The 230,686-nt window shown below is 71.6% G+C and carries 199 protein-coding genes, 2 tRNA genes and 2 pseudogenes (1 of these 203 cut by a window edge); 81 read left to right on the forward strand and 122 right to left on the reverse strand.

Annotation, left to right across the window (positions count from 1 at the left end; translation table 11 throughout):
• Positions 1-529 precede the first annotated feature (529 nt).
• Positions 530-1,528: a tryptophan--tRNA ligase gene (gene trpS, locus M5362_RS15210; protein ID WP_260228068.1), complete on the forward strand. Its 999-nt coding sequence runs from the start codon at positions 530-532 to the stop codon at positions 1,526-1,528.
• Here trpS and M5362_RS15215 read toward each other — a convergent pair.
• Positions 1,495-2,496, reverse strand: coding sequence for a GlxA family transcriptional regulator (locus tag M5362_RS15215; protein WP_260228069.1), 1,002 nt, complete (start codon positions 2,494-2,496; stop codon positions 1,495-1,497). The two genes, trpS and M5362_RS15215, sit on opposite strands and share 34 nt — an antisense overlap.
• Before the next feature lie 75 nt (positions 2,497-2,571).
• Here M5362_RS15215 and M5362_RS15220 point away from each other — a divergent pair, with 75 nt between their 5' ends.
• Positions 2,572-3,186, forward strand: coding sequence for a cysteine hydrolase family protein (locus M5362_RS15220; RefSeq protein ID WP_260228070.1), 615 nt, complete (start codon positions 2,572-2,574; stop codon positions 3,184-3,186).
• 12 nt (positions 3,187-3,198) lie between these two features.
• Here M5362_RS15220 and proC read toward each other — a convergent pair whose 3' ends face one another.
• From proC to M5362_RS15245, 5 genes are all read right to left on the reverse strand, one after another.
• Positions 3,199-4,008 carry a pyrroline-5-carboxylate reductase gene (proC, locus tag M5362_RS15225; protein WP_260228071.1) on the reverse strand — a complete coding sequence of 270 codons (810 nt, stop codon included), beginning with the start codon at positions 4,006-4,008 and terminating at the stop codon, positions 3,199-3,201.
• A gap of 137 nt (positions 4,009-4,145) precedes the next feature.
• Entirely contained in the window at positions 4,146-4,883 is a 738-nt protein-coding gene (locus M5362_RS15230) for an ABC transporter permease (RefSeq protein WP_260228072.1), read from the reverse strand.
• A complete protein-coding gene (locus tag M5362_RS15235) occupies positions 4,880-5,674 on the reverse strand; it encodes an ABC transporter ATP-binding protein (protein WP_260228073.1) in 795 nt (264 codons plus the stop codon). Before M5362_RS15235 ends, M5362_RS15230 begins: the two co-directional genes overlap by 4 nt.
• A 307-nt stretch (positions 5,675-5,981) precedes the next feature.
• Entirely contained in the window at positions 5,982-6,509 is a 528-nt protein-coding gene (locus tag M5362_RS15240; RefSeq protein ID WP_260228074.1) for a hypothetical protein, read from the reverse strand.
• A gap of 34 nt (positions 6,510-6,543) precedes the next feature.
• Positions 6,544-6,858, reverse strand: a complete 315-nt coding sequence (locus tag M5362_RS15245; RefSeq protein WP_260228075.1) for an SH3 domain-containing protein — start codon at positions 6,856-6,858, stop codon at positions 6,544-6,546.
• 155 nt (positions 6,859-7,013) lie between these two features.
• Here M5362_RS15245 and M5362_RS15250 point away from each other — a divergent pair, with 155 nt between their 5' ends.
• Positions 7,014-9,173: a PQQ-binding-like beta-propeller repeat protein gene (locus M5362_RS15250; protein WP_260228076.1), complete on the forward strand. Its 2,160-nt coding sequence runs from the start codon at positions 7,014-7,016 to the stop codon at positions 9,171-9,173.
• 7 nt (positions 9,174-9,180) lie between these two features.
• On the opposite strand, the gene M5362_RS15255 is transcribed toward M5362_RS15250, so the two are convergent.
• The 5 genes from M5362_RS15255 to M5362_RS15275 form a co-directional block, all read right to left on the reverse strand.
• Positions 9,181-9,609: an acetyltransferase gene (locus tag M5362_RS15255; protein WP_260228077.1), complete on the reverse strand. Its 429-nt coding sequence runs from the start codon at positions 9,607-9,609 to the stop codon at positions 9,181-9,183.
• Between the two features lie 191 nt (positions 9,610-9,800).
• Complete coding sequence (gene ilvD, locus M5362_RS15260) at positions 9,801-11,654, reverse strand: dihydroxy-acid dehydratase (RefSeq protein WP_260228078.1); 1,854 nt, start codon at positions 11,652-11,654, stop codon at positions 9,801-9,803.
• A 204-nt stretch (positions 11,655-11,858) separates the two neighbouring features.
• Positions 11,859-12,473 carry a TetR family transcriptional regulator gene (locus M5362_RS15265; protein ID WP_260228079.1) on the reverse strand — a complete coding sequence of 205 codons (615 nt, stop codon included), beginning with the start codon at positions 12,471-12,473 and terminating at the stop codon, positions 11,859-11,861.
• Complete coding sequence (locus M5362_RS15270) at positions 12,470-13,300, reverse strand: sugar phosphate isomerase/epimerase (RefSeq protein ID WP_260228080.1); 831 nt, start codon at positions 13,298-13,300, stop codon at positions 12,470-12,472. Before M5362_RS15270 ends, M5362_RS15265 begins: the two co-directional genes overlap by 4 nt.
• A 196-nt stretch (positions 13,301-13,496) precedes the next feature.
• Positions 13,497-14,429 (reverse strand): Ppx/GppA phosphatase family protein, encoded by a 933-nt coding sequence (locus M5362_RS15275; protein ID WP_260228081.1) that lies wholly within the window; start codon positions 14,427-14,429, stop codon positions 13,497-13,499.
• Positions 14,430-14,469: 40 nt separating this feature from the next.
• Here M5362_RS15275 and M5362_RS15280 point away from each other — a divergent pair, with 40 nt between their 5' ends.
• On the forward strand, positions 14,470-15,318 hold the full coding sequence (locus M5362_RS15280) for a hypothetical protein (RefSeq protein ID WP_260228082.1): 849 nt from the start codon (positions 14,470-14,472) through the stop codon (positions 15,316-15,318).
• A gap of 124 nt (positions 15,319-15,442) precedes the next feature.
• On the opposite strand, the gene M5362_RS15285 is transcribed toward M5362_RS15280, so the two are convergent.
• The gene (locus M5362_RS15285) at positions 15,443-17,158 is read right to left on the reverse strand and encodes a hypothetical protein (RefSeq protein ID WP_260228083.1); all 1,716 of its coding nucleotides are present in this window, start codon (positions 17,156-17,158) and stop codon (positions 15,443-15,445) included.
• A 173-nt stretch (positions 17,159-17,331) separates the two neighbouring features.
• Between M5362_RS15285 and radA the strand changes: the two genes are divergently transcribed.
• Complete coding sequence (radA, locus tag M5362_RS15290; RefSeq protein ID WP_260228084.1) at positions 17,332-18,735, forward strand: DNA repair protein RadA; 1,404 nt, start codon at positions 17,332-17,334, stop codon at positions 18,733-18,735.
• Positions 18,736-19,041: 306 nt separating this feature from the next.
• On the forward strand, positions 19,042-20,100 hold the full coding sequence (gene disA / locus M5362_RS15295) for a DNA integrity scanning diadenylate cyclase DisA (protein ID WP_260228475.1): 1,059 nt from the start codon (positions 19,042-19,044) through the stop codon (positions 20,098-20,100).
• A gap of 142 nt (positions 20,101-20,242) precedes the next feature.
• On the opposite strand, the gene M5362_RS15300 is transcribed toward disA, so the two are convergent.
• Complete coding sequence (locus tag M5362_RS15300; protein ID WP_260228085.1) at positions 20,243-21,064, reverse strand: hypothetical protein; 822 nt, start codon at positions 21,062-21,064, stop codon at positions 20,243-20,245.
• 182 nt (positions 21,065-21,246) lie between these two features.
• Here M5362_RS15300 and M5362_RS15305 point away from each other — a divergent pair, with 182 nt between their 5' ends.
• The 6 genes from M5362_RS15305 (at position 21,247) to cseC (ending at position 26,467) form a co-directional block, all read left to right on the forward strand.
• Positions 21,247-21,900 (forward strand): phosphatase PAP2 family protein, encoded by a 654-nt coding sequence (locus tag M5362_RS15305; protein WP_260228086.1) that lies wholly within the window; start codon positions 21,247-21,249, stop codon positions 21,898-21,900.
• A gap of 33 nt (positions 21,901-21,933) precedes the next feature.
• Complete coding sequence (locus tag M5362_RS15310; protein WP_260228087.1) at positions 21,934-22,860, forward strand: A/G-specific adenine glycosylase; 927 nt, start codon at positions 21,934-21,936, stop codon at positions 22,858-22,860.
• A gap of 275 nt (positions 22,861-23,135) precedes the next feature.
• Positions 23,136-23,699: a SigE family RNA polymerase sigma factor gene (locus tag M5362_RS15315; protein ID WP_260228476.1), complete on the forward strand. Its 564-nt coding sequence runs from the start codon at positions 23,136-23,138 to the stop codon at positions 23,697-23,699.
• Positions 23,687-24,391 carry a hypothetical protein gene (locus M5362_RS15320; RefSeq protein ID WP_260228088.1) on the forward strand — a complete coding sequence of 235 codons (705 nt, stop codon included), beginning with the start codon at positions 23,687-23,689 and terminating at the stop codon, positions 24,389-24,391. Before M5362_RS15315 ends, M5362_RS15320 begins: the two co-directional genes overlap by 13 nt.
• A gap of 22 nt (positions 24,392-24,413) precedes the next feature.
• Complete coding sequence (gene cseB / locus M5362_RS15325; RefSeq protein WP_260228089.1) at positions 24,414-25,118, forward strand: two-component system response regulator CseB; 705 nt, start codon at positions 24,414-24,416, stop codon at positions 25,116-25,118.
• 32 nt (positions 25,119-25,150) lie between these two features.
• The gene (gene cseC, locus M5362_RS15330) at positions 25,151-26,467 is read left to right on the forward strand and encodes a two-component system sensor histidine kinase CseC (protein WP_260228090.1); all 1,317 of its coding nucleotides are present in this window, start codon (positions 25,151-25,153) and stop codon (positions 26,465-26,467) included.
• Between the two features lie 115 nt (positions 26,468-26,582).
• Here cseC and M5362_RS15335 read toward each other — a convergent pair whose 3' ends face one another.
• Positions 26,583-28,157: an MDR family MFS transporter gene (locus M5362_RS15335; protein WP_260228091.1), complete on the reverse strand. Its 1,575-nt coding sequence runs from the start codon at positions 28,155-28,157 to the stop codon at positions 26,583-26,585.
• Between the two features lie 137 nt (positions 28,158-28,294).
• Between M5362_RS15335 and M5362_RS15340 the strand changes: the two genes are divergently transcribed.
• Positions 28,295-28,852: a TetR/AcrR family transcriptional regulator gene (locus M5362_RS15340; protein WP_260228092.1), complete on the forward strand. Its 558-nt coding sequence runs from the start codon at positions 28,295-28,297 to the stop codon at positions 28,850-28,852.
• Positions 28,853-28,865: 13 nt separating this feature from the next.
• Here M5362_RS15340 and M5362_RS15345 read toward each other — a convergent pair whose 3' ends face one another.
• On the reverse strand, positions 28,866-29,582 hold the full coding sequence (locus tag M5362_RS15345; RefSeq protein ID WP_260228093.1) for a M23 family metallopeptidase: 717 nt from the start codon (positions 29,580-29,582) through the stop codon (positions 28,866-28,868).
• A gap of 491 nt (positions 29,583-30,073) precedes the next feature.
• On the opposite strand from M5362_RS15345, the gene M5362_RS15350 reads away from it, so the two are divergent.
• From M5362_RS15350 to M5362_RS15360, 3 genes are read left to right on the forward strand one after another with little or no spacing between them, the layout of a single operon-like run.
• A complete protein-coding gene (locus M5362_RS15350; protein ID WP_260228094.1) occupies positions 30,074-33,208 on the forward strand; it encodes an NACHT domain-containing NTPase in 3,135 nt (1,044 codons plus the stop codon).
• A gap of 38 nt (positions 33,209-33,246) precedes the next feature.
• On the forward strand, positions 33,247-33,576 hold the full coding sequence (locus M5362_RS15355) for a trypco2 family protein (RefSeq protein ID WP_260228095.1): 330 nt from the start codon (positions 33,247-33,249) through the stop codon (positions 33,574-33,576).
• Positions 33,573-36,509, forward strand: a complete 2,937-nt coding sequence (locus tag M5362_RS15360; protein ID WP_260228096.1) for an NACHT domain-containing protein — start codon at positions 33,573-33,575, stop codon at positions 36,507-36,509. Before M5362_RS15355 ends, M5362_RS15360 begins: the two co-directional genes overlap by 4 nt.
• 60 nt (positions 36,510-36,569) lie before the next feature.
• Here M5362_RS15360 and M5362_RS15365 read toward each other — a convergent pair whose 3' ends face one another.
• Complete coding sequence (locus M5362_RS15365) at positions 36,570-39,095, reverse strand: ATP-dependent Clp protease ATP-binding subunit (RefSeq protein WP_260228097.1); 2,526 nt, start codon at positions 39,093-39,095, stop codon at positions 36,570-36,572.
• Between the two features lie 462 nt (positions 39,096-39,557).
• Here M5362_RS15365 and M5362_RS15370 point away from each other — a divergent pair, with 462 nt between their 5' ends.
• Entirely contained in the window at positions 39,558-40,208 is a 651-nt protein-coding gene (locus M5362_RS15370; RefSeq protein WP_260228098.1) for an SCO3374 family protein, read from the forward strand.
• Here the strand turns inward: M5362_RS15370 and M5362_RS15375 are convergent.
• The 10 genes from M5362_RS15375 to M5362_RS15420 all read right to left on the reverse strand — a co-directional run bounded on the left by M5362_RS15375 (position 40,187) and on the right by M5362_RS15420 (position 48,236).
• The gene (locus tag M5362_RS15375) at positions 40,187-40,522 is read right to left on the reverse strand and encodes an Lsr2 family protein (RefSeq protein WP_215072751.1); all 336 of its coding nucleotides are present in this window, start codon (positions 40,520-40,522) and stop codon (positions 40,187-40,189) included. The genes M5362_RS15370 and M5362_RS15375 overlap by 22 nt on opposite strands.
• Before the next feature lie 144 nt (positions 40,523-40,666).
• Complete coding sequence (locus tag M5362_RS15380; RefSeq protein ID WP_260228099.1) at positions 40,667-41,194, reverse strand: amino-acid N-acetyltransferase; 528 nt, start codon at positions 41,192-41,194, stop codon at positions 40,667-40,669.
• Between the two features lie 9 nt (positions 41,195-41,203).
• A complete protein-coding gene (locus tag M5362_RS15385) occupies positions 41,204-41,734 on the reverse strand; it encodes a BlaI/MecI/CopY family transcriptional regulator (protein ID WP_260228477.1) in 531 nt (176 codons plus the stop codon).
• Positions 41,735-41,843: 109 nt separating this feature from the next.
• Complete coding sequence (locus M5362_RS15390; protein WP_260228100.1) at positions 41,844-42,020, reverse strand: hypothetical protein; 177 nt, start codon at positions 42,018-42,020, stop codon at positions 41,844-41,846.
• Positions 42,021-42,034: 14 nt separating this feature from the next.
• On the reverse strand, positions 42,035-42,604 hold the full coding sequence (locus tag M5362_RS15395; RefSeq protein ID WP_260228478.1) for a hypothetical protein: 570 nt from the start codon (positions 42,602-42,604) through the stop codon (positions 42,035-42,037).
• Positions 42,605-42,735: 131 nt separating this feature from the next.
• Entirely contained in the window at positions 42,736-43,542 is an 807-nt protein-coding gene (locus tag M5362_RS15400) for a type III pantothenate kinase (protein WP_260228101.1), read from the reverse strand.
• The gene (gene nadC, locus M5362_RS15405) at positions 43,542-44,570 is read right to left on the reverse strand and encodes a carboxylating nicotinate-nucleotide diphosphorylase (RefSeq protein ID WP_260228102.1); all 1,029 of its coding nucleotides are present in this window, start codon (positions 44,568-44,570) and stop codon (positions 43,542-43,544) included. Before nadC ends, M5362_RS15400 begins: the two co-directional genes overlap by 1 nt.
• Entirely contained in the window at positions 44,567-46,261 is a 1,695-nt protein-coding gene (locus M5362_RS15410) for an L-aspartate oxidase (RefSeq protein WP_260228103.1), read from the reverse strand. Before M5362_RS15410 ends, nadC begins: the two co-directional genes overlap by 4 nt.
• Positions 46,258-47,325 (reverse strand): pantoate--beta-alanine ligase, encoded by a 1,068-nt coding sequence (panC, locus tag M5362_RS15415; RefSeq protein WP_260228104.1) that lies wholly within the window; start codon positions 47,323-47,325, stop codon positions 46,258-46,260. Before panC ends, M5362_RS15410 begins: the two co-directional genes overlap by 4 nt.
• Positions 47,322-48,236 (reverse strand): Rossmann-like and DUF2520 domain-containing protein, encoded by a 915-nt coding sequence (locus tag M5362_RS15420; RefSeq protein ID WP_260228105.1) that lies wholly within the window; start codon positions 48,234-48,236, stop codon positions 47,322-47,324. Before M5362_RS15420 ends, panC begins: the two co-directional genes overlap by 4 nt.
• Positions 48,237-48,360: 124 nt before the next feature.
• Here M5362_RS15420 and M5362_RS15425 point away from each other — a divergent pair, with 124 nt between their 5' ends.
• Both M5362_RS15425 and M5362_RS15430 read left to right on the forward strand, forming a co-directional pair.
• Positions 48,361-49,596, forward strand: a complete 1,236-nt coding sequence (locus M5362_RS15425; protein ID WP_260228106.1) for a low specificity L-threonine aldolase — start codon at positions 48,361-48,363, stop codon at positions 49,594-49,596.
• A 90-nt stretch (positions 49,597-49,686) separates the two neighbouring features.
• A complete protein-coding gene (locus M5362_RS15430) occupies positions 49,687-50,769 on the forward strand; it encodes a DUF5937 family protein (RefSeq protein WP_374214481.1) in 1,083 nt (360 codons plus the stop codon).
• A 22-nt stretch (positions 50,770-50,791) separates the two neighbouring features.
• Here the strand turns inward: M5362_RS15430 and M5362_RS15435 are convergent, their stop codons facing one another.
• Both M5362_RS15435 and M5362_RS15440 read right to left on the reverse strand, forming a co-directional pair.
• Complete coding sequence (locus tag M5362_RS15435) at positions 50,792-51,466, reverse strand: response regulator transcription factor (protein ID WP_260228108.1); 675 nt, start codon at positions 51,464-51,466, stop codon at positions 50,792-50,794.
• 18 nt (positions 51,467-51,484) lie between these two features.
• Positions 51,485-52,690 (reverse strand): sensor histidine kinase, encoded by a 1,206-nt coding sequence (locus M5362_RS15440; protein ID WP_260228109.1) that lies wholly within the window; start codon positions 52,688-52,690, stop codon positions 51,485-51,487.
• Between the two features lie 97 nt (positions 52,691-52,787).
• On the opposite strand from M5362_RS15440, the gene M5362_RS15445 reads away from it, so the two are divergent.
• Both M5362_RS15445 and M5362_RS15450 read left to right on the forward strand, forming a co-directional pair.
• Entirely contained in the window at positions 52,788-53,753 is a 966-nt protein-coding gene (locus M5362_RS15445; protein WP_260228110.1) for an SAM-dependent methyltransferase, read from the forward strand.
• A gap of 72 nt (positions 53,754-53,825) precedes the next feature.
• Positions 53,826-54,968 (forward strand): NADH-quinone oxidoreductase subunit D, encoded by a 1,143-nt coding sequence (locus M5362_RS15450; protein WP_260228111.1) that lies wholly within the window; start codon positions 53,826-53,828, stop codon positions 54,966-54,968.
• 162 nt (positions 54,969-55,130) lie between these two features.
• Here M5362_RS15450 and M5362_RS15455 read toward each other — a convergent pair whose 3' ends face one another.
• From M5362_RS15455 to M5362_RS15470, 4 genes are all read right to left on the reverse strand, one after another.
• Positions 55,131-56,132: a hypothetical protein gene (locus M5362_RS15455; RefSeq protein WP_260228112.1), complete on the reverse strand. Its 1,002-nt coding sequence runs from the start codon at positions 56,130-56,132 to the stop codon at positions 55,131-55,133.
• Between the two features lie 120 nt (positions 56,133-56,252).
• On the reverse strand, positions 56,253-57,230 hold the full coding sequence (locus tag M5362_RS15460; protein ID WP_260228113.1) for an ABC transporter substrate-binding protein: 978 nt from the start codon (positions 57,228-57,230) through the stop codon (positions 56,253-56,255).
• A 49-nt stretch (positions 57,231-57,279) separates the two neighbouring features.
• Positions 57,280-57,939 (reverse strand): ABC transporter permease, encoded by a 660-nt coding sequence (locus tag M5362_RS15465; RefSeq protein WP_260228114.1) that lies wholly within the window; start codon positions 57,937-57,939, stop codon positions 57,280-57,282.
• Between the two features lie 4 nt (positions 57,940-57,943).
• Positions 57,944-58,630 (reverse strand): ABC transporter permease, encoded by a 687-nt coding sequence (locus tag M5362_RS15470; RefSeq protein ID WP_260228115.1) that lies wholly within the window; start codon positions 58,628-58,630, stop codon positions 57,944-57,946.
• A 142-nt stretch (positions 58,631-58,772) separates the two neighbouring features.
• Here M5362_RS15470 and M5362_RS15475 point away from each other — a divergent pair, with 142 nt between their 5' ends.
• Entirely contained in the window at positions 58,773-59,960 is a 1,188-nt protein-coding gene (locus M5362_RS15475; RefSeq protein ID WP_260228116.1) for an ABC transporter ATP-binding protein, read from the forward strand.
• Here the strand turns inward: M5362_RS15475 and M5362_RS15480 are convergent.
• Positions 59,947-61,062 carry an esterase family protein gene (locus M5362_RS15480; RefSeq protein WP_260228117.1) on the reverse strand — a complete coding sequence of 372 codons (1,116 nt, stop codon included), beginning with the start codon at positions 61,060-61,062 and terminating at the stop codon, positions 59,947-59,949. The two genes, M5362_RS15475 and M5362_RS15480, sit on opposite strands and share 14 nt — an antisense overlap.
• 165 nt (positions 61,063-61,227) lie before the next feature.
• On the opposite strand from M5362_RS15480, the gene M5362_RS15485 reads away from it, so the two are divergent.
• The 6 genes from M5362_RS15485 (at position 61,228) to M5362_RS15510 (ending at position 66,126) form a co-directional block, all read left to right on the forward strand.
• Entirely contained in the window at positions 61,228-63,090 is a 1,863-nt protein-coding gene (locus tag M5362_RS15485; RefSeq protein ID WP_260228118.1) for a phosphatidylglycerol lysyltransferase domain-containing protein, read from the forward strand.
• Between the two features lie 28 nt (positions 63,091-63,118).
• Positions 63,119-63,979, forward strand: coding sequence for a dihydropteroate synthase (folP, locus tag M5362_RS15490; protein ID WP_260228119.1), 861 nt, complete (start codon positions 63,119-63,121; stop codon positions 63,977-63,979).
• On the forward strand, positions 63,976-64,434 hold the full coding sequence (locus tag M5362_RS15495; RefSeq protein WP_260228120.1) for a nuclear transport factor 2 family protein: 459 nt from the start codon (positions 63,976-63,978) through the stop codon (positions 64,432-64,434). Before folP ends, M5362_RS15495 begins: the two co-directional genes overlap by 4 nt.
• Before the next feature lie 201 nt (positions 64,435-64,635).
• The gene (gene folB / locus M5362_RS15500; protein WP_137988623.1) at positions 64,636-64,995 is read left to right on the forward strand and encodes a dihydroneopterin aldolase; all 360 of its coding nucleotides are present in this window, start codon (positions 64,636-64,638) and stop codon (positions 64,993-64,995) included.
• Positions 64,992-65,591 (forward strand): 2-amino-4-hydroxy-6-hydroxymethyldihydropteridine diphosphokinase, encoded by a 600-nt coding sequence (gene folK / locus M5362_RS15505; RefSeq protein WP_260228121.1) that lies wholly within the window; start codon positions 64,992-64,994, stop codon positions 65,589-65,591. The genes folB and folK overlap by 4 nt, the downstream gene beginning before the upstream one ends.
• 49 nt (positions 65,592-65,640) lie before the next feature.
• Positions 65,641-66,126, forward strand: a complete 486-nt coding sequence (locus tag M5362_RS15510; protein WP_260228122.1) for a DUF3180 domain-containing protein — start codon at positions 65,641-65,643, stop codon at positions 66,124-66,126.
• Positions 66,127-66,222: 96 nt separating this feature from the next.
• Here M5362_RS15510 and M5362_RS15515 read toward each other — a convergent pair whose 3' ends face one another.
• The 7 genes from M5362_RS15515 to dacB form a co-directional block, all read right to left on the reverse strand.
• Positions 66,223-67,212 (reverse strand): hypothetical protein, encoded by a 990-nt coding sequence (locus tag M5362_RS15515; RefSeq protein ID WP_260228123.1) that lies wholly within the window; start codon positions 67,210-67,212, stop codon positions 66,223-66,225.
• A gap of 67 nt (positions 67,213-67,279) precedes the next feature.
• Positions 67,280-67,888 (reverse strand): GTP cyclohydrolase I FolE, encoded by a 609-nt coding sequence (gene folE / locus M5362_RS15520; protein ID WP_260228124.1) that lies wholly within the window; start codon positions 67,886-67,888, stop codon positions 67,280-67,282.
• A 98-nt stretch (positions 67,889-67,986) separates the two neighbouring features.
• Positions 67,987-70,020, reverse strand: coding sequence for an ATP-dependent zinc metalloprotease FtsH (ftsH, locus tag M5362_RS15525; protein WP_260228125.1), 2,034 nt, complete (start codon positions 70,018-70,020; stop codon positions 67,987-67,989).
• Between the two features lie 161 nt (positions 70,021-70,181).
• Positions 70,182-70,721 (reverse strand): hypoxanthine phosphoribosyltransferase, encoded by a 540-nt coding sequence (hpt, locus tag M5362_RS15530; RefSeq protein ID WP_260228479.1) that lies wholly within the window; start codon positions 70,719-70,721, stop codon positions 70,182-70,184.
• Positions 70,722-70,762: 41 nt separating this feature from the next.
• A complete protein-coding gene (tilS, locus tag M5362_RS15535; protein ID WP_260228126.1) occupies positions 70,763-71,785 on the reverse strand; it encodes a tRNA lysidine(34) synthetase TilS in 1,023 nt (340 codons plus the stop codon).
• 197 nt (positions 71,786-71,982) lie between these two features.
• Positions 71,983-73,113: a zinc-dependent metalloprotease gene (locus tag M5362_RS15540; RefSeq protein WP_260228127.1), complete on the reverse strand. Its 1,131-nt coding sequence runs from the start codon at positions 73,111-73,113 to the stop codon at positions 71,983-71,985.
• Positions 73,114-73,162: 49 nt separating this feature from the next.
• A complete protein-coding gene (gene dacB, locus M5362_RS15545; protein WP_260228129.1) occupies positions 73,163-74,677 on the reverse strand; it encodes a D-alanyl-D-alanine carboxypeptidase/D-alanyl-D-alanine-endopeptidase in 1,515 nt (504 codons plus the stop codon).
• A 102-nt stretch (positions 74,678-74,779) separates the two neighbouring features.
• Here dacB and M5362_RS15550 point away from each other — a divergent pair, with 102 nt between their 5' ends.
• Positions 74,780-75,274 carry an inorganic diphosphatase gene (locus M5362_RS15550; RefSeq protein ID WP_003968257.1) on the forward strand — a complete coding sequence of 165 codons (495 nt, stop codon included), beginning with the start codon at positions 74,780-74,782 and terminating at the stop codon, positions 75,272-75,274.
• A 127-nt stretch (positions 75,275-75,401) separates the two neighbouring features.
• Complete coding sequence (locus M5362_RS15555) at positions 75,402-77,042, forward strand: threonine/serine exporter family protein (protein WP_260228480.1); 1,641 nt, start codon at positions 75,402-75,404, stop codon at positions 77,040-77,042.
• Between the two features lie 173 nt (positions 77,043-77,215).
• On the opposite strand, the gene M5362_RS15560 is transcribed toward M5362_RS15555, so the two are convergent.
• Positions 77,216-77,923: a DedA family protein gene (locus tag M5362_RS15560; RefSeq protein ID WP_260228130.1), complete on the reverse strand. Its 708-nt coding sequence runs from the start codon at positions 77,921-77,923 to the stop codon at positions 77,216-77,218.
• Positions 77,924-78,082: 159 nt separating this feature from the next.
• Here M5362_RS15560 and M5362_RS15565 point away from each other — a divergent pair, with 159 nt between their 5' ends.
• From M5362_RS15565 to M5362_RS15575, 3 genes are all read left to right on the forward strand, one after another.
• On the forward strand, positions 78,083-78,451 hold the full coding sequence (locus M5362_RS15565; RefSeq protein WP_260228131.1) for a YbjQ family protein: 369 nt from the start codon (positions 78,083-78,085) through the stop codon (positions 78,449-78,451).
• A gap of 69 nt (positions 78,452-78,520) precedes the next feature.
• On the forward strand, positions 78,521-79,807 hold the full coding sequence (locus tag M5362_RS15570) for an ion channel protein (RefSeq protein ID WP_374214482.1): 1,287 nt from the start codon (positions 78,521-78,523) through the stop codon (positions 79,805-79,807).
• A 42-nt stretch (positions 79,808-79,849) separates the two neighbouring features.
• On the forward strand, positions 79,850-81,262 hold the full coding sequence (locus M5362_RS15575) for a glutamate decarboxylase (RefSeq protein ID WP_260228133.1): 1,413 nt from the start codon (positions 79,850-79,852) through the stop codon (positions 81,260-81,262).
• A gap of 16 nt (positions 81,263-81,278) precedes the next feature.
• On the opposite strand, the gene M5362_RS15580 is transcribed toward M5362_RS15575, so the two are convergent.
• The 7 genes from M5362_RS15580 to M5362_RS15610 form a co-directional block, all read right to left on the reverse strand.
• Positions 81,279-82,133 (reverse strand): sialidase family protein, encoded by an 855-nt coding sequence (locus tag M5362_RS15580; protein ID WP_260228134.1) that lies wholly within the window; start codon positions 82,131-82,133, stop codon positions 81,279-81,281.
• 351 nt (positions 82,134-82,484) lie between these two features.
• Positions 82,485-83,231, reverse strand: a complete 747-nt coding sequence (locus M5362_RS15585; RefSeq protein ID WP_260228481.1) for an ABC transporter permease — start codon at positions 83,229-83,231, stop codon at positions 82,485-82,487.
• A 14-nt stretch (positions 83,232-83,245) separates the two neighbouring features.
• Positions 83,246-84,205 (reverse strand): ATP-binding cassette domain-containing protein, encoded by a 960-nt coding sequence (locus tag M5362_RS15590; protein ID WP_260228135.1) that lies wholly within the window; start codon positions 84,203-84,205, stop codon positions 83,246-83,248.
• Between the two features lie 76 nt (positions 84,206-84,281).
• Entirely contained in the window at positions 84,282-84,923 is a 642-nt protein-coding gene (locus M5362_RS15595; protein WP_260228136.1) for a PadR family transcriptional regulator, read from the reverse strand.
• Between the two features lie 40 nt (positions 84,924-84,963).
• A complete protein-coding gene (locus M5362_RS15600; RefSeq protein ID WP_260228137.1) occupies positions 84,964-85,518 on the reverse strand; it encodes a DinB family protein in 555 nt (184 codons plus the stop codon).
• 98 nt (positions 85,519-85,616) lie between these two features.
• Positions 85,617-87,074: an aldehyde dehydrogenase family protein gene (locus tag M5362_RS15605; RefSeq protein WP_260228138.1), complete on the reverse strand. Its 1,458-nt coding sequence runs from the start codon at positions 87,072-87,074 to the stop codon at positions 85,617-85,619.
• 82 nt (positions 87,075-87,156) lie between these two features.
• Positions 87,157-88,029 carry a helix-turn-helix transcriptional regulator gene (locus M5362_RS15610; RefSeq protein ID WP_260228139.1) on the reverse strand — a complete coding sequence of 291 codons (873 nt, stop codon included), beginning with the start codon at positions 88,027-88,029 and terminating at the stop codon, positions 87,157-87,159.
• A gap of 279 nt (positions 88,030-88,308) precedes the next feature.
• On the opposite strand from M5362_RS15610, the gene M5362_RS15615 reads away from it, so the two are divergent.
• Positions 88,309-88,836 (forward strand): ATP-binding protein, encoded by a 528-nt coding sequence (locus tag M5362_RS15615; RefSeq protein WP_260228140.1) that lies wholly within the window; start codon positions 88,309-88,311, stop codon positions 88,834-88,836.
• A 65-nt stretch (positions 88,837-88,901) separates the two neighbouring features.
• Here M5362_RS15615 and M5362_RS15620 read toward each other — a convergent pair whose 3' ends face one another.
• Entirely contained in the window at positions 88,902-89,144 is a 243-nt protein-coding gene (locus M5362_RS15620) for a DUF397 domain-containing protein (protein WP_260228141.1), read from the reverse strand.
• Positions 89,145-89,362: 218 nt separating this feature from the next.
• Positions 89,363-91,423 (reverse strand): FUSC family protein, encoded by a 2,061-nt coding sequence (locus M5362_RS15625; RefSeq protein ID WP_260228142.1) that lies wholly within the window; start codon positions 91,421-91,423, stop codon positions 89,363-89,365.
• A 108-nt stretch (positions 91,424-91,531) separates the two neighbouring features.
• Here M5362_RS15625 and M5362_RS15630 point away from each other — a divergent pair, with 108 nt between their 5' ends.
• On the forward strand, positions 91,532-92,446 hold the full coding sequence (locus M5362_RS15630; protein ID WP_260228143.1) for an NAD(P)-dependent oxidoreductase: 915 nt from the start codon (positions 91,532-91,534) through the stop codon (positions 92,444-92,446).
• A gap of 309 nt (positions 92,447-92,755) precedes the next feature.
• Here the strand turns inward: M5362_RS15630 and M5362_RS15635 are convergent, their stop codons facing one another.
• Positions 92,756-93,886, reverse strand: a complete 1,131-nt coding sequence (locus tag M5362_RS15635; RefSeq protein ID WP_260228144.1) for a DUF2786 domain-containing protein — start codon at positions 93,884-93,886, stop codon at positions 92,756-92,758.
• A 206-nt stretch (positions 93,887-94,092) separates the two neighbouring features.
• Here M5362_RS15635 and M5362_RS15640 point away from each other — a divergent pair, with 206 nt between their 5' ends.
• Both M5362_RS15640 and M5362_RS15645 read left to right on the forward strand, forming a co-directional pair.
• Positions 94,093-94,878, forward strand: coding sequence for an ABC transporter ATP-binding protein (locus M5362_RS15640; protein ID WP_260228145.1), 786 nt, complete (start codon positions 94,093-94,095; stop codon positions 94,876-94,878).
• Positions 94,872-96,959 (forward strand): FtsX-like permease family protein, encoded by a 2,088-nt coding sequence (locus M5362_RS15645; RefSeq protein WP_260228146.1) that lies wholly within the window; start codon positions 94,872-94,874, stop codon positions 96,957-96,959. Before M5362_RS15640 ends, M5362_RS15645 begins: the two co-directional genes overlap by 7 nt.
• Before the next feature lie 238 nt (positions 96,960-97,197).
• On the opposite strand, the gene M5362_RS15650 is transcribed toward M5362_RS15645, so the two are convergent.
• A complete protein-coding gene (locus tag M5362_RS15650; protein WP_260228147.1) occupies positions 97,198-97,806 on the reverse strand; it encodes a hypothetical protein in 609 nt (202 codons plus the stop codon).
• Positions 97,807-97,905: 99 nt separating this feature from the next.
• Positions 97,906-98,823: an NADP-dependent oxidoreductase gene (locus M5362_RS15655; protein ID WP_260228148.1), complete on the reverse strand. Its 918-nt coding sequence runs from the start codon at positions 98,821-98,823 to the stop codon at positions 97,906-97,908.
• A 126-nt stretch (positions 98,824-98,949) separates the two neighbouring features.
• On the opposite strand from M5362_RS15655, the gene M5362_RS33150 reads away from it, so the two are divergent.
• Positions 98,950-100,194, forward strand: coding sequence for a LuxR C-terminal-related transcriptional regulator (locus M5362_RS33150; protein WP_308354876.1), 1,245 nt, complete (start codon positions 98,950-98,952; stop codon positions 100,192-100,194).
• 126 nt (positions 100,195-100,320) lie between these two features.
• Positions 100,321-102,018, forward strand: coding sequence for a bifunctional 3'-5' exonuclease/DNA polymerase (locus M5362_RS15665; RefSeq protein WP_260228149.1), 1,698 nt, complete (start codon positions 100,321-100,323; stop codon positions 102,016-102,018).
• Between the two features lie 140 nt (positions 102,019-102,158).
• Here M5362_RS15665 and M5362_RS15670 read toward each other — a convergent pair whose 3' ends face one another.
• Positions 102,159-103,436, reverse strand: coding sequence for a hypothetical protein (locus M5362_RS15670; RefSeq protein WP_260228150.1), 1,278 nt, complete (start codon positions 103,434-103,436; stop codon positions 102,159-102,161).
• Between the two features lie 61 nt (positions 103,437-103,497).
• Entirely contained in the window at positions 103,498-104,007 is a 510-nt protein-coding gene (locus tag M5362_RS15675; RefSeq protein WP_260228151.1) for a SigE family RNA polymerase sigma factor, read from the reverse strand.
• A 135-nt stretch (positions 104,008-104,142) separates the two neighbouring features.
• Between M5362_RS15675 and M5362_RS15680 the strand changes: the two genes are divergently transcribed.
• Positions 104,143-104,529, forward strand: a complete 387-nt coding sequence (locus tag M5362_RS15680; RefSeq protein WP_260228152.1) for a DUF6479 family protein — start codon at positions 104,143-104,145, stop codon at positions 104,527-104,529.
• 66 nt (positions 104,530-104,595) lie between these two features.
• Positions 104,596-105,468 (forward strand): sigma factor-like helix-turn-helix DNA-binding protein, encoded by an 873-nt coding sequence (locus tag M5362_RS15685; protein WP_260228153.1) that lies wholly within the window; start codon positions 104,596-104,598, stop codon positions 105,466-105,468.
• Between the two features lie 126 nt (positions 105,469-105,594).
• Here M5362_RS15685 and M5362_RS15690 read toward each other — a convergent pair whose 3' ends face one another.
• The 8 genes from M5362_RS15690 to M5362_RS15725 all read right to left on the reverse strand — a co-directional run bounded on the left by M5362_RS15690 (position 105,595) and on the right by M5362_RS15725 (position 114,929).
• Positions 105,595-106,305 (reverse strand): pyridoxamine 5'-phosphate oxidase family protein, encoded by a 711-nt coding sequence (locus M5362_RS15690; protein ID WP_260228154.1) that lies wholly within the window; start codon positions 106,303-106,305, stop codon positions 105,595-105,597.
• A gap of 53 nt (positions 106,306-106,358) precedes the next feature.
• A complete protein-coding gene (locus tag M5362_RS15695) occupies positions 106,359-107,675 on the reverse strand; it encodes a lysine N(6)-hydroxylase/L-ornithine N(5)-oxygenase family protein (protein ID WP_260228155.1) in 1,317 nt (438 codons plus the stop codon).
• 17 nt (positions 107,676-107,692) lie between these two features.
• Positions 107,693-108,943, reverse strand: a complete 1,251-nt coding sequence (locus M5362_RS15700; protein WP_260228156.1) for an APC family permease — start codon at positions 108,941-108,943, stop codon at positions 107,693-107,695.
• A gap of 118 nt (positions 108,944-109,061) precedes the next feature.
• Positions 109,062-111,482, reverse strand: coding sequence for an FAD-dependent oxidoreductase (locus M5362_RS15705; protein ID WP_260228157.1), 2,421 nt, complete (start codon positions 111,480-111,482; stop codon positions 109,062-109,064).
• Positions 111,475-113,064, reverse strand: coding sequence for a class I tRNA ligase family protein (locus M5362_RS15710; RefSeq protein WP_260228158.1), 1,590 nt, complete (start codon positions 113,062-113,064; stop codon positions 111,475-111,477). The genes M5362_RS15705 and M5362_RS15710 overlap by 8 nt, the downstream gene beginning before the upstream one ends.
• Complete coding sequence (locus tag M5362_RS15715) at positions 113,061-113,564, reverse strand: cupin domain-containing protein (protein WP_260228159.1); 504 nt, start codon at positions 113,562-113,564, stop codon at positions 113,061-113,063. Before M5362_RS15715 ends, M5362_RS15710 begins: the two co-directional genes overlap by 4 nt.
• A gap of 257 nt (positions 113,565-113,821) precedes the next feature.
• Complete coding sequence (locus tag M5362_RS15720; protein WP_260228160.1) at positions 113,822-114,718, reverse strand: hypothetical protein; 897 nt, start codon at positions 114,716-114,718, stop codon at positions 113,822-113,824.
• A 4-nt stretch (positions 114,719-114,722) separates the two neighbouring features.
• Positions 114,723-114,929, reverse strand: coding sequence for a hypothetical protein (locus tag M5362_RS15725; protein WP_260228161.1), 207 nt, complete (start codon positions 114,927-114,929; stop codon positions 114,723-114,725).
• Positions 114,930-115,171: 242 nt separating this feature from the next.
• On the opposite strand from M5362_RS15725, the gene M5362_RS15730 reads away from it, so the two are divergent.
• Complete coding sequence (locus M5362_RS15730) at positions 115,172-116,194, forward strand: LuxR family transcriptional regulator (RefSeq protein WP_260228162.1); 1,023 nt, start codon at positions 115,172-115,174, stop codon at positions 116,192-116,194.
• 105 nt (positions 116,195-116,299) lie between these two features.
• On the opposite strand, the gene M5362_RS15735 is transcribed toward M5362_RS15730, so the two are convergent.
• Positions 116,300-116,785 (reverse strand): hypothetical protein, encoded by a 486-nt coding sequence (locus M5362_RS15735; protein WP_260228163.1) that lies wholly within the window; start codon positions 116,783-116,785, stop codon positions 116,300-116,302.
• A gap of 18 nt (positions 116,786-116,803) precedes the next feature.
• Positions 116,804-121,495, reverse strand: coding sequence for an RHS repeat-associated core domain-containing protein (locus tag M5362_RS15740; protein ID WP_260228164.1), 4,692 nt, complete (start codon positions 121,493-121,495; stop codon positions 116,804-116,806).
• 931 nt (positions 121,496-122,426) lie between these two features.
• On the opposite strand from M5362_RS15740, the gene M5362_RS15745 reads away from it, so the two are divergent.
• From M5362_RS15745 to M5362_RS15755, 3 genes are read left to right on the forward strand one after another with little or no spacing between them, the layout of a single operon-like run.
• Positions 122,427-124,424 (forward strand): ATP-binding protein, encoded by a 1,998-nt coding sequence (locus M5362_RS15745; protein ID WP_260228165.1) that lies wholly within the window; start codon positions 122,427-122,429, stop codon positions 124,422-124,424.
• Positions 124,425-124,466: 42 nt separating this feature from the next.
• Positions 124,467-125,840, forward strand: coding sequence for a hypothetical protein (locus M5362_RS15750; RefSeq protein WP_260228166.1), 1,374 nt, complete (start codon positions 124,467-124,469; stop codon positions 125,838-125,840).
• Positions 125,841-125,885: 45 nt separating this feature from the next.
• On the forward strand, positions 125,886-127,088 hold the full coding sequence (locus tag M5362_RS15755) for a DNA adenine methylase (RefSeq protein ID WP_260228167.1): 1,203 nt from the start codon (positions 125,886-125,888) through the stop codon (positions 127,086-127,088).
• Between the two features lie 4 nt (positions 127,089-127,092).
• Here the strand turns inward: M5362_RS15755 and M5362_RS15760 are convergent, their stop codons facing one another.
• Positions 127,093-127,575 (reverse strand): NUDIX hydrolase, encoded by a 483-nt coding sequence (locus tag M5362_RS15760; RefSeq protein WP_260228168.1) that lies wholly within the window; start codon positions 127,573-127,575, stop codon positions 127,093-127,095.
• Positions 127,576-127,585: 10 nt separating this feature from the next.
• Entirely contained in the window at positions 127,586-128,809 is a 1,224-nt protein-coding gene (locus tag M5362_RS15765; RefSeq protein WP_260228169.1) for a helix-turn-helix domain-containing protein, read from the reverse strand.
• A 206-nt stretch (positions 128,810-129,015) separates the two neighbouring features.
• Between M5362_RS15765 and M5362_RS15770 the strand changes: the two genes are divergently transcribed.
• The 8 genes from M5362_RS15770 to M5362_RS15805 all read left to right on the forward strand — a co-directional run bounded on the left by M5362_RS15770 (position 129,016) and on the right by M5362_RS15805 (position 136,573).
• A complete protein-coding gene (locus M5362_RS15770; protein ID WP_260228170.1) occupies positions 129,016-130,263 on the forward strand; it encodes a methionine adenosyltransferase in 1,248 nt (415 codons plus the stop codon).
• Entirely contained in the window at positions 130,263-131,189 is a 927-nt protein-coding gene (locus tag M5362_RS15775; protein WP_260228171.1) for an aminoglycoside phosphotransferase family protein, read from the forward strand. Before M5362_RS15770 ends, M5362_RS15775 begins: the two co-directional genes overlap by 1 nt.
• Positions 131,186-131,899, forward strand: a complete 714-nt coding sequence (locus tag M5362_RS15780; protein WP_260228172.1) for a histidine phosphatase family protein — start codon at positions 131,186-131,188, stop codon at positions 131,897-131,899. The genes M5362_RS15775 and M5362_RS15780 overlap by 4 nt, the downstream gene beginning before the upstream one ends.
• Positions 131,892-133,184 (forward strand): serine--tRNA ligase, encoded by a 1,293-nt coding sequence (gene serS / locus M5362_RS15785; protein ID WP_260228173.1) that lies wholly within the window; start codon positions 131,892-131,894, stop codon positions 133,182-133,184. The genes M5362_RS15780 and serS overlap by 8 nt, the downstream gene beginning before the upstream one ends.
• A 1-nt stretch (position 133,185) precedes the next feature.
• Positions 133,186-134,208 carry a glycosyltransferase gene (locus M5362_RS15790; RefSeq protein ID WP_260228174.1) on the forward strand — a complete coding sequence of 341 codons (1,023 nt, stop codon included), beginning with the start codon at positions 133,186-133,188 and terminating at the stop codon, positions 134,206-134,208.
• Positions 134,209-134,393: 185 nt separating this feature from the next.
• Entirely contained in the window at positions 134,394-135,218 is an 825-nt protein-coding gene (locus M5362_RS15795; protein WP_260228175.1) for a hypothetical protein, read from the forward strand.
• 380 nt (positions 135,219-135,598) lie between these two features.
• The gene (locus tag M5362_RS15800; protein ID WP_260228176.1) at positions 135,599-136,291 is read left to right on the forward strand and encodes a restriction endonuclease; all 693 of its coding nucleotides are present in this window, start codon (positions 135,599-135,601) and stop codon (positions 136,289-136,291) included.
• A gap of 30 nt (positions 136,292-136,321) precedes the next feature.
• Complete coding sequence (locus tag M5362_RS15805; protein WP_261366017.1) at positions 136,322-136,573, forward strand: hypothetical protein; 252 nt, start codon at positions 136,322-136,324, stop codon at positions 136,571-136,573.
• 235 nt (positions 136,574-136,808) lie between these two features.
• Here M5362_RS15805 and M5362_RS15810 read toward each other — a convergent pair whose 3' ends face one another.
• The 6 genes from M5362_RS15810 to M5362_RS15835 all read right to left on the reverse strand — a co-directional run bounded on the left by M5362_RS15810 (position 136,809) and on the right by M5362_RS15835 (position 143,156).
• Entirely contained in the window at positions 136,809-137,771 is a 963-nt protein-coding gene (locus M5362_RS15810) for a ParB N-terminal domain-containing protein (protein ID WP_260228177.1), read from the reverse strand.
• Between the two features lie 17 nt (positions 137,772-137,788).
• On the reverse strand, positions 137,789-139,501 hold the full coding sequence (locus tag M5362_RS15815; RefSeq protein ID WP_260228178.1) for a relaxase/mobilization nuclease domain-containing protein: 1,713 nt from the start codon (positions 139,499-139,501) through the stop codon (positions 137,789-137,791).
• Positions 139,498-140,058: a MobC family plasmid mobilization relaxosome protein gene (locus M5362_RS33155; protein ID WP_260228179.1), complete on the reverse strand. Its 561-nt coding sequence runs from the start codon at positions 140,056-140,058 to the stop codon at positions 139,498-139,500. The genes M5362_RS15815 and M5362_RS33155 overlap by 4 nt, the downstream gene beginning before the upstream one ends.
• A gap of 332 nt (positions 140,059-140,390) precedes the next feature.
• Entirely contained in the window at positions 140,391-141,083 is a 693-nt protein-coding gene (locus tag M5362_RS15825) for a DUF2637 domain-containing protein (protein WP_260228180.1), read from the reverse strand.
• A 349-nt stretch (positions 141,084-141,432) separates the two neighbouring features.
• A complete protein-coding gene (locus M5362_RS15830; protein ID WP_374214483.1) occupies positions 141,433-142,602 on the reverse strand; it encodes a DUF3631 domain-containing protein in 1,170 nt (389 codons plus the stop codon).
• A gap of 359 nt (positions 142,603-142,961) precedes the next feature.
• Positions 142,962-143,156: a hypothetical protein gene (locus tag M5362_RS15835; protein ID WP_107484910.1), complete on the reverse strand. Its 195-nt coding sequence runs from the start codon at positions 143,154-143,156 to the stop codon at positions 142,962-142,964.
• 129 nt (positions 143,157-143,285) lie between these two features.
• On the opposite strand from M5362_RS15835, the gene M5362_RS15840 reads away from it, so the two are divergent.
• Both M5362_RS15840 and M5362_RS15845 read left to right on the forward strand, forming a co-directional pair.
• Positions 143,286-143,963, forward strand: coding sequence for a helix-turn-helix domain-containing protein (locus tag M5362_RS15840; RefSeq protein ID WP_260228182.1), 678 nt, complete (start codon positions 143,286-143,288; stop codon positions 143,961-143,963).
• Positions 143,960-145,571: pseudogene (locus M5362_RS15845) on the forward strand (tyrosine-type recombinase/integrase). The gene M5362_RS15840 and the pseudogene M5362_RS15845 overlap by 4 nt, the downstream one beginning before the upstream one ends.
• A gap of 122 nt (positions 145,572-145,693) precedes the next feature.
• Here the strand turns inward: M5362_RS15845 and M5362_RS15850 are convergent.
• The 11 genes from M5362_RS15850 to M5362_RS15900 all read right to left on the reverse strand — a co-directional run bounded on the left by M5362_RS15850 (position 145,694) and on the right by M5362_RS15900 (position 162,432).
• A tRNA-Thr gene (locus tag M5362_RS15850) sits at positions 145,694-145,767 on the reverse strand.
• Between the two features lie 97 nt (positions 145,768-145,864).
• Positions 145,865-147,418 (reverse strand): alpha/beta hydrolase, encoded by a 1,554-nt coding sequence (locus M5362_RS15855; protein WP_260228183.1) that lies wholly within the window; start codon positions 147,416-147,418, stop codon positions 145,865-145,867.
• A gap of 283 nt (positions 147,419-147,701) precedes the next feature.
• A complete protein-coding gene (locus tag M5362_RS15860; protein WP_260228184.1) occupies positions 147,702-148,904 on the reverse strand; it encodes a DNA polymerase III subunit delta' in 1,203 nt (400 codons plus the stop codon).
• Positions 148,905-149,134: 230 nt separating this feature from the next.
• Entirely contained in the window at positions 149,135-152,479 is a 3,345-nt protein-coding gene (gene tmk / locus M5362_RS15865) for a dTMP kinase (protein ID WP_260228185.1), read from the reverse strand.
• A gap of 120 nt (positions 152,480-152,599) precedes the next feature.
• The gene (gene topA, locus M5362_RS15870) at positions 152,600-155,446 is read right to left on the reverse strand and encodes a type I DNA topoisomerase (protein WP_260228186.1); all 2,847 of its coding nucleotides are present in this window, start codon (positions 155,444-155,446) and stop codon (positions 152,600-152,602) included.
• A 226-nt stretch (positions 155,447-155,672) separates the two neighbouring features.
• Positions 155,673-155,870: a hypothetical protein gene (locus tag M5362_RS15875; RefSeq protein ID WP_260228187.1), complete on the reverse strand. Its 198-nt coding sequence runs from the start codon at positions 155,868-155,870 to the stop codon at positions 155,673-155,675.
• A 272-nt stretch (positions 155,871-156,142) separates the two neighbouring features.
• Positions 156,143-157,723 (reverse strand): methyltransferase, encoded by a 1,581-nt coding sequence (locus tag M5362_RS15880; RefSeq protein ID WP_260228188.1) that lies wholly within the window; start codon positions 157,721-157,723, stop codon positions 156,143-156,145.
• 232 nt (positions 157,724-157,955) lie between these two features.
• Positions 157,956-158,603 (reverse strand): small secreted protein, encoded by a 648-nt coding sequence (locus M5362_RS15885; RefSeq protein ID WP_260228189.1) that lies wholly within the window; start codon positions 158,601-158,603, stop codon positions 157,956-157,958.
• A 187-nt stretch (positions 158,604-158,790) separates the two neighbouring features.
• Positions 158,791-161,211, reverse strand: coding sequence for a sodium-translocating pyrophosphatase (locus tag M5362_RS15890; RefSeq protein ID WP_260228190.1), 2,421 nt, complete (start codon positions 161,209-161,211; stop codon positions 158,791-158,793).
• Between the two features lie 318 nt (positions 161,212-161,529).
• On the reverse strand, positions 161,530-161,988 hold the full coding sequence (locus M5362_RS15895; RefSeq protein WP_260228191.1) for an ATP-binding protein: 459 nt from the start codon (positions 161,986-161,988) through the stop codon (positions 161,530-161,532).
• A gap of 90 nt (positions 161,989-162,078) precedes the next feature.
• Positions 162,079-162,432: an STAS domain-containing protein gene (locus M5362_RS15900; protein ID WP_147979000.1), complete on the reverse strand. Its 354-nt coding sequence runs from the start codon at positions 162,430-162,432 to the stop codon at positions 162,079-162,081.
• A gap of 79 nt (positions 162,433-162,511) precedes the next feature.
• Here M5362_RS15900 and M5362_RS15905 point away from each other — a divergent pair, with 79 nt between their 5' ends.
• Entirely contained in the window at positions 162,512-165,001 is a 2,490-nt protein-coding gene (locus M5362_RS15905; protein ID WP_260228192.1) for a DEAD/DEAH box helicase, read from the forward strand.
• Here M5362_RS15905 and M5362_RS15910 read toward each other — a convergent pair.
• The 7 genes from M5362_RS15910 to ssd form a co-directional block, all read right to left on the reverse strand.
• The gene (locus M5362_RS15910) at positions 164,931-165,476 is read right to left on the reverse strand and encodes an Rv3654c family TadE-like protein (protein ID WP_374214473.1); all 546 of its coding nucleotides are present in this window, start codon (positions 165,474-165,476) and stop codon (positions 164,931-164,933) included. The genes M5362_RS15905 and M5362_RS15910 overlap by 71 nt on opposite strands.
• Entirely contained in the window at positions 165,473-165,832 is a 360-nt protein-coding gene (locus tag M5362_RS15915) for a TadE family type IV pilus minor pilin (RefSeq protein WP_260228194.1), read from the reverse strand. The genes M5362_RS15910 and M5362_RS15915 overlap by 4 nt, the downstream gene beginning before the upstream one ends.
• A complete protein-coding gene (locus tag M5362_RS15920; RefSeq protein WP_260228195.1) occupies positions 165,819-166,025 on the reverse strand; it encodes a DUF4244 domain-containing protein in 207 nt (68 codons plus the stop codon). Before M5362_RS15920 ends, M5362_RS15915 begins: the two co-directional genes overlap by 14 nt.
• A 91-nt stretch (positions 166,026-166,116) precedes the next feature.
• Positions 166,117-166,902 (reverse strand): type II secretion system F family protein, encoded by a 786-nt coding sequence (locus M5362_RS15925; protein ID WP_260228196.1) that lies wholly within the window; start codon positions 166,900-166,902, stop codon positions 166,117-166,119.
• Complete coding sequence (locus M5362_RS15930; RefSeq protein WP_260228197.1) at positions 166,899-167,789, reverse strand: type II secretion system F family protein; 891 nt, start codon at positions 167,787-167,789, stop codon at positions 166,899-166,901. Before M5362_RS15930 ends, M5362_RS15925 begins: the two co-directional genes overlap by 4 nt.
• Positions 167,786-168,955 (reverse strand): TadA family conjugal transfer-associated ATPase, encoded by a 1,170-nt coding sequence (locus M5362_RS15935; protein WP_260228198.1) that lies wholly within the window; start codon positions 168,953-168,955, stop codon positions 167,786-167,788. Before M5362_RS15935 ends, M5362_RS15930 begins: the two co-directional genes overlap by 4 nt.
• On the reverse strand, positions 168,952-170,145 hold the full coding sequence (gene ssd / locus M5362_RS15940) for a septum site-determining protein Ssd (RefSeq protein WP_260228199.1): 1,194 nt from the start codon (positions 170,143-170,145) through the stop codon (positions 168,952-168,954). Before ssd ends, M5362_RS15935 begins: the two co-directional genes overlap by 4 nt.
• 479 nt (positions 170,146-170,624) lie before the next feature.
• Between ssd and M5362_RS15945 the strand changes: the two genes are divergently transcribed.
• The gene (locus M5362_RS15945) at positions 170,625-171,491 is read left to right on the forward strand and encodes an HAD family phosphatase (RefSeq protein WP_260228200.1); all 867 of its coding nucleotides are present in this window, start codon (positions 170,625-170,627) and stop codon (positions 171,489-171,491) included.
• A gap of 404 nt (positions 171,492-171,895) precedes the next feature.
• Here the strand turns inward: M5362_RS15945 and M5362_RS15950 are convergent, their stop codons facing one another.
• On the reverse strand, positions 171,896-172,741 hold the full coding sequence (locus tag M5362_RS15950; protein ID WP_260228201.1) for an oxidoreductase: 846 nt from the start codon (positions 172,739-172,741) through the stop codon (positions 171,896-171,898).
• 102 nt (positions 172,742-172,843) lie between these two features.
• Here M5362_RS15950 and M5362_RS15955 point away from each other — a divergent pair, with 102 nt between their 5' ends.
• Positions 172,844-173,830: an ATP-binding protein gene (locus tag M5362_RS15955; RefSeq protein WP_260228202.1), complete on the forward strand. Its 987-nt coding sequence runs from the start codon at positions 172,844-172,846 to the stop codon at positions 173,828-173,830.
• A 132-nt stretch (positions 173,831-173,962) separates the two neighbouring features.
• On the opposite strand, the gene M5362_RS15960 is transcribed toward M5362_RS15955, so the two are convergent.
• The gene (locus tag M5362_RS15960) at positions 173,963-175,285 is read right to left on the reverse strand and encodes a hypothetical protein (protein ID WP_260228203.1); all 1,323 of its coding nucleotides are present in this window, start codon (positions 175,283-175,285) and stop codon (positions 173,963-173,965) included.
• Between the two features lie 265 nt (positions 175,286-175,550).
• Here M5362_RS15960 and M5362_RS15965 point away from each other — a divergent pair, with 265 nt between their 5' ends.
• The 6 genes from M5362_RS15965 (at position 175,551) to M5362_RS15990 (ending at position 183,668) form a co-directional block, all read left to right on the forward strand.
• Positions 175,551-178,073 carry a bifunctional SulP family inorganic anion transporter/carbonic anhydrase gene (locus M5362_RS15965; RefSeq protein WP_260228204.1) on the forward strand — a complete coding sequence of 841 codons (2,523 nt, stop codon included), beginning with the start codon at positions 175,551-175,553 and terminating at the stop codon, positions 178,071-178,073.
• A 194-nt stretch (positions 178,074-178,267) separates the two neighbouring features.
• Positions 178,268-180,223, forward strand: a complete 1,956-nt coding sequence (gene acs, locus M5362_RS15970) for an acetate--CoA ligase (RefSeq protein ID WP_260228205.1) — start codon at positions 178,268-178,270, stop codon at positions 180,221-180,223.
• A 325-nt stretch (positions 180,224-180,548) separates the two neighbouring features.
• A complete protein-coding gene (nhaA, locus tag M5362_RS15975) occupies positions 180,549-181,904 on the forward strand; it encodes a Na+/H+ antiporter NhaA (RefSeq protein ID WP_260228482.1) in 1,356 nt (451 codons plus the stop codon).
• A gap of 37 nt (positions 181,905-181,941) precedes the next feature.
• Positions 181,942-182,439: a phage holin family protein gene (locus tag M5362_RS15980; protein ID WP_260228206.1), complete on the forward strand. Its 498-nt coding sequence runs from the start codon at positions 181,942-181,944 to the stop codon at positions 182,437-182,439.
• Positions 182,436-183,380: an alpha/beta fold hydrolase gene (locus tag M5362_RS15985; protein WP_260228207.1), complete on the forward strand. Its 945-nt coding sequence runs from the start codon at positions 182,436-182,438 to the stop codon at positions 183,378-183,380. Before M5362_RS15980 ends, M5362_RS15985 begins: the two co-directional genes overlap by 4 nt.
• A gap of 99 nt (positions 183,381-183,479) precedes the next feature.
• Positions 183,480-183,668 carry a hypothetical protein gene (locus tag M5362_RS15990; RefSeq protein ID WP_260228208.1) on the forward strand — a complete coding sequence of 63 codons (189 nt, stop codon included), beginning with the start codon at positions 183,480-183,482 and terminating at the stop codon, positions 183,666-183,668.
• 95 nt (positions 183,669-183,763) lie between these two features.
• Here M5362_RS15990 and M5362_RS15995 read toward each other — a convergent pair whose 3' ends face one another.
• From M5362_RS15995 to nth, 3 genes are read right to left on the reverse strand one after another with little or no spacing between them, the layout of a single operon-like run.
• Entirely contained in the window at positions 183,764-184,963 is a 1,200-nt protein-coding gene (locus M5362_RS15995) for a MarP family serine protease (protein WP_260228209.1), read from the reverse strand.
• Positions 184,964-185,018: 55 nt separating this feature from the next.
• Positions 185,019-185,840, reverse strand: a complete 822-nt coding sequence (locus M5362_RS16000) for a CoA pyrophosphatase (RefSeq protein WP_260228210.1) — start codon at positions 185,838-185,840, stop codon at positions 185,019-185,021.
• Between the two features lie 59 nt (positions 185,841-185,899).
• Positions 185,900-187,000, reverse strand: coding sequence for an endonuclease III (nth, locus tag M5362_RS16005; RefSeq protein WP_374214474.1), 1,101 nt, complete (start codon positions 186,998-187,000; stop codon positions 185,900-185,902).
• 364 nt (positions 187,001-187,364) lie between these two features.
• Here nth and M5362_RS16010 point away from each other — a divergent pair, with 364 nt between their 5' ends.
• Positions 187,365-188,039, forward strand: coding sequence for a Crp/Fnr family transcriptional regulator (locus M5362_RS16010; protein WP_015034542.1), 675 nt, complete (start codon positions 187,365-187,367; stop codon positions 188,037-188,039).
• Positions 188,040-188,129: 90 nt separating this feature from the next.
• On the opposite strand, the gene M5362_RS16015 is transcribed toward M5362_RS16010, so the two are convergent.
• The 5 genes from M5362_RS16015 to M5362_RS16035 form a co-directional block, all read right to left on the reverse strand.
• On the reverse strand, positions 188,130-189,014 hold the full coding sequence (locus tag M5362_RS16015; RefSeq protein WP_260228212.1) for a prohibitin family protein: 885 nt from the start codon (positions 189,012-189,014) through the stop codon (positions 188,130-188,132).
• Positions 189,015-189,099: 85 nt separating this feature from the next.
• Entirely contained in the window at positions 189,100-189,930 is an 831-nt protein-coding gene (locus M5362_RS16020; protein WP_260228213.1) for an MBL fold metallo-hydrolase, read from the reverse strand.
• A complete protein-coding gene (locus tag M5362_RS16025; protein WP_260228214.1) occupies positions 189,927-190,796 on the reverse strand; it encodes an NUDIX hydrolase in 870 nt (289 codons plus the stop codon). The genes M5362_RS16020 and M5362_RS16025 overlap by 4 nt, the downstream gene beginning before the upstream one ends.
• A gap of 85 nt (positions 190,797-190,881) precedes the next feature.
• Positions 190,882-191,364, reverse strand: coding sequence for a RidA family protein (locus tag M5362_RS16030; protein WP_260228215.1), 483 nt, complete (start codon positions 191,362-191,364; stop codon positions 190,882-190,884).
• Positions 191,364-191,522: a DUF4177 domain-containing protein gene (locus tag M5362_RS16035; RefSeq protein ID WP_017947820.1), complete on the reverse strand. Its 159-nt coding sequence runs from the start codon at positions 191,520-191,522 to the stop codon at positions 191,364-191,366. The genes M5362_RS16030 and M5362_RS16035 overlap by 1 nt, the downstream gene beginning before the upstream one ends.
• 72 nt (positions 191,523-191,594) lie before the next feature.
• Here M5362_RS16035 and M5362_RS16040 point away from each other — a divergent pair, with 72 nt between their 5' ends.
• Positions 191,595-192,557 (forward strand): ArsA-related P-loop ATPase, encoded by a 963-nt coding sequence (locus tag M5362_RS16040; RefSeq protein WP_260228216.1) that lies wholly within the window; start codon positions 191,595-191,597, stop codon positions 192,555-192,557.
• Positions 192,554-193,924 (forward strand): ArsA family ATPase, encoded by a 1,371-nt coding sequence (locus M5362_RS16045; protein WP_260228217.1) that lies wholly within the window; start codon positions 192,554-192,556, stop codon positions 193,922-193,924. Before M5362_RS16040 ends, M5362_RS16045 begins: the two co-directional genes overlap by 4 nt.
• Before the next feature lie 164 nt (positions 193,925-194,088).
• Here M5362_RS16045 and M5362_RS16050 read toward each other — a convergent pair whose 3' ends face one another.
• A complete protein-coding gene (locus tag M5362_RS16050) occupies positions 194,089-194,433 on the reverse strand; it encodes a WhiB family transcriptional regulator (protein WP_026058363.1) in 345 nt (114 codons plus the stop codon).
• Positions 194,434-194,971: 538 nt separating this feature from the next.
• On the opposite strand from M5362_RS16050, the gene M5362_RS16055 reads away from it, so the two are divergent.
• Entirely contained in the window at positions 194,972-197,191 is a 2,220-nt protein-coding gene (locus tag M5362_RS16055) for a transglycosylase domain-containing protein (protein WP_260228218.1), read from the forward strand.
• A gap of 140 nt (positions 197,192-197,331) precedes the next feature.
• Here M5362_RS16055 and M5362_RS16060 read toward each other — a convergent pair whose 3' ends face one another.
• Positions 197,332-197,796, reverse strand: a complete 465-nt coding sequence (locus M5362_RS16060; protein WP_260228219.1) for a GatB/YqeY domain-containing protein — start codon at positions 197,794-197,796, stop codon at positions 197,332-197,334.
• A 74-nt stretch (positions 197,797-197,870) separates the two neighbouring features.
• Here M5362_RS16060 and M5362_RS16065 point away from each other — a divergent pair, with 74 nt between their 5' ends.
• From M5362_RS16065 to M5362_RS16075, 3 genes are all read left to right on the forward strand, one after another.
• Positions 197,871-198,812, forward strand: a complete 942-nt coding sequence (locus M5362_RS16065; protein WP_260228220.1) for a metallophosphoesterase — start codon at positions 197,871-197,873, stop codon at positions 198,810-198,812.
• A gap of 186 nt (positions 198,813-198,998) precedes the next feature.
• Positions 198,999-199,072 (forward strand) — tRNA-Pro (locus tag M5362_RS16070).
• 414 nt (positions 199,073-199,486) lie between these two features.
• A complete protein-coding gene (locus tag M5362_RS16075; protein ID WP_260228221.1) occupies positions 199,487-200,299 on the forward strand; it encodes a hypothetical protein in 813 nt (270 codons plus the stop codon).
• 350 nt (positions 200,300-200,649) lie between these two features.
• Here the strand turns inward: M5362_RS16075 and nhaA (M5362_RS16080) are convergent, their stop codons facing one another.
• The 4 genes from nhaA (M5362_RS16080) to M5362_RS16095 form a co-directional block, all read right to left on the reverse strand.
• On the reverse strand, positions 200,650-201,954 hold the full coding sequence (gene nhaA, locus M5362_RS16080) for a Na+/H+ antiporter NhaA (RefSeq protein ID WP_260228222.1): 1,305 nt from the start codon (positions 201,952-201,954) through the stop codon (positions 200,650-200,652).
• A gap of 472 nt (positions 201,955-202,426) precedes the next feature.
• Complete coding sequence (locus tag M5362_RS16085) at positions 202,427-203,536, reverse strand: SPFH domain-containing protein (protein WP_260228223.1); 1,110 nt, start codon at positions 203,534-203,536, stop codon at positions 202,427-202,429.
• A 29-nt stretch (positions 203,537-203,565) separates the two neighbouring features.
• Positions 203,566-204,003 carry an NfeD family protein gene (locus M5362_RS16090; protein WP_260228224.1) on the reverse strand — a complete coding sequence of 146 codons (438 nt, stop codon included), beginning with the start codon at positions 204,001-204,003 and terminating at the stop codon, positions 203,566-203,568.
• 247 nt (positions 204,004-204,250) lie between these two features.
• Positions 204,251-204,961, reverse strand: coding sequence for a TipAS antibiotic-recognition domain-containing protein (locus M5362_RS16095; RefSeq protein ID WP_374214475.1), 711 nt, complete (start codon positions 204,959-204,961; stop codon positions 204,251-204,253).
• Between the two features lie 313 nt (positions 204,962-205,274).
• Between M5362_RS16095 and M5362_RS16100 the strand changes: the two genes are divergently transcribed.
• The 4 genes from M5362_RS16100 to M5362_RS16115 all read left to right on the forward strand — a co-directional run bounded on the left by M5362_RS16100 (position 205,275) and on the right by M5362_RS16115 (position 209,848).
• Complete coding sequence (locus M5362_RS16100; RefSeq protein WP_374214484.1) at positions 205,275-206,375, forward strand: protein kinase; 1,101 nt, start codon at positions 205,275-205,277, stop codon at positions 206,373-206,375.
• A 92-nt stretch (positions 206,376-206,467) separates the two neighbouring features.
• Positions 206,468-207,199, forward strand: coding sequence for a TetR/AcrR family transcriptional regulator (locus tag M5362_RS16105; RefSeq protein ID WP_260228228.1), 732 nt, complete (start codon positions 206,468-206,470; stop codon positions 207,197-207,199).
• 409 nt (positions 207,200-207,608) lie between these two features.
• Complete coding sequence (locus M5362_RS33160; RefSeq protein WP_308354877.1) at positions 207,609-208,232, forward strand: DUF485 domain-containing protein; 624 nt, start codon at positions 207,609-207,611, stop codon at positions 208,230-208,232.
• Complete coding sequence (locus M5362_RS16115) at positions 208,229-209,848, forward strand: cation acetate symporter (RefSeq protein ID WP_260228229.1); 1,620 nt, start codon at positions 208,229-208,231, stop codon at positions 209,846-209,848. The genes M5362_RS33160 and M5362_RS16115 overlap by 4 nt, the downstream gene beginning before the upstream one ends.
• A 387-nt stretch (positions 209,849-210,235) precedes the next feature.
• Here the strand turns inward: M5362_RS16115 and M5362_RS16120 are convergent, their stop codons facing one another.
• Positions 210,236-211,240 (reverse strand): YdcF family protein, encoded by a 1,005-nt coding sequence (locus M5362_RS16120; protein WP_260228230.1) that lies wholly within the window; start codon positions 211,238-211,240, stop codon positions 210,236-210,238.
• 300 nt (positions 211,241-211,540) lie between these two features.
• Here M5362_RS16120 and M5362_RS16125 point away from each other — a divergent pair, with 300 nt between their 5' ends.
• Both M5362_RS16125 and M5362_RS16130 read left to right on the forward strand, forming a co-directional pair.
• A complete protein-coding gene (locus M5362_RS16125; protein ID WP_260228231.1) occupies positions 211,541-213,373 on the forward strand; it encodes a prolyl oligopeptidase family serine peptidase in 1,833 nt (610 codons plus the stop codon).
• 22 nt (positions 213,374-213,395) lie between these two features.
• On the forward strand, positions 213,396-214,136 hold the full coding sequence (locus M5362_RS16130) for an SURF1 family protein (protein ID WP_260228232.1): 741 nt from the start codon (positions 213,396-213,398) through the stop codon (positions 214,134-214,136).
• A gap of 13 nt (positions 214,137-214,149) precedes the next feature.
• Here M5362_RS16130 and M5362_RS16135 read toward each other — a convergent pair whose 3' ends face one another.
• The 7 genes from M5362_RS16135 to M5362_RS16165 all read right to left on the reverse strand — a co-directional run bounded on the left by M5362_RS16135 (position 214,150) and on the right by M5362_RS16165 (position 220,811).
• The gene (locus tag M5362_RS16135) at positions 214,150-215,349 is read right to left on the reverse strand and encodes a hypothetical protein (RefSeq protein ID WP_260228233.1); all 1,200 of its coding nucleotides are present in this window, start codon (positions 215,347-215,349) and stop codon (positions 214,150-214,152) included.
• Positions 215,346-215,933, reverse strand: a complete 588-nt coding sequence (locus M5362_RS16140) for a SigE family RNA polymerase sigma factor (protein ID WP_261366065.1) — start codon at positions 215,931-215,933, stop codon at positions 215,346-215,348. Before M5362_RS16140 ends, M5362_RS16135 begins: the two co-directional genes overlap by 4 nt.
• Positions 215,934-216,348: 415 nt before the next feature.
• Positions 216,349-217,419: an aspartate-semialdehyde dehydrogenase gene (locus tag M5362_RS16145; RefSeq protein WP_260228235.1), complete on the reverse strand. Its 1,071-nt coding sequence runs from the start codon at positions 217,417-217,419 to the stop codon at positions 216,349-216,351.
• Complete coding sequence (locus M5362_RS16150) at positions 217,416-218,687, reverse strand: aspartate kinase (protein ID WP_260228236.1); 1,272 nt, start codon at positions 218,685-218,687, stop codon at positions 217,416-217,418. The genes M5362_RS16145 and M5362_RS16150 overlap by 4 nt, the downstream gene beginning before the upstream one ends.
• Before the next feature lie 382 nt (positions 218,688-219,069).
• On the reverse strand, positions 219,070-219,732 hold the full coding sequence (locus tag M5362_RS16155; protein WP_260228237.1) for a DUF5063 domain-containing protein: 663 nt from the start codon (positions 219,730-219,732) through the stop codon (positions 219,070-219,072).
• Positions 219,733-219,779: 47 nt separating this feature from the next.
• Positions 219,780-220,379, reverse strand: coding sequence for a recombination mediator RecR (gene recR / locus M5362_RS16160; RefSeq protein WP_260228238.1), 600 nt, complete (start codon positions 220,377-220,379; stop codon positions 219,780-219,782).
• A gap of 96 nt (positions 220,380-220,475) precedes the next feature.
• Entirely contained in the window at positions 220,476-220,811 is a 336-nt protein-coding gene (locus M5362_RS16165; protein ID WP_260228483.1) for a YbaB/EbfC family nucleoid-associated protein, read from the reverse strand.
• A gap of 302 nt (positions 220,812-221,113) precedes the next feature.
• Between M5362_RS16165 and M5362_RS16170 the strand changes: the two genes are divergently transcribed.
• On the forward strand, positions 221,114-221,851 hold the full coding sequence (locus M5362_RS16170; RefSeq protein ID WP_261366066.1) for an SLATT domain-containing protein: 738 nt from the start codon (positions 221,114-221,116) through the stop codon (positions 221,849-221,851).
• Positions 221,852-222,020: 169 nt separating this feature from the next.
• Here M5362_RS16170 and M5362_RS16175 read toward each other — a convergent pair whose 3' ends face one another.
• From M5362_RS16175 to M5362_RS16185, 3 genes are all read right to left on the reverse strand, one after another.
• The gene (locus tag M5362_RS16175; protein ID WP_260228240.1) at positions 222,021-222,671 is read right to left on the reverse strand and encodes a hypothetical protein; all 651 of its coding nucleotides are present in this window, start codon (positions 222,669-222,671) and stop codon (positions 222,021-222,023) included.
• 176 nt (positions 222,672-222,847) lie between these two features.
• Complete coding sequence (locus M5362_RS16180) at positions 222,848-223,543, reverse strand: GntR family transcriptional regulator (RefSeq protein ID WP_260228241.1); 696 nt, start codon at positions 223,541-223,543, stop codon at positions 222,848-222,850.
• A gap of 115 nt (positions 223,544-223,658) precedes the next feature.
• Positions 223,659-225,014 carry an aspartate aminotransferase family protein gene (locus M5362_RS16185; protein WP_260228242.1) on the reverse strand — a complete coding sequence of 452 codons (1,356 nt, stop codon included), beginning with the start codon at positions 225,012-225,014 and terminating at the stop codon, positions 223,659-223,661.
• Between the two features lie 241 nt (positions 225,015-225,255).
• Between M5362_RS16185 and M5362_RS16190 the strand changes: the two are divergent.
• Positions 225,256-225,864, forward strand: a pseudogene (locus M5362_RS16190) (DJ-1/PfpI family protein); the annotation flags it as partial.
• Positions 225,865-226,061: 197 nt separating this feature from the next.
• The gene (locus M5362_RS16195; protein WP_260228243.1) at positions 226,062-226,565 is read left to right on the forward strand and encodes a MarR family winged helix-turn-helix transcriptional regulator; all 504 of its coding nucleotides are present in this window, start codon (positions 226,062-226,064) and stop codon (positions 226,563-226,565) included.
• Here M5362_RS16195 and M5362_RS16200 read toward each other — a convergent pair.
• The 3 genes from M5362_RS16200 to M5362_RS16210 all read right to left on the reverse strand — a co-directional run bounded on the left by M5362_RS16200 (position 226,498) and on the right by M5362_RS16210 (position 228,736).
• A complete protein-coding gene (locus M5362_RS16200) occupies positions 226,498-226,992 on the reverse strand; it encodes a VOC family protein (RefSeq protein WP_260228244.1) in 495 nt (164 codons plus the stop codon). The two genes, M5362_RS16195 and M5362_RS16200, sit on opposite strands and share 68 nt — an antisense overlap.
• Before the next feature lie 194 nt (positions 226,993-227,186).
• A complete protein-coding gene (locus tag M5362_RS16205; RefSeq protein WP_260228245.1) occupies positions 227,187-228,071 on the reverse strand; it encodes a glycoside hydrolase family 19 protein in 885 nt (294 codons plus the stop codon).
• Positions 228,072-228,223: 152 nt separating this feature from the next.
• Positions 228,224-228,736 (reverse strand): MarR family winged helix-turn-helix transcriptional regulator, encoded by a 513-nt coding sequence (locus M5362_RS16210; protein ID WP_374214476.1) that lies wholly within the window; start codon positions 228,734-228,736, stop codon positions 228,224-228,226.
• Between the two features lie 96 nt (positions 228,737-228,832).
• Here M5362_RS16210 and M5362_RS16215 point away from each other — a divergent pair, with 96 nt between their 5' ends.
• The gene (locus M5362_RS16215; RefSeq protein ID WP_260228246.1) at positions 228,833-229,840 is read left to right on the forward strand and encodes a haloalkane dehalogenase; all 1,008 of its coding nucleotides are present in this window, start codon (positions 228,833-228,835) and stop codon (positions 229,838-229,840) included.
• A gap of 33 nt (positions 229,841-229,873) precedes the next feature.
• Here the strand turns inward: M5362_RS16215 and M5362_RS16220 are convergent, their stop codons facing one another.
• Positions 229,874-230,686 carry the 3' portion of an NADP-dependent oxidoreductase gene (locus M5362_RS16220; protein WP_260228247.1) on the reverse strand. It continues 129 nt past the right edge of the window, so only the last 813 of its 942 coding nucleotides appear in the window; its start codon lies off the right edge, out of view; it ends in the stop codon at positions 229,874-229,876.

Genomic DNA, 230,686 nt, shown 5'->3' on the forward strand with positions numbered 1-230,686 from the left:
CCGTTCTTCGCTTTCGCGTTTCCCTTTCCGGCGTTTCCGACTCTATCAGATCCTTTCGGGCCTGATTCCCAGTCAGAGGGGGTTGTCTTCGCGGCTGTTGGGCCGTTCCGACGAGTGAGACTTTAGCGGATTCCTTGCCTCCGACGCTAATCGGGGGTTCGCGCTCAAACCTTCGAACGCGGATTCCTCATTTCGCAAAAACGCACGGAAAGCGTGACGGCACGACGAACGCACCATCAGCTGGTAGTGGGTCTTGCGGAATGGTTGTCCGGGGCCGACCGGAGTCGGTGCTCACGTCGGACAACTCGGAGAACACTACGTATCGGGGAATCCCGTGTCAACCCCCGTCCTCGGGCGTACTCTCTCCGTATGACCACGCATGCGCACACAACCCAGTGGTGGGCCGCCTGACCGGCGGCCCTCACTGACGCATGCACTCAGCGGCCGCCGTCTCGGCGGCCGTTCGCGTATCCCCCTCCGGGAGTGCGGCCGACGGGCCGGCGCACAGGAGAGAGGGAGAACGAACGCGATGAAGCGGATCTTCAGCGGGATCAAGCCGACCGGGCACCTGACCCTGGGCAACTATCTCGGGGCCGTACGGCGGTGGGTCGAGGTGGACCAGCACCGGTCGGACTCGCTGTTCAGCATCGTGGACCTGCACGCCCTGACCGTCGAGCACGACCCGGCGCGGGTGCTGCGGCTCAGCAGGCAGGCGGCCACGCTGCTCCTGGCGGCCGGCCTCGACCCCAAGCTCTGCACCGTCTTCGTACAGAGTCATGTGGACGAGCACGCCCGGCTCTCGTACCTACTGGAGTGCACGGCCACGGACGGCGAGCTGCGGCGGATGATCCAGTACAAGGAGAAGGGCGCGCGGGCGCTGGCGGCCGGGCAGGGGGTCAGGCTGTCGCTGCTGACCTATCCGGTGCTGATGGCGGCGGACATCCTGGCCTATGGGACCGACGAGGTGCCGGTGGGCGCGGACCAGACGCAGCACGTGGAGCTGACCCGGGATCTGGCGGTGCGGTTCAACCAGCGGTACGGACATGTGTTCACGGTGCCGCGGGCGACGCATCCGGTGGTGGGGGCTCGGGTCATGGATCTGCAGGACCCGGGTTCGAAGATGGGGAAGTCGCACGAGAACGCTGCGGGGATCGTCTATCTGCTGGACGACGAGGTCACCGTCCGGCGGAAGATCATGCGCGCGGTGACCGACAGCGGGCGGGATGTCGCGTACGACCGGGAGGGCCGGCCAGGGGTCGCGAATCTGCTCGATCTGCTGGCTGCCGCGACGAGTGGGAACCCGGAAGCCTTGGCCGGTGTATATGAGTCGTACGGATCGTTGAAGCGGGACACGGCGGACGCGGTGATCGAGATGCTGCGGCCGGTGCGGGAGCGGCACGCGGAGCTGGCGGCCGATCCCGTCCATGTGGATCAGGTGCTACGGGACGGGGCCGAGCGGGCCCGGGGGATGGCGCGGCCGTTGGTGGACCGTGCCTATCGGGCGATCGGGTTGATGCCCGCCGTGTGACGGAAGGCGCTGCGGTAGTCGCGCGGGCTGGTGGCGAGGTGCGAGGCGAAGTGCTGGCGCATCGTGACCTCGCTGCCGAAGCCCGCGCGGCGGGCGACTTCGGGGAGGGGATGGTCGGTGAGTTCGAGGAGTTTCTGGGCGGCGGCGACACGCTGGGCGATGAGCCAGTGGAGGGGGGTGGTTCCAGTGGTGGCCTGGAAGTGGCGGGCGAAGGTGCGGGGTGACATACCGGCGCGGGCGGCCAGGCTTGCGACGGTGTGCTGTTCGTCGAGGTGGGCGAGGGCGTGGGAGCGGACGTCGGCCAGGGCGTCGGCGTCGCGGTCGGCGCGGGGTGTGGGGTGCTCGATGAACTGGGCCTGGGTGCCGGTGCGGAAGGGGGCGGTGACCATCGAGCGGGCGATCGAGGCGGCGGCCTCGGCGCCGTGGGCCGTGCGGACGAGATGGAGGCAGAGATCGATGCCGGCGGCGGTGCCGGCCGAGGTCCAGATGCCGGTGTCCTCGACGAAGAGGGCGTCGGGTTCGACGGTGACCTGGGGGTGGCGGGCGGCGAGGGTCGGTGCGAGTTGCCAGTGGGTGACGGCGCGGCGGCCGTCGAGGAGTCCGGCCTGGGCGAGGACGAAGGCGCCCGCGCAGAGAGAGGCGACGGGGGTTCCGGCGGCGTGGGCCCGGCGGAGGGCTTCGAGCACGGGAGCGGGGGTCTCGGCGTCGGGGTCCTCGATACCGGGGACGAGGACGAGGTCGGCCTGGGCGAGCCAGTCGAGGGGGCGGTCGGGGGTGAGGGTGAGACCGCCACGGAGGGGGATGGGGGTGGCCGGGTCGGCGGCGACGCGGCCGAGTTCGAAGGGAGGGAGACCACGGAGGCGGCGGTCGCTGCCGTAGACCTCGGTGATGACCGAGATGTCGAAGGCGCGGATGCCGGGGAACGCCATCAGGGCGATGCGACGGGGTTCGGCGGGTGCTGTCGGCATGGGTGGCAGTAAACCATCGATCGCTGACTTTCTTCCCGCTGGATGGGGCGGCCCCGGGGCGGCAGCATCGTGGGTATGGAGATCGCGGAGAACGCAGCACTGGTTGTCGTCGACGTACAGAAGGGCTTCGAGGAGGAGTTCTGGGGGAAGCGGAACAACCCTGCCGCCGAGGAGAACATCGCGGCGCTGATCGACCTGTGGCAGGGGACGGGGCGGCCGGTCGTGTTCGTACGGCACGATTCGCCGGCCGGGTCGCGGTCGCCGCTGCGGGTCGGGCACGAGGGGAACGACTTCAAGGACTTCGTCGAGGAGCGGAGAGGGAAGGGGGACGGGCCGGAGCTGCTGGTGACGAAGAGCGTGAACTCGGCGTTCTACGGGGAGCCGTCGTTGGACGCGTGGCTGACCGGGGAGGCCGGTGGCGGGGCCGTCGAGGGCCGGCGTGGGCAGATCGTGATCGTCGGGATCCAGACGAACATGTGCAACGAGACGACGGCGCGGATGGGCGGCAACCTCGGGTACGACGTGGTGTTTCCGCTGGACGCGATGCACACGTTCGACCTGGAGGGGCCGTTCGGGTGGGCGGCGACGGCGGAGGAGCTGACCCGGGCGACGGCGGTGTCGCTGCACGGCGGGCGGTTCGCCCGGGTCGTGTCGACGGAGGACGTGCTGAAGGGCGCGGCGGCCGCGTAGGCCGGGGGCCGGTCAGCCGTTGCCGGAGGCGAGCTCGCGGCTGCGGTCGCGGGCTGCTTCCAGGGCGGCGATGAGGGCGGCCCGTACGCCGTGGTTCTCCAGCTCGCGGATGGCGCTGATGGTGGTGCCGGCCGGGGAGGTGACGGCCTCGCGGAGCTTGACGGGGTGCTCGCCGCTGTCGCGGAGCATCACGGCGGCGCCGATGGCGGCCTGGACGATCAGGTCGTGGGCCTGGGCGCGGGGGAGGCCGAGGAGGATGCCGGCGTCGGTCATGGCCTCGACGAGGAAGTAGAAGTAGGCCGGGCCGGAGCCGGAGAGGGCGGTGGCGGCGTCCTGCTGGGACTCGGGGACGCGCAGGGTCTTGCCGACGCCCCCGAAGATCTCCTCGGCGTGGACGAGGTGCGCGGGAGTGGCGTGGCTGCCGCCGGAGATGACGGACATGCCTTCGTCGACGAGGACGGGGGTGTTGGGCATGACGCGGACGACGGGGGTGCCGGTGGTGAGCCGTTCCTCGATGAAGGAGGTGGGGATACCGGCGGCGGCGCTGATGACGAGGCGGTCGGCGGTGACGTGGGGGGCCAGCTCGTCGAGGAGGCGGCCCATGTCCTGGGGCTTCACGGCGAGGATGAGGGTGTCGGCGCGCTTGGCGGCCTCGGCGTTGGTGACGGTCTCGACGCCGTAGCGGGCGTGCAGTTCTTCGGCGCGCTCGGTGCGGCGGGCGGTCACCAGGAGGTTGGCGGGGCGCCAGCCGGCCCGGATCATGCCGCTGAGGAGCGCTTCACCGATCTTGCCGGTGCCGAGGACTGCGACGGTCTGGGTCATGGCTCTGTTCACCTCGCCGGAAGGGGCATGTGCCGGTCCATCTGCGCGCGGACGGTTCGTCCGGGCGCACAGACATCCTCGCACCGTGGGGGTGGGTGCGGTGGGGGCGTCCGAGGGGCGGTACGCCCCGTGGCGCGTCAGGCGGTGCGGCGGCGGAGGGTGGCCGCGCCGAGGGCGAGGACGAGCAGGGCGCAGCCGGCGACGACGAGGGCGTCGCGGAGGAAGTCGCCGGTGATGTCGGGCTGGCGGAGGACTTCGTTCATGCCGTCGACGGCGTAGGACATGGGCAGCGCGTCGGAGATGCCTTCGAGGACGGGCTGCATCTGGTCGCGCGCGATGAAGAGGCCGCAGAGGAGCAGCTGGGGGAAGATCACGGCCGGCATGAACTGGACGGCCTGGAACTCGGAGGCGGCGAAGGCCGAGACGAAGAGGCCGAGGGCGGTGCCGAGGAGGGCGTCGAGGAGCGCGACGAGGAGGAGGAGCCAGGGGGAGCCGACGACGTCGAGTCCGAGGACGCCGAGGGCGAGGCCGGTGGCGAGGGCGGACTGGACGATGGCGAGGAGTCCGAAGGCGAGGGCGTAGCCGGCGATGAGGTCGCCCTTGCCCAGCGGCATGGCGAGCAGGCGTTCCAGGGTGCCGGAGGTGCGTTCGCGCAGGGTGGCGATCGAGGTCACGAGGAACATCGTGATCAGCGGGAAGATGCCGAGCAGCGAGGCTCCGATGTTGTCGAAGGTCCGGGGGCTGCCGTCGAAGACGTACCGGAGCAGGAAGAGCATCAGGCACGGGACGAGGAGCATCAGGGCGATCGAGCGCGGGTCGTGGCGCAGTTGGCGCAGGACGCGGGCGGCGGTGGCGAGGGTGCGGGCGCTGCTCATCGCTGGGGCTCCTGGAGGGGTACGGCCGCGCGGGCGTCGGCGGCGTCGACGAGGTGGAGGAAGGCCTCTTCGACGGTGGCGGTGTCGTTGCGGCGTCGCAGGGCTTCGGGGGTGTCCTCGGCGAGGATCTCGCCCTCGCGCATGAGGAGCAGCCGGTGGCAGCGTTCGGCCTCGTCCATGACGTGGGAGGAGACGAGGAGGGCGGCGCCGCGCTCGGCGGCGATGCGGTGGAAGAGGTTCCAGAGGTCGCGGCGGAGGACGGGGTCGAGCCCGACGGTGGGTTCGTCGAGGACGAGGAGTTCGGGGGTGCCGAGGAGGGCGACGGCGAGGGAGACGCGGCTGCGCTGGCCGCCGGAGAGACGGCCGGCCAGGGAGTCGGCGTGCGAGGCGAGGTCGACGTCGTCGATGGCGCGGGCGACGGCGGTGCGGCGGTTCTCGCGGTGGGCGCGACCGGGGAGGAGGACGGCGGCGAAGTAGTCGAGGTTCTGGCGGACGGTGAGGTCGTCGTAGACGGACGGTGCCTGGGTGACGTAGCCGATGCGGGAGCGCAGGGAGGCGTCGCCCGCCGGGCGGCCGAGGACGTCGAGGGTGCCGGTGACGTTGGCCTGGGTGCCGACGATCGCCCGGAGCAGGGTGGATTTGCCGCAGCCGGAGGGGCCGAGGAGGCCGGTGATCCGGCCGTGGGGTACGACGAAGTCGAGGCCGCGCAGGACGGTGCGGTCGCCTCGTACGACGGTGAGCCCGTGCGCCGCGATCGCCGGGGCGGGGCCCCCTTCCGAGTAATTCATCATGCGATGAATAATGCGCGCGAGGGGTCGGGGCGTCAAGGAGCGCGCCCTGACCTGATGGGCGTTGCGGGATCGCGGGGGGGGGCTCGGCGGCGGTGCGGCCGACGGGGAGCCGGAGGCCGGCGGCGGGTGCGCCGGAAGGTACGGGGGCTGCCTCCGCACCGGGGTGCGGAGAAGTGCGGCAGCGGTCGGTCGTGGCCGAGCCGGGGGGCGGGGCGAGAGCGGCGACATGGGCCGCGACGTGCTCGATCGCCGTGCGGCGCGGGCGGCGGCCGCGCCGGGTGTGCGAGGGGGCTTCCTGCCCCGTGGGTTACTTGCGCTTGGGCTTCTTGCGGGCCGCCGGGTTGCCCGTGCGGGCGCCGCGGCGCTTCTCGAACCGGCTGCGGGCCGTCTCGTACTCGGCGCGGCGCAGCTTCTCGCCCGGCGCCTCGACGAAGCAGCGGAAGAAGTAGGCGAGGAGGGAGCCGATGAAGCCGATCATCTTGAGGCTGCGCAGTGAGTCCTCGCGGGCCGGGTCGGCCGGGCGGCGGACGAAGCCTTCCCAGGTCTTACGGAAGGCGATGGCGCTGCAGACCGCGAACATGAGCACCACGAGCATGTTCACGAGACCGCCGACCTCGGCGATCTCGAGCCCCTGGTAGGCGAACCGCAGCACGAAGCAGCCCACCGCCGCGGCGGCGAGCGCCCCGACGGCGACGCCGGCACGGCGCAGCCCGTACTGCCCGTCGTGCTCCACCCAGGTCGTCCCGAAGAAGCGGATCTCCTCGGGCTGCGGCCCGGCGGGGGTGCCGCCGGGCTCGGCGCTGCGGTCCTTGGCGGTCTGCTCTTCGTCGCTCACGAGGTCGATTATCCCCGGGCGGGGAAGGAACCGGTCAGCCGCAGCGCGGTGCGACGTACCCGTCACTGCCCGTCTTCACGTACGCGTCGGAGATGAACTCCCCGCTCGCGATGTTGTCCCAGATGTTCGTCGTGCCGTACGGGCCGGTGACCCGCTGGCCGGGCGTCTGGCAGCGGATCGCCACCCAGGTGCCCGCGGGCAGGATCCGTACGACCGAGAACTGCGTGCCCGGCCCCGAGCGGACATTGACCCGCACCCCCGGCGCGACCGGATACCGGGTGACGCTCATCGCGGCCACCCCGTCCAGCTCCGCGGCGGCCGCGGCTTCCTTCGTCTCCTCCACGCCCATGGCGTCCTCCCCCGTCGGCGCAAAAGCGCTCCGCTTCGATTCACTCTCTGCGACGCGCAGGCTAGCAAGCCCCTCCGACATCCCAGGTGCCATCGACTAGGCTCCGTGCGTCGCGCACGCGCGCGAACTCGACGGGGACCACACGGGGGTGGGCGATGCCGCCGATGCGCAGGACCGGCGCGGACCGGGAGGCGGAAGAGCCCGAGTATGCGGGCGAGTACCGTCTCCAGGCCTGCCTCGGCTCGGGCGGGATGGGCGTGGTCCATCTGGCCACCTCCGCCTCCGGGCTGCGGCTCGCGGTCAAGGTGGTGCACGGACAGTACGCGGAGGACCCGGAGTTCAGGGCCCGTTTCCGCCAGGAGGTGGCCGCCGCGCGCCGGGTGAGCGGAGCCTTCACCGCGCCCGTCGTGGACGCGGACCCCGACGCCGTACGGCCCTGGATGGCCACGCTGTACGTCCCCGGCCCCACCCTCGCCGACCAGGTGAAGCGGAACGGCCCCCTCTCCCCCGCCGAACTGCGCCGGCTCACCGCCGGGCTCGCCGAGGCCCTGCGCGACATCCACCGGGCCGGCGTCGTCCACCGCGACCTCAAGCCGAGCAACGTCCTGCTCACCGACACCGGACCGAAGGTCATCGACTTCGGCATCTCCCGGCCGGTCGACAGCGATCTGCACACGGAGACCGGGAAGCTGATCGGGTCGCCGCCGTTCATGGCGCCGGAGCAGTTCCAGCGGCCCCGCGAGGTCGGACCGGCGGCGGACGTCTTCGCGCTCGGTTCCGTACTCGTGCACGCGGCCACGGGACACGGGCCGTTCGACTCCGACAGTCCGTACATCGTCGCCTACCAGGTCGTCCACGACGAGCCGGACCTGACCGGGATCCCGGAGGCGCTGGCTCCGCTCGTCGCGCGCTGCCTGGCCAAGGAGCCGGCGGAGCGCCCGACTCCGGCCGAGATCATGTCGGCGCTGCTGCCGCCCTCCTACGAGGCGGCGGCGTTCATACCGGCGCAGCGCAGGCCTCCCACGCTGCCCGACCCGCTCCCGGACCCGCCCAGGTCGTCCGGGGTGTCGGGGGCGTGGGACGCGGACACTCCCGTACGGGTCCAGGCGCCGCGCACCCGCCGTCGGCGCCGGCCGCCGGTCGTGGCCGCCGCCGCGCTCGCCGTCCTCGCGGCCGGCGGGGCGTTCGTGGCGCTGCGCGGCGGTGGCGGCGACGAACCCGCGCCCCGGCCGAACCCGGTCGAGGCGGCCGCCGCCTTCGACGGCTGGCAGACCGTCCTGCGGAAGGACGGCGAGCCCTCCGCGCCCAGCTGCGCCCTTGGCGCGGGCGCCCTCTACTGCGCGGGCGGCGGCACCGCGGCGGCCCGGCTCGACCCCGAGACGGGGCGGGTGCTCTGGTCGCTGCCGGCGGCCGCCGGTCAGGCTCCGTCCACGCCGTCCGTACTGCGGGGCGGGCTCGTTGCCTTCCCCTCACGGAACGGTCCCCTGCGCACGTACGCGGCCTCCGGCGGCGCGCCCGGCTGGCACACCACCCCCGCCCCCGCCGCCGAACAGGCCGTCCCCGCGGGCACGGCCGTCGCCCTGTCCACCGGGACGGGCGGCCTCCGGGCCGTGGACGGCTCGACCGGGAAGCAGCTCTGGCGCCACGGCCTGCCCGGGTTCACGGCGCCCCATCTGGGCTCTTACGACGACCGCACCGGACTCGTGACCGTCCACGAGGCCTCGGGCGACGGGTCCCGCACCCGCGTGGCCGTCGTGCGCCCCACGAGCGGCGAGGTGGTGTGGCAGCGACTCCTGGAGGGCGACCTCTCCCCGGTCGCCCACGCCGAGGACGGCGCGCTGTTCCTGGCTTCGCACCACCGCGGCATGGAGGTCGACGGCCTGGTCCGCTACGACCCCGCCGACCACTCGGTCCGCCGGTCCGCCCTGCCGCACCGGCTCTACGACCCGATGATCGCCGTACGCGGCGACACCGCTTATCTCCTCGACTTCAGCGGCCACCTCGCCGCCCTCGACACGGCGGCCGGCCCGTCCGGTCGCGTTCTGTGGGAGCTGGAGACCGCCGCGGGGAGCGTCTCCCCGCCGGTCCTAGGGCCGGGCGAGCGGCTGTATCTCTCCGTGGCCGACGGGCGGTTGATCGCCGTCGACACCGGGCGCGGGGCGATGCTCGGGCAGACCGGACCGCGGCTGCGGGACGGGCGGCTCGGGTACGCGACGAGCGTGCCCGCGCCCGTCGTCGCCGGGGACAGGGTGTTCGCGACCGCGCCGGACGGATCGGTCTTCGCCGTGGACGGGCGGGACCCGGCCGCCTGGTGACGACGGGTCAGCCGCAGTGCTCCCACGGGCTGGTGTACGTGTAGGTCCCCACGCCCGCCTCGATCATCCCGCCCCAGGTGACGCACTTCCCCGCCGCGTGGGCCCGCACCGGGCCGGCGTACGAGCTGTACGTGCGCTGGTCCTTCTTCGTCGCCGAGCCCTTCACGGTGAGCCAGGCGCCGGTCGGGAGGGCGAAGCCCTCGGTGGCGGGGGCGTGCACGGTGACGACGCAGTTGGTGCCGTTGGACGCGTTGTAGAGCAGATGGACGCGGGCGAGAACGGCCGAGGCGCTCCGCAGGGTGTGCGAGTCGATCTGGACGTAGCCCGAGCCGCAGATATCGCCCGGCGTCGCCGCGACGGCCGGGGTGGTGTTCAGGGCCGCGAGGGCGGCGACCGCTGTGGCGACGACGGTGGTGCGGCGTACGGAGGCACGCATACGACTCCCCAATCGTGAGCATGACAAGCATCGGCACGAAGCGAGCCGTGATCGTAGCGCACACGCGCGAACGCGGGGAGTGAGCGTCTCCGCCCACTCCCCGCGTCCTCGGTCCTCGCGTCTCCGCGCGCCGGGGCCGGCCGGCTCGGCTACGAGACCGGGGCCGGTCCGGCTCCGCGCCGGTCGTCGCCTCAGGCCAGCTTCGAGACGTCCCGCACCGCGCCCTTGTCCGCGCTCGTCGCCATCGCCGCGTACGCCCGCAGCGCCGCCGAGACCTTCCGCTGCCGGTTCTTCGGGGCGTAGACCCCGCCCAGCGCCTCGCGGCGGGCCGCCAGCGTGGCGTCGTCGACCAGCAGCTCGATCGAGCGGGTGGGGATGTCGATACGGATCCGGTCGCCGTCCTCGACCAGGGCGATCGTGCCGCCCGACGCCGCCTCCGGCGACGCGTGACCGATCGACAGACCCGACGTACCGCCGGAGAAGCGGCCGTCCGTCACCAGCGCGCAGGTCTTGCCCAGCCCCCGGCCCTTGAGGAAGGAGGTCGGGTAGAGCATCTCCTGCATGCCCGGGCCGCCGCGCGGGCCCTCGTAACGGATGACGACCACGTCGCCGTCCTTGACCTGCTTGTTGAGGATCTTCTCGACGGCCTCGTCCTGCGACTCGCAGACGACGGCCGGGCCCTCGAAGGTCCAGATCGACTCGTCCACGCCCGCCGTCTTCACGACACAGCCGTCGACGGCCAGGTTGCCGCGCAGGACCGCGAGGCCGCCGTCCTTGGAGTACGCGTGGGCCGCGTCGCGGATGCAGCCGCCGGCCGCGTCCGTGTCCAGGGTCTCCCAGCGCTCGGACTGCGAGAAGGCGGTCGCCGAGCGGACGCAGCCGGGGGCCGCGTGCCACAGCTCGACGGCCTCGTCGGACGGGGAGCCGCCGCGCACGTCCCAGGTCTCCAGCCAGTCCTTGATGGAGCGGGAGTGGACGGTGTGCACGTCCTCGTTGAGGAGACCGGCGCGGTACAGCTCGCCCAGGATGGCCGGGATGCCGCCGGCCCGGTGCACGTCCTCCATGTAGTACGTGCCGCCGGGCGCCACGTTCGGCGCGACCTTGGCCAGGCACGGCACACGGCGCGAGACCTCGTCCATGTCGGACAGGCCGTAGTCCAGCTCGGCCTCCTGGGCGGCGGCGAGCAGGTGCAGGATCGTGTTGGTCGAGCCGCCCATGGCGATGTCCAGGGCCATGGCGTTCTCGAAGGCCGCGCGGGTGGCGACGGAGCGCGGCAGGACCGAGTCGTCGTCCTCGTCGTAGTAACGACGGGTGATGTCGACGACCGTGCGCGCCGCGTTCTCGTACAGCGCCTTGCGGGCCGTGTGCGTGGCGAGGGCCGAACCGTTGCCGGGGAGGGAGAGGCCGATGGCCTCGGTCAGGCAGTTCATCGAGTTGGCGGTGAACATGCCGGAACAGGATCCGCAGGTCGGGCAGGCGTTCTCCTCGATACGGAGGATGTCCTCGTCCGAGATCTTGTCGTTGACCGCGTCGGAGATCGCGTCGACCAGGTCGAGCGTACGGACCGTGCCGTCGACCAGCGTGGCCTTTCCGGACTCCATCGGGCCGCCGGAGACGAAGACCGTCGGGATGTTGAGGCGCAGGGCCGCGTTCAGCATGCCGGGGGTGATCTTGTCGCAGTTGGAGATGCAGATCAGGGCGTCGGCGCAGTGCGCCTCGACCATGTACTCCACGCTGTCCGCGATCAGGTCGCGGGAGGGCAGGGAGTACAGCATGCCGCCGTGGCCCATCGCGATGCCGTCGTCGACGGCGATCGTGTTGAACTCGCGGGGGATGGCACCGGCGGCCGTGATGGCCTCGGAGACGATCCGGCCGACCGGCTGGAGGTGGGTGTGGCCCGGGACGAACTCCGTGAAGGAGTTGGCGACCGCGATGATCGGCTTCCGGCCGATGTCCGCGCCGGGTACACCGGAGGCGCGCATAAGGGCGCGTGCGCCCGCCATGTTGCGGCCGTGGGTGACAGTGCGGGACCTCAGCTCGGGCATCGTCGCTCGCTCCTCAGTGATGGGTGTGCTTGCTGTCGAGCGTACGCCGGACGACCAAGATCTGGACGTCGTGTCCGCATGGCGGACGCGCTGTTCAGCCTTCGGTCAGGACCGGGCGGGGTTCGGCCGGGTGGCGGTCGGGTCCGGTCAGGGCTCGGTCGGGCGGGCGGGGCGGGGCGGGGCCGTCAGGCTTCGGTGGGGCCGTCAGGCTTCGGTGAGATAGCGCTGGAGCGTGGGGGCGACGTGGGCCACGATCTCCTCCGGGTCGGCGGAGGCCATCGGCTCGACCTTGATGACGTACCGCAGGATCGCGATCCCGATCATGTGGGAGGCGGCGAGCTCCGCGCGGAACTTGGGGTCCGGTACGTCGAGGTCCCCGGCGATCCGCTCCAGGAGCCGGCGCAGGACGAAGCCGCGCAGCACCTTGGCCGCCGCCTCGTGGGTCAGCGCGGAGCGGATGATCGCGAGGAGGGGGGCGCGGCTGACCGGGTTCTCCCAGACGCCGATGAAATAGCGGGCGAGCCGTTCGCCGATCCCGTCGAGGGGACCGCCGAGGATCGCCGGGAGGACGAGGGCGGGCTCGAAGGAGACCTCGATCGCGGCGGCGAAGACCTCGTCCTTCGTACCGAAGTAGTGGTGGACGAGCGCCGGGTCCACCCCCGCCGCCTTGGCGATGCCGCGCACGGAGGTCTTGTCGTAGCCCCGCTCGGCGAACTGCGCGCGGGCGGCTTCCAGGATGCGTTCGCGGGCGCCCGGTCCGCTCTCCTCCTCGGTACGGGAGGGGCGGCCGCGGCGGCGCGGGGCGGCCGGGTCGGTCATGAGCGGGGCACGCGGGAGCGGCCGGCGGAGGCCAGGTGGAGCCGGGTGAAGGCGAGGGCCTCGGCGAGGTCGGCCTCGCGTTCGGCCGCCGACATGGCCCGCCGGGTGTTGACCTCGATGACCACATGGCCGTCGAAGCCGGTGAGCGCCAGCCGCTCCAGCACCTCCGCGCAGGGCTGGTTGCCGCGGCCGGGGACCAGGTGCTCGTCCTTGGCCGAACCCTTGCCGTCGGCGAGGTGGACGTGGCCGAGGCGGTCGCCCATGCGGTCGATCATGGCGAGGGCGTCCGTGCGGGCGGTGGCGGTGTGCGAGAGGTCGACCGTGAAATGGCGGTAGTCGTCCTTGGTGACGTCCCACTCGGGGGCGTACGCGAGCATCTCGCGGTCCTTGTACCGCCACGGGTACATGTTCTCGACGGCGAACCGGACGTCCGTCTCGTCGGCCATCCGCCAGATGCCGGTGACGAAGTCGCGGGCGTACTGGCGCTGCCAGCGGAACGGCGGGTGGACGACGACCGTGGAGGCGCCGAGCTTCTCCGCGGCCGCCTGGGCGCGCCGGAGCTTGGTCCAGGGGTCCGTGGACCAGACGCGCTGGGTGATGAGCAGACAGGGCGCGTGGACGGCGAGGATCGGGACCTGGTGGTAGTCCGAGAGGCGGCGCAGGGCCTCGATGTCCTGGCTGACCGGATCGGTCCACACCATGATCTCGACGCCGTCGTAGCCGAGGCGCGCGGCGATCTCGAAGGCCGTCGCCGTCGACTCCGGATAGACCGAGGCCGTCGACAGGGCGACCTTCGCATCCGGGATGCGCACCACTGGTTCTGCCACGAAGGACAGGGTACGGGGCGGGGCGGGGCGCGGGGAGGTGGTTCCTGTCACGCTCGGTCGCGGCGCGTCGCGTCGCGGCACGCTCGGTACGCGGCGCGCGCGGTGCACGCCGGCGCGGTGAGGCGCGTCGCGTCGCGGCACGCTCGGTACGCAATGCGGCGGTGCGTGGGTGGCCCGCCACGCGCGCGTGGAGCGGCTACTCCTCCGGCAGGTGGTCCAGGCGGCGCAGGATCACACCCTCGCGCAGCGCCCAGGGGCAGATCTCCAGCTCGTCCACGCCGAAGAGGTCCATCGCGCCTTCGGCCACCAGGGCGCCCGCGAGCAGCTGGGGTGCACGGCCCTCGGAGACGCCGGGCAGGTCCGCGCGCTGTCCGGCGGTCATGAGGGCGAGCTTGGGGACCCACTCCTCCAGGGACGAGCGGGTCAGGACGCGCCGCAGGTAGAGCCCCTTCTCCGAGCCGGGCGAGCCGGCGATCCGGGCGAGCTGCTTGAAGGTCTTGGACGTGGCCACGACGTGGTCGGGCTTGCCGAAGCGGCTGAACTCCCCCACCGTACGGGCGATCTGGGCGCGTACATGGCGACGCAGAGCCCGGACGTCCTCCGTGTCGGGCGGGTCGCCCGGCAGCCAGCCCGACGTCAGCCGGCCCGCTCCCAGCGGCAGCGAGACCGCCGTGTCCGGCTCCTCGTCGATGCCGTACGCGATCTCCAGCGAGCCGCCGCCGATGTCGAGGAGGAACAGCTTGCCGGCGGACCATCCGTACCAGCGGCGGGCGGCCAGGAAGGTGAGCCGGGCCTCCTCCTCGCCGGTGAGGACCTGGAGGTCGATACCGGTCTTCTGCTTCACGCGATCCAGGACGGCGTCGGCGTTCGTCGCCTCGCGCACCGCGGAGGTCGCGAACGGCAGAACCTCCTCGCAGCCCTTGTCCTCGGCGGCCTGCAGTGCGCCCTGGACGGTCGCGATGAGCCGCTCGACGCCGTCCGGGGCGATGGCCCCGTGCTCGTCGAGGAGCTCCGCCAGCCGCAGCTCCGCCTTGTGGGAGTGCGCGGGCAGCGGGCGGGCGCCGGGGTGGGCGTCCACCACGAGCAGGTGCACTGTGTTCGAACCGACGTCGAGGACTCCGAGTCTCATGGACGGAACGCTACTGCTCCCGCCCGCATACGCTGGTGGTGTGCCAAAGACGAAAAAGGCGAAGCCGGGCAAAGACAGCGCTGCCAAGGCTCAGAAGACCTCCAAGAAGCAGGGCGGGGCCTCCGGCCCGGGCGAACCGGACGAGAAGGGCCTCGACTTTCCGCGCGCCTGGGTCGAGTTCCCCGACCCCGCCGACGACGAGCAGGTCTTCCGCTGCGACCTGACCTGGCTCACCTCGCGCTGGACGTGCATCTTCGGCAGCGGCTGCCAGGGCATCCAGGCGGGCCGCGCCGACGACGGCTGCTGCACGCTCGGCGCGCACTTCTCCGACGAGGACGACGAGAAGCGGGTCGCCTCGCACGTGGAGCGGCTCACTCCGGAGCTGTGGCAGTTCCACGACGTGGGCACGGAGACGGGCTGGACGCAGCTCGACGAGGACGGCGAGCGGCAGACCCGCCGCTGGGAAGGCTCCTGCATCTTCCAGAACCGCCCCGGATTCGCGGGCGGCGCCGGCTGCTCCCTGCACATCCTGGCCCTCAAGGAGGGCAAGGAGCCGCTGGAGACCAAGCCGGACGTCTGCTGGCAGCTGCCGGTGCGCCGGACGTACGACTGGATCGACCGCCCCGACGACAGCCGGATCCTTCAGGTGTCGATCGGCGAGTACGACCGACGGGGCTGGGGCCCGGGCGGGCACGACCTGCACTGGTGGTGCACGTCGGCGACCTCGGCGCACGGGGCCGGTGAGCCGGTGTACGTGACGTACCGGCCGGAGCTGACCGAGCTGATGGGCAAGGCGGCGTACGACGTGCTGGTGGAGCTGTGCGAGGCGCGGCTCGCCGCCCAGCTGCCGCTCGTGGCCCCGCACCCGGCGGACCCCGCCCGGCCGTAACGGGGCACCCGCTCGTAGCGGGGCACACGCTCGTAACGGGGCACTCGCTCGTAGCGGGGCACCCGGCCACCGCTGCGTGCGGCGCTTGCCGGGTTCCCTGATCCGGGCCGGGTGGCCCGCCCGGCTATGGCGTCGGCGTCGACGGGGAGTCCGAACCGCCCGGGGTGCCGGGGTCCGTGGACGCGGGGGGTTCGGTCGTCGGGGTCGGCTCCGTCGTGGGCGGAGGGGTCGTCGGCTCCTCCGTCGTCGGAGGCGGTTCCTCGGTGGTCGGCGGCGTCGTCGGCTCCTCGGTGGCCGGAGGCGGCTCCTCGGTCGTCGGCGGGGGCGTCGTCGGAGGTGCGGGCGTGGTCGCCCCGCGGCCGTCGATCCGTACGACGGCACCCGAGGGGTTCACCCCGACCCTGGCCGACCAGGAGCCCGCGGGCTCGCGCGCCTGGTCCACGGAGATCCGCACCGTCACCGACTCGCCCGGCCGCAGCGTGCCCGAGGCCTGGCTCACGTACAGCCAGGGCGCGTCCGTCCACAGCGACCATTCGACGGGCGAGCCGCCGGAGGCGGTGAGGGTGAGCAGTGTCGTGTCGCCGTCCCCGTGGGCCGCGACCGTGATCCGGCCGGGGCCCGCCTGGCCCGGCAGCGACGGTCCGACCGGCCCGCCGGGGCTGATCACCTCGACCGAGACGTCCGGGGACCGGCTGCCCTGGGTGAAGCGCGGATCGGGGGTGGTGCGGGCGTTGCCCGCGTTCTCGTAGTGGTCGTACGGGGCGCCGTCGAGGCTCGTCGGGTCGTCCGCCTCGCGTGCGCTGACCGGGGCTCCCGCGCCGCCCTCGCCGACGGGCCCACCGCGGTACGAGGCCCACAGGGCGAGCACCGGGGCCGCGACCACGGCCGCCACGACGGTGGTCGTCACCGCCCGGGCCCGCATCCGGTCGCGGCGGGCCGCGTGGTCCTTGGGATCCAGGGGGAACCCTGCCGACCCGAAGCGCGGGGCGCCGGCACGCGCGCGTGGGACGTGCAGCATCGCCACGTACGCGGCGGCCCTGGGAGCCTCGACCAGCGGGAGCCGGGCGGGCGTGAGCGTCGTCGCGCCGGGCCACGGGCCGCCCGCGCCCGCCCGCTCGGCGGCCCTGCGACAGCGCGGGCAGTCGTCGACGTGGCGGACCAGCTCGGCGCGCAGGGCCGCGGAGAGCAGCACCTGGTGGTCGCCGGTCAGCCGGGCGACGGTGGGGCAGTTCCCCGTCTCCACGACCGCGAGCGCGGCCCGGGTGCGCTCGACCTCGCAGGCGGCCGAGGAGAGCAGTTCGCGGGCGGCGAGCGGGTCGAGGGAGAGCACGGCGGCGACCTCGCGGTGGCCGAGGCCGTGCCGGACGGCGAGCTCCAGCGCCTCGCGCTGCTCGGGGGTGGTGCCCGCGGCCTCGGGCCAGGCCAGGAGTGCCAGTTCGGCGCGGCGGCGCTCGGCGACCTCCTCGGAGACGCGGGGCGGCTCCGGGGCCGCGGCGACCGGACGGCCGGTGTGCGCGCCCTGCCGCTTGCGGCGCTGCTCGCCGAGGCTGCGCAGACAGGCCCAGCGCGCGAGCGCGTAGAGCCAGGCCTTGCGCCCGTCCTCGTCGGAGGGGCAACGGCCGCGGTGCCGCTCGGCGACGGCGAGGACGTCGCCGAGGACGGCGGTCGCGACGTCGTGGTCGCAGAGCACCGAGAGGCAGTAGGTGAACAGACCGTTCAGATACGCCTCGTAGCGGGCGGGCGGGTGCTGACCGAGTGTGCGGGGACCTTCGGCCGCCCGCCGGTGCGCCCGGTGTGCGCCGGTGGTGTGGGTGGGGGGTTCCAGCCTGCTGCTCGTCACTGGGTGACCGTAGGCAGGGCGGGGCGGACTCTTCGTACCGGTTGAACACTTTTAATCCTTACGGGTGAAGGTATCCCTCGAAAGGGGACAGGAAGGCTGCATTCCGATGCCGTGCGCCCGGCGGCCTCCCGGCTCGGCGTCCGGTGTCAGTGGCGGCCGCTACGGTGTGGCGCATGGCTGCCCGTACGAAATCCGCCAAGGACCGGCCGTCCTACCGCTGCACCGAATGCGGCTGGACGACCGCCAAATGGCTCGGCCGTTGCCCCGAGTGCCAGGCCTGGGGGACGGTCGAGGAGTACGGCGCGCCCGCCGTCCGCACCACCGCCGCCGGCCGCGTCTCCACCGCGGCGCTCCCCATCGGCCAGGTCGACGGCCGGCAGGCCACCGCCCGCTCCACCGGCGTGGACGAGCTGGACCGGGTCCTCGGCGGGGGGCTGGTGCCCGGCGCGGTCGTGCTGCTCGCCGGCGAGCCCGGCGTCGGAAAGTCCACGCTGCTGCTCGATGTCGCCTCGAAGGCCGCGAGCGACGAGCACCGCACCCTGTACGTCACGGGCGAGGAGTCCGCGAGCCAGGTCCGGCTGCGCGCCGACCGGATCAAGGCGCTCAACGACCATCTGTACCTGGCGGCCGAGACCGATCTGTCCGCCGTCCTCGGACACCTCGACGCCGTGAAGCCCTCGCTGCTGATCATGGACTCGGTCCAGACCGTCGCCTCCCCCGAGATCGACGGGGCACCGGGCGGCATGGCCCAGGTGCGCGAGGTCGCCGGAGCGCTGATCCGGGCGTCCAAGGAGCGCGGCATGTCCACGCTGCTGGTCGGCCACGTCACCAAGGACGGCGCCATCGCCGGCCCCCGGCTCCTGGAGCACCTGGTGGACGTCGTCCTGAGCTTCGAGGGCGACCGGCACGCGCGCCTGCGGCTGGTCCGGGGCGTGAAGAACCGGTACGGGGCGACGGACGAGGTCGGCTGCTTCGAGCTGCACGACGAGGGGATCACGGGGCTGGCCGACCCCTCCGGGCTCTTCCTGACCCGGCGCGACGTGGCCGTGCCCGGCACCTGTCTGACGGTCACGCTGGAGGGACGCCGGCCGCTGGTCGCCGAGGTGCAGGCGCTGACGGTCGACTCCCAGATCCCCTCGCCCCGGCGCACCACCTCGGGCCTGGAGACCTCCCGGGTCTCGATGATGCTGGCCGTCCTGGAGCAGCGCGGGCGGATCAGCGCGCTCGGCAAGCGGGACATCTACTCGGCGACGGTGGGCGGCGTGAAGCTCTCCGAGCCCGCCGCCGACCTGGCGATCGCCCTGGCCCTGGCCTCCGCCGCCAGCGACACGCCGCTCCCGAAGAACCTCGTCGCGATCGGCGAGGTGGGGCTCGCGGGCGAGGTCCGCCGGGTCACGGGCGTGCAGCGACGCCTGGCCGAGGCGCACCGGCTGGGCTTCACGCACGCGCTGGTCCCGGGGGATCCGGGGAAGGTGCCGGCGGGCATGAAGGTGACCGAGGTGGCGGACATCGGGGACGCGCTGAGGGTGCTCCCCCGGAGCCGCAGGGCCGCCGCCCCGCGCGACGAGCAGGGGTAGCGGGGCCACGAGGACGTGGGGCGACGGTCGTCGCGGGCCACGAGCGGGGTCCCCGGACGAAGCCCGTCCCGGGCCGCGAGCCGGGCCCCGGACGAGGGTCGTCCCGGCCGCGAGCCGGGCGCCGGGCGAGGGTCGTCGCGGGCCGGGAGCGGGGGGCTCACGGGAGGGGCGCGACGGGTGGCGGGGGGTGTGCTCCGGCGTGCGGCAGAGGGGCGCGGGGCGGTGTCGCTAGACTTTGCCCTGGTCTCGCCCATCCGTACGAGCCGGAGGAGTGCAGTGGCAGCCAAGGACGGGAACGAAGCGCTGATGCGCGCGGCCCTCAGCGCGGTCGCTCCCGGCACCGCACTGCGCGACGGCCTCGAGCGCGTTCTGCGGGGCAACACCGGCGGTCTGATCGTGCTCGGCATGGACAAGACGGTGGACTCGATGTGCACCGGCGGCTTCGTGCTGGACGTGGAGTTCACGGCGACCCGGCTGCGTGAGCTGTGCAAGCTCGACGGCGGACTCGTCCTCGACAAGGACATCTCCAAGATCCACCGGGCCGGTGTCCAGCTCGTGCCGGACGCCTCCATCCACACCGAGGAGACCGGCACCCGTCACCGCACCGCGGACCGGGTCTCCAAGCAGTGCAACTTCCCGGTCGTCTCCGTCTCCCAGTCGATGCGGCTCATCGCCATCTACGTGAACGGCGAGCGCCGCGTGCTGGAGGAGTCGGCCGCGATCCTCTCCCGCGCCAACCAGGCGCTCGCGACCCTGGAGCGGTACAAGCTCCGCCTCGACGAGGTCGCCGGCACGCTCTCCGCGCTGGAGATCGAGGACCTGGTGACCGTGCGGGACGTCACCGCCGTCGCCCAGCGCCTGGAGATGGTCCGCCGGATCGCCACCGAGATCGCCGAGTACGTCGTCGAGCTCGGCACGGACGGCCGGCTGCTCTCGCTCCAGCTCGACGAGCTGATCGCGGGCGTGGAGCCCGAGCGCGAGCTCGTCGTCCGCGACTACGTGCCCGAGCCCACGGCCAAGCGTTCGCGCACGGTCGCCGAGGCGCTCACCGAGCTCAACGCGCTCACCCACGCCGAGCTCCTCGAACTGCCCATCGTGGCGCGGGCCCTGGGCTACAGCGGCTCCCCCGAGACCCTCGACTCCGCGGTCTCCCCGCGCGGCTACCGGCTCCTCGCCAAGGTCCCGCGGCTGCCCGGCGCGATCATCGAGCGGCTCGTGGAGCACTTCGGCGGCCTGCAGAAGCTCCTCGCGGCCAGCGTCGACGACCTCCAGACCGTCGACGGTGTCGGCGAGGCCCGGGCGCGCAGCGTCCGCGAGGGCCTGTCCCGGCTGGCGGAGTCCTCGATCCTGGAGCGGTACGTCTAGCCGGTACGTCTGGCCGGTCGCGTACCGACGCGTCCACGGACACGGAGAAGGGGCCCTACGGAGACTCCCAAACGGCCCCTTCCGCGTACCGCCGGTCAGTCCGGCGTGAACCCGTCAGTCCTCTTGCCCGGCGCGTACCCGGTCAGTCCTTGGCCAGCGTGAAGGAGGCCGGAAGGACCTTCACGCCCGGCATCGCGGCCTCCACCAGGTACGTGCCCGGTCCCACCGGGCCCGCCGGGGCGGTGGCGCACTGCGGGGCGCTCTGCGCGCGGTCCCACTCCACGGTGTGGGTGATCGACGAACGTGCCGGGACCCGGAACAGGACGGCGCCGGCCGGGCGCGGGCAGTCCTTGGAGGACCAGACCTCGTCGTCCTGGTCGTCACTGATCGTCAGAACCGCGTTCCGGGGGCCGAGATCGGCCTTGCAGTCGTTCGCCGAGGTGTTCCTGGCGACGAGCTGGAAGCGCGGCTTCTCGCCCGGCGCGTACGAGACCTGGGCGCTGCGGAGCGTCAACTGCACCGCTCCGGGAGCACAGTTCGGAAGCGGGGAATCGGCCGGAACCTGCTGGCCCGCGCTCGCTCCCGCGCCGCCGTCGCCGCCGTCCGTGCCGCCGTTCTCTCCGCCGTCGCCGGAGCCGGCGTCCCCGCCCGCGTCCGTACCGCTGCCGCCGTCACCGCCGTCACCACCGTCGCCACCGGAGTTCTCGCCGGAGTCGCCCGACTCGTCACGCCCGCCCGGCTGTTCGCTGATCGCGGGACCCGAACCGGAGGGGCCGGGGGTGATCGAGGGCGCGGGAGAAGCGCCGTTGGAGGAGTCGTCGGCCTTCTTCCCGCCGCCTCCGCCGGAGGTGACGACCCAGACGGCGATCAGCGCCGTCAGGGCGATCAGGCACAGCGCGATCGCCCTCCGTCGCCAGTAGATGGAGGAGGGAAGCGGCCCGACCGGATTGCGCAGTGATCCCACGCCACGAACCTTACGAGAGATCGGCCCCAACTCCCGCCCCACCCGCCGCCCCAGGCATCAAGTTTTGCCGATGATCACATCCTGGGCTCTCGTTCTCCCTGCAATCCCCCACTTTCGTCAGGGGTGGCCGTGGTCCTTCGCCCGGGGCGCGGGGCCCGTTCCGCCGGTTAGCGTCATCGATCATGAACACGCTTTCGGACGACCTCTATCGCGATGTCACGGACTTCGCCCACGCCACCCCGCACTGGTTCCAGCAGCTCGCCGAGGTCTGGACGGAGGCCGGACTCCTGCTCTTCGGCGTACTGTTCCTCGCCGGCTGGTGGCGCGCCCGGTACGCGCCGAACGGTGCGATGGCCCTGGCGCTGCTCGCCCCGCTCGCGACCGCGTTCGGTTACGTGGTGAGCGAGTCGCTCAAGTCACTGGTGGACGAGGAGCGTCCGTGCCGGGCGGTCGCCGGGGCACCGGCCTCGCTCGTGCCGTGCCCGCCGATCGGCGACTGGTCCTTCCCCAGCAACCACGCCGCGATCGCGGGCGCCGCCGCGATCGCGCTCGCCCTCTCCTGGCGCGGGATCGTCTGGCTGACCCTCCCGATGGCACTGCTCATGGCCGCCTCCCGGGTCTTCGTCGGCGTCCACTACCCGCACGACGTGACCGTCGGTCTGGTGCTCGGCGGAGCGGTCGCCTTCCTGGTCGTCAAGGCGGCGAACCGGCCCGTGGCGGCGCTGGTGGGCACGGCGCGATCGAGCCGGAACGGCGTCGTGGTGTGGTGCGCGGGGCGCGGACCGCGCCCGCGCGCCTCCACGCGCCCCGAGGGCGTGCGCCACGGCGCGTACTGAACGCGCGCCGGACGTGCCAGGATCGGGGGTGCGATGACTTCCACCGATGCCTCCACCCCCGTGTTCGAAGCCCCGGCCGTCCCGGCACCCGCCGCACTGCACGGGCCCGTCCTCGCCTGGTTCGACCGGCACGCCCGCGACCTGCCCTGGCGCCGCCCCGAGGCGGGGGCGTGGGGCGTGATGGTCAGCGAGTTCATGCTCCAGCAGACCCCGGTCGTCCGGGTCCTGCCGGTGTACGAGCAGTGGCTCGCGCGCTGGCCGCGCCCCGCCGACCTGGCCGCCGACGCCCCCGGCGACGCCGTCCGCGCCTGGGGCCGGCTCGGCTATCCCCGGCGTGCGCTGCGGCTGCACGCCGCGGCCGTGGCCATAACGGAGCGGCACGGCGGCGACGTGCCGAGCGAGCACACGGCGCTGCTGGCGCTGCCCGGGATCGGGGAGTACACGGCGGCGGCGGTGGCCTCGTTCGCGTACGGGCAGCGGTATCCGGTCCTCGACACCAACGTCCGCCGGGTGTTCGCCCGGGCGGCGACGGGTGTGCAGTACCCGCCGAACGCCACGACCGCCGCCGAGCGCAGGCTCGCGCGGGAGCTGCTCCCGCAGGACGAGGGGACGGCGGCGCGCTGGGCGGCGGCCTCGATGGAGCTGGGCGCGCTGGTGTGCACGGCGAAGAACGAGGACTGCGGGCGGTGCCCGATCGCCGACCGGTGCGCGTGGCGCCTGGCGGGGAAGCCGGCCCACGACGGACCGCCGCGGCGCGGTCAGACGTACGCGGGCACGGACCGCCAGGTGCGAGGCCGGCTGCTCGCCGTCCTGCGGGACGCGCCGGGCCCGGTGGCGCAGTCCGCACTGGACGCGGTCTGGGACGAGCCGGTCCAACGCGCCCGCGCCCTGGACGGCCTGGTCGCGGACGGCCTGGTGGAGCCCCTGGAGAACGGCGAGTACCGCCTCCCGCAGTCCTGAAGACCCTCGGCGCACGGGCGGGGCGGCACGGCTGCCCCGTCCTGAGGGCGACGCGACGTGCGGGCGGGGCGCGGCTCCCCCGGCCCCGACGGCGCCCGCCCGTATCCGCACCGCACGCGCGGGCACCGCCCTATACCCATCCCAGGCCCCTGTTACACAACCGATGGACAGCCGTGCGGACTCCGACGGCTGGCTCGCACAGCCTCGTGACAAGCGCTCCGTAGCGTCATCGACGTCAGGCAAACAGGCAGGTCACGGGGATGGAGGCGGTCGCGATGCCGCACGGCGAGGTGCTCGACTTCGAGGAGTACGTACGGACTCGGCAGGACGCGCTGTTGCGCAGCGCCCGCCGGCTCGTGCCCGACCCCGTCGACGCCCAGGACCTGCTCCAGACCGCGCTCGTCCGCACCTACGGCCGCTGGGACGGCATCGCCGACAAGTCGCTCGCCGACGCCTACCTCCGCCGCGTGATGATCAACACCCGTACCGAGTGGTGGCGCGCCCGCAAGCTCGACGAGGTCCCCACCGAGCAGCTGCCCGACGCGTCCGTCGACGACGCCACCGAGCAGCACGCCGACCGGGCGCTCCTCATGGACATCCTCAAGGTCCTCGCCCCGAAGCAGCGCAGCGTCGTCGTCCTGCGGCACTGGGAGCAGATGAGCACCGAGGAGACCGCGGCCGCGCTCGGCATGTCGACCGGTACGGTGAAGTCCACGCTCCACCGCGCACTGGCCCGACTGCGGCAGGAACTGGAGAGCCGCGGCGTCGAGGACGCCCGCGCTCTGGAGCGGTCGACCGTACGACGTGACGAACGGGGGCAGGACCGGTGCGCGGCCTAGGCGCCAGATACGACGGCGACGACGGGCCCGGCGGCCCGAACCGCCGGATCCTCAAGGCGGCGAGCATCACGGCGGTGGCCGTGCTCGCCGCCGTCGGCCTGTTCCTGAGCGCCTGCTCGACCGGCGGTACGGGCTCCCGGGACGAGGGCGCGGCCCGCGCCGAGGTGGGTTCGGCCGCCCCCGCGCCGTCCCCCTCCGGCTCCGCCTCCGCCGGGCAGATGCCCGCCGAGCGGGTCGACCCGATCGCGCTGATCAAGGGCGACCCGAAGATCGGGGAACGACTGAAGGCGGATCTCAAGCCCTGCGTCGCGGACGCGTACCCCGTGGACACGTCCTACGGGAACCTGACCGGCGGCACCTCGCCCGACGTCGTCGTCAACGTGATGACCTGTGGTGACGCCGTCGGCATCGGCACGTACGTGTACCGCGAGGTGGGCGACGGTTACAGGAACGTCTTCATGGCCGAGGACGCGGCCGTGTACGCGACCATCGACCGGGGCGACCTGGTCGTGACCAAGCAGGTGTACGCCAAGGGCGACCCGGTGGCGTACCCGTCGGGCGAGGACGTGATCACGTACCGCTGGGCGGGAAACAGGTTCTCCCAGCACGACTGGGTGCACAACGACTACAGCCGCGCGGTCGGCGACGGTGGCATCGACGGCCCCCCGACGGCCGAGCCGAGCGGCAGCTGAACGGAAGGTGGAAGGGCGCCCGATGGCCGAGACCCATGTGCTGTTCGTCGAGGACGACGACGTCATCCGCGAGGCCACCCAGCTCGCACTGGAGCGGGACGGCTTCGCGGTGACGGCCATGCCCGACGGACTGTCGGGCCTTGAGGCGTTCCGGGCGGACCGGCCCGACATCGCGCTGCTCGACGTGATGCTGCCGGGCATGGACGGGGTGAGCCTGTGCAGGCGCATCCGTGACGAGTCGACCGTGCCCGTGATCATGCTGTCCGCGCGCGCCGACTCCATCGACGTCGTCCTCGGCCTGGAGGCCGGGGCCGACGACTACGTGACCAAGCCCTTCGACGGCTCCGTGCTGGTGGCCCGGATCCGGGCCGTGCTGCGCCGCTTCGGCCACGCCGGCGGCCCGGCGCCCGGTGGCCCGGGGCGGGACGAGGCGGCGACCGGCGCCGTGCTGGTCTTCGGCGACCTGGAGGTCGACACCGAGGGCATGGAGGTCCGCAAGGGCGGTGCGCCGGTGGGCCTGACCCCGACGGAGATGCGGCTGCTGCTGGAGTTCTCGTCCGCGCCGGGCACCGTCCTGTCGCGGGACAAGCTCCTGGAGCGGGTGTGGGACTACGGCTGGGGTGGCGACACCCGGGTCGTGGACGTCCATGTCCAGCGGCTCCGCACCAAGATCGGCCAGGACCGGATCGAGACGGTCCGCGGCTTCGGCTACAAGCTCAAGGGATGAGCGCGCCCGATGCCTGAGAAGCAGGTGCGCAGGTGAAGCCGCCCGCCCTCCGTACCGGCGTCCGCTGGAAGATCGCCGTGGCCATCGCCGCCGTCGGCGCCCTCATCGCGGTCACGCTCAGCCTGGTCGTGCACAACTCGGCGCGCGTCTCGATGCTCGACAACGCGCGCGAGGTGCAGATGGAGCGGCTCCTCTTCGCCCAGCGGATGTACGAGAGCTCCAAGCCGAAGGAGCCCCGGTTCGGCACCAAGCTCAACGACCCGATGCTGCCGCCCCAGCTCGACCAGCTGATGCGCGACAAGCGGCGCGGTACGTACGTGCAGGAGCACCGTCACGGCGGTCCGCCGGACGTCTGGGCGGCCGTGCCGCTGGCCAACGGAGACGTGCTGTCGCTGCACATCCCGTTCGCCGACAACAGCGCGACGATCATGGAGGATCTCGACCGGGCGCTGATCATCGGCTCGGTCTCGGTGGTCTTCGGCGGCTGCGCGCTCGGTGTGCTCATCGGCGGCCAGCTCTCCCGCCGGCTGCGGAAGGCCGCCGCGGCGGCGGGCCGGGTCGCGCAGGGCAACACGGACGTACGGGTACGGGACGCGATCGGTGGAGTCGTACGCGACGAGACCGACGAGCTGGCCCGTGCGGTGGACGCCCTCACCGACGCCCTTCAGGAGCGGATCGAGGCCGAGCGCCGGGTCACCGCCGACATCGCCCACGAGCTGCGCACCCCGGTGACCGGCCTGCTCACGGCGGCGGAACTGCTGCCGCCCGGGCGCCCGACGGAGCTCGTACGGGACCGGGCGCAGGCGATGCGGACGCTGGTCGAGGACGTTCTCGAGGTCGCCCGGCTCGACAGCGCCTCGGAGCGTGCCGAGCTCCAGGAGATCGCGCTCGGGGAGTTCGTGGAGCGGCGGGTCCGGGCGCTGGACCCGGAGGCGGTCGTGCACGTGGTCCACGAGTCCTGGGTGAGCACCGACCCGCGGCGTCTTGAGCGGATCCTCATCAACCTGCTGGCGAACGCGGCCAAGCACGGCAAGCCGCCGTTCGAGGTCACGGTCGAGGGCCGGGTGGTGCGGGTCAGGGACCACGGCCCCGGCTTCCCCGAGGCGCTGCTCCGCGAGGGCCCGAGCCGCTTCCGTACCGGCGCGAGCGACCGGGCGGGGCAGGGGCACGGGCTCGGGCTGACGATCGCGGCCGGGCAGGCCCGCGTCCTCGGTGCCCGGCTGACCTTCCGCAACGCGGCGCCCGAGGGCACACCGCAGGGGGCGGGCGGCGCGATCGCGGTGCTCTGGCTGCCGGACCACGCGCCGACGAACACGGGCAGCTTCCCGATCATGAAGTTCGCGGACTAGACAGCGGCCCGGGAGCGGGCGGAAACGGGAGAGGGCCCCGGCACACCTGGTGTGCCGGGGCCCTCCTGCGTACGGGCTTCCGTACGAGCCCCGTCCGAGCCCGTACGAGCGTGGGTCAGACGGTCTCGGCGACCTTCGGGCCCTTGTCGGAGCCCTCCGGCTTCGGCTCCGGTCCGGCGCCGCGCAGTGCGACCTCCTTGACCAGGAAGGCGAGGACGACGCCGACGACCGCGACCGCCGCGCCCACCAGGAAGGCGGAGTGCGTACCGGCGGCCACCGCGTGCTGGTACGCCTCGCGCAGAGCTTCCGGCAGCTTCGCGAGCGAGGCCGCGTCGAGCTGGGCGGACTGCTGGGTCAGCTCCGAGCCGCCGCGCGCCGCCATCTCGTCCTGGACGCGGCTCGTGAAGAGCGCGCCCATGATCGCGACGCCGAAGGAGGAACCGAGGGTGCGGAAGAGGGTGGTCGCGGAGGAGGCGACGCCCATGTCCTTCATCTCGACGCTGTTCTGCGCGACGAGCATCGTGATCTGCATCAGGAAGCCCATGCCGGCGCCGAGCAGCGCCATGTAGACCCCCGAGGTGAGCCGGGAGGTGCCGGTGTCCATCTGCGCGAGCAGGAACAGGCCGATCACCATCAGTGCCGTACCGATGATCGGGAAGATCTTGTACCTGCCGCTGTTGGTGGTGATCCGGCCGGAGACCAGCGAGACGACCATCATCGAGAGCAGCATCGGCAGGAGCAGCAGACCGGAGTTGGTGGCCGAGGCGCCCTGCACGGACTGCTGGAAGAGCGGCAGGAAGAGGACGGCGCCGAACATCACGAAGCCGGTGAGGAAGCCGATCACCGACATGAGGGTGAAGTTACGGCTCCGGAAGATGTGCAGCGGCACGACCGGGTCGCTCGCGCGGGTCTCGGCCCAGAGGAACGCGGCGAGCGCGGCGACACCGGCGACCGAGAGGCCGACGATGGTCGCGGAGCCCCAGGCGTACTCCGTACCGCCCCAAGTGGTGACCAGCACGATCGCGGTGATGCCGACGGTCAGCAGCGCGGCGCCGAGGAAGTCGATCCGGGTGGAGCGGTCGCGCTCCTTCCTGGGCAGGTGGAGCACGGCGGTCACCATCGCGAGGGCGACCGCGCCCAGCGGCAGGTTGATGTAGAACGACCAGCGCCAGCCCCAGTGGTCGGTGATGGTGCCGCCGACCAGCGGTCCGCCGATCATGGCGAGGGCCATCACGCCGGCCATCATGCCCTGGTACTTCCCGCGCTCACGGGGCGGGATCAGGTCGCCGATGATCGCCATGACGCCGACCATCAGACCGCCGGCGCCCAGGCCCTGGACGGCGCGGAAGCCGATGAGCTGGCCCATGTCCTGGGCCATGCCGCTGAGCGCCGAACCGATCAGGAAGATCACGATCGAGGCGAGGAAGACGCCCTTGCGGCCGAACATGTCGCCGAGCTTGCCCCAGATCGGGGTGGAGGCGGCCGTGGCCAGGGTGTAGGCGGTGACGACCCAGGAGAGGTGCGCCAGGCCGCCGAGCTCGCCGACGATGGTGGGCATGGCGGTGCCGATGATCATGTTGTCGAGCATCGCGAGCAGCATCGCGATCATCAGGGCGAGGAGGACGACGCGGACACTGCGCGGCTGCTCCGCCTCCCCGGCCTGCTGCGGTGGTGGTGTCGTGGTGGTCATGTCCTGCCCGTCCCCTGGTCGCCCGTTACTCGACCGGGCTACTTACTTGCCGCCCGGCTAGTTACTACACTGGGGGACGGTAGACGCGTAACTAGCCGGGCGTCAAGTAAGTAAGAGTGTGTGGGAGCGAGCAGACCATGGCCAGAGGCAACACCCGCCAGCGCATCCAGGACGTTGCTCTCGAACTCTTCGCCGAGCAGGGGTACGAGAAGACCTCGCTGCGCGAGATCGCGGAACGGCTCGACGTCACGAAGGCGGCGCTGTACTACCACTTCAAGACCAAGGAAGACATCCTGATCGGGCTCTTCCAGGACCTCACCCGCCCCATGGACGAGCTGATCGCCTGGGCGCAGACGCAGCCCCGCACCCTTGAGACCCGCCAGGAGGCCCTGCGCCGCTACCAGCGGGCGCTGCTCGACGCGGCCCCGCTGTACCGGTTCATGCAGGAGAACCAGGCCACCGTGCGTGAGCTCAGCATCGGCCTGACCTTCAAGGAGCGCATGCTCGAACTGACGGAGCTGGTGCAGGAGCCGGACTTCGCGATGGCCGACCGGGTCCGCTGCGTCAGCGCCATCTTCACGCTGCACGCCGGCACGTTCTTCATGCAGAACGTCGAGGGCGACCTCCAGGACAAGCACGAAGCTGTCCTGGAGGTCGCCCTCGATCTGCTCACTCAGGCGCATCACGCGCCGTAGGGAGTGGTACGGGTCAGAGGGTGACGCCCACCGAGCGCAGGAACGCGGCCGGGTTGAGGGCGGAGCCGTAGTTCGGGGTCGTACGGATCTCGAAGTGCAGGTGCGGGCCGGACGAGTTGCCGGTGTTGCCGGACAGCGCGATCTTCTGACCGGCGCCGACCTTCTGGCCGATGTGCACGTTGATCTTCGACAGGTGCGCGTACTGCGAGTACTTGCCGTTGGCGTGCTTGACGACGATGGCGTTGCCGTACGCGGGGCCGTCGCCGCCGCCGTTCGGGCCGGCCTTCACGACGGTGCCGGCGCCGGCGGCCTTGACCGGGGTGCCGACCGGGACGGCGAAGTCCTGGCCCGAGTGCTTGTGGGCCCACATGGCGCCGCCCTGGTTGAAGCTGGCGGACAGCGTGTAGCCACCGACCGGCTTGACCCACGAGGGAGCCTTCTTGGCGGCGGCCGGGGCGGCCTTGACGGCCTTGGCCACGGCGGCCTTGGCGGCGGCCTGCTTGGCGGCGACCTGCTTGGCGACGGCGGCCTTGGTGGCGGCCTGGGCCTGGGCATCGGCCTGCGCGGCGACGGCAGCGGACGCACCGGTCGCGGCAGTCGCGATGGTGGCGGCCTTGCCCTCGGCGGCGAAGGCGGACCCTGCTCCGGCCACCAGCGACGCTCCGAGACCCGCGGTAACGAGAGCGACGGCGGTGATACGGGCGGCGGGGTTCATGACGCGCTTCGACATACGGGGGAAAACCTCCGGAAAGAGCGGGACCCGACGCGAGCGGTGCGCCGGGCGGGCTGTTGCTCATCCTTGGTAACCCAGCCCCCCATCCGGGGTAAAACCCCCCATCTACGACATTGCGTCGTAGCGATCCCCCGTGAAGTTCAGGTCTTGACGACCCGGGACACCCCCCACTGAAATCGGACAAAGCGGCACAAGGGATTCGGTTTATCCGCACGTCGGACCAGTCCGGAAGGGGCCGATAGGCCGTCTCCCCCATGGTTCGGCACCGTTCGGGACCAAAGTCCCGACGACTGCGCCCTGAACGTCCCGAATCGACACCAAACGACATCACTATTCCGGTTAGTACCCCTCGAAACGCCTGTGCGCCTTGTCACGGCGCACCCGCCCCCAATGCGACCTGGGTCACGCAACCGGCCCCCTCGACAGGCCGTCCCCCACTACGGTTTGGCAGGACACGATCTTGTTCGGGGAACGTTCGGGGGACGTACGTGGAACCAGCGCTCATCGCCACCCGCCTCGCCTCGGCGGTGATCGGCCCTCTGCTACGAAAACTCCTGGTCAAAGACGCTCCCGGGGCCGGTCTCACCGGCGCCCGCAAGCCGATCCGGCTCTCCGGGCTGGTCTCCTTCCGGGGTGAACGGCGCACGCTGACCGACCGGGACGTCCGGAAACTGGCCGCCACCCTCGTCGAGCGCGCCGTGAGCGGTCCCGGAGAGCCACCGTTCCCCGCCGACGAGACCGAGGCGCTGACCGACACCCTGGCCGCGACGCTCCTCGCCCTCGGCGACCTCGACATGGACGACGTCCAGGCGGTCCACCTCGGCCACACCGCCCTCGCCGAGCGGCTGCGCGCGGCGGCCCCGGCCCCGGACGGCCTCTCGACGGACTCCGTCCTCTTCCTCGGCTCGCTCACCGAGTGGGCCTGCCTGCACATCCTGGAGTTCTTCACCAAGCGGTCCACGTTCGTGGCCAGGAGCCTCGTGGAGCAGACCCGGGGCCAGGCGGAGCTGACCGCCAAGGTCGACGAGGTGATCCGCCGTACGCCCCGGGTGGACGCGCGGGACGCCGAGTTCGAGCGCCGCTACCGGGCGTACGCGGCGAAGAAGCACGGCAGCCTCACCATCTACGGGGTCGACCTGCGGGACGCGCCGGAACGATGGCCGCTGGACGTGGCGTACCTGTCGCTGGAGGCGACGAGAACGGCGACGGGGCCGCGCGCCACGGGGCAGCCCCCGGCCGGGTCCCGCTCCGGGGACGGGCGAGGCTCAGGGGACGGGTTCCACCCCGAGGGCCGGCGAGGCTCCGGGGACGGGCGAGGCTCCGGGGACGGCCGGGGCGGCCGGGGCGGTCTGGAGGGCGCCCACCTCCGCCCCTTCTCCGAGGGCGCCGACCCCGAGAGGGACCTCCTCCTGCTGACCCCCGAGCAGCACCGCGCCTTCGACGTCCAGGGCGGCCCGGCGGACCAGGTGGTCGCCCACCACGGCAGGGTCCTCCTGCGCGGCCTCGCCGGCTCCGGCAAGACGACGCTCGTCCAGTGGCTGGCCGTCTCCGCCGCACGCGAGGACCTCGCGGACGGCATGGCGTACCTCCGCGACCGGATCCCCTTCGTCCTGCCGCTGCGCACCCTCACCCGTCACGGTGAGCGGCTCCCCGCCCCCGACCGCTTCCTCTCCGCCATCGGCTGCCCGCTCTCCCCGCCCGAGGGCTGGGCCGACCGGGTCCTCGCCGCCGGGCGCGGCATGATCCTCGTCGACGGGATCGACGAGATCCCCGAGGCCGAGCGCGACCGCGCCCGCGGCTGGCTCCGCGACCTCGTCGGCACCTACGACGGCAACCGCTGGCTGGTGACCTCCCGCCCCACCGCCGTACGGGACGACTGGCTGGCCGGCGAGGGCTTCACCGAACTCACCCTCGCCCCCATGTCCGCCGCCGAGGTCGCCACGTTCGTCCGCCGCTGGCACCGGGCCGCCGGGCCGGAGGCCACACCGTACGTACAGCCCCTCCTGGCCGCGCTGCGGACCACCTCCGACGTCGCACAGCTCGCGACCAACCCTCTGATGTGCGGCCTGATCTGCGCCCTGCACCTCGGCCGCCGCGGCTTCCTCCCGCGCGGCCGGAAAGCGCTGTACGAGGCGGCCCTCTCGATGCTCCTCACCCGCCGCGACCGCGAACGGGACATGACCACGCCGTACGGGATCGAGCTGGGCGAGGCCCCGCAGATCCAGCTGATCCAGCGGATCGCGTACTGGCTGACGCTCAACGGCCGTACCACGATGGACCGTTCGCACGCGGAGTCGGTCGTACGGGAGGCGGTGCCCGCGATCACGGAGGCGGCCGGGTACGACCCCGGAGCGGTCTTCACCCACCTGCTCCACCGCAGCGGACTCCTGCGCGAACCGACCGAGGAGACCGTCGACTTCGTCCACCGCACCTTCCAGGACTACCTCGCGGCGAAGGCCCTGGTGGACCGCTGGGACATCGGCGTCCTCATCCGGCACGCGGCGGACGACCAGTGGGAGGACGTCGTCCGCATGGCGGTCGGCCACGCCCGCCCGCGCGAATGCGCGGAGATCTTCGACGAGCTGCTGCGCGCGGGCGACGCGACGGCGGACCGCCGTACCCGGCTGCGGATCCTCGTGGTCGCCGCGACGGCCCTGGAGCACGCGACGGAGGTGGCACCGGAGATCCGGGACCGGGTCCTCGCGCGGACGGCGGCGGTGATCCCGCCGTCCGGGTTCGCCGAGGCGCGGGAGCTGGCGTCGGTGGGCCGGGCGGTCCTCGACCTGCTGCCGGGGCCGGAGTCCCTGGACGACACCGACGCCCTGAACGTGGTGATCACGGCGACCCACATCGCGGACGACGCCGCCGTGCCGTTCCTCGCCAGGTTCGTCGGCAACGGCAGTCTCAACGTCCACTCCCAGCTGATGTGGGGGTGGTCCCGGTTCGCGACGGCTCCCTACGCGGAGGAGATCATCGCCCGGCTGGACCCGGAACTCGTCGACTTCACGCTCGTCTCCGACGAGCAGGCCGCCGAAGTCGTACGTCTCGGGCTGCGTCCCGCCTCTCTCGACCTGCGCCCGAGTCTCACCACCGAGGGACTGGCCCTGCTGGGCGACAGGCTCGCCGGGGCACGCACCCTGCGGATGCCGGCGTCCTTCACCCGGGCCCTGGAGTCCTTCCCCGCCGAGAACGGGCTGGAGACCCTGGCCCTGATCGACCACACCGACGAAAGGCTCACGTTCCTCCCCCGCCTGACCGCCCTCGCCGGACTGGCGATCTACGGCGAGCCGACGATCGCCGAGGAGGACTGGCTCGCGATGACCCGCCTCGACCGGCTCTCGTTCCTCTCGCTGCCCGCGGAGGTCGTCACGGAAGCCCCGGAGGCGCTGCGGCTGCCGCGGGTCGAGATCCTGTACGTGCAGTGCGCCCGGACCACGGCGCGTCTGGACGTCGTCGCCCGGACCTTTCCGGCCCTGCGCCGACTGAACCTCGTACACGGCGACGAAGGACAGGTGTACGACCTGACACCCTTGGCGTCCCTGTCCGGACTCGCCCATGTCGTGGGCTACGGCCGCTTCACCGGCACCGAGAACCTCGCGCCCACCGTCGACATCCAGCCATGAGCTGACCGCCCCTGCCCTCCCCCGGTACGTTCGCGCCCATGACCGACATAGAGCTCGCCGACGCCATCGAATCCGTACGCGACCAACTCGTCGAGGCCGCCGGCCGCGCCACCGGGAAGGCCGTCGCCTTCGAAGTGGGCGACATCGAGATGGAGTTCACGATCGAGCTCCGCAAGGAGGTGAAGGGCGGGGGCAAGGTCAAGGCGTGGGTCGTCGAGGCCGGGGCCGACGCCTCCCGCGCCCGGGGCGACATCCACCGCGTCTCGTTCACCCTCAGGCCCCGCGACGCCCGGACGAACGGGCCCTGGCTGGTCGGCAGCGAGGACGCCGGCGACACCTCCGACTTCGGTGGCGGGCCGGCGCGTTGACGGCCCCCGTACCGCGGCCCTCCGTCCGGCTCCCCGTCGTCGTCCACTCCGAGCAGCACGGACGGCAGGGCAGCGGCGTCCTGCTCACCGCGGACACCGTCCTCACCTGCGCCCATGTGCTGCGGACCGCGTACACGGCCTGGGTGTCCGTGCCCGGCCGGGCCGAGCGGGTCCTCTGCCAGGTGATCTGGTCGGACCCGCGGCTCGACGCCGCACTGCTCCAGGCCCCGGAGAGCCTGGTCCTCCTCCCTCCCGGCGCCCCGTACCGGGCGACGGTCGGCATGCTCGCGGGCGACCGGCCGCTGCCCGACTGCGAGATCCTCGGCTACCCCCGCGTACAGCGGTACGCGGAAGGCCGGAAGCTGGAGAGCGACCAGTACCGCGGCACGCTCCTCCCCCTCGCCGGCCTCGTCCGCCGCACCATGGTCCTCGAACTCGACGCGCCTGCGGCCGCCGAGCCCGCCGACGGGAGCTCGCCGCTCGCCGGGCTCTCCGGCGGACCCGTCGTCGCGGGCGACGGTCTGCTCGGCATCGTCAGGGAGATCCCGCGGGGCCGCGGCCACCGGCGGGTCGAGTGCGTGCCCCTGAGCGCCATCGCCGCCGACCCCGACTTCCTCGTCGCCTTCACCCAGGCCACCGGCCGTGGCTTTCCCGCGCTCACCGCCCTCACCCGGCACAGCTCCGCCGACTCCCCCTACGAGCAGGAGTACGGGGAGGCCATCGGCGCCGCCTACCGCCGGACCAAGGTCTTCGGGCTCGACGAACTCGACCGCCGGTCCTCCACCTGGGACCTCGACACCGCCTACCTCACGCTGGAGGCGACCGCGAAGAAGGACGGCCCCACGCCCGTACCGCGGCGAGTCGACGACCTGCTCGCCGTCCGCCCCCGTGTCCTGCTCCGCGGGGACGCGGGAGCGGGCAAGACCACGCTCGTGTGGTGGCTGGCCGCCCACGCGGCGGCCGGCACGCTCGGCCCCGGCCTGGCCAGGCTGAACGGCCGCGTGCCGTTCGTCGTCCCGCTGCGGACCGTCCGGGCCCACGGGTCGGCGTTCCCCTCCCCCGGCGAACTCCCGGGCGTCGCCGGGCTGATGGTCGACCCCGCGCCCGACGGCTGGGCCGGCCGCGTCCTCGCCGGGGGCCGGGCTCTCCTGCTCGTGGACGGTCTCGACGAGGTGTCCCGGGAGGACCGCGAAGCCGCACACGCCTGGCTGTCCGGACTCCTGGCCCGCTATCCCCGCACCCGCTGCGTGGCGACCGTCCGGCCGCTCGCCGTGGGGCCGGGCTGGCTGGACGCCGAAGGCTTCGAGGAACTGACCCTGCTGCCCATGCGGGACCAGGACATCCAGGACTTCGTCGCCGCGTGGCACGACGCGGCGCGGCTCGACGGCGACGCCGCGTACCTGACGGCGCTCGAACGGGACCTCGTCGAGCAGTTCCGCCACAACCCCACGCTGGCCGACCTGGCCCGCACACCGCTGCTGTGCGCCGTCGTCTGCGCCCTCCACCGGTTACGGGAGGGGTTCCTGCCCGAGACGCGCTGGGCCCTCTACGACTCGGCCCTGCGGATGCTCCTCGGCGCCCGGGACGCCCGGCGCCGGGTCGACGCCCCCGACGGCGTGCGGATGTCGGTCGAGGAGCACCAGGAACTCCTCCAGCGGCTCGCGGCCTGGCTGGTCCGGGCCGGGCAGACGGAGTTCACGCGGGAGCAGGCGCTGCACCAGCTGGACCGTGCCCTGCCGGGAATGCCGCGGGTCAAGGAGCAGGGGAGCTCCGAGGAGGTCCTCACCCACCTGCTCAACCGCAGCGGCCTGCTCCAGGAGCGGACGGACGACGTCTTCCAGTTCGCCCACCGCACCTTCCAGGACTTCCTGGCGGCGAAGGAGTTCGTCGAGGACGACCTGGTCGCCGAGCTGCTGCGGCACGCCCATGACCAGCAGTGGCACGACGTGCTGCTCCTCGCGGCCGGGCACTGCACCCGCCGTGACCTGCCCGTCCTCATCGAGGGCCTGCTGGCGGCGGGCTCCGCCACCCGCAAGCGCGACCTCAAGACGAGTCTCTACATCCTTGCGGCCCTGTGCGCCCAGCACGCGACGTGGCTGGACGGACACCTGCACGGCCGGGTCCAGTCGGCGGTCGCCTCGGTCACCCCGCCGCTGAGCCCCCTCCAGGCGGCCCACTTCAAGCGGCTGGGCCGTTTCCTGCTGCCGCTCCTGCCTGCACCGCAGGGGCTCCCCGCGACGAGCGTGGACCGGGTCGTCGACCTGATCGCCGCGGTCGGCGGCCCGGAGGCCCTCCCCTACGCCGAGGCCTTCGCCCGCGCGGGACAGGCCGTGACCGTGGCCCAGCACTGGCGGCGCTTTCCCACGGAGGCGTTCGCGCGCGGCGTCCTCCCGCTGCTGCCGTCCTCCGCGCCCCTCACCGTGCACGACAGGGAGCAGCTGCGTCACGTACGGCACCTTCCGCAGACCCGGCTGCTCGTCGTCGGCGACCTCACCCCCACCGACCTGGGCGAGGATCTCGCGGGGCGCCCGCTCACGGAGCTGTGGTTCGCCGCGAACTCCCTGCTGACACGCCTGGACGTGCTGCGCGCGCTGGACACCGACCGGCTCCGCCGCCTGAGTCTGGCGTCGTGCGCCAACCTGAGTGATCTGAGCGCCCTCGCCGACCTGCGCGCGCTGGAGTACCTGACGCTGTCGTCCATGCGGGTCGACAGCGCGGCCCTGGACGTGGTGAGCCGGATCCGGGGGCTGCGCCGGCTGGAGGTGAACCACCCGCTGCGCGACCCGGACGGGCACCTGGACCTCTCCCCGCTCCGGGAGGCGCGCGACCTGGAGGTGGCCGTGCACGACGTCCCCCCGAGAAGACTGCGCGGTGCCGCCGCGATGGGTCTCCGCGTCTCCCTGACGAACCCGGGCGACCTGGACCTGGCATGACGAAGGGGCTGCCCCCGGGCCCTTGCGGATCCGGGGGCAGCCCCTTCGGTGGCTTTCGCCTTACGCGTCCTTCGAGAGGTTCGGGCCGGCTCCGCCCGTCGCCTGCTCGATCGGCGGGACGTCCGGCAGCGCCGACTTCTCCTCGCCGCGGAAGGTGAACTTCTTCTCCTCACCCTCGCCCTCGGTGTCCACGACCACGATGTGACCGGGGCGCAGCTCACCGAAGAGGATCTTCTCGGAGAGCGAGTCCTCGACCTCGCGCTGGATCGTCCGGCGCAGCGGCCGGGCGCCCATCACCGGGTCGTAACCCTTCTTGGCGAGCAGCTCCTTCGCGGACTGGGAGAGCTCGATGCCCATGTCCCGGTCCTTCAGGCGCTCGTCCACCCGGCTGATCATCAGGTCGACGATCTTCAGGATGTCGGCCTCGGTGAGCTGCGGGAAGACGATGATGTCGTCCACACGGTTCAGGAACTCCGGGCGGAAGTGCTGCTTCAGCTCGTCGCTGACCTTGGCCTTCATCCGCTCGTAGTTGGACTTCGTGTCGCCCTGGGCCGCGAAGCCCAGGTTGAAGCCCTTCGAGATGTCCCGGGTCCCGAGGTTGGTCGTCATGATGATGACCGTGTTCTTGAAGTCCACGACCCGGCCCTGGGAGTCGGTCAGACGACCGTCCTCCAGGATCTGGAGAAGGGAATTGAAGATATCGGGGTGGGCCTTCTCGACCTCGTCGAAGAGGACGACGGAGAACGGCTTGCGGCGCACCTTCTCGGTGAGCTGGCCGCCCTCTTCGTAGCCCACGTATCCGGGGGGAGAACCGAAGAGGCGGGAAACCGTGTGCTTCTCGCTGAACTCCGACATGTCGAGGGAGATCATCGCGTCCTCGTCGCCGAAGAGGAATTCGGCGAGCGCCTTGGACAGCTCGGTCTTACCGACACCGGACGGGCCGGCGAAGATGAACGAGCCACCGGGACGCTTCGGGTCCTTCAGACCGGCTCGCGTACGACGGATCGCCCGCGAGAGGCCGATGACGGCGTCCTTCTGGCCGATGACGCGCTTGTGGAGCTCGTCCTCCATGCGGAGCAGTCGGCTCGACTCCTCCTCGGTCAGCTTGAAGACCGGGATGCCGGTGGCGGTCGCGAGGACCTCGGCGATCAGCTCGCCGTCGACCTCGGCGACGACGTCCATGTCGCCGGCCTTCCACTCCTTCTCCCGCTTGGCCTTCGCCGCCAGCAGCTGCTTCTCCTTGTCGCGGAGAGACGCCGCCTTCTCGAAGTCCTGGGAGTCGATCGCGGACTCCTTGTCCCGGCGGACGCCGGCGATCTTCTCGTCGAACTCGCGGAGGTCCGGCGGCGCGGTCATCCGGCGGATGCGCATCCGGGATCCGGCCTCGTCGATCAGGTCGATCGCCTTGTCCGGCAGGAAGCGGTCCGAGATGTACCGGTCGGCCAGGGTCGCGGCCTGGACGAGGGCCTCGTCCGTGATGGAGACCCGGTGGTGGGCCTCGTACCGGTCGCGCAGACCCTTGAGGATCTCGATCGTGTGCGGCAGCGACGGCTCCGCGACCTGGATGGGCTGGAAGCGGCGCTCGAGGGCCGCGTCCTTCTCCAGGTACTTGCGGTACTCGTCCAGCGTGGTCGCACCGATGGTCTGGAGCTCGCCGCGGGCCAGCATCGGCTTGAGGATGCTCGCGGCGTCGATCGCGCCCTCGGCGGCGCCCGCACCCACCAGGGTGTGGAGCTCGTCGATGAACAGGATGATGTCGCCGCGGGTGCGGATCTCCTTGAGGACCTTCTTCAGGCGCTCCTCGAAGTCACCGCGGTACCGGGAGCCGGCCACCAGCGCGCCGAGGTCCAGGGTGTAGAGGTGCTTGTCCTTGAGGGTCTCGGGCACCTCGCCCTTGACGATGGCCTGCGCCAGGCCCTCGACGACGGCGGTCTTGCCGACGCCGGGCTCGCCGATGAGGACCGGGTTGTTCTTCGTACGGCGGGACAGCACCTGCATGACCCGCTCGATCTCCTTCTCGCGCCCGATGACCGGGTCGAGCTTGGATTCGCGGGCCGCCTGGGTGAGGTTGCGGCCGAACTGGTCGAGGACCAGGGACGTCGAGGGGGTTCCCTCGGCAGGACCGCCGGCCGTGGCGGCTTCCTTGCCCTGGTAGCCGGAGAGCAGCTGGATGACCTGCTGCCGCACCCGGTTGAGATCGGCACCCAGCTTCACGAGGACCTGGGCGGCGACGCCCTCGCCCTCGCGGATCAGGCCGAGCAGGATGTGCTCCGTGCCGATGTAGTTGTGGCCGAGCTGGAGGGCCTCGCGGAGCGACAGCTCCAGGACCTTCTTGGCACGCGGGGTGAAGGGGATGTGGCCGGACGGGGCCTGCTGCCCCTGCCCGATGATCTCCTCAACCTGCTGGCGGACCGCCTCGAGCGAAATCCCGAGGCTCTCCAGGGCCTTAGCGGCGACACCCTCACCCTCGTGGATAAGGCCCAGGAGGATGTGCTCGGTGCCGATGTAGTTGTGGTTGAGCATCCGGGCTTCTTCCTGAGCCAGGACGACAACCCGCCGCGCGCGGTCGGTGAACCTCTCGAACATCGTTAATCGCTCCTCAGAGCGGTCAGTCAGTTAGGGGTCGATCCCCTCCCTGTCCTTCCGCAGCTTAGTCCCGCAAGCGGGGACCGCTCATTCCAACTGCCGACATCCGTCCGGATCACCCCCTTGTCCGTGGGGAGACCTGCTGCCGAACAGCCGACAAATGCTCCAACTCGATGGTGCGAGACGATGTTCCCGCAGGCCAAGCAGTTACCCGCGCCTTCAGTACGCCGATGGCGAACGTGAGACGCCAAAACCCGCGGTTCGCCCCTCCTCACTAGGAATGTCTTACCCGTCCGCACTGACACTCCATGCGGCACACCCCGGTTCCCTCCGCTACGGGCGAACATCCTTACGCTGCCGAATGCACCCGTACGCCCCCATCGCGGACACGGTGCGCAGTGGATCGAGGACGCAGGGTCGCCGACGCCGTAACCAAGGGACCCCCGAGGACGTTCCCCGGACATGTCCTTCTCCGCGCGGTGCGTGCCGCGGCCCCGCCCGCCCGGCGACGGTGGTCCGGCGCGGTGGTACGAGGAGAGGCTCGGCTGGGCGACCGTGGCCGGCCCTCCGGTGGGCCTGCTGACGGGCCTGCGCTTCGACGTCCTGGAGCTGCCCGCGGCGGCCGGCCGCGCGGTGCTGCGCAGGGCGGGTGCGGGCGGCACCGGGCCGGTGGCCCTCGTGGGCCGGAGGATGCGGCTACTGGTGGCCGCGGGAAGCGCGGAGGAGCTGCCGGGGCTGCTCGACTGGCTGGAGTGGGGCGGGATCTCGCTGGACCTCTCCGCCCTGGGCGCCGGCAGCCGGATGGCCGCCCCTGTTCCCCCAGGATGGAGCGGTTCCGGCGCACCGGGCGCCGCGGTGTGGCTGCGCGCCCCGGAGCCGGGCCGCGCGGTGGAGCCCTCGCTGCCGGCCCTGTGGACCGCCGCGCGGGGTGGTGCGGCCGCCCCCTGTCTCGTGCGGCTCGTGGCCGCGGCGGCTGCGGAGTGCCATCGGGTGCGGCTGCTGAGTGCGTGCCCCCTGGACGGTCTCCCCGGGCGCCCCGTGGGACGGCCGGTGGAGCGTTCCGTGAGGCCGGTTCCTCAGCAGCTGACTCCTCAGCGGTTCGCGTCCTCGTAGGCCGCCTTGATCTCCGCCGGGACGCGGCCGCGGTCGTTCACGTTGTAGCCGTTCTCCTTGGCCCACGCGCGGATCTTCGCGGTGTCCGGGCTGCCACCGGTGGCGACGCGGCCCTTGCCGCGCGTACCGGCGCTGCGGCCGCCCGTGCGCCGACCGCTCTTGGTGTACGGCTCGAGCAGGCCACGGAGCTTGTCCGCGTTGGCGGTGGTGAGGTCGATCTCGTAGGTCTTGCCGTCCAGCGCGAACGTCACGGTCTCGTCCGCCTCGACGCCGTCGAGGTCATCGACAAGAAGGACCTGAACCTTCTGTGCCACCGGATTTCCTTTCATCGAAAATGCAGTACGCGGAAAGGAAACCGCTTTTCCCGGAAAAACACAAACCCCTGGGAGAGGTTCAGAAGCCCGGCAACGCGGGAAACGTGCGCGATTCGGACATAGGGTTCCGGACGCTCGTTACGCTCACAGGTGCAGAAGCATCCGGCTGTTGCCCAAGGTGTTCGGCTTCACTCGTTCGAGACCGAGGAACTCGGCGACACCCTCGTCATAGGAACGCAGGAGCTCGCTGTACACATCTCCGTCGACCGGAGTCTCGCCGATCTCGACGAAGCCGTGCTTCGCGAAGAAGTCGACTTCGAAGGTCAGGCAGAATACCCGGCGCACACCGAGCCAACGGGCGGTGTGCAGCAACTTGTCGAGCACGTGATGTCCGACGCCCGCGCCCTTGAACTCGGGATCGACGGCGAGAGTGCGTACTTCGGCGAGGTCTTCCCACATCACATGGAGTGCGCCGCAGCCGACGACGACGGCGTCCTCGTCGCGTTCGGCGACCCAGAACTCCTGGATGTCCTCGTAAAGCGTCACGGTGGCTTTGTCGAGCAGGATGCCCCGGCCGACGTACGGGTCGACAAGGCGGCGTACCGCGGCGACATCACCGGTGCGGGCGCGACGAACGGTGACGGCTTTCGGGGCGGCGGAGGACGACGGCATGGGGGGACGTTATCGCCCGTCGCCCTCGTTCTCGTCGCCACCCTCTCCGGCGTCTTCTGCGGCACCCTCTCCGGCGTCTTCCGCGGCGCCCGGGGCCGCGGCCCCGCCGGCGCCCCCGCCCGCCCCCTGACCGGCCGCTTCACGGGCCGCCTCGGCCTGCGGGGCGGGGGGTTCGGGCACGTTGTGCCCGACGATACGGATCGCGTCGTTGAGGGCCTCTCGCTGCTCGCTCGACATCATGCCGAAGAACGCGACAAGGGCGGAGGCCGGGTTGTCGCTCTGGGCCCACGCTTCGTTCATCAGTGCGGCGGAGTAGGCGGCGCGGGTGGAGACCGCGGTATATCGATAGGCGCGGCCGTCGACTTCCCTGCGTACCCAGCCCTTCTGATGGAGATTGTCCATTACCGTCATGACGGTGGTGTAGGCGATGGACCGTTCCTGCTGGAGATCCTCCAGGACTTCCCGGACGGTCACCGGGCGGTTCCATTGCCAGACGCGTGTCATGACGGCGTCTTCCAGCTCTCCCAATTGGCGGGGCACACCGCCACCATAGTCGGCGAAGCGGGAATGGCCGCCTATTGACGGAGGAAACGCAACAAAAAGGACGTACGACATGAAATCTGTCGTACGTCCTTCGGAGCGGGCGGGGCTACGAGGTGGCGCCGTCCGCCTGGCGGGCGGCCTCGGCGCGGGCGAGGGCGGCGTCCACGGCCGCGTCCTCCTTGGCCTTGTTGGGGCCGCCCTGGCTCTTCACGATCGTGACGACGAGAGCGGTGAAGAACACGGCCATCACGATGGGGGGCAGGAGCGCGGATACGTAGTCCATGCCGTCCAGAGTAGCTATCCGGCCGCGCGTTCCTCCGGCGGGGGCGGGGGTACGGGGCGTCGGCGCGGCGGGAACACCTCGGAGGGCTTGGGGGCCGGGCGCTTCTTCGGGACCGGCTGCTTCGGGGTGGCCGGCTTGGGCTCGTCGGCCGCTCCACGGCCGCCGGGGAGGGCGAGCAGCCGGGCGCGGGGCGCGGTGGCCACGGCCTGGGAGACGCGGGCGAGGCGGGCGCGCACGGAGCGTTCGGCCAGGACCTGGCAGCGCTCCAGGAGGCCGGCGGCCCGGGGGTGGGACCGCAGGGCGCGCAGGGCGGCGAGGTCGTCGGCCCCGGGGTCGTACCCGGCGCCGAGGGCGTCCCGGAGGAGCTCCAGGTAGCCGGAGAGCGAGCCGGGCAGGGCCTCGCGGTAGCGGGCCAGGTCGGCGAGGAGGAATGCGCGCAGCCGACCGGCCTCGCGGACGGCGTCGTCCACGGATTCGGCGAGGCGCAGACAGTCCTGGACGTCCTCGTCCTGAAGGGGGGCGGGGTTGAGGGCGGTGGCAAGGGCGCGTCGGAGCACACGCAGCTCGTCCGCGCTGAACGCCATGCCGCCGCGGGATCCGTATGGCGTGGGCATGGGGTGACAATACGCGCTAATCGGACAAATTTCGTTTACCGATCAGCTCGGTGTGGCGGCGCCCGGCCCGCGCCGGCGCCGCCCACGCGGGACCCGTCGCGCTACATGCGCGAGACGTTGCGTTCGTACACCAGGCGCAGGCCGATCAGCGTCAGCCAGGGCTCGTGCTCGTCGATCTCCTTGGAGTCGGCGAGGACCATCGGGGCGAGGCCACCCGTCGCGATGACCGTGACGTCGGACGGGTCGCCGTCCGCGCCGACGAGCTCGCGCTTCATCCGGGACACCACACCGTCGACCTGGCCCGCGTACCCGTAGACGATGCCCGACTGCATCGCCTCGACGGTGTTCTTCCCGATCACGCTGCGCGGGCGGGCCAGCTCGATCTTGCGGAGCATCGCGCCCTTGACGCCCAGCGCGTCCACCGAGATCTCGATGCCCGGCGCGATCGCCCCGCCCGCGTACTCGCCGCGCGCCGTGACCGCGTCGTAGGTCGTCGCCGTGCCGAAGTCGACCACGATCGCCGGGCCCCCGTAGAGCTCGACCGCCGCCGCCGAGTTGACGATGCGGTCCGCGCCGACCTCCTTGGGGTTGTCCGTCAGGACCGGGACACCCGTCTTGATGCCGGGCTCCACCAGGACCGCCGGGACGTCGCCGTAGTACCGCCGCGTCACCTCGCGCAGCTCGTGCAGCACCGACGGGACGGTCGAGCAGATCGCGATGCCGCCGATGCCGTCACCGAGCTCCACCCCCAGCAGCGGGTGCATGCCCATCAGGCCCTGGAGCAGGACCGCCAGCTCGTCGGCGGTGCGCCGCGGGTCCGTGGAGATACGCCAGTGCTCGACGATCTCCTCGCCGTCGAAGAGGCCGAGGACGGTCTGCGTGTTGCCGACGTCGATGGTGAGGAGCATCAGACGGCCGCCTCGGAGGCGTCCCGCAGGTCGAGGCCGATGTCGAGGATCGGGGAGGAGTGGGTGAGCCCGCCCACCGCGAGGTAGTCCACGCCCGTAGCCGCGTACGCCGCCGCGTTCTCCAGCGTCAGCCGGCCGGAGGACTCCAGGACCGCGCGGCCGGCGACCAGCGCGACGGCCTCCTCGGTCTCCATGGGGGTGAAGTTGTCGAGCAGGATCAGGTCGGCGCCCGCGTCCAGGACCTCGCGGACCTGGTGCAGCGTGTCGACCTCGACCTCGATCGGCACCTCCGGGAACAGCTCCCGTACGGCCTTGAAGGCCTGCGCCACACCACCGGCGGCCACCACGTGGTTGTCCTTCACCAGCGCCGCGTCCGACAGCGACATGCGGTGGTTGACGCCGCCGCCGCAGCGCACCGCGTACTTCTCCAGGGCGCGCAGGCCGGGCGTCGTCTTACGGGTGTCCCGGACGCGGGCCCTGGTGCCCTCCAGGGCGTCCGCCCACGCGCGCGTGGCGGTGGCGATGCCGGAGAGGCGGCAGAGGATGTTCAGCGCGCTGCGCTCGCCGGTGAGCAGGTCGCGGGTGCGGGTGGTGACGCTCAGGAGCTTCTGGCCGGCCTCGACCCGCTCGCCGTCCTCGACGTGCCGCTCGACCTCGAAGGTCTCCGTACAGACGATGGAGAGCACCGCCTCGGCGACCCGCAGGCCGGCCACCACGCCCGCCTCGCGGGCGGTGAAGTCGGCGGTGGCGACCGCGTCCTCGGGGACGGTCGCGACGGTCGTCACGTCCACGCCGCCGTCGAGGTCCTCCTCGATGGCCAGGTGGGCGATGTCCTCGACCTGGACGGGGTCGAGGCCCGCGTCGGCGAGCAGCTGCGCGAGCGCGGGGTCGAGCCCGCACTCGTAGACCTCGTCGCCGTCGGCGCAGCCGCAGCCGTCACCGCAGCCGCCCGCCTCCTCGGCGGGGGCGCTGATCTGGATCAGGGGTACGTCCACGGGCTGCGGACGTGCTTCTTCGGGCGTGCTCACGGCTGCGGCTCCCTGGTTGCGTCGGGGGTTACGGAGGGAAAGTCTGCGGTGGCGGTGCGGCGGACCACGAGCCGGCGGTCCGAGGTGAGGCGCACGATCAGATGACGCTGCCAGTCCTCGTCGCGCTCGGGACGGTCCTCGCGCCAGTGACAGCCGCGGGTCTCCCGGCGCTCCAGGGCGGCGGCGACCAGCACCCGGGCGACGCACAGGAGGTTCGTCGTCTCCCAGGAGTCGACGCCCGGCTCGGCCGTCTTGCCGGAGTGGTCCTCCGCCGCGGAGAGGCTCAGCGCCTCCAGGGCGTCGGCGGCGTCCTGAAGGCTCCCGGCGGACCGCAGCACTCCGGCGTCCGCGCTCATGATCCGCTGGATGCGGACCCGGGTCTCGGGCGCGAGCAGCGGCAGCACGGACGAGGTGGCGGACACGACCGGCAGGCCCTCGCGGTGCGGGCCGCGCGTGGCGATGTCCTCGGCGATCCGCTCGGCGAAGACCAGGCCCTCCAGGAGCGAGTTCGACGCGAGCCGGTTGGCTCCGTGCACGCCCGTGCAGGCCACCTCACCGCACGCGTAGAGGCCCGGGACGGTGGTCCGGCCCGTCAGGTCGGTGCGGACGCCGCCGGAGGCGTAGTGGGCCGCGGGGGCGACCGGGATCGGCTCGGTGACCGGGTCGATGCCGTGGGCCCGGCAGGCCGCGAGGATGGTGGGGAACCGCTTCTCCCACATCTCGGCGCCGAAGTGCCGGGCGTCCAGGTACATGTGCTCCGCGCCCAGCTCGTGCATCCGGCGCGTGATCGCCTTGGCGACGATGTCACGGGGGGCGAGCTCGGCCAGCTCGTGCTGCCCGACCATGAACCGGACCCCGTCGGCGTCGACGAGATGGGCGCCCTCGCCCCGTACCGCCTCGGAGACCAGCGGCTGCTGGCCCTCGGAGCCGGCGCCGAGGAAGAGCACCGTCGGGTGGAACTGGACGAACTCCAGGTCGGAGACCTCGGCCCCGGCCCGCAGGGCGAGCGCCACGCCGTCGCCGGTGGAGACGGCCGGGTTGGTGGTGGCCGAGAAGACCTGGCCCATGCCGCCGGTCGCGAGGACCACGGCGGGGGCGTGGACGGCGCCGACGCCGTCGTGCTGGCCCTCGCCCATCACGTGCAGGGTGACACCCGCCGTACGGCCGTCCTCGTCCTTGAGGAGGTCCAGGACCAGGGCGTGCTCGATGGTGCGCAGCCCCCCGTCCCGTATCGCCTCGACGAGGGCGCGGGAGATCTCCGCGCCGGTCGCGTCGCCTCCGGCGTGGGCGATCCGGCGGCGGTGGTGGCCGCCCTCGCGGGTCAGGGCGATCTCGCCGTCGTCGGTCTTGTCGAAGTCGGCGCCCGTGGCGATCAGCCTGCGGACGGCGTCGGGGCCCTCGGTGACCAGCAGCCGTACGGCCTCGGTGTCGCAGAGCCCGGCACCGGCGACGAGGGTGTCGTCGAGGTGCTGCTCGGGGGTGTCGCCCTCGCCGAGCGCGGCGGCGATGCCGCCCTGCGCCCAGCGCGTGGAGCCGTCGTCCAGGCGGGCCTTGGTGACGACGACCGTGCGCAGTCCGGCGGCGGTGCAGCGCAGGGCCGCGGTCAGCCCCGCGACACCGGAGCCGACCACGACGACGTCGGCGTCGATGGACCAGCCGGGCGCGGGCGCGTGCAGCCGTATTCCGGTCACTTGGTGGCTCCGAGGGTCAGCGGAATGTTGTCGATCAGGCGCGTGCCGCCCACGCGCGCGGCGACGGCGAGGATCGCCTCGCCGTCGTGGTCGTCGCCGACCTCGGTGAAATCGGCCGGGTCGACCAGGGCCAGGTAGTCGAGCCTGAGCGGCGGCTCGCCCTTCGCCGCGTCGTCGAGGACGGCACGGGCCGCGGCCCGGACGGCTCCGGCGCCGCCGCCCTCGGACGCCTGGGCGACGGCGTGGGCATCGGCGGCGGCTCGGGCCTCGCCGAGCCGGGAGAGCGCCTCCGCGCGGGTCTCGGCACGGTCCTGCGAGCCGGGCAGGGAGGCGGCCCGCGCGCACAGCGCGTGCTGGGCCGACAGCCGGTCGCTCGCGGCGAACAGGGCACGGGAGAGGGCGAGGGCCGTGCGGCGCTCGCCGGCGGAGAGGTAGCGGTTCCGGCTGGACAGGGCGAGGCCGTCGGTCTCGCGGACGGTCGGCACGCCGACGATCTCCGCGGGGAAGTTCAGGTCGCGGGCCATCCGGCGGATCAGGGCCAGCTGCTGGGCGTCCTTCTGGCCGAAGAAGGCCAGGTCGGGGCTGGTGAGGTGGAGCAGCTTGGCGACGACGGTGAGCATGCCGTCGAAGTGGCCGGGGCGCGAGGCGCCTTCGAGACGCTCCCCCATGGGGCCCGCGCTGATCCGGACCTGGGGCCCCCCGCCGGGGTAGACCTCGTCGACGGAGGGGGCGAAGACCGTGTCGGCGCCGGCCGCCTCGGCGGTCCGGAGGTCGGCCTCCAGCGTCCTGGGGTAGCGGTCGAGGTCCTCGCCGGCGCCGAACTGCAGCGGGTTGACGAAGACCGTGACGACGACGAACCCGTCGGGTCCGACGTACTCGCGGGCGGTACGGACGAGGGTGGCGTGACCGTCGTGGAGCGCGCCCATGGTCATGACGACCGCGGTACGGCGGTTTCCGGCCAGTTCGGGCGGGGTGGAGGAGGCGGACGCGACGGCGGGCGAGCGGCGGGCGAGCGCGTGGAGCTCGGCCGCCGTACGGACCAGTGCGAAGGTGGTCGATGTCATCGGTCGGTCTCCCCGTCGGCGAGCACACCCAGCAGATCCTCGGCCAGCTCGGGCTTGAGCAGGCCGTGCGCGAGCGCCCGGTCGGCGGTCGTGCGGGCCATCGCCAGGTAGCCGGCGACGGTGCCGGGCGCGTGCTTGCGCAGCTCGGCGACGTGCGCGGCGACCGTGCCCGCGTCACCGCGCGCCACGGGTCCGGTGAGGGCCCCGTCGCCGGAACGCAGGGCGTTGTCCAGGGCGGCGCCGAGGAGCGGGCCGAGCATCCGGTCGGGGGCGGCGACGCCGGCCGAACGGAGCAGGTCCATGGACTGGGCGACCAGGGTGACCAGGTGGTTCGCGCCCAGCGCGAGGGCCGCGTGGTAGAGCGGGCGGGCCTCCTCCTCGATCCACTCGGGCTCGCCGCCCATCTCGATGACCAGGGCCTCGGCTGCCAGCCGCAGCTCCACGGGCGCGGTCACCCCGAAGGAGCAGCCGGCCAGTCGCTGGACGTCGACGGAGGTGCCCGTGAACGTCATGGCGGGGTGCAGGGCCAGCGGCAGCGCGCCGGCCCGGCGGGCGGGGTCGAGGACCTTCACGCCGTACCGCCCGGAGGTGTGCACGAGCAGCTGCCCGGGCCGTACGGACCCGGTCTCGGCGAGGCCCTCGACCAGGCCTGGCAGGGCGTCGTCGGGAACGGTCAGCAGCACCAGCTCGGCGCGGGCGAGCACCTCGCCCGGCGGCACGATCGGCACGTCCGGGAGGAGGGTCCCGGCGCGCCGCACGGAGGCGTCGGAGACCGCGGATACGGCGACGGGGCGGTGTCCCGCGAGCTGGAGGGCGGCCGCGAGGGCGGGCCCCACCCGGCCGGCTCCGACGACTCCGACGGTGAGTCGCGCGGGACGGTCTTCCGCTCGGGGTTCTGCTGGTTGGTTCACGCGGCAACGGCCTTCCGTTCCAGTCCGCGGGGGGTACCGGACGATTTCTGGTCATGCTACGCCAGCGTTTCGCGCTCCTCCGTGACTGTCCACAGGGTGTGGGTGGTGGTGTGATGATCGGCCCATGGACGAAACGGAAGCGCGACTGCACCGGGCGAAGGTGTGGGGCGGTGCGCGGCGGTCGCTGTGGCACTCGCCGGTGGAGGGCACGGTCGGGGAGCGCCTGCGGGAGCTGGCCGACTGGGCGGGGGCGGCGGACGGCGACGGCGGCCCCCTCGACACGTACGGCGACGGGCTCGTCGAGCAGGTCGAGGAGCGGGTGGCCGATGAGCTCGGGTTCCCCGCCGCGGTGTTCTTCCCGACCGGGACGATGGCCCAGCAGGTGGCGCTGCGCTGCTGGGCGGGGCGGACCGGAAGCCAGGTCGTCGCCCTCCATCCGCTGGCGCACCCGGAGGTCCACGAGGGCGGTGCGCTGACGGCGGTGAGCGGGCTGCGGACCGTCCGTCCCACGGACGGTCCGAGGCTGCCGACGGCCGAGGAGGTACGGGAGCACCCGGAGCCGTTCGGAACGCTGATGCTGGAGCTGCCGCTGCGGGACGCCGGGTTCGTGCTGCCGACCTGGGACGAGCTGGTCGAGGTCGTGGAGGCGGCCCGGGAGCGGGACGCAGTGGTGCACGTCGACGGCGCGCGGCTCTGGGAGTGCGCCCCGCACTTCGGCCGCGATCTGCGGGAGATCGCGGGGCTCGCGGACAGCGTGTACGTCTCCTTCTACAAGTCCCTGGGCGGTCTTTCCGGGGCGGCACTGGCCGGCCCCGAGGACGTCATGGAGGAGGCCCGGGTGTGGCGGCACCGGTACGGGGGACTGCTCTTCCAGCAGTACCCGGCGGCGGTGTCGGCGCTGCGGGGCCTGGAACGCGAGCTGCCGCGCCTTCCGTCGTACGTCGCCCACGCGCGCGTGGTGGCGGCCGCGCTGCAGGCGGGGTTCGAGGAGGCCGGCGTGGGGTGGTTCCGGGTGCATCCCGAGCCGCCCCACACCCACCAGTTCCAGGTCTGGCTGCCGTACGCCCCGGACGTCCTCACCGCCGCCTCCCTGGCGCTCACGGAGGCGACCGGCACGGTCCTCTTCCGCCGCTGGAGCGGCCCGGGAGCGGCGGGCCCGCCGGGGGTCGCCGTGACGGAGGTGACGGTGGGCGCGCCCGGCCTCGAGTGGACGGAAGCCGAGGTACGGGAGGCGGTCCGCGCCTTCCTGTCCCACGTGCGGCCCACCGGCCCGGGAACCGGCGGCCCGGGAACCGGCGGCTCCGGGACCACCGGCGCGGGGCCCGGCACGCCCTCGCCGCCGGACGGAGCCACCGGCTGAGGGCCGGTCGGTCGGCGCGCGCCGATTGACCGGCGGCGTCAATCGGTTCGACACCACCCCCGGGCCGCCCCGCACCATGGGCGCGTGAGCGTGACCATCGACATCACCGGGCTGCCGCACGAGCGGATCGTCTTCTGCCCCTCCCCGCTGGCCGAGCTGGGCGCCGCGCTGCACGCGCTGTCCGAGCCCGGGCACCACGCCGGGCTGCACGGCTGGGCCACCACCACGGCCGCCGGGCTGAGGCCCGAGCTCGCCGACCGGATGCACGAGGCCGACTTCATGTGGCGGTCCACGCGCTCCGACTTCCTGCTGCCCGCCCAGCCGCGCGAGACGCTCGCCGAGGAGCTCGACGACCTCGACCGCATGGAGGACGAGACGTACGTCGGGGCTGCGCTGGAGATCTCGTGCAGCAGCCAGTACGCGGACGGCATGCCCTCCCCGCTCGTCGACGCCCCGGCCCGCCGCCGCGCCCTCGACCTGGCCGCCGCGCGTGGTCCGCGCCAGGCCGCGTTCGTCGAGCGGATGCTCGCCGACCCGCCCGGCACACGCGCGTGGGTCCGCCGGCTCCTGGAGGACTGCGACGACGCGTTCTTCGCCGGCACCTGGCGCCGGGTCCGGGTCCAGCTCGCCGCCGACGCCCGGCACAAGACCGAGCTGCTGCGCCGCAAGGGCCTCACCGAGGCCGTCACGGGCACCTCCCCCGCGATGAGCGTGGAGGAGGACGCCCAGGGCACCCGGATCGTCATCGACAAGCTGGTCCACGCCCGGACGACCGCCCACGGCTCGGCGCTCACCTTCCTGCCGACCGCCTTCGGCTGGCCGCACCTCACCGCCCTGCACGCACGCGGCTGGCAGCCGGTGATCCAGTACCCCGTCTCCACCCGCGAGCTCGCCGGCACCGCCTCCGTGGACACCGTCCGGCTCCGCCTGGAGGCCGTCGCCCACCCCATGCGCATGCGGATGTGCAGGAACCTCGCCCGCGCCTCGTACACGACGAGCGAGCTGGCCGACGCGTACGGCATCACCGCGCCGGAGGTCTCACGGCACCTCGCCGTCCTGAAGAAGGCCGGGCTGCTCACCACCCAGCGCCGCGGCCGCTACGTCATGCACCAACTGGACGTGACCGTCGTCGCCCGCCTGGGCAGCGACTTCCTCGAAGCCCTCCTGCGCTAGGAGCGAACCCCGGCGTCACGGCTCAGATCGCCCCGCCGCCCGCCCGGACCAGGCCCGTCTCGTACGCGAGGACCACCACCTGCACGCGGTCGCGCAGACCGAGCTTGGTCAGGATCCGGCCCACGTGCGTCTTCACCGTCGCCTCCGAGAGCACCAGCCGGGCGGCGATCTCGCCGTTCGACAGGCCCTGGGCGACCAGGAGCATCACCTCACGCTCCCGGTCGGTGAGCCGCTCCAGCTCCTTGTGCTGCGGCTCGCGGCCCGACGACGGCAGCATCGGCGAGAAGCGGTCGAGGAGACGGCGGGTGGTGGACGGGGCCACCACCGCGTCGCCGCTGTGCACGGAGCGGATCGCTCCGAGCAGCTCGCTCGGCGGCACGTCCTTCAGCATGAAGCCGCTCGCACCCGCCTTCAGCCCGGAGAACGCGTACTCGTCCAGGTCGAAGGTGGTCAGGATCAGCACCTTGGGAGCCTCCGGCTCCGCGCAGATCCGCCGGGTCGCCTCCACCCCGTCCAGCTTGGGCATCCGTACGTCCATCAGCACCACGTCCACCGCCGTGGAGCGCAGCACCTCCAGCGCCTCCACGCCGTCGCCCGCCTCGGCCACGACCTCCATGTCCGGCTGGGCGGCGAGCACCATGCGGAAGCCGGTGCGCAGCAGCACCTGGTCGTCGACGAGCATCACGCGGATGGACATGTGGTTCCTTCGGGATCGTCAGTGGGCGGGCTTCAGGGGGAGCAGGGCGCTGATGCGGAAGCCGCCCCCGGGGCGCGGCCCCGCGTCCAGGGTGCCGCCGACCATGCCGACCCGCTCGCGCATGCCGATCAGGCCGTGACCGCGGCCGTCCGCGCCCCCGTCCTCGTACATCTCGTGGGTCGCGCCGCGCCCGTCGTCCTCGACGAGCAGGCCGAGACCGTCGTCGAAGTACACCAGGCGGACGCTGGCTCCGGCATCCGGTCCGCCGTGCTTGCGCGTGTTGGTGAGGGCTTCCTGCACGATCCGGTACGCGGTGAGCTCGACACCGCTCGGCAGCGGACGCGGCGTGCCCTCGATCCGGAAGTCCACCGTCAGACCGGCCGTACGGACCTGCTCGACCAGATCCTCGATCTGCTCGACATCGGGCTGGGGCACGTACTCCCCGGCCTCCTGGTGCTCGCCGGTGCGCAGGATGCCGAGCAGCCGGCGCATCTCGGCCAGGGCCTGCCGGCCGGTCGAGGAGATCGTCTCCAGGGCCTGCTTGGCCTGCGCGGGCGAGGCGTCCAGGACATAGGCGGCGCCGTCGGCCTGGACCACCATCACCGACACGTTGTGCGCGACGACGTCGTGGAGCTCGCGGGCGATCCGGGCCCGCTCGGCGGCGACGGCGACCTTGGCCTGCGCCTCGCGCTCCTTCTCCAGGCGGGAGGCGCGCTCCTCCAGCTGCGCGAAGTAGGCACGGCGGGTGCGCAGGGAGTCGCCGAGCACCCAGGCGAGCACGAACGGGACGGTCATGATCACGGTGAAGAAGACGTGCGCGAGGGCGGAGCCCGGGCTGGTCTCGGAGGGCCATCTCAGCATGGAGAGCGTCGCGGCGCTGAGACCGCCGGCGAGCGCGAGGCGGGACGCCCAGCGCGGCCCGTCGTGCGCGGCCACGGTGTAGATGATCACCAGCATGGCGAAGTCCGCGAAGAAGGGCTCCAGCCCGAGGCCGAGCTGGGCGACGCCCAGCGCGACGGTGAGCAGCAGCATCTTCTCGGGCGCGCGGCGGCGCAACGCGACGACCAGGGAGAAGAGCACGGCGACCACGCCGTACGCGACGGGTTTGTCGACCGCCGGGTAGGTCCCGCCCACCCACAGCATGGAGAACCCGAGGAGGACGACGGCCCAGAAGGTGTCGACGCCCGTCGGGTGTCTGCGGATGAAGTCGTAGAGGCGCTGCACGTAACCCAGCGTAGGGAAGGCAGATAGGTGCAGGGGTCAACCGTGGGGTCGATCCTTGGCGTGAAGGCCGTACTCCGCAAGGTGGAGACTGGGGCCTGTGACGGATGAGACGTGTCAGTGGCAGGGGTGGCGCGAAGCCACGGAACAGGCTCTGTACGGCCCCGGGGGCTTCTTTCTGGGCCCCGAGGGCCCGGCCGGTCACTTCCGCACCTCGGTGCACGCCTCCCCGCTCTTCACCGCGGCCGTCGCGCGGCTGCTGACCGCGGTGGCGGAGGAGCTGGGCACGGACGAGGTCGCGTTCGTGGACATGGGCGCGGGGCGCGGGGAGCTGGTGACGGGCGTCCTGGCCGCCGTGCCCGAGGGGCTCTCGGTACGGGCGTACGGCGTCGAGCGCGCGGGCCGGCCCGTGGGGATCGACCCCCGGGTGGAGTGGACGGACCGGCTCCCGGAGGGGGTCCGCGGGCTGCTCTTCGCGAACGAGTGGCTCGACAACGTGCCGGTCGACGTCGCGAGCGTCGACGAGTCGGGGGTCGTGCGGTACGTCGAGGTACGGGCGGCGGACGGCGCGGAGCGGCTGGGGCGGCCCGTCGAGGGCCCGGACGCGGAGTGGCTGGAGCGGTGGTGGCCGATCAAGGAGCCCGGGGAGCGGGCCGAGATCGGGCGGCCGCGCGACGAGGCGTGGGCGGCGGCGGTGGGCTCGCTGGCGGCGGGGAAGGCGGTGGCGGTGGACTACGGGCATGTACGGGGGTCCAGGCCGCCGTTCGGGACGCTGACAGGGTTCCGGGCGGGGCGGGAGGTGGAGCCGGTGCCGGACGGGTCGTGCGATGTGACGGCGCATGTGGCGATGGACGCCTGCGGCGCGGGCGGCGGGGAGCTGACGACGCAGCGGGACGCGTTGCGCCGCCTCGGCGTCCGCGGCGAACGGCCGCCTCTTTCGCTCGCGTCGTCGGACCCGGCCGCCTACGTGCGGGCGCTCGGCGCGGCGGGCGAGGCGGCCGAGCTGACCGCGCGCGGCGGGCTCGGCGACTTCCTGTGGCTCACCCGGAGGGTGCCGGCGGCGTAGCTCACAGGAGGGACGGGACCGTCCTGCGGGACGGGTTCCCCCGGGGAGCGGGCCGGCAGGGATACTGGCCCCATGACGGAGACGACGGTCGGAATCGGCGGGGCGGCGGAGAGCACCGACATGGTGCTGAACATCGGGCCGCAGCATCCCTCGACCCATGGCGTGCTCCGCCTGCGGCTCGTTCTGGACGGTGAGGTGATCCAGCGCGCCGAGCCGGTCATCGGGTACATGCACCGCGGCGCCGAGAAGCTCTTCGAGGCGCGCGACTACCGGCAGATCGTCATGCTCGCCAACCGCCACGACTGGCTCTCGGCCTTCTCCAACGAGCTCGGTGTCGTCATGGCAGTCGAGCGGATGCTCGGCATGGAGGTCCCCGAACGCGCCGTCTGGACCCGCACGCTGCTCGCCGAACTGAACCGGGTCCTCAACCACCTCATGTTCCTCGGGTCGTACCCCCTCGAACTGGGCGGTATCACCCCGGTCTTCCACGCGTTCCGGGAACGTGAGGAGCTCCAGGCCGTGATGGAGGAGGTCTCCGGCGGCCGGATGCACTACATGTTCAACCGGGTCGGCGGGCTCAAGGAGGACCTTCCCGCCGGGTGGCTCGACCGGGCCCGGGCGGCCGTCGCCGACGTGCGCTCGCGGATGGACGTGTACGACAAGCTGGTCCTCGGCAACGAGATCTTCCGCGGCCGTACGCGGGGCGTCGGCGTCCTGACGCCGGAGACCGCGCACGCGTACGGCGTCTCCGGGCCCATCGCCCGCGCCTCGGGCGTCGACTTCGACCTGCGCCGCGACGAGCCGTACCTGGCCTACGGGGAGCTCCAGGACACGCTCAGGGTCGTCACCCGCGAGGAGGGCGACTGCCTCGCCCGCTTCGAGTGCCTCCTCGACCAGACCCACAACTCCCTGGACCTCGCCGACGCCTGTCTCGACCGGATCGCCGAGCTGCCGCAGGGGCCGATCAACCAGCGGCTGCCCAAGGTGCTCAAGGCGCCCGAGGGCCACACGTACGCCTGGACCGAGAACCCGCTCGGCATCAACGGCTACTACCTGGTCTCCAAGGGCGAGAAGACGCCGTACCGGCTCAAGCTGCGCTCGGCGTCGTTCAACAACATCCAGGCGCTGACGGAGCTGCTGCCGGGCACGCTCGTCGCCGACATGGTGGCGATCCTGGGCTCGCTCTTCTTCGTCGTCGGCGACATCGACAAGTAGCCGCCCGGCGGCCCGGCGGCCGGGGTCGGCCGCCCGCGCGCATGACCACGAACTCCGCCGCGCGGTGCCTCGTGCCAGGGCGGGCCGCGGAACGCCTGGGCGCACACGGCGATCAACTCGTCCCGCAGCGCCGTCACTTCCCCGGCCGCGAGGCGCCGATCGTCACGAGCCGACGGCCCCGCGCAGCTCCGCGACGTCGATCTGCTCGGTCTCGTCGTGCGCGGTCAGGTCGATGACCTTGCCGATCGCCCGCTGCTCGGGAGAGCGGCGCGCCACGGTCGCGAGGACCTCCTCGCCCACCACGTCCGCGAGATCGGCGTCCTGTACGGCCTCGATGGCGGCCGCCGCCTTCTGCATGCCGAAGAAGTCGAACCCTCCCTCGGGGCGCGGGTTGCGCCGGCTCGCGTAGGGGACGATCGCGGACGCGGCCGGGACGGCGCGGACCGCGGGCAGGGCCGAGGGCGCGGGGACGACGGCGGTCGACGGTCGAGCGTGCTGCTCGCTCCCGGCGGCCGCCGCGTGCTTCCCCTGCGGCTCCTCCGTCTCCCGGGCACGCTCCGCGAGATCGCGGCTGCGGGCGGCCTCGGTGGTGCGACGGGCCTCCTGGGCGGCGGCGTTGCGCGCCAGGTTGCGCAGCGCGTCGGCGGCCTGGCGGTACAGGTCCGGGGTCGGCGTGGATCCGGCGGCCGGCAGCTCCTTCGCCGGGGAGGTCGCCTCCAGGGCGAGCTGCCTGCGGCCTTCGAGGGCGCTGGCGCGCTCGGTCTCGGCGTTGGCGTACCGGCGCAGCAGCGCCGCGTGCTCGCCGCGCAGACCGGCCAGTTCGACCCGCTTGGCGCGCAGCTTGGCGTCGAGCTTGGCCCGCAGCTCGCGGGACTCGTCCAGGTCGGCCTCGAGCTCGGCTATCCGCTCCTCGGTCTTCCACTGGTCCGCGGCGCGGGCCCGGGTCAGCTCGGCGACCTGGCGCCCGGCGCTCCGGTCCCAACTTCGCATGATGACGCCACCGGTGACGGCGGCCGCCGCCGCCGCGGCCACGAGCAGCCGCAGCGCCACCGGATCGGCGAGCAGCCAGGCGCCCGCGGCACAGACGACCGACGCTCCGGCGACCGCGGAAGGCGGCAGAAGCTTGTGGAGGGGAGGTGAATGGCGGTGGCGTCCACGTGGCATGGCCTGAAATTTACCGTGCGTAGGCGCCGTATGGGGTGTCGGCCCGGCAATCTCTTGGCCACTTCTCGTCGTCCGTGACCGAGTCCCGGTCAGGACCGGGCCGACCCCCCTTACCGGTCCTTACTTGCTGACCAGGCCCTTCGACTGCAGATAGGCCTTCGCCACGTCCTCCGGCTTCGCCCTCTCGGCATCCACCTTGCGGTTCAGTTCGGCGAGATCGGCCGTGGTGAGGACCTTTGTGATCTTGTCGAGGGCGGCGGCGATCTCGGGCGATCCCGCGTCCTTCGCATTGACCACCGGCAGCACATTGTCGGCGTTCTGCAGCTTCTTGTCGTCGTCGAGGAAGACCAGCCCGAAGCTCTCGATCGTGGCGTCCGTCGTGGTGGTCAGCACCAGCTGGTCCACGCCGTCCTTGACCGCCTGCTTGGACTGCGGGGTGCCGACGCCCTTGGGGTCGATCCCGGTCACGTCGATCCCGTAGGTCTTCTTCAGACCCGGCGCGCAGAACGGCCGTATCTCGCATTCGTCGCCGGCCGCGATCTTCACCTTCAGCTTCGCGGCACCGAGATCGGAAAGCGTCTTCAGCTTGTTCTTCTCGGCGAATTCCTTCGACACCGCGAAGGCGTTCTGGTCAACCGCCCCACCGACCGCGAGGACCTTCAGTCCACGGGGCTCCGCGAGCTTCTTCAGCGCCTCCACCGTGGCAGCCGCGTCCCCGGACGCGACCGGCTTCTCCTCGGGCGCCTTCGGGCCGTTCACCTTCGCATTGAGGAATTCCGCGATCGTCGCCGCGTATTCCGGTACGACGTCGATCTCGCCCTTCTCCAGGGACGGTTCGTACAGCTCGCGGTTCTTCACCGTGGTGACGGTCGCGGAGTATCCGGCGTCGTTCAGCACCTGCGCGTAGAGCTCCGCGAGCACCTTGGACTCGGTGAACGCCGCGGCGCCCACGACGAGCGAGCCCTTCGCCGAACCGGACGCGCCGCCGCTGCCGCCCTTCTTCCCCTCTTCCAGGCTGTCGCCGCCACAGGCGACGAGCGAGACGGTCAGCGCCGCCGTACCCAGTACCGCACCCGCGATACGCGAGGTCCTGCTCACGATGTCACTCCTAGGTCGTCGTTCCGTCGTCACAAGCGGTTCCGTCGGTTCAGGCACGCCGTCCGAGCAGCCGGTCCGCCCCCACCAGCACGAGCTCCACGACGAGGGCGAGCAGGGCCACGAGCAGGGCGCCCGCGACCACCTGGGGGGTGTCGTACGTGTTGAAGCCGGCGGTGATGATCCGGCCCAGGCCCCCCTGGCCGACCATCGCCGCGATGGTCGCCGTGGCGACCACCTGCACGGCGGCCGACCGCAACCCTGTCATGACCAGCGGCCGGGCGAGGGGCAGTTCGACCTTCCGGAAGACCTGCCCGCCCGACATCCCCATGCCCCGCGCGGCCTCGACCACCGCCCGGTCGACCTCGCGCATCCCCACGTACGCGTTGGTGAGCAGCGGCGGCACCGCGAAGAGCACCAGCGCGATCACCGTGGGGACGTAGCCGGCGTTGCGCAGCGGCGACACCATGAAGAGCGCCAGGACCGCGAAGACGGGGATCGCCCGCCCCACGTTGGAGACGTTCACGGCGAGCGCGCCGCCCCGGCCGAGATGTCCGAGCCCCAGCCCCAGCGGCAGCGCGACGGCGCAGGCGAGGAGGAGCGCGACCCCGCTGACGTACACATGCTCACCGAGGCGGTGCCACACCCCGCCCTCGCCCGCCCAGTTGGCGCCCGTGCCCAGCCAGCTCCAGGCGTCCGCCACGATCCCCATGCCTCTACTCGCCCCCCGGGGCCGTGCGTATGCGGGTCCACGGCGTGAGCAGCCGCTGCACTCCGAGGAGCAGCAGATCCGCGACCACCGCGAGCAGGACGCACAGCACGGAGGCGGCGAGCACCTGCGCCTTGAAGAACGTCGGCAGCGCGTCCTCGATGAGATTGCCCAGACCGCCCCGGCCGACGATCGAACCGACCGTCGTGAGCGCGATCGTCGAGACCGTCGCCATCCGTATGCCCGCCATCAACGCCGGAAGCGCGAGCGGGAGTTCGACCTCCCACAGCAGCCTCGCCGAGCCGTACCCCATACCGCGCGCGGCCTCCCGCGCCTCGGCGGGGACCGCGTCCAGGCCCGCCACCATGTTCCGTACGAGAATCGTCAGCGAGTACAGCACGAGGCCCGTCACCACCAGCGCGGCGGAGAGCCCGAAGAACGGCAGCAGCAGCGAGAACATCGCCAGCGACGGAACCGTGTAGAGCAGCGTCGTCAGGCCGAGCACGGGGCCGGCGAACCGGGGCCGCGACCGCACGAGGAGCGCCAGCGGAAAGGCGACCGCGACGCCGACGACCACGGACACGACCGTGATCCCCACGTGCTGGAGCAGCGCGTCGCCCAACTCCTGGCTTCGGGTGCGCAGATACTCCCCGCAGATCCAGTCGTTCGTCACCAGACAGTTTGCCGCGCTCATGTACCCTCCCCCCGGTCACCCACCGTGCCGAACACCTGTCTGGTCGACCCTAACCCCCGGCACCGACAATCGCCGAGGACCGCCACATCGCGGCAACACGCCCTTCACACGCACCCGTCCCGCACGCGTCAGAATGGGGAACATGATCCGGTTCGAGCATGTGACCAAGCGGTACGCGGACGGCACCACCGCCGTCGACGATCTCTCCTTCGAGGTCGCCGAGGGTGAACTGGTCACGCTCGTCGGCCCGTCCGGCTGCGGCAAGACCACCACCATGAAGATGGTGAACAGGCTCATCGAGCCGACCGGGGGCCGCATACTCCTCGACGGCCAGGACATATCCGCGGTCGACCCGGTCCAACTGCGCCGCCGGATCGGATACGTGATCCAGCAGGTCGGCCTCTTCCCGCACCGCACGGTCCTCGACAACACCGCGACCGTCCCGCACCTCCTCGGCGCCCCGCGCGCCCGCGCCCGCGCCCGCGCCGCCGAACTCCTCGACCTGGTCGGGCTCGACCCGAAGAAGTACGGCGACCGCTACCCCGAGCAGCTCTCCGGCGGCCAGCGCCAGCGCGTCGGCGTGGCCCGCGCGCTCGCCGCCGACCCGCCCGTGCTGCTGATGGACGAGCCGTTCGGCGCCGTGGACCCGGTGGTCCGCGAGCACCTCCAGAACGAGTTCCTCCGTCTCCAGTCGCAGGTCCGTAAGACCGTCCTACTGGTCACCCACGACCTGGAGGAAGCCGTCCGCCTCGGCGACCGCATCGCCGTCTACGGACAGGGCACGATCGAGCAGTTCGACACCCCGGCCAGGGTCCTCGGCGCCCCCGCCACCCCGTACGTCGCCGACTTCGTCGGCGCGGACCGCGGCCTGAAGCGGCTCTCGGTCACGGCGGTGGACTCCGCCGCCCTGGAGGACGTCCCGGTCCTGCGCGCGGACGACACCGCCCCCGACGCCACCCGGTCCGACACCGCCCCCGCCTCCACCCGGTCCGGCGCCCCCTGGTCCGTCGTCCTCGACGCCGAAGGCCGCGTCACCGGCTGGGTGTCCGCGGACGAGCCCGGCCGCACCCGCCCGGCCCCGGACCCGGTCCCGCTCGGCGCCACCCTCCGCGAGGCACTGGCCGCGCTGCTGCAGAACGACACCGGCTGGCTGCCCGTCACCGACCCCGCCGAGGGCGGCCGGTACGCCGGCGTCCTCACCCCGGCCGCCGTCCACCGGGCCCTGCGCGCGGCGTCCCCGGAACCGCGGCCGGAAACGGAGGCGGAACCGCGGCCGGAACCCGCGTCGGAGACGGACCCCGAGCCGGGCAGGAAGATCAGTTCGCGCTGAGCCGCCCGCTCATCCACACCAGGCCCGGCGGGATCTCCCGGTTCCAGGTGTTGAAGTTGTGCCCGCCGCTGTCGAGCGTGATCGAGGAGACCCGCGCCGGGGCCTTCACCTTCTTGATGAAGTCGAGCGTCCCGCGCAGGTTCCCCTCGCCCTGCTTCGACGTCGTCACCAGGAACGACGTCGACGCGCCCCGCGGCCGACGGTCCAGGCTCCACAGCAGGTCCGCCCGCTTGCGCGCCCGGTCGTCGCCCTTGAAGAGATCGCCCGTCGTCACGTCCTCGGCCGCCTTGTAGTACGCCGAGAAGCCGGCCCCCGCCGCGAACCGGTCCGGGTGGTGCATCGCTATCTTCAACGCGCAGTAGCCGCCCGTCGAGTTCCCCATGAACCCCCAGTTCCGGGCCTTCGTCCCCACCCGGTACGTCTCCGAGACCGCCTTCGGCAGGTCCTCGGCGAAGAAGGTCTCGGTCTGCGGCCCGCCCGGCACGTCCACGCACTCGGTGTCCCGCGGCGGCGCGACGGTCGGCCGCAGCATCACCAGGATCATCGGCCGCATCCTCTTCTCCTTGACCTGCGTGAAGGCGGTCTTCGGGTACTTCAGCCCCTTCAGGAGGTTCTCGGCCGTGCCCGGGTAGCCGGTCAGCACCACCGCGGCCGGGAACGTGCTCGACGCGTACGCCTTCTGGAAGTACTCCGGCGGCAGGTACACGTACGCCGGCGACTCGATGCCCGACTTCCGGCCGGCGACGACGACCTTCTGGATCTCGCCGCCGACCGACGGCCGGGAGGCCCCGGGCACGTCCAGCGTCTGCCTGCCGACGACCTTGACGTCCTTCGAACCGGCCGAGTGGTCGACGACCACCCCCATGTCCTGCTCCTGCCCGAAGAGGTCGGCCCAGGAGCCGTAGAAGAGGAAGGAGTTGTTCGCCGCGAGACCGACCGAGGCGAAGAGCGCCAGCTGGGTCGCGAGCAGCAGTCCGACCCTGCCGAGAACGGCCCGCACACCGCCACGGGCCAGCCGGGGCCACAGCCAGACCGTGGCCACGAACAGCACCACCGCCAGCGCGACGGCCAGCGCCAGAACCTTGTTGCTGGTGAGACCCATGAGTCGCCCGAGCCCTCTTCCTGAGAATTTCCTGTGGGTGAATGAACCCGCTCCCCCGCGAGGCCGTCCTAGAAAGCGCAAAACCTCCGGACCGGCCCGCCCCTGACCACCGCGCGGCCACCGGAGATCGAATCTTTCGCGGAGCCACGGGAAGCACGGGAAGCGATGTCTGTCACGGTAGATGGGGACAAATCAGGATTGGTTCCGGTTCGGGTACGCCGGATTCTGCACGGACCTCGGCCCGAGAAGGTGCCCTCGCTCGTCGGTACGGCCTGCACCCTCATCGGCCTGATCGACATCGCCGCGGGCGTCTTCCCGCGCTTCCGGGCCAGCCGGATGCACGCCGTCGCCGAGGTCCTGCCCGGCACGCTCGGACCGCTCTCCGCGGCCCTCTCCCTCAGCGCAGGCGTCCTCCTCCTGCTGCTCGCCCACGGCCTCAAGCGCCACAAGCGGCGCGCCTGGCGAGCCGCCGTCGTCCTGCTGCCGCTCGGCGCCGCCGCCCAGTTCGTCTGGCGCCACTCCGTCCTCGGCGCCCTGCTCTCCCTCGTCCTGCTCGCCCTGCTGCTGCGCCACCGCAGCCAGTTCGCCGCCCTGCCCGACCCCCGCAGCCGCTGGAAGGCGCTCGCCAACTTCGTCCTCATGGGCGCCGGATCGATCCTCCTCGGCCTGGTCATCGTCAGCGCCCACCCCCGCCGCGTCATCGGCAGCCCCAGCCTCACCGACCGCCTCGAACACGTCCTGTACGGACTCTTCGGCTTCGAAGGCCCCGTCGGCTACACCGGCAACGTCGACTGGACCGTCGGCTACTCCCTCGGCGCGCTCGGCATGCTGACCGCCCTCACCACCATCTACCTGGCCTTCCGCCCCGAACACCCCGCCGCCCGGCTCACCGAGGACGACGAGACGCGCCTGCGCGCGCTGCTCGACAAGCACGGAGCCCGCGACTCCCTCGGCCACTTCGCGCTCCGCCGCGACAAGGGCGTCGTCTTCTCCCCCAGCGGCAAGGCCGCCGTCTGCTACCGCGTCGTCTCCGGCGTCATGCTCGCCAGCGGCGACCCCATCGGCGACGTCGAGGCCTGGCCCGGCGCCATCGACCGCTTCATGGACGAGGCCAAGGCCCACTCCTGGACCCCCGCCGTCATGGGCTGCTCCGAGACCGGCGGGGAGGTCTGGACCCGCGAGACCGGCCTCGACGCCCTCGAACTCGGCGACGAGGCGGTGGTGGACGTCGCGGATTTCTCCCTCTCCGGGCGCGCCATGCGCAATGTGCGCCAGATGGTGAAGCGGATCGAGCGCAACGGCTACACCACCAAGGTCCGCCGCGTCCGTGACCTGTCCGACGGCGAACTCGCCCGCGTCCGTCGCGCCGCCGCCGACTGGCGCGGCACCGACACCGAGCGCGGCTTCTCCATGGCACTCGGCCGCATCGGCGACCCTGGCGACGGAGACGCCGTCATAGCGACCGCCCACAAGACGGACGAGGCGGCGGGAGACGGGCGGGCGGACGACGCCGACTCCCCCTACGGAGACCTCAAGGCGATCATCCACTTCGTGCCCTGGGGCACCGACGGCATGTCCCTCGAACTCATGCGCCGCGACCGCTCCGCCGACCCCGGCATGAACGAGCTGCTCATCGTCGCCGCCCTCCAGGAATCCCCCCGCCTGGGCATCGAACGCGTCTCCCTCAACTTCGCCATGTTCCGCGCGGCCCTCGCCCGCGGCGAGAAGATCGGCGCGGGCCCCGTCCTGAGACTCTGGCGCGGACTGCTCGTCTTCCTCTCCCGCTGGTTCCAGATCGAGTCCCTGTACAAGTTCAACGCCAAGTTCCGGCCCCGCTGGGAACCCCGCTTCGTCGTCTACCGCAAGAGCCGCGACCTGCCCCGCATCGGCTTCGCCGCCATGCAGGCCGAGGGTTTCGTCAACCTCGCGCTGCCCCGCCCCTTCACCCGACGCCGGTCCACCGCCGGCCCCCGCCCCTGCGCCCACGTCGTCACCCCACAGGCCGACCAGGAGGTCCGCGCGGCGTGACCGAGGCCCCGGGCCCTACGCTGGGCGTATGAGTACGTCGATCGGTCGGGGCACGGCCTTGGGCCTGCCGGAGTGGGACCGCTGCGCGGTCATGGGCGTCGTCAACGTGACGCCGGACTCCTTCTCCGACGGCGGCCGCTGGTTCGACACCACGGCCGCCGTCAAGCACGGACTCCACCTGGCCGCCGAAGGAGCCGACCTCGTCGACGTCGGCGGCGAGTCCACCCGCCCCGGCGCCAGCCGGGTCGACGAGGAAGAGGAGCTGCGCCGGGTCGTCCCCGTCGTCCGCGGCCTCGCCTCCGAAGGCGTCACCGTCTCCGTCGACACCATGCGCGCCTCCGTCGCCCACGCAGCCGTCGCGGCGGGCGCCACACTCGTGAACGACGTCAGCGGCGGCCTCGCCGACCCCCGGATGGTCCCCGCCGTCGCCGCCGCCGAGGTCCCCTTCGTGGTCATGCACTGGCGCGGCTTCAGCCAAGACATGAACAGCCTCGCCGTCTACGACGACGTCGTCGTAGAGGTCGTCACCGAACTGCGCCACCGCATGGAGGCCGTCGTCGAGGGCGGCATCGCACCCGAGCGGATCGTCATCGACCCCGGCCTCGGCTTCGCCAAGCACGCCCCCCACGACCTCGCCCTCGTCGCCCACCTCCCCGAACTGCGCGCCCTGGGCCGCCCGCTGCTCGTCGCGGCCTCCCGGAAGCGCTTCCTCGGCCACGTCCTCACCCGCGAGGGCGCCACCCCGCCCCCGGCCCGCGAACGCGACGCCGCCACCGCCGCCGTCTCCGCCATCGCCGCCCACGAAGGGGCCTGGGCCGTCCGCGTCCACGAGGTCGGAGCCACCGCCGACGCCGTCCGAGTCGCCAGAGCCGTCGAAGGAGCCCGGTGACCCACCAGACCGACACCGAAGCGGTCGAGGCCGCGAACACCGCCTTCTACGAGGCGATGGAGCGCGGCGACTTCGAGGAGATCTCCGAGCTCTGGCTCGACGACGGCGCCACCCCCATCAGCTGCGTCCACCCCGGCTGGCCGGTGCTCTCCGGACGCGGCGAGGTCCTGCGCTCGTACGCCCTGATCATGGCGAACACCGAGTACATCCAGTTCTTCCTCACCGACGTCAAGGTCTCCCTCGCCGGCGACGTGGCCGTCGTCACCTGCACCGAGAACATCCTCAGCGGCGGGCCGGCCGAGGACGGCGCCGAGCTCGGCCCGCTCGTCGGCCAGCTCGTGGTCGCCACCAATGTGTTCCGCCGCACATTCGAGGGCTGGAAGATCTGGTCCCACCACGGCTCCCCCGTACTCACCGAATCGGACGACGAGGAGGACGAGGAACCGGGCGCCTGACGGGTTCCGGGGGCCGATCGGGTGATCCGTCGGATTGGAATCCGGACCTCTGGGTAGGGGCCGCACTCAGCCCCTGTGGCCGCCGCCCGAACCCCCGTGGGCAAGCGCTGTCGGTGCCCGCAGGTAGATTCGATGCTGGACACCCGGCCGTCCGCACCCGGCTGCGTGGCCACAAGAACTACGACAGCAGGAGTGATTCGCGTGGATCGTGTCGCGCTGCGCGGCCTCAAGGCCCGAGGACACCACGGCGTCTTCCCCAAGGAACGCGAAGAAGGCCAGACCTTCATCGTGGACCTCGTCCTCGGCCTGGACACCCGCCCCGCGGCCGCCGACGACGACCTGACGAAGACCGTCCACTACGGCGTCGTGGCGGAAGAAGTCGTGGACGTGGTCCAGGGCGAGCCCGTCGACCTGATCGAGACGCTCGCCGAGCGGATCGCCGAGCAGTGCCTCAAGCACGCCGGAGTCCAGGAGGTCGAGGTCGTCGTCCACAAGCCGGACGCGCCGATCACGGTCCCCTTCGACGACGTGACCATCACCATCACCCGGAGCCGAGTATGAAAGCCACGCACAGCGACCCCACCGTGCAGCCCGTACCGGCCTCCGTCGTGGAGGCGGTCGACGCCGCCGACGTGACCCTGTCGAACCCGAAGTGGGCCGTCATCGCGCTCGGCGCGAACCTCGGCAACCGTCTGGAGACGCTCCAGGGCGCCGTCGACGCCCTGGAGGACACCCCGGGCCTCCGGGTCAAGGCCGTCTCCTCCGTGTACGAGACGGAGCCCTGGGGCGTCGAGCCCGGCAGCCAGCCCTCGTACCTCAACGCCGTCGCGCTCGTGAAGACGACCCTGCCGCCCAGCTCCCTCCTGGAGCGGGCACACGCCGTCGAAGAGGCCTTCCACCGGGTCCGCGAGGAGCGCTGGGGCGCGCGCACCATCGACGTCGACATCGTGGCGTACGCCGACGTGGTCTCCGACGACCCCGTCCTCACCCTTCCCCACCCCCGCGCCCACCAGCGCGCCTTCGTGCTCGCCCCCTGGCACGACGTGGACCCCGACGCCCAGCTGCCCGGACACGGCGCGGTCGCCGAGCTGCTCACGGCGGTCGGCCACACCGGCGTCGTGCCGCGCGCCGACCTGGAACTCCGTCTGCCCGAGTAGTCGTTAGGCTCGTGGAAGACCGCCCGCGAGACGACACGAAGGACACCCGGTGAAACAACTGCGGCTCAAGGTTCTCGCCGGACTGTTCATCGTGGCCGGAATCCTGTCCTGGGGCGCGGCACGCCTCTGGGACGCGGTCGGCACCCTGCCGAGCGTGCCGCTCGCGGCGCCGATCGTCCTCGCGTCGATCGCGGTCGTCCTGACCGCGACGGCCCTCTCCCTCCGCTCCCGCCTGAAGGCCCAGCGCGAGCGCCGCCCCGGCGCGAAGGGCGTCGAGCCGCTGATGGCGGCCCGCGCGGTGGTCTTCGGCCAGGCGAGCGCCCTGGTCGCCGCCCTGGTCGCCGGCATGTACGGCGGTGTGGGCGTCTTCCTCCTGGGCTCCCTGGACATCCCGGCCCGCCGCGACCAGGCGATCTACGCCGGCTTCTCGGTCCTGGCGGGCTTCGGCGTGATCGCGGCGGCCCTCTTCCTGGAACGCGTCTGCAAGCTCCCCGAGGACGACGAGAACGGCAAGGGCACGGCCCCGGTGGCCTGAGGCTCGGCGACAGACCCCGTCGATGCCGTCGGAGAAGCCCGGGAACGCCGACTGGGCCATGCGCGCAGGCTCACGGCCCCCTCTGACACCCCGGCCCTACCTGGGCGCGCGCACGAGATGCCCGTTGACCAGGAAGCTGGGGTGCGGTTCGAGCCGGTAGCTGTAGAACGTGAAGGGCTTGGCACCGAGGGCGGGGCGGGGGCGGACTTCGCGGACCTGGATCCAGGAGGACTCGGGAGGGTCGATGCGGTGGCGCTCGGGGACGAAGGTGCCCCTGCTCTCCCAGCGATCCGACACGCAGAGCTGGGAGCCCCTCGTCCGTGAGGGGGTGAACCGCGCTCCGATGATCTGAGCCAACTCGGCCAGGAACGGCGCATTGGCGCTCACGATCATGCGCCCCGGCCAGCTCTTGATGCGGCAACCGTCACCGTCGACGTATCCGTCGAGGAAGCCGTCGAAGGTGTCGATGTCCCGGAGTACCACCCGCGGAAAGCGCTGCCGCATGTGATGCGCGTCCCCGCCCACGTAGTGGCGCAGCGCGTCGGACAGGTACGACGACACCACCCGTACCCGGAAGCCCGCGAGATCCCGCTTGAGGTAGCCCGACGGCCGGCTCACCGACTCCACCCGGGCCGGTAGCCCCGTGCATGCCGTCAGGGCAGCTGCGTACCGGGACGCGAAGTCCTCCTCGTTCACGACGAGCGATACATAGTTCTTGCCGACCGTCCCGTCGGCGCACGTGGCCCCGACGAAATAGCCGAACTCGTATCCCGGCTCAATCGTCGGCCGCTCCCTGCACAGCTTCCGTGCGAGCGTCCAGGCGACCGTCGTCCCCACCGCGTCCCTAGCGGGTGTCCACCCGTTCTGCGTGGCGAGCAGCAAGTCCGGGCTGGCGATGAACGCCATGTGGTCCGTGACCACTTCGACGGCACACCGGGTCTTGGCCGCCGTCACTCCCACCACCGTGGTCTGCGCCGTCCGATCACCGTCCAGCGTCCACAGCAAACTGCCGAGAGCCACGTTCCTCGCTTGGGTGCGGCCCTCGACCAGGTTCACCAGCATCTTGCTGGAAAGCCCGTACCCCATACCGATCCCCCTTGATCAGCGATCCCTCCACTGATCAAGGACGGTATGGAGCAAGGCGGACAGCATGCTACGAACGTGCCAATATCAGAGACATGGCCTCGGAACGTGTAGTAGCGTCACGCAGTTGACCACGTACCGCCGAGGTCGTCGTCTTCGCGCCCGGCTTGCGGATGCCGCGAAGCGACATGCACATGTGCTCGGCCTCGATGACGACGATCGCGCCACGCGCCTCAAGGATGTCCATCAGCGAATCGGCGATCTGCGTCGTCAGCCGCTCCTGCACCTGCGGACGGCGAGCGAAGACATCGACGAGGCGCGCCAGCTTTGACAGGCCCGTAATTTTGCCCGTTTCCGCCGGAATGTAGCCAATGTGAGCTACGCCATGGAATGGCAGCAAATGATGTTCGCATTGCGACGTCAGTTCGATATCTTTCACGAGCACCAGCTCGTCGTGCCCCAGGTCGAACGTCGTCGTCAGGACGTCCTCCGGCTTCATCCAAAGCCCCGCGAAAAGCTCCCTGTACGCCCGCGCCACCCGCGCCGGCGTCTCCCTGAGGCCCTCGCGGTCCGGGTCCTCGCCGACCGCGATGAGGAGCTCTCGTACGGCGTTCTCGGCGCGCTTCTCGTCGAACTCGCCGATCGTGCCCTCGCCGTCCAACGTCACCGGGTCGGTCATCTGTGCCTCGTTCCTCTGAACTGATGTGCGCGAAAATGAGCCGCGCCCCCACAGGCTAAAACCTGTGGGGGCGCGGCTTCCATTCCGGGTGGCCGGGGTCAGGACTCCGGAGTCTCCTCCGGGGCGACCTCGATGGCCTTGGTGGTGTCCACCGTCGCCGTCGCCGCCGACGAGCCGTTCGCTCCGTTCGTCAGTGCCAGCTCCTTGGGGGAGAGCACCGGCGGGCGGGTCGAGGGCGTACGGCGGGACGAGCCCGTCCAGGCCGGTCGGGCCGGGCGCTTGACGATCGGCGCGAAGATCTCGGCGATCTCCTCCTTGCCCAGCGTCTCCCTCTCCAGGAGCTGCAGGACCAGGTTGTCGAGGACGTCACGGTTCTCGACGAGGATCTCCCACGCCTCGTTGTGCGCGGTCTCGATGAGCTTCTTGACCTCTTCGTCGACCAGCGCGGCGACCTCTTCCGAGTAGTCGCGCTGGTGCGCCATCTCACGGCCCAGGAACGGTTCGGTGTTGTCGCCGCCGAACTTGATCGCGCCGAGCCGCTCGGTCATGCCGTACTGCGTGACCATCGCGCGAGCGGTGGCCGTGGCCTTCTCGATGTCGTTCGCCGCGCCCGTGGTCGGGTCGTGGAAGACGAGCTCCTCCGCCGCGCGCCCGCCCAGCATGTACGCCAGCTGGTCGAGCATCTCGTTGCGGGTGGTCGAGTACTTGTCCTCGTCCGGGAGCACCATCGTGTAGCCGAGGGCCCGGCCGCGGGACAGGATCGTGATCTTGTGGACCGGGTCGGAGTTCGGCGAGGCCGCCGCGACCAGGGCGTGACCGCCCTCGTGGTACGCGGTGATCTTCTTCTCCTTGTCCGACATGATCCGGGTCCGCTTCTGCGGGCCCGCGACCACACGGTCGATCGCCTCGTCCAGCGAGTGGTTGTCGATCAGCTTCTTGTCCGAGCGGGCGGTGAGCAGCGCCGCCTCGTTCAGGACGTTGGAGAGATCGGCACCGGTGAAGCCGGGCGTGCGACGGGCGACGGCGCCGAGGTCGACGTCCGGCGCGACCGGCTTGCCCTTCTGGTGGACCTTGAGGATCTCCAGACGGCCCTGCATGTCCGGACGGTCGACGGCGATCTGCCGGTCGAAACGGCCGGGACGCAGCAGCGCCGGGTCGAGGATGTCGGGCCGGTTCGTGGCGGCGATCAGGATGACGCCGCCCTTCACGTCGAAGCCGTCCATCTCGACGAGGAGCTGGTTGAGGGTCTGCTCGCGCTCGTCGTGGCCACCGCCGAGTCCGGCACCGCGGTGACGGCCGACGGCGTCGATCTCGTCGACGAAGACGATCGCCGGGGCGTTCGCCTTGGCCTGCTCGAAGAGGTCGCGGACCCGGGAGGCACCGACACCGACGAACATCTCGACGAAGTCGGAACCGGAGATCGAGTAGAACGGCACGCCGGCCTCGCCCGCGACGGCGCGCGCGAGGAGGGTCTTGCCGGTTCCGGGCGGGCCGTAGAGCAGCACACCCTTGGGGATCTTGGCGCCGACGGCCTGGAACTTCGCCGGCTCCTGGAGGAACTCCTTGATCTCGTGGAGTTCCTCGACGGCCTCGTCGGAGCCCGCCACGTCGGCGAAGGTGGTCTTCGGCGTGTCCTTGGTGATCAGCTTGGCCTTGGACTTCCCGAAGTTCATGACTCGGGAGCCGCCGCCCTGCATCTGGTTCATCAGGAACAGGAAGACGACCACGATGAGGACGAAGGGAAGCAGCGAGAGCAGCACCGACAGGAACGGGCTCTGCCGCTCAGGGGAGACGGTGTAGCCCTTGTCGAGGTCGCCGGAGGCGGACTGCTCCTGGAGCGTGGTGGTCAGGTTGGCGCCCTGGTCACCGATGTAGCTGGCCTGGATCTTGGTGCTGCCGCCGTACTTGTCCTTGTCGGCGCCCTTCTTGAGCTCGACCTTGATGACCTGCTCGTCGCCGGTCGTCAGCTTGACCTGGTCGGCCTGCTTGTCATTGATCGCCTGGACGACCCTGCTGGTGTCCACCGTCTTGTAGCCCTCGGACGAGCCGACGACCTGCATCAGCACGACCACGGCGAGGACGGCCAGCACGATCCACATGACCGGCCCACGGAAGTATCGCTTCACGTCCATCCATACGGAGCGAGAACGCTCCGTCCCTCCTGCCCGTAGGTAAATGCTGCTGTGAGAGCTGCTATGAGAAAAAGCTGTTCTTCGGACGGTACCTCAGCCTGGTGACCCGTGACCGCCTTCCTCTGCTCCAACGGCGGGAGGGCGGTCCGGGTTCCCGTGCGTCAGCCTCCGTAGACGTGCGGCGCGAGCGTGCCGACGAAGGGGAGGTTGCGGTACTTCTCGGCGTAGTCGAGTCCGTATCCGACGACGAACTCGTTGGGGATGTCGAAGCCGATCCACTTCACGTCGATCGCGACCTTGGCGGCGTCCGGCTTACGGAGCAGGGTGCAGACCTCCAGGGAGGCCGGCTCGCGCGATCCGAGGTTGGACAGCAGCCAGGACAGCGTCAGACCGGAGTCGATGATGTCCTCGACGATCAGGACGTGCCTGCCCTTGATGTCGGTGTCGAGGTCCTTGAGGATGCGGACGACGCCCGAGGACTGGGTGCCGGCGCCGTAGGAGGAGACGGCCATCCAGTCCATGGTGACGGGGGTGGACAGCGCGCGCGCCAGGTCCGCCATCACCATCACGGCGCCCTTGAGGACACCGACGATGAGCAGGTCCTTGCCCGCGTACTCCGCGTCGATCTTCGCGGCCAGCTCGGCCAGCTTCGCGTCGATCTCTTCCTTGGTGATGAGCACCGACTTGAGGTCGGTGCCCATGTCCTTCTCGTTCACCCGGGTCACTTTCGTTGCAGCTTGCGTCAGCCTTGCCGAATGACCAGTCTGCCACCCTGCCGTCGTGCCTCGACGCGGCCGGGCAGATTGATGGCGCCCTGGCCGCGCCAGCCGGTGATCAGCCGGTCGACCTCCTCGATGTGGCGGGCGAAGAGGGAGCCGGCGGGTGCGCCCTCGGCGATCATGGCGCGGCGCAGGATGCGGCGGCGGACGGCGGGCGGGAGTCCGAAGAGTTTGGCGCATTCGAGCCGGCCGGCCTCGTCTCGTACGGCGGATTCGGCGTCGGCGGCCCAGGAGTCGAGAGCGTCGGCGTCGTCGCGGGAGAGCTGGGCCGTACGGGCGAGGGCTTCGACGACACCCTTGCCGAGGGCCTTCTCGAGGGCGGGGAGGCCTTCGTGGCGGAGCCGGGAGCGGGTGTAGGCGGGGTCCGCGTTGTGGGGGTCGTCCCAGACGGCGAGTTCCTGGGCGACGCAGGCCTTGCGGACGGTCTGCCGGTCGAGCTCCAGGAAGGGGCGGCGGTAGCGGCCGGCGGCACCGGAGACGGCGGCCATGCCGGACAGGGAGCGGATGCCGGAGCCGCGGGCGAGGCCGAGGAGGACGGTCTCGGCCTGGTCGTCGCGGGTGTGGCCGAGGAGGACTGCGGTGGCGCCCCGGCGCTCGGCGGCCTCGTCGAGGGCGGCGTAGCGGGCGTCGCGGGCGGCGGCCTCGGGCCCGCCTTCGCGGCCGACGGTGACGGCGACGGCTTCGACGGGGTCGAGGCCGAGTGCGGACATGCGTCCGGCGACCTCGGCGGCCCGTTGTGCGGAGCCGTCCTGGAGGCCGTGGTCGACGGTGATGCCGCCGGCGCGGACGGCGAGTTTGCGGGACTCGAAGGCGAGCGCGGAGGCGAGCGCCATGGAGTCGGCGCCTCCGGAGCAGGCCACGAGCACCAGGGGCGCGGGGGCCGGGGGGCTGGTCGTCTCGGTGTCGGTCTGGTGCTCGGTGAGGACGTCGTGGAGTACGCGGCGGACCGCCAGGCGTATCGCCGCGACCGCAGGATGGGGACCCATGTCCGGTGCCCTTCGTGAAGGAGTGGGGTGCCTCGGTCGGAGTCTTAACGGTCGGAAGAGGGGGTTCGGTCACTCAGAGTGCGTCGATGGTGACAGAAACCTGGCCGTTACCCGAGCATTGCACGCCCCACCCCTGCTCTACGGTCCCTCGGATGGGTGATTGGCGGTGTGTTCTTCCGTCGTACGTCGCACCCGTCTCACGAGTCTGCCTTACGGTGCACCCTCGCCACCCAGTCGGCCGGTGCGGCGATCTCCGACTTGGTGGGGAGCGTGTTGGGCGAGGTCCACACGCGGTTGAAGCCGTCCATGCCGACCTCGTCGACGACGGCCCGGACGAAGCGTTCTCCGTCGCGGTACTGGCGCAGTTTGGCGTCGAGGCCGAGGAGCTTGCGCAGGGCGAGGTCGAGGCGGGAGGCGCCGCGGGCGCGGCGCTGCTGGAACTTCTCCCGGATCTCGGCGACGGACGGGACGACCTGGGGGCCGACGCCGTCCATGACGTAGTCGGCGTGTCCTTCGAGGAGGGACATGACGGCGGTGAGGCGGCCGAGGATCTCGCGCTGCTCGGGGGTCTGGACGATCTCGACGAGGGAGGGGCTCGGTTCGCCCTCCTCGCCCTCGGGGCGGCTGCCCGTGAGGGCCTGGACGGCTTCGCGCAGCCGCTCGACGACGGTGGAGGGGTCGACCTCGGTGGCGCCGAGGAATGACTGGATCTCGCCCTGGAGGTGGTCGCGCAGCCAGGGGACGGCGGTGAACTGGGTGCGGTGGGTCTCCTCGTGGAGGCAGACCCAGAGCCGGAAGTCGTGCGGGTCGACGCCGAGTTCGCGTTCGACGTGGACGATGTTGGGGGCGACGAGCAGGAGGCGGCCGCCGCCGTTGTCACCGGCGGGCAGGTCGCGGCCGGCGGGGGCGAAGGTCTCGTACTGGCCGAGGATCCGGGAGGCGAGGAACGACAGCAGCATGCCGAGTTCGACGCCGGTGACCTTGCCGCCGACGGCGCCGAGCACGGTGCCGCCGGCCGTGTTGGAGCGCCGTTCCTGCATCTTGTCGAGGAGCGGGGAGAGCAGTTCGCGGAAGCCGGCGACGTTGGCCTTGACCCAGCCGGCCCGGTCCACGACGAGGACGGGGGTGTCGCGTGGTTCGTGGCCCTCGGGGATCATCCGCGTGAAGGCCCTGACGTGTTCCTCGGACGCCTTGGCGTGCCTGCGGAGCTCCGCGACGACGTCGCGGGCCTCTTCGCGGCTCACCTCGGGGCCCGGCCTCACCAGTCGGGTCGCGGTCGCGACCGCGAGATTCCAGTCGACCATCTCGGCACCACCGATGCTCGTCATGCGTCAACCGTACGTTCTCGTCGGCCGTTCGGTGAGGCTTCGTACGCCATCAGCCCTGGGGGGCGAGTGCGGCGGAGAGCCGGTCGAGCGCGGGCTGGGCCGTGTACGGGGAGGGGGTGCGGCCGGCGAGGAAGGCGAAGGCGAGGAGCCGGCCGTCGGCGGTGACGACGGTTCCGGCGAGCGTGTTGACGCCCGTCAGGGTGCCGGTCTTGGCGCGGACGAGGCCGGCGCCGGTGGTGGCGGTTCCGGTGTCGAAGCGGCCTTCGAGGGTGCCGCTGAAGCCGCCGACGGGCAGTCCGGTGAGGACGGGGCGCAGGGCGGGCCGGGTCGGGTCGGCCGCTCGGGTGAGGAGTCCGGTGAGCAGGGCGGCGGAGAGCCGGTTGTCGCGGGAGAGGCCGCTGCCGTCGGCGAAGCGTGTCCCGGCGGTGGGCAGGCCGAGGGAGGCCAGTTCGGCGCGGACGGCCTTGCCGGCGCCGGTGAAGCTCGCGGGCTGCTTGCGGGCGAGGGCGGTCTGGCGGGCGAGGGCTTCGGCGAGGTCGTTGTCGCTGTGGGTGAGGGTCCGCTCGACGAGGTCGGAGAGCGGGGCGGACTCGGTACGGGCCAGCTGGACGGCCTTGGAGCCGTCCGCGGCCTTGCGGTCGTCCGCGGCCTTGGGGTCATTCCCCGCCTCGGAGCCGTTCCCTGCCTTGGAGCCGTTCCCTGCCTCGGGGGCGTTCGCGGCCTTGGGGGCGCGGCCGGGGGTGGGGGTGCCCTGGACCTTCGTACCGGCCTTGGCGAGGAGTTCGGCGAAGGCCTCGGCGGTGTCCCGGGCCGGGTCGGCGGAGCGCGGGGCGGGGCCGCTGTCGGAGGTGTCGAGCCGTCCCGCGTGCAGCATCAGGGCGCTGACCGGGGCGATGTTGTCGTTGGGGCCGATGGGGTGGCGGGCCGGGCCCTGGTAGAGGCGCGTGTCGTAGGCGATCCGTACGCCGCCGGTGACGCCCCGGGCCTTCAGGGCGCGGGCGGTCGAGCCGGCCAGGCTCTTCAGCCGGGCGCGGTCGAGGGTGGGGTCGCCGCCGCCGACGAGGGTGACGGTGCGCGCGTCCGGGGAGGCGACGACGGTGGTCGGGATGCGGTGGTCGGCCCCCAGGGCGGAGAGCGCGGCGACCGAGGTGGCGATCTTGATGGTGGAGGCCGGGGTCATGGGGGTCGTGGCGCCCTCGCCGTAGAGCTGCTTCCCGGTGGTGGCGTCGACGACCGAGGCGGTGCGCAGGGGGCCGAGGCCGGGGTCGGCGAGGAGCGGTACGAGGACGGCGGCGAGGTCGCTCCCGAGGGCGGTCCGCGGGGTGTCGAGCGCGCGGAGCACTCCGGCGGCGCTGGGGGCCGGGGCGGGGCGCTGGGGGCCCGCGGGGGGCCTCGGCGCCGCGTGATGTGCGCCACCTGTCGGGGTCGCGGCGGCCGCCCGGGCGCGCTCGGCCTTACGCTGACCGTTGTCCCACGGTCCGGCGGCGGTCACGGCTCCGGCGGAGAGGGCCAGACCCAGTACGGCGGAGCACGCCGTGAGCTGCCAGGTCCTCGGCTCCGGCATTGCTGACCAGCCCCTTTCGCGATCACACACAGGCGTGAGGGACACTTAATCACTGCGCGTTGCCGCAGGCATTCACATGTGTTGATTCAGGAGGAGCCACCCGTGGAGTTCGACGTCACCATCGAGATCCCGAAGGGGTCGCGGAACAAGTACGAGGTCGACCACGAGACGGGTCGCATCCGCCTGGACCGCCGCCTCTTCACCTCGACCAGCTACCCGGCCGACTACGGCTTCGTCGAGAACACCCTCGGCGAGGACGGCGACCCGCTGGACGCGCTCGTCATCCTGGACGAGCCGACGTTCCCCGGCTGCCTGATCAAGTGCCGCGCCATCGGCATGTTCCGCATGACGGACGAGGCCGGCGGCGACGACAAGCTGCTGTGCGTCCCCGCCTCGGACCCGCGTGTCGAGCACCTGCGCGACATCCACCACGTGTCGGAGTTCGACCGCCTGGAGATCCAGCACTTCTTCGAGGTCTACAAGGACCTGGAGCCGGGCAAGTCGGTCGAGGGCGCCGACTGGGTCGGCCGCGCCGAGGCCGAGGCCGAGATCGAGGCCTCGTACAAGCGCCTGGAGGCGCAGGGCGGCGCCCACTGAGTGGGTCCGCCTTCGACGTCGTGACGGGCGGCGCACCTCTGCGGAGGTGCGCCGCCCGTCTCGCGTGAGGTCGTATGCCCGTGGTCATACTGGGCAGAAGGCGCGAATGGGAGTGAGGGCGAACAGAGTGGTCGTGGAGGCGGACGGCCCGGAGGACCGGAAGCCGCAGTCGGACGAGGCGCGCAGCGCCTTCACCCCGCCGTCGGGTGTCGAGCAGCCGGTGTTGCCGGAGGAGGAGCACCCGACCTCCGAGTTCGCCGTTCCCGAGGGGCTGGCGCCGGAGCCGCCGGCCGAGCCCGAGGGTTCGGCGTTCGCGCCGCCGTCGACCTACTCCGCGAAGCACGCGCCGCCGGCCTTCACGCCGGCCCACGGCCTGCCGATGGTGCGGCTGCCGGCGGACGCGCCCTGGCAGGACCGGATGCGGACGATGCTGCGGCTGCCGGTCGGCGACCGGCCGGTGCCGGAGACGGCGCGCAAGGAGGACGAGGCGGGGCCCGCGGTGGGCCGTGTGCTCGACCTGACCCTGCGTATCGGCGAGCTGCTGCTCGCGGGCGGGGAGGGCGCGGAGGACGTCGAGGCGGCGATGTTCGCGATCTGCCGTTCGTACGGTCTGGACCGCTGCGAGCCGACGGTCACCTTCACGCTGCTGTCGATCACGCACCAGCCGTCGCTGGTGGACGACCCGGTCACGGCCAACCGGACCGTACGGCGCCGGGGCACGGACTACACCCGGCTGGAGGCGGTCTACCAGCTGCTCGCCGACATCAACGCGGACGAGGTCTCCCCTGAGGAGGCGTACCGGCGGCTGGCGGAGATGAGGCGCAACCGGCACCCGTACCCCGGATGGGTGCTGTCGTCGGCGGCGGGTGTGCTGGCGGGCGCGGCCTCGGTGCTGCTCGGCGGCGGGTTCACGGTCTTCATGGTGGCGGCGCTGGGCGCGGTGCTCGGCGACCGGCTGGCGTGGCTCTGCGCGGGCCGCGGGCTGCCGGAGTTCTACCAGTTCCTGGTGGCGGCGATGCCGCCGGCCGCGATGGGGGTGCTGCTGACGCTGCTCCACGCGGATCTGCGGCCCTCCGCGGTCATCACGGGTGGCCTGTTCGCGCTGATCCCGGGGCGGGCGCTGGTGGCGGCCGTCCAGGACGGTCTGACGGGCTTCTACATCACGGCCTCGGCCCGGCTCCTGGAGGTCGGGTACTTCTTCGTGGCGATCGTGGTGGGTGTGCTGTCGGTGCTGTACCTGGCCGTGCAGTTCGACGCGCAGCTGAACCCGGACGGGGTGCTGAACCCGGTCGAGCGGCCGGTGGTGCAGATCCTGGCGTCGATGGTGCTGTGCGCGACCTTCGCGATCCTGCTGCAGCAGTCGCGGCAGACGGTGCTCTTCGCGACGCTGAACGGCGGGGTGGCGTGGGTGATCTACGCGGCGATCGCCGTGACGGCCGGCGGGTCGGCGGTGATGGCGACGGCGGTGGCGGCGGGTCTCGTGGGTCTGTTCGGGCAGCTGGCCGCCCGCTACAACCACACGTCGTCCCTGCCGTACGTGACGGCGGCGATCGGGCCGCTGCTCCCGGGTTCGGCGACGTACTTCGGGGTGCTGGGCATCGCCCAGAACAACCTGGACCAGGGCTTCGCCTCCCTGGCGAAGGCGGCGGCCCTGGCCCTGGCGATCGCGATCGGCGTCAACCTGGGTGGCGAGCTGGCCCGGCTCTTCATGCAGGCTCCGCGCGCGGCGGCGGGCCGCCGCGCGGCGAAGCGGACGAGGGGCTTCTGACCCGGCCCTGCCACGCGAAGCGGGCCGGACGCGAGCCGGACGCGCCGGGCCCGACCTGCGGGGCCGATGTGCCGGGGCCCGACCTCCGGGGCCCACGGGTCGGAGCCCGACGTGCCGGAGCCCCGAGGAACCGGGTTCCGGTTCTTCGGGGCTCCAGGGTCGGGCTCTCTGCGTCAGCGCTTGGCGTGGCGGCCGCGGCCGCCCGGGTTCTGCGTCCCGGGGCCGTCGTCGCCGGTCTCGGCCTCCTGGGCCTTGGCCTTCTTGGACTGGGAGCGGGCCCGGAGGTACTCGATCACGATCGGGACCACGGAGATCGCGACGATCAGGATGAGGATCGCCTCGATGTGCTGGTGCACGAAGTCGATCTTGCCGAGGGAGGCGCCGAGCACGGTCACGCCCGCGCCCCACAGCACACCGCCGATGATGTTGAAGGTGATGAACGAGCGGTAGTTCATCCGGCTCACACCGGCGATGATCGGCGTGAACGTGCGCACGATCGGCACGAAGCGGGCCAGGATCAGCGACTTGGGGCCGTGCTTCTCGAAGAACTCGTGCGCCTTCTCCACGTTCTCCTGCTTGAAGAGCTTGGAGTCGGGGCGCTTGAAGAGGGCCGGGCCGACCTTGCGGCCGAAGAGATAGCCGACCTGGTCGCCGATGATGGCGGCGGCCACGACGAGCGTGCAGACGAGCCACAGCGGCGTGTCGAGCTTGCCGGTGGTGACCAGCAGTCCGGTGGTGAAGAGCAGCGAGTCGCCGGGCAGGAAGAACCCGATGAGCAGGCCGGACTCGGCGAAGACGATGACGAGGACACCGATCAGACCGAAGGTCTGAATCAGATAGTCCGGGTCCAGCCAGCTCGGTCCGAGGGCAAGCGTATTCACGGGGTTCCGGGCTCCTGCGGTCGGTGGGGGCGGGGGACGGCTGCCCCAAAGTATCAACGCATTCTTACGGCTCCGGGTTCCAAGGGCATCCCACCGGTCCTCTCCAGGATGCGGCGGTGGGCGGCCGGGCCGACGCTGGTGGCCAGGAGGTGGATGCGTATGGGCATCGAGGATTACGGCGGCGGTCAGGGACCGCAGACGGATGTGCTGGTCGTCACCACGAACGACGTTCCCGGCTACGAGATCCGGCAGGTCATCGGCGAGGTCTTCGGGCTGACGGTGCGCTCCCGGCATCTGGGCAGCCAGATCGGCGCCGGTCTGAAGTCGATGATCGGCGGGGAGCTGAAGGGTCTGACGAAGACTCTGGTGGAGACCCGCAACCAGGCGATGGAGCGGCTGGTGGAGCAGGCGAAGGCGCGCGGCGCCAACGCCGTGCTGATGTTCCGCTTCGACGTGTCGGAGGCCGCGGACGTGGGGACCGAGGTCTGTGCGTACGGCACGGCGGCGGTGATCGCGCCTCGGGCCTGAACGGAGGGCGACACCCCCAACTCTCGGGGTGTTGTGCGGCTTTTGTGCCCCTATGGTGGGGCGGTGGCCATCGATAACCCGTCGTCCGGGCCCCCGCCCCCCACCCCCCGGTCGCCCGCCCGCACCCTGTTGCCGCAGGTCCTGCCCGCCCTCGTGGTCGGCGTGGTGGCGAGTCTGCTCTTCCTCGGGATCGAGTGGCTCTCCGAGGAGTTCGAGCACGTCCTGTGGCACACCCTTCCCGGTGCCCTGGGCATCGGCGGCTTCTCCGTCTTCTGGACGATCCTCATGCTCACCGCGACGGGGTTCGCGGTGGGTCTCGTCGTCTGGAAGGTGCCGGGGCACGCGGGTCCCGATCCGTCGGAGACGGGCCTCGGCGGCAAGCCCCTCGCGCCCGCGGTCGTCCCCGGGCTGCTTCTCGCGGGCACGCTCACGCTGGCCGGCGGGGTCAGCCTCGGACCGGAGAACCCGATCATCGCGGCCAATGTCGCGCTGGCCTACTGGATCGGCAGAAAGGCGGCGCCCGCCGCGCCCGGTGCGGTGTGGGTCGTACTCGCCTCCTCCGCCACCATCGGCGCCCTCTTCGGCACCCCGGTGGCCGCCGCCCTGGTCATCTCCGAGGCCCTCACCCGCCAGCCGGACGCCAAGTCCTCGCTGTGGGACCGGCTCTTCGCCCCGCTGATCGCCGCCGGAGCCGGGTCGATGACCACCTCGCTCCTGGCGCACCCGACCTTCGACATGTCGCTGCCCGAGCTGACCGACCCGGGCTGGGACGATCTGCTCGCCTCGATGGTCGTCGCCACCGCCGCGGCCCTCTTCGGCCTCCTCTGCTGCTACGGCCTCCCCCATGTCCACCGCGTCTTCCAGCGGCTGCGGCACCCGATGCTGATGATCCCGGCCGGCGGTCTTGTCCTCGGCCTGCTGGGCGCGTTCGGCGGGTCGCTGACGCTTTTCAAGGGCCTGGAGCAGGTCAAGGAGCTGACCGAGAACATCGGCAGCTACTCCTCGGGCGAACTGGCCAAGATGGCCGTGGTCAAGCTCGCCGCCCTGCTGGTCGCCGCCTCGTGCGGATTCGTGGGCGGCCGGATCTTCCCCGCGGTCTTCATCGGCGTCGCCTTCGGCATGTTCACCCAGGCGCTGGTCCCCGAGATCCACCCCGCCGTCGCCGTCTCCTCCGGCGTGCTCGGCGTGCTGCTCGCGACGACCCGGCAGGGCTGGGTGAGTCTCTTCGTCGCCGCCGTCCTCTCCTCCTCGCCCTCGATGCTCTCGCTGCTCTGCCTGGCCTCCCTGCCCGCCTGGCTGGTCGTCACGGGACGCCCTCAGCTCGAACTGGACGAGCAGGGCGCCGCCCTGCACTGACACACCCCCGGACCGCACCGCACACCCCCCGAAGGAGCCCCCATGGCACTGCACAAGGGCCACGCCGAGCCCGAGCCGGACCGGCACCTCGCCCTCAACCCGTTCTACGGCCTGGCCAACCCGGTCGGCGGCATGACCGAGGCGCCGCCGCTCCACCGGCTCCCCGACGGCCCGCTGCCGCCCATGAGCGCCTATCAGGTGGTCCACGACGAGCTCATGCTCGACGGGAACTCCCGGCTCAACCTCGCCACCTTCGTCACCACCTGGATGGAGCCCCAGGCCGGTGTCCTGATGGCCGAGTGCCGCGACAAGAACATGATCGACAAAGATGAGTACCCACGGACGGCCGAACTGGAGCGGCGCTGCGTGGCCATGCTCGCCGACCTCTGGAACGCCCCGGACCCCTCGGCCGCCGTCGGCTGCTCCACCACCGGCTCCAGCGAGGCATGCATGCTCGCCGGTATGGCCCTCAAGCGCCGCTGGGCCAAGAAGAACGCCGACCGCTATCCCGGCAGCGCCCGGCCCAATCTCGTGATGGGCATCAACGTGCAGGTCTGCTGGGAGAAGTTCTGCAACTTCTGGGAGGTCGAGGCCCGGCTCGTGCCCATGGAGGGAGACCGCTTCCACATGGACGCGGAGTCGGCCGCCGCGCTCTGCGACGAGAACACCATCGGTGTGGTCGCCGTGCTCGGCTCGACCTTCGACGGCTCCTACGAACCGGTCGCGGAGATCTGCTCCGCGCTCGACGCCCTCCAGGAACGCACCGGCCTCGACATCCCCGTCCACGTCGACGGCGCGTCCGGCGCGATGGTCGCCCCCTTCGTGGACGAGGACCTGGTCTGGGACTTCCGGCTGCCCCGGGTCTCCTCGATCAACACCTCCGGTCACAAGTACGGCCTGGTCTACCCGGGCGTCGGCTGGGCCCTGTGGCGCTCGCCGGACGAGCTCCCCGAGGAACTCGTCTTCCGGGTCAACTACCTCGGCGGCGACATGCCCACCTTCGCCCTCAACTTCTCCCGGCCGGGCGCCCAGGTCGTCGCGCAGTACTACACGTTCCTGAGGCTCGGCCGGGAGGGTTACCGGGCGGTCCAGCAGACCACCCGGGACATCGCCCGCACGGTCTCCGAACGGATCGAGGCGATCGGCGAATTCCGCCTCCTCACCCGCGGCGACCAGCTGCCGGTCTTCGCGTTCACCACCGCCCCCGACGTGAGCCGCTTCGACGTCTTCGACGTCTCGCGCCGGCTGCGGGAGCGCGGCTGGCTCGTCCCGGCGTACACCTTCCCCGCCAACCGGGAGGACCTGTCGGTGCTGCGCGTGGTCTGCCGCAACGGCTTCTCGGCCGACCTCGCGGGGCTGTTCATCGACGACCTGAACCGGGTCCTGCCCGACCTGCGCCGCCAGTCCGGTCCGTCGGCCGACGACAAGGCGGCCGCCACCTCCTTCCACCACTGAGCGCGCCGGCCGGCCGTCATGGGTTCGCGCCCTCGCACGCCAGGCCGAACTCCGCCCAGCTCTCGCCGTCGACGGATATCGCGTAGCGGCAGTCGGTGGCCGTGCGAAGCAGCCCGATCGGCGTACGGCGGACAAAGCCCGGCCCCTCGCCCGAGGGGCGGAAGCCGCGGCCGCCGTCGACGCTGACGTACTCCCGGTCCTCGGCGGCGATCAGCAGCCGGCCGTCCCGGCCGGGCACGGGCAGCCCCAGGAGCGAGCGCGGCTCCACCACCGGGCCCGTCGTCCACATCCGCTCCCAGGTGCGGCCGCCGTCCACGGAGCGGTGCAGGGCGCGCAGGGGGTTCTTGACCGGCTTCCCGCCCTTCAGCTCGCCCATCTCCGCCGCGTAGACCGCCTCCTGACCGACCGCCACCGAGGTGTACCAGCCGGGGCCGGCGGCCGGGCTCGGCAGCCGGGCCACCGACCAGGAGCGGCCGTCGTCACGGGAGACGGCGACCGCGGCCCGGCCCGAGAGGGGGTCGGTGCCGGAGACCCACCAGGAGCCGTCGGGCTCCGCCACCGCGGCCGGCCTCGGCCGCGCCCCGAGCGACGGCGCCTCGGCGAGCGCACGCCTCCGGCCGTCCTGCGGGGAGACCACGACCAGCCGCTCGCGGACGCAGTCGTCCCCGCGCGGACCGGCGGGCCGCGCGCAGTCGGTGACGAGGACCGATCCGGGCGGTATCGCCGGGGCCGTCCCGGTCGTGCGCAGGTCGCCCTCGCGCCAGGTCCGCCCGCCGTCCCGGGTGAACCAGGTCCGCCGCGCCTCCGGCTCCGCGCCGCCCTCCCGCTGCCGCGGATTCCGTCCGGCGAGGAGCTGCCCGGGTGGTCGCACAGCCCGGGATTCGCGGCGGACGGGAGCGGGTTCGCGCTCCTCGCCGACTGCGTGGAGGACGCGAGGACGCCGGACCCGCCCGGACCGCCCGGACCCCCCGGCGAACCCGAACCGACCGACCCGCCCGGCACACTCGGACTCGAAGCCCCCGCAGCCGAGGGCCCCGCCCCGGAAGGCCCCGACCCCGAAGCCCCCGCACCCGTACCCGCACCCGTACAAGCCGTCAACACCAGCGCCACGACGGCGCCGGCCGCTCCACAGAGCCTGCGCATCGCCCGTCCCCCTGCCCCTCGCCCGGTCCGCGGTGAACCGTCTGCCTTAGGTACACCGCTCGACCGGTTCGGGTTCCCGCTACGCGCTCAGCCGCCTGAACCTCCGTACCGCCAGCGGGAAGAAGACCGCGAGCAGCACCAGCGGCCACACCACCGCCGCCATCACGTGCCCCGGCTCACCACCCGGGTTGCCGAACAGATCCCGTACCGCCGTCGCCGTCGCCGACATCGGGTTCCACTCCACGACGGTCCCCAGCCACCCCGGCATGGAGCCGGGCGAGGCGAAGGCGTTGGAGAGGAAGCCGACCGGCCAGACCAGGATCTGCACGGCCATCACCAGCTCGGCCCGTCCCGCGACCATCGCCAGGTAGATCCCGATCCACAGCATCGCGAACCGGAGCAGGAGCAGCAGCCCCACCGCTCCGAGGAAGGCCCACCCACCGCCGTGCGCCCGCCAGCCGATCGCGTACCCGACGCCGATCATCAGCAGCAGTCCGGCCGCGGACTGGAGCATGTCGGCGACCGAACGGCCCACCAGGACCGCCCCGTCGGCCATCGGCATCGAGCGGAAGCGGTCGATCACACCCTTGTTGAGGTCCTGCGTGACGGCCGTCATCGTGCCTTCGAGGCCGAAGACCATCGTCAGGGTGAGCATGCCGGGCACGAGGAAGTCGACGTACTCGCCCTCGATCCCCCGTCCGCCGCCGACGAGATAGCCGAACATCAGCAGCATCATGATCGGGAAGACAAGGCCGACGACCATCTGCACCGGCTGCCGCGCCCAGTGGGCCAGTTCCCTCCTGGTCATGGTCCAGCAGTCGCTCATCACATACGTCGCGCTCACGCCGCCGCCTCCGCCTTCTCGTCCTGTGCGTCTCCGGTCAGATGGAGGAAGACCTCGTCGAGGGTCGGCCGCCGCAGGGCGATGTCCTCCGCCTCGATACCGGCCGCCTCCAGGGCGCGTACGGTCTCGGCGAGCGCCGCCATCCGGTCCGTGACGGGCGCGCTGATCCGCCGCCGGTCCGTGTCGACCCTCACCTCGGATCCGGCGGCCGGCAGCAGCCGGGCCGCCTCGCCGAGCCGCCGGGCGTCGCGCAGGACGACGTCGATGCGGTCGCCGCCCACCTTCGCCTTCAGCTCGTCGGCCGTCCCGTCGGCGACGACCCGGCCGTGGTCGACGACCGAGATCCGGTCGGCGAGCTGGTCGGCCTCCTCCAGGTACTGGGTGGTGAGCAGGACGGTCGTCCCTCCGCCCACCAGCGAGCGCACCGACTCCCACACCTCGCCGCGGCCCCGCGGGTCGAGTCCGGTCGTGGGCTCGTCCAGGAAGAGCACCTCCGGATCGGTGATCAGCGAGGCGGCGAGGTCGAGGCGCCGCCGCATACCGCCGCTGTACTGCTTGACGGGCTTGCGTCCGGTGTCCGCGAGCCCGAACCGCTCCAGGAGCTCGTCGGCCCGCGCGCCGGCCCGTCGGGCGCCCAGGTGGTACAGCCGCCCGAACATCTCCAGGTTCTGCCGGCCGCCCAGCTCCTCGTCGACGGCCGCGTGCTGTCCGAGAAGGCCGATCCGGCGCCGCACCTCGGACGCCCGGGTCCGGACGTCGAAGCCGGCCACCCGCACCAGGCCCTCGTCGTGCCGCAGCAGCGTCGCCAGGATCCGTACCGCCGTGGTCTTCCCCGCGCCGTTGGGGCCGAGCACCCCGTGCACCGTGCCGCGCCCCACGGCCAGGTCGAGGCCGTCGAGCGCCTGCTTGTCCCCGTACCGCTTCCGCGCGCCTTCGACGACGATCGCGTCAGTCATTCCAGCCCTCCAAGCCAGTAGTCAAACTTGACCACTCGGCCGAAGGTACGCCACCCGCTCGATTGGTCAAACTTGATTAGTCAGTTTCCGGGTCGGGCTCGCCCGTCGCGAACGGGTTCTCCTGACCCTCGGCGAGCACCCCCACGAAGGGCTCACCGCCCTCGCCCGCGAACGAGTACGCGCCCGCCTCGATCCGCTCGATCAGACCGAGCGTCCACTCCTTGCCGGCGTCGGCGGAGTGGACCCAGAGGTGCATGATCTCGCCGATGTGCCCGAGCTGCTGCGGGCCGCCCTCCGGCGTGTAGTACTCGGTGACGGACGTACGCCACTCGTCGAGCGCCCGCACCCGCTGCCGCAGCAGCTCCACGACCTCCCCCCGGGGGAGGTCCACGATGAACCCGATCCCCGCCGAGAGGACGTCCATCTTCTGGTCGTACGTGGTCAGCGCCTCGCGCAGCAGCGCGAAGTACTCCTCGGTGCCCTTCTCCGTCACCTCGTACTCGGTGCGCGGCGGGCCGCCCGCCGTGCTCGGCGCGATCTCGTACGCGCGCAGCAGGCCTTGCTTCGCCATCTGCTTGAGCGCGTGGTAGATCGAGCCGGGCTTGGCGTTGGACCACTCGTGCGCGCCCCAGAACTCCAGGTCGTTGCGGATCTGGTAGCCGTGGGCCCGCCCGTGCTGGCGGACCGCGCCGAGGACAAGAAGCCGGATCGCTGACACCCTCGTACCTCCTAGTCAATTTTGACTAGGGTACGCGTGATCACCCCGCGACCGGGGCCGTGGCCTGCTCCTCCGCGATCAGGGTGAAGGAGTCCTTGCCGTCCAGGGACTCGCGGATGATGTCCGCGTGGCCGGCGTGCCGCCCCATCTCCTGGACCAGGTGGAGCAGCATCCAGCGGATCGAGACGCGGCCGTCCTCGGGGAACCACGGCGCGGGCGGCAGCGGGAAGGTCTCGTCCAGGCTCGGCACGGACCGGACGAAGTCCTCGGTCTCCTTGGCCACACCCTCCCAGAAGGCCAGCGTGCCGGGGATGCTCTCGTCCTCCACGAGCCTGAAGCCGTCGCCCCACGTCTCCTGGGTGCGGTGCTTCTCGTTCGGACGCTGCTGGGCCAGCCGGAGCCAGGCCAGCTCCACCTCGGCGACGTGCTTGATCAGGCCGGAGAGGCTGAGCGTGCTGGCGCTGGGGCGGCTCGCCGCCTGCTCCTCGGTGAGACCGAGGGCGGCGCGGCGGATCGCGGCCCGCTGGACCTCGACGAAGTTGAGGAACGCTCCGCGCTCGTCGCCCCGGGCCTCCGCGGGAACAAGAGCAACCATGATGTCCGCCTTCCTGACACGAAAGAGATGGTGGGTGCCGGGGAGTTCTCCTCTCCCGACACCCACCACGCTACGAACCCTTGAGGACAGCTGCTGTCCTAGAAGGGGAACCGGCTTCGGCCGTGCTGGATCGAGATCCACTTCTGGGTCGTGAAGGCGTCGATCATCGCGTCGCCGTTGAGCCGGCCGATGCCCGAGTGCTTCTCGCCGCCGAAGGGCACGATCGGCTCGTCGGCCACGGTGCCGTCGTTGATGTGGATCATGCCGGTGTGGATGCGCTTGGCGACCCGTACGCCCCGCTCGATGTCACCCGTGTGGACGGCGCCGCTCAGGCCGTACGGCGTGTCGTTGGCGATCCGTACCGCCTCCTCCTCGCCGTCGAAGGGGATGAGGAGGGCGACCGGGCCGAAGATCTCCTGGCTCAGCACGGGCGCGTCGGCCGGAAGGCCGCTCAGGACCGACGGAGAGACGACGTTGCCGTCCGCCGAGCCGTGCAGCAGGGCTGTGGCGCCGGCCTCCACGGCCTGCTCGACGACGGCCGAGACCGACTCCGCCTGCTGGGAGTTGATGAGCGGACCGATGTGGGTGGCGGGGTCGGCCGGGTCGCCGACGCGCAGGGTCTTCACCTTCGCGACGAACTTCTCGGTGAACTCCTCCTCCAGCGTGCGGTCCACCAGGATCCGGTTGGCGGCCATGCAGACCTGGCCCTGGTGCACGAAGCGGCTGAAGACGGCCGCGTCCACGGCGTAGTCGACGTCGGCGTCGTCGAGGACGATCAGGGCGCTGTTGCCGCCGAGTTCGAGGACGGCGTGCTTGAAGTTCTGCGCGCAGACGGTCGCGACGTGGCGGCCGACCTTGTCGGAGCCGGTGAAGGAGATCACCTTGGGCACCGGGTGGGTGAGCAGCGCGTCGCCGATCTCGGCTATGTCGGTGACGACGACGTTCAGCAGACCGGCCGGCAGACCGGCGTCCTCCAGGACCTTCGCGACGAGGGTGCCGCCGCAGATCGGGGTGTTCTGGTGCGGCTTGAGGACGACCGCGTTGCCGAGCGCGAGCGCGGGCGCGACCGACTTGAGGGAGAGGAGGAAGGGGAAGTTGAAGGGGGAGATGACACCGACGACACCGACCGGGAGACGGTAGACGCGGTTCTCCTTGCCGTCGACCGGCGAGGGCAGGATCCTGCCCTCGGGCCGCAGCGCCAGCTGGATCGCCTCGCGCAGGAACTCCTTGGCGAGGTGCAGTTCGAAGGCCGCCTTCAGGCGCGTGCCACCGAGTTCGGCGACGATCGCGTCGCCGATCTCCTGCTCGCGGTCCTCGATGATCCGCAGGGCGCGCTCGAAGACGAGCCGGCGGGTGTACGGGTTGGTCTCGGCCCACTCGCGCTGGGCGCGCTCGGCGGCGCGGTAGGCGCGGTCGACCTCGTCGGCGGTGGCCACGGTGATCGAGGCGAGCTTCTCCCCGGTGTACGGGTTGAAGTCGATGATGTCCCACGAGCCGCTGCCGGGCTTCCACTCGCCGTCTATGTACTGGTGGGCCAGGTCGGTGAAGTAGGACATGTGGCGAGACCCCTTAACCCGCGGTGGCGGACGTGGCGACTGTGACGACTGGACTCTGATGTCACGTCATCGTACTTACGTCCTACGTGAGTTGAAGGAGACCTCGGAGAAGATCCCGGCTTTCGGCCGGATCGGGACTGTCCTCGGCCAGCCGCTCCATCACGCGCGCGTACTGGGCGACCTCCTCGCGCTTGTCGAGGTACAGCGCGCTGGTCAGCTGCTCCAGATAGACGACGTCGGAGAGGTCGGACTCGGGGAAGCTCAGCATCGTGAACGCGCCGCTCTCGCCGGCGTGGCCGCCGTAGCTGAAGGGCATGACCTGGAGCGTGACGTTCGGGTGCTCGGAGATCTCGATGAGGTGCCTCAACTGCCCCTGCATCACGGCCCGGTCGCCGTACGGGCGGCGCAGCGACGCCTCGTCGAGGACGGCGTGGAAGCGCGGAGCGCGCTCGGAGACGAGGACCTTCTGGCGCTCCAGGCGCAGCGCGACACGGCGCTCGACATCGGCGCGGGGGGCATCGGGCATGCCCCGGGTGACGACGGCGTGCGCGTACGCCTCGGTCTGCAACAGCCCGTGCACGAACTGGACTTCGTAGACGCGAATGAGGGAGGCGGCGCCCTCCAGGCCGATGTACGTCTGGAACCAGCCGGGCAGGACGTCGCCGAAGCTGTGCCACCAGCCGGCCACGTTCGCCTCGCGGGCGAGCCCGAGGAGCGAGCCGCGCTCGCTCTCGTCGCTGACGCCGTAGAGCGTGAGCAGGTCCTCGACGTCTCTGGCCTTGAAGCTCACCCTGCCCAACTCCATACGGCTGATCTTGGATTCGGACGCGCGGATCGAGTAGCCGGCTGCCTCGCGGGTGATGCCGCGCGACTCGCGCAACCGCCTCAGCTGCGAACCCAGCAGGATGCGCCGCACGACGCTCCCGCTCGCTCCGCTCGATTCGACTGCGGTCACGGCTCCAGCCTCTCCTTCGCGGTCTCGGGCCCCCGGATTCTGCCACTAAACGCTTCAGCCCGTACACATTCGATTACGGAAAGACGGCAACTTCAGGGCGACTTCCTGATCAAGGCGAAAGTAGTCGGCAGAAGATATGCACAGAATCGGCACGGTCATGGACAGGTCCGGCGCGTGCACGTGCATCTGCCCTTGCATCCAGTGGTCGCATTCGGAACGATGGACCCCGCGCAACCGCACCACATCCGCGATTCGCCGCGATTCCCGGGAGTGCCTCGCATGGGGACGAATGGATCGACCATGCTCGAGCCGTTACGGCAGGGGCTTCCGCCGATCGATCCCGCCGCCGTCTCCAGCTCGGCCTCCTGCGCCCTGCCGCCCGCGTACGAAGCGGTGCGCGGCGCACGGAAGTTCACCCGGGCGACGCTCGCGCAGTGGGACCTCACCGAGCGCTTCGACGACGTCGCCCTGGTCGTCTCCGAACTCGTCACCAACGCCCTGCGGCACGCGCTGCCGTCGGAGGCGGCACACGGCGCACGGGAGGTCCGGGGCCATCACGAGGACGGCCGGAACGGACCCCCCGTCCGCCTGCATCTGATGCGCTGGACCAGCCGGCTGGTGTGCGCGGTGCGCGACCCGAGCCACAAGAGCCCGGAGACGCGCGCGGGCGACGAGGACTTCGCGGCCGAGTCGGGACGCGGGCTGTTCCTCGTCGACTCCTTCAGCGACGGCTGGGGATGGCACCCGCTGGCCGGGACGCTGCACGGCAAGGTGGTGTGGGCGCTGTTCCGCGTCGGACCGGAGTGACGCGCGTAGTACGTGAAAAGGGCCCCGGCGGGATGCCGGGGCCCTTTCCCGTGCGCGCGGTGGACTCACACCAGGTGGTCGAACTCCCCGTCCTTGACCCCCAGCAGCAGCGCCTCGATCTCGGCGGGCGTGTAGACCAGCGCGGGCCCGTCCGGGTGACGCGAGTTGCGCACGGCGACGTTCCCGCCCGGCAGCTTGGCGAACTCCACGCAGGACCCCTGGGAGTTGCTGTGCCGGCTCTTCTGCCACACGACACCCCGGAGCTCCGTGGCCGCCATGCCGTTGTACGCGTGGTGCGCGTGCTGCATTGGTAGCTCCCCGAGATGTTTGATGCAGGTGTCAACTTCCTCGGATCATAGCTGTGTTCATATGCCGATGCATGAGCAGATGCACGTGCACGCGGGGTGGCGTAGCGACTACGCGACTCAGCGTGCTACCTGCGAGTAGGGCAAGAACACCCGCCGGTAGAGGGGACGCCGTCACGGGCCAGAAGGTTCCGGCGCGTCAGGCGCGCGTCAGGCGTGCATCAGGCGCGCTTCGGGGCGGCTTCCTCGGCGAGGGCATGCGAAAGGTCGTCGAGTGCGTCGACGAGGAGGGCCGCGCTCCTGGTCAGCAGCGGGTCGTCGGCCGGTCCCCAGGCCGCGGCCGCCTCCCTGACCTCGTCCCAGTCCGGCGCCCTGCGCTCCCGTACCGCCTTCGCGCCCCGTTCGGTCGCCCGGCGCAGCGCCTCGGCGAGCGTCGCGGCGGCCGGGACGGGCGGGGTGCCGCGCTCCGGGAGATGCGCCTCCATCAGCATCGCGACCCTGCCGAACTGGGCGAGCGCGTGCCCCGCGTCGTCCGCCGCCGCCCGTGACAGACCGCGGTGGCGCACCGGTTCGTGGGTCGCCCGGTCCACCGCCTCCTGCCAGGCGATCCTGGCGGCGCGGGTGTCGAGCAGCGCCTCACGCACGTCGGGACAGGCCGTACCGGCCGGGTTGGCGTAGTGGGCGACGACGGAGGCGGCGTAACGGCCGTCGGACACCAGCCAGTCGGCGAGCCGGCCGCGCAGCCGGGGCGTCTCCCAGGCCGGGTACACGGCGTACGCGAGCATCGCGAGGATCCCGCCGAGGAGGGTGAGGACCACGCGCTCGAAGACGGTCTGCGTCCAGGCCGAACCGCCCACGCCGAGCAGGAAGACGACGTACGCGGCGACGCACACCTGGGTGACGGCGTACCCGGTGCGCAGCAGCAGGTACATCCCGAAGGCGCAGATCACGGCGAGCGCGGCGGAGAGGTACATGCCCGGGTCGGCGGCCTGCACGATCCCGGTGGCGAGGGCGACGCCGACGAGGGTGCCTCCGAAGCGGGCGACGGAACGGGAGTACGTCTGCGAGAAGTCCGGGCGCATGACCATGACGGAGGCCATCGGCGCCCAGTAGCCGTGCCCCAGGGGGAGCGCGGAACCGAGGACGTAACCGGCGGTGGTGACCGCGGTGACGCGGACGGCGTGGCGCAGGACCGGCGAGTCGGGGCGCACCTCGGCCCGCATCCTGGCCGCGACGACGGGGACGAGGCGCACGAGCGTGGGGCGGGAGCGGGCGTCGGAGGCGGTCTCGGTCCGGGGCTCGGCGGTCTCCACGACGTCGTCGAGGAGGGCGGCGAGACGGACGGCGGCGCGGCGCGGGGGTCCGTCGAGGATCGCGCCGGTGTCGGGGGTACGGAGCGCGGCGACGGCGGCGGGCGGGAGGTCGACGGGCTCGCCGTGCCGGATCGCGTGGGCGGCGGCGTCCAGCACCTCTCCGGCGGCCGCGAGGAGCTCACGGACCCTGTCCCGTTCCGGGCCCTCGGCCGAGGCGCCGACGGCCGGGTCGGCGAGGGAGGCGAGCACCGGGCGGATGCGCTCGGCGAGACCGCGGGCGCCGTGCAGTTCGGCGGGGCGGCGGCGGGCCTGGCGCGGGGTGACGGCGGCGGCGCTGCGGGCGGTCATGAGCGGGACGGGGTCGAAGGAGGCGACGGGGTCGTCACGGAGGCGACGGGCGTAGTCCGCCTCGGCGGCGAGCGCGTCGGCGAGGGCGTCGCGCTGGGGTCCCCAGCGGCGGACCGGCAGGACGACGAGGAGCGCGGCCTGCACGAGCCCGCCGACGGCGATCATCGCCGCGTGGCCGGCGGCTTCGGCGACGGAGGTGGGGAGGGTGACCGTCACCAGCATCATCGCGACGTTGGAGGAGGCGATGATGCCGACGGTGGGGCCCGCGGCCCAGGCGAGACCGGAGAGGAAGGTCCACACGGCGAGCAGGGCCAGGAAGAGGGCCAGGTGGTCGCCGGCGTTCGTGAGGTAGCCCAGGAAGGTGGAGACGGCGAGGCTGGCACCGGAGGCGAGGGCGAGGGTCGGGCGGGGGCGCCAGGAGCGCTGGAAGGTGGCGATGGCGGCCTGGAACGCGCCGAACGCGGAGGAGACGGCGGCGCCGGGCCCGAAGAGCGCGAGGGTGACACCGACGACGAGGGCGAGGCCGAGGGCGGCGCGGGCGGCCACGAGCGGTTCCAGCCGCCGCCGCTCGACGGTGAGCCCGGAACGGGCGGTCTCCTTCAGGGCCCGGAGCCAGCTCATGGCGCCGAGCCTAACGGCGCACCGGGATGAACGGGGCATTTCCCCCCGCCCGCCCTGGGGCCCGGGTCGCTTCCGGCGATGTCACGTTCGGCGGCCCATGCTCGTCCCATGAGCATGACCGACACCAAGAACGTGCTGCTGGCAGGGGCGAGCGGGGTCTTCGGACGCCACGTCGCCGAGGAGCTCACCGAGGCCGGGCACACCGTGCTGGGGCTGGGGCGCGGGGCGGAGAACGAGGTCGTCGCCGACCTCATGGACCGGGACGGGCTGCTCCGTGCGGTGGAGGGGCTGGAGATCGACACCGTCGTCCACGCGGCGACCGCCCTGCGGGAGCCTCCGATGAGACACCGGGACATGGACGCGACCGACGCGCTGCGGGTCACGGGGACCGCCCATCTCGTCGAGGCGGCCCGGGCGGTGGGTGCACGGCGGATGATCGCCGAGTCGATGGTCTTCGGGTACGGCTACGGGGACTTCGGGAACCGGGTGATCACGGAGGACGACGTCTTCGGCCCGGTCGGCCTCGACGCGCCGTCCCAGCGGCACGTGGACGCCATGCGGACCAAGGAGCGGCTGATGCTCGGGGCCGGGGGGATCGAGGGCGTCGCGCTGCGGTTCGGCCTCTTCTACGGGCCCGGCGGCACCGAGACCGTGGTGGACCTGCTGCGGAGGCGGAAGCTGCCGGCGGTCGCCGACCGGGGCCGGGTGCTGCCGTGGGTCCACCTCCAGGACGCGGCGCGCGCGGTGGCGCTGGCGGTCGAGCGCGGGCGGCCGGGACAGGCGTACAACATCGTGGACGACGGCCCGATGGGCTTCGGCGCGCATGTGCGGGCGGTCGCCGCGGTGTTCGGCACGCCGAGGCCGCTGACCGTCCCGGCCTGGCTGACCCGGCCGATGCCGTACGCCCACCGGGTCTGCACCAGCAGCCTGCTCGTCTCCCCCGCCAAGGCCGAGGCCGAACTCGGCTGGACCCCGCGCTACCCCGACTGCGCGTCGGGCCTCGCCGCGCTGACCGAGTGGTGACCGGGGGTGGGCCGGGGGCGGGGCGGGGGGCCACGCCGGACGGGCCCCGGTGCCGGCCCGGCCACGTGCGACGGGGCCACCTGCGACGGGGCCGATGCCGGGGCAGGGCCGCGCGCGGCGGGCCCGACGCCGGCCGAGCCGCGTCGGGCGGGCCCGATGCCGGCCGAGCCGCGTCCGGCGGGCCCGATGCCGGCCGAGCCGCGTCCGGCGGGCCCGACGCCGGAGCAGGGCCGCGCCCCGCCGGGGTCGATGCCCGGCGCAAGACCGCGCCCGGCCGCCCTGCTCCTCCCCCCGCGCGGGCGGGACGCCTCAGTGCCTGTCGCGGATCTCGCGGTGGCCGCGGCCCAGGCCCGCCGCGTTCGCGGCCGTCGTGCCGTGGGTCCAGCCCGCCTCGTCCCACATCGCGCGGACGCGGGTCGTGCGGGTCTCGGGGAACATCTCGTCCGCCCGGGACGTGACCGCGACCTCCCGCGAGGCGAGCGCCGGAAGGAGGCTGGGGGCCTCGGCGGCGACGCGTCGCGTCGTGGTCGCGAGGCGGTCGCCCAGCCGGTTCGCGTACGCGAGCAGGAACGACTGGCGGAAGGACTTCGTGCGCTTGCGGCCGCCCGCCCGCTGCTCCGCCTCCGCCCGTGTCATCGCCGCCGTGCCCTGGACCAGGAGCGAGGTGTAGAGCAGCTCCACCGGTTCCAGGTCCGCCTCGAAGCCGACCACGGTCGAGAAGCCGTACGGCTCGTTCCACACCGCACGGCAGTGGTTCGCCGTCGCCACCGCGTCCAGCAGGATCGCCTTGGCCTGCTCGTAGGGCGGCTCGACCCCGATCCGGATCGCCCCCGGCACGTCCCCGGAGGGCGTACGGGACTCCAGCGCCGCCTCGTCCAGGCTGTGGCGGGCCATCAGCTCCTGGGCCTTGGCGGTCAGCGCCTCCGCCTCCTCCGGGTAGCCCGTCGCCTCCGCCTTCGCGAGCAGGGCCCGTACGCGCGTCAGCATCCGCGGCTCCCCCGCGACGGCTGCCGGGAGGGCGTCCCCGGGCACCGGGCCCACCGGCTCCAGGGACGGCAGCCTGACGAGCAGGCGGTACAGCTCCAGGGTCGTCGTCGCCGAGGAGAAGCGGTCCGCGCGGGCGGGCGCGGTGTCCAGGTCGGACAGTTGCGCGGCCCACCGGTGCGGCAGGCGTTCGTAGCGCCCCGTCTCCGAGGCGATCAGGGCGCCGGCGAGCCGCACGTGCTCCTCCGCCAACTCCCGCCGCACCAGCCGTACGAGATCCGCCGGCTGCCAGCCCCGCTCCCACGCCCGCCGCACGAACTCCTCGCCCCGGAGGGTCAGTTCCGCGTCCGCCGACCGGTCGGCGGCGAGCAGCGACGCCGCCGTGTCCAGGGCCGTGTCGTCGTTCGTGTACAGGGCCTCGAATGCCTTCTCGACCGTACTCCTCGTCGTACTCACGACGGCTTCGCGTCCCCTTCCTCGCGCGCCCGCCTCCCTACGAGACGCGCGCGCTCCTTCCAGAATGATCCTCACCGAACAGGATCACGAAATCGGGGGGAGCACGCTGACCGGGTGGGCCGTACGCGGGAGGTAGGGCCAGGCATACCCCGCGGACGCCCTCCAGTGGTCGTGATCGGCGGACGCGGAAACGGTTCGCTTGAGCCATGACAACGACGCGCTCCGACACCGCTGTTCGGCTCACCGGCCTCCGCCGCCACCACCGCGACGTCCGCGCCCTCGACGGCGTCGACCTGGACTTCCGTACCGGGACCTTCACCGCCGTCATGGGCCCCTCCGGCTCCGGCAAGTCCACGCTGCTCCAGTGCGCCGCCGGACTCGACCGGCCGACCGGCGGGACGGTCGAGGTGGGCGGGGTCGCTCTGGAGGGGCTGAGCGAGCGCCGGCTGACGCTGCTGCGGCGGGACCGGATCGGGTTCGTCTTCCAGTCGTTCAACCTGCTGCCCTCGCTGACCGCCGCGCAGAACGTGGCGCTGCCGCTGCGGCTGGCCGGGCGGCGGGTGCCCCGCGGCGAGGTGCGGGCGGCGCTGGAGCGCGTCGGACTCGGCGGACGGGAGAGACACCGTCCCGGGGAGCTGTCCGGCGGTCAGCAGCAACGGGTCGCGATCGCCCGGGCCTTGATCACCCGGCCCGCGGTGCTCTTCGGGGACGAGCCGACCGGGGCGCTGGACTCCGCCACCAGCCGTGAGGTGCTGACGATGCTGCGGGAGCTGGTCGACCGGGACGGCCAGACGATCGTCATGGTGACGCACGACCCGGTGGCGGCGGCGCGGGCGGACCGGGTGGTCTTCCTCGTCGACGGTCGGGTGGAGGGTGAGCTGTCCGCGCCGACGGTCGAGCGCGTCGCGGCCCGTATGGCGGGCCTGGAGACGGCGGCGGGGACGGCCGCGGACGCGACGAGCGCGTACGGGACGGGGGCCCTCGCATGCTGACCGTCGTCCTCTCCGGCCTGCGGGCCCGCTGGGCCGCCTTCCTCGGCAGCTTCGTCGCCCTCGCCCTCGGTGTCGGGCTGCTCGCCGTCATGGGCCTCGGCCTCGCCTCGACCGTCGACGCGCCGGAGCGCGCGCCGCAGCGGTTCGCCTCGGCGCCGGTGGTCGTGAAGGGGCGCGACGCGGTCACCGTCGACGTACGGCGGGGTCCCGACAAGGCCACGGTCTCGCAGCGGCTCGACCGTCCACAGCCTGTGGATATCGAACTGCTTGCCGAGCTGAAGGCCCGCTGGACCGTCACCACCGCCGGCGGCCCCGACGCCGTCGGCGTCCACGGCCCGGCCGCCGAGGTCCGTGCGCTGGTCGACGGGCGCGGGCAGGTGCTCACCGGGGACGACCGGCGGCTCGCCGACCCCGGGCCCGAGCGGGACGCCCAGGCGCTCGTCGCCCTCAACTCCCTGCTCGGCACCGCCGGTGGTGTCACCACCTTCGTCTCCGTCTTCGTCGTCGCCTCCACGTTCGCGTTCGCGGTCGCCCTGCGGCGACGCGAGTTCGGGCTGCTGCGGACGGCGGGCGCGACGCCCGGCCAGGTGCGGCGGATGCTGCTCGCGGAGGCCGCGGGCGTCGGGATCCTCGCCTCGGCCGCCGGGTGCGCGCTTGGCGCGTGGGGTGCGCCGTGGCTGGCGCGAGTGCTCGTGGACGGCGGGCTCGCCCCCGACTGGTTCACGATCGGCGACGCCGCCTGGCCCTTCCACACGGCCTTCTGGACCGGGGTGACCGTCGCCCTCACGGGCGCCTTCGCCGCCTCCCGCCGGGCCGGGAGGGTCGGCCCTGCGGCCGCGCTGCGCGAGGCGGACGTCGACACGGACGTCCTGCCGCTCGGCCGGGCGCTGCTCGGCACGGGGCTGCTGGTCACCGGCGCGGCGCTGCTCCTCTGGACCTGCGCCACCGAGCCTTCGGAGCTGCTCAAGCGCAAGACGTACACGACCCTGCCGATGCTTCTGATCACCGGCGCGGCGCTGCTCGCCCCGGTGCTCGTCCGGCCGGTGGCGCGGGCGCTGCGGCTGCCGGGGGCGACGGGGATGCTCGTACGGGAGAACAGCGCGGCGGCCGTCCGCCGTACCTCCGCCGTCGCCGCACCGGTCCTGGTCACGGTCGCGCTGGCCGGCTCGCTCCTGGGCGCGGCGACGACGGTGACGAGCACGAAGGCGGCGGAGGCGCGGGAGCAGACCCGCGCGGAGTGGGTGGTGGCCGGGGCGGACCTGCGGCCGGTGCCCGGTGCCTCGGCGACCGCGACGACGTCCGTCTTCGTACGGGACGGGGACGCGGCGCTCGTGAAGTACGGGGCCCGGGCGGTCTCCGACCCGGCGGCCTTCGCGGAGCTCGCCCGGCTGCCCGTGGTGGCGGGGGACCTGGCCGATCTCGACGACCGGTCGATCGTCGTCAACGAGGAGTGGGAGCGGCGGACGGTCGGCGAGCAGGTCGACGTCTGGCTCGCGGACGGCAGCGGGCCGGTACGGCTGCGGGTGGTGGCGGTCCTGGCGCTCGGGACGGGCGACAACGGCCCGTACGTGACACGGGCCAACGCTCCGGGCGCGACGGTGGACCGGGTCGAGGCGGCCGGCACGGGCCCGGAGGCCCTCGCGGCGTCCGGCGGACCCGTGCGCACCGTGGAGGAGTGGGCCGCCGCCACGCACCCCACGGCCGGCCCGGAGACCCGACTCGGGCTGCTCCTGGTCCTCGGCATCGCCCTCGTCTACACCGTGATCGCGCTCGCCAACACGCTGCTGATGGCGACCTCGGCACGGGGCGCGGAGCTGGCCTCGCTCCGGCTGGCCGGCGCGACGCGTACCCAGATCCTGCGGGTGGTGACGGGCGAGGCGGCCCTGGCCGTGGCGATCGGGGCGGTCCTCGGCCTGGCGGTGACGGCGGCCTGTCTGGGGGTCCTGGGGGCGGGGCTCGCGGCCCTGTCCGCGCCGGTCTCCCTCGCGGTGCCGTGGACGGCGGTCGGCGCGGCGGCGGGGGTGTGCGGCCTGGTCGCGACGGTGTCCGCGGCGCTCCCCGCGTGGCGCCTGACGCGCTGAGCGGGGAAGGTGGGTGGACGGGGCGGTGACCGGGGTCGGAGCCGGGTCACCGCCCCACCCTGTCAGTGACCGCGGCCGGACCACGCCCCCGCCATGACGGTGACGTGGGCCGGACCACGCCCCCGCCCTGTCAGTGACCGGGTCCGGGGCCGGTCCACACCCCCGCCGTGTCAGTGGCCGCGGCCGGGCCACGCCCCCGCCGTGACGGTGACGTGGGCCGGACCACGCCCCCGCTCTGTCACGCGCCGTTCTTGATCCGCTCGACCTGGTGGACCGCCGCCCGGTTCACGTTGCCGAGCTCGGTCTCGATCGCCCGGACGTACGCGACGACGCCGCCGACGCGCAGGTACACATGGGTCACCCGGCTGCTGGACGCGAACGCGTCGGTCTCGTCCGCGCCGGCCTCGACCCGCACCGGCTCGGGCGCGTCGCCGTCGCTCCGCTCCTCGTCCGCCAGCCCCTTCATCACCACGGCCGCGGCCGCCGGCGAATCGAACGAGACAAGGGTGAACTCGAGCTTGCCGTCGTCCGAGGACCCCCTGACCGCAAGCTCCTGGTGACCCGCCGCCACCAGCCCCTCGCACGCGGTCCCGCTCTCCTCGGCGCAGAACTCACGCGCCTCCTGCCCCTGGGCCACCACCGCCTCGTCGCCCGAGAAGATGTCACCCAGGCTGGTCTCGGTCGGAAGAGCCGCCCGTATCTGCTCCGCGGTCAGCGCGACGGGAGCCACCTTCCCGTCCGCACCGAGCGCCGAGGTGCCGCCGTCGCCCCCGCACCCGGTCAGCGCCGCCACCAGCGCCGCCACGCACACTGTCCCCCGAACCACGGCCTTCACCCTGAACTCCATTCATCTCTCCGTCGCTTGATCACCTCACTTAAACATCAGCCGGTCCGTGTCCCGCACGCCGGTGCCGGTCATCACGAAAGCCTCACTCGGCGCGGACTGCTACGGCAGCAGGATCAACTTGCCGCGCGCGTGGCCCGATTCGCTGAGTTCCTGGGCCCTGGCCCCCTCCTTCAGGGGCAGGATCTCCGCGACACGGACGGTGAGTTCGCCCGCGACCGCCAGGCGGGCGTGGGCGGTCAGCCAGGCGCGGGCGGTCTCCGGAGCGACCGTGACGCCGCTGAAGACGATGCCGTGCTCCTCCGCGTCCACGGCCGCGATCGTCACGATGCGGTCCTTCGCGCCGCCCGTCAGCTCGATCGAGACCGGCAGCGTGTCGTGGCCGGCCGCGTCGAAGACCGCGTCGACGCCCTGGGGCGCGGCCGCCCGGACCCGGTCGGCCAGACCGTCGCCGTACGTCACCGGGACCGCGCCGAGCGAGCGCAGGTACGCGTGGTTGGACTCCGAGGCGGTACCGATCACGGTCACACCCGCGGCCACGGCGAGCTGGACGGCCACCGAGCCGACCACGCCCGCGGCGCCGTGCAGCAGGAGGGTCTCGCCCTGCACCACCCCGAGCAGGTCCAGGACCCGCTGGGCGGTCTCCCCGGCCACCGGGAGGCTCGCGGCCTGCTCCCAGGTCAGTCCGGCCGGCTTGGGGGCGAAGACCTCGGCCAGGGCGTACTCGGCGTAGGCGCCGGTCGTGGTCCAGCCGAACACCTCGTCACCGACCTCGACGCCCGTCACGCCCGGCCCCAGCGCGTCCACCGTTCCCGCGAACTCCAGGCCGGGCACGGCGGGGAACGTCGTCGGGTAGAACCGCTCCACCCAGCCGTAACGGCGCTTGTGGTCGACGGGGTTGACGCCCACGGCGGCCACCTTGACGCGGACCGCTCCACGGTTCGGCTCGGGAACCGCGGCCCCGGTCTCGTGGCGCAGCACTTCCGGGCCGCCGAACTCCTCGTACGTGATCGCTTCCATCGCATCCTCCTCGGTTCGGCCTCCAGCTTCGATCACCTGCCCCCTCCCACCGGCCCGCCCAACGGCCAGTCCCACCTGGCCGAAAGGCCGGGCGGTCCGCTCGGACGCGTGACTACGCTGCCTCGCATGGACGCGCACACACTGAACTCCGCGTACGAGATCGTCCGGCAGCCGCTCGGCCAGATCCTGCCCCGGCTGTCGGCCGTCCTCGACCCGCTGATCCCGCACCGGGCCGCCGCCGAACTCGCCACGCACTGCGCCCACTCCCCGTACAAGACCGTCGGCGACTCGGCCCTCCCGACCGCCGCCGAACTCACCCCGCTGCTGACCTCCGGCACACCCGGCAGCCCGTGGCAGGGCAGGGCGGCGGTCGGCGGCACGGAACGCGAGGTCGTCGCCGTCACCAGCGACGCGACCGCCCGCCGTTCCGTCCTCGTGCTCGTACGGGAGGACGGCGCCGAGCCGGTGCCCGGCGGGACCCTGGCCGTCGCGCAGGCCCTCTGGGACCTGGTGACCAGTCACTTCGACCGGTTCGCGACGGAGGCGATGCCCGGCGCCCTGGCCCGTTCGCGGGCCGCGGCCGACACCCGGGCGCGGGTGATCGCCGAGCTGACGACGGCGCACTCGGCGGCGCTCTCCGGGATCCTCGGGGTGCTCCGCAGCCGGGCCCTGGACGACACGTCGGCCCGGGTCACCGCCACCGACCTGGCCGTCAACGCGCTGATCGAGATGCGGGCCGAGTCGAAGCGGGACCGCTCGGTCGCCGAGGAGCCCGCCCGCGAGGCGTTCGAACGGCTGGCGGACGGGCTGCGGACGATGCTGCGGCACAGTGCCGTCCGGCTCGAACTCGGCCCGCCGGACTCCGCCCGCTCGCTGGCGGCGGACGTGGCGCACGGCGCCCGGGCGATCGTCCGGGCGCTGCTGATCGTCGTCCTGGAGCAGGAATCGGTGGGCCGGGTCCACGTCGGCTGGCAGATCACGGAGCACGAACTGCGGGCGACGCTGCGGGACGACGGCGCCGGCGCGCTGGACGACTGCGACATGGGGGCGGGCAGCATCACCGACCGGCTGGAGGTGCTCGGGGGCCGGCTGGAGATCGACGCGGTCCCGGGCTGGGGTACGACGATCACGGCGACCGTCCCCCTGGCCACCGCCGACGCGCCGCTCGCGGCGGTGGACCCGCTCACCGGCCTCGGCGGGCGGGAGCTGGAGGTCCTGACCCACCTCGCGCTCGGGCACCGCAACCGGCAGATCGCGCAGGAGCTGCACATCAGCGAGTCGACGGTGAAGTTCCACGTCGCCAACATCCTGACGAAGCTCGGCGTCGCCTCACGGGGCGAGGCGGCCGCGCTCTTCCACAGGGCGGCGTGACGGGGGGCGCCGGCGGCGAGGTGGCCCGGGGTCGGCCTGGGCATGACCGGGGTCGGCGGGGCGGCCGAGGGTCCGCCCGGCGGTGCGGGAGCGGTGTTGTCAGTGGCGGGTGCCAGACTCGCACCCATGAGCGAGAGGTGGGCGCTGGCCGCCGAGGCGGAGGGGGACGGGGCGCGGCTCGTCCCCCTCGGCCCCGACGGGCTGCCCGCCGGTCCCGTCCTGCGCGAGCCGGACCTCGTCGAGGCCGTCCGTTCCCGGCCCGGCGTCGCCCGCTGGGTGTGGCGGTCCACCGCCGAGGTCCATCCGCGGCTCCTCGCCGCCGGGGTGCGCGTCGAGCGGTGTTACGACATCGAGGTCGCCGAGGGGCTCCTCCTCGGCCACGAGGGGCGGCTCGGGGAGCCCCGGTCCGCGGCCGCCGCCCTCGCGCGCCTGCGGAACGCTCCCGTACCGCCGGATCCACCCCAGAGGGCGGCCGAGCCCGGCTCGCAGGACTCGCTCTTCGAGGCGAGACCCAGCGCCACGGCCGTCCCCTTCGAGGACCTCCTCGCCGTCTACGCGGAGCAGCAGCGCCGCCACGACCGGGCCGAGCACCCGGGGCGGATGCGGCTGCTCACGGCCGCCGAGTCCGCGGGCATGCTCGTGGCGATCGAGATGAACCGGGCCGGGCTCCCCTGGCGCGCCGACGTGCACCGGGAGCTGCTGCACGAGCTGCTGGGCGAGCGGTACGCGGGTGGCGGTGAGCCCCGGCGCCTCGCCGAGCTCGCCGACGAGGTCTCGGCCGCCTTCGGCCGCCGCGTCCGCCCCGATCTGCCCGCCGACGTCGTCAAGGCCTTCGCCCAGGCCGGGATCCGGCTGCGGTCCACCCGCCGCTGGGAGCTGGAGGAGATCGACCACCCGGCGGTGGCACCGCTCGTCGCGTACAAGAAGCTGTACCGGATCTGGACCGCCCACGGCTGGTCCTGGCTCCAGGACTGGGTGCGCGACGGGCGCTTCCGGCCCGAGTACCTGCCCGGGGGCACCGTCAGCGGCCGCTGGACGACCAACGGCGGCGGCGCCCTGCAGATCCCCAAGGTCATCCGGCGGGCCGTGGTGGCCGACGAGGGCTGGCGGCTCGTGGTCGCCGACGCCGACCAGATGGAGCCCCGGGTGCTGGCCGCGATCTCCCGCGACGCCGGTCTGATGGAGGTCGCCGGACACCCCGACGACCTGTACCGCCGGCTGTCGGACCGGGCGTTCTCCGGCGACCGCGACCACGCCAAGATCGCCCTGCTGGGGGCGATCTACGGCCAGACCAGCGGCGACGGCCTGAAGAACCTGGCCGCGCTGCGCCGCCGTTACCCCCGGGCCGTCGCCTACGTCGACGACGCGGCGAAGGCCGGTGAGGAGGGCCGGCTCGTACGGACCTGGCTCGGCCGGACCAGCCCGCGGGCCGTCGGCGCCGGCGCGGACGAGGAGGCGGGCATTCCGCAGGAGGGCGGCGACGAACCGGTCGCCGGGGAGGGCGAGTTCACGCCCGGGTACGCCTCCGGCAACGCACGGGCGCGCGGCCGGTTCACCCGTAACTTCGTCGTCCAGGGCAGCGCGGCGGACTGGGCGCTGCTGATGCTCGCCGCGTTGCGCCGCGCCCTCGGGGGGATGCGGGCGGAGCTGGTCTTCTTCCAGCACGACGAGGTGATCGTGCACTGCCCGGCGGAGGAGGCGGAGGCCGTGACGGAGGCGATCCGCGCTGCCGGGGACGAGGCCGGGCGAATCGCCTTCGGCCCGACGCCGGTACGTTTTCCGTTCACGACGGCGACGGTCGAGCGCTACGCGGACGCCAAATAGCCGACGCCGGACGGGCCGACGCCCTACGGGCCGACGCCGGACGGGCGGCCGACGGAACGGACCGACGCCGTACGGACCGGCAGCGGACGGGCCGGGCCCCCGCCGGGGCCCGTCCCAACCCACCCACCTTCCCGGCGCCGTTACTTCGCCTCGAACCTCGCCCACTTGCCGCTGAGGGCGATCGACGTGAGCTGCTCCGTCGTCAGTGCCGGCTCGGCGCGCGTCGCGGCCTCGTTCTGTGCTCCGGTGTTGAAGGCGGAGACCACCACGCGGAAGCCGGACGGGGTGATCGTGTCGGCCGTCCACCAGACCACACCCGCACCGCCCTTCTCACCGGGCTGCCGCACCACCTTCACCAGCCGCCCGTCGGGCAGCTCGGTGGCCCCGGCGAAGAGCTCGCCGGCGACGTCGCCCATCCGGTTCTGCACGTTGACCTGCACGAGGCTCTTGCCCTTGCCGTCGTTCACGACCACGTACGCGAAGTCGCCGTCGCCGCCCTTGGAGACCACCTTCAGGCCCTTGGGGAGCAACGACCGCAGGGTCGCCCGCACGGCCGCGCCGTCCACCTGCGGCGGTGCGGTGTCCCCGCCCGGCACGGACTTCGTCTTCTCGGGCACGGTCAGCTGCTTGAGCAGCGGCCGCCACCCCTGGGCCGTGACCAGCGTCCTCAGCTGGGCCGGGCTGAAGGGCGGGTCCGTGCGGGTGACGGCGGAGCCCTTCTCGCCGGGGGCGTTGTACTCGCTCGCGTCGATCAGGAAGCCGTCCTCGGTGAGCAGAACCGCCCGCCAGTTCTTCGTCTCCACCCGCTTGTCCGGGTACTCGTACCCCTGGAAGACCATCAGCCGGTCGCCGTTCGGAAGCACCTCGCTGGTGCAGGCGTCGTGCGGCACATAGGTCTTGTCCGGGCACTCCACCTGGCCCGCACCGGCCTCCTGGCTCTCCCCGGCGCGGAAGAGGCCGACGGAGACGGCCGAGGCGCCCTTGCCGTCCTCGTAGACGCCCGTGACGTGCTCGCCGGTGCCGTTCTCGTTCTCGATGGTCCACGTTCCGGCGGGGGTGTTCGCCTTGAGGACGGCGGCCAGGTCCTCGACCGCGAGCGGGGACCGAGGCCCCCGCTTGTCGGCCGGCTTCGACGTGGACCTCGGCGCGGCGACCGAGGAGCCCCCCTGGTCCCCGCCCGGACGCAGCAGCTCACCGCCGTACACCCCGCCGACGCCCACCACCGCGAACGCCAGCACACCGCCGGTCACCGCGAACGCGCGGCGGCGCATCAGCCGGCGCCGACCGCGGGTCAGGCCGCCCGCCACCAGCCCGCGGCCGTCGTCCGTGGCGAATCCGTCGCCGGTGCGGCGCAGCGCCTCACCGAGCTCCTCCGCGAAACCGTCGTGTCCCTCGTCGTGTCCCTCGTTCTGAGGCATGCCGAATCACCGTCTCCGGTCCATGAGTGAAAGAAGAAAGAAGCCTGCGAACGTACGTAGGTCAGCGCGAGGCGAACTCGACGATGCTGCCGCCGAGCCGCTCCCGGAGCTTGCCGAGGGCCCGCACCGAGCGGGTGCGGACCGCCGCGGAGCTCACCTGGAGCGCCTGCGCCGTCTCCTCGACGCTGCGGTCCTCCCAGTACCGCAGCACCACCACCGCCCGGTCCTTGGGCGCGAGCGCCGCCAGCGCGTCGAGCAGGGCGATCCGCAGCGCCGGATCGTCGCCGTTCTCGGGCGGCCTGTCGGGCAGCTCACCGAGTGGACGTTCGGTCGCGGAGCGTCGCCGCCGGTGGCTGAGGAACGTACGCACCAGGACGGTCTGCGCGTAACCGGCCGGGTTGCCGATCCGCTGGACGCGGCCCCACAGGCTGTACATCCGGCCCAGCGTCTCCTGGACCAGATCCTCGGCGAGATGGGTGTCCCCGCTGGTCAGCAGGCATGCCGACCGGAAGAGATGGCCCGTCCTCGCCGTGGCGAACTCCAGGAACCCGTCCGCGCGGGACTGTCTCATGTCCCTCCCCTCCGCCGCCGTGGTCGCCGTACACCTTGATGACGCGATGGACCCGGGGAAATGTTTCACCTGAGGTTCTACGAGTTCGGACCCCGCCGAATGTCCTGAATGCTCAGGATTGGGTATCTCTGGTACATGAACGGATTTCTCGTGGATTCCGCAGGGGTCACGACGGCGGCCGGTGTGTGGCAGTCCGGGATGGCCCAGGTTCTCGGCGGCCTGGTCGTGGTCGCCGTACTCATCGGCGCCTTTTGGTTCGGGATGAGGGTCCGGGACAAGGAGTCCCCGACGCCCAAGCCGGAGGACCAGCCGCACCGGCCGGAGGGCGGGCTTCCCGGAGAGACGTCCGAGTACCGCAAGTCGACGGAGATGCCCCAGACCGACGGCGAGCACCGGCTCATGCCGTACGAGCTGAAGAGGGGCTCGGAGGATTCACCCGAACCGCCGAGCGAGGAGAAGCGCAAGTGGGGCGGCATCTCCAGCGGCGGCTTCGGCAGCGGGGGTACGGGGCACGGCGACTGAGCCGTGGTCGACCACGCCGTACGTCACGACGATCACGACCGGGGCGCGGAGGAGCCCGGGGCCCGGTTGCGCGCTGTCGCGTACGGGATGCTGGGCTCGTCCGCCGAGGCGGAGGAAGCGGTGCGGGAGGCGTTGGCGGCGCGGGAGGCGCGGCGGCTGAGCGGCGCCGAGGGCACCGGCACCGGCACCGGCTCCGATACCGACTCCGTCGCCGACTCCGACGCCGGGGAGATGACCGCCGCGGTGGCCCGGGCGTGCCTGGCCAGGCTGCGGTCGCGCGAGTCGCGGCGCGAGGACCCGTGGGATCCGTGGGACCCGCGGACGGCCGGTGAGCCGGGCAGCCCGCGCCGGTCCGAGGAGGCGGCCCTGGAGACGCTGCCTCCCAGCGAGCGGGTGGCGTTCGTGCTGCACGAGATGTTCGCGGCGCCCGTCGAGGGGATCGCCCCGATCGTGGACCGTACGCCCGCGGCCACCCGGCAGCTCGTGAGCCGGGCGCGGACGCGGGTGCGGGGCACGGAGGAGATGCCGGAGCCCGACCTTCCGCGCCAGCGCGAGGTCGTGGCCGCGCTGCTCGCCGCCGCACGCGGCGGGGACCCGGACACGCTGCGCGCGCTGCTCGACCCGGACGTACTACTGCGGGCGGACGCCGAGGCGGCACGGTCGGGCGCGACGACCGCCCACGGCGCCCGGGCGGTCGCGGAGAGTCTCGCCGAGCGGGCCCGGACGGCCCGGATGGCGCTGATGGACGGCGCGGCCTGCCTCGTGGACGCCCCGGACGGCCCGGAAGGCGGCCCGGAAGGCGGCCCGGGAGGCGGCCCGGGAGGCGGTCCGAGGGCCGTGATCGCCTTCACTGTGATCGAAGGCCGTGTCACAGCCGCGGACATCCTGATGGACCCCAGCCACCTCGGCCGCCTGGGCCTGCGGGCCCCGGCGCAGTGATCCGCCGGGCGCGGAGCCGCCGAGCGGCCTGTCCTGTGGATCAGGCCGGATCTGGGAGCAGGCGTGCCAGGGCGTGCCAGGCGCCGCGAACCCGGCACGATCCGAAAGGCAGGCCCAAGGCAGGCCCTACTCCGAAGGCCCGGACGGAGCCGCCGAGCGGCCCGCGCGGTCCGCGATGTGGGCCGGCGGTGCGATGCCCGCCGGGAGCACCGGGTCGGCGATCGGGGTGCCGAAGGCGGTGACGACCGGAAGGACACCGGCCCACAGCCCCAGTTCGGCGTCCGGACTGTCGCCGTCGTCCGGCGGGCCGGAGGCGATCTTCACCGACGCCTCGGTGAGGTCGAGGGCGAGCAGCGAGGTCGCCGCCAGCTCCTTACGGCTCGGCCGGCGGGCGTACTCCCACTGACCCGGCGCGCACTGCTCGGTCAGCGCCCGCAGCCCGCGCAGCTTCTCCTCGGGGTCGGTCACCTCCTGGGGGACGCCGTAGACCATCGCGCACCGGTAGTTGACGCCGTGCTCGAAGACGGAACGGGCGAGCACCAGTCCGTCGACGTGCGTCACGGTGACGCAGACGGTGGCGTCGGGCGCCTGGACCAGGCTGCGGCTGGCGACCGAGCCGTGGAGGTAGAGACGGTCGCCCTCGGTGCCGTACGCGGTGGGCACCACCATCGGCGTGCCGTCGACGGTGACACCGAGGTGGCAGAGGAACCCGGCGGCGAGCACCGCGTCCAGATCGGCACGCCGGTGGCTCCCCTTGTGCCGCATCCGGCGCAGCCTGGTGCGCTCGGTGGGGGCGGGTTCGTCCGGCGCGGGTAGCTGTTCGACGGCGGTGCTCATCGTGTCCTCTTCGTAGGGGTCGTGCGGGTGTGCTTCCGGGTGTTCTACGGGCTTCAGCCGCGGGCCGCCACCGGTGCCCGCCTGTCGGAACGGCGTCCGGCGGCCAGCGAGTCGCAGATCTCGCCCGCCCGCACGGCGGCCATCGACAGCAGGTTCGCGGTGATGCCGTGGCTGTGCTCGGTGCCGCCCATCAGATAGACACCGGCCTCCAGCTCCGGCCCGGTCTCCACCCGGTAGTCGCGGCGCACCCGCAGCCGGCCGTCCTCGTCCCGGGCGCAGGCCGCGTCCAGGCCGCCGAGCAGCCTGGCCGGGTCGGGCTCGGTGTAACCGGTGGCATAGACGACGGCGTCGGCGGTGAGTGCCTCGCTCTCGCCGGTCGCGAGGTTCCGCACCGTCACACGCACCTCGTCGGCCCCCTCCTCGACCGAGGTGAGCCGTGAGGCGCCCATGATGCGCAGCCGCCGCTCGCCGCGGACCTTCTCCTGGTAGGAGCGGCGGTACAGCTCCTCGATGAGGTCCATGTCCACCACGCCGTAGTTGGTGTTGCGGTGGTAGTCCATCAACTGTCGGCGCACCTCGGGGTCGGCGCCGTGGTAGAGGCCGACGGCCTCCGGATCGAAGATGCGGTTGGCGTACGGGCTGTCGTCGGCGGGGCTGTAGCCGTAGCGCGTGTGGACGGCGACGACCTCGGCGTTCTCGTACGTACGGTGGAGGTGGTCGGCGATCTCGGCGGCGCTCTGTCCGGCGCCGGCCACCACGAAACGGCGCGGGTCCGCGGACGGCAGCGTGGCGAGGCGGTGCAGGAACTCGCTGCTGTGCCAGAGACGTTCGGAGGAGGACACGCCCTCGGGCAGGCGCGGCACGAGCCCGGTGCCCAGGACGAGGTTGCGCGCCCGGTAGGTCACCGCCCCGGCCTCCCCGATCGCGGCGACGTCGACCTCGACGACCGGGCCGACCTGGGTGGAGGAGCGGATCGCGGTGACTTCGAGGCCGTAGTTGACCATGTGGTCGACACCGTCGGCGGCCCACTGGAGATAGTCGTGGAACTCCTCGCGGGTGGGGAACAGCACCTTGTGGTTGATGAAGTCGACGAGCCGGCCGCGGTCGTGGAGGTACGGCACGAAGCCGAAGCGGCTGACCGGATTGCGCATCGTGGCCAGGTCCTTGAGGAACGAGACCTGCATCGTGGCGTCCGGGATCAGCATGCCGCGGTGCCAGCCGAAGGCGGGCTGCTTCTCCAGGAAGACGGCCGTGAGCTTCTCGTCGGGCGCGGCCCGCTCGTTGTACTCCTCGATGGCGATGGCCAGGGCGAGGTTGGCGGGGCCGAAGCCGACGCCGACGACGTCGTAGACGGGCGTGGTCTCGTTCATGGCGGGGCCTTTCGGTGTCAGGAGGTCGTGCGGGCGGTGACGGCGGCGCAGCCGGCGGCGAGGAGCAGCGCAAGGAGCAGCCCCGTACCGGCGAAGGAGAGGAAGACGGCGGCGATCACGAGGGTCACGACGGCGGTGGTGCGCAGGGCGCGGCCGGTGCCGCGGGCCCGGAGGGCGGCGACGGCGGCGGCCACGTAGAGCAGCAGGAATCCGCTGCTGGTGACGATGAGGACGATCTCCTCGCCGGTGCCGGTGAAGAGGAGGGCGGTGAGGACGGCGGTGTACGCGAGGGTCAGCACGACCGTCGCGGGCACCGGCCGGTCGGCGAGGACGCGGGGCAGGATGCGGTCGCGGGCGGCGGCCCGTACGACACGGGTGGCGCCGAGGACCCAGGCGTTGGTGGCGACGACGGCGAGACCGAGGGCGAGCAGGTCGCCGACGACGGCGCCGGTCTCACCGAGGGAGGCGCCCAACAGGGCGGTGATGACGACCGGTTCGTCGCCGGGTACGGCCAGGTAGGCGGCGGTCACGGCGGCGTACAGCAGCCCGACGATGGGCACGGCCCAGCGGATCGCACGGCGGTAGCTGCGTGCGGGGTCGTCGACCTGCTCGGCGAGGGTGGAGACGTTCTCCCAGCCGAGGAAGGAGAAGAAGGCGGTGACGACGGCGATGCCGACGCCGCCCCAGCCCTGCGTCAGGAACGGCGTGTACTCCCCCGCGTCGAACCGCGGCGCGGCGATCACCACGGCCCCGCCGAGCCCGAGGAGCAGCACGACGAGCGAGGCGGCCTGGACGCGGGCCCCTGCGGCGAGGCCGAGCAGGGTGAACGCGGCGGAGAGGGCCATGAAGCCCATGGCGAGGGGGTAGACGGGCCCGTCGGGCTGCCCGAGCAGGCCGAGGAGGCAGCGGGCGGAGACGATGCCCATGACGGGGTTGCCGATGACGTACGTCGCGACGAGCAGCAGCGCGGCGGCCCGCCCGGGCCTCGCGCCGAGTCCCGCGCCGACCATGGCGGCGAGCCCGGAGGCGTCGGGGCGCCAGGCGGACATCTCGGCGAAGAACCGCGCGAACGGATAGGAGCAGACGGCGAGCGCCAGCCAGGCCAGCACGGAGGCCGGCCCGGCCTGCCGCTCGGTCAGCCCGGGCACGAGCAGGATCCCGGTGCCGACGAGGCTGCTGACATAGAACACGACGAGCGCCCGAACCCCGAGCCGCCCCGACGGGGCGACCTTGCCGGGCGGGGCGGGACGGTCCATGAGGTCGGTCATGGGGTCACCTCCGGTGGTGGATGGACGGGTCGGGTGGGGGTGAGGGCGCGGGGCCTGTGGTGACAGTGCGGGGAGGAGCCGCGGCGGCCAGGGCGGGGGAGAGCGGTGGCGGACGGGTTCAGGTGTTCCTCACGGCGTCCAGCGCCTCCGCCGCCGCGAGTTCGGCCGCCGCCGGGGCCGTCTTGAAGCCCGCGCCGGACCAGCCCGTGGCGAGGACGATGCGACTGCCCGGCCGTTCGCGGCCGAGGTGGGGCAGGGAGTGCGGGGTGTACAGGTCGACCCCCTGGCGGCCGCCGAGGAAGCGGGCCGACGGGTCCGCCAGCCAGGGCCAGCGGACCGCCGCGCCCTGGCGGATGTACGCCACGTGCTCGTCGGTGAGCGTGTCCTCGCCGCCGGCGGGTACGTCCCACTCGTCGACGGGCCGCCCCGCCATGTACCCGCCGGCCGCCTCCCCGGTGACCTGTGGCCTCCCCCAGACCCCGGTCACCATGTCGACGACGGTCGGCAGCCCGGCCGTGTCCGGGTGGTGGAAGAAGCCGTAGCGGATGCTCTTCGTCCGCCCCGCGTCCGAGCCGCTCAGCCGGTGCCCGGCGATCGCCCCGGTGCCGCTGCCCGCCGCCAGGACGACGGCCGACGCCTCGACGGGCCCGCCCGGTTCCAGCAGGACCCGCACCCGGTCGGCGCCGGGCGGCGCGACCAGCTCCCGCACCCGCGCGGGCAGCAGGATCGCCCCGCGGGCCAGGGCCCGGTCCCGGTACACGCGCGCGGTGCGCGGCGGATCCGCGTACCCGCCCTGCGGCTCCCACACGGCCGCGGTCACCCCGCCGACCGCGAGCCCGGGGAAGCGTTCCCTCAGCGCCCCCGGTTCCAGCAACGCGGCGGGCACTCCCGCCCCGTTGAGCTCGGCGACCCCCTTCTCGGCCTGCTCCAGGTCGGTGTCGCCGCACAGCACCAGCGACCCCGTCGGCACGAAGCCGTACGGTCCCGGCACCAGAGCCGCGGGCCCCCAGGCCAGCTGGTGGCTGCGCAGCGCGAGCCCCCGCAGGTACGGATCGGCCTCGAAGGCCCGTACGAGCCCCCCGGACCACGCCGTGGCGTGGTCCCGGCGCCCGTCCATCGGCGCGACGAGCGCCACCCGCGCACCCTGCCGGGCGAGCACGGCGGCGGTCGCCGAGCCGACGACGCCGGCTCCGACGACGATCACGTCGTAGGCCCGTCCGCGATGCCCGCCGCCCGAGGCCCGCCCACGCGGCGGCGCCGGCACGCGGGCCAGGTCCCATCCGACGCTCCCCTCCACCGGCTCACCGAGCGCGGTGAAGGCCCGGTCGGCATGGGTGCGTACGGCGGCCAGCAGGGTGCGGCCGGTCCGCTCCGGGTCCTCGGTGAGCGCGCGGGTGGCCGCCGCGAAGGCGGCCATGACGTGCGCCTCGGGCCCGCCACGCATCCGGGCCACCCGGGCGTCCCGGCCCGCGTCCCCGAGGAGCTCGGCGAACTCCTCGACCGCGCAGTCGTCGGTGAAGTACAGCGCCCCGCCGAACCCGGCCTCCCGCCACTCCCGCCCGACACGCGCCGCCCCGCCGTGCGTCCCGCAGACGACGAGCGCGGTGAGCTCCGCGGCTTCGGACCCGGGTGCGGGGACGAGGGCGGGTGCGGGCACGACCGCCGGTTCGGCGTCCGGTCCTCCGGCCGGCGCGGCCGCCGTGACGCCGGTCGCGAGCGGCCCGAGACCCGGCACGGCACCGGTCGCGGGGCCGCTGCCGTCCGAGACCACCGGCCCCGCCGGGACCGGTACCCGCCCGTCGTGCCCCTTCCTCCGCTCGTCCCGCCACTCGTCCCGTACGAGCCGCGCCAGGCCCTCCCCATACGCCGTCCCGTCGTGCGTGACGGCGATCCGGGTGTGGCCGGCGGACCGGACGGCTGTGCGCAGGTCCCGTGCCTGGGCCCGGTCGTCCGGGCACCAGCGAAGAACGGTGCCCGCGCTGTCGGTCAGCAGACCGGGCGTGGTGGCGAGGGGCAGCAGGACCGGGAGCCCGCCCGCCCGGTAGACGGGCAGGGCGGCGCGCGCACCGGCGCTGTTGAAGTGGCCGATCACCAGCGTGTGCCGGCCCTCGGCGACGACGGCCTCGGCGATCTGCCGGGCGGTCTCCGCCTCCCCCCGGTCGTCGTACAGCTCCCAGTCGACGGCCCCGTGCAGGCCCGCGGCCCGCTCCAGATGCTCACCCCAGGCGGCCCGGCCGCCGGAGAAGGGCCCGACGACGGCCCCCCGCGGCAGCCCGCCCTCGGCGCCCGCCCCGCCCGACCCCGGGACACCCGGGACGCCCAGGACACCCGGGACACCCGGGACACCCGGGACACCCGGGACACCCGGGACGCCCAGGACGCCCAGGACGCCCGGGGCACCCGGGGCACCCGGGGCACCCGGGGCACCCGACGATGGGACAGCACCGGTGAGACCCGACGGATCGTCCGCACCCCGGGAGCCCGACGGATCGCCCGCGTCCGCCCGACCGGCCGGGCCGTCCCCCATGGCCTCAGCCACCGAAGACCGTCCCCGGCCAGGCCGCCAGCGGCGCCCCCGGGACCAGTGGCGTCAGGGCCACCGCGTCCACGGGCCGTACCGCCGGGAGCCCGAGGAGTTCCGCGAGCCGCGCCGAGCCGTAGGGCAGTGCCGGGGCCGCCCACGCCGACAGCGCGGCGGCCACGGCGAGCTGGGCGGCCAGCGCCGCCCGGTACGCCGAGGCGCCGTCCGGCCGCTCCGCCTCGAAGCCGTTGACGTACCCGAAGTCCTCGGCCAGCGCCACGACCTCGTCGAGCAGCGCGACCGCCCGCCGGGCGTCGTACCCCTCGACCCCGTACGCCTCCCGCAGCTGACCGACGGTCTCCGTCAGCCGGGCGCGCAGCCGCTCCCACGCCGCCCCGCGCGGGGCCTCCGCCGGGACCAGGCCCCCGCCCTCGGCGACGGCGGCGAACAGCCGGCCGAGCCAGCCGTCCCACCGCTCCGCGAGCCGGGTGCGGCTGATCTCCAGGGCGGATGAACTGAAACTGGTCTGGCGCCCGTTGGGCCGGTCCGCCAGCACGTGGTACCGCAGGACGTCCGCGCTCGTACGGGCCAGCTCCTCGTGCGCCCAGATCGCGTGCCGCCGGCTGGTGGAGAACTTCAGCCCTTCGAGCCGGTAGAACTCGTTGACGACGAAGGCCCGCGGGAGCGCGATCTCCGCGTCGTACGCCCGGAACGCCGCCGGGAAGAGCACGGCGTGGAAGTAGCCGTTGTCGAAGCCGAAGAACTGCACGGGCGCGGGCGCCGGGCCGGTCTCCCCGGTGCCGGTCCACTCCAGCAGATAGCCGGGGGCCATCTCGAACCAGACGTAGATCCGCTGCTCGGTGAAGCCGGGGACGGGTACCGGAACGCCCCATTCGGAGGGGTGGCTGACCGCGATCTCGGGCAGTCCCTCGTCCCGCATCCACTCGCACAGCGACCGCAGGTGCGGAGGCATGTCGACCTCGGCCCAGTAGTCGGTGAGCTGCTCCTCGAAGGGGGCGAGGGGGAAGTAGAGCCGTTCGCAGTCGCGGAGTTCGGGGGTGTCGCCGCAGACGGTGCAGACCGGGTCGATCAGGTCTGCGCAGTCGTTGGGGCGGCCGCAGGGCTCGCAGGCGTTGCCGTTGGAGGCGGAGCCGCAGTGCGGGCAGCCGCCCTTGAGGTACGCCTCGTAGAGCCAGCGCTCGCAGCCGGTGCAGTACGGCAGCGGTCGCGTACGGGCGACGATGTGCCCGGCGTCGTACAGCTCGTGGAAGAACTCCTGGACGGCCATCTGGTAGCCGACGTCGCGGCGCGGGCGGACGATCGCGTCGAAGTCGGCGCCCGCCCGCTCCCACACGGACTCGATGGAGGCGCCGTAGCCGTCGGCGACCTCCTCGCCCTTGCGGCCCCCGTCGTTGAGACCGCGGACGGGGACGTAGCTCTGGTTGTCGTCGAGACCGGTGGTGTACCGGACGCGGCCGCCCTCGGCCACGAGGAAGCGGCGCAGGACGTCGCCGGCGAGATAGGGCCCCGCGAGATGACCGATGTGCAGGTCGCCGTTGGGGGTGGGCGGGGTGGCGGTGATCCAGTGCGTCGCGCTCACGCCGCGACCTCCTCGTTCTCGGTACGGACGGCGGTCTCGCGCAGCGGCCAGTAGAGGGAGACCCAGCTCAGCTCCACGGCACCGGTGTTGTGGACGACGTGCTCCTGGTTGCGGGGCAGGACGACGAGGTCGCCGGCGTGGAACGGCGGTTCGAGGACGCCGTCGAGGGTCACGCTGCCGGTGCCGGAGAGGATGAGCATGACCTCGTCCTGGTTGTGGCAGTCGGGGTCGGAGTCACCGCCGGGCGCGAGGAAGCAGGCCATGGCGCCGACCGGCGGATCCTCGTCGGCGCCGGCCCACGGGATGAGCCGCTGGCAGGCGAGGCCGAACTCCTCCTTGGCGGAACTGCGGTCGATACGGAAGCGGTTCGGGGTGCGGTCGGCCATGGCGCCTCCTGTGCGATGAGCGGTCGTGGTGGTGTCGGTGGTGGTGTCGCCCCCGTACGGGGTGGCGGCGACGGCCGGCTCCCCCGGGGGCGGGATGGGCGCGGTGAAGGGCATACGGGTCTCCTGGAACGGGCGGCGAGTGGCGGTCACGGGCGGCGGGCACGGGCGGCGAGTGGCGGCCACGGGCGGGCGACGCCGGGTGGGCGCGCGGCGGGCGCAGACGGGCGACGCCGGGTGCGGGCGAGCGCCGGGCACGGGCGCGCGGTGAGCGGCGCGCGGCGCGGATGCGGGAGAGGGCGACGTAAGGCGCCGGACGGTGTGCGTGCCCCGGGGCGCTCACTCCACCTCCGGGTGCGCGCCACCGGCGCGTCTCACTCCGCCCCGTACCCCCGCACCGCCGCGACGGGGATCCGGGCGAGGCCGGCCATGACCTGGCGCGGCCCGGCGCCCCACGCGTACCGCCGCTTCATCGGGGCGAAGTGCGTGGCGACCAGTTCGAGGAGCGGACCGAGGTCGTCGGGCGTGGCGCCGAGCAGTGCGAGCAGCTGTTCGGTGCGGGTCATCCCCGCCCCGGGCCCGATCCCGTGGACCGCGGCGTCCTGCCAGGTGGCGCCGGCGCTGCGGGCCACCACGGTGTTGTGCAGGGCGAAGCCCTGGTTGTCGAGGGCGTGGATGCCGACCGGCGCGGCGACGGCGGCGCGCGTGGACTGGACGAGTTCGATCACCCGCTCGGGGCGGAGCGAGCCGAGCGAGTCGACGAGGAAGACGGCGTCGAGCGGGCCGAGGGCCGCCGTGTCGTCGAGACAGCGGTCGAGTTCGGGGTACGAGGCGAGGTCGATCTCGGTGAGGAGGAGACAGACGCCGAACCCGGCCTCGCGCAGCCGGCCGAGCGGGGCGGCGGCGCGCGCCACCTGGTCGTAGCGGACGGCCAGGCGCACCAGGCCGACGGGGAGAGGGAGACCCGCGATCCGGTCGGCGATGCGGTCGGCCGCCGTGGTCGAATCGGCCTCCACCGAAGGGAGTTCGGCGGCGTCGAGGAGGACGGCGAACCGCGGCCCGTGCCATGCGGCGCGGGCGGCGACCGCGATGCCGTCCGGCAGGATGTCACCCGGCCGCCCACCGGCCGCCGGGTCCTGGACGCGCCCCAGCTCGATGACGTCGATGCCGAGCCGCGCGCAGACCGCGAGGTAGTCGGCGACCAGTTGGGGTGACGGCGTGGCGCCGGTGAGCTGCCCGGTGGTGCGCAGGGTGCAGTCGAGCAGCGTCATGCGGTCATCCCCAGCCGGTGTCGTTCGTGCCGGGACCGGGGACGGGAGCGCCCCAGCCGGTGTCGTAGGTGCCGCTCACGACCGCCGCTCCCCATCCCGTGTCGTCGGTGCGGGCGCCGTTTCCGGCGATCTGCGTTCCGGTGACGGTGCCGAGGCCCGCGAGGGCGAGGGTCAGGGTGGCGAGCACGGTGGTGCGGATCCGCCGCTTCATGTCGTCTGCTCTCTCTTCCGTTACGTAAGTCCGGTTGATTTCAAGGGATGTGCACGGCTCGCGTGCTTCACGAGCTCTGTGAGCTTTGACCTTGTGGGCGGTGAGATGAACGTATCCGGGATTGCATGACTATCGGGCGGACCGCATGGCTCATTAGGCTGCATGGCAGCAAGAGGACGGTGTTACAAACGGGGGTAAGGGTGGCGATACCAGACAGAAGCGAGCGGCCCGAAGGGCTCGCGGTGGGCTTAGGGGGGACGGCTCCGGGGGCGCCGGACGATCCGACGACCCGCGTCTACACAGCGGTGCTCGGCCGCGATCCGACCCGCCCGGCCCACCCGGGCGACCTGGCCGAGGAGCTCGAACTCCCGCTGTCACGCGTGGAGTCGGCGGTGTCCGCGCTCCTGGACATGGGCCTGTTGCGCCGCACACCGGAGCGGGGCGTCCTGCCCGTACCACCGGACGAGGCGGTCCAGCGCACCCTGGGTCCGCTGGAGCGCGAGATGCGGGCCCGACGGCTGCACCTGGAGCGCACCCGGGAACAGCTGATGGCGTTCATGCCGCTCTACGAGACCCGTCTGGCACAGCTGACCCACCTCCGGCAGGCGGAGTACGTGGAGGTCCTCACCGACCTCCGGGCGGTCCGCGAGGCCATCACCGAGCTGGGCCGGACGTGCGAGCGCGAGGTCATGACGGCACAGCCGGGCGGCGGCCGGCGCGCGGAGGTCCTGGAGGAGGCGGTCGCCCGCGACGAGGAGCTCCTGCGCCGCGGCGTCCGGATGCGCATCCTCTACCAGCACACGGCCCGCTTCTCCTCGGGCACGTGCGCCTATGTCGAGCGGGTCGGCAAACTGGGCGCCCAGGTGCGCACGCTGGACGACGAGTTCATGCGGATGCTGGTCTTCGACCGCGCGACGGCGGTCATCCCGGTCCCGGACGACCCGCACGCGGCGGTCCTGATCCGCGAACCGCACGTGGTCTCGTTCATGGTCGGGGCGTACGAACGGCTCTGGCTGGAGGCGCTCCCGTTCGAGACCGAATGGGACCGCCAGACCATCATGGACATCTCCGACGAGCTGAAGCAGACGATCGTCCGCCTCCTCACGGAGGGCCTGACGGACGCGGCGATCGCCCGCCGCCTGGGCCTCTCGGTCCGCAGCTGCCGCCGCCACGTCGCGGACGTGATGGCGGCCCTGGGCGCCGAGAGCCGCTTCCAGGCCGGCTATCTCCTGGCCCAGCAGGACCGCGACCAGCCCCTGGGCTGACCCGGAGGGGGAGCCGGAGGGGGAGCCGGAGGGGGAGCCGGAGGGGGAGCCGGAGGGGGAGCCGGAGGGGGAGCCGGGGCGCTCCCGGCTCCCCCTCCGTTCGGCTCAGCCCGACACGCGGAAGTCGTAGTAGCGCTCACCCGCGACGAGGACCGAGGTGACGTGGACCGGAAGCCCTTGTGCGGTGCGGGGCACGTCCTGGGAGGTCTGCCGGGTGAAGCCGAGGGAGACACCGGGAACGAAGGGGTACTCGGCCTCGGACGTGTCGACGGTCCAACCGCGTTCCGCCGCCCGCCGGAACAACTCCTCGGCGGGCGTGGCGAAGACGTCGTCGCCGTCGAGCATGACGCGCACGTCCGCCTCCCGGCCCTCGCCGGGCCACCACAGTTCGACGGCGGTGACGGCCTCGCCCGACTCCTCCAGCAGGATGTTGACGCGCACGTTCCCGCACGAGGTGTAGATCGTCTTCTCCTCGTCGTCCTGCTCGACCTCGTGCGGCCCCCACGGGGACACCGCCGCGACCGCTTCGTCGAGGGACATTCCCAGCCGTACGGGGCCGGCGCCGCGGGGCGGGTCCAGAACAACGTCCACAGGTGCTCCTTCCGCGCTCTACTTGAGAACGTCGTAGTCGATCGTCCAGCCGCGCTTCGTGAGCATCTTCTGGAACTTCCGGTTCTTTTCCAGGCTGGCGATCATGTCGGCGATGTGAGTGTCGTACTTCGTGCCGAACTTCTTCCGGCATTCGTCGATGTCCATCTTCATCGCCAGATCCCATCGACCCGCGTCGATCAACGCTCTCTGATCGGCGCGCCATTTGATGGACTTGTGGCTCGATCCGGTGCTGGTCATCTTACGGTGATCGTCGTACTCCATCCTGATGGCCGGGCCCATTCCCGCGCCGCCACCGTCCGCGTTCGTCCGGAAGCCCGCCTCGTCCAGGTGCGCGTAGGCGTTCTTCGCCGGGATGTGGTTGATCTCCATGTCGACGTCCGTGCGCCGGTTGCCGTCGTCGTCCTTGAGGTTGGCGGGTGTCATCCCGCTGTACCAGCCGCCCGACTCGGTGCAGCCCTTGGCGATCTTCAGACCCTCGGGGTCCATCCAGGCCTGCGGGTTGGTGACGTAGGCGAACGGGTTCGGCGCGGCCGCGAGCCCGAGCGGGTCGGGACTGACGAAACGCGCGGTGGTGGGGTCGTAGTGGCGGAAGCAGTTGTAGTAGAGCCCGGTCTCCGGGTCGTCGTACTGGCCCGGGAACCGCAAGGGTGTGTACGCCACGGCGTCCCTGTTCCACCGCGTGCTGCCCCACACGGTGGTGCGGGCCTGCCATCCGACCCGGCCCTGCTCGTCGACGAGTTCGCTCGGGGCGCCGATCAGGTCGGTGACGATCGCGAAGAACCGGGAGTCCGTCTCCGCGCCCGCCCCTGGCACGTCGTCCGGACGGATGCGGCGCTCCCGCTGCGTCAGCGGCACGCGTCCGTCGTGGTCCCAGGTGAGCGTGGTGTGGTTCGCCGTGTCGGTCTGCTCGACGAGCCGGGTTCCGTCCCAGGTGAAGAACACGGAGTGGAGCACGGTGCCGCCGTCCTCGGACATGCGGTGTTTGGCGGTGCGCCGGCCGAGCGGATCGTAGGTGTACCGCCACAGCGCCCCGTCCGGGGTGCGGCATGCGACGAGGCGGCTCTCCGCGTCCCAGGTGTAGTGCCAGGTGTCGGGCTTGCGTGACAGTCGGGTCCGTTGGCGCCGCACGGTACGGCCCGCGGCGTCGTACTCGCAGCGCACCTTGCCCGCGGCGAGCAGCCGCGTGCCCTCGAAGGCACGCGCGCCGCGGGCGTCGGTCCGGCGGGCGGCGTCGGGCCACATGCCCTCGGTCTGGTTGCCCGCCGCGTCGTAGGCATAGGTCTCGGTCCAGTCGTCCCCCGTCACCCGGACCGGGCGTCCCACCGTGTCGAGTGCGAAGTGCGTGCTCGTCCGCCTGACCTCGTCGGTGATCCGCTCCAGGAAACCGTCCGCGCGATAGGCGAAGGAACGCGCGCGTACGGTCTCCCCGGCCGTGGACAGCTCGTGTGACGCCAGCCGCCCGGCCGAGTCCCACTCCTGGGTGAGAGTCAGCGCGGGGGCGTCGCGGCCGACGGTGCGGGTCAGTTCCCGGCCGCGGGGATCATGGGTGAACGTCAGCGTGTGGCTGCCGCCGCGCAGCGCGGTGCGATTGCCGACGGCGTCGTAGACGGAGTCCGACACCGCTCCCGTGGGAGTCGTCCGCCGCACGGTCCGGCCTGCGGCGTCGTACTGGAACCGGATGGTCCGGCCGTCGACGGTCTCCGCCACGACGCGGCCCAGCGCGTCCCGTTCCCACACCACCGTCGAGGTGGGCGAGGCCACGCTCAGGGCCTCTCCGTCGGCGTCATAGGTGTAGCGCGTGACCACGCCGGCCACGTCCTTGGACACGACCCGGCCGCACACGTCGTACGCGGTGCGGATCTCGTCGCCCTGCGGCGTCGTGTGCAGCACCAGACGGCCGGCGGCGTCGTACGCGTAGGTGCTGGTCCGGCCGTCGAAGTCGGTCTCGGACACGGTGTTGCCCGCCGCGTCGTAGACGTACGTCCAGGTGAGGCCCTGCGGGTTGCGCACCTCGGTGAGGCGCAACTCGGTGTCGTACGCGAACTCGTAGCGTGCTCCGTCCGCTCCGGTACGGGCGGAGAGACGGTCGAAGTGGGTGTACTCGAACCGCGTCGTGTCGCCCCGGGGGTCGGTGTGCGAGAGGCAGTTGCCCTCGGCGTCCCAGGTCCAGGACTCCTCCCTGCCGTCGGGGTGGACGCGGCGGGAGAGCCAGCCCTCGGCCCGCCAGTCCATGACGGTGACGGCCCCGGTCGGGTCGGTCGTGCGCACGGGGTGGCCGAAGGCGTCCCGTACGACCGACGAGCGCTGTCCGAGCGGGTCGGTGACCGTGAGCGGAACGCCGACGGCGTCGTGCTCGATCCGCCGGACCGCGCCGGTGGGGTCCGTCTCCTCGACGACGGCGCCCCGGACGTCGAGGCGGTAGGAGGAGGTGGTGCCGTCGGGAGCCGTGAGGGAGACGCGGTTTCCACGGTCGTCGAACCGCTGACGCCATACCGCACCGTTGGGACGGGTGATCTCCTCGGGCAGGTCGAAGTCGTTGTACACGGTGGACACGACGGTGCCGTCGGGGCGTCGGATCGACGTCAGGTTCCCGCGCTCGTCCCAGGTGAACTCGGCCGTGTTGCCCAGCTCGTCGGTCCGGGAGAGCAGGTTGTCGTACTGGTCCCACGCGCGCAGGACCGTGTTCCCCAGGGGATCGGTCTCCGCGACCACCTGACCGGCCGCGTTGAGCCGGGAGACGGTGACCGCGCCGGTGGAGTCGGTGAAGCGGGTGGTGCGCTCGATGTCGTCGTAGGAGAAGAAGGAGGACAGCGCGCCGTCGGGACCGATGGTCTGCACGACCCGCCCGGCCACGTCGTAGACGTACCGGTAGCAGTGGCCGTTGCGGTCGGTCCACGATGTCACGCGCTGCTCGTCGTCATAGGTGAACAGCAGCGGATCCCCGGAGAAGTTCCGTACGGTTTCCAGCCGTCCCTGGTCGTCGTATCCGAACGCGGCGACCTCGACCGGACCGTCCGGCGTGTGCAGGGCCAGAGCGGTGATCCGTCCCCGTGAGGGATCCGACGACACGGCGAGCCGGTACCCGCCCTCGTGCACCACCATCGAGGGCAGCCCGTCCTCGCCGCGCCCTATTCGGAAGGCGTTGCCGTTGCGGTCCTCCACCTCGGACAGCCAGTACAGGCCACCCCCCTTGTACGAGTTGCCGGTGAACCGCCGCGAGAGACCCGAGTGCCGGTCCAGGACCTCGTAGGTGACATCGCCCAGCGCCGTACGCTGGACGAAGGCGAGCGGTACCCGGTCCCCCTCCAGCGGAAGGACCTCCTCGCCCTCCTCCGTCGGCAGGTGGGGGTAGAAGAGGACCGAGCCGTCCTCGCGCGCCCAGGCCGCGCCCGCGCCGGTCGGCTCCAGCCGTTCGTCCAGGGTGGAGGTCCAACTGGCGCCGAAGCAGTGCCCGAAGCGGTAGCTGGAGATGTGCGTGCGCTGCAGCACCAGCGGCAGCACCCCCGGAAGTGAGACGTCGGTCTGGGTGAGCACCATCTCGCCGGACGCGACGTCCACAGGGTCGGTCTTGCACCGCCGCTTGAAGAGCGAAGCCGCGAGCTCCCGGGTCCGTTCCCCCACCTCCCGCAGCGACTTCGGGCGGCGGCGGCCCTCCTCGGACCTCCCCTTGAGGCCGTCGAGACCGCCTCCGTCCTTGCCGTCCTTCGTGGCGACGGACCTGACGCGGTCCCGGACGTCGCCGTCGGTGTCCTTGTGCGTCTTGGAACTGTTCCTGATCGCGTCCGGGACCTTCTTGCCGACGTGGTCGCCCAGGTCCTTGAGCGCCTTGGTGAGCTTCTCGGTGATGCCTTCGATGGTGGTGTCGAGGACGGCGGTCAGGGAGTCCTTGCCCTTGGCGCGGCCGTGGTGGCTCCTGGCCTTGCCGAGCTTGCTGCCCGCCCGGGTGTTCATGGAGATCTGTACGTTGGCCAGGTGCGTCCCGGTCCTGCCGTGCGCGTCGTGGTCGATCTCCGGGCCGCCGCCGGGGCTGGGGCCGGCCGGCCCGCCGGCGGAGTTGATCTGCAGCCCGTCCTTGCCGGCCTGCACCGTCTGGTCGGTGTTGTAGCCGTTCTGCACTCCCGCGACGTTCATCGCGGTCTGGATGGCGAGGTCGGCGACGATGTTCTCGATCGCGGCGACCGCGGGCTCGGTGAGCGTCGCGACGATCTCCGCGACGGCCATCTCCGCCATCTCCTTGAGGATCTTCTTGAACGCGATCCGGGTGGCGACGATCTTCGCGCCGGCGAGGAGGGTCGACAGACCGGCCGTCACGGGTGCGAAGGCGAGCGTGATGCCCACCGTGGCGCACAGATCGGCCAGTTCACCGACCGCGGCGATCTTCCGGGCGACGATGATGTCCGCCACGCGGTCGAGAGCGCCGGCGACGATCCGGGCGGCCTTGGCCAGGTCCTTGTGCTTGCCCTGCACCTTGGACCAGTGGCTGTCCAGCGCGGTCAGAGATTCGCTCTGCCCGCTGGAGAGCAGCTTCTGAATGTGTCCGTAGGCGGTCCCGGCGTCGTCGTCCGCGTCGTCCGCGAACTCGCGCAACGAGTCGGCCATGTCGCGGTAGGCGTCCTCGTCCACGTTCGGCCAGCCCACACCGACGACATCGAGCATCGTGTCGACGCCCTCGGGAATCGTGTACCCCACGACGCAACAGCCCCCGTTCTCAACTGCAAGCAGAAAAACCTATGATCCCACCCCGATGTGACGCCCCGTCGAGAAGGCCTGGTTCCCGAGCCACCCTCAGATACCTCGCGGCCAAGCCGGAGGGCGCGGCTGCGCGACCTGTCGCCGTTCTCGGTGGCACGGTCGACTTCAGCGAGGCAGTGGGTCCGGCTCGAGGCAAAGGACCGCGGCCTCCACGACGGGAGCGAGCCGCCACACCACCGGCACGATCTTCAACGAGCTGGGGGCCCGGCCCCAGGTGACCGTCTCCCCCAGCTCCGGCCGCCGGTCCAGCGGGTCCCGCAGGGCCCTCCTGAGACCAGAGCTGAGACCAGAACCGAGACCACCGGCAGACGGGCGGCCCGGGCTCGGCTCCGGATCCGCTCATGAAAAAGCCCCAGGTCACGGCGAGTGAGTCCTGGGGCTGATCCGAGCCGCCTTCGGGATTCGAACCCGAGACCTACGCATTACGAGGGCCCGCAAGATCATCCCGGGTGGTGCCGGAAGATGCCGCCGAATCCCGTTTTCGCTGAACAGAGGCTTGCGACCTTGATCAGCGTGACGGCTCGTCCGCCCTGGTGCCACCCAGTCCGCTCACGCAGCGCTCACGCAAGAAGAGCGTCCGGCGACCGCAAAGCCGCAGGTTCCCGGTCGTGCCGCAGACGACCCGGACCGCGGCATCCAGATGCCGCCGCACCGGGCAGCACCCCATCGGATCTGATCGAGTACCTCCAGTCGACGGCGCGACGCGGCACAGCCAAGCACTCGCGGCCGGCCATGCTGACCTGCCGTCAACATCCGCCGTATGGGCTACTTTTGTCAGTGGTCGCGTGTACCGTCCAGAACGACTCTGGACCACATCCACACCGCAGCCGCGCCTCCACCGGCATGGCTGGTAGAGGGGCGAGACGCGTTGAGCATCACTCAGGGGCTGTCCCAGTCGGTCGAACTCAAGAAGCCACTGACTGCGCTAATCAACAGGGGCTGCGTACCGGTCGGCGGTATCTACCGTCTGGACTACGACTCAGCTGTGGTGCTGACCGATGACTTCAAGAAGGAGAAGGCCGGGGGAGTTCCGAGGGGCGGCTTCCTTCTTGCCGTCGCGGGAGACAACACAGAATCCGGTTTCATACTCGAAGATCAAGAGATCATCCTGCTTCGAGTCCGCGGCACTGCGCCACTGCCCAACGAGTCGGAACTCATTCAAACTCGGCTGGCAGTCGTTCGCGACGCAGGCGCATCGGGGGTCGGATTCGACGATGTCACCGATGTGCTGACACGAAACGAACTCCAGCAGTCAGCCTTCGACTGCGAAGTTTTGGGCACCTTCTACACCGAGACTGAGGGACGCGAAGCCGCGATCGAGTTCGGGGCCGACATCGACAACGTAGTCGTCTCTGCGCGCTACCAAGTCTTCCTTCCATCGATTCAAGTCTTGTCATGGCTTGCGTCCTACCCTGAGCCCACCGACAAAAAGGATGCCCTGGCAATCGGAAAGGTTCGATTCGCCGCTACGCGACGCAAGGCTCTGATCGCCGGCACCGACAAGGCGGAGGCTCACATCAATGTCTCCGACTTCGTCGGGCGAAAGACTGCTGTGTTCGGTATGACCAGGACCGGAAAATCCAACACGATCAAGACACTAGTAACAGCGGTCCACCGGTACGGTTCGGAGCACAAGCGCTCGATCGGTCAATTGATTTTCGACCCTCAGGGTGAGTACGCGAACGTCAATAAGCAAGACCGTACGGGCCTTCGCCTTCTCGGAGACAATGAGAGCACGGTGCGGATCTACAAGGTAGATCCCAACGCCTCAGACAACCGGGAGAAGCCACTGCGCATCAACTTCTATGACCGCGAGGTCCTGGAAGCCGCCTGGAGCCTGGTCAGTGAAGCAACCGTTCCCGTCAATACCAATTATGGCAAGAGCTTCCGGTCAGCGGTCCTCTCCGAACCCGACCAAAACGATCGCAGCAAGCATGCCCGCTGGGGGTGGGCAATGGTCGCCTTCTTCGGGCTCCTGTCCAAGTGCGGTTTCGAGGCAGCAAGGTTGCCGCAGGATCTCGTAATCGTCGCCCCAGCCCCTATTCAGGACTTCATTACCGCACACCCTGCGGCTGTGTCGCAGGTTCGACCGGGCTCCTATCGCGTCAACAGCCCTTCGGGAGCGCTCCAACTCGCCGAATGGGTGGGCGAAAGGGAAAGCGAATTTCCCAAATGGCATGACACTCAGGATTGCCACTTCAGCGCCATTTGGGGCGTCTATAAGTACACTGGCGTAACGTCCGCCATTCGCACCATTCGCCCATTCCACGCCCCTCAATCGGCAGGCGATGTTGCAGAGCATTTGTGGCACGACATGCAGGAAGGTCGACTTGCGATTGTTGACCTCTCCAGTGGAAACGACCAAGTCGCCAAGGTCATGTCCGAGCGTATCGTCAGCCACTTGCTGAACCGGGCGGGAGAGCGATTCCGCGACGACCGCGATCCAGTGGATATGCAGATCATCGTCGAAGAGGCGCACAACCTATTTGAGCGCAGCGGGCGAGAGGTGGCCGATGACCCATGGGTGCGCCTGTCAAAGGAAGCCGCGAAGTATCGGATGGGGCTCATTTATGCTACACAGGAAGTCACATCCGTTGACAAGCGAATGCTTTCGAACACGTCAAACTGGCTGATCGCCCATCTCAACTCTGACCACGAAACGCGAGAGCTGTCTCACTACTACGACTTCAAGGTATGGGCTCCGAGCATTATTCGAGCAGAAGACGTCGGATTCGTTCGTATGAAGACCTACTCGGGAAAGTACATCGTTCCGGTGCAGATCTCTAAGTTCGACCACGCCATGGTGAACGCTGCCCGCAATGCAGCTGGCTTGGCAGACGTCGACGTCACGATCGAAAGCGAGTAACTCGTGCCCTACGATGGTGAGAAGGCTTCCAGGCTTGGCCACGTGGAGACGGCGAGGAACGAAGCCGTCAAGGCTGCCCTCCAGCGCTGGACCATCACCAGCGCTCGCCCCAATGGCAAGGATGGCATTGCTGAACTGTGCTCACCCCTCGAAGACTTGCCCCTCATCGGTAAGCTTGATGAAGTTGATTTCTCCATCACCGTCGACGGCTCGGACACCGAAGTAGACACCACCCGTGACCATCCAACCGTAAAGGTCGGTTATCTCCGGGTTGCGGGTTCCGTGGTTCGACTGGATGTCTTTCGCAGCCTTTCACGAGTGAAGCACATCGACCCACGCGAGGTTCGCAAATCTCATTCTGAATATGCCTTCGACGTCGCTCTACCTGGATCTCAATTGACTCGCCCAGGTATGAGCGGCGTGGACACCTGGCGCGTGGAACTCAACGACTTTCTTCACAGTTCCCGTTTCGACTCCAACACTGAGATGACCCTCGCAGATGGACTTCTCGCACTGCACGGCACGCGCGGCAAGCCGGCGTCCGGGATCGGCCTGCGCGTCTGCCCTGGATGTGGACAAAAGGCGGGTAGCAGCCTCGCGCTTTCAGCCGGAAAACAAGGCGGCTCATGCCCCGCCTGCAACGCACACCTTTACCTCTCGGATGTGCTACGAACCCACGAAGAATACAACGTAGAGGGTTCAAACTTCACTCCGCTCGGGCGCGTCATGAACGTGGCCGAGCGACTGATGTCGGTGTGCTACTTGAATTTCTTCGCCGATACCGCTCCAGAGGTTCTCCGGCACACCCTCTTCATCACTGATGGGCCGCTGGCTTTGTTCGGCCCGCTTGCTCCGCTCAAGCGAAGGTTCGAGGAACACCTCGGCAACTTGAGCGACTGGTGCACAGATCAGGGACTCATCCCTCCTCTTATCGTCGGAATCGAGAAGTCGGGCGCCTTTGTTGAACATGCGGAATTGATCAAGGATCTAATTCCGCCGGGTCACGTCATGCGGCTTACCAACGCCTACATCAATAGAATCTCCGGACGCCCCGAAGGTAACGAGTACGGCGTAGACGAATTCTATGGACGCCGCTTCATCTACCGCACTCGAACCGGCGACCCTCTAGTCATCACGGTTCTCCCTAGATCGGGGCTATCGCCGTACGACGGCAACCGCCCCGAAGTGGAAGGGTGGGAGGCATATCCGACGCTCCGCCTGATATGTGAGGTTCTCGACTCCCTGAGGACTCGCATGTATCGGCATGCCGTCGTGCCCATCGCTCTGGCACACTCGGCCGCGGCACTGCCTCTCGGTGTGGGACGCTCAGTCTTGACGATGATGGCCCAGCAGAACATCCCTGGCCTGAAGCCCCACCTCCAGGCGGTCCAACCACCCACGTACTTCAAGCGGTAGGTCGATCATGTTCCGGATCACTCACGCGTCCGGCAAGATAGGCAGGTGACCTCTGTGACCTCGTCGGCGACTACTACCGCCGCAAGCGGCCCTGCCCGGATTGCCACCTTCTTCGGCGCCGACGAGGCGATCCATACCCAGACGCGCCCGCTGCCCCAGCAGTTGGAGCCCATCTCCCACGCGCTCTCCCAGGGGCGTTATCAGTCCCCCTTGCGCTATCCAGGCGCCAAGTCCTCACTAGCTCCCGTGATTTCGCGAGTGATTACATCAGCGAAACAGTCTCGGGAGGTTCCCGAGGTAAACCTTCTAGTCGAGCCCTTCGCCGGCGGTGCGTCAGCCTCATTGCGATCCATCGGCGAGGGAATCGTAGACCGCATCCTACTCGCAGACGCCGACCCTCTTGTTACGGCATTTTGGCAAGCGGCGGCCGCCGACACCGAACAGCTCATCGACCGAATGCACGAGGAATGGAAGAGGTATGTTCGCGATGGTGGCGCCTCGGCCGTAAGCCGATGGGATTACTGGCGCGCATGGTCTCCGCGTCCGGCGATGACATCGCAGGATCGCCGCCTCAGCATGGCCACGCAATGCCTGTTCCTCAATCGGACCACTTTTTCCGGGATCTTGCATGGCAAGGCTGGACCTATTGGGGGTCGCGCTCAGACCAGCAACTACCCCATTGGATGTCGCTGGAATCCCGATGCACTCGCCGAGCGACTTAGGTATGTTGGCCATCTCTACGATATCGGGCGTCTAGTAGACGTATGGTGCAAGGACTGGCGGCAGACCCTGGATGATGTTCCCGAGCATTATCCGCAACTCCTACCGTCTCGCGTGGTTGCCTATCTAGATCCCCCGTATATCGAGAAATCTTCCCTTTTGTACCGAACCTCGTTCGACCCCCGTGGCGGCTACGGCGGTGGTTCGAGCGTCGGAACGTCCGCTGATCCACTTCACCTCAGTCTTGCAAGCTACCTGCGAACGAGGGCACAGTTCCGCTGGCTGCTAAGCTACGATAATCACCCCATGCTTATGCAGAGTAAGTGGCTTTACGCGCAATCCAGAATGACTCCGTCAGAAGTCGATCGCGAGACTCTCGGCGTGCGGCAGTGGCGGATTACCAAGAGATTGGTCGCCACGCGCTACTCGGCAGCTGGACGTTCCGGAAAGAGATCAGCCGAGGAATTGCTGATCACCACGCTTCCTCCAGCGACCGTGCCACTGGACGAACAGCTTCGCTTGCCGTAGCGGGTCAGCTCTCCCTTGTCGGCGACTCCCCGTGTTCGAGATAGAGGGTGAGACCGTTCGTCCGGGCCTTGATTCCCGCGGAAATTCGGCGAGCCAGGCGGGGGATGGTGAGGTCCGACACCTGGACTGCGTCGTGAAAGTCGTAGCCGCGGAGCTCCTCTGCTTGCAGGGCGATCTGGCGGCGGTCTTCTGCGCTCAGGCGACCGCCGTCGAAGAGGTAGAGGACCTTGTCTCCCTCTCCGGGGTTCGGTGCCCAGTCGACGGCGAGGAGGCGACCGATGTGTGGTGCGATGCCGAGTTCCTCCTGGACCTCGCGTACACACGCTTGTCGAGGTGACTCCCCTTCTTCGACGTAGCCCCCTGGGATGTCGCGGTAGTCCTTGTAGGACGGCTCGACGAGGAGGACTCGATCGGATTCGTCGAAGAAGAGAGCGCCGGCAGCCATGCGGGGGCGGGCCATCTTCGCTTCGTGCTCGTTCTCGCTCACCTTTCGGACTCTAGCTGCCAGCGACGACGCCCAGCCTGCGGGCCAGGTCTGCCACGGGATGGGAAGGCCGGCCCCTGGGGCCACGTATCCAGCCGATGACCAGTTCCCGGCTCAGGTAGTGGTGGCGCACCTGCTCGGGGGCGGCCTGTTCGGCTTCCAGCAGGACGGCCAGGGCTTCGTCGGTGCGGTTCCAGGAGCTCAGCGCCCTGGCGACTTCGAGGCTGTGTCGTACGCGCCGCTCCACCGGCAGGGCGGTCGTGTCGATTCGTGAGCCCAGATCTGCGGCGATCTGGATGTCGCCGAGTTCGCCGGCGGTGGCCACGCAGTGGATAGCCACGTTGGTCGGGCCGAAGGCCGTCCACATGTGATTGGCGTCGCCGCCGAGTCGTTGCGCGGCCTCGTCGGCTTCGCGGAGGAAGGTCTGCGTGGTCGCCCGGTCATCTGCCCGCGCCGCGGCCATCGCGCCGGCGAGGAACAGCGTGCCGTACACCGAGAGGTACTCGTGATTGGCGTCGCCCAACTCCGGCTGCATGACGGCTGCCGCGTCGTTGACCAGCTGGACCGCGGCTGTGAAGCGCCCGGTGGCCAGGAGGCAGTGCGTGACTGCTCGGAAGAGCGATCCCGTAACCTCGCTGCGGCCGCTGGACTGCGCTGCTGCCAGGCCACGGTCAGCGGCGATCCATGCCAGCTCGGGCTCTCCTAGTTTGCCCAGCACCATGGCCGCCCCGTGGTAGGCGAGAGCGAGCAGCGCGTGGGCTTCCTCCGCCTCGTGCCCCGAGTAGGCGCGGGATGCGGCGAGGGCATCGGCCAGGACAAGGGGGAGACGTCGGGTGGCAAAGCCGTACCGGGACGCCTGGTAGGCATCGAGCACATCGCGCACGTTGCCTCGAAGGTCCTGCAGGGCGGGGGGCTCATCGTCGGCTGCGAGGCTCAGTAACGGGGTGAGCTGCTTGTAGTCCATGAGTGTTTCGCGCAGCGCAGGGACGGTCCGACGCCCGCTGTCGGCCGACCACTCCATGAGGGTCGGCTCGGCAAGCAGGTCTCCGAGGGAGATGTCGAGCGCGTCGGCAAGTGAGGTGATCACCGAAAGGCGATCAAGCTCGATCCTGTTGTTCTCCGCCTTGCTCAGCCAGTCCGTCGTCCGGCCGACAAGGCCGGCCAGGACCTCTTGGGAGAGGCCGCGCCGACGCCGGTACCAGGCGACGCGCTCCCCGATGGTCAGGTTCTGTGTCATCCCGCGCATGTCCTGATCATCACCTCGTGGCCGAAGTGGACCCCGGAAGGATTTTCCGGGGTGCCCTGGGGTGCCCTGGCTACTGTCGCAGCAGACCGAGAACGCCGCAGGGCGATGCGAGCAACTCAGCCCGTGGCAAACGGCTTTGACCAAGGACGTTCATCTGTCCCACCCGTCTTCCTCAGGCCGAGAGATCGGAGTTTGTCATGCGCGAAACCATCACGACCGAGGGTGGCTACCTGTCCATTGAGACGGGCACCGCCACGCCCGGTGCGACCACGATCGTCGAGCGGAAGGGGCTCGGTCACCCGGACACCCTGGCCGACCACCTCGCCGAGCGGCTGTCCCGCGCTTACAGCCGCTACACCGTCGAGCGCTTCGGCGCGGTGCTGCACCACAACTTCGACAAGCTCGCCCTCCTCGGCGGTGCCAGCGAGGTCCGCTACGGCGCCGGCCGCATGACAGCCCCTGTGCGCGTCCTGATCAACGGGCGGGCCGCGCCCATGTGCGGGGGCGAGAAGATCCCCGTCGAGGAGATCGTCGAGGCCGAGGTCAGGGCATTCTTCGCCGAGCGGCTCCCGGAGGTGTCGGAGCACCTCAACATCACCTTCAACATCACCAGCAACTCCAGCCCCGGAGCAGTCCTCACCAGTGACGCGGTGCCGGACCGCACCCGCTGGTTCAACCCCCGTTCCATCGACGACCTGCGTGAGCGCCGGGTCCGGCTGTCGAACGACACCTCCCTCGGAACCGGCTGGGCGCCGGAGAACCTCTTCGAGTCGTTCGTCCGCGAGCTGGTGGACTACTTCTCCGGGGAGAGCGACTTCACTATCTCGCACGCGTGGTGCGGATCGGACGTGAAGCTCATGGGCTACTGGGACGGCGAGCAGGCGGACGTCGTCCTCTGCGTCCCGCAGAAGTCGCGGCTCGTCGCCAGCCGCGCGGAGTACGTGCGGAACACCGAGAGCGTCCTCGCCGAGTGCTACCGGCTGGCCGGCCTCCGGCTGCCCGGAGCCGTTACGCGCTTCCGGCTCAACGCGCGCGATGTGCCGGAGAAGGACGAGCTGTACCTCACCTACACCGGCAGCTCGATCGAGTCCGGCGACGAGGGCGTCGTCGGCCGCGGCAACCGGGTCAACGGACTGATCACGCCACTGCGGCCGATGAACTTGGAGGGTGCCAACGGCAAGAACCCCGTCTACCACGTCGGCAAGCTCTACAACATCGCCGCCCAGCGCCTGGCCCAGCGGCTGCACGAGGCCACCGACGGGCACGCGGAGGTGCATCTCGTCAGCACCACCGGCCAGCGCCTCGACCAGCCGTGGCGGATCCTGGTTCGGCTGTCCTCCCCGGAGGTCGAGACTGACAAGGTCCAGGCACTCGTCGCCGAATCCTTGGAGGGCTTCCCCGCCCTCACGGACGAGCTGGTCTCCGACGGGATCGTGCTGAGCTGATGGAGAAGCGGACGCTCGGCGAGGTCTCCGAGGAATGCCGACGGCGGCTGGTCACGCACTACGGCCCGGGAGTTTCCGGCTGGCTCGACGCCGTGCCGACGCTGATGGAGCGCGCGGCGGAGCGCTGGAAGCTGACGCTAGGGGCCTACCACGACGCCGGACACGCCTCGGTGGTCGTCACGGCCGGAACCTTCGACGGACGTCCGCTGCTTCTCAAGGCGTGGGCCGATCCCACCCGGTTCCGCAACGAGGTCAGTGCCTTACGCCTGTGGGCGGGCGGGCCGACGGCGGGCGTCGTCGAGGCGGCGGACGACCTGGCCGTGGCGGCCCTGGAAATGATCGGAGGGAGCCCCGGAGGCGGTGAGCGACCGCCCCGCGAGCTTCCGACCGTGGCCGCCGCCCTCCAGGGCCTCCACACCTTCGGCCGCCGTCGGCGCCGGCCGCGTGACCTTCCGCTCCTGACCACGTACCTCCACCAGGAGGTACGCCCCAGGGTGCGGCGCCGACTGGAATCGGTCGACGCCAGCCCGTGGCAGGAGCACGTCGACGCGGCCGTCCCGGCCCTCGTGGCCCTGGAGGAGGACTCCGCTCGATCCACCGTCCTGCACGCGGATCTCTACCGAGAGAACGTCCTCTTCGACTGGCTGGGCCACCCCCGCCTGATCGATCCCCTGCCGATGGTGGGCGACGCGGCCTTCGACTGGGCCTTCTGGACCGTGTACTACGACCTCGGGCACGGCACGGACGCTCGCTTGGCCACAGCCGCCCGGATCTCCCGCATCCCCGTGCCCGTCCTGGCGCCATGGTGCAGGGCCCTGGCCCTGGACGGCCTGCTCTTCTACCTCGACACCGATGATCCGCGCGCGCCGAGGATGGCCGACGTCCTCGCATGGCTGTCGGCGCCGACCCCAAGGAACCGATCATGACGACCTACGTCCTCCGCCACGGACAGACGAACTACAGCCGGCGCTACCTCGTCAACGGCGATCCGACCAAGCCCATCCGCCTGAGCGAGGAGGGCCGCCGGTCGCTGAACAGGGGATGGAGCAGCGTGCCCCTCCACAGCGTGAAAACGTGGCTGGCCAGCGAATTCCCCCGCGCCCAGCAGACCGCCAACCTGCTGATGGGAGTCCCTGGGCCGGAACTGATCACCGATCCTCGGTTGAACGAACTCGACTACGGGGAATTCGAGGGAAACCCGTTCCTGGAGTACGCCGTCTGGCTCGACGGCCACGGCGCCCACGAGCGCCCGCCGGGCGGGAGCGAGTCGCAGCGCGCGGGTATCCGCAGGATGCTCACCGGGGTGCTCGCGGCCCTGGAGCATCCCGGCCCCCGCGTCATAGTGGCCCACGGCCTGCTGGTCTCCGTTCTTCTGTGGCGCCGCGAACGGACTCCTGGCGGGGTCATGCCCCTCTTCTTCCCGGAGGCCCCGTACATCGAGCCGGTCGCCATCCCCGATGACGAGTTGCCGGTATTCGTCGGGGCCCTGATGAACGATCTTGAAACTGGCATTCTCGATCACGCGGTCGGCTCTGGTGACAGGGAGGTAATGCGGATCGGCGAAGTGGCCCCGGTTGCTACCGTCGATCCCGTATCCCACCACTCGCCGGATCAGAAGGATCTTCCTCATGCATGATGCCCGCGCCCTGATTGAAATGGGTGCCGAAGCGGTTCGTCGGCTCGCTCGTCGCGGTTACTCCCTGGACCTGTCCGAGCTGGAGTCCCTCCAGTCTCGTCGCAACCAGAACATCCGCTCGGCCGATGAGCTGCGGGCCGAGTCCAAGCGGGTTGCGAGTGAGGTTCAGCAGACGGCCAAGCAAGGCGGCGACATCAGCAAGCTGAAGGAGCGAGCCCGCGAGATCAAGGAGCAGGTCCGCGACATCGAAGCGGGGCAGGAAGAGATCGAGGCCCAGCTCCGTGGTCTGCTCCTGAGCATCCCGAACCTGCCGGACGACTCCGCGCCTGATGGCGACTCCGAGGAGTTCGCCATCGAGATCCGGCGCGTCGGCACGCCTCCCGCGTTTCCGTTCGAGCCGAAGGACCACGTCGATCTCGGAGAGGCCACCGGCATCCTCGACTTCGGCCGCGCGACCAAGCTGTCCGGCCCGCGCTTCGCGGTCTCCCGCGGCGCCGGCGCCGCTCTGGAGCGGGCCCTGGCCACGCTCTTCCTCGACATCCACACCCGCCGACACGGGTACACCGAGTACGCGGTCCCCTACCTGGTCACCCGCAAGACCATGACCGGCACCGGCCAGCTCCCGAAGTTCGAGGAGGACCTGTTCAAGACCGGCGTCGCCGACCGTGAGCTCTTCCTCATCCCGACGGCCGAGGTTCCGCTGACCAACCTCTACGCGGACGAGATCATCCCGCCCGCCGAGCTGCCGCTCGCGTTCACGGCGCACACTCCGTGCTTCCGGTCCGAGGCCGGCTCGTACGGCCGCGACACCCGCGGTCTCATCCGCCAGCACCAGTTCGCCAAGGTCGAGATGGTCAAGATCGTCGACCCGGAGACGGCGGACGCCGAGCTGGAGGAGATGGTCGGCCACGCCGAGGCGTGTCTCAAGGAGCTTGGCCTCGCCTACCGGGTCATCAAGCTGCCCGCCGGCGACACCGGCTTCTCCGCCCAGCTCACGTACGACCTCGAGGTCTGGATCCCGAGCCAGAACACGTACCGCGAGATCTCCTCGGTCTCCAACTTCGGAACCTTCCAGGCCCGCCGGGCGAACATCCGGACCCGCGGCGAGGACGGCAAGCCCAAGCTCGTCGCCACCCTCAACGGCTCCGGTCTGCCCGTCGGCCGCACCCTGGCCGCGCTCCTTGAGCAGTGCCAGCAGCAGGACGGCTCGATCGTCCTGCCCGAATCACTCTTCCCGTATCTCGGCTTCCGCCGTATCTCGGCGGACGGAACACCGGAGGCATAACGTGCTCGTCGGCGTCTGCGACTTCCCTGGTAGCTACGCCTTTCCACCCGCCGGATACGGCGGGATCGAACGATGGCTGTGGGCGGTCGCCGTAGGCGCCCGTGCCGCAGGCGCCGACGTACACCTCCTCGGGCCGGGCTGGCTCACGGACCTGGAGCACGACTGGGTCCGCAAGCCGGTCCGCCTGGAGGACATCTCCACCGGATCGCTCGCCGAGCGCGAGCTGCGCGACACGGGTTACGACCTCCTGGTCGTCGGCCACGAGTACCCGTCGCTTCCCGCGTGGACGCGCACCTGGAACGAGCTGGACTGCGACGTCGCCACCTTCCAGCACTCGCCCGTCTTCCAGCACACCGCCACCGCCTTCGACGGCCAGCGTTCGCGGCTCTACTGCTACTCGCCCGAGATGATCGAACGGTACGCGGACCACCGGCCGATCCCTGAGCTCGCCGTCCATCTCGGCCTCGACGAGGAGGAGCCGCCGGCCACCGCGGGCACCGATCTCGTCTGGCTCGGCCGGATCGACGAGGAGAAGGCACCGCACATCGCCGTGCGGGCGGCCCAGATCCTTGGGCGCCGCATTCGGATCGTCGGCCCCGTCTTCGACGAGGCGTACGTGCGACGCCACGAACGGCTCTTCAGCGCCGACCACGTGAAGTGGATCGGCGAACTCGGCGGTCCCGCCAAGACCGCAGCCATCGCCGACGCCTCGGTCTTCGTCTACACGTACGCCCGGCCGTACGTGGAAGCCGGTGCCGCGGTCTTCGGAGAATCCCTCCGCGCCGGCACCCCCATGGCCGCCCTGACCTGGCGCGAAGGAACCTGCGCCCACGCCGCCCTGTGCGACGAGACGGGCGCGGTCGCGGTCGTCGACCCCAGGGAGGAGGACGAGACCGCGGCACGAAGGCTCGCCGACGCGATCGAACAGGCGGAAAGCCTTGACCACCAGAACGTCCAGGCGATCGGCATGCAGCGCTTCGACCCGGCGCGCCACTTCCAGGCGATGTCGGCCCGATCGTGCTGACCCGCGCCGCCGGCACCGTCGGAGACGACCTTGCCCAGCGGATACCCGGCGTATTGAACGCCGCGTTAGGCCCCCACTGGGAGTTCACCGCCGACGGCCCCCACATCGAGATTCTTCACCCGCACCGGGGCAGCCCCTACCAGCCGCCACGCAGATCACCCACATGGAGGGAGATCCTCGACTCCTTGGAAGCCGGCTTCGCGCGGGACGGCGCCCCACGTGACGCCTGCCTCCCACTCCGGTGGGGCAGGGAGACCGAACTGACGATCTCCGCTATCCAGGCCCTGGACCCGGTCCTCAAGGACGGCCAACCCCGCACATATAGAAGCGGATTCATCCCGCAGCCGGTCGTCCGCTTCACCGGTCAACGGGACGCGGAAGGCCAGTTGATGGACGGCTTCCTGACCTCCTTCGTCAACGTCTCCCGAGTCCAACCCATAGGCAGCCTGGACGAGTACGGCGCCATCCTCGACGGCTGGCTGACCGTTCTCTCCCAACTCGGCTTCCACGCACGGCACCTGAGCATCTACGGAACGCTCACCCCGTGGCGCCGACGGCAGGTCGAAGGCATCACACTGCGCTTCCGTCACCTGGACCTCACCCTCGGCGACATCGTCCTCCTGTGGAATACGGATCACCCGGACCGGATGGCCGTTGACCTCGGCACTGGACTGGAACGCCTGGCCTGGGCGCGTACCAGGGCGAGCTGGCACCCCCTGATCTTTGGGCGCTTCGCACAGATGGCGACACCACCGACGCTGGATGCCCTCCGTACCGCCACACTCCTGCTCGGCCACGGGATCGCCCCAGCAGCTCGGGGTGCAGGCGGAATCACACGGCGCGTCATAGGCGCCATCGACCCCGAAGCCACCCGCCTCGGCGTCAGCGCCATGGTTCGAGCTGCCTACGACTACTGGTCGCTCTTCGACGCCTTGCGTGCTCCATGGCCGGAGATCGCTCGCGTCATCGAGGGAGAGGGAGAGGCGGGGCGCTCGGCCCTGGCGGCCTAGAAGTTGCGTGCAGCGCTCGTTCTCGCCCCAAGCCTCGAAACGGCTGAAGCTGGTAGGTCGAGCCGTAAACGCGCAGGTCGAGCGATGAGCGACTGATGGGGTGCGGGGTTCTTCTGACCGAAAACCCATCACTCCCGGTGATCGACTTCTTACATGCTGTCGGTGGTGCGTGCTGTCATACGACCGGCGCGGGGATGCACCAACGGTCTTGGATAGAGGGGGAATTCCTTCATGACGGTTCAGCTTGCGGACCACGTTCGGGATGACGTCCCGGTATGGGCGCAGACACGGTGGCATGTGGGATCAACCGCGGCAGGCGGTGCCACATGCAAGGCGCACCTGTCTGCTTCCTCCACCTCGGCGCAGCTGGGCGATACTCGATGAGCCGCCGCCCGGCGCGGCGAACTGCACGGCGTCGACGGGTCAGCCGTTCCAAGAGACAGGACGAACAGATCGTTCTGGCATTCGGTGCCGTGGCGGTGATTGGCTTGATTGCCGCCGTCGTGCAGTGGCTGCTCACGCACTGGTGGGTTCTCGTCCTCGCGGCCGTCGTCGCCGTGGTCATCGGTGGCTTCTGGTACCAGAGGGCCAAGCAGAGGGCGGAATGGGCACGCGTCCGTGCGGCAGCCCTGCGGCTGAGGATCGCTGAGCTGGACGCGCTGGATCACCGCGCGTTCGAGTTTGCCGTACGGGACCTGATGCGCCGCGACGGGTGCGACGCCGAGCAGCTGGGTGGCGCCGGGGACAACGCGTGCGACGTGCGCGCAGTCGACCCCGCTGGCCGAGTCTGGGCGATCCAGTGCAAGCACCGCCGCGACGGGGCTCGCGGCTCTGCTGTGGGCGTCGGGGTACTGCAGCAGGTCAACGGCACTGCACGCCAGATCCACGGAGCGGACGTCGCGGTCGTCCTCACCAACGGCCGCTTCTCCTCAAAGGCGATCCCCTGGGGCAAGCAGCACCGAATCCACCTCGTCGACCGCCGTGTGCTCAGTGAGTGGGCTGCGGGATCCCGGCCCTTGTGGGACCTGCTTGACCGCATCCCACCACCGCGCCGCCCTTCGGCGCTGTCCTGATGCTTCGGAACGTGATGCAGGAAAGCGGAGATGTCTGATGAATTGCCTGCCAGGAGGGCGTGCAGCGTGATCTTGACCATCAACATGGCGGTCCTACTGGCCGTCATCATCGTCCTGCGCCTCCGTCGACGTACCCAGGCCCGAAGCCGATTAGATGAGAAGGCGACCGTGATCATTGTGCTCGTTTTCGGAGTGCTGGTTGCTCCGACAGCCTTCGGTCAGGGCGTCTTAGACATAGTGACCCAACTTGCGCGCGGCATCTCGCAGTCCGGCAGCCCCTGACGCTTCCCGGGCATGCCGTTGCCGCAGTCGGCATACGCGCCGGTTGCGTCGAGTTCGAACCTCCGCCTCGCCCATGCCACGTCCTGGACGTGTGGGAATGGGGCCGGCCGCCCGCGCCAGAGGTTTACGGAGAGGGAGCGGTTGCTGCGCTAACGGAGGCGGTGGGGAAGTCGGTGGCATAAGCGATCGCTCTCGGGGCTGGCGGCGGGGTCCAGCCCCGAGAGCATGCAATGGCTCAGTCCAGGGTGATCAGGCGCTGGGCCAGGAATCGGACTTCGGGTGCAAGACCCCCGAGGATGTCGCGGGTGAGCTGAGTGCCGGGCCGGGCAGCGAGGTCCTGGACGGCGGTCCAGTTCTCGGCGATCAGTTGGAGAGCGTGCTGGGCCCGGTCGATGGTGTCCTGCCGGTGGGCGAGGAACTCTTCGGCGCGCTGCTGTGCCTGGCCCCATGTGATGTCGCCGCGTTCGACGAGCTCGGCCAGGGGCGGGGTGGTGTCGCCGTCCGCGTGGCACAGGGTGTCGGCATCGATCACGTACTGCCGGAGCCGTTCCGTCTCCAGCCGCTCGTCCAGTTCCGCCGTGGCGTCTTCGAAGGTGAGGAGGCCCTCGGTGACCTGTGCGGCAAGGTCGGGGGCGTGCTCGCGAAGGCGGTCGTACTGGGCCTTGAGGGCGGCAGTCCGGTCTCTCTGCTCGCGGGCGGCGTTGTAGGCGGCGTCGAGACCGAGTGTGCCGACGCGGACTTGTTCGGCCAGGTGAGGGGCGTGCTTGAGGACGGTGGCCGCGTTCGACAGGCGGGTGAGGCTGAGGCCATGGTGCTTGGCCTGGTCCCGCAGGGAGTGTTCCGAAACGGAACAGGCCATGGCGGTGATCATTGCCTGCTGACCCTTGCTGATGTGCCGGCGGAACAGATTGCCGGACATGATCAGTCTCACGTGATCGGTGCCGGTGTAGGTGGTAAAGCGGGGCTCGACGCCGGCGACCTCGCAGGCGGCGAGACGGTTGCGGCCGTCGAGGAGGACGCCGTCGGAGTCGAGGACGATCGGCTCGTGCTGGCCCTCGGTCCTGATCGAATCGGCGAGGTCGAGCAGTTCGTCCCGGTCGAGCATCGGGAACAGGTCGGCGGCGGGATGGATCTTCAGGACGGGGTCCTTGTTGTCGGCTGCGGTGGTGGAGGTGGGTGGCTGTTGCGTGGCTGTCACAGGGGTCCTTGTGGCTGTCAGCGCTGTCGGTGGCGCTGGGCAGTGGGGGGCGTGGGTGTGGTGGTGGGCTGGGGGTTTCGGGTCTGCTGTCCGCTGGGTGCGGGCGCCATGGTGGTGCGGCGGCGGGCGGCTTCGGCGCGGGGGTTGGGGGCGGGGTTGCGGCTGGTGTGCTGGATGCGGGTGATCAGGACGCGGGCGGGTTGGCGGGCGGTGGTGAGTTCGCGCTTGGCGGCGGCTTCCTTGAGGAGTTGGTGGGGTTTGTGGCCGCCGGCTTCGGCGTCGGCGAGGACGGTGGCGAGGGCCGGCCAGGCGGGGTCGGTGAGGATGCGTTCGGCGTGGTCGGGGACGGCCGTCCGTACGTCGTGGGCGAGGGTTCGGCGGGCCTGGTCGCTCGGCTGACGGGTGGCGAGGCTGTCGACGACGGGCGTGAAGGCTCGGTCGGCGGCAGTCTTCAGGTGGTGGAGGGTCTGGCGGGCGGCTTCAGTCTGGTGGGCGTGGTTCTTTGCCTCGTGCCAGCGGGCGGCGACGATCGTGGCCCAGACGAGGGTGGCCAGCAGGGTCGCCAGGGCGCTGCCGTCGGGGCCGGTGGCGGTGTGGGCGAGGTCTCGGGCTGCTCGGCGCAGGGTGGTGGCCGCCTGGTTCTTGGCGCGGATCTGGGAGCGCTGGGCGCGGGCGAATGCCCGTGAGGCGGCTCGTAGTTCGGCGTGGAGGTAGGTGGGGACTTTCTGGGCGGTGGCTTCGATGAGGTCGCCGAGCGCGGTGATGTGGGCCTGAGCGTGGGTGTCGTCGGCCATCTGCTGGTGGAGGGTGTCGAGGGCGTCGGTGGCCTGGTGCCAGGGGGTCGCGGGCTGGTCGCGGCGGGCGGTGGGGTGTTCCTCCGGCTCGGTGGTTTCGAGGCGGGCCTTGAGCTTGGGGAGGGTGAGGTCGGGGGCGATCTTGCCGCCGGGGTGGAAGATCTGTTCGCCGTCCTTGTTGAGGTCTCCGGGGCGGCCGACGGCGTAGCCGAGGAGGTCTCCGGAAGGTCCGCGGCGGGGTTTGACCGCGATGCCCATGGCTTCGAGGTAGGCGAGGAGTTCCTCGGCGTTGCTGGCGTGGGGGATGGCGGCGCGGATGCGGTCCTGGAGCCAGTCGCGGCTGGTCTGCTCCCAGCCGAGGCGTTGTGCTTTGTGCATCTCGGCCTGGGTGGGTCGGCGTCCGGCGGTGCGGTCGCCCTTCTTCAATCGGCGCAGGCCGTAGTCGGTCTCGATCTGGCGGCAGGCGTCGCCGACGCGGATGCCGCTGTCGTGGAGCTTGGGCCGGCGGCCGTCTTCGCGGACCGTGGTGGCGAGGATGTGGATGTGATCGTCCGCGTGGCGTACGGCGATCCACCGGCAGCCGAGGTCGTCGCCGGGCGGTGCGATGCCGGCGGCCTCGACAATGCGCTGGGCGATCTCGCCCCACTCCGCGTCGGAAAGGTGCCGGTCCTCGGGGGCGGTACGGACGGGGCAGTGCCAGACGTGGTCGGCGACCTTCTTGCCGAACTCGCTGTTCCGAAGATGGACGGGCTCGTCGAGGTGGCGGGCGAGCTGGGTGAGGGTGGCGTCCGCGTCGCGGCCGGGGTCGGGCATGCCGAGCATGGCGAAGCCGGCGACGATGTGCGGGTCGGTGTGCTCGTCGTGGCGGCCCGGGCCGTAGAGGTAGGCGAGCAGGCCGCGGGTGTTGGACCCGGCCGGTTTGATGGCGGCGATCACGCGGCCTGGTCCTTCCTGGAGTCGGCGGGTTCGCGCAGGGCCTCGGCGATCAGCTCCAGCAGGCGGTGGAGCTCGTCGAGTCGGTGGCGGATGTCGGGCGGGGTGAGGTCGCTGTTGAGGGCGCGGGCGATCTGGTTGACGTTGACGCCGATCCGGTTGAGCTCGCGCAGCACCTGGGCGCGGAACATGTGGGTGCGGCGCCGGTCCTCGGACAGCGGCAGGTTCGCGGTGAACCGACCGGCGATGAAGGCGAGGACGATGTCGGCGGCGAAGCCGGATTCCCCCTTGTAGCCGTGCTCGGCGGCAGCCTCCTGGAGGTTGGCGTGCTCGGCGCCGGTGAACCGCAGCGGGCCGACGCGGACGGTCCGCTTGGTGCCGGTGAAACGGCGCATCGCCGGCTGGACGCTCTGCACCGCTCGCTCGCCGGCCGTCGGCTCGGTGGCGGATGCGGGGCGGAGGATCTGCTGCTGGATGGCGTGGAGCTCGTCCTGGTCGGGGCCGCCCTCGGTCCCGACCTCCCGGTCCGGCGCCCCCTGGCGCTGGGCCTTCTCCGCCACCCCCGGGGCGGAGACCCTCGAAGACCGGCCTTGAGTCGGACTCGGGGTACTACTGGCTCCGCCAGGGGCCGTCCGTCCGAACGCCTGCCGCAAACGGTCCATGAACGTAGGCGGCTTCGGCTGGAGGGACGCCATGTCGGTGCCGGTAGTGGCGTCGTCGTGAGGGTCACGGGGCACGGGCGTTCTCCGATGAGCGGGACGGGGCGGGTGCAGGGGGCACAGGGAGGGCATGTGTGCGTATCCACAGGAGCGGCCCTCAGGGTGTGGACAAGGCCGCAGTCGGGGTGGTCTGAATGGTTCCGACCACCCCGACCGGGCTCAGGGTTGGAAGGTCAGGAGGTTTCGGAGGCGACCTTCGCCTCGGCCCGGAGGATCTTCATGACCTCGGTCAGTCGCTCGCCGGCCATGCCAAGCCCCTGCGCCCGAGCAGCCTTCTTCACGATGGCTCGCGACAGCTCCCCCTGCTCAGCGGCAGCGGCACGGCCGATCTCGACCAGGTCCTCCAGCGAGGCGTCCGGTGGACGTCCGCCTCGCCGCTTGGCCTCCGTATCCCCGGCAGGCTGTTCCGGAGCCTCGGTGGTGGTCTCGCGGGTGATCAGGATGTGGAGGTGGACCGCGCCGGCCAGAGCGAGCGGCGCGATGGTGGAGAGGACGCCCACGGTGGTGTCGCCCAGGTACAGGCCGTCGGATGTGCGCTGTTGGTTGAGGCGCAGGGCGTGCAGGGCGTTCGCCCAGATGCTCGCCGTGGTCGCTGTTCCGAACAGCGTCCATATGTAGAGGCGAGCTCGGAACGGGGCGGTGCGCAGGACGAGGAGGGCTCGTACCCCGTACGCGATGAACCCGTCGATCACGAGCGGGAAGAGGTAGGTGAGGAACCCGCGGATGTGGATGGCAACGGCCATCTGCTGGAGTGCGTCGTACGAGAGGGCACACGCGGCGGCGCCGAGGGTGAGGATCGCGGCGCGGTCCCAGACCGTCGCCTGGTGGGCTGTCCGGTAGTGGGCGGGTATGGCAGGGGTGCTCAAGCGGGAAGCTCCTGTGGTGGTGGCGTGATGTGTCTTGGGCGTCTTGGCCGTTGCAAGCGCAGGTCAGGGCCGGTACGGCAGGCCCGGTCGGTCTCCGTCTTGGCCGCACTCTGGCGGGGACGGCACGGGTCGGCATTCCGTCTTGGCCTCATGGACGGTGACCTGCGGCGATACGGCACGTACGTGTGGGACGGCGCGAGACGGATGCGGGCGACGTACCGGCGTCTGCGCGGGCGGTCGTGATCGTGTTGCCGTCTTGGGGCCGGTTGCCGTCTTGCATGTATGCCCTTTGACCTGCGCGATCGCGGCAGGGACGGCAAGGACGGCAACCAGCGGGGGCAGGGCGGGGTCAGCCCTGCGGGAGGGTTGGTGCGGCGTCGACCGGATGGACGGTCGGGCAGTAGCGGCGCCAGGGGTCGAGGAACTTATTGCGCATGTAGCCCTTGCGCTGGGTTCCGTCGGCGATGCGGACGTTTCCGGGCTTGATGCCGAACTGCCGGAGCATCGAGCCGAGGTCGCGCGGGCTGAGCCCGCTGCGCCCCCACTCAGCCCACGGGCTCTCCGGGTCCTGGCGCAGGTGGTGGATCAGCTCCTCCGTGGAGAGGCTGTCCACCTCGCGCTGGGCGACGAAGACGCGCCTGATGTCGGCCAGGATGCGGGCCCCGCTGGGGTGGTCCTCCTCGGCCGCCGCCTCGGCGGAGACCATCTGCCCGCACGCGGTACGGGCGCGGCGCGGCCAGGTGCCGGCGGCGAGGTCGGCGACGATGACCAGGGGTTCCCAGGTGTCTGCGGCGCGGTCCTCGACCGGCATGGCCGGTTCCAGGTCGGCGGCCTCGTCCAGCAGGGGGCTCGCCCATGCGGCGATCCGGTCGCGCAGGCCGTGCAGGGACGGGATGTCCCGCCGTGACCGGAAGGGGCGGACGGTCTCGCCTTCCGCTCGTCGGCGCATGCGGATGACCACCGACCGGTCCATGATCGTGTCGGGCAGGTCGCCGATTCCGGCGATGGCCGCCATGGCGAAGGTGGCGAACCGGTGGGGTGTGTGGTCGTTGCCGACGACCCGGGTCACGTATCGGTTGCGCTGATGGCCGGCATTCAGCAGTCCGCGCATCTCCTCGTTCTTCTCCGCCTGCTTCGGCGTGCCGAAGATCGTGTCCGCCTCGTCCACGAGGAGCGTGGGCGGCTCCTCGGTGATGGAGCGGAAGACCGCCGCCGGCGTGGTGTTGATGGTGAGCATCGGCTCGTGAACCGTCTCGGTGAGAACGTCCAGCAGCCGGGACTTGCCGCACCGCTTCGCCGGCCCCACCACCGCCAGGCGCGGGGCGTGCTGCCACGCCGGCTGGAGGTGCGTCGCCGCCACCCACAAGGTGACCGAGTCGAGCGCCTGCTCGGAGGGGAGGATGACGAACTTCGATATCTGCGCACGCAGTTCATCCAGCAGCTCCGATCCGTGCGTCGGCTCGGGGTCCGGCTCCGGCTCCGGCTCCGGCTCCGGCTCCTCGGCAGGCTCGTCTGCCAAGGTGCCCTCGACGCCGTCGGCGGCAGAAGCCTGACCGATGTACTCGCCGGGCTTGCCAGGGACGGGAACCAGCGGCCACGCGGGCTTCTCGGGGGCGGAATAGGGCTGGGATTCGTGGTGTTCCACAGGGCAGCTCCTCGTCTGGCGGTCGCGGGCTCGCACGCCCTTGCCGCCGGGTTGGTTCTTCCAGGGCCGTTCGGGGTTGCTCGGGCCTCCGGCGTCGCACCGCCGGGGGCCCATTCCCTTCTCGCGGGCATCAGGCCACCGCGAGGGACCACGAACCGTACGTACACGCCTGGCCACAGTCCAGCGCTTCTGTGTCAGCTCAGCGCAGAACGGCCTGCTATGTTGCCTCGCCCTCAAGCGGCCAGCCCCAGCAGATTGAGCAGATCCGCGGTCACCACGCGGTATGCCTTGCCCAGGCGCAGGACCTTGCACGGGTACTCGCCTCGCTTGGCCAGCTCGTAGCCCTTGCTCCGCCCGAGCCCCAGCGCACGGTTGCCTGTGTCCAGGTCAACGGCAGCAGGAAGGGCCAGCAGCTCCTCGCGGCCCATCCCCGTCAGCCCGGCCCCTGTCGCGTTGTCGCGCACGCAGCGCTCCTCTCGTACAGCCGTCGGCGAACGTGGTCATCACGTCCGGCTCCGGGCTACGAGAAATAAGTCTGACCGAGCTAATGTGTCGCCATGACACAACACCGATTCGATGATGAAGACGAGGACAACGTCCCCGAGTGGGTGGACCAGGTCATGGCGACCGTGGCTAAGGAGGTGAGACGACGCAGGAAGGAATTGGGGATGAGCGCACAGAACCTGGCCGACGCCTGCGAGGAGATCGGTCATTCGATCCCACGCAACGTGATCGCCAACATGGAATCCGGACGCCGCGCCAGCCTGCCCCTGGTCGACGTCATGGTGCTGGCCGAGGCGCTCCACACGAACCCGATCTGCCTGATCTACCCCGTCGGCTACGTCGAGCAGGTCCAGAAGCTCCCCCTGCGGCACAGCGAGCAGACCTGGGACGCCATGCGGTGGTTCACCGGAGCCGAACCCGGTGAACCGCTCGCCCTGGACCTGATGCTTCGTCTGTTCCACCAACACGAGAACGAGCAGCGGGCCTTGCACGCGGCCGAGTCCAGCGAGCAGGACGAAGCCTGGAAGGCGAAGTCGGCCGGCGACGCTGCTCAACGCGAAGAGGCCCTCAGCGCCCAAGCCTTCTACGCCGAGAGGGCCACGCTCGCCAAGGAGCGGCTGCGCCGCCTCCGCGCATCCATCCGCGAGGAGGGCGGCACGCCCCCAATGCTGCTGCCATCCCGGTTCACGAGCCCATTCGACGACAACAACCACCTGGAGGAAGACTTTTGAAGGGTTCCACCTACCGCCGCTGTTCCTGCCGTGACCCCAAGACCGGCAAGGAGCTCGGCACTTCCTGCCCCAAGCGCAACAGCAGGAATCACTGCACATACTCCATACGCCAGGAGCTTCCGCCCCGCGAGGACGGCAGCCGACGGGTCCTTCGCGCGTGGCGGGTACGGCAGCCTCAAGGCCGCCCAGGCTGATCTCGACCACGTGCGGGCCCTCCTGGGGCTCGCTGAGGCCGACGACCCCGAGGGCATACAGCTGATCGCCGCGATGCTGGCAGAGGTCAGCGGTGAGAAGCTGCCCCTGCCGGACGTGGAGGAGACCCGGCGCCGGCTCAGGGCCGGCCAGGATCTCATCGGCAGCCTGACCGTGGCCGAGTGGCTGGGCCGGTGGCTTGCCGGCAAGCGCATTCGGAAGTCGGGCATCAGCCGGTACGAGACCGACGTCCGCGTGCACCTCAAGCCGCACATCGGCCACCGGCGCCTCGACCGGCTGCGTGTCAGCCACGTCAGCGACATGTTCACCGCCATCACCGACGCCAACGCCGAGATCCTGGAGCAGCACGCCCAGCGGCGAGCGGCGGTCGAGGAGTTGGCGACCGTCCCGTGGAAGGGTGTGGCGAACCGCGCCCGCCGCAAGGCGATGAAGGCAGCGATCGACGCGATGCCGCCCTTCCGCCGCGTCACCGGCCCCGCCACGCGCCAGCACATCAAGGCCACGCTCCGCGCGTCCCTCAACGACGCGATCGGGCAGCAGATCATCACCTTCAACCCGGCGGCCCACGTCGAGATCGACCCGGTGCGCAAGCCCAAGGCGCTCGTGTGGACGGACGAGCGGGTCGCCAAGTGGGAGCAGACCGGCGAGAAGCCGTCCCCCGTGATGGTCTGGACGCCGGAACAGACCGGTGCCTTCCTCGACTTCGTCGCCGAGGACCGGCTGTACGCGATGTGGCACCTGATCGCCTTCCGTGGCCTGCGGCGAGGCGAGGCGTGCGGGCAGCCCTGGTCGGAGACCAACCTCGACCGGCACTCCCTCACCGTGACCGGCCAGCTCGTTCAGGACGGCTGGGAGGTCGAGGCGTCCGAGCCGAAAACGGACAGCGGCTTCCGTGTCGTGGCACTGGACGACGACACCGTCCACGTCCTGAAGCGGCACCGCGAACAGCAGGAGGCCGACCGCGCGGAGTGGGGGTCGGCCTGGGTCAACACCGGACTCGTCTTCACCCAGGAGGACGGATCCTGGCTCCACCCGGGCAAGGTCACCGACCTCTTCGAGCGCCTTGTCGCCGCCTCCGGCCTCCCGCCGATCCGGCTGCACGACCTCCGGCACGGCGCCGCCACACTCATGCTGGCGGCCGACATCGACATCAAGATCGTGTCGGACACGCTCGGGCACAGCGACACCCGGATCACGCGCGACATCTACCAGAGCGTGCTCCCCCACGTCGGCAAGAGCGCCGCCGAGGCCACCGCCAAGCTGGTCCCCCTCCAACGCAGGGCCGATCAGGAGGAGCAGGCCCGGAAGGCCGCCAAAGAGGCGAAGAAGGCCGAGAAGGCGAAGGGCAAGGGGAAGAAGAAGGGCAAGACCAAGAAGGCCGCACGCAAGGGCTGACAGCCGCTCCGCTCACGCATCGCTCACGCAAGCACTCCTACGGCATCCCCGTCGTGCGGCTCGGCATGCCCCGGGCATGAAAAAACCCCAGGTCACGGCGAGTGAGTCCTGGGGTAATTCCGAGCCGCCTTCGGGATTCGAACCCGAGACCTACGCATTACGAGTGCGTTGCTCTGGCCAACTGAGCTAAGGCGGCATGCCGTGCGATTCCCATACTGGGCGCAGCGGCCTCGCCAAGTCTACACAGTTTCCGGGGTGCTCCCGACCACCCTCCGAGTGGCCCGCGCCACCCCTCACGTGCAGCGCTTGCCGTCCTTCGGGGCCGTGCCCTCCAGGAGGTAGGTGTTGATCGCGGAGTCGATGCAGTCGCTTCCACGTCCGTACGCCGTGTGGCCGTCGCCCTCGTACGTCAGGAGCGAGCCGGAGCTCAGCTGGTCCGCGAGGGACCGGGCCCACTTGTAGGGGGTCGCCGGGTCGCGCGTGGTGCCGACGACGACGATCGGGGCCGCGCCCTCGGCCGTGATGCGGTGGGGGCGGCCGGTCGGGGGGACGGGCCAGTAGGCGCAGTTCAGGGCGGCCCAGGCGAGGCCCTCGCCGAAGACGGGGGACGCCTTCTCGAAGGACGGGACCGCCTTCTCGACGTCCGCCGGGCCGGCGAAGGACGCCGGGAGGTCCAGGCAGTTCACGGCGGCGTTCGCGTACATCAGGTTCGCGTACGTGCCGTCCGGCTCGCGCTCGTAGTAGCTGTCCGCCAGGGCGAGCAGGCTCGCGCCGTCGCCGCTCATCGCGCTCGTCAGCGCCTCGCGCAGCTGCGGCCAAGCCCCTTCGTCGTACATCGCCGCGATCACCCCGGTCGTCGCCAGGGACTCGCCGAGCTTCCGGCTCTCGCCGGTCGGCACCGGGTTGACGTCGAGCGCGCGGAAGAAACCCTTCAGCGCGTCCGACGCCGCGTCGACGGAGGAGGTGCCGAGCGGACAGTCCGGCTTCTGGACGCAGTCGGCCGCGAAGGCCCGGAAGGCCGTCTCGAAGCCGGCCGTCTGGTCGCGGTTGAGGTCGATCGCGGGCAGCGCGGGGTCCATCGCCCCGTCCAGGACCAGGCGCCCTACGCGGCCGGGGAACAGCTCGGCGTAGGTGGCGCCGAGGAAGGTGCCGTACGAGGCGCCGACGTAGGTCAGCTTCTCGTCGCCGAGCACGGCCCTCAGGACGTCCATGTCCTTCGCCGTCTCGACCGTGGAGACATGCGCCAGGAGCGCGCCCGAACTCTTCTCGCATCCCGTCGCGAAGCCCTTGTAGGACGCGGTCAGGGCGGTCGTCTCGGCGGCGTCGTCGGGGGTCTGGTCGACCTGGGTGTACGTGTCCATCTGCGGCCCCGACAGACACTCGACGGGCTCGCTGCGGGCCACCCCGCGGGGGTCGACGGCGATCATGTCGTAACGGGCGCGGACCGGGGCGGGGTAGCCGATGCCCGCGTACCCCTGGAGGTAGCCGACGGCGGAGCCGCCCGGTCCGCCGGGGTTGACCAGGAGCGAGCCGAGCCGCTTCCCGGGGCCGGTGGCCGCCACCCGCGAGACGGCCAGCTTGATCTCACCGGCCGTCGGCTTCGCGTAGTCGATGGGGACGCGGAGCGTCGCGCACTGGAACGTCGGCACACCGCAGTCCCGCCAGGCCAGCTGCTGCCCGTAGAAGCTCCGCAGGGCCGGATCGGGCGTTACGGCCGCTGCCGGCGGCGCGGCCGCCGAGGGGCCCGAAGGCGCGGCGGCGTCGCTTCCGCCCGTGCAGCCGGAGAGGATCAGCCCGGCGGCCGCGAGGGCCGTGGCGGACGTGCGGAGCAAACGCCTGGAGTCCATTCCCGGAGGGTATCCGTACGGGTACGGAGCGTGTCCAATTCTGTGGACGGGTGCCCGTATCGCGCCGGGCGAGCCCGAGCCCGCGCGTGGACGCGGGCCCCATATCGCGCCGCGCGATCCCGGCCCCGTGCGTGGATGCGGGCCCGTATCGCGCCGGGATGCCCGACCCCGCGCGTGGGGACGCCAGCCCGTACCTACCGCGCCGGGAGGCCCGGCCCCGACGGTGGCTGGGCCGTGTGGCGGCGCTGGTGCCGACGCCCCGGCCTCTGCAGGGCCACCGCCGTCAGTCCCGTAGCGCCATCGTCATCGCCTCCACCGCCAGCAGCGGCGCGACGTTCCGGTCCAGCGCCTCGCGGCAGGCGAGCACCGCCTCGATCCGGCGCAGGGTCCGCTCGGGTGCGGTGTCCCGGGCGATCCGCTCCACCGCGTCCCGTACGTCCTCGTTGGCGATCGGCGTCCGCGTCCGGAGCTGCAGGGTGAGCACGTCACGGTAGAACCCGGTGAGGTCGGTCAGCGCCAGGTCCAGGCTGTCCCGCTGCGTACGGGTCTTGCGCCGCTTCTGGCGCTCCTCCAGCTCCTTCATCGCGCCCGCCGTGCCGCGCGGCATCCGGCTTCCCTGGCCACCGCCGAGCGCGGCCTTCAGCTCCTCGGTCTCCTTGACGTCGATCTCCTCGGCGACCTGCTTGGCGTCCTCGCCCGCCGCGTCGATCAGCTCCTGGGCCGCCTTGAGGCAGCCGCCGATGTCCCCGACCCGCTGCGGCAGCTTGAGGACGACGGCACGGCGGGCCCGGGCGCGCTCGTCGGTGGCGAGTCTGCGGGCACGGTCGATGTGGCCCTGGGTGGCGCGCGCGGCGGCCGCCGCGACCTGGGGATCGATGCCGTCCCGGCGTACGAGCACGTCGGCGACCGCCTCCACGGGGGGCGTGCGCAGGGTCAGGTGGCGGCAACGGGAACGGATCGTGGGCAGCACGTCCTCCAGGGACGGCGCGCAGAGCAGCCAGACCGTGCGCGGGGCGGGCTCCTCGACGGCCTTGAGGAGCACATTGCCCGCGCCCTCGGTGAGCCGGTCGGCGTCCTCCAGGACGATCACCTGCCAGCGGCCGACGGCGGGCGACAGCTGGGCCCGCCGGACCAGTTCGCGGGTCTCCTTCACACCGATGGAGAGCAGGTCCGTGCGGACGACCTCCACGTCGGCGTGCGTCCCGACGAGCGCGGTGTGGCAGCCGTCGCAGAAGCCGCATCCGGGCGCCCCGCCCAGCGCCCGGTCCGGACTCACGCACTGCAGCGCGGCGGCGAAGGCCCGCGCCGCGGTCGCCCGGCCGGATCCCGGGGGCCCGGTGAACAGCCAGGCATGGGTCATCTTGGACGCCTCGGGGGCGGCCTCACCGGCGGCGTGGGCGGTCACGAGCGCGTCGGCGTCCCGCGCGGCGGCGGCCAGCTGCTCCTCCACCTTCGTCTGTCCGACCAGGTCGTCCCATACGGCCATGTGCCCTCCTCAGGTACGCCCTCCATTGTGGGGCACCCCTCTGACACACCGGGACGAGCCGGGTGACGCGCAGGGGCTGCGGTGACCAGGACGACGGGGCGCCCCGCGCCGACCCGCGAGGACCCGGGTCGGCTGTGGGCGACCCGGCCGACTCGCGCGGGCCCGGGTCCGCCCGGGAACGCCGGACGGGGGTGCGGCCTGGCCGCACCCCCGTCCGTACCCGCCTCACCTCAGCGGCGTCGGCGCCGGCCGTCGCCCTCGTCGTCGTGGGGGCCGAGCAGCTCGTCCGCCAGGGTCGGGAGGTCGTCGAGCGGGGTCTCCTCCGCCCAGTCGGAGCGGCGGCGCGGGCGGCCCTGGTCGTCGAGCTGGGGCAGCTCGCGCGTCTGCTCGTTGGAGCCGGCGGACTGCTCGTCGCGGAAGATCCCCGGCGGAACCCGGTCGGCCGGATCCGTCCCCCGTACGGGAGGCAGCACGGCCGTCTCGTCGGCGGCCCGCACCGGCGGCAGCACGGCCGTCTCGTCGGCCGCCCGCACCGGCGGCAGCACCGACGTCTCGTCCGCGTCCCGCACCTGCGGCAGCACCGAGGTCTCCGCCTCGGGCCGGACGGCGTCCGGGTCGACGACCGGCGTCGGGACGGTGATCTCGTTCGGCGAGACCGTGCCGTCCGGGTCGACGACGGGCGTCGGCACCGTGATCTCGTTCGGCGAGACCGTGGGCACCGTCTGCGTCACGTCGTCGGGCCGCACGACGGGGGTCGCCACGGTCACCTCGTTGGCCGACATGCCCGCCGCGCGGGCGGCCTCCGCGGCCTTCGCGGCAGCGGCCTCGGCCGCCTTCCGTGCCTCGGCGGCCTCGGCGGCCCGCTTCGCCTCCGCGGCTCGCTGCGCCTCGGCGGCCTTCCGCGTCTCCTCCGCACGGGCGGCGTCGGCGGCCTTCCTCGTCTCCTCCGCGCGGGCGGCCTCGGCGGCGGCCTTCTCCGCGGCCTCGGCAGCCGCCTTCCGGGCCGCCTCCTCCGCGGCCTTCGCCGCCGCGGCCTCGGCCAGACGCCGTGCCTCCTCGGCCCGCAGCAGGGCCTCCTCGGCCTTGCGCTGCTTCTCCAGGCGGCGCTCCTCCGCCTCCGCCCGCAGCCGGGCCTCTTCCTCGGCCTGCCTGCGGCGGCGTTCGTCCTCCTCGCGGCGGGCCTTCTCCTCGGCCTCGCGCCGCTTGCGCTCCTCCTCGGCGGCCAGCCGGGCCTCCTCGGCGCGCCGGCGCGCCTCCTCGGCCTGGCGCTCCGCCTCGCGGCGCCGCGCCTCTTCCTCCTCCTGGCGCTTGCGCTCCTCCTCCTCGGCACGGAGCCTGGCGAGCTGCTCCTGGCGCTCGCGCTCAAGACGCTCCTCCTCCGCCTTGCGCGCGGCCTCTTCCTCGGCCCGGCGCCTGGCGTCCTCCTCGGCCTTCCGCCGCGCCTCCTCCTGGGCCTTCACCTCGGCCTCGGACAGCGGCAGCATCCGGTCGAGCCGGTGCCGTACGACGGTGGTGACGGCCTCCGGCTCCTGGCCGGCGTCGACGACGAGGTAGCGGCCGGGGTCACCGGCGGCCAGCGCGAGGAAACCGGCCCGCACGCGCGCGTGGAACTCCGGCGGCTCGGACTCCAGCCGGTCCGGGGCCTCGGTGAACCGTTCCCGCGCGGTCTCCGGGGAGACGTCGAGCAGCACGGTCAGGTGCGGGACCAGACCGCCGGTCGCCCAGCGGTTGATGCGGGCGATCTCGGTCGGCGAGAGGTCCCGGCCGGCGCCCTGGTAGGCGACGGACGAGTCGATGTACCGGTCGGAGATCACCACGGCGCCGCGCTCCAGGGCGGGCTTGACCAGCGAGTCGACGTGCTCGGCGCGGTCGGCGGCGTAGAGCAGCGCCTCGGCGCGGTTCGAGAGCCCGGCGCTGGAGACGTCGAGCAGGATCGAGCGCAGCCGCTTGCCGATCGGGGTCGCGCCCGGTTCGCGGGTGACGACGACCTCGTGGCCCTTGGCGCGGATCCAGTCGGCGAGCGCCTCGGCCTGGGTGGACTTGCCGGCGCCGTCGCCGCCCTCCAGGGCGATGAAGAAGCCGGTCGGGGCGGGCGCCTGCGCCGGGTCGGCGCCGCGCAGCGCGTCGCGCAGGTCGCGGCGCAGCGGTACGCCGGCCCGGTCGTCGGTCTTGGCCAGGACGAGGGCTGCGACGGGCAGCAGCAGCGCGCCGACCAGCATCAGGGTGAACGCGGCGCCGCCGTGTGCGAAGACGAAGCTGCCGGAGGCGAGCCGGTGCGGCCCGATCGCGGCGGCGAGCAGCGGCGCGCCGAGCGCACCGACGGCCATGGCGACGCGGGCGACGGCCTGCAGGTGCTCGGTGACGCGGGGGCGCCGGGCGTCCTCGGTCTCCTGGTCGACAAGGGTGTGACCGGTGTTGGCGGCGACACCGGCCGCGTACCCGGCGAGCACGGCGAGGAGCAGGACCGTCGCCGTGTCCGGCACGAGGCCCGTCGCGAGCAGCGCGACACCGGTGAGGGCGATCGCGAGGGCGAGGAGCCGGCGGCGGGAGAGCGCGGGGAGCACGGAGCCCGCCGTCCGGATGCCGACGGCGGTGCCGCCGCTCAGCGCCAGGATCAGCAGCGCGAAGGTGACCGGACCGCCGCCGAGGTCGTAGGCGTGCAGGACGGAGACCGCGGCCGCGGCGGCGATGGCGCCGGCGACCGTGGCGCAGGCGAGGACGAGCAGCCCGACCGCGCCCGTGCGGCCCTTCTCGGAGGCGGGACGGCGCAGGCCCTCCAGCGGCGAGCGGGGCCTCGGCGTCTGTCCGCCGGGCAGCTCGATGAAGTACAGGACGGAGACGGAGGCGGCGAACAGGCCGGCGGCGACGTACGAACCGAGGGCGGCCTGGTGCAGCGAGAACCACTCGATACCGGTGCCCAGCAGGTTGCTGAGCAGGGTGGCGACGAGGAGCACGGCGGCCGCGGCCGGTACGGCCAGGAAGCCGGTACGCAGCGACAGCCGGCGCAACGCGTCGAGGTGGTCCGGCAGCGGGCGCACGGCGGCGCCCTCCGGCGGCGGCGCGGGCAGCAGCGCGGGGGCCGCGCCCTCACGGGCCACGGTCCACAGCCGCTCGGCGGCGCCGACGACGAAGACGGTGCCGAGCAGGAAGCCGAGCGCCTTGTTCGGCACCCAGTCGATCCACAGGGGCGCGATCACGAGCAGCGCGACCCGCAGACCGTCGGCGCCGATCATGGTCCAGCGCCGGTCGAGCAGGCCCGCGGGCCCGGTCAGCGTGGTGAGCGGCCCGAGGAGGACGGCACCGAACAGCACCGAGGCCAGCAGCCGGGCACCGATCACGGCGGCGACGGCGAACGCCGCGCCGCGGTATCCGCCCCCGAACGCGCCCTCGGAGACGGCGGCCTGGAGCCCGAGGAGGACCAGGACGAGTACGGCGAGTGCGTCACCGGTCCCACCGACGAACTGCGCGCTCCACAACCTTCTCAAGGGCTGATGGCGCAAAAGCGCCCGTACGGCACGCTCCCTGGAGTCTGCGACAAGCGCGACGTCGGAGTCTGGCTGCTCTGCTCGCGTCATCCGTCCACCCTATCCGGACCCTCTGACTCCCCGTGGCCTCCACCCGAACAAACGTCGGGTGGCCGGGAAACACGTAAGGGGCGGGGGTCCATGACCCCCGCCCCTTACCCGGTCAGAGCCCTACTCGGGCTTCGACGCCGCCGACTTCGCGGCCGTCGTCTTCGCCGCGGCGCTCTTCGCCGTCGTCGTCTTCTTCGCGGTCGTCTTCTTGGCCGCCGTCTTCTTCGCCGGCGCGGCCTTCTTGGCGGTCGCCTTCTTGGCGGCCGTCTTCTTGGCCGGCGCCTTCTTGGCCGTCTTCTTCGCCGGCCCCTTGGCCCGCTTCTCCGCCAGCAGCTCGTAACCGCGCTCGGGCGTGATGTCCTCGACGCTGTCCCCGGTCCGCAGGGTCGCGTTCGTCTCGCCGTCCGTCACGTACGGGCCGAAGCGACCGTCCTTGACGACGACCGGCTTCTCGCTGACCGGGTCGGTGCCCAGCTCCTTCAGCGGCGGCTTGGCGGCGGCCCGGCCACGCTGCTTGGGCTGCGCGTAGATCGCGAGCGCCTCCTCCAGCGTGATCGTGAAGAGCTGCTCCTCGTCGGTGAGCGACCGCGAGTCCGTGCCCTTCTTCAGGTACGGGCCGTAGCGGCCGTTCTGCGCAGTGATCTCGACGCCCTCCGCGTCCGCGCCCACCACTCGCGGCAGGGACATCAGCTTGAGCGCGTCCTCCAGCGTCACGGTGTCCAGCGCCATCGACTTGAGGAGCGAGGCCGTCCGCGGCTTCACCGCGTTCTTGCCGGTCTTCGGGGTGTCCTCGGGCAGGATCTCGGTGACGTACGGGCCGTACCGGCCGTCCTTGGCGACGATCTGGTTCCCGCTGACCGGGTCCACGCCCAGCTCGAAGTCGCCGCTCGGCTTGGCGAACAGCTCCTCGGCGTAGGCGACCGTCAGCTCGTCGGGCGCGAGGTCCTCGGGCACGTCCGCCCGCTGGTGGCCCTCGGTGTCCTTCTCGCCACGCTCGACGTACGGGCCGTACCGCCCGACGCGCAGCATGACGCCCTCGCCGACGGGGAAGGAGGAGATCTCCCGGGCGTCGATCGCGCCGAGGTCGGTCACCAGCTCCTTGAGCCCGCCGAGGTGGTCGCCGTCGCCGTTCCCGGCGTCGGCGGCGCCACCGGAGGTGGTCTCGGGGGCGCCCTCGCCGAAGTAGAAACGCTTCAGCCACGGCACGGCCTGGGCCTCGCCCCGCGCGATGCGGTCGAGGTCGTCCTCCATCTTGGCGGTGAAGGAGTAGTCGACGAGCCGGCCGAAGTGCTTCTCCAGCAGGTTGACCACGGCGAAGCTCAGGAAGGACGGCACGAGGGCCGTGCCCTTCTTGAAGACGTAACCGCGGTCCAGGATCGTGCCGATGATCGACGCGTACGTCGACGGGCGGCCGATCTCGCGCTCTTCCAGCTCCTTGACCAGCGAGGCCTCGGTGTAGCGGGCCGGAGGCTTGGTCGCGTGGCCGTCGGCGGTGATCTCCTCGGCGGAGAGCGCGTCGCCCTCGGCGACCTGCGGCAGCCGGCGCTCACGGTCGTCCAGCTCCGCGTTCGGGTCGTCTGCCCCCTCCACGTATGCCTTCATGAAGCCGTGGAAGGTGATCGTCTTGCCGGAGGCGCTGAACTCGGCGTCCCGGCCGTCCGCGGAGCGGCCGCCGATCTTCACCGTGACCGAGTTTCCGGTCGCGTCCTTCATCTGGGAGGCGACGGTCCGCTTCCAGATCAGCTCGTAGAGCCGGAACTGGTCGCCGGTCAGACCGGTCTCCGCGGGGGTGCGGAAACGATCACCCGAAGGACGAATCGCCTCGTGCGCCTCCTGCGCGTTCTTGACCTTGCCCGCGTAGACGCGCGGCTTCTCCGGCAGGTAGTCGGCGCCGTACAGCTGCGTGACCTGCGCCCGGGCCGCCGAGACGGCGGTGTCCGACAGGATCGTCGAGTCCGTACGCATGTACGTGATGAAGCCGTTCTCGTACAGCTTCTGGGCGACCTGCATGGTCGCTTTCGCCCCGAAGCCCAGCTTCCGGCTCGCCTCCTGCTGGAGGGTCGTCGTACGGAACGGGGCGTACGGCGAGCGGCGGTACGGCTTCGACTCGACCGACCGGACGCTGAACGAGGTGTCGGCGAGCGAGGCGGCGAGCGCCCGCGCCTTCTCCTCGTCGAGGTGGAGGATGTTCGCGGTCTTCAGCTGCCCGTCGGCGCCGAAGTCACGGCCCTGCGCGACGCGCTTGCCGTCCACCGCGTTCAGGCGGGCGACCAGCGACGACGGGTCGGAGGGGTCACCGGCGCGGCCGGTGGAGAAGGTGCCGGTCAGGTCCCAGTACTCGGCGGAGCGGAAGGCGATCCGCTCACGCTCGCGCTCGACGACGAGACGGGTGGCGACGGACTGGACGCGGCCCGCGGAGAGGCCTCGCATGACCTTCTTCCACAGGACCGGCGAGACCTCGTAGCCGTAGAGCCGGTCGAGGATACGGCGGGTCTCCTGGGCGTCCACCATGCGCTTGTTCAGCTCGCGCGGGTTGCGGACGGCCTCCTGGATCGCGTCCTTGGTGATCTCGTGGAAGACCATCCGGTGGACGGGAACCTTGGGCTTCAGGACCTCGAGGAGGTGCCACGCGATGGCTTCGCCCTCGCGGTCCTCATCGGTGGCGAGGAAGAGTTCGTCGACCCCGGCCAGCTGCTCCTTGAGCTTCCTGACCTGGGCCTTCTTGTCGGCATTGACGACATAGATGGGCTGGAAGTCGTGCTCGACGTCGACACCGAGCCGGCGCACCTCGCCGGTGTACTTCTCCGGCACCTCGGCCGCGCCGCTGGGGAGGTCGCGGATGTGCCCGACGCTCGCCTCGACCACGTATCCGGGGCCGAGGTAGCCCTTGATCGTCTTCGCCTTGGCAGGCGACTCGACGATGACGAGTCGGCGGCCGCCCTGTGCGGTCTCGCTGGTCGGGGACAACTTCGCTCTTCTCTCCGGTCGACGCTCGGTGGCACGTACGGCGCTGGCACGTATGGCGGCGGCACGCTCGGTGACGCTGCCGTCGCTGCGGAGTGTGACGGTACAACCCGCCCCCGTGTCAAACGGCAAAAGCCCGCAACGGCCACTCGAACGGTAACCCGACTCCTGGCATTCCTGCCGCCCGGACTCCCGGACCGGTGAGGCGCGAGCAAGCGGAACGACGTCGTCACGCCCGCCCGAAGCACCACACACCGAGAAGAAGGAAAGTCAGTCCGAAGATCGTCGTCAGCGTGGCGGCGGCCCGGGTGCCGACCCCCAGCGCGACCGGTTCGCCGTGCGCCACGCGGACCCCCGTCCACAGCAGCAGTGCGGCTCCGAACAGCGCGAACGCCGTTCCGGCGAAGATCGCAGGACCGCTCTCCATGCCCGTACCCCGTTCCCTTCACGGGCCCCCGTGGCCCCTGGAGGCCGAGGCTGGCACCTCCCGGCATCGTGGGTGCGAATTCCGGGTGAACGACGCGGAGGGTCCGGGACGGGTTCACGAATATGGCCGGTAGTGCCCCTCTCCCCCGGCACCACGTTCGTCACATCACACGAAGGCGGCGGGGCGCGCCGGGTGCGTCGGGTGCGTCCCCGATCACATCGGGGGCGGGCGGCCGTCACCGCTCGCGTGCCGGTGCGTCCCCGATCACGTCGTCACGCCGAGGGCGACGGGAGCAGGAAGCCCTCCTCCACGAGGACCCGGATGGCCTGCGGGGTGCGGTCCCGCAGCAGCACGGGGTCCTCGCCCATCAGCTGACCGATCGCGTCCAGGATCCGCCCCGCGCTGAGCGTCCCGTCGCAGACACCGGCGAAACCGGCCCCGACGTGGTCCACCCTGGTCGCGCGCCGCATGCCGCGGTTCTGCCGCAGCACCACGTGCTCCGGGTCCTCGGCACCCGGCAGTCCGACCTGCTCCTGCACGACCTCGGGCGCGAGGGTGAAGTGGTCGGCGAGCAGGGCCGCGTCGTCACGCGTCCGCAGATAGTCCTGCCGCTCGAAGTGGGCGCGCACGGTGTCACCGAGCGGCTGTTCGACCGGGTGCGGCCACTCCTCGATCACGATCGACGGCTCGACCGCGCCGGAGGCCACGGCGGCGTTCCTGCGCAGCGTGATCCAGCCGAAGCCGACCGCCTTGGTCTTACGGGCCTCGAACTCGTCCAGCCACGCCCCGTACCGCCGCGCGTACTCCGCCGGCTCCGAGCGGTGGTCGCCGCTGTCCCGCAGCCACAGCTCGGCGTACTGGGTGACGTCCTGGACCTCGCGCTGCACGATCCAGGCGTCGCAGCCGGGCGGCACCCAGGAGCGCAGCCGGTCCTGCCACTCCTCGCCCTCGACGTGCTGCCAGTTGGCGAGGAACTGCGCGTGACCGCCGTCGTTGAGCCGCTCCCCGGCCTCCCGTACGAGCGTGCGGCACAGGTCGTCGCCGCCCATCCCGCCGTCGCGGTAGGTGAGGCGCGCGCCGGGCGAGATGACGAACGGCGGGTTGGAGACGATCAGGTCGTACGTGTCGCCGTCGACCGGCTCGAAGAGCGAGCCCTGGAGCAGCTCGGCCTCGCGGGCCCCGGAGAGCGCGAGGGTGAGCCGGGTGAAGTCCAGGGCGCGCGGGTTCAGGTCGGTCGCGGTGACCAGCGTGGCGTGCTGGGCGGCGTGCAGTGCCTGGATGCCGGAACCGGTGCCGAGGTCGAGCGCGGAGGACACCGGCGTACGGACCGTGATGCCGGCCAGCGTGGTGGAGGCGCCGCCGACGCCGAGGACGACACCTTCGTCCTTGCTGCCGATGCCGCCGGCCCCGCCGACCGCGCAGCCCAGGTCGGAGACGATGAACCAGTCCTGCCCGTCGGGCCCGCCGTACGGCCTGATGTCGACGGCCGCTCCGACCTGATCGGCCTCCCGATCGGCCCCGTCGACGCGGTCCTCGTCGACGCCGTCCTCGGCAGCCGCCTGGATCAGCCAGCCGTCGGCCAGGCACTCCTCCAGCGGCAGCGCGGCGGCGGCACGGGCGGCGGGGACGGGGCGCTGGAGCAGGAAGAGCCGTACGAGGGTCTCCAGCGGGGAGTCCCCCCGGGTGGCCCGCAGCGCGGGCACGGTCTCGCTGCGGGCGAGCGCGGCGTAGGCGGGGGCGCCGAGGAGTTCGAGCAGGCCGTCGGCGGTGAAGTCGGCGGCGAGCAGCGCTTCGCGGAGCCGGGCGGCGTGCGCGGGGACGGGGAGGCGGGAGGTCAGGCTGGTCGTACTCACCCCACCATTGTGGCGGGCGCCACCGACATTGCCGCGTCAGCCCCGCCCGGCCCGAAGTCCCGTCCCGAGAAAGGCGCCGGGACCCGCCCCGGCCGTATGGGTGCGCGAAGGGCCCCGGGCGAGCCGCGCCCGCCCGGGACCCCTCGTACGACCTGCGCCTGACGCGCGAGACGACGTGGCGGCCGCGCTGTACGGCCCCTGACCGCCGCGGATGCGGCCCGCGCCTGGCGGGCTACTCGCCGCTCTTGCTCGCGGAACTCGACGGCGTGGCGGACGCCTTGCCCGACGGCGTGGCGGACGTCTTGCCCGACGGCGTGGAGCCGGGCTTCGGGGCGACCGAGGGGGTCGCCTTCTGGCAGCCCGGCTGCTTCGCCATCGCCGTGCCCAGCTCGCCGGACTGGAGCTTGGCCAGCGCGTCCTGGTCCATCTTCTCGATCCGCTTCAGGCCGTCGGCGACATCCTGCAGACCGTCCGCGAACTTCTGCTGGTTGCTGGGGTCGAGCGCGTCGACCTGCTTCTTCAGGCCCACGTAGGCGACGGCCGTGGCGTTGAGCTCCTTGACCGCGTCCTGCTGGAGCTTCTCGCCGTTGTCGACGGGCGGCGCTCCTGCGGCCTCGATGGACTTGGCGAGCGCCCGGTCCGCGTCGGCGATGTCCTGGAAGGCCTTCGAGTCGGCGGCCTGGATGTCCGCCGGCTTGCCGTCGGCAGCCGTCGAGATGATCAGCTGCTGGGCGTCGGCCCGCTTCTGGATCTGGGGCTTCGCCTGGTCACAGACCGTCTTGGCCCAGTCGTTCACCTTGTCGCCGTCGTCGCTGCAGCCGGACAGCGTGAGCACCAGTACCGTGACGCCGGACAGCGCGACAGCAAGCTTCTTGTTCACCGGATCGGTCCCTTCCAAGGCTCTCGGCCCCGGAACATACACGCCGAACGGGCGACATCCACCTTTCGTGCGACGGATTCATCCCCTATTGCAGCCGATTGCACCAAGGGAGACACGTCTCACTCACCCATGGCGACGGGCGGACAGCACGTCAACACGTGCTGCCCGCCCGTCCCCTGACCTGGTGTTACGAAATCACCGGTGTGTCCGGCGAGGTCGCCGCCCGCTGCGCGGCGTTGCCTTTGTCACCCACGTCGTCGCTCGTGTCGTCGCCCACGACCACGGAGCGTCGCTTGGAGACGTAGACCGCGCCGACGATGACGACGATCGCGAGGATCGCGATCAACGCCCGCAGTCCGCCGCTCGCGTCGTCGCCGAAGCTGAACTGCACCACGGCGGGCGCGATCAGCAGCGCGACCAGGTTCATCACCTTCAGCAGCGGGTTGATGGCCGGTCCCGCGGTGTCCTTGAACGGGTCGCCGACGGTGTCGCCGATGACGGTCGCGGCATGCGCGTCGCTGCCCTTGCCGCCGTGATGTCCGTCCTCGACGAGCTTCTTGGCGTTGTCCCAGGCGCCACCGGAGTTGGCGAGGAACACCGCCATGAGCGTGCCTGTGGCGATGGCCCCGGCGAGGTACGCGCCCAGAGCGCCGACGCCGAGCGCGAAGCCGACCGCGATCGGCGCCATCACGGCGAGCAGCCCGGGCGTGGCGAGTTCGCGCAGCGCGTCCTTGGTGCAGATGTCGACCACGCGCCCGTACTCGGGCTTCTCGGTGTAGTTCATGATCCCGGGGTGCTCGCGGAACTGCCGCCGCACCTCGTAGACCACCGCGCCGGCCGAGCGCGACACGGCGTTGATCGCGAGCCCCGAGAAGAGGAAGACGACCGCGGCGCCGAGAACCATCCCGAACAGGTTGTTGGGCTGCGAGATGTCCATGGAGAGAGTGATCTCGCCGGCCCTGGCGCCGACATCGGCGACCGCCGTGGCGATCGCGTCGCGGTACGAGCCGAAGAGCGCCGCCGCCGCGAGGACGGCGGTGGCGATGGCGATGCCCTTGGTGATGGCCTTGGTGGTGTTGCCGACGGCGTCGAGGTCGGTGAGGACCTGGGCACCCGCGCCCTGGACGTCACCGGACATCTCTGCGATGCCCTGGGCGTTGTCGGAGACCGGGCCGAACGTGTCCATGGCGACGATGACGCCGACCGTGGTGAGCAGACCCGTGCCGGCCAGGGCGACGGCGAACAGCGCCAGCATGATCGACGCACCGCCGAGCAGGAACGCCCCGTAGACGGAGAGGCCGATGAGCAGAGCGGTGTAGACGGCGGACTCCAGGCCGATGGAGATACCGGCGAGGACGACGGTGGCGGGCCCGGTCAGCGAGGACTTCCCGATGTCCCTGACCGGTCGCCGGGTCGTCTCGGTGAAGTAGCCGGTGAGCTGCTGGATCAGGGCGGCCAGGACGATGCCGATGGCGACGGCCACCAGGGCGAGGATCCGCGGGTCGCCGGGGTGGTCGTTGATCCCGGGCTCGGTGACGCCCTTGAGGTCGGCGTAGGAGGACGGCAGGTAGGCGAAGACGGCGATGGCGACCAGGGCGAGGGAGATCCCCGCGGAGATGAAGAAGCCGCGGTTGATGGCGGACATTCCGCTGCGGTCGGCGCGCCGCGGGGCGACCGCGAAGATGCCGATCATCGCGGTGACCACGCCGATCGCCGGGACGATCAGGGGAAAGGCGAGCCCGAGGTCGCCGAAGGCCGCCTTGCCCAGGATGAGGGCGGCGACGAGCGTGACGGCGTACGACTCGAAGAGGTCGGCGGCCATGCCGGCGCAGTCGCCGACGTTGTCGCCCACGTTGTCGGCGATGGTCGCGGCGTTACGCGGGTCGTCCTCGGGGATGCCCTGCTCGACCTTGCCGACCAGGTCGGCGCCGACGTCGGCGGCCTTGGTGAAGATGCCGCCGCCGACACGCATGAACATGGCGATGAGCGCCGCTCCCAGGCCGAAGCCCTCCAGGACCTTGGGCGCGTCGGCCGCGTAGACGAGGACGACGCAGGCGGCACCGAGCAGGCCGAGGCCCACGGTGATCATGCCGACCACTCCGCCCGTGCGGAAAGCGATCTTCATCGCCTTGTGCGCGACGGTCGTCAGATCCTTTTCCGGTTCTCCAGGCTCCGGGGTCGCCTCTCGGGCGGCCGCGGCCACGCGTACATTCGCCCGTACGGCCAGCCGCATGCCGATGTATCCGGTGGCCGCCGAGAAAAGCGCACCCACCAGGAAGAACAGGGAACGCCCGGCTCGCTGCGACCAGTCGTCGGCGGGCAACAGCATCAGCAGGAAGAACACGATCACGGCGAAGACCGCGAGAGTGCGCAACTGCCGCGCGAGATAGGCGTTGGCACCTTCCTGTACGGCGGCGGCGATCTCCTTCATCGAGTCGGTGCCCTCACCGGCGGCCAGCACCTGGCGCACCAGCAGCTGGGCGACGACCAGGGCCGCCAGCGCGACGACCGCGATGACGATGACGATCGTACGGTTCCCGTCCGTCAGTACCGCGGCGGCGAGAGAAGTGGGGTGTCCGGTCAGTTCTGGGTTGAAGAGCCCCGCCATTCGTCCTCCTTGACGTTGCGAGCTCAAGATGGACGGATTGTAGGGAGCAGAACCTGATCAAAACAGGGCGCCGCAAACGGAATTCCCCATTGCCTTGATCTTCCCACCGAATGCGGTAATGGGCCCAAAGCATTTACCGATGATCGATGATCTAGAGAAATGAAAAGAGGCCCTGCTCGGCAGGGCCTCTTTCATGATCTCGGTCTGTCGCCCGCCGATCGCCGACAGCGGATCGCTCGGGAGTTCGAGGGGTGAGGATTCGGCCAGAGCCGGTCAGGACCGGTCCGGTCAGGACCGGTCGGGTCGGGTCAGGTCGGGTCAGGGAAGCGCGATCGCCGGAGTCGTCGGCCAGCTCATCCTGATGACCCCGCCTTCCTCACCGGCCCTCACCTCGACGTCGTCGACGAGCCCGCGGATCACCGCGAGGCCCATCTCGTCCTCACCGTCGGCGTCGTCGAACTCCTCGACGGGAGCCTCGTCCCGCGCACCGGGCACACCGGCGGCATCGGCCGCCGCCACGCCCGCGCCCGGAACCTCGTCGCCGACCTCGATGGAGAACGTCTTCTCCTCCTCGGTCAGCACCACCTTGACGGGGGTGGACACGCTGTTGCTGCGGTGGAGCCCGACGGCCCGGGAGCACGCCTCGCCGACGGCGAGTCTGACCTCGTCGAGGACCGCCTCGTCGACCCCGGCCCGGCGCGCCACCGCGGCCGCCACCAGGCGGGCCGTGCGGACATGCTCGGGCTGGGCGCTGAAGCGGAGTTCAACGGTGGCCATGCGGTCCCCCTGGGAAGTCTGGGCGGGCAACTCGGAGGACCGGGCGTGTCGGCCCGGCTCTCCACTCCTTCTTCCGACGCCTGCCGGTCGTCAGTCGGTGGCGTTGACGGCCTCTTCGACCGTGGTGTGGATGGGGAACACCTTGGTCAGACCAGTGATCCGGAAGATCTTGAGAATGCGCTCCTGATTGCAGACCAGGCGCAACGAGCCCTCATGCGCGCGCACGCGCTTCAGGCCGCCCACCAGCACGCCGAGGCCGGTCGAGTCGAGGAAGTCCACGCCCTCCATGTCGACAACCAGGTGGTAGCTGCCGTCGTTCACCAACTCGACCAACTGCTCGCGCAGCTTGGGCGCGGTATACACATCAATCTCGCCACCGACCTCGACGACCGTACGGTCGCCACTCGGGCCGGACACATTGCGAGTCGACAGGGACAGGTCCACGGATCCTCCAGCACCTTGCTATCGAGCGGTCGCCCCTCAAGTCTCCCCGGCGGAGTCGGGGGACGGATCGCCAGCCGCGATGGCATTCAATCACTTACCAGCAGCCATGCACGACGCCTTGGGAGCATTGTCCGTCACGCCAGTGACACACTCGGTGCCGATGGCCAAGAATCACCGCCCCAGTCGTCCAGCCGGGGAGACGGGCAAACGCCCCTCCCCCGGCATGGTCCTCGACCGGCTCTCCTCGGGCGAGAGCCGGGCCGCGCGCATCACTCATACGGAGCACTTGCCCGCCCGGGCGGGCCGCCATGCAGTCTGGCCGCATCGCATCCGAACGGAAGTGATCAGCGCGATCCAGGCGGCGGGCATCGAGCACCCATGGGCCCACCAGGCAGAGGCCGCCGAGCACGCTCTGGACGGCGAGTCCGTGGTGATCGCGACGGGCACCGCGTCGGGCAAGTCGCTGGCCTACCTCGCCCCGGTCCTGACGACCCTCCTGGACGGCTCAGAGGCCGCGAACGGCCGGGGGGCCACCGCCCTGTACCTGGCGCCCACCAAGGCCCTGGCGGCCGACCAGCGCCGTGCGGTCCGTGAGCTGGCGGCTCCGCTCGGCAACCGGATCCGGCCGGCCGTCTACGACGGCGACACGCCGGTCGAGGAACGCGAGTGGGTCCGCCAGTACGCGAACTACGTGCTGACCAACCCCGACATGCTGCACCGGGGCATACTCCCCGCCCACCCCAGGTGGGCCTCCTTCCTGCGCTCCCTGCGCTTCGTCGTGATCGACGAGTGCCACACCTACCGGGGCGTCTTCGGCTCCCATGTCGCCCAGGTGCTTCGCCGGCTCCGGCGTGTCTGCGCCCGGTACGGCGCGAATCCCGTCTTCCTGCTCGCCTCCGCCACCTCCGCCGAGCCCGCCCTCGCCGCGGGCCGGCTGACCGGCCTGCCGGTCTCGGAGGTCTCCGACGACGCCTCCCCGCGCGGCGAGCTGGTCTTCGCCCTCTGGGAGCCGCCGCTGACCGAGCTCCACGGCGAGCAGGGCGCCCCGGTGCGCCGCACGGCCACCGCCGAGACCGCCGACCTGCTGACCGACCTGACCCTCCAGGGCGTCCGCTCAGTCGCCTTCGTCCGCTCCCGGCGCGGCGCCGAACTGATCTCGGTCATCGCCCAGGAGCGTCTCGCCGAGGTCGACCGCTCCCTCGCCCGCCGGGTCGCCGCCTACCGGGGCGGCTATCTGCCCGAGGAGCGCCGCGCACTGGAGCGCGCCCTGCACTCGGGCGAGCTCCTCGGGCTTGCCGCCACGACGGCCCTGGAGCTGGGCGTGGACGTCTCCGGCCTGGACGCCGTGGTGATCGCCGGGTACCCGGGCACCCGGGCCTCCCTGTGGCAGCAGGCGGGCCGCGCCGGCCGCTCGGGCGAGGGCGCCCTGGCCATCCTCGTCGCCCGGGACGACCCGCTGGACACCTTCCTGGTCCACCATCCCGAGGCGCTCTTCCAGCAGCCGGTCGAGTCGACCGTCCTGGACCCCGACAATCCCTACGTCCTCGCCCCCCATCTGTGCGCCGCCGCCGCGGAGCTTCCGCTCACCGACGCCGACCTGGCCCTCTTCGGCCCGGCCGTCACCGACCTGCTGCCCCAGCTGGAGGCCGCCGGACTGCTCCGGAAGCGCTCCACCGGCTGGTACTGGACCCGCCGCGAGCGTGCCGCCGACCTGACCGACATCCGCGGCGGGGGCGGCAGCCCGGTCCAGATCGTGGAGGCCGGCACCGGCCGCCTGCTCGGCACGGTCGACGAGGCCGCCTCCCACACCGCCGTCCACGAGGGCGCCGTCCACCTCCACCAGGGCCGCACGTACCTCGTGAAGAGCCTCGACCTGAAGGACTCCGTCGCCCTGGTCGAACAGGCGAGCCCGCCGTACTCGACCACCGCCCGCGACACCACCTCCATCTCCGTCCTCGAAACCGACACCGAGATCCCCTGGGGAGCCGGACGCCTCTGCTACGGCTCCGTCGAGGTGACCAACCAGGTCGTCTCCTTCCTGCGCCGCCGTCTGATCACCGGCGAGGTGCTCGGTGAGACCAAGCTCGACCTGCCGCCCCGCACCCTGCGCACCCGCGCCGTGTGGTGGACGGTCACCGAGGACCAGCTCGACGCCGCCCGGATCAACCCGGAGATCCTCGGCGGGGCCCTGCACGCCGCCGAGCACGCCTCCATCGGCATGCTGCCGCTCTTCGCCACCTGCGACCGCTGGGACATCGGCGGAGTCTCCGTGCCGCTCCACCCCGACACCCTGCTGCCCACCGTCTTCGTCTACGACGGGCATCCGGGCGGCGCGGGCTTCGCCGAGCGGGCCTTCCACACCGCCCGCGCCTGGCTGACGGCCACCCGCGAGGCGATCGCCGTCTGCGAGTGCGAGGCGGGCTGCCCGTCCTGCATCCAGTCCCCCAAGTGCGGCAACGGCAACGACCCGCTGCACAAGCGCGGCGCCGTACGCCTGCTCACGGAACTGCTGCGGGAAGCCCCGGAGGAGCCCCAGGAGGCCCCTGAGACGGCCCCTGAGACCCAGTAGGCCCAGGAGGCCCAGGAGGCCCCGCCCGCGCCCTGACCGCCGGTGCGTACGGCCCCAGGCGCACCGCCGCCGTCACGTCGGCGATGTCGCCCCGTACCGAGCACCGCACCACCACGGCACCCTGCGCGTCCGCCACCCGTGCGGCCGCCGCGCACGCGGCCTGCTCGCCCCACAGGGCCCGGTCGGCGGCGGCGAGCGCGGCCAGGTCGGCCGCCCCGCCGGCCCGGTGCCGGGCGGCGACCGCCTGGCCCAGCGCGAGCACCGCCCCGAACACCACGCACAGGACACAGGCCGCGAAGGCCGTCCACACCGTCGCCATCCCCCGATCACGGCCCGCCCGACCCCGCGCCGAACCCGCCCGGCCCCGGTCGTCCAGAGCCTCCGCCGCACCCGGCCCGCCCCGCGCCGAGGCACGAGCCGCGCCCGTCCCTCGCCGAGCCGCGGCCGGAGCCGCGCCTGTCCCGGCCTCGCTCATGGTGGTGTCACCCCCGCCGTGTCCTCGGCGAGCGCCGCCGCCCCGGCGCGCAGTGTGAGCCCCATCCCGCCGGGGCCGGGTGTCGGTGCCTCCACCGTCACCCGCCACAGCTCGCCCGAACGGGTGACCGAGACGCTGGCGCCCTCGGGCGCGGCCGCCTTCGCGGCTGCCTCGGCGCCGGAAACCGGCTCCGACCTGGCCACCGCCCGCGCGCCGGCCCGGGCCGCGTCCACGCACTGGATCTGCGCGGCCGCGGCGGCGAGCGCCCAGACCAGGGCCATGGTGAACACCACCAGGGCCGGCAGGGCCATGGCCGCCTCCACGGTCACGGCGCCCCGGTCGTCAGAACGGCGCATCGAGCGCCTTCCCGATCACGGACTCCAGCGCGCCGGAGACCGATCCGCTGGTCACGATCTTGTACAGCACGGTCGCGAAGCCCGCCGCCGCGATGGTGCCCATCGCGTACTCCGACGTGGTCATCCCCGCATCGCTCCGGGCCGCCCAGCGGGCCCGCCACCACGCGCTCATCCTCTTCATGCCAACCCCCATGTGTCGTCCTCGTGTTCGTGTTCGTGTCGGTGTTCGTGGTCGGGTTCGTGTTCGTGCGTATGCGTGTCGTCGCGTTCGTTCTCGTCCTCCGTCAGCTCCGCAGCAGTCCGGTCGCGAGGCCGATCACCACCGGGGCCACCCCCACCGCCAGGAAGGCGGGCAGGAAGCAGAGCCCCACGGGGGCGGTGATCAGCACCTGGGCCCGCTGCGCCCGGGCCGCCGCCTTACGGGCCCGGTCCGCCCGCAGATCGGCCGCGTGTCTCGAGACGGCCTCTGCGGCGGGCGCCCCGGAGGAACCGGCCCGTTCCAGACAGCGGGCCAGCCCCTCCGCGCCGGGTATCGCGCCGAACCTCCGCCACACATCGGCCGGTTCACCGCCCAGCCGCAGCTCCGCGGCGGTCCGGGCCAGCCGCTCACCGACCGGCCCGCCCAACGACCGCCCCACCGCCTCTGCGGCCTCGCCCGGCCCGGCTCCGGCGGACGCGCAGGCCGCCAACAGATCGGCCGCGAGGGGCAGCTGGCGTGCGGCCTCTTCCTCGTCGCCCGTCGCCGGGACACGGCGCGTGCTCCACCACCGCACACCCCAGCCCCCCGCGATTCCCACCAGGACTCCGGCCGCCCCGCCGATCAGGGCCCAGCCGACGACGGCCGCCGCAAGCGGCACGGCCCACCTCCGCAGCCAGGGCGGAAACCCGCCCCCACGCCGCCCGTCATCCACCGCACCGGTCGCCACCAAAGCCGCGATCCGCTTCCGTGTCCGTCGCTCGCGCCGCCGGTCGGCCACGGTCCAGGCCGCCCACGCGACCGAGGCGGTCACGGCGACCACCGCCCCCAGCCTGTGGACGAACTCCCCCAGGAGCCCCGCCGATCCGGTCACACCCGCTCCCCTCCTCGGACGATCCGCGCGGCCCACCACAGGCCGGCCACCTCCAGCGCCGAGCCGACGGCCAGACACGCGAGCCCCACCGGCGCGTGCAGCAGCACGTGGAGCGGGCGTGCTCCCAGCGCCGTACCGAGCGCGAGGCCCACCGCGGGGAGCACCGCGAGGACGGCCACCGTCGCCCAGGCCCCGGCCAGTTGGGCCCGCAGCCGTTCCCGCTGGTCCCGGTGGTCCCGCAGCGCGGCCTCCAGCCGGTCGAGCCCCGCGGCCAGTCCCGCGCCGCCGTCCACCGCGACCTGCCAGCAGGCCGCCAGGCCGGCCAGGCCGTCCGCCCCCTCCCGACGCGCGGCGCTCCGCAGCGCCTGCGCCACATCGCCGCCGAACCGGGCCGCCGCGACCACCTCCGCCTCCTCCTTCGGCCCGAGCGCCCCCGTCGCCCCGACCGCGAAGAGCAACGCCCGCGCGGGCTGGCGACCGGCTCTCAGCTCGGCCGCGACCGCGCCGCACAGGGCCACCACCGCGTCGGACCGCGCCTCCCGCTCCTTGCGGTGCGCCACCGCCCGCAGCCGCCGCCCCGCCAGCGGCACCGCGATCGCACCCGCCGCCAGCGGCAGCGGGGACTGCCCCAGGACCGCGATCACCGCTGCCACCGGAAGGCACAGCCAGGCGCGGCGCCCCCGCAGGGCGCCCCACCACCGCTCGCCGACCGCCCGCCACGAAGGCCGCGCCCTCCCCGGAGCGCCCGGAGGCCCCAGGGCCCCGACGCCCGCGAGGACCACCCGCGCCCGCCGAAGACCCCGCTCCCGCTCGGCCCCCCACCAGATCGCGGCCCCGGCACACAGCACCGCAGCGCCCTGGGCCAGCGCCCACTGCTCGATCCTCACGCCCCGCCCCCGATCAGCGTCCGCAGCCGCTCCCAGCCCCGCTCCCGCTCGAACCCGGCCGCTCCCCAGCGCAGCGCGGGCACGGTCACCACCAGCCCCTCCCGGTCCCTCTCCAGGACATGGATCTCGGCGATCCGCCGCCGCCCCGCCCGGTCCCGTGCGAGATGCAGCACGGCCGAGAGCCCGGCCCCCAACTGGCTGTGCAGCGCGGCCCGGTCGAGTCCGGCCGCCGTACCGAGGGCTTCGAGGCGGGCCGGTACGTCCGCCGCCGTATTGGCATGAACCGTTCCCGAACCTCCTTCATGGCCCGTGTTGAGGGCGGCGAGGAGATCGACCGCCTCCCCGCCCCGCACCTCTCCGACCACCAGCCGGTCGGGCCGCATCCGCAGCGCCTGCCGGACCAGGTCCCGCAGGGTCACCAGACCCGCGCCCTCCTGGTTCGCCGGGCGGGCCTCCAGGCGCACGACATGCGGATGGTCGGGCCGCAGCTCGGCCGAGTCCTCGGCGAGGACGATCCGCTCCCGCTCGCCGACCAGACCGAGCAGCGTGGAGAGGAGCGTCGTCTTCCCGGAACCCGTCCCGCCGGAGATCAGATACGAGACCCTTGCCTCGATCAGGGCGCGCAGGATCCGCTCGCCGCCCGGCGGGACGGTGCCCGCCGCGGTCAACTCCTCCACGGAGAAGGCCCGCGGCCGCACGACCCGCAATGACAGGCATGTCGATCCGACCGCCACCGGCGGCAGAACGGCGTGCATCCGGGTGCCGTCCGGGAGCCGGGCGTCCACCCAGGGCCGGGCGTCGTCCAGGCGTCGCCCGGCGACCGCCGCGAGCCGCTGCGCCAGTCGGCGCACGGCGGGCGCGTCCGCGAATCGGACCGCCGTCAGTTCGAGGCCCGCTCCCCGGTCGACCCAGACCCGGTCGGGGGCCGACACCAGCACGTCGGTGACCGCGGGATCGGCCAGCAGCGGTTCCAGCGGTCCCGTGCCGACCAGCTCGCACCGCAACGCCTCGGCCGCGCCCAGGACTTCCGTGTCACCCAGCAGCCGCCCCTGAGCCCGCAGCGCCGCCGCGACCCGCGCCGGCGTGGGCTCGGCCCCGCTCTCGGCGAGCCGTTGCCGCACGGCCTCCAGGAGCGCCGCGCCGCCCGTGGGCGTCTCGGCGCTCACGGAGCGTCCTCCGTGACCAGGGCGCGCTCCCAGAACGCCGCGCAGAACCGTCCGAGCGGTCCGCTCGCCTCGCCGCCGGGCGGCGCTCCGGCGTCGAGCGCCGCCAAGAGGCCGGGATCGTCGGGGAGTTCCCCGGCGAGCGGCAGACCCAGGGTGTCCGCGACCCACTGATCGTCGAGCCCCGGCGCGTACGGTCCGCGCACCACGGCACGCAGGTCGCGCAGCACCGCGCCCGCGAGCGAGGCGACCCGGTGGGCCGCGGCGACGGCCCGCAACTCGCCGGGGACGACGAGGAGTCCGAGGTCCAGCTGCGCCAGCGCCTCGTTCACCGCCGCGTCGATCCGGCGGGGCAGGTCCACCACGACGATCCCGCCCCGCCTGCGCGCAGCGGCGAGCACCGACCGCATGGCTTCGGGCGGCACGACGACCGCGTCTCCGCGGTCCCAGCTGAGGACCCGCAGCCCGCGCACGGACGGCAGCGACTCCTCCAGGGCGCCGCCGGCGACCCGCCCCTTGGAGGCGACGAAGTCGGGCCAGCGCCGCCCTTCGGCCCGCTCCCCGCCGAGCAGGACGTCGAGCCCGCCGCCGAGCGGGTCCCCGTCCACGAGCAGGGTGCGCCGCCCGGTCCTGGCGCCGGCCAGCGCGAGGGCACAGGCCAGGGTCGAGGCCCCGGCGCCGCCGCGTCCGCCGATGACGCCGACGGTCAGCGCCTGCTTTCCCGCGCCTTCGGCCGCGTCGGCGATGCGGTCGACGAGCCAGCTTTCGGCGTCCGGCAGCCGCAGCACACAGTCGGCGCCGATCTCGACGGCCCGCCGCCACACGTCGGGGTCGCCGAGGGGACCGTCGCCGAGAGGATCACGGAGGGGGTCGTCGAGCCCGTGGCGGTCCCGGCCGACAAGGATCACCCCCTGCCTGCGCGCCGCCCCACGGCAGCGGGCCGCAGCGTCCTCGCCGACCAGGACGAGCGGGGCCTCGGCCCAGCTCGCACGGCGCTCCGGCACGGTGTGGTGCACCTCGGGTTCCGCCCCCGCCGCGGCGCACAGCCGCAGCAGGTCGTCGAGCAGCGCAAGGTCCTCGGTCACGATCAAGGGTCCGGCCCGGCGTCCCGCACCGCCGGTCGGTCCGTCGGCGGCCGGGGAGGAACGGGTGGACCTCGCGGCCCTGTACGCCCCCGCCGTTCTGAAAGTCATGGTTCCCGCCACAGCACACGCCCCCTGTCCGTGCGATCCCGCCCGCGCCGGTCGCGCGGCCGAGATCGGTGATTCCTTCCGTCCGCGGAGTTCGCGGTGGGAATCACCGTGGCGCCATCCCGGAAATCGTGTGGATCTTGCTCAAAAACTGTGGATAACTCAGTCGTTGTGAATATCCCCGTCCCCCATACCGGGGATACCCGGAGAGCGCCCCAGCGGCTACGCTGAGTGACGAATCGAGGGCATCACGCCGTCGCGGCCACACGGCCGACGAGAGGGGGACGAATGAGGATCCGAGGGACGAAAACGCGTCCGGACATGCGACGACCCCCGCCGGGGGGGAGAGCGGGGGTCGTCTCTCCGGCCGACTCGGGGGGGGAGGAGCCGGACCGGGTTAGCACGGTCGCGAACGATCCGTGACTTCCATGGTGTACCCGAGAGCCTTCTCAGGCAAACCCACACGCCCGAGCGTACGCCGAATGGCGGGCACCTATGCTCGGCTCGTGGAAAACCACTCGTTGCCGCGCACAGCCGCCTTCTTTGACCTGGACAAGACGGTCATTGCGAAGTCGTCGACGCTGACCTTCAGCAAGTCCTTCTACCAAGGCGGACTGATCAACCGCCGCGCCGTCCTGCGGACGGCGTACATCCAGTTCGTCTTCCTCGTGGGCGGCGCCGACCACGATCAGATGGAGCGGATGCGCGAATACCTTTCCGCGCTCTGCAAAGGATGGAACGTATCGCAGGTCAAGGAGTTGGTCGCCGAGACCCTGCACGAGCTGATCGACCCGATCATCTACGACGAGGCGGCCTCCCTCATCGAGGAGCACCACGCCGCCGGCCGGGACGTGGTGATCGTCTCGACCTCGGGCGCCGAGGTGGTGGAGCCGATCGGCGAGATGCTCGGCGCCGACCGGGTCGTGGCGACCCGGATGGTCGTCGGCGACGACGGCTGCTTCACCGGGGAGGTGGAGTACTACGCCTACGGGCCCACCAAGGCGGAGGCGATCCGGGAGCTTGCGGAGTCCGAGGGCTACGACCTCTCGCGCTGTTACGCGTACAGCGACTCGGCGACCGACGTACCGATGCTGGAGGCCGTCGGCCACCCCTACGCGGTCAATCCCGACCGGGCTCTCCGCCGTGAGGCCACCGCTCAGGACTGGCCGATCCTGGTCTTCGACAAGCCGGTCCGTCTCAAGCAGCGGCTGCCGGGCTTCCGTATGCCGCCGCGCCCCGCACTCCTGGCCGCGGCAGCCGTGGGCGCGGCCGCGGCGACCGCCGGTCTGGTCTGGTACGCCAACCGGCGGCGTCACGCCACCCTTGCCGATCGCTTTGCCCGGATTTGAGGCGAAAGTAAAGAACTGGGAGCCAGGACTTTCGCTTCCCATCCGACAGGAGTAGAAAGGAATCAGGCCCGCGAGACCTAGGACATCCGAGAGGATCACCTGTTGAGCAAGAAGGCCCCACGGACCACGCACAGAAACTGAGCACCCACGCGACGTCGACCCGTCGATTACGGGCCAGCCGCACCAGGCGATGGGCAAAGTTCCCCGCCTGATGGGCACATATCGAGGACGCTTGGTAACTCGGCAGACGTGCCAGCGGCGGTACCAGGACTGGTACCGCCGCAACCCTTTTCCGGGCCGGTTCGGCCCGAGCCGCCACGTCGCGCCGATCGAGCCGGCCAGCGGCGATCAGTCGGGAGCGATCAGCTGGCGCCCATCAGCCGGCGCCCATCAGCCAGCAGCGTTCAGGCCGCGCCGCGCTGGAGCGCCTCGCAGACGGCCGTCGACTCCCGTACGCCGAGCTCGACCGCCCGCCCGCAGTGGGCGATCCAGGCGGCCATGCCCTCCGGGGTCCCCGACAGATAGCCCTCGAAGGCGGCGACGTACGCCGCTCGTCCCTGTTCCGCGTGACCGACCTCGGCCGGGCAGATCGACTTGGGGTCGAGTCCGCTGCCGATCAGCACGATCCGTTCGGCGGCCCGGGCGATCAGCCCGTTGTACGAGGTGAAGGGGCGCAGCGCGAGCAGCTCCCCGTGCACCACGGCCGCCGTCACCAGGGCCGGGGCCGCACCGCCCGCGATGATCAGTTCGGAGAGCCCGTCGAGCCGCCCCGCGACCTCCGCCGGGTCCGGCAGCGGCGCCTCGATCAGCGGCTCGTCGACCGACTCGCCGGCCTGCCGGGGCCTGCCGACCGAGTCGCCCGCCTCGCCCAGCGCCGCGCCGAGGGCCACGTCGCCGACCGCGACGAGGTGGAGCCGGGCGAGCACCCGCAGGGGCGACTGTCGCCAGATGGAGAGCAGCTGCCCCGCCTCCGCGCCCAGCCGCAGGGCCGCACCCACGGTCCGCGCCTCGGCGTCGCCACTGAAGTCGGTGCGTCGGCGGACCTCTTCCAGGGCCCAGTCGGCGCCGGACAGCGCGGCCGAGCCGCGCGCTCCGCGCAGGGCGGCCTCGGAGGTGATCTCGTTGCTGCGGCGCCGCATCACGCGGTGGCCGTAGACCCGGTCGACGGCCTTGCGTACGGAGTCCACCGAGTCGGTGACGCCCGGCAGGGAGCCGAGGGCGGCCAGGGGGTCAGAGGCGTGCGTACTCATAAGTAGCGAGGCTACGCGCCCGTGGCGCCCGCCCCACCTTGGAGTGGTCTTCTTCACGGACCTTGACCACTCGACGCGATCGGCCCGCTACGCTTCGTGAACATGAAGATCGCTTTCGTAGGGAAGGGCGGCAGCGGCAAGACCACGCTGTCCTCGCTCTTCATCCGCCACCTCGCCGCCAATGAGGCCGCCGTCGTCGCGGTGGACGCCGACATCAACCAGCACCTCGGGGCCGCGCTCGGGCTCGACGAGGTCCAAGCGGCGGCGCTGCCCGCGATGGGCGCGCACCTGCCCCTCATCAAGGACTACCTGCGCGGTTCGAATCCACGGATCGCCTCCGCCGATTCGATGATCAAGACGACCCCTCCCGGGGAGGGCTCGCGGCTGCTGCGGGTCCGTGAGGACAACCCGGTCTACGACGCGTGCGCGCGGACCGTGCATCTCGACGACGGCGACGTCCGGCTGATGGCCACCGGACCGTTCACGGAGTCGGACCTGGGGGTGGCCTGCTACCACTCCAAGGTCGGCGCGGTGGAGCTGTGCCTCAACCACCTGGTCGACGGGGTGGACGAGTACGTGGTCGTCGACATGACGGCGGGCTCGGACTCCTTCGCCTCCGGGATGTTCACCCGCTTCGACATGACCTTCCTGGTCGCCGAGCCGACCCGCAAGGGGGTGTCGGTCTACCGCCAGTACAAGGAGTACGCCCGGGACTTCGGCGTCGCGCTCAGGGTCATCGGCAACAAGGTGCAGGGCCCGGACGACGTGGAATTCCTGCGCGCCGAGGTGGGCGACGACCTGCTGGTGACGGTGGGCCACTCGGACTGGGTCCGCGGGATGGAGAAGGGCCGCCCGTCCCGTTTCGAGCTGCTGGAGGTGGACAACCGGATGGCGCTCCAGGCGCTCCAGGACGCGGCGGACGACTCGTACGCGCACCGCGACTGGGAGCGGTACACGCGCCAGATGGTCCACTTCCACCTCAGGAACGCGGAGAGCTGGGGCAACGCCAAGACCGGGGTCGACCTGGCGGCGCAGGTCGACCCCGGCTTCGTCCTCGACGAGGCGCTGGCCGTACCCCAGCCCAGCTGACGGCCGGCAGCGACCCCGGCCGGTCCGGGGTCCGGTCGAAGCCTCACCAACGCCGCCGGAGCGTCATCAGCGACCCCGAAGCCTCACCGTCGGCGGCCGCCTCGCCGTGCTGCAAGGCGGCCTCCGGCGGGGTCAGTGCTCTTCGGGTCGCTTCGGCTCCGGCTTGGCCGAGGTCAGGGACCCGGCCGGCGCAAGGGGCTTGGCCGAGGTCAGGGACTGTGGAGCCAGGAAGGTCGTCCAGCCCCCCTTCGGGGCCTCGCCGACCTTCAGGGTCCGCATCTTCGCGATCACCGCCGGGTCCTGGGCGTCGAGCCAGTCCGCGAGCTGCCGGAAGGACACGCACTCGACGTCCTTCTGCACGCACACCGTGGCGATGGTCTCCTCGATGGCGCGCATGTACGTGCCGCCGTTCCAGGACTCGAAGTGGTTGCCGATGATCACCGGTGCCCGGTTGCCGTGGTACGAGCGGTTGAAGGCCTGCACCAGGCCGTCACGCATCTGGTTGCCCCAGTACTCGTGCATGTTCGGGTCGCCCTGCGTCTTCGTACCCGACTGGTTGACCATGAAGTTGTAGTCCATGGAGAGCGTCTGGAACGCGCGGCCGGGGACCGGGACCAGATGCATCGACAGGTCCCAGAGCCCCTGGTCCTTCTTCGGCCAGATCTGGTCGTTGACGCCGCTGGTGTCGTAGCGGAAGCCCAGCTGGGAAGCCGCCTTGACGAAGTTCTCGCGACCCTCGAGACACGGGGTGCGGGCGCCGACCAGCTCCTTCTCGTAGTCGAACGGGAGCGGCTGCTCGGCGGTCAGGCCGGCGTTCGTCTTCCAGTTCTTCACAAAGGACTTGGCCTGGCGGATCTCGCTCTTCCAGTCCTCGACCGACCAGTTGCCGACGCCGCTCTCCGGCCCGCAGAAGTGGCCGTTGAAGTGCGTGCCGACCTCGTTGCCCTCCTGCCAGGCGCCGCGCAGCTCCCGCACGGTGTCGCGGATGCCCTCGGTGTCGTTGAAGCCGATCTCCGAGCTGCCGGCGTTGTGCTGCGGCGGGTCGTAGAGCTTGCGCTTCTCCTCGGGCAGCAGATAGACGCCGCTGAGGAAGTACGTCATGGTCGCGTCGTACTTCTGGCCCACCTTGCGGAAGTGGGAGAAGAGCTTCTGGCTGTCCTCTCCGGCTCCGTCCCAGGAGAAGACCACGAACTGCGGGGGCTTCTCCCCCGGCTTCAGCTTCTTCCACACCGGCTGGTGGGGCTGTGCGCCGGTGAAGGCGGTGGAGCCGTCACCGATCAGGCGCACCGCGTTCTCCGGGGCCGCGGCGGGCTTCTTCTCCCCGGCCGCGCCCTTCGGCCCGGCCGTCTTCGTCGAGTCCGAGCACCCGGCGAGCCCGGTGGTCAGGGCGACGGCGAGGGCACCGACGGCGAGTGCCCTTCTGCGGACAGTGGTCCTTCTCCCGGCGGCTGACATCCGCCCACCTCTCCTCGGATTCCGTGCGGCGTGCGAGCGCCGTCAACGTCGCACCACGGACGCCGGAATGATGAAACGACAAGCGGCATGGACGTCAGGTGTCACTCCAATCGGTGAATCATTGCCCTGTTTGCCCCGAAAATAATGCCGCAGTCTTTACTCTCCATTACGATCCATTTACCGAGCGTTGATGATTGTTCGGCCATCCCGCCACTGCACGCCGTGACCCAGCCGCGCCTGCGCTGCCCCGGAGGAGACGGGAACCATGCCCCTCTGCCCCTCACCCGACCGCACCACGACCCGGCCCGACGCACAGCGGCCCCACAGCCCGCCGGGTCACGATCGCCGCCGCTTCCCCATCGCGGGCGTCGACCTGTCCGCGTCGATCTCCGTCTTCCTGATCGCGCTGCCGCTCTCCCTGGGCATCGCGCTCGCCACCGGAGCCCCGCTCCAGGCCGGCCTGGTCGCCGCCGCCGTCGGCGGTCTCGTCGCCGGCCGCTTCGGCGGCGCTCCGCTCCAGGTCAGCGGCCCCGCCGCAGGCCTCACGGTCGTCACCGCCGAGCTGATCCAGCGCTACGGCTGGCGCACCACCTGCGCCATCACCGTCCTCGCCGGACTCGCCCAACTAGGTCTCGCCGCCCTGCGGGTGGCCCGCTCCGCCCTCGCCGTCTCCCCGGCGATCGTGCACGGCATGCTCGCCGGCATCGGCGTGACCATCGCCCTCGCACAGCTCCACATCGTGCTCGGCGGCACCCCGCAGAGTTCCACCGTGGACAACGTCCTCGGTCTGCCGGCGCAGTTGGCCGACCTCCATCCGGCCGCGCTGTCCATCAGCGCTCTCACCGTCGCCGTGCTGCTGCTCTGGCCACGCCTCCCCGGGCGCGCCGGACACGCGCTGCGGAAGATCCCGGCGGCGCTCGCCTCGGTGGCGGCGGCCACGGCGCTGGCGGCCTTCGCCGGGCTCGCCGTCCCCCGCGTCGACCTTCCGTCCTGGAGCAGCCACATCCTGCCCGGGCTGCCGCAGGGGCCGGTCCTCGGCATCGCGGCCGGCGTCGTCACCATCACGCTGGTCACCAGCGTGCAGTCGCTGCTCTCCGCCGTCGCGGTCGACAAGCTCGTGGCCGCCCGCGCCGACCACGGGCACGGCGTGCCCCGCTCCCGGCTCGACCGCGAACTCGCGGGCCAGGGAGCGGCCAACATGGTCTCCGGCGCGCTCGGCGGACTGCCCGTGGCGGGTGTCGCGGTGCGCAGCGTCGCCAATGTCTCCGCGGGCGCCATGAGCCGCAACTCCACGATGCTGCACGGCCTGTGGATCGTGCTGGCCGCGCTGCTCCTCGTCCCCCTGCTCGACCTGATCCCGCTGCCCGCGCTCGCCGCGCTCGTGATGGTGGTCGGGATCCAGATGGTGAACATCACCCACATCCGCAGCGTGACGCGGCACCGCGAGGTCCTCGTGTACGCGGTGACGCTGAGCGGTGTCGTCCTCGTCGGGATCCTGGAGGGCGTCGCGCTGGGGATCGCGGTGGCCATCGCGGTCGCGATGCACCGCCTCGCCAAGACGCGCATCACCCGCGAGGAGCACGAAGGCCGCCATCTGGTGCGCGTACGCGGCCAGCTGACCTTCCTCGCCGTGCCCCGGCTGAGCCGGGCCCTGCACCAACTGCCTCCGGGAGCCCATGCGGTCGTCGAGCTGGACGGGTCGTTCATGGATCACGCCGCGTACGAGACGCTGCACGACTGGCAGGCGGGCTATCTGCGAGCCGGCGGCACGGTCGACGTCACCGGCCCCTCCGGCGACCGGATCGGCGAGCCCGACTCCGCCTCCCACGGCTGCTGCCGCCCCTGGACCCCCTGGCGCAACCACCACTGCGGCGAACCCCACGCCGGCGACGGGACCCGACGGCCGACCGGGCATCAGCTCGCGAGCGGAATCGGCAAGTTCCAGCGCAACACGGCCCCGCGCGTCCGGGACGAGCTGGCGCGCCTCGCCCGGGAGGGCCAGCGCCCCTCGCAGCTCTTCCTCACCTGCGCCGACTCCCGGCTGGTCACGAGCATGATCACCGCCAGCGGCCCCGGCGACCTCTTCACCGTACGGAACGTGGGCAATCTGGTTCCGCTGCCCGGTGAGGAGAGCGGGGACGACTCGGTGGCCGCGGCGATCGAGTACGCGGTGGAGGTGCTGCGCGTCCAGTCGATCACCGTCTGCGGACACTCCGGCTGCGGTGCCATGCAGGCCCTGCTGAGCAGCACACCCGGACCGGACGCCCCGCAGTCCCCGCTGCGCCGCTGGCTGCGCCACGGCCTGCCCAGCCTGGAGCGGATGGCCAGCCGCAGACACGCCTGGGCCAGGATCTCGGAGCGGCTCCCGGCCGACGCGGTCGAGCAGCTCTGCCTGACCAACGTCGTCCAGCAGTTGGAGCATCTGCGGGCGTACGAGCCGGTGGCCCGGCGGCTCGCCGAAGGCACGCTGACGCTCCACGGGATGTACTTCCACGTCGGCGAGGCCCAGTCGTACCTGCTGGCGGGGCCGGACGAGCAGCACCGCTACGACGACGTCTTCGACCTGGTCCCGCCCTCCAAGGCGCCCGTCGAAGACCTGGACGCGCCGGACGGCGGCCCGGACGCGCGGGACAGTGGCCCGGACGCGCCGACCGGCGGTTCCGGCACGCCTGCCGAAGGCTCGGGCGCGTCCGTCGAAGGCACGTCCGTAACAGGCCCGGACATGCCGGCCGGCGGCCGGATCACGCCGAACATGATCAAGGATCGGACGAGGGTCCGCGCGTCCTGAACCTTCCCTTCCCGACGTCCGTGAGACTGAGTGGCCCCTTCCTCCCACCGCTCGGGAGGGAGGGGCCACCGCACGCCCGCCACCTCACAGGTCTAAACCAATTCCCTGGAGACTCTTGTCACCCGGGCATCTGACTGATGAGCTATGACGCGGGACACATAGGCACATAGGACGCCCTGGGAAAGGGAGATGTCGTGAGCAACGAAAGCCTGGCCAACCTCTTGAAGGAAGAGCGGCGGTTCGCGCCGCCGGCCGAGCTGGCCGCGCACGCCAACGTGACGGCGGAGGCGTACGAGCAGGCCGCGGCGGACAGGCTTGGCTTCTGGGCCGAGCAGGCGAAGCGGCTCGCCTGGGCCACCGCGCCGACCGAGACCCTCGACTGGTCGAACCCGCCGTTCGCCAAGTGGTTCGCCGACGGCACGCTCAACGTGGCGTACAACTGCGTCGACCGCCACGTCGAGGCGGGCAACGGCGACCGGGTCGCGATCCACTTCGAGGGCGAGCCCGGCGACAGCCGTACGATCACCTACGCCGAGCTCAAGGACGAGGTCTCCAGGGCCGCCAACGCCCTGACCGAGCTGGGCGTCACCAAGGGCGACCGGGTGGCGATCTACCTCCCGATGATCCCCGAGGCGGTCGTCTCGATGCTGGCCTGCGCCCGCATCGGCGCCGCGCACTCCGTGGTCTTCGGCGGCTTCTCCGCGGACGCCATCGCCACCCGCGTCGAGGACGCCGACGCCAAGCTCGTCATCACCGCCGACGGCGGCTACCGCCGTGGCAAGCCGAGCGCCCTCAAGCCGGCCGTGGACGAGGCCCTCACCCGCACCGACAAGGTGGCCAACGTCCTCGTCGTGCGCCGCACCGGCCAGGACGTGGCGTGGACCGAGGGCCGCGACGTCTGGTGGCACGACGTCGTCGCCCGCCAGTCCGCCGAGCACACCCCCGAGGCCTTCGAGGCGGAGCACCCGCTCTTCATCCTCTACACCTCCGGCACGACGGGTAAGCCCAAGGGCATCCTGCACACCTCCGGCGGCTACCTCACCCAGGCGGCGTACACCCACCACGCGGTCTTCGACCTCAAGCCGGAGACCGACGTCTACTGGTGCACCGCCGACATCGGCTGGGTGACGGGACACTCGTACATCACGTACGGACCGCTGGCCAACGGCGCGACGCAGGTCATGTACGAGGGCACCCCGGACACCCCGCACCAGGGCCGCTTCTGGGAGATCATCCAGAAGTACGGCGTCACGATCCTCTACACGGCGCCCACCGCGATCCGCACGTTCATGAAGTGGGGCGACGACATCCCCGCGAAGTTCGACCTGTCGAGCCTGCGCGTGCTGGGCTCGGTCGGCGAGCCGATCAACCCCGAGGCCTGGGTCTGGTACCGCGAGCACATCGGCGCCGGAAAGACCCCGATCGTGGACACCTGGTGGCAGACCGAGACCGGCGCGATGATGATCTCGCCGCTGCCGGGCGTCACCGAGACCAAGCCCGGCTCGGCCCAGCGCCCGCTGCCCGGCATCTCCGCCACCGTCGTCGACGACGAGGCCAACGAGGTGCCGAACGGGGGCGGCGGCTACCTGGTCCTCACCGAGCCGTGGCCGTCGATGCTGCGCACGATCTGGGGTGACGACCAGCGCTTCCTCGACACGTACTGGTCGCGCTTCGAGGGCAAGTACTTCGCCGGCGACGGCGCGAAGAAGGACGAGGACGGCGACATCTGGCTGCTCGGCCGTGTCGACGACGTCATGCTCGTCTCCGGACACAACATCTCCACCACCGAGGTCGAGTCGGCGCTCGTCTCGCACCCGTCCGTCGCCGAGGCGGCGGTGGTCGGCGCGGCCGACGAGACGACCGGCCAGGCGATCGTCGCGTTCGTCATCCTGCGCGGCACGGCGAGCGAGGACGAGGGGCTCGTCGCGGAGCTGCGCAACCACGTCGGCACGACGCTCGGCCCGATCGCCAAGCCGAAGCGGATCCTGCCGGTGGCGGAGCTGCCGAAGACCCGGTCCGGCAAGATCATGCGGCGACTGCTGCGGGACGTGGCGGAGAACCGGGAGCTCGGCGACGTGACGACGCTGACGGACTCCTCCGTCATGGACCTCATCCAGACCAAGCTGCCGAGCGCGTCCAGCGAGGACTAGGACGGCGGCCACGCCGGCACGCCGGTCCTGGCGAAGGGCGCCCCGCTCCGGTCCACCCGGAGCGGGGCGCCCTTCGCGTCCGCTTTCGCATCACCCTGCGGCTCCACGACGAGCCGGAGTGGCGCCCGGTACCTAAAGTGAAGATCACCGGACACAACCCCCCGCTCGTTAGGTAAAGTAAAGATCGCGTCAGAGACGCGACAGAAACACCTAGGTGCGCCGGGAAGTCTGGTCGGCATGTGCTTTGTGCTGCCCAACCGACCGGAGGTCGCCGCCCGTGCCCGCCCCCGCACCCACCCCCACCGACCGCAAGTTCCTCGGCCGCATGTCATGGCCCGAGCGGCGGTACGTCACCGACGCGCTGCGCGCCGAGACCGTCGGTGGCGTGCTCCTCCTGGTGGCCGCCGTCACCGCGCTCGTCTGGGCGAACTCCCCCGTCAGCGCGAGCTACGAGACGGTGTCCGACTTCCACATGGGCCCCGCCGCCCTCGGTCTGGACCTCTCCGTCCAGCACTGGGCGGCCGACGGCCTCCTCGCGATCTTCTTCTTCGTCGCCGGCATCGAGCTCAAGCGCGAGCTCGTCGCGGGCGAGCTGCGCGATCCCAAGGCCGCCGCGCTGCCCGTCGTCGCCGCCCTCTGCGGCATGGCCGTACCGGCCCTCGTCTACGCCCTGACCAACCTCATCGGCGGCGGCTCCATGGACGGCTGGGCCGTGCCGACCGCCACGGACATCGCCTTCGCGCTCGCGGTCCTCGCCGTGATCGGCACCTCGCTGCCGTCCGCGCTCCGCGCGTTCCTGCTCACGCTCGCCGTCGTCGACGACCTCTTCGCGATCCTGATCATCGCGGTCTTCTTCACCAGCGACCTGAACTTCGCCGCCCTCGGCGGCGCCGTCGCCGCCCTGGCCGTCTTCTGGGTGCTGCTCCGCAAGGGCGTGCGCGGCTGGTACGTCTACGTTCCGCTCGCCATGGTCATCTGGGGCCTGATGTACAACAGCGGTGTCCACGCCACCATCGCCGGTGTCGCCATGGGCCTGATGCTGCGCTGCACCAGGCGGGAGGGCGAGGAGCACTCCCCCGGCGAGCACATCGAGCACCTGGTCCGGCCGCTCTCCGCCGGGCTGGCCGTGCCGCTGTTCGCGCTGTTCTCGGCGGGTGTGAGCATCAGCGGCAAGTCCATCGCGGAGGTCTCCACCAACCCGGTCACCCTCGGCGTGATCCTCGGCCTCGTCGTCGGCAAGACCGTCGGCATCTTCGGCGGTACCTGGCTCGCCGCCCGCTTCACCCGGGCGGAACTCAACACCGACCTGGCCTGGGCGGACGTCCTCGCCGTCGCCTCCCTCGCCGGTATCGGCTTCACCGTCTCCCTCCTCATCGGCGAGCTGGCCTTCGAGGGCGACGCCGCGCTGACCGAGGAGGTCAAGGCGGCCGTCCTCATCGGCTCGCTCACGGCGGCCGTCATCGCGACGATCCTGCTCAAGCTGCGGGTACGGAAGTACGAGGCGCTGCTGGCGGACGAGGAGCGCGACGAGGACCAGGACGGCATCCCCGACATCTACGAGGAGGACAACCCGGCGTACCACCTGCGGATGGCCGAGATCTACGAGAAGAAGGCCGCCGAGCACCGCCACCGCGCCCAACTGGCGGGGGCATCGCGCGACGAGGGCGACAGTCCGGCATGATCTGAGGTCGGACCGTAGAAGAGAAGAGGGAGCAGCGATGAGCGACCCGGTCAACGGAGCCGAGCGCAGCCTCGGTCAGCTGGTCGCCTCGGCGACCGCCGAGATGTCCGCACTGGTGCACGACGAGATCGCCCTGGCCAAGGCCGAGATCCGGCAGGACGTCAAGCGGGGCGCCATCGGCGGTGCGGCCGGCACGGCCGCCGCGACGGTGCTCCTCTTCTCGCTGCCGATGCTGAGCTTCGCGCTCGCCTACGGCATCAACAGCTGGACCGGCGGCCACAACGGCGAGGGCGGCTGGAACCTCGCCTGGTGCTTCCTGCTCTCCTTCGCGGCGAACGTGCTGCTCGCGGGGCTGCTCGGGCTGCTCGCGTACGCCAAGTTCAAGAAGGTCAAGCCGCCGGAGAAGTCCATCGCGTCGGCCAAGCAGACGGCCGCGATCCTCCAGAACGCCAAGCCGCACCCCCGCCCCGAGCAGGTGGCGCTGCCCGCGGCGGTCCAGGAGAAGGTCGCGGCTGTGGGACGCTCGTCCACATGACCGTCCCTGAGAGCAGCAACGGCAGCGGCCCCGTCGGCAGCCCCGTACGGATCGACGGCCCCTGGACCCATCGCGACGTGGCCGCCAACGGGGCGCGCTTCCACATCGCCGAGATGGGCGACGGGCCCCTCGTCCTCCTGCTGCACGGCTTCCCGCAGTTCTGGTGGACCTGGCGCCACCAGCTGCCTGCTCTCGCCGACGCGGGCTTCCGGGCCGTGGCGATGGACCTGCGGGGCGTGGGCGGCAGCGACCGTACGCCCCGGGGTTACGATCCCGCCAACCTGGCGCTCGACATCACCGGCGTCATCCGCTCCCTGGGCGAACCGGACGCGGCACTGGTCGGTCACGACCTGGGCGGGTACCTGGCCTGGACGGCGGCGGTCATGCGGCCGAAGCTGGTGCGCCGGCTCGCGGTCTCCTCGATGCCGCACCCGCGCCGCTGGCGCTCGGCGATGCTCTCCGACTTCTCGCAGTCGCGCGCCGGATCGTACGTATGGGGCTTCCAGCGCCCGTGGCTGCCGGAGCGTCAGCTCGTCGCGGACGAGGCGGCCTTGGTCGGGCGGCTGATCGAGGACTGGTCGGGCCCGGGCCTTCCGGACCAGGACGCGGTCGCGGTCTACCGGCGGGCGATGTGCATCCCGTCGACGGCGCACTGCTCGATCGAGCCGTACCGGTGGATGGTGCGGTCCCTGGCGCGACCCGACGGCATCCAGTTCAACCGGCGTATGAAGCGCCCCGTGCGGGTACCGACGTTGCATCTGCACGGCTCGATGGACCCGGCGATGCGGACCCGCAGCGCGGCGGGCTCCGGAGAGTACGTGGAGGCGCCGTACCGCTGGCGGCTCTTCGACGGCCTCGGGCACTTCCCCCACGAGGAGGACCCGGTGGCGTTCTCCACGGAGCTCATCAACTGGCTGAAGGACCCCGAACCCGACCGGTGACGAACGGCCGTTCCAGAACCGGCCATGTGCCCGACGCATACTCCAATTGGCGGGCCCCGGGGCGGTTACCGACCTTGGGCCACGGGCAGACGTCGGGGTATGGGCTGGACGCACGACTACGGTGACACAGCACGCAACCGCCGCTCGGCCGCTGGGCCGGGCACTCACGAGAGGAGTGGCCCGCAGGAACAGGGCCGCTCACATCCCGTGCAGGAGATCGGGATCCCGCGCATCCTGCGCCGCCGGGCCCGCTGGGTATCGGCCCGGCTCAGGCACACTCGGGACTGAGCCGTACGGCCGTACCGGCGCACGACGGCAACCCCGCTCGCAGACTGCCGCACCCGCTGAACGGCGGGTGCGGCAGTCTGCGAGCGGCGGTCCGGTCAGAGCGCGCAGCCCTGGCTGTCGACCTGCTGGGTGGCCGCGCGGCCCTGGGCGATGTCGTCCCGGATCTCGTCGACCGTCAGCGCGTATCCGGTGTTCCTGTCGTCGAGCGAGCGGGCGAAGATCACGCCGGACACCTTGCCGTCCTCGGTGAGCAGCGGGCCGCCGGAGTTGCCCTGACGGACCGTCGCGTACAGCGAGTAGACGTCCCTGCGCACCTCGCCGCGGTGGTAGATGTCGGGGCCGTTGGCGCTGATCCGGCCCCGGACGCGGGCCGAGCGGACGTCGTACGAGCCGTTCTCGGGGAAGCCCGCGACGATCGCGCTGTCGCCGCTGCGGGCGTCCTCGTCGGTGAACTGCAGGGGCTTCACGTCCAGGTTCGGCACGTCCAGTACGGCGATGTCGCGCTGCCAGTCGTAGAGGACGACCTTCGCGTCGTACAGCTTGCCCTCGCCGCCGATCTGCACGGTCGGCTCGTCGACGCCGCCGACGACATGGGCGTTGGTCATCACCCGGCGGTTGTCGAAGACGAAGCCGGTGCCTTCGAGGACCTTGCCGCAGCTCGGGGCCGTACCGACGACCTTGACGATGGAGCGCTTGGCCTCGGCGGCGACCGGGCTGCCGGCGAGCGCCGGGTCGGGCGGCCTGACCTCGGTGATCGGCTCGTTGGCGAACGGGGCGAAGACCTGGGGGAAGCCGTTCTGGGCGAGGGTCCCGGTGAAGTTCGTGAACCAGGTGGACGCCTGATCGGGCATCACCTGCTCCACGCCGAGCAGCACCTTGGAGCTGCGCACCTCCTTGCCGAGCGTGGGCATCGAGGTGCCGGCGAGCGCCGAGCCGAGCAGCCAGGCCACGAGGAGCATCGCGACGACGTTCACCAGCGCGCCGCCGGTGGCGTCCAGGGCGCGCGCCGGTGACCAGGTGATGTGCCGGCGCAGCTTGTTCCCGAGGTGGGTGGTGAAGGCCTGTCCGACCGAGGCGCAGACGATCACCACGACCACGAAGACGACCGTCGCCGTGGTGGAGACCTCGGCGTGGTCGGTCAGCCAGTCCCAGACCACCGGGAGCAGCAGGACGGCGACGAGGCCGCCGCCGAGGAAGCCGATGACCGACAGGATGCCGACGACGAACCCCTGGCGGTAACCGATGATCGCGAACCACACGGCGGCGAGCAGCAACAAGATGTCCAGCACGTTCACCGTCAATAGCCTCGCAGATTCGTCTTCGGTCGCCCCGCCCCCGGGGGTCAGCCAATCATGAGCGCCAGTCCAGCGGGACCTGCTTCGCCCGGTCCCAGGGGCGCTCCCAGCCGGCGTAGTGGAGGAGCCGGTCGATCACTCCGGCCGTAAAACCCCAGACCAGAGCGGATGCGACGAGGAAGCCGGGGCCTTTGTGGCCGCTGGGGTGGACGGTGGTCGCGCGGTTGGCGGGGTCCGTGAGATCCGCCACGGGCACGGTGAAGACCCGGGCGGTCTCCCCCGGGTCGACGACCCCGACCGGGCTGGGGGTGCGCCACCAGCCGAGGACGGGGGTGACGACGAAGCCGCTGACCGGGATGTAGAGCTGGGGGAGGACGCCGAAGATCTGGACGCCGGAGGGGTCGAGGCCGGTCTCCTCCTCGGCCTCGCGCAGGGCGGCCCGCAGCAGCCCTCCGTCGGCCGGATCGCCGTCCTCGGGGTCCAGGGCGCCGCCGGGGAAGGAGGGCTGGCCGGCGTGCGAGCGCAGCGAGCCGGAGCGTTCCATGAGCAGCAGCTCGGGACCGCGCTCGGAGTCTCCGAAGAGGATGAGGACGGCGGACTGGCGCCCGGCGCCGCTGGCGGGGGGCAGGAAGCGGCTGAGCTGCTCGGGCTCGACGGTGCGCGCGGCCCGGTCGATGGGGGCGAGCCAGTCGGGCAGCCCGTCACGGTTGAGCAGCCCGCCGGTCCCGACGCCGTGGGTCGTGGGCTCGACGGCGGCTGCCTCGACGGCGGCTGAGGAGGCCGGCCTGCCCGCACCGCCCGGCCCGCCCGCACTGCCCCGTCTGCCTCCGGGCGCGGCTCCGGTCGTCTTCTCGGTCTCTTCTTCAGTGCGCGTCATAGGCACCCCCGTGTTTCACAACGCCATCCGTGCGTGGGTTCGTTCCCTCGTGCCTCGGCTCACTCGGCCCCCGGGGCCACGCCGGTGGCCGGGGCGGCCGGACGGCCGGGATAGTCCGGCGGCGGGTTGAGGCGCTGGCCCGGGAAGCCGCCCTTCTCGTACTTGAGGAGCTTCCGCGCCTTCTCCGGGTCGGTCTCGCCCTCCCCGTACGCCGGGCAGAGCGGGGCGATCGGGCAGGCGCCGCAGGCGGGCTTGCGGGCGTGGCAGATCCGGCGGCCGTGGAAGATCACGCGGTGCGAGAGCATCGTCCACTCGCTCTTCGGGAAGATCTCGGCGACCTCGGCCTCGATCTTGACCGGGTCGTCGCTCTCGGTCCACTTCCAGCGGCGCGCGAGGCGCATGAAGTGGGTGTCGACGGTGATGCCGGGCACCCCGAAGGCGTTGCCGAGGACGACGAAGGCGGTCTTGCGCCCCACGCCGGGCAGCTTGACCAGGTCGTCGAGGCGGCCGGGCACCTCGCCGCCGAAGTCGTCCCGGAGGGCCGCGGCGAGGCCCATGATCGACTTGGTCTTGGCGCGGAAGAAGCCGGTGGGCCGGATCACCTCCTCGACCTCCTCGGGGACGGCGGCGGCCAGGTCCTCGGGCGTCGGGTACTTCGCGAACAGCGCGGGGGTGGTCTGGTTGACCCGCAGGTCGGTGGTCTGGGCGGAGAGGACCGTGGCGACGAGCAGCTCGAACGGGTTCCGGAAGTCCAGCTCGGGATGGGCGTACGGAAAGACGTCGGCCAGCTCCCGGTTGATCTTCCGGGCCCGGCGGACCATCGCGAGCCGCGATTCCGGCTTCGCGGGCTTCACGGCCGCCTTCGAGGTCCTCGGCGCGGGGCTGGCGGCCGCCTTCGAGGTCCTCGGCGCGGGGCTGGCGGCCGCCTTCGAGGTCTTCGGGGTCTTCGGCTTGGCGCCCGCCTGCGCCGTCGGCCTCGTACCCGCCGCGGCCTTCGTGCCGGTCTTCGCCGTCGCCTTCGCGGCGGGCTTCGTGCCGGTCTTCGCCGTCGCCTTCGCGGCGGCCTTCGTGCCCGTTCTCGGCGTCGCCTTCACGGCGGGCTTCCCGGCAGGCTTCTCCGAGGACTCCGCACGCTTCCCGGCAGCGCTCTCCGGGGACACCTCCGCGGGCTTCCCGGCAGCGCTCTCCGGGGACTTCTCCGCGGGCTTCCGGACGGCCTTCGTGGGGCGTTTAGCGGTATTTGTCCGCTTCGGCGCACCCTGTTCGCCCACAGCGGAATTACCCTTGGCCGACACTCTTCCAGCCCCCTTGGCCTGCGCTCTCACCGGCGAGTTGGACACCCGGCCAGCCTAAGGGCCACCACCGACATCCGCCCTGGGCATGGCCGATCACGACCCAATCGGGCCCCTGGCGTACGGACGGGCGGTTCGGTACGTCAAACTTGTTGTGATTGATCGCACTGTTTTGTGCGTCCGGCATCATGGGATCAAGGTCCCCTGAGCAGGTCGACATAGGAGAGAACTCGTGGACGACGTTCTGCGGCGCGCCCCGCTCTTCGCGGCGCTCGATGACGAGCAGGCCGCGGAGCTGCGCGCCTCGATGAGTGAAGCGACGCTCGCCCGTGGCGACGCGCTGTTCCACGAGGGAGACCCCGGCGACCGCCTGTACGTGGTCACCGAGGGCAAGGTGAAGCTCCACCGCACCTCCCCGGACGGCCGCGAGAACATGCTGGCCGTCCTCGGCCCCGGCGAGCTGATCGGCGAACTCTCGCTCTTCGACCCGGGCCCGCGCACCGCCACCGCGACCGCGCTGACCGAGGTCAAGCTGCTCGGCCTCGGCCACGGCGACCTCCAGCCCTGGCTGAACGCCCGCCCCGAGGTGGCCACCGCCCTGCTGCGCGCGGTCGCCCGCCGGCTCCGCAAGACCAACGACCAGATGTCCGACCTGGTCTTCTCCGACGTTCCGGGCCGTGTCGCCCGCGCGCTCCTCGACCTGTCGCGCCGCTTCGGCGTGCAGTCGGAGGAGGGCATCCACGTCGTCCACGACCTCACCCAGGAGGAGCTGGCCCAGCTGGTCGGCGCCTCCCGCGAGACGGTCAACAAGGCCCTCGCGGACTTCGCCCAGCGCGGCTGGCTGCGCCTGGAGGCCCGCGCCGTGATCCTGCTGGACGTGGAGCGCCTCGCGAAGCGCTCCCGCTGAGCGGTTCCGTACGTACGAGGAAGGCCGCCCGGTCGACGACCGGGCGGCCTTCCTCGTGTCGGCGGGACCACGGCGGCGCCGCGGCCGTCCTCAGCGCTTGGTGCCGTCCACGATCAGCGGGTTGCCGCTGCCGGAGCCGCACGGGACCGCGTAGACCGGGTTCTGCGCCGCGGCCTCCTTGTACGCGTCGATGCACTGGTTCATCAGGACCTTGTCGGTCAGCGACGCGTTGAGGATCTTGTTGGCCTGGGCGATGCCCTCGGCCTCGATACGGCGCCGGTCGGCCTCGGCCTTGGCCGTGCGGGCCGCCTCGGTGGCGCGCTCGGTCGCCTGCTGCTGCTGGATCTTGCGGTCGATCTGGTCCTGGAGGGCCTTCGAGGGCTTCACGTTCCGCAGGTTGACGGCCGTCACGTCGATCCCGCGCGGGGCCAGCCGCTCCTTGATGAGCGTGCCGATCTCGGCGTTGATCTTCTCGCGGTCCGTGGCGTAGCCCTGCTCGCTCGTGTAGCGGGCGAAGACGTTGCGGACGATCTCCCGGCTGTCCGGGTAGACCAGGCGCTGCTGGATGGACTCCTCGCTGCCCGCGAGCCGGTACAGCTCGACCGACTTGGACGGCGTGACCGCCCACTTCACGGTCACCTCCACCTCCATCACGCCGCCCTGCGAGGAGCGGACCTCGACCACGTCCTTGTCGGAGAGGTTGAGGTCGACGGGGCGGGTGGAGAAGGTCGTCACCTCGGTGAACGGCGACTTGACGTGCATGCCGGAGGTCATCGGCGAGCCCACCTTGCCGAACGCGACCGGGACGCCGACCTCGTACGCGCTGACCACGTACGTCATGCTCGCGATCAGCGAGAAGACGCCCGCGAGGACGGCTCCGAGGGCGCCGAGCTTCAGCCCCTTCGAGTCGTTCGAGCGGGCGACGAAGAAGAGCACCACCGCCGCTATCAGCAGCAGGATGGAGATGACGAACATGGGCGTTCCCCCCGAGGGCTACGGTCCGCAGTAGGCGAAGTAAGCGGAGCGTAAGACACGAACCGCGAACCCTCGAGGGTGGGGGTCAGATCAGCCCGTGCTCCCGCAGGTACTCCATCTGGGCCCGTACGGAGAGTTCGGCGGCCGGCCACAGCGACCGGTCCACGTCCGCGTAGACGTGTGCGACGACCTCGGAGGGGGTCCGGTGGCCGTTCTCGACGGCCGTCTCGACCTGCGCGAGACGGGAGGCACGGTGCGCGAGATAGAACTCCACCGCGCCCTGGGCGTCGTCCAGGACCGGCCCGTGGCCCGGCAGGACGGTGTGGACCCCGTCGTCGACCGTGAGCGAGCGCAGCCGGCGCAACGAGTCCAGATAGTCCCCGAGCCGCCCGTCGGGGTGGGCCACGATCGTCGTGCCGCGCCCCAGGACCGTGTCGCCCGTCAGGACGGCACGGTCGGCGGGCAGATGGAAGGAGAGCGAGTCCGAGGTGTGACCGGGCGTCGGCACCACCCACAGCTCCAGACCGCCGACCGTGATCACGTCCCCGGTGCCGAGCCCCTCGTCGCCGAGGCGCAGCGCCGGGTCCAGGGCCCGCACATGGGTCCCGGTCAGCTCGGCGAACCGGCCGGCGCCCTCGGCGTGGTCGGGGTGGCCGTGGGTGAGCAGCGTGAGCGCGACCCGCTTGCCGAGCTCGGCCGCGGTGTCGATCACACGCGTCAGATGGCCGTCGTCGAGCGGACCCGGGTCGATGACGACCGCGAGGTCGGAGTCGGGCTCGGAGACGATCCAGGTGTTGGTGCCGTCCAGCGTCATCGCGGACGGGTTCGGCGCGAGGACGTTGACGGCGCGGGCGGTCGCGGGGCCGGAGAGCACTCCGCCCCGGGGCTGCCCGGGCAGCGCGGCCGCGTCGCTCATCGCGCCTCCCCGCCCCTCGGGATGTGCTTGGTGAACTCGTCGTGGCCCGGCCAGCTCAGGATCAGCTCGTCGCCCTCCAGGCGCGCCTGTGCAAGGACGGGAGTCAGGTCCTGGACCGCGGCCTCGACCAGAGCCTCCGCGGCCGAAGCGAACCGGGTGAGACCGCGCAGGGTCGAGATCGTCGGGGGCATCATCGTGAGCTCGCCCCGGTCGTAACCGGCCGCGGCCTCCGCCGGACGGATCCAGACCGTGCGGTCGGCCTCCGTAGACGCGTTGCGGGTGCGCTGACCGGCCGGCAGGGCGGCCACGAAGAACCAGGTGTCGTACCGCCGGGGCTCGAACTCCGGCGTGATCCAGCGCGCCCACGCGCCGAGCAGGTCCGAGCGCAGCACCAGTCCGCGCCGGTCGAGGAAGTCGGCGAAGGACAGCTCCCGGGCGACCAGCGCCTCCCGGTCCTTCTCCCAGTCGTCGCCGGTGGTGTCCCCGACCACGGAATCGGCGGTCTCCCCGGCGAGCAGCACGCCCGCCTCCTCGTAGGTCTCGCGCACCGCCGCGCAGACGATCGCCTGAGCCTGTGCCGTACCCGTGACACCCAGCCGGTCGGCCCAGACCTCCAGGGAGGGCCCGGCCCAGCGCACCGGGTGTTCGTCGCGCGGGTCGACACCTCCGCCGGGATAGGCGTACGCGCCGCCCGCGAAGGCCATGGAGGTGCGCCGTCGCAGCATGTGGACGCTCGGCCCGTCCGTCCCGTCGCGCAGCAGCATGACCGTGGCGGCCCGCTTGGGTGTCGCGGGGGTGAGTTCGCCCACGGCGAGAGCGCGGATGCGGTCGGGCCATTCCGGTGGGTACCACTGACCATTCGACATGGCCGGATGGTATGCGCAACTACCCGGATGCACGAGAGCCGATTCCCCCGGGGCGGGAGAACCGGCTCTTCACGGGCGTGGGCGGTCAGTCCTGGACGAGCTCGACCTGGACCTCGACCTCGACCGGGGCGTCGAGCGGGAGCACGGCCACACCGACGGCGCTGCGCGCGTGCACGCCCTTGTCGCCGAGGACCGCGCCGAGCAGCTCGCTGGCGCCGTTGACGACGCCCGGCTGTCCGGTGAAGTCGGCGGCCGAGGCGACGAAGCCGACGACCTTCACGACCCGCTTGATCCGGTCCAGGTCACCGGCGACCGACTTCACGGCCGCGAGCGCGTTCAGCGCGCAGGTGGCGGCGAGCTCCTTGGCCTCCTCGGCGGTGACCTCGGCGCCGACCTTGCCGGTCAGCTGGAGCTTGCCCGCCACCATCGGGAGCTGGCCCGAGGTGTAGACGTACACGCCGGACTGCACGGCCGGCTGGTAGGCGGCCAGCGGCGGAACGACCTCCGGCAGGGTCAGGCCCAGCGCGGCGAGCTTCGTCTCGACGGCGCCCTTCGCGCCCTCGCTCATCAGGACTTCTCCCGCTTCAGGTAGGCCACGAGCTGCTCGGGGTTGTTCGGCCCGGGAACGACCTGGACGAGCTCCCACCCGTCCTCGCCCCAGGTGTCCAGAATCTGCTTCGTCGCGTGCACGAGAAGGGGCACGGTCGCGTATTCCCACTTGGTCATGGAGCCGACTGTATCCGCTGCCACAGGCAGCCTCCTGCTTAGCCGACCGCTCCAGTGGTTAGGCTCGAAGACGTGAGCAGGCTCCAGGTCGTCAGCGGCAAGGGCGGTACCGGTAAGACGACGGTCGCCGCCGCCCTCGCGCTCGCCCTCGCGACGGAGGGCAAGCGGACCCTCCTCGTCGAGGTCGAAGGCAGACAGGGCATCGCACAGCTCTTCGAGACGGAGGCCCTTCCGTACGAGGAGCGCAAGATCGCCGTCGCCCCGGGCGGCGGCGAGGTGTTCGCGCTGGCCATCGACGCCGAGCGCGCGCTCCTCGACTACCTCCAGATGTTCTACAAGCTCGGCAGCGCGGGCCGGGCCCTGAAGAAGCTCGGCGCGATCGACTTCGCGACGACGATCGCGCCCGGGGTCCGGGACGTGCTGCTGACCGGCAAGGCCTGCGAGGCGGTCCGCCGGCGCGAGAAGCACGGTGGCTACACCTACGACCACGTCGTCATGGACGCCCCACCGACCGGCCGGATCACCCGCTTCCTCAACGTCAACGACGAGGTGGCGGGGCTCGCCCGGATCGGCCCGATACACAATCAGGCGCAGGCGGTGATGCGGGTCCTGAAGTCGCCGGAGACGGCCGTGCATCTGGTGACCCTGCTGGAGGAGATGCCGGTCCAGGAGACCGCGGACGGCATCGCGGAGCTGCGCGAGGCCGAGCTGCCGGTGGGCGGCGTCATCGTGAACATGGTCCGTCCGCACGTCCTCGACGAGGCGGCGGTCCGGGCGGCCTCCGGCGACCACCGGGACGCGGTCGCCCGGACCCTCGCCGCGGCGGGCGTCCGCGGCGGTACGAAGCTGGTCGGGCCGCTCCTTGAGCAGGCGGCCGAGCACGCGCAGCGGGTGGAGCTGGAGCGCGAGCAGCGGGCGGTGCTCATGAAGCTCGGCGTACCGGCGTACGAACTCCCCTTCCTGGGGGACGGGGCGGACATCGCGGGCCTGTACCGGCTGGCGAAGGACCTGCGGAAGCAAGGGGTGGGCGTGTGACGGGCTCGGTGGACACCGCGGCGAACGGTCTGGACTCCGTACCCGTCCTGCACCTGGATCCGCTCATCGACGACCTGGGCACCCGGATCATCGTCTGCTGCGGCGCGGGCGGGGTCGGCAAGACGACCACCGCGGCGGCGCTCGGCGTACGGGCGGCGGAGCGGGGGCGGAAGGTCGTCGTCCTGACGATCGACCCGGCGCGGCGGCTGGCCCAGTCGATGGGGATCGACTCGCTGGACAACGTCCCGCGCAAGGTCGACGGGATCAAGGGATCCGACGGCGGCGAGCTGCACGCCATGATGCTCGACATGAAGCGGACCTTCGACGAGATCGTCGAGGCGCACGCCGACCCCGACCGGGCCCGGGCGATTCTGGAGAACCCCTTCTACCAGTCCCTGTCGGCCGGTTTCGCCGGTACGCAGGAGTACATGGCGATGGAGAAGCTCGGGCAGTTGCGGGCCCGCGACGAGTGGGACCTGATCGTCGTCGACACCCCGCCGTCCCGCTCCGCGCTCGACTTCCTGGACGCGCCGAAGCGGCTCGGCTCCTTCCTGGACGGGAAGTTCATCAAGCTCCTGATGGCCCCGGCGAAGATGGGCGGCCGGGCGGGGATGAAGTTCCTCAATGTCGGCATGTCGATGATGACGGGGACGCTCGGGAAGCTGCTGGGGGGTCAGTTCCTGAAGGACGTACAGACCTTCGTGGCCGCGATGGACACGATGTTCGGCGGCTTCCGGACCCGGGCGGACGCGACGTACAAGCTGCTCCAGGCCCCGGGCACGGCGTTCCTCGTGGTCGCGACGCCGGAGCGGGACGCGCTGCGCGAGGCGGCGTACTTCGTGGAACGGCTGGCCGCGGAGGAGATGCCGCTGGCCGGGCTCGTCCTCAACCGCGTCCACGGCAGTGGCGCGGAGCGGCTGTCGGCCGAGCGGGCGCGGGCCGCGGCGGAAAATCTTGACGAGGGGCGCATTGTGGATCAGGGGGCCGGGAAGGCTGGAGTGCGTGGCCCCCGGGCCACGGCCCCAGAGCCGTCAGACACCCCGACCGCCGCCGGAACCACCCGCACCACCGGTACCGCCCCGAGCACCGCCGCCGCACCTTCTTCGCCCGCCGAGGCTGCCCCCACAGCCGACGGCGACGCACTCGACATCCAGCAGTTGACCGCGGGCCTGCTCCGACTCCATGCCGAGCGGATGCAGGTCCTCGCGCGTGAGCAGCGCACGCGCGACCGTTTCACGGCGCTCCACCCCGAGGTGGCCGTCGCCGAAGTGGCCGCACTGCCCGGCGACGTACACGATCTGTCAGGTCTTCGGGCCATCGGAGACCGGCTCACGGCCGGCCGCATGGACCGGCTGCCTTCGGCCTGATCCCGCGTACCCACGGGGCCCGCGTCGCACGTCGGCGACCGGCGTAGGACCGGGCCTGATGGTGCGTACGGGCCTGACGGGCGAGCGGGCCTGACGGGCGTACGGGCTTGGCCCTCACGCCATCGGACCGTCGTACGTCCCGTACCGGCCGGCGAACCGGCTGCCTACCCCACTGCCGCGTACGCCTCGTACGTCGCGTCGTCCTCCATCGCCACGGGCAGCAGGCCCGCTCCCCGCTCGTACTCCGTCCGCGCCGTCTCCAGCAGTCGCCGCCACGAGGTGACGGTCGGCCGCCGGCGCAGCAGGGCACGGCGCTCGCGCTCCGTCATGCCGCCCCACACGCCGAACTCCACGCGGTTGTCGAGCGCGTCGGCCAGGCACTCGGTCCGCACCGGGCACCCGGTGCACACCGCCTTCGCCCTGTTCTGCGCCGCTCCCTGCACGAAAAGTTCATCCGGATCGGTAGTGCGGCAGGCCGCCTGCGCACTCCAGTCAGCTACCCAGCCCATACCGGCGCCGTCCTCTCCCGAATCGAGGCTCCCCCACGGCGGTAGCGGCATATTCACCGCTGCCAGTTGGTGACGTTACGGAAGGTGGGCACAGCGCAACACCCCCTTCGGGCCCAATCTTGAATGGCCCGAACGGACTATGCGTACGCGGCAGATCACCCAGGGGAGTGACCGATGGACATGCGTGTCGAACCCGGCGAACCGGTACAGTTCGCCCGACTGTGACGGAGTCACAAGGGGCGTCGAGTGACGCACGGGGCGGAATCGGGCATGACGTCCCAAGGTTCGGGGCCAAGGAAATTGCTGCCGATGTCACGCCCGGTCCTTGATGCGGAACCTCACTGCTGTGACAGTTGAGAGCAGCTTAGGCCAAGGCCTGTACGCGTGTCCGGCGAATGGGAACGTCGGCACCGGGCGTGCTCCAGGGGCAGGATCGCGGCGGCCCGGACACCGCCGGATGTCACGGTCTGGTACTCGAACGCTCCGAGACGCCCCCGCTCCTGCGGAACGCAGGGCGCTACGGATTAGGCTGCCCCCCATGGCAAAGAAGCGCTCGGGCGGAGGTCTGACCGGGACCCAGCAGGCCGCCAAGTTCCTCGGTGTCAGTGTGCTCTCCGGAGCCGTGCTGGCGGGCATCGCCCTGCCCGCGGCCGGAGCACTGGGGCTCGCGGCGAAGGGCACGGTCGAGGGGTTCGACGAGATCCCCTCCAACCTGAAGACGCCGCCGCTGAGTCAGCGGACCACCATCCTCGACTCGGAGGGCGGCACCCTCGCCACCGTGTACTCGCGCGACCGGAAGGTCGTGCCGCTGGAGAAGATCTCCCCGTACATGCAGAAGGCGATCGTCGCGATCGAGGACTCGCGCTTCTACGAGCACGGGGCGATCGACCTCAAGGGCGTGCTGCGCGCGATCAACCGCAACGCCCAGTCGGGCGGCGTGGCCCAGGGCGCGTCCACGCTCACCCAGCAGTACGTGAAGAACGTCTTCGTCGAGGAGGCCGGTGACGACCCCGAGAAGGTCGCCCAGGCCACTCAGCAGACCATCGGCCGCAAGGTGCGCGAACTGAAGTACGCGATCCAGGTCGAGGAGGAGCTGGGGAAGAAGAAGATCCTCGAGAACTACCTCAACATCACCTTCTTCGGTCAGCAGGCCTACGGCATCGAGGCGGCGTCCCAGCGCTACTTCTCCAAGCCCGCCGCGGACCTGAAGCTGGAGGAGGCGGCGATGATGGCCGGCCTCGTCCAGTCGCCCAGCCGCTACGACCCGATCAACGACCTCCAGGAAGCCACCAAGCGCCGCAACACGGTGCTCCAGCGGATGGCCGACGTGCGCGACGTCAGCCAGGCGGAGGCCGACCGGGCGAAGGCCACGCCGATCAGGCTGAAGGTGAAGACCCCGAAGAACGGCTGCATCACCGCCGTCGACGGCGCCGGCTTCTTCTGCGACTACGTGCGCAAGACGATCCTCAGCGACCCGGTCTTCGGCAAGACCGTCGAGGAGCGGCAGAAGCTGTGGAACCTCGGCGGCCTGACCATCCGGACCACGCTCGACCCGCGAGCCCAGGAGGCGGCCAACGAGGCGGCGGTCGCGAGGATCAACGAGGACGACAAGGTCGCCGCCTCGGTGGTCCAGGTCCAGCCGGGCAGCGGCAAGATCCTCTCGATGGGTCAGTCGCGCCCGTACGGCCTGGACCAGAAGCAGCACCAGACCACGCTCAACCTGGCCGTCGGCAGCAAGATGGGCGGCACGACCTACGGCTTCCAGGTCGGTTCGACGTTCAAGCCGATCACGGCCGCGGCGGCTCTGGAGAAGGGGCTGAGCCCGGCGCAGTCGTTCGCCACGCCGTGGAAGATCTCGCTCCCGATGGACTCCTTCCGCACCTGCGCCGGCGGCCCGGCCGGCGGCGGCAACTGGGACCTCCAGAACGAGCTGGAGTCCGAGGCCGGCCAGTGGGACATGACGAGCGCGCTCGGCAAGTCCATCAACACGTACTTCGCCAAGCTGGAGGAGATGGCCGGCCTGTGCGAGACGGTCGGCATGGCCCGGAAGATGGGGTACGAGCGCGAGCTGGGCAAGCCGCTGAAGGAGCTCCCCTCGATCACCCTGGGCGGCCAGGAGGCCACCCCGCTCGACATGGCGGCCGTCTACGCCACCTTCGCCAACCGCGGCACGTACTGCACCCCGATCGCCATCGAGTCGATCAAGGCCGCCAACGGCGAGAAGCTGAAGGTGCCGCGGACCGAGTGCTCGCGGGCGATGAGTGAGCGCACGGCCGACACCGTCAACCAGATGCTGAAGGGCGTCGTCGAGGACGGCACGGGTACGAAGGCGGGTCTGAGCGACCGCGACAACGCCGGCAAGACGGGTACGACGAACGACCGCAAGGACGCCTGGTTCGTCGGGTACACCCCGAACCTGTCCACGGCCGTCTGGGTCGGTGACGACGTCGGCGAGAAGCAGTCGATGTTCGACATCACCATCGGCGGTCAGTACTACGACAAGGTCTGCGGCGGCTGCCTCCCGGGCCCGATCTGGAAGATCGCGATGACCGGGGCGCTGAACGCCTCCGAGACGCCGTCCTTCGCCCCCATCTCCGTGCCGCGCGGCGAGAAGCCGGAGGACAAGGAGAAGGACAAGGGCAAGCGGCGTGACGACAAGCCGCGCGACCGGGACGACGACAAGCCGTTCCCGGGCGGGATCACGATCCCGCCGGACCTGATCGGCGGCACCAACGGCCGCGGCGGCAACGGCCCCTAGGGGGCTCAGATCCGCTCGGACCGTGATCACATGACTGAGGGCGCCTCCCACCGCGGGAGGCGCCCTCAGTCATGCGTACGGACGTTGTACGGGCGCCGTGCGGACCTTGTACGGCCGTGGTACGGACCCTGTACGGGCGATCAGCCCGCGAGCAGCTTCTTCACGAGGGCCGCCACGCGCCCGCCCTCCGCCTGGCCGGCGACCTTCGGGTTCACGATCTTCATGACGGCACCCATCGCGCGCGGGCCCTCGGCTCCGGCGCCCGCGGCCTCGGCGACGGCGGCGGCGACGATCTGCTCCAGCTCGTCGTCGCTCAGCTGCTTCGGCAGGTACGCGTCGAGGATCACGCCCTCCGCCTGCTCCCGCTCGGCCGACTCGGCGCGGCCGCCCTGGGCGAAGGCCTCAGCGGCCTCGCGGCGCTTCTTCGCCTCCCTGGCGATCACCTTCTGCACCTCGTCGTCGGAGAGCTCGCGCTTGGTCGTACCCGCGACCTCCTCCTTGGTGATCGCGGTGAGGGTGAGCCGCAGCGTCGAGGAGCGCAGCTCGTCGCGCTCCCTGATGGCGGCGTTGAGGTCGTCCTGAAGCCTGGCCTTGAGCGTGGTCATGTCCCCAAGTGTGTCAGGTGGTGAGGCCCACCCGCCCGCGCATTTCCGCTCATCGGGTCTGCGACGATGGGGGGATGCGCGCACGGTACGGGATCCCCCTGAAGATCACGGCAGGTCTCACGGCGACGGCCGCGGCCGGACTCGTCTACGCGGCGGGCTTCGAGGCCCGCTCGTTCCGCCTGCGCCGGGTGACGATCCCGGTGCTCCCGCGCGGGATGCGGGATCTGCGGGTCCTTCAGGTCTCCGACATCCACATGGTGTGCGGCCAGCGGAAGAAGCGGGCGTGGCTGCAGTCGCTCGCGGGGCTGCGCCCGGACTTCGTCGTCAACACGGGCGACAACCTCTCGGACACCGAGGCGGTCCCGGAGGTGCTCGACGCGCTCGGGCCGCTGATGGAGCTGCCGGGCGTGTACGTCTTCGGCTCCAACGACTACTACGGCCCGCGGCTGCGCAACCCCGCGCGCTATCTGCTGGAGAAGACCCAGGGGCGCCACGGTCTCAACGGCAACGCGCCGGTGGTGGGCGCGGTGCACAACCCGTGGGAGGACATGCGGGACGCCTTCGACGGGGCGGGCTGGGTGAACCTGACCAACACCCGCGGCCGGCTGAAGCTGCCCGGCCTGGAGCTCGCCTTCACCGGGCTCGACGACCCGCACATCAAGCGGGACCGGTACGAGCGGGTGGCCGGCGGCCCGGAGGCCTCGGCCGACTTCTCGATGGGCGTGGTGCACGCCCCGTACCTGCGGACGCTCGACGCGTTCACGGCGGACGGCTACGGGCTGATCCTGGCGGGCCACACGCACGGCGGCCAGCTGTGCATCCCCTTCTACGGCGCGCTGGTGACCAACTGCGACCTGGACACGGACCGGGTGAAGGGCCTCTCCACGCACACCGCGGAGGGCCGGACCTCCTACCTCCACGTCTCGGCGGGCTGCGGCACGAACCGCTTCACCCCGGTCCGCTTCGCCTGCCCCCCGGAGGCGACCCTCCTGACCCTGACGGCCCGCGAGGACTGAGACCGGCACCATCGACGCGGGGCGGGCGCCGCCGACCCGGGACCGGCGCCCGATCGGGGACCGGGGCCCGATCCAGGACCGTGTCCGACCTGCGGTGACGGGCCGCGAAAACCGGATTTCGTCTCAGGGCGCGGGTGGGCTAAAGTAATCGATGTCGCCGCGACGTGAAGAGCAGAGCAGTGACATCGGGGTGTAGCGCAGCTTGGCAGCGCGCTTCGTTCGGGACGAAGAGGTCGTGGGTTCAAATCCCGCCACCCCGACAGCCGTAAGACCAGGTCAGGGGCCTGATTCGAGAGATCGAATCAGGCCCCTGAGTGGTTTCCGGGGCCGGCTCGGGAGCCGTCTGGGAGCCGACTCCGGGATCCCGCTCCCGTCGCAGGTCAGGAGCCGTCGGCAGCCGGGGCCTGCGCTCGGCTTGGAGGGGCTTCTGCCTAGCCCGCTCCACCGCCACGTAGAGCGCGACCGATTTCTGCGTTCCCCTCCGGAGTACCGGGCCTGCGGGCGACCGACCCGTTCGGGGAGTGCCGACAAGATCCGAGTATCGGGGTCGGACGTGGCGTGCGGCGCGCATGCCGCGGAGATTCGGCCAAGGCCCTCTGGGCCCGCGTAGAGTTCTTCATCCACCTGTTCCGCGCTCCGGCGGGGTGTGTAGGGTCCCGCGTTCTGGAGTAGCCGTGACCAGATCCGGCAGCAATGCCCGCAAGCGGGCCGCACGACGCATGGCCGAGGCCGAGCGAATCACCTACACAGAAGCCCTTCGACGCCTTGTGGCGATCGGAGAGACCCGCCCGGTCAGCCCGCAACACGCTGACCGTCCGTGCCCGTCGGACTGTCCGACACAGCCCGCCGTCGACGACGACGTTCCTTTCTGGGAACAGCCGAGGTGTCCGGCTCACCAGCCTGATGCACACGGCGGCTGGCACCTGGGCGATTCATACCCGCTCACGCGCATCGATTTCCTCACCGGGGGTGGTGACAACGCTCCGGTCTCCAGCCTCGAGTTGGACGAGAACTCCGTGACGTCTGTGCCCGAGTTGGCGGCGTTTCGATCCAGACTGTCCGCCGCAGCGCAAAGAGAGTTCGACCGCGACTGGGAGCTCCTCCACGACTCGGAGCATTGGGGGACCGAACTCATCTTGACTCTCCGACAGGCGGACGAGGAGGCACTCGCCGAACGGGCCCTCGCTCAAGAACGGCAGGCCATCCGGCACGAGTTCCGCGTTGCCCTTGGCGTCGACGACTTGGGCTACGAGGAACTGTCCGACGAGCGTGCACCGACGCGGACGAACCACGCCGAGGAGATCGAGCACCTGACTGATGTCATCGACACGGCAACCGGCTTGCTCGCGATGTTGCTGAACCACACGAACACGACGACCAAGGACATGGAACAGAGCCCGTTCGCCGCGCTGATCGCCCAAGGTCGCCCGGCCACAGCCGACGAGGTCTTTGCTGCGGCCGATTGGGAGCTGCAGAGTCCTTCCTAAAGGCGTCGCCCCACTGGTCGGTCAGGCCGGCTATGAGGCGGCGGCGCATGCCCGGGGAGACGTGGGCGTAGCGGGCGGGTACGGGCCGCCTCCTGGGGTGCCTTCTTCAGGTACCAACCGGAGACCGGCCGCCCGCCTGACGGCTCGGGTTGTCGAGGCGGGGTGGGAGTTGGGAGTGAGTCGTGGGAGCTGCGGGCGCTGTTGCTCACACACTGAGCAATTGGAGGACCCCTTCACCGTTCGGGGTCTCGGGCTATGAGTGCCCTGCACGCCCGGCTCAGAGCAACGAGCTCCGACATCGTGCGCGACGCAGCGCCTTCCTCGCAGGGCCGCGGGCGCGCCCTCCGTGTTCACCTCGCGCTGCCCGCTCGCCTGCCGCCCTGGTAGATGTCCGGGATGCCGTCGGCGTCGTCGTCGCGTTCCTCGTCTTCGTACAGGCGCTTGTAGACGCGGTTGCGGCGGCGTAGGAGGACGGTGGCGAGGGCGGCGGCGGTCAGGGAGCCGATGAGGACGGCGGCCTTGATGTGTTCGGCTTCGGTCGGGTCGGGGAAGGCGAGTTCGCCGATGAGGAGGGCGACCGTGAAGCCGATCCCCGCGAGTGTCGCGAGGCCGAACACGTCGGCCCAGGCCAGGTCGGGGTTGAGCTGCGCTCTGGTGAAGCGGGCGGCGAGGTAGGTGCCGAGGAAGATGCCGAGGATCTTGCCGACGACGAGGCCGACGACGACGCCGAGGGGTTCGGGGGCGGTGAACACCCCGGTCAGCGCGTCCCCGGAGACCGTGACGCCGGCGGCGAAGAGCGCGAAGAGAGGGACGGCGACACCCGCCGAGACGGGGTGGACGAGGTGCGAGACCCGCGCGCCCGGGGAGGCCTTCTCCCCCTTGTCGCGGGTGGTGCGCAGGATCAGGCCCATGGCGACGCCCGCGACGGTGGCGTGGACGCCGGAGTTGTACATCAGCGCCCACGTCGCGATGGAGAGCGGCGCGTACCACCACCAGCCGCGTACCCGGAGGCGCTGGAGGGCGTAGAAGAGGACCAGGCCGGCGAAAGCCCCGCCCAGCGCCCGGAAGTCGAGGTCCGAGGTGAAGAAGATCGCGATGATGAGGATCGCGCCGAGGTCGTCCACGACGGCCAGCGTGAGCAGGAACGCCCGGAGCGCGGACGGCAGATGGGTGCTGATGACCGCCAGGACGGCGAGCGCGAAGGCGATGTCGGTGGCCATTGGGACGGCCCAGCCGTCGAGGTTCCCGCCGCCTGAAGCGGTCACGAGGAGGGAGAGCGTCGCTGGGACCGCCATGCCGCACAGGGCCGCGACGATGGGGAGGGCGGCGGTGGCGGGGGTGCGCAGCTCGCCGACGACGAGTTCGCGCTTCAGCTCGATTCCCGCGACGAGGAAGAAGACCGCGAGCAGTCCGTCGGCCGTCCAGTGCCCGACCGACAGGTCCAGGCCCAGCGCGGGTACGCCGAAGTGGAAGTCGCGGACGGACTCGTAGGCGGCGCTCCACGGGCTGTTCGCCCACACCAGCGCGACGACGGCAGCCGCGAGCAGGACGAGACCCCCGACGGTCTCCGTACGCAGCGCCTCCGCGATGGCCTGGCGCTCCGGCCAGGGCAGGAGACCGAAGACGGTGTTGCGCCGCGGGCGTGCCTCGGTCATGGGGGAAGGGCCTCCGGGGGATGTCGACGGATGGGCACACAGACCCTCGGACGCCGACCAGACTTCCCGGCACACCAGCATCACGTTGATGCGTCCTTAACACCCTATCCGGTGGCCGGGAGCCTCACCAGGGCGTCTCTCACCTGCGAAAACGAGTGAGGGGGCGATGGCGGTCGAAACGACCGCCGTCATGAGTCGGGGCTCCTGCTCGGCGTCGGCCTGCTCGCGCTGGGCGCGCGTGAGCGGCATCAAGACGCGTAAAGACTGCCGGGCTCCGGCAGTGAACTCCCGTGCGGCCAGGTGGGAGCATCCGGCGACGGCAGAGGTGGCACCGCATCCGCGTGCGATTCTGCCGAGCCGCTCGCCGCCGTCGACAAGATGACCGCCATCTCCACCGACGGCGCGAGCCGGTTGACCCGCACCGTCACCGACAACGTCGCCCAGGGCATGGCCCGGGCTTCGCCGGCGGCGCTCAACCGCCTGGCGGCTGCTCGCGGCCCGGCAGCTGGGCCGCTCTCGCCGCCTCGGCCTCGGCCTTCGCGTCGCTCACGACGGCATCGGCCTGCTTCGCGACCTCATCGGCGGCCGCGGCAGCGTCGAGCGAGAACGGCGAGCCTGCCTCCAGCTCCGGCGCCGCGCCTTCGTCCGGCGCGCCGTCGGCATCGGTGGTGGTCGCTTCCTCCGGTGGCGCCGATGCGGGAAGACCCATCGTCGACTGATCGCCGAATGCGTGGGTGACGGCGCGAACCGCCTCGGTCAGCTCCCCCGGGATCACCCAGAACGTGTTGTTGTCGCTCTTCGCCAGGTGCGGAAGCGTCTCGAGATACTTGTACGCGAGAATCTTCGGGTCGGCATTGTTGCGATGGACGGCCTGGAAAACGCGCTCCACGGCTTTCGCCTCGCCGTCCGCCCGCAAGATCATGGCTTGTTGCGTGCCCTGTGCTTCCAGGATGTCCTTCTGCTTCGTGCCCTCCGCGGTGAGGATCTTGGCCTGCCGCTCGCCTTCGGCGTGCAGGATGGCCGCGCGCTTGTCGCGCTCGGCCCGCATCTGCTTCTCCATCGCCTCTTTGATCGTGTGCGGCGGATCGATGGCCTTGATCTCGACGCGGTTGACCCGGATGCCCCACTTGCCCGTGGCGTCGTCGAGGACGGTGCGGAGCCGGGTGTTGATCTCCTCGCGTGAGGTGAGCGTCTGCTCCAGGTCCATGGAGCCGATCACGTTCCGCAGCGTGGTCACGGTGAGCTGATCGATCGCGTGCAGGTAGTCGGCGACCTCGTAGGCCGCCGCCCGCGGGTCGGTGATCTGGTAGTAGAGCACGGTGTCGATGTTCACCACGAGGTTGTCCTCGGTGATCACCGGCTTGGGCTCCGACGAATACACCTGCTCACGCACGTCGAGTTTGGTGTTGACACGGTCCGCGACCGGCAGGACGAAATTCAGCCCGGGTTGCAGCGTGCGCCGGTATCGGCCGAACCGCTCGATGTTGTAACGGCGCGCCTGCGGAACGATCCGCACCGTGGCAGCCACGAGAAAGACAACAACAATCGCCGCCACAAGAATCGGGATGACAATCGGGTCCACAATTCCTCCGCTGGGACGTGTTCAGCCGTTCACGGAAGCAGTTCGCGGGGATAGACGACGGCCGTGGCACCTTCGATCTCCATGACATCGACCAGCGCTCCCACCGGGATCACATGGCTTTCGTCGAGTGAGCGGGCGGACCAGTCCTCACCGGAGATCTTGATCAGGCCGCGTGTCGCGGTGACCTCCTGCATGACCTCGGCCCGCTTGCCGATCAGCGCATCGCTGCCCTCACGTGTGAGGGGTTGCTGTGCCATGTGCCGCAGCGCGACAGGGCGGACGACGACGAGAGCCGCCGCAGCAGCCACCCCGAGCGCGACGAGCTGGCCGAGAAGGCCGATGCCCGCACCGGCGACCACGGCGGCGACCAGTGCAGCGCCCGCCAGCAGACCGAAAACCAGCGTCAGGGTGAAAAACTCCGCGACACCGAGCGCCGCGGCGGCAAGCAGCCATACGAACCACGGCATCGAATCAGCCTCCCTCAGGGGACTTATCCACCAATTTACCCAGCCAGAACCAGGACAGAACCGGCTTTTCCCATCCCGTCTGTCATCAGGGCGCCGACGGCGACAGAGGCGCCGAGGCAGCACCGCCCGCGTTGCCCGGCGGGCAGGAGGCCATCGCGCAACCGCCGTCACGCCACCGCCATCGCGCAACCGCCATCGCGCAACCGCCATCGCGGGCCGGCCCCCGTGGTGGCGGTTGCGCTCTCCCTCAGTGCAGCCTGGCGGTGGCGTACGACTCGATGGCGTCGCGCTGGAACGCGGCCAGCCCCGGGGCGATCGTCTCGTAGGCGGTGCGCCACGCGTCGTTGTCCACACAGGAGCGTCCGATGGCCCGGTACTCCTCGGCGGAGACGGCACGCAGCCGGGCCAGCGCCCGGTACTGGGCGTCGATCTCGGCCTGTACGGGATCGGCGTCGGCCGTGTTGCCCGCGGCCATGAGTTCGGCCAGCCGGATCATCTGCGCGGTGCGCTCACGGTGCCCGGCGTCGGCATCGGCCTGACTCATGGCGGCAGCGCGCCGTCCGACCTCCTCGGCGAGTTCGGGGAACTCGGACATGTTCTCCGCGTACTGGGAGGGCTGGACGCCCTCGAACAGGTTCTCCGGCCGGTTGATGGTCATGGGGTTGCCGTCCTTCCTGGACTGCTCCAGTTCGGCGATCGTGCGGGAGACCGTGCCGGCCAGGGCATCGAGCCGGTCCCGCTCCGCGAGCAGCCGCCGGTGGTGGCCCCGCAGGGCATCCACCTCGTCGACCTGCTCGGACAGGATCCGGCCGATCACCGGCAGCCCGACGCCCAGCGCCCGCAGCACGAGGATCTGTTGCAACAGCAGAAGCTGGTGCTCGTCGTAGTAGCGGTGACCGTTGGCGCAGGTCACGACCGTAGGAGCTGCCGCAACGGCAACTTCAACCCCGAGGACCATGTTTCTCGCACTCCGTCCGCTGCCGGAACCCCAGGCGGCGCCCCGCGCTTCGAAGTCACCCGGAGCATCAGAACGCTGCTCCCCGGCGGCACTTCTCCCGCGTCGGGACCGTCCTGGGCGCCAGACGCCGGGGCCCTCAGGTCTCACGCGCCCCCGTGGAGCCGGGGCGTGTGCAGGAAGTCGATCAAGCGGCTCTACCCTGTTACGGCATCGGTGCCGGACGGCGGAGTACGGCGACGCGTGCTCCTCTCAGGTTGTCGACCGTCGAAAGGCTGGGTCTCAGGTGCTGATCGCGGACCGATATCGGCTCCACGTGTGTGTCGGCCGTGGTGGCATGGGCGAGGTGTGGCAGGCCACCGACGAGGTGCTCGGCCGGTCCGTGGCCGTGAAGTTGATGCTGGGGCACGAGACCGACCCCTCCGCGGCCGACCGGTTCCGGCTGGAGGCGAAGACCGCGGCGCGGCTGAGCCATCCGCATGTGGTCGGCGTCTTCGACTTCGGTACGTGGGACGGAAAGCTGTTCCTCGTCATGGAGTTGGTCGAGGGGTCCAGCCTCGCCTCCGACCCCGGGGCGCCGCCCCTGGTGCTGCCGGCGGAGCGGGTGGCCGTCGTGGCCGCCCATGCCGCCGCGGGGCTCGCCGCCGCGCACCGGGAAGGTGTGGTGCACCGGGACATCAAGCCCGGGAACCTGCTGCTCGACGGCGACGGGACCGTGAAACTCGCGGACTTCGGGATCGCGCGGTTCGTCGACGACCCGTCCGCCGCGCTCACGACCACGGGCCAGATCGTCGGCACCGGCCTCTATCTCGCGCCCGAGCGCGCCCTCGGGCGGCCCGCCTCGCCGGCGTCGGACGTGTACTCCCTCGGCTGCGTGCTGTACCAACTGCTCACCGGACGGCCCCCGTTCCAGGGCGACACCGCAACCGCCCTGCTGTACCAGCACATCGACACCCCGCCCGCGCCGCCGCGGCAGCTCGGCGTGGGGCTGCCCGCCGCGTTCGAGGCCTACCTCCTCACGCTGCTGGCGAAGGAGCCGGAGCAGAGACCCCCGGCCCAGGCGATCGCGGACTGGTTCACCTCGGGCGCGTGGCGCGAGCACCCGCAGCCCCCGCACCGGCCCGTACCGCACCGGCAGGCCCCTCACCCGGCGCCCCGGAGCCAGCCCCGGTCCCAGACGCGCTCCCAGTCCCGGACCCAGCCGCGTTCCCAGACGCGCTCCCAGTCCCGGACACAGCCGCGGCCTCAGCCCCTGCCCCAGACCGGGTCCCGGGCCGTCGCGCCCCGGCGGCAGGCGCGCAGCGGCGAGAGCGGCCTCGCGGCCCTCTCCCGCCGGCGCCCCCGGAAGACCGCGGCCGTCGCCGGCGGCATAGCCTTCGTGGTCTTCCTGCTGATCGGCATGGCCTGGCTGTCGTGAGACGCCGGAGGCGGCCATACGCCGGACGGGTTGCGACGGACGGGTTGCGACGGAATTGAACGCCGTGCAAGTCGCTCGGTTACCCTGGAGCCATGGCGCGTGAGACCTTGACCCGGGACCAGATCGTCCGAGCCGCCGTCGAGCTGCTCGACAGCGAGGGCATCGACGGCCTGAGCATGCGCAAGCTCGGGCAGCGGCTCGGTTCGGCGGCGACGGCCATGTACTGGCACGTCGGCAGCAAGGAGAGCCTCATCGTCCTCGCGGGCGACGCCGCGTGGAGCGAGCTGTCGTTTCTCGACCCGGCCGAGGTGGGGTGGCGCGCCGCCGCCCGCGCGCTGGTCCACGACACGTACACGCTCGGCAAGCGCCACCCCTGGCTGGTCCCGGCCATCAGCTCGCACTACGTCTACGGCCCCGGCATGGCCCGCTTCCAGGACCACTCCTGCGCGATCTACGAAGCGGCCGGCTTCGAGGGCTGGGAGCTCGACTGGGCCGTCAACTCCGCCTTCACCTTCGTGGCCGGCACCCTGCTCGTCGACGCGACCGAGGCCTCGATCGCCACCGCGCAGGTCCCGCGGGGCAAGGGCGACGAGGGCAAGCCGGCGCAGAGCGTCACCGACTGGGCGTACGGGATCGCCGCCCGCTACCCCCGGCTGCGCGCCCGCATGGAGGCCCAGCAGGGCGCCGACCCCGCCGCGATGATGAGCGAGAAGTTCGAGTTCGGCGTCGAGGCGATCCTCGACGGCCTCGAAGCCCGCCTGGGCGAGCGCGCACCCGGTACGTCGGACCGCACCTCGGACCGCGCGGAGAACCGGCCGGCCTAGGGGTGCCCCCGAGGCGCGACCGACGCGAGCGCCAGGCCCGGCACGCAGGCGGGCGGAGACCGGGGCGGAGGCGTTCCTGCCATCGGCGGCAGGCCAGGCCGATCGGGGCCGGGGGCAGCGGAGGGCATCCACCCGGCCACATCGTCGGCCCGTCCGGCGCATTCGCCGGACCCGGTCGCGCCGAGCGGTCTGCCCGGCCTCATGGGCGGCCCGAGACTCACCCGTGACCTGCGGAAAGATCCACAACGGGGGTTACCGCGGGTTCCGTCGCCACGCGCACAGGATCGTCACCGAACCGACATACCGAGCGGTCGGAAACCCCTTACGCGAGGGCTATACCCATGAGTAACGTACGCGGACCCCGCCAGCGCCACCCGCCCGTTCCCCGGGGCGGCAAGGAGCAAGATCGATGTCGTACCACCAGCCTTTCCCCGGTCCACCGCCCGTACCGCAGCACCAGAATGCCGGGCGGCACCGCCAAGAGGCGGCGTCGCAGTCCTGGGAGGGTGGATCGCCGTCCTGGGACACCGATCCGCAGGCAGCCTGGGACTCGTCCCCACGAGCCTGGGACTCGTCCCCGCGAGCGTGGGACTCCTCGCCGCAGGGCTGGGACTCCGCGCAGCAGCCCTGGGACGCGTCCCCGCAGCCGCAACCGCCCGCAGCCACCGACAATCGTGATGATCTGCACCGGCTCGGATCGGCCTACCGCAGGCTCCGCCGCGTCGCCACCTTCACCGCGCTCGGCTACTTCGTCATCTTCCTGTTCCTGTCCGGCTACGCCCCCTCGATGATGACCGGCAACCTCACCGGTGGTCTCACCACCGGCCTGGTCCTGGGGCTCCTCCAGCTGCCCGTGGCGCTGGCTGCGATCGCGCTGTACGAGCGGATCGCGCGCAACCGCGTCGACCCGCTCGCCGCGGCGATCCGCGAACGCGCCGAGCAGGCGGCCGCGGCAGCCGCCCCCCGGCCAGAACGCCAGAGCCGCTCCGGACGTCCCGTGTGGCAGCAGCCCACCGGAGGTGCGCGCGCATGACCAGCTTCGGCTCCGGGGCCCAGACCATGTCGCTGATGGCGTTCATCGCGGTCATCACGGTCACGCTGCTGCTGTGCGTGATGACCGGCCCCGACCGCGACGACCTGGGCGAGTTCTACACCGGCTACCGCTCGCTCTCCCCCGTGCAGAGCGGCCTCGCGATCGCCGGCGACTACATCTCCGCCGGCACCGTGCTCGGCACCATCGGCATCATCGCGCTCGTCGGCTACGACGGCATCACGCTCGCCCTGAGCACCGTGCTCTCGCTGGTCCTGATGATGTTCCTGCTCGCCGAACCGCTGCGTAACGCCGGCCGGTTCACGATCGGCGACGTCTTCACCCGGCGTCTCCCCGGCCCCGCCGTGCGGATCACCACGGCCGCGGTCACCCTGACCGCACTGCTGCCGCTGGTGGTCTTCCAGCTCGCGGGCGCCGGCGATCTCCTCTCCGTCGTCCTCGGCTTCGACGCCGACGGCTTCAAGACCGGGGCGATCGTGTTCCTGGGCCTGCTGATGATCGCGTACGCGGCGATCGGCGGCATGAAGGGCACCGCCTTCATCCAGATCGTCAAGACCGTCGTCCTGCTCGGCGCGTCCCTCGCGATCGCCGCGCTCATCCTCAACCGCTTCGACTTCAGCCTGCCCTCCCTGCTGGACGCCGCCAAGCGCGGCAGCGGGGCGGGAGACGCCTATCTCGCCTCCGGCCTGCAGTTCGGCGGCAACGAACTCGACATGATCAGCACTCAGTTGACGGTCGTGCTCGGCGCCGCGGTGCTGCCGCAGATCACCATGCGCATGTTCACCGCGCGCAGCGCGGCAGCCGTGCGGCGCTCGATGTCCTGGGCCGTGTCGACCGTCGTCGTGACCTGTCTGCTGATCGCCGTCATCGGCTTCGGCGCGGCGGCGATCGTCGGCCACCAGGGGATCGTCGCCGGCGACCCGCAGGGCAAGACAGCGTTCCTCATGGTCAGCCAGGCCGTCATGGGCACGGACCAGTCGACCGTCGAGACACTGCTGTTCACGGCCGTGGCGACAGCCATCTTCCTCACCCTGCTGGCCTCGGTCGCCGGGATCACCCTCGCCTGCGCCAACACCCTGGCGCACGACCTCATCACGCACGGGCTGCGCCGCAAGGCGCAGCTGAAGGCCTCCGCAGAGATGGTCATCGCCCGGTCCGCCGCGGCGGGCGTCGGGCTCGTGGCGATCGCGATCGCCGCCGGTGCACGGCATCTGAACCTTCAGGCACTGCTCACCCTGTCGTTCTGCATCGGCGCGTCCGCGGTCGCACCGGCCCTCATCTACAGCCTCTTCTGGCGCCGCTACTCCCGTACGGGACTGCTCTGCACCCTCATCGTGGGCAGCGCCTCCGCGTTCATCCTCATGACCGGCAGCAACCTGGTGTCCGGGTCGCCCCAGGCGATCTTCCCGGACCAGGACTTCAACTGGTTCCCGTTCACCACGTCGGGCATCCTCTCGGCCCCGCTGGGCTTCCTCGCGGGCTGGCTCGGCACGGTGCTCCACGAACGTGACCCGGCCGACCAGCGCATGCGGTACGAAGCGGTGGAGGAGACGATCCTGGCCGGCACACCCGCGCCGAACAGCACCTCCGCGTCCTGACGCGCACGCCCCGACGAAAGGGCGCCCGGCCTGAGGTTCCAGGCCGGGCGCCCTTTCGGCTGTCCCGAGATGCCTAGAGCCTCTCTCGAAAGACCCCAGGGAGCCCCGAGGCGCAACCGGCCGTCCCAGGGGGCACCCCCGCGGCGTCCCTAGGGGTGCCCCCGTGGCCCGTTGACCCGAACGGGGTCCCCCAGGTGGCCCCGTGGCCCGCCGTCCGGTCCCCTGGTGACATGCACCCCCTCCGGACAGCCGCCGAGGCGGCGGCAACCGTTCCCCCCGAAGTCGTCTCCGACTCCGGCCCGTCCCTGCTCGCCCTCGGGCTCGGCGCCGCCGCCGTCGCCGGAGCGGTCGGCACCGCCGTCGTCCGCAGCCGGCTGTCGAAGACGGTCAGCGGCTCGCCCACGCGAGCACCCCGAGCAGGATCAGCGTCAGACAGACCCCGAGGTTGAGCACCTTGTAGTGCACGAAGACCGCCGCGAACTCGCGGATGGTCGCGGTCGGCCAGAAGTACGCCGCCGTCGGGGAGCCGACGACCTGGCCGTTCACCCCGGCCCGACGGGCCGTCAGGGAGGCCCGGAAGGCGTGGAAGTTGTTGGTCACGATCACGCACTCCGCGCCCGGGAGGACCTCCTCCATCAGCTCCCGGCTGAAGAGCATGTTCTCCTCGGTGGTCCGTGAGCGGTCCTCGCGCAGGATCCGGTCCTCCGGGAAGCCGCGCTCCACGAGGTACTCCGCCATCGCGTGCGACTCGGGCACCTCCTCGTCCGGCCCCTGCCCGCCCGAAGTGATCAGGACCGGCGGCCGCCCGCGCGCGGCGAGCGATCCGTACACCTCACGCCCGCGCTCCAGCCTGCTCGCCAGCAGCGGCGGGACGCGTCGCCCGCCGATCAGACCGGAGCCGAGTACGACCACGAAGTCCGCGTCGCCGTGCAGCGGCATCCGTCCGTACAGGAAGGCGTAGCCGACGAAGCAGACGAAGAGGAAGGAGACGTAGCCGAGCACCAGCAGGGTCGTGACGGCGATCAGACCCAGCGTCGGGGAGCCGGTGACCGCGGCCGCCACCGTCAGGCCCATCACACCGAACATGCCGAGGCCGGCGAGGAGCGAGAGCAGGTTGGCGGGCTGCCTGCCCTCCTTGCGGACCATCTTCACGCCGTTCGCGCACAGCAGGCCGGCCAGGACGACCGGGCCGAGGCCGAGGCCGAGCAGCGCGACGATCATCGCCGTCTCGGTGACGCCCGGCGGCGCGCTGTCGATCCCCACGAGCAGGGCGAGGCCGAGGAAGGTGACGGCGAGACCGAGGAACACGGCGTTGCTGAAGCGCCGGGGGTCCCGCACCACACCGACGCCGAAGAACGCGAGGAAGACGGCGGCCACTGCCAAGGCGGTCATCGCGCCATCGTAGGCAGCGGGAGCCCGCTCCGTCCCTGCCGTTTCCGAACCGGATCCCGGACGATGGCGGCCATGGAGTTCGCCGTGTTCGTGACGCTGCCCGGGCTGGTCCACCTGGCGGGCGGCCACGGGCGCGGCGACCCGGTTGGGGGCCGCGCGGCGACCCGGTTGGGGGCCGCGCCGTGATCCGCGTAGGCGTCCGCCCGGTGATCCCGATGGGCGGCGGGCGAGGCCGGTAGCCGTCCAAGTTATCCACAGGCTGCGGACGAGGCGAACGGATTGTCGGCCGACCGGAGCATGATGGGGGCCATGACCGAGAGCAACGAGATCACCGAAACCCCCGACGTCCCGGCCTGGGAGCAGCGCTTCCGGGCACCCCGCGTCTCCCTGCCCGAGTGGGCCGAGGAGGCGCCGGACCGTTCGCTGTTCGTCTCCAACGCGACGGGGACGTACGAGCTGTACGCCTGGGACCGGGCGAGCGGCGCGCAGCGGCAGGTCACGGACCGGCCGAACGGGACGACGGACGGCACGCTGTCCCCGGACGGCCGGTGGATCTGGTGGTTCTCGGACAAGGACGGGGACGAGTTCGGGGTGTGGATGCGCCAGCGGTTCGACGGCGGCGCCGACGAGCCCGCGGTGCCGGACCTCGCCCCCTCGTATCCGGCGGGGCTCGCGATCGGCCGGGAGGGCACGGTGGTCGTCGGGCGGTCGACGGACGAGGAGGGTTCGACGATCCATCTCGTACGGGGCGGGGCGGCGCCCGTCGAGATCTACCGGCACCGGGAGTCGGCCGGCGTGGGCGACCTCTCGCACGACGGCTCGCTGATCGCCATCGAGCACACCGAGCACGGCGACGCCATGCACTCGGCCCTGCGGGTGCTGCGCGCCGGCGACTCCTCGGTGGTGGCCGAGCTGGACGACTCCAAGGGCGGCACGAAGGAGCTGGGCCTGGCGGTGCTGGGCTTCGCGCCGGTGGACGGGGACACCCGGCTGCTGGTCGGGCACCAGCGGCGGGGCCGCTGGGAGCCGCTGCTGTGGGACGTGACGACGGGCCGCGAGACCGACCTCCGGCTCGACCTGCCGGGCGACGTGTCGGCGGAGTGGTACGCGGACGGCACGGGCCTGCTGATCGTGCACAGCTTCGAGGCGCGCAGCGAGCTGTGGCGGTACGACATCGCGACGGGCGCGCTGGTGCGGGTGGAGACCCCGGCGGGGTCGGTGTCGGAGGCCACGACCCGTCCGGACGGCAGCGTGGAGTACCTGTGGTCGTCGGCCGCCGAGCCGCCGCAGGTGCGCTCGACGGACGGCGGGGTCGTCCTCGACCCTCCGGGGCTGCGGGCGCCCGGGTCGGTGCCGGTGGAGGACGTGTGGGTGGAGGGCCCCGGCGGCCGCATCCACGCCCTCGTGCAGCGGCCGGCGGAGGGCGAGGGGCCCTTCCCGACGATCTTCGAGGTGCACGGCGGGCCTGCCTGGCACGACAGCGACGCGTTCGCCTCGGGCCCGGCGGCCTGGCTCGACCACGGCTACGCGGTGGTCCGGGTCAACTACCGCGGTTCGACGGGGTACGGCCGGGAGTGGACGGACGCGCTCAAGCACCGGGTCGGCCTGATCGAGCTGGAGGACGTCGCCGCGGTCCGCGAGTGGGCGGTCGCCTCGGGGCTCGCCGACCCGGCCAGGCTGGTCCTGTCCGGCGGCTCGTGGGGCGGCTATCTGACGCTCCTCGGGCTTGGCACGCAGCCGGACGCCTGGTCGGTCGGGCTCGCCGCCGTCCCGGTCGCGGACTACGTGACGGCGTACGAGGACGAGATGGAGGCCCTGAAGGCGCTGGACCGGACGCTCTTCGGCGGCTCGCCGGATGAGGTGCCGGACCGCTTCGAGGCCTCGTCGCCGCTGACGTACGTGGACCGGGTCACCGTTCCGGTGTACATCTCGGCGGGCGTCAACGATCCGCGCTGTCCGATCCGCCAGATCGACAACTACGTGGACCGGCTCGGCGCCCGGGGCGCGGTCCACGAGGTGTACCGGTACGACGCGGGGCACGGCTCCCTGGTGGTGGAGGAGCGGATCAAGCAGGTCCGCCTTGAGCTGGCCTTCGCCGCGCGGCACCTGGGGACCCGGCCGGTGGAGGGGTGAGGCGGCTGCGTACCGTGGAGGGGTGTACCGGTTCCTGAGAACGCCCCGCTGGTGGGGGATCAACGTCTTCGTCCTGCTGGCGATCCCGTTCTGCCTCTTCATGGGGACCTGGCAGATGGGGAAGTTCGAGGACCGCGTCGACACCCACCGGGAGGCGGAGCGGGCCCCGGACCCGGCCACGCTGAGGACCGAGCCGCTGGACACGCTGCTGCCGGTAAACAAGGAGACCTCGGGCCGGCACGCGGAAGCGAGCGGCCGGTACGGGGAGCAGTTCCTGGTGCCGGACCGTGAGCTGGACGGCCGCGCGGGCGCGTACGTCCTGACGCTGCTGAAGACGGACGGCGGCAAGTCGCTGCCCGTCGTACGGGGCTGGCTGCCCGCCGGCGCGAAGGCCCCGGCCCCGCCGTCGGGCGAGGTCACCGTGGTCGGCGCCCTCCAGGCGTCCGAGAACGCGGGGACCAAGGGCGTCCGGGCGGCGGGCGGGCTCCCCGAGGGCCAGCTCTCCATGATCAGCGCGGGGTCCCTGGTCAACGTGGTCTCCGACGACGTCTACGACGCGTGGGTCACGCTCACCGACTCCCCCGCCGGGCTGACCCCCGTCCCGGCGGCGGCAGCGGCGGGCACGTCGCTGGACCTGAAGGCGTTCCAGAACCTCGGCTACACGGCCGAGTGGTTCGTCTTCGCGGGCTTCGTCGTCTTCATGTGGTTCCGCCTCCTGCGCCGCGAGGTGGAGACCCGCCGCGACGAGGCCCTGGGCCTCTAGGGCGAAACACGCCCTAGGAGGCGTCCAGGACGCCCGTGCGGTAGATGGTGCCCGCGCACGCGTTGGGGATCGTCGTGGCCGCCTGAGGGCCGCCGGGCTCGGCCGTGTGGCTGACCGAGACGCTGCCGTCGGCGGGCGTCCCGTCCAGAACGAACTGCGGCGCCGTCCCCTCGACCGTCTCACCGTTGCCGGTCGAGCCCGAGCCGCCCGACGCCGCGCCCTCGCCGTCCTTCGTCGGACTCGGGGTCGGCTCGGGGCTCGGGGTCGGTTCCGGGTCCGGGGTCGGCTCGGGGTCCGGGGTGCCGGTGGTCGGGCACGTCTCCGCGGGGACCCAGGCGAACCTCACCTCGTACGCGTTGTCCGGCCGCAGGAGCAGCGTGGGCGACTCCTGCGAGGGGTCGGGCAGGCCGCTCGCCGCGTCCCCGGGGGTGTGCGCGACGACCGAGATCCTGGACGGGTCCGCCGCCCCGAGGGCCTGGAAGCCGATGCTGCCGTCGCCGCTCACCACGCACTCCTTGCCGGAGACGTTGGCGACGCGGAACGTGCCGTAGACCTTCCCTTCGGCGTCCGGGCCACCCGCCTGCACCGAGCTGACGGCCAGCTGCGCGGCGTCGCACACCGGCGAGGAGCCGGACGGGGACTTCGAGCCGCCGCCCGTGCTCGCGTTCACGGAGTCCTTGGTGTTCCCGCCGTCGGCGCCCTGGCTCGGGGTCGCCGTGCCGGTCGGCGTACCGTCGCCGTTGCCACCGGTCTCGACACCGGTCTCGGAGCCGGTACCGCCCTGCGCCTGTTCGCCGTGGCCGGCGTTGACGGCCTGGTCGGCGGTGATGCCGCCGGAGCCGGCGACATGCACGAAGGCGGGCACGGCCGTCCCGAGCAGAACGGCGGCCGCGGCGAAGCCGACGACGGCCTGGCGCTTGCGGGTGCGCCGGGCGGGCACCGCACGGCGCAGGTGGTCGAGGGCGCCGTCGGTGGGCTGGAGGTCGCCCACGGCGCCGTGGAGCAGCCTCCTCAGCGCCAGTTCGTCGCCCTCGAAGAGCTCGTCGTGGCCGTCGGCCCGCTCGTTGTCCGGCCCGTCGTTCACAATCCCGTGTCCCATGTCGTCGCGTTCACCGTCGGGCGGTCCACTCGTACCGCCGCTGTTCGCATCGCCGGAACCCGTACCGCCGGAGCGCGTACCGCCCGAGCCCGCATCCATGCCGTCGGAGCTCATGCCGTCGCCTCCATAGCGACGCGCAGCGCCGCGATGCCACGCGAGCCGTACGCCTTCACCGAACCCAGGGATATGCCGAGCGTCTCGGCCACCTGGGCCTCCGTCATGTCCGCGAAGTACCGCAGGACCAGCACCTCGCGCTGGCGCCGCTGCAGTCCGCGCATCGCCTTGATGAGCGCGTCCCGCTCCAGCTGGTCGTACGCGCCCTCCTCCGCGCTCGCCATGTCCGGCATCGGCTTGGACAGCAGCTTGAGTCCGAGGATGCGGCGGCGCAGCGCGGAGCGGGAGAGGTTGACGACCGTCTGGCGCAGATAGGCCAGGGTCTTCTCGGGGTCCCGGACCCGTTTGCGCGCGGAGTGGACGCGGATGAACGCCTCCTGGACGATGTCCTCGCAGGAGGCGGTGTCGTCGAGGAGCAGCGCGGCGAGACCGAGCAGCGAGCGGTAGTGCGCCCGGTAGGTCTCGGTCAGATGGTCGACGGTGGTGCCCGCGGACACGATGCCTTCAGTGCTCTCGCGGGGCGAGGGGATGCCGGTCACGCCGGCCGTCCGGGTCCCTGCGGGCATGGGGGCGATCACCGGCATGCCGCCGGCCGGACGCGGTCGTCTGAGCGGGCGCACCACGGTGCCCACGGTGCCGCGTACGGGGACCGTGAGAGCGGGGACCACTGCCGTGCCGCGGAGCGGGACGACGGCTGCGATATCGAGTACCTCTGCCACGCCTGTTGGACACGCTTCCCCCCGTCAGGGTTGTACGAGTACGCCACCGTTTTTGACGGTGCACCAAATACCCTCATGCGTACCCGCTCTTCCCCAATGCCCCGTTTTTCACAGCACGTTCCGCACCACACCACATGGGTGCGCACAGAGACGCCTCCCACCCAACTACCGGTTGCGGTAAGGGTGAAGAGCATCGTCGAACATGCCGTCACCCCAGTTCAAGGGGCATGTGCCGCCGACTTGCTCACAGGTCGTTCACAGATCCTACAAAGTCGAACGATCAGGCGTCGTCGATATCCGGACGCTCCGGGCGAATGATCGACTCCGCGATCTGTACGGCGTTCAGCGCCGCGCCCTTGCGGAGGTTGTCGCCGCAGACGAAGAACTCCAGCGCGCGCTCGTCGTCCATCGACCTGCGCACGCGCCCCACCCAGACGGGGTCCGTGCCCACGACGTCGGCGGGCGTGGGGAAATCGCCCGCGGCCGGATCGTCGAAGAGCACCACACCCGGTGAGGTCGCCAGGATCTCGTGCGCCCGACCGACGCTCACCGGGCGCTCGAACCGCGCGTGCACGGAGACCGAGTGCGCGGTCACCACCGGGACACGGACGCAGGTGGCGGCGACGGGCAGCCCGGGAAGGTCGAGAACCTTCCGGGTCTCCTCGCGCAGCGACAGCTCCTCGGAGGACCAGCCGTCCTCCCGCAGCTCCCCCGACCAGGGCAGAACGTTGAGCGCGACCGGCCCGGGAAACGGCCCGGTGTCGTCGCCGACGGCCCGCCGTACGTCACCGGGGTGCGTGCCGAGCTCGGTCCCGGCCACCATGGACAGCTGCTCGCGCAGCGCGGCGACACCGGCCTGCCCGCCCGCGCTCGCGGCCTGCTGCGCGGTCACCACCAGCTCGACGACGCCGAACTCGGCGTGCAGCGCCCCCACGGCGACGATCAGCGCCAGCGTGGAGCACCCGGGGCTCGCGACGATGCCCCGGGGCCGTACGCGCGCGGCGTGCGGATTGATCTCGGGCACCACCAGCGGCACGTCCGGGTCCGACCGGAACGCCGCCGAGGTGTCCACCACGACCGCGCCCTTGGCGACGGCGATGGGCGCCCAGCGCGCCGCGATGTCCGCGGGCGCGAGGAAGAGTACGAGGTCGACGCCCTCCAGGGCGTTCTCGTCGAGCGCGAGGACCTCGGTCTCCTCGCCGCGCACGGCCAGCTTGCGGCCGGCCGAGCGCGGCGAGGCGACGAGTCGGATCTCGCCCCAGACGTCCGCGTGCTGCGTGAGCATCTGGAGCATGACCGCACCGACGGCTCCGGTCGCACCGACGACCGCGAGCGTCGGCTTGCGGGTCATCGTCCGGTGCCTCCGTAGACGACGGCCTCGTCGGAGTCGCTGTCGAGACCGAAGGCGCTGTGCACGGCGCGCACGGCCTCGTTGACGTCGTCGGCGCGGGTGACGACCGAGATGCGGATCTCAGAGGTCGAGATCAGCTCGATGTTCACACCGGCGTCGGACAGGGCGCGGAAGAAGTCGGCGGTGACGCCGGGGTTGGTCTTCATACCGGCGCCGACCAGGGAGATCTTGCCGATCTGGTCGTCGTAGCGCAGCGAGTCGAAGCCGATCGCGCCCTTCGCCTTCTCCAGGGCGTCGATGGCCTTGCGGCCCTCGGCCTTGGGGAGGGTGAAGGAGATGTCCGTCAGGCCGGTGGAGGCGGCGGACACGTTCTGCACGATCATGTCGATGTTGATCTCGGCATCCGCGACGGCGCGGAAGATGGCCGCGGCCTCGCCCGGCTTGTCCGGCACGCCAACGACGGTGATCTTCGCCTCGGAGGTGTCGTGGGCGACGCCCGAGATGATGGCCTGCTCCACCTTGCGGTCCCCTTGCGGCTCGTTGCTGACCCAGGTGCCCTGCAGCCCCGAGAAGGACGAGCGGACGTGGATCGGGATGTTGTAACGGCGTGCGTACTCGACGCACCGGTGCAGCAGCACCTTGGAGCCGGAGGCGGCGAGCTCCAGCATGTCCTCGAAGGAGATCCAGTCGATCTTCTTCGCCTTCTTCACCACGCGCGGGTCGGCCGTGAAGACGCCGTCGACGTCGGTGTAGATCTCACAGACCTCGGCGTCCAGCGCGGCGGCGAGGGCGACGGCGGTCGTGTCCGAGCCGCCGCGGCCGAGCGTGGTGATGTCCTTCTTGTCCTGGGACACACCCTGGAAGCCGGCGACGATGGCGATGTTGCCCTCGTCGAGGGCGGTGCGGATCCGGCCCGGCGTGACATCGATGATGCGCGCTTTGTTGTGGACCGAGTCGGTGATGACACCGGCCTGGCTGCCCGTGAACGACTGGGCCTCGTGGCCCAGGTTCTTGATCGCCATGGCCAGCAGGGCCATGGAGATCCGCTCTCCGGCGGTCAGCAGCATGTCGAACTCACGCCCGGCAGGGATCGGGGATACCTGCTCGGCGAGATCGATCAACTCGTCCGTCGTGTCGCCCATCGCGGAAACCACGACGACCACCTGGTGGCCGTTCTTCTTGGCATCCACGATCCGCTTGGCGACGCGCTTGATGCCTTCGGCATCGGCAACGGAGGAGCCTCCGTACTTCTGCACGACAAGGCCCACGTGCGCTCCTCGCTCAGTCTCTGCCGCAGTCATTACTGCGGTCGGCTCAGTTTAACGAGCGGTCCGGAATCGCCGACCTGATATCGCATCCTGAGATGTCCCGCTCAGGTAGTGATCACAACCGGAAGGCTCCGGACCGCCCGGTGGGATTGCCTGCCCGGGAGGAGCGGGGGTACGCGGCAACACCCCGAGATGTGCGCGGGCTCACACGCCGACCGCCGTCAGGGGCGCGGCCGGGAGGGGGCGGCTGGGGAGGGCGGCAGGGCGCCGCCGGCCGGGGCGCGGCCGGGAGGGGGAAGGGCGGCAGGGCGCCGCCGGCCGGGTCAGGGCACCGGCCGCCAGGGCCCTCCGGGAAGGCCGCGGCCCGGAAGGGCCGCGCCGCCTACTTCTTCAGGACTCCCAGGCCCAGCGGGCCCGCGATCTCCTCGGCCATGACGCGGCCCGCCTCCTCCGCGAGGTCGTCCTCTGCCAGGTCCTCGTCCGTGTCCAGGCCGTCCAGGGCCGCGAGGGGCTGGTCGAGCCGCACGTGGGCGACGAGGGACTGCAGCGCCCGCAGGGTCGCCGAGGCCGTCGGACCCCAGTTGGAGAAGTACGAGAACTGCCACCACCACAGGGCCTCGCTCGTACGCCCCGCCCGGTAGTGGGCCAGCCCGTGCCGCAGGTCGGTGACGATGTCGGCGAGGTTGTCGGAGATCCGGGCCGGTACGGGCGCCTTGCGCGGCTCGTACGGGTCGAAGACCTCGGAGAAGACGTCCACCGGTTCGAGCATGGTCGCGAACCGCTCGCGCAGGTCGTCCACGTCCGGCTCCGGACCGGTGTCCGTCTCGTACCGCTCGTCCGGAAGGATGTCCTCGTGCGCGCCCAGCCGGCCGCCCGCGAGCAGCAGCTGGGAGATCTCCAGCAGCAGGAAGGGAACCGCGCTGTCGGGCTCGTCGCCCTTGGCCACTTCCGTGGTCGCCACGATGAACGACTCGATCGAGTCGGCGATCTGGACCGCGAAGTCGTCCGGGTCCTGCGTGATCGCGTGCAGTGTGGCATCAGACATCGCGGGTGCCTCCTTCGAGCGCGGGCGCGGGCGCGCAGACCCTGTCGTCATACATCTAGCAGTCGCCGCCCCTCGAAGGCACGCCCCAGGGTGACCTCGTCGGCGTACTCCAGATCGCCGCCGACCGGCAGGCCGCTCGCCAGACGCGTGACCTTGAGGCCCATGGGCTTGATCATCCGCGCCAGGTACGTCGCGGTGGCCTCGCCCTCCAGGTTCGGGTCGGTCGCCAGGATCAGCTCGGTGACCGTGCCGTCCGCGAGCCGGGTGAGCAGCTCACGGATGCGCAGGTCGTCCGGGCCGACGCCCTCGATCGGGCTGATCGCGCCGCCGAGGACGTGGTAGCGCCCGCGGAACTCACGGGTCCGCTCGATCGCGACGACGTCCTTCGGCTCCTCGACCACGCAGATGACCGACATGTCCCGGCGCGGGTCGCGGCAGATGTTGCACTGCTCCTGCTGCGCGACGTTGCCGCAGACCGCGCAGAACCTGACCTTCTCCTTGACCTCCAGGAGCGCGTGCGCGAGACGCCGCACGTCGGTCGGCTCGGCCTGGAGGATGTGGAAGGCGATCCGCTGGGCGCTCTTGGGACCGACGCCGGGCAGCCTGCCCAGCTCGTCGATGAGGTCCTGAACCACGCCTTCGTACAACGGAACGCCCTTCTCAGAAGTGCTTGTTTCTTACGGTAGTGGCTGCGGGGGCGCCTTAGAAGCCCAGGCCCGGCTTTCCGCCGGGGCCGGGGCGGCTCAGAAGCCCAGGCCCGGCATTCCGCCCAGGCCCTGCGCCAGCGGACCCAGCTTGGCCTGCTGGAGCTGCTGCGCGTTGTCGTTGGCGGCCTTGACCGCGGCCACGACCAGATCGGCCAGCGTCTCGGTGTCCTCCGGGTCGACCGCCTTGGGGTCGATCACCAGGCCGCGCAGCTCGCCGGAGCCGGTGACCGTCGCCGTCACCAGGCCGCCACCCGCCTGACCCTCGACCTCGGTCGCGGCGAGCTCCTCCTGAGCGCGCGCGAGATCCTGCTGCATCTGCTGAGCCTGCTGGAGAAGCTGCTGCATGTTGGGCTGGCCACCACCGGGAATCACGGTCACTCCTGGCATTTCGACGGTAAACGGATGACATCCGGACGACTGATGTGACGACTGACGTTCGGTACGGCCGAGCCTACGTGGTCCATGCCCGGCCTGCCGCCACAACTCTTTCGAGTGAGAAACTGCGGGCTCCTCTACCTGATCAAGACCCCCTTGCGGGCGGAAATCCCGGGATTCCGGGCCCACAGCCCACCATTCGGCGGTAGGAAGGGCAGGCACCACGTGCACCGCACGTCACAGCAGGACACGAGCGCTGAGCTGAACAGAGGAGTGCCCCGGTGAGCCAGCAGCCGGAGATGCAGCCGCCGCAGCCGCCGCCCGGGCAGCCGGGTCAGCCGGGAGAGCCCGGGCGGTCCGCCGCGCGCCGCGATCTGACCGGGACGCCGTTCCCGCTCGGCGACTGGGGCGAGCCCGCGGAGCGTCTGGACGAGCTGTACCGCTGGGTCGAGTCCAACGCGCTGCGCACGGCGGAGTGGTACCTGTCCGACCGGGTCTGGAAGCGCCGCTGCGCACGGGCGCTGCGGATCGGTACGGCGCTGGGCGTCGTCGCCGGCGCCGCACTGCCCCTGCTCGACTTGACGGGCGCGGTGGACGGCGCGGCGGGCTGGGGGTACCTGTCCCTGCTGCTCGGCGCGGCCTGCATGGCGTGCGACCGGTACTTCGGGCTGACGTCGGGCTGGATAAGGGACGTCGCCACGGCACAGGCGGTGCAGCGCAGGCTCCAGGCACTGCAGTTCGACTGGGCGTCGGAGAGCGTACGGGAGGTCCTCGGGCCCACCGAGGGGACCGCGAGCGAGGCCGCGGAGCGGTGCCTGGGGGTGCTGCGCCGGTTCTCGGAGGACGTGACGGAGCTCGTACGGGCGGAGACGGCGGACTGGATGGTCGAGTTCCGCTCCGGCCCGGCGCCGCTGGCGCTGCAGTCGGCGGGCACGGGCGCGTCCCGCCCCGAGGGCGGGCATCCCTCGTCCCGCTTCCCGCTCCCGCCGAACACCCGCCCCAACATGCCGAGGCAGCGGCCTCCGGAGCCGCGCTGAGGCGGGCGGCTGACGCGCGGGCGGGCTTACGCGGGCAGGCTTACGCGGGCGGGCGACGCGGGCGGGCGACGCGGGCGGGTACGTGGACGCGCGCGTACGTGAAGGGCGCCCCCCTCACCGGAGGCGCCCTTCCGTCATCGACGGCGACATCAGCTTCATCGAGGTGACATCAGCTCAGGATGATCATCGAGCCCTGGCCGAGGCTCCGCGTCGCCGCCGCGTGCAGACCGAGCCACACATGGCGCTCACGCGCGAAGGGACTGTCGTCGTACGCGATCGGCCCGGCCGGTTCCTCCAGCGAGGTCGGCCGCTCCGGCGGCAGCGGCGCGGCGGGCGGGTTGGCCGGGTCGATCCCGATGGCGGGACCGACGAACTCCAGTTCTCGCAGCAGCCCGTGCGAGGAGCCCAGCGGGCCGCCGCCCTCCAGGAGCTCGTCGTTGGAGAGCGGAGCCGGGAAGTCCACGGGGACGTACGCGCCGGCGTGGTCGTAGTGCCAGACGAGGTGGGACTGCTGCGCGGTGGCCTCGAACATCTCCAGGAGCTGCTCGTAGTCCCCGCCCAGCTCGTCGACCGGCTCGACGGGCAGGCCGCACAGGTGCAGCAGATAGGCGCGGCGCAGGAAGTGCAGGGCGTCGTAGTCGAACCCGGCGACGGGCGCGACATCGCCGGACAGCCCCGGCATGTAGGCGAACACGGGGACGGTGGGCAGACCGGACGCGGTCAGGGCCTTGTCGTAGGCGGCGATCTCTTCGGCGAAGGGATTGTCGGGGCTGTGGCACAGCACGTCGACAAGAGGGACCAGCCACAGGTCACAGGCCAAGGGAGGCTCGCTCTCCGTCAGTTGCAGGGACGGCCAGGGTAGTCGGCGCGGTCCGCGTCGCACACCCGGTGGTGACCTGCCCCTCGACACACCGCGCGACACCCGCGCGGGGCCGCCGGCGTCGCCCGGTCGGCACGACTGCCGCTCGCGGTCGGCACGACCACCGCTCCACGCGGTCAGCGCGACTGCCGCTCCACGCGGTCCGCCCACTCCAGCGACTGCTGGTTGTACGCCCGTACGACCTCGACCGCCGCGTCGGCGTCACCGAGGGTCAGCGCGTCGACGAGGTCCACGTGCCCGCTCCACAGCCAGCCGATGAGGTCGCGGTCGGAGCGCAGGTACGGCACGGAGAACACCCACGCCTGGACCCGCAGCCGGTGCAGGAAGTCGGCGATGTAGTCGTTGGCGGAGACCAGCCGGGCCAGTTCGCGCCAGTAGCGGATGTCGTACCCGATGAGGATGTCGAGGTCCCCCGCGCGGGCCGCCCGCACCGCCGCCTCGCCCCGGCGGCGTATGGAGACGAGCGCGACCCCTCGGGAGACGTCGGGCCCGGGCCGGTGGACCGCGGGATCGTGTCGCCGGAAGATGCCGTCCACGACGAGCATGCGGGCCTCGACCATGCCGCGGTAGTCGTCGATCGTGAACTGGTGCACGCGGAAGCCGCGGTGCTGGTCGGAGTCGAGGAGCCCCTGCGCGGAGAGGTCGACGAGGGCTTCGCGCACCGGTGTCGCCGAGACGCCGTACTGCTCGGCGATCTGTTTGACGGTGAATTCCTCGCCCGGCTGCAAACGCCCGGCGAGCACTTCGTCACGGAGCGCGTCCGCGATCTGCCGCCGCAGGGTGTTGCGGGTGACAGCTCCGCTCGCGGGCATGGTTCGGCCCCCTCCGTCCGGCTCTGGGACACCCTAGACCAGACGGAGGGTCCGGCTCCGTGACGCTTCTGACGTCGTACGCGACGGACGCCCACGCGTCAGAAGCCCTCCCACGTCACACGGTGTGCTCGTCGGCCACGGAGAGCGCCGCGTCGAGGGCGGCGAGGCCCTCCTTGGCCTCCGCCTCGGAGACGTTGCAGGCGGGGACGGCGTGGGTGCGGTTCATGTTGATGAAGGGCCACAGGCCCTGCTTCTTGGCGGCCGCGCCGAAGGCCGCCATGGGGGCGTTGGCCTCGCCCGCCGCGTTGTACGGGACGAGCGGCTCGCGCGTCTCCTTGCTCTTGACGAGGTCGAGCGCCCAGAACGTACCCATGCCGCGGACCTCGCCGACGGAGGGGTGACGCTCGGCGAGCTCGCGCAGGCCCGGGCCGAGGACGGTCTCGCCGATGTGGGCGGAGTGCTCGACGACCTTCTCGTCCTCCATGACCTGGATGGTGGCGACGGCGGCGGCGCAGGCCAGCGGGTGACCGGAGTAGGTCAGTCCGCCCGGGTAGGGCCGCTTGTCGAAGGTCGCGGCGATCTTCTCGCTGATCGCGACACCGCCGAGGGGCACGTAACCGGAGTTCACGCCCTTGGCGAAGGTCATCAGGTCCGGCACGACGTCGAAGTGCTCGGCGGCGAACCACTTGCCGGTACGGCCGAAGCCGGCCATGACCTCGTCGAGGACGAAGACGATGCCGTACTTGTCGCAGATCTCGCGGACACCGGTGAGGTAGCCGGGCGGCGGGGTCATGATGCCGGCGGTGCCCGGGACGGTCTCCAGGATGATCGCGGCGATGGTGGCCGGGCCCTCGAAGGCGATGGTGTCCTCGAGGTGGGCGAGCGCGCGCTCGCACTCCTGCTCCTCGGTCGTCGCGTAGAACGGCGAGCGGTAGAGGAACGGCGCCCAGAAGCGCACGACGCCGGCGGAGCCGGTGTCGGAGGCCCAGCGGCGCGGGTCGCCAGTGAGGTTGATCGCGGTGGAGGTGGCGCCGTGGTACGAGCGGAAGGCGGAGAGCACCTTGTGGCGGCCGGTGTGCAGCCGGGCCATCCGTACGGCGTTCTCGACGGCCTCGGCGCCGCCGTTGGTGAAGAAGATCTTGTCCAGGTCGCCGGGGGTGCGCTCGGCGATGAGGCGTGCGGCCTCGGAGCGTACGTCGATGGCGAAGGCGGGCGCGAAGGTGGTGAGCTTCGCGGCCTGCTCCTGGATGGCGGCGACCACGCGCGGGTGCTGGTAGCCGATGTTGGTGTAGACGAGGCCGCTGGTGAAGTCGAGGTAGCGGTTGCCGTCGTAGTCCCAGAAGTACGAACCCTCGGCGCCGGCGACGGCGAGCGGATCGATCAGGCCCTGGGCGGACCAGGAGTGGAACACGTGCGCGCGGTCTGCGGCCTTCACGGCCGCGCCGGCCTGGGGGTCGACATGAGGGGTCATAGGCCCAGGGTAAGGAAGCGCAGGTCGGAGCGGCCATGACCATCTTGTCCACCGAGACCGACACGGACCCGACACGTTGCCGTTCGTACGCGCCGGGGCGGCGGCCGTTCGTACGTCGAGAGGTTTCCGCGCGTACGCGCCGAGTCCAGGGCCCGCACGGAGGGCCTATTGACAGCATCCTGTCGACATGACAGTCTTCTGTCATACGAGCACGGCACAGACCGCACGCAGGAGGCCCGAAATGCCCCGCACCGTCCACCTCGCCGTCTACGACACCCTCGCCGACTGGGAGACGGGCCACGCCACCGCCTGGCTCGCCCGGTCCGGTTTCACGGTCACGACCGTCGGCCCCGTCGCCGACAAGCCCGTCACCACCATCGGCGGCACGCGGATCGTCCCCGACCTCTCCCTCGAAGACCTCCGGCCCGAGGACAGCGCCCTCCTGATCCTTCCGGGCGGCGACCTCTGGGACACGAGCGACGACCTCGTCCCGTTCGCCGCCGCCGCCCGCCGTTTCCTCGACGCGGGCGTCCCCGTCGCCGCGATCTGCGGCGCCACGGCGGGGCTGGCCCGGGAGGGCCTCCTCGACGACCGCGCGCACACGAGCGCCATCTCCTACTACCTCGCCGCCACCGGCTACCTGGGCGGCGACCACTACGTCGACGCGGACGCGGTCACGGACCGGGGCGCCGGCGGCGTCGGCGACCTGATCACCGCGGGCCCGACCGAGCCGGTCGCGTTCGCCCGCGAGGTGCTCGGCACGATGGGCGCCTTCAAGGGCTCGAAGCTGGACGCCTGGTACCGCCTCTTCCACGACTCGGACCCGGCGGCGTACGAGGAGCTCAACGCGGACGACTCGGGCGACGCGGCCGGGTCGGGCTCCGCGGACGGGTCGGGCTCCGCGGACGGGTCAGGCGCCGCGGACGGGTCAGGCGCCGCGGACGGGTCGGACGACTCGGACGACTCGGACGACTCGGACACGACCGACGACTCAGGTACGGGAGGCGCGATGGGCGGCTCGGAGCGTTCTCCGGGTGGCGCGGCGTCGTGAGTCGCGAGCAGCAGGACACCCTCGCCCGCACCGCGCTCGGGGTCTTCCGGCTCAACGGCCAGTTCCTCGCCGTCTCGGAAGAACTGGCCCGCCCCGTCGGCCTCACCGCCGCCTGGTGGCAGGTCCTCGGAGCCGTACTGCGCGCCCCGCAGCCCGTCGCGGGCATCGCCCGCACCATGGGCATCACCCGCCAGAGCGTCCAGCGGATCGCCGACCTCCTGGTGGAGCGGGGCCTCGCGGCGTACGAGCCCAATCCGGCCCACCGCCGCGCCAAGCTCCTGGCGCCGACACCGGAGGGGCTGGCGGCCGTCGAGCGGCTCGACCCCGGTCACGCGGACCTCGCGGCACGGCTCTCGCAGGCCCTGGGAGGCCAGGCGGAGTTCGACGAGACCGTACGGGTGCTGGAGCGGCTCTCCCGGGCCCTGGAGGCGGTCAGCGGGAGTGACCCCGCTCCCCCGGTCGGTACATGGCCCCCTGCACGTACTCCATCGCCCGAGTGAAGACCGGGTCCGTCATCCGGCGGGCCATCTCCTCCTCGTCGACGTCCTCGATGTGGGCCTGGATCCACCACAGGTTCCCGAACGGGTCGCGGACCCGGCCGACCTTGTCGCCGAAGAAGAGGTGCGTCACCTCCGTGACCGACGTGCCGCCCGCCTCGACGGCCTGACGGTGCGTGGCCTCCGCGTCCTCCACGTAGAGCCGGATGAACGCGGGCGTCGGGTCCCAGCCGGGCGGACTGTCGAACGCCATCAGCCGGCCGTTCCCGATCCGGAGCTCGGCATGGCCGATCGTCCCGTCGTCCAGGACGAAACGGCCGAGGTCCTCGGCGCCGAAGGCGCGCTCCAGGTAGTCGATGAGCCCGGCGGTGTCGTGACCGATGATCCAGGGCGTGACGGTGGTGTACCCCTCGGGGATGTTCGCGTTCATGGCGTGACGGTACGAGGGGACGAGGCCAGATCCTGTCCTATTCGGGGCAGTTGCGCGCATGTGCTGCGCAGCACGCCGACGGCGGGCCCACGGAGTCAGTCCCCGTGGGCCCGCCGTCCGGATCGTGTCCGCAGGCCGGATCGTGTCCGCAGGCCGGATCGTGTCCGCAGGCCGGCGGTGCGGCACCGACAGAACTAGCAGTACAGGTTCGCACCCGTCGGTACGCCGAGGATCTGGGCGAACTGCTGGTACTTGGTCACCCGGCTCTGGACCTGGGCCGGGTTCCTGCCGTCGCACTCCAGCGAACCGTTGATCGAACGGATCGTCTGACCGAAGCCGGCACCGTTGACCATGGCGTTGTGGCCGGTCATCGTGCCCGGGCCGTTCTGGGTGTTCCAGTACCAGAGGCCGGTCTTCCAGGCGACGGCCGACTCGCGCTCGACGCGCCAGGGGTCGTTCAGGAGGTTGATGCCGAGGGCGTCACCCGCGGCCTTGTAGTTGAAGTTCCAGGAGAGCTGGATCGGACCGCGTCCGTAGTACGCGGCCTGGCCGGCGGGGCAGCCGTAGGGCTGGCCGCTGTCGCAGTAGTGGGGGTAGTTGGCGGTGTTCTGCTCCACGATGTGGACCAGGCCGCCGGTCTCGTGGTGGACGTTGGCGAGGAAGGCGGCGGCCTCCTGCTTCTTCACGGTGTCGCCACCGGTGTTGGCGAAGGCGGGGTAGGCGCTGAGGGCCGCCGTGAGGCCGCTGTACGTATAGAAGGAGTTCCGGCCCGGGAACATCTGGTTGAACTGGGCCTCGGAAACGACGAATCCGGACGTGGGCGGCGGGGTCGTGCCGCCACCGCAGGCGCCCTCGTGGCGCCAGACGTCCGAGGTGCCGGGGCGCTCGTTCTGGGTCCACCACTTGGCGTACCAGTTGTGGCCGTTGAACGAGGCGGTCATGCCGCCGGTGTAGACGCTGGAGGAGTTCCAGGCGCCCACGCAGGCGGGTGCCGCACCGGCCGTCGCGGCGGGAAGGAAGACGGCCAGTCCGACGGCCGTACAGAGTGCGGACATGAGTATGAGCAGACGTCGCAACATGCGCTCGCCCTTCCGTGGGGGAGAGCCCAGCGAAGCGGCTTTGGTCTGGACCTGTCAAGGTCTAGACCAACACTTGTGACGATGATTGGTCCATTGCTCGACACCGGAAGTGGTGCGACGCATCGGCCACGCGTACCGCCCCGCGGCACCCGTCAGCGCTCCAGCACGCGCTCCAACAGGCTTGTCAGCAGCTCCCGTTCGAGCTTGGTCAGGCCCTCCATCAACTCGTCCTGCACGCCGGCCAGCACCTCGTCGAGGCGCTTCAGATGCCGACGGCCCTGCTCGGTCAGGGTGATGACGTTCCGTCGACGGTCGTCCGGGTCGGGGGTCCGCTCGACGTGTCCGCGCGCGGCGAGCTCGTTGATGACGGCCACGAGGTCGCTGCGGTAGATCCCGGTACGGCGGCTCAGGCCGGCCTGACTGGTCGGGCCGTCGTCGTCGAGCGCGGCGAGGACCAGATAGTGCCACTTGCGGGCGTCCTGCTCGGCGAAGCTCGCGTTGACCAGGCGGTCCGCCCGCGCGGCGGCCATGGCCAGGAGGCGGCTGGGCAGGCCCCGGAGGCGGGCCGGGGCCTGGCGCTCGTCCATCTCCGCGCCTTCACCTGTCCCTGCGCCCACCCCGGCCTCGGGGGCGTCGTCCGCGGTGCCCGCGTCGTCCGTCGTCATGCCCGCAGATTACCCCTTGCGTTAGTGGCCCGAACGATATAGCTTCGTTAGTGGCACGAACGTTAGTGATGGAAACGTTAGAGGGGGGAACGAACCATGCCCATGATCAAGGTCCTCGACTCGACCATGTATTACGAGGATTCGGCTTACGAGGAGTCGGCTTACGAGGAGTCGGCCTACGAGCAGTCGAGCTACGAACGGTCGAGTCACGAACGGTCGGGTCACGAGCAGTCGGCTGCCGCCGTGCCCACGGACGCGGCGCCGCTCGTCTTCCTGCACGGCAACCCCACCTCCTCCCACCTGTGGCGGCACGTCCTCCCGGCTGTCGGAGGCGGACGGCGGCTCCTCGCCCCGGACCTGATCGGCATGGGGCGATCGGGCAAGCCGGACATCGCCTACACGTACGCGGACCAGGCGCGGTATCTCGACGCCTGGTTCGAGGGGCTCGGGATCGAGGAGGCCGTCCTGATAGGGACGGACTGGGGCGGTTCGCTCGCCTTCGACCGGGCCGCACGGCACCCGGAGGGGGTGCGGGGCGTGGCCTTCATGGAGACGATCCTGCGACCGATGAGCTGGGAGGAGTTCCCGGAAGGCGCGCGGGAGCAGTTCCGGTCGTTCAAGTCCCCCGGGGTGGGAGAGGAGTTGGTCCTGGAGCGGAACGCCTTCGTCGAGGACTCCTTCGCCCAGACGGTCCTCACCGGCCTGAGCGAGGCGGATCACGAGGTCTACCGCGCGCCGTACCCGACGCCCGAGTCCAGGCGGCCGATGCTCCAGTGGCCGCGCTCGATGCCGCTGGACGGGGAGCCGGCCGAGGTCGTCGCCCGGATCGAGGCGTACGACGCGTGGCTGGCGGACAGCCCGGACGTGCCGAAGCTGCTGCTGACCTTCGAGGGGTCGCCGACCCTGATGATCGACCCGGCCATGGCGGCCTGGTGCGAGGCGCACATATCCGCGCTGGAGACGGCCCACTGCGGCCCCGCCGGCCACCAGGCGCCGGAGGACCGCCCCGAGGAGATAGCCGCGGCGATCACCGCCTGGGCGGACCGCCACGGCCTGGGCCTCCGGCCCTCCGGCGGCCGGGAGAGCCTGCCGTCGGCAGCCTGATGCCCGGCCGGGGGCCGTTCGTGGACCTGACGCTCAGATCATGAGGATGATGCGGCCGGGCCGGTGGCCCGCCTCCGCCCTTCGGTGTGCTTCCGCAACCTCCTCCAGAGGCATGACATCCGCCACGCGGGTGATCAGCTCCCGGGCGGCCACCTTTTCCAGGGTCTCCTTCAGCCGGGCCGCGTCCGGACGGCCTCGGACGGTCTCGACGCGGATGTCCCGCTCCGCGTGCGGAGTGCGGTCGGCGGCGAGCGCGATGAAGGCGCCCCCGTCCTTCACCGCGGCGAGGGCCGGGACGGAGTGGAAGGCCCCGTCGAAAGCGGCGTCCACCCGTTCCGGGAGGACCTCGAGCACCCTCGCGACCACCTCCTCCGGCGTGCCCCGCAGGATGCTGTGCTCCGCGCCGAGGAGCTTCAGTTCGCGCTCGTCGCCCTCGTGGGCGACGGCCAGCACCCGCAGTCCGGCCGCCGCGGCGTACTGGACCGCGAGGCGGCCCACGACCCCGCTCGCACCGGTCACGAGCAGCGTCGACCCCGCCGGGAGCGCGAGCCGGTCGAGGCCCTGCTGGGCGGTGGCCGAGGCCAGCGGGACGGAGGCGGCCACGGTGAAGTCCACGTCGTCCGGGATCGGGGCCAGCCACTCCGGGGCGGCGCGCACGACCTCGGCGTACGTCCCCTCGCCCGTCAGCTCCTCGAACCAGGGCAGGAAACCGGCCACGCGGGTGCCGGCGGCCATGCCGGGCACCGGATCCAGCAGCTTGCCCGCGAAGTCCGTTCCGAGAACGAAAGGAGGCGTGAGTTCGCCGACGTGGCCCGGGTAGCGGCCGGCGCGGATCCGGAGGTCCGC

The organism is Streptomyces sp. Je 1-79, from assembly GCF_025195125.1.
Lineage (GTDB): Bacteria > Actinomycetota > Actinomycetes > Streptomycetales > Streptomycetaceae > Streptomyces.

Bases quoted from the DNA above. Each gene is read 5' to 3' on its own strand.
- trpS (WP_260228068.1), top strand. From the start codon at position 530: ATGAAGCGGATCTTCAGCGGGATCAAGCCGACCGGGCACCTGACCCTG.
- M5362_RS15215 (WP_260228069.1), bottom strand. From the start codon at position 2,496: ATGCCGACAGCACCCGCCGAACCCCGTCGCATCGCCCTGATGGCGTTC.
- M5362_RS15220 (WP_260228070.1), top strand. From the start codon at position 2,572: ATGGAGATCGCGGAGAACGCAGCACTGGTTGTCGTCGACGTACAGAAG.
- proC (WP_260228071.1), bottom strand. From the start codon at position 4,008: ATGACCCAGACCGTCGCAGTCCTCGGCACCGGCAAGATCGGTGAAGCG.
- M5362_RS15230 (WP_260228072.1), bottom strand. From the start codon at position 4,883: ATGAGCAGCGCCCGCACCCTCGCCACCGCCGCCCGCGTCCTGCGCCAA.
- M5362_RS15235 (WP_260228073.1), bottom strand. From the start codon at position 5,674: ATGATGAATTACTCGGAAGGGGGCCCCGCCCCGGCGATCGCGGCGCAC.
- M5362_RS15245 (WP_260228075.1), bottom strand. From the start codon at position 6,858: ATGGGCGTGGAGGAGACGAAGGAAGCCGCGGCCGCCGCGGAGCTGGAC.
- M5362_RS15250 (WP_260228076.1), top strand. From the start codon at position 7,014: ATGCCGCCGATGCGCAGGACCGGCGCGGACCGGGAGGCGGAAGAGCCC.
- M5362_RS15255 (WP_260228077.1), bottom strand. From the start codon at position 9,609: ATGCGTGCCTCCGTACGCCGCACCACCGTCGTCGCCACAGCGGTCGCC.
- ilvD (WP_260228078.1), bottom strand. From the start codon at position 11,654: ATGCCCGAGCTGAGGTCCCGCACTGTCACCCACGGCCGCAACATGGCG.
- M5362_RS15265 (WP_260228079.1), bottom strand. From the start codon at position 12,473: ATGACCGACCCGGCCGCCCCGCGCCGCCGCGGCCGCCCCTCCCGTACC.
- M5362_RS15275 (WP_260228081.1), bottom strand. From the start codon at position 14,429: ATGAGACTCGGAGTCCTCGACGTCGGTTCGAACACAGTGCACCTGCTC.
- radA (WP_260228084.1), top strand. From the start codon at position 17,332: ATGGCTGCCCGTACGAAATCCGCCAAGGACCGGCCGTCCTACCGCTGC.
- disA (WP_260228475.1), top strand. From the start codon at position 19,042: ATGCGCGCGGCCCTCAGCGCGGTCGCTCCCGGCACCGCACTGCGCGAC.
- M5362_RS15305 (WP_260228086.1), top strand. From the start codon at position 21,247: ATGAACACGCTTTCGGACGACCTCTATCGCGATGTCACGGACTTCGCC.
- M5362_RS15310 (WP_260228087.1), top strand. From the start codon at position 21,934: ATGACTTCCACCGATGCCTCCACCCCCGTGTTCGAAGCCCCGGCCGTC.
- M5362_RS15315 (WP_260228476.1), top strand. From the start codon at position 23,136: ATGCCGCACGGCGAGGTGCTCGACTTCGAGGAGTACGTACGGACTCGG.
- cseB (WP_260228089.1), top strand. From the start codon at position 24,414: ATGGCCGAGACCCATGTGCTGTTCGTCGAGGACGACGACGTCATCCGC.
- M5362_RS15335 (WP_260228091.1), bottom strand. From the start codon at position 28,157: ATGACCACCACGACACCACCACCGCAGCAGGCCGGGGAGGCGGAGCAG.
- M5362_RS15340 (WP_260228092.1), top strand. From the start codon at position 28,295: ATGGCCAGAGGCAACACCCGCCAGCGCATCCAGGACGTTGCTCTCGAA.
- M5362_RS15345 (WP_260228093.1), bottom strand. From the start codon at position 29,582: ATGTCGAAGCGCGTCATGAACCCCGCCGCCCGTATCACCGCCGTCGCT.
- M5362_RS15355 (WP_260228095.1), top strand. From the start codon at position 33,247: ATGACCGACATAGAGCTCGCCGACGCCATCGAATCCGTACGCGACCAA.
- M5362_RS15365 (WP_260228097.1), bottom strand. From the start codon at position 39,095: ATGTTCGAGAGGTTCACCGACCGCGCGCGGCGGGTTGTCGTCCTGGCT.
- M5362_RS15370 (WP_260228098.1), top strand. From the start codon at position 39,558: ATGTCCTTCTCCGCGCGGTGCGTGCCGCGGCCCCGCCCGCCCGGCGAC.
- M5362_RS15380 (WP_260228099.1), bottom strand. From the start codon at position 41,194: ATGCCGTCGTCCTCCGCCGCCCCGAAAGCCGTCACCGTTCGTCGCGCC.
- M5362_RS15390 (WP_260228100.1), bottom strand. From the start codon at position 42,020: ATGGACTACGTATCCGCGCTCCTGCCCCCCATCGTGATGGCCGTGTTC.
- M5362_RS15395 (WP_260228478.1), bottom strand. From the start codon at position 42,604: ATGGCGTTCAGCGCGGACGAGCTGCGTGTGCTCCGACGCGCCCTTGCC.
- M5362_RS15400 (WP_260228101.1), bottom strand. From the start codon at position 43,542: ATGCTCCTCACCATCGACGTCGGCAACACGCAGACCGTCCTCGGCCTC.
- panC (WP_260228104.1), bottom strand. From the start codon at position 47,325: ATGACATCGACCACCTTCGCACTGGTCCGTACGGCGGCCGAGCTCCAC.
- M5362_RS15425 (WP_260228106.1), top strand. From the start codon at position 48,361: ATGGACGAAACGGAAGCGCGACTGCACCGGGCGAAGGTGTGGGGCGGT.
- M5362_RS15435 (WP_260228108.1), bottom strand. From the start codon at position 51,466: ATGTCCATCCGCGTGATGCTCGTCGACGACCAGGTGCTGCTGCGCACC.
- M5362_RS15450 (WP_260228111.1), top strand. From the start codon at position 53,826: ATGACGGAGACGACGGTCGGAATCGGCGGGGCGGCGGAGAGCACCGAC.
- M5362_RS15455 (WP_260228112.1), bottom strand. From the start codon at position 56,132: ATGCCACGTGGACGCCACCGCCATTCACCTCCCCTCCACAAGCTTCTG.
- M5362_RS15465 (WP_260228114.1), bottom strand. From the start codon at position 57,939: ATGGGGATCGTGGCGGACGCCTGGAGCTGGCTGGGCACGGGCGCCAAC.
- M5362_RS15470 (WP_260228115.1), bottom strand. From the start codon at position 58,630: ATGAGCGCGGCAAACTGTCTGGTGACGAACGACTGGATCTGCGGGGAG.
- M5362_RS15475 (WP_260228116.1), top strand. From the start codon at position 58,773: ATGATCCGGTTCGAGCATGTGACCAAGCGGTACGCGGACGGCACCACC.
- M5362_RS15480 (WP_260228117.1), bottom strand. From the start codon at position 61,062: ATGGGTCTCACCAGCAACAAGGTTCTGGCGCTGGCCGTCGCGCTGGCG.
- M5362_RS15485 (WP_260228118.1), top strand. From the start codon at position 61,228: ATGTCTGTCACGGTAGATGGGGACAAATCAGGATTGGTTCCGGTTCGG.
- folP (WP_260228119.1), top strand. From the start codon at position 63,119: ATGAGTACGTCGATCGGTCGGGGCACGGCCTTGGGCCTGCCGGAGTGG.
- folK (WP_260228121.1), top strand. From the start codon at position 64,992: ATGAAAGCCACGCACAGCGACCCCACCGTGCAGCCCGTACCGGCCTCC.
- M5362_RS15515 (WP_260228123.1), bottom strand. From the start codon at position 67,212: ATGGGGTACGGGCTTTCCAGCAAGATGCTGGTGAACCTGGTCGAGGGC.
- folE (WP_260228124.1), bottom strand. From the start codon at position 67,888: ATGACCGACCCGGTGACGTTGGACGGCGAGGGCACGATCGGCGAGTTC.
- ftsH (WP_260228125.1), bottom strand. From the start codon at position 70,020: ATGGACGTGAAGCGATACTTCCGTGGGCCGGTCATGTGGATCGTGCTG.
- hpt (WP_260228479.1), bottom strand. From the start codon at position 70,721: ATGGGCACCGACCTCAAGTCGGTGCTCATCACCAAGGAAGAGATCGAC.
- tilS (WP_260228126.1), bottom strand. From the start codon at position 71,785: ATGGGTCCCCATCCTGCGGTCGCGGCGATACGCCTGGCGGTCCGCCGC.
- M5362_RS15540 (WP_260228127.1), bottom strand. From the start codon at position 73,113: ATGACGAGCATCGGTGGTGCCGAGATGGTCGACTGGAATCTCGCGGTC.
- dacB (WP_260228129.1), bottom strand. From the start codon at position 74,677: ATGCCGGAGCCGAGGACCTGGCAGCTCACGGCGTGCTCCGCCGTACTG.
- M5362_RS15565 (WP_260228131.1), top strand. From the start codon at position 78,083: ATGGGCATCGAGGATTACGGCGGCGGTCAGGGACCGCAGACGGATGTG.
- M5362_RS15575 (WP_260228133.1), top strand. From the start codon at position 79,850: ATGGCACTGCACAAGGGCCACGCCGAGCCCGAGCCGGACCGGCACCTC.
- M5362_RS15585 (WP_260228481.1), bottom strand. From the start codon at position 83,231: ATGAGCGACTGCTGGACCATGACCAGGAGGGAACTGGCCCACTGGGCG.
- M5362_RS15590 (WP_260228135.1), bottom strand. From the start codon at position 84,205: ATGACTGACGCGATCGTCGTCGAAGGCGCGCGGAAGCGGTACGGGGAC.
- M5362_RS15600 (WP_260228137.1), bottom strand. From the start codon at position 85,518: ATGGTTGCTCTTGTTCCCGCGGAGGCCCGGGGCGACGAGCGCGGAGCG.
- M5362_RS15605 (WP_260228138.1), bottom strand. From the start codon at position 87,074: ATGTCCTACTTCACCGACCTGGCCCACCAGTACATAGACGGCGAGTGG.
- M5362_RS15615 (WP_260228140.1), top strand. From the start codon at position 88,309: ATGGGGACGAATGGATCGACCATGCTCGAGCCGTTACGGCAGGGGCTT.
- M5362_RS15620 (WP_260228141.1), bottom strand. From the start codon at position 89,144: ATGCAGCACGCGCACCACGCGTACAACGGCATGGCGGCCACGGAGCTC.
- M5362_RS15625 (WP_260228142.1), bottom strand. From the start codon at position 91,423: ATGAGCTGGCTCCGGGCCCTGAAGGAGACCGCCCGTTCCGGGCTCACC.
- M5362_RS15630 (WP_260228143.1), top strand. From the start codon at position 91,532: ATGAGCATGACCGACACCAAGAACGTGCTGCTGGCAGGGGCGAGCGGG.
- M5362_RS15640 (WP_260228145.1), top strand. From the start codon at position 94,093: ATGACAACGACGCGCTCCGACACCGCTGTTCGGCTCACCGGCCTCCGC.
- M5362_RS15645 (WP_260228146.1), top strand. From the start codon at position 94,872: ATGCTGACCGTCGTCCTCTCCGGCCTGCGGGCCCGCTGGGCCGCCTTC.
- M5362_RS15650 (WP_260228147.1), bottom strand. From the start codon at position 97,806: ATGGAGTTCAGGGTGAAGGCCGTGGTTCGGGGGACAGTGTGCGTGGCG.
- M5362_RS15655 (WP_260228148.1), bottom strand. From the start codon at position 98,823: ATGGAAGCGATCACGTACGAGGAGTTCGGCGGCCCGGAAGTGCTGCGC.
- M5362_RS33150 (WP_308354876.1), top strand. From the start codon at position 98,950: ATGGACGCGCACACACTGAACTCCGCGTACGAGATCGTCCGGCAGCCG.
- M5362_RS15665 (WP_260228149.1), top strand. From the start codon at position 100,321: ATGAGCGAGAGGTGGGCGCTGGCCGCCGAGGCGGAGGGGGACGGGGCG.
- M5362_RS15670 (WP_260228150.1), bottom strand. From the start codon at position 103,436: ATGCCTCAGAACGAGGGACACGACGAGGGACACGACGGTTTCGCGGAG.
- M5362_RS15675 (WP_260228151.1), bottom strand. From the start codon at position 104,007: ATGAGACAGTCCCGCGCGGACGGGTTCCTGGAGTTCGCCACGGCGAGG.
- M5362_RS15680 (WP_260228152.1), top strand. From the start codon at position 104,143: ATGAACGGATTTCTCGTGGATTCCGCAGGGGTCACGACGGCGGCCGGT.
- M5362_RS15690 (WP_260228154.1), bottom strand. From the start codon at position 106,305: ATGAGCACCGCCGTCGAACAGCTACCCGCGCCGGACGAACCCGCCCCC.
- M5362_RS15695 (WP_260228155.1), bottom strand. From the start codon at position 107,675: ATGAACGAGACCACGCCCGTCTACGACGTCGTCGGCGTCGGCTTCGGC.
- M5362_RS15700 (WP_260228156.1), bottom strand. From the start codon at position 108,943: ATGACCGACCTCATGGACCGTCCCGCCCCGCCCGGCAAGGTCGCCCCG.
- M5362_RS15715 (WP_260228159.1), bottom strand. From the start codon at position 113,564: ATGCCCTTCACCGCGCCCATCCCGCCCCCGGGGGAGCCGGCCGTCGCC.
- M5362_RS15720 (WP_260228160.1), bottom strand. From the start codon at position 114,718: ATGACGCTGCTCGACTGCACCCTGCGCACCACCGGGCAGCTCACCGGC.
- M5362_RS15725 (WP_260228161.1), bottom strand. From the start codon at position 114,929: ATGAAGCGGCGGATCCGCACCACCGTGCTCGCCACCCTGACCCTCGCC.
- M5362_RS15765 (WP_260228169.1), bottom strand. From the start codon at position 128,809: ATGACACAGAACCTGACCATCGGGGAGCGCGTCGCCTGGTACCGGCGT.
- M5362_RS15770 (WP_260228170.1), top strand. From the start codon at position 129,016: ATGCGCGAAACCATCACGACCGAGGGTGGCTACCTGTCCATTGAGACG.
- M5362_RS15775 (WP_260228171.1), top strand. From the start codon at position 130,263: ATGGAGAAGCGGACGCTCGGCGAGGTCTCCGAGGAATGCCGACGGCGG.
- M5362_RS15780 (WP_260228172.1), top strand. From the start codon at position 131,186: ATGACGACCTACGTCCTCCGCCACGGACAGACGAACTACAGCCGGCGC.
- serS (WP_260228173.1), top strand. From the start codon at position 131,892: ATGCATGATGCCCGCGCCCTGATTGAAATGGGTGCCGAAGCGGTTCGT.
- M5362_RS15800 (WP_260228176.1), top strand. From the start codon at position 135,599: ATGAGCCGCCGCCCGGCGCGGCGAACTGCACGGCGTCGACGGGTCAGC.
- M5362_RS15805 (WP_261366017.1), top strand. From the start codon at position 136,322: ATGTCTGATGAATTGCCTGCCAGGAGGGCGTGCAGCGTGATCTTGACC.
- M5362_RS15835 (WP_107484910.1), bottom strand. From the start codon at position 143,156: ATGGGCCGCGAGGAGCTGCTGGCCCTTCCTGCTGCCGTTGACCTGGAC.
- M5362_RS15840 (WP_260228182.1), top strand. From the start codon at position 143,286: ATGACACAACACCGATTCGATGATGAAGACGAGGACAACGTCCCCGAG.
- M5362_RS15855 (WP_260228183.1), bottom strand. From the start codon at position 147,418: ATGGACTCCAGGCGTTTGCTCCGCACGTCCGCCACGGCCCTCGCGGCC.
- M5362_RS15860 (WP_260228184.1), bottom strand. From the start codon at position 148,904: ATGGCCGTATGGGACGACCTGGTCGGACAGACGAAGGTGGAGGAGCAG.
- tmk (WP_260228185.1), bottom strand. From the start codon at position 152,479: ATGACGCGAGCAGAGCAGCCAGACTCCGACGTCGCGCTTGTCGCAGAC.
- M5362_RS15875 (WP_260228187.1), bottom strand. From the start codon at position 155,870: ATGGAGAGCGGTCCTGCGATCTTCGCCGGAACGGCGTTCGCGCTGTTC.
- M5362_RS15890 (WP_260228190.1), bottom strand. From the start codon at position 161,211: ATGGCGGGGCTCTTCAACCCAGAACTGACCGGACACCCCACTTCTCTC.
- M5362_RS15895 (WP_260228191.1), bottom strand. From the start codon at position 161,988: ATGGCCACCGTTGAACTCCGCTTCAGCGCCCAGCCCGAGCATGTCCGC.
- M5362_RS15905 (WP_260228192.1), top strand. From the start codon at position 162,512: ATGGCATTCAATCACTTACCAGCAGCCATGCACGACGCCTTGGGAGCA.
- M5362_RS15910 (WP_374214473.1), bottom strand. From the start codon at position 165,476: ATGAGCGAGGCCGGGACAGGCGCGGCTCCGGCCGCGGCTCGGCGAGGG.
- M5362_RS15915 (WP_260228194.1), bottom strand. From the start codon at position 165,832: ATGCGCCGTTCTGACGACCGGGGCGCCGTGACCGTGGAGGCGGCCATG.
- M5362_RS15920 (WP_260228195.1), bottom strand. From the start codon at position 166,025: ATGGGGGTTGGCATGAAGAGGATGAGCGCGTGGTGGCGGGCCCGCTGG.
- ssd (WP_260228199.1), bottom strand. From the start codon at position 170,145: ATGACTTTCAGAACGGCGGGGGCGTACAGGGCCGCGAGGTCCACCCGT.
- M5362_RS15945 (WP_260228200.1), top strand. From the start codon at position 170,625: ATGGCGGGCACCTATGCTCGGCTCGTGGAAAACCACTCGTTGCCGCGC.
- M5362_RS15950 (WP_260228201.1), bottom strand. From the start codon at position 172,741: ATGAGTACGCACGCCTCTGACCCCCTGGCCGCCCTCGGCTCCCTGCCG.
- M5362_RS15955 (WP_260228202.1), top strand. From the start codon at position 172,844: ATGAAGATCGCTTTCGTAGGGAAGGGCGGCAGCGGCAAGACCACGCTG.
- M5362_RS15960 (WP_260228203.1), bottom strand. From the start codon at position 175,285: ATGTCAGCCGCCGGGAGAAGGACCACTGTCCGCAGAAGGGCACTCGCC.
- M5362_RS15965 (WP_260228204.1), top strand. From the start codon at position 175,551: ATGCCCCTCTGCCCCTCACCCGACCGCACCACGACCCGGCCCGACGCA.
- nhaA (WP_260228482.1), top strand. From the start codon at position 180,549: ATGTCATGGCCCGAGCGGCGGTACGTCACCGACGCGCTGCGCGCCGAG.
- M5362_RS15980 (WP_260228206.1), top strand. From the start codon at position 181,942: ATGAGCGACCCGGTCAACGGAGCCGAGCGCAGCCTCGGTCAGCTGGTC.
- M5362_RS15985 (WP_260228207.1), top strand. From the start codon at position 182,436: ATGACCGTCCCTGAGAGCAGCAACGGCAGCGGCCCCGTCGGCAGCCCC.
- M5362_RS15990 (WP_260228208.1), top strand. From the start codon at position 183,480: ATGGGCTGGACGCACGACTACGGTGACACAGCACGCAACCGCCGCTCG.
- M5362_RS16000 (WP_260228210.1), bottom strand. From the start codon at position 185,840: ATGACGCGCACTGAAGAAGAGACCGAGAAGACGACCGGAGCCGCGCCC.
- M5362_RS16015 (WP_260228212.1), bottom strand. From the start codon at position 189,014: ATGTTCGTCATCTCCATCCTGCTGCTGATAGCGGCGGTGGTGCTCTTC.
- M5362_RS16020 (WP_260228213.1), bottom strand. From the start codon at position 189,930: ATGAGCGACGCGGCCGCGCTGCCCGGGCAGCCCCGGGGCGGAGTGCTC.
- M5362_RS16025 (WP_260228214.1), bottom strand. From the start codon at position 190,796: ATGTCGAATGGTCAGTGGTACCCACCGGAATGGCCCGACCGCATCCGC.
- M5362_RS16030 (WP_260228215.1), bottom strand. From the start codon at position 191,364: ATGAGCGAGGGCGCGAAGGGCGCCGTCGAGACGAAGCTCGCCGCGCTG.
- M5362_RS16035 (WP_017947820.1), bottom strand. From the start codon at position 191,522: ATGACCAAGTGGGAATACGCGACCGTGCCCCTTCTCGTGCACGCGACG.
- M5362_RS16050 (WP_026058363.1), bottom strand. From the start codon at position 194,433: ATGGGCTGGGTAGCTGACTGGAGTGCGCAGGCGGCCTGCCGCACTACC.
- M5362_RS16055 (WP_260228218.1), top strand. From the start codon at position 194,972: ATGGCAAAGAAGCGCTCGGGCGGAGGTCTGACCGGGACCCAGCAGGCC.
- M5362_RS16060 (WP_260228219.1), bottom strand. From the start codon at position 197,796: ATGACCACGCTCAAGGCCAGGCTTCAGGACGACCTCAACGCCGCCATC.
- M5362_RS16065 (WP_260228220.1), top strand. From the start codon at position 197,871: ATGCGCGCACGGTACGGGATCCCCCTGAAGATCACGGCAGGTCTCACG.
- nhaA (WP_260228222.1), bottom strand. From the start codon at position 201,954: ATGACCGAGGCACGCCCGCGGCGCAACACCGTCTTCGGTCTCCTGCCC.
- M5362_RS16090 (WP_260228224.1), bottom strand. From the start codon at position 204,003: ATGCCGTGGTTCGTATGGCTGCTTGCCGCCGCGGCGCTCGGTGTCGCG.
- M5362_RS16095 (WP_374214475.1), bottom strand. From the start codon at position 204,961: ATGGTCCTCGGGGTTGAAGTTGCCGTTGCGGCAGCTCCTACGGTCGTG.
- M5362_RS16105 (WP_260228228.1), top strand. From the start codon at position 206,468: ATGGCGCGTGAGACCTTGACCCGGGACCAGATCGTCCGAGCCGCCGTC.
- M5362_RS33160 (WP_308354877.1), top strand. From the start codon at position 207,609: ATGTCGTACCACCAGCCTTTCCCCGGTCCACCGCCCGTACCGCAGCAC.
- M5362_RS16115 (WP_260228229.1), top strand. From the start codon at position 208,229: ATGACCAGCTTCGGCTCCGGGGCCCAGACCATGTCGCTGATGGCGTTC.
- M5362_RS16120 (WP_260228230.1), bottom strand. From the start codon at position 211,240: ATGACCGCCTTGGCAGTGGCCGCCGTCTTCCTCGCGTTCTTCGGCGTC.
- M5362_RS16125 (WP_260228231.1), top strand. From the start codon at position 211,541: ATGGGGGCCATGACCGAGAGCAACGAGATCACCGAAACCCCCGACGTC.
- M5362_RS16135 (WP_260228233.1), bottom strand. From the start codon at position 215,349: ATGAGCTCCGACGGCATGGATGCGGGCTCGGGCGGTACGCGCTCCGGC.
- M5362_RS16140 (WP_261366065.1), bottom strand. From the start codon at position 215,933: ATGCCGGTGATCGCCCCCATGCCCGCAGGGACCCGGACGGCCGGCGTG.
- M5362_RS16145 (WP_260228235.1), bottom strand. From the start codon at position 217,419: ATGACCCGCAAGCCGACGCTCGCGGTCGTCGGTGCGACCGGAGCCGTC.
- M5362_RS16155 (WP_260228237.1), bottom strand. From the start codon at position 219,732: ATGTCTGATGCCACACTGCACGCGATCACGCAGGACCCGGACGACTTC.
- M5362_RS16170 (WP_261366066.1), top strand. From the start codon at position 221,114: ATGCAGCCGCCGCAGCCGCCGCCCGGGCAGCCGGGTCAGCCGGGAGAG.
- M5362_RS16180 (WP_260228241.1), bottom strand. From the start codon at position 223,543: ATGCCCGCGAGCGGAGCTGTCACCCGCAACACCCTGCGGCGGCAGATC.
- M5362_RS16185 (WP_260228242.1), bottom strand. From the start codon at position 225,014: ATGACCCCTCATGTCGACCCCCAGGCCGGCGCGGCCGTGAAGGCCGCA.
- M5362_RS16200 (WP_260228244.1), bottom strand. From the start codon at position 226,992: ATGAACGCGAACATCCCCGAGGGGTACACCACCGTCACGCCCTGGATC.
- M5362_RS16205 (WP_260228245.1), bottom strand. From the start codon at position 228,071: ATGTTGCGACGTCTGCTCATACTCATGTCCGCACTCTGTACGGCCGTC.
- M5362_RS16210 (WP_374214476.1), bottom strand. From the start codon at position 228,736: ATGACGACGGACGACGCGGGCACCGCGGACGACGCCCCCGAGGCCGGG.
- M5362_RS16215 (WP_260228246.1), top strand. From the start codon at position 228,833: ATGCCCATGATCAAGGTCCTCGACTCGACCATGTATTACGAGGATTCG.